General features: G+C 72.7%; 207 protein-coding genes and 1 riboswitch (2 of these 208 only partly in view). Of the genes, 102 read left to right on the forward strand and 105 right to left on the reverse strand.

The features are described 5' to 3' along the window. Together ACGF0J_RS19500 and ACGF0J_RS19505 are read left to right on the forward strand one after the other, a co-directional pair. A protein-coding gene (locus ACGF0J_RS19500; RefSeq protein WP_393147584.1) for a DUF72 domain-containing protein crosses the window boundary here: on the forward strand, positions 1–64 show its 3' end. Its footprint begins 650 nt before the window's first position; only the last 64 of its 714 coding nucleotides appear in the window; its start codon lies beyond the left edge, outside the window; its stop codon occupies positions 62–64. Then, complete coding sequence (locus ACGF0J_RS19505; RefSeq protein WP_393147586.1) at positions 65–1,039, forward strand: magnesium transporter CorA family protein; 975 nt, start codon at positions 65–67, stop codon at positions 1,037–1,039. It begins immediately after the preceding gene. 63 nt (positions 1,040–1,102) lie between these two features. Here ACGF0J_RS19505 and ACGF0J_RS19510 read toward each other — a convergent pair whose 3' ends face one another. Next, positions 1,103–1,570: an adenylyltransferase/cytidyltransferase family protein gene (locus ACGF0J_RS19510; RefSeq protein WP_393147588.1), complete on the reverse strand. Its 468-nt coding sequence runs from the start codon at positions 1,568–1,570 to the stop codon at positions 1,103–1,105. A gap of 231 nt (positions 1,571–1,801) precedes the next feature. Here ACGF0J_RS19510 and ACGF0J_RS19515 point away from each other — a divergent pair, with 231 nt between their 5' ends. Beyond that, positions 1,802–2,218, forward strand: a complete 417-nt coding sequence (locus tag ACGF0J_RS19515; protein ID WP_393147590.1) for an ATP-binding protein — start codon at positions 1,802–1,804, stop codon at positions 2,216–2,218. A 95-nt stretch (positions 2,219–2,313) separates the two neighbouring features. Here ACGF0J_RS19515 and ACGF0J_RS19520 read toward each other — a convergent pair whose 3' ends face one another. After that, positions 2,314–3,285: a response regulator transcription factor gene (locus ACGF0J_RS19520; RefSeq protein WP_393147592.1), complete on the reverse strand. Its 972-nt coding sequence runs from the start codon at positions 3,283–3,285 to the stop codon at positions 2,314–2,316. Between the two features lie 78 nt (positions 3,286–3,363). Between ACGF0J_RS19520 and ACGF0J_RS19525 the strand changes: the two genes are divergently transcribed. Then, positions 3,364–3,951, forward strand: a complete 588-nt coding sequence (locus tag ACGF0J_RS19525) for a phosphatase PAP2 family protein (protein ID WP_393147594.1) — start codon at positions 3,364–3,366, stop codon at positions 3,949–3,951. Positions 3,952–4,034: 83 nt separating this feature from the next. On the opposite strand, the gene ACGF0J_RS19530 is transcribed toward ACGF0J_RS19525, so the two are convergent. The 3 genes from ACGF0J_RS19530 to ACGF0J_RS19540 form a co-directional block, all read right to left on the reverse strand. Further along, a complete protein-coding gene (locus tag ACGF0J_RS19530; RefSeq protein WP_393147596.1) occupies positions 4,035–4,427 on the reverse strand; it encodes a type II toxin-antitoxin system VapC family toxin in 393 nt (130 codons plus the stop codon). After that, a complete protein-coding gene (locus tag ACGF0J_RS19535) occupies positions 4,424–4,684 on the reverse strand; it encodes a type II toxin-antitoxin system VapB family antitoxin (protein ID WP_393147598.1) in 261 nt (86 codons plus the stop codon). The genes ACGF0J_RS19530 and ACGF0J_RS19535 overlap by 4 nt, the downstream gene beginning before the upstream one ends. Positions 4,685–4,808: 124 nt before the next feature. Then, positions 4,809–5,651: a glycerophosphodiester phosphodiesterase gene (locus ACGF0J_RS19540; protein WP_393147600.1), complete on the reverse strand. Its 843-nt coding sequence runs from the start codon at positions 5,649–5,651 to the stop codon at positions 4,809–4,811. A 208-nt stretch (positions 5,652–5,859) separates the two neighbouring features. On the opposite strand from ACGF0J_RS19540, the gene ACGF0J_RS19545 reads away from it, so the two are divergent. The 4 genes from ACGF0J_RS19545 to ACGF0J_RS19560 are packed head-to-tail and all read left to right on the forward strand — an operon-like array spanning position 5,860 to position 9,180. Beyond that, positions 5,860–6,912 carry a hypothetical protein gene (locus tag ACGF0J_RS19545; protein ID WP_393147602.1) on the forward strand — a complete coding sequence of 351 codons (1,053 nt, stop codon included), beginning with the start codon at positions 5,860–5,862 and terminating at the stop codon, positions 6,910–6,912. A 56-nt stretch (positions 6,913–6,968) separates the two neighbouring features. Further along, positions 6,969–7,361, forward strand: coding sequence for a GntR family transcriptional regulator (locus tag ACGF0J_RS19550; protein WP_393147604.1), 393 nt, complete (start codon positions 6,969–6,971; stop codon positions 7,359–7,361). After that, complete coding sequence (locus ACGF0J_RS19555) at positions 7,358–8,218, forward strand: ABC transporter ATP-binding protein (RefSeq protein ID WP_393147606.1); 861 nt, start codon at positions 7,358–7,360, stop codon at positions 8,216–8,218. Before ACGF0J_RS19550 ends, ACGF0J_RS19555 begins: the two co-directional genes overlap by 4 nt. Further along, positions 8,215–9,180 (forward strand): hypothetical protein, encoded by a 966-nt coding sequence (locus tag ACGF0J_RS19560; protein ID WP_393147608.1) that lies wholly within the window; start codon positions 8,215–8,217, stop codon positions 9,178–9,180. The genes ACGF0J_RS19555 and ACGF0J_RS19560 overlap by 4 nt, the downstream gene beginning before the upstream one ends. 82 nt (positions 9,181–9,262) lie before the next feature. Here ACGF0J_RS19560 and ACGF0J_RS19565 read toward each other — a convergent pair whose 3' ends face one another. From ACGF0J_RS19565 to ACGF0J_RS19580, 4 genes are read right to left on the reverse strand one after another with little or no spacing between them, the layout of a single operon-like run. Further along, positions 9,263–10,594, reverse strand: coding sequence for an ABC transporter substrate-binding protein (locus tag ACGF0J_RS19565; RefSeq protein WP_393147610.1), 1,332 nt, complete (start codon positions 10,592–10,594; stop codon positions 9,263–9,265). A 31-nt stretch (positions 10,595–10,625) separates the two neighbouring features. Continuing rightward, entirely contained in the window at positions 10,626–11,444 is an 819-nt protein-coding gene (locus ACGF0J_RS19570; RefSeq protein WP_393147612.1) for a carbohydrate ABC transporter permease, read from the reverse strand. Then, complete coding sequence (locus ACGF0J_RS19575; protein ID WP_393147614.1) at positions 11,441–12,334, reverse strand: carbohydrate ABC transporter permease; 894 nt, start codon at positions 12,332–12,334, stop codon at positions 11,441–11,443. The genes ACGF0J_RS19570 and ACGF0J_RS19575 overlap by 4 nt, the downstream gene beginning before the upstream one ends. Next, positions 12,334–13,032: a glycerophosphodiester phosphodiesterase gene (locus ACGF0J_RS19580; protein WP_393147616.1), complete on the reverse strand. Its 699-nt coding sequence runs from the start codon at positions 13,030–13,032 to the stop codon at positions 12,334–12,336. Before ACGF0J_RS19580 ends, ACGF0J_RS19575 begins: the two co-directional genes overlap by 1 nt. 301 nt (positions 13,033–13,333) lie before the next feature. Between ACGF0J_RS19580 and ACGF0J_RS19585 the strand changes: the two genes are divergently transcribed. Continuing rightward, the gene (locus tag ACGF0J_RS19585; RefSeq protein ID WP_393147618.1) at positions 13,334–14,335 is read left to right on the forward strand and encodes a teichoic acid biosynthesis protein C; all 1,002 of its coding nucleotides are present in this window, start codon (positions 13,334–13,336) and stop codon (positions 14,333–14,335) included. Between the two features lie 31 nt (positions 14,336–14,366). Here the strand turns inward: ACGF0J_RS19585 and ACGF0J_RS19590 are convergent, their stop codons facing one another. The 3 genes from ACGF0J_RS19590 to ACGF0J_RS19600 are packed head-to-tail and all read right to left on the reverse strand — an operon-like array spanning position 14,367 to position 18,650. Then, entirely contained in the window at positions 14,367–15,629 is a 1,263-nt protein-coding gene (locus tag ACGF0J_RS19590; protein ID WP_393147620.1) for a M20/M25/M40 family metallo-hydrolase, read from the reverse strand. Beyond that, positions 15,626–17,575: a prolyl oligopeptidase family serine peptidase gene (locus ACGF0J_RS19595; protein ID WP_393147622.1), complete on the reverse strand. Its 1,950-nt coding sequence runs from the start codon at positions 17,573–17,575 to the stop codon at positions 15,626–15,628. Before ACGF0J_RS19595 ends, ACGF0J_RS19590 begins: the two co-directional genes overlap by 4 nt. Before the next feature lie 4 nt (positions 17,576–17,579). Further along, positions 17,580–18,650, reverse strand: a complete 1,071-nt coding sequence (locus tag ACGF0J_RS19600; RefSeq protein ID WP_393147623.1) for a C39 family peptidase — start codon at positions 18,648–18,650, stop codon at positions 17,580–17,582. Positions 18,651–18,769: 119 nt separating this feature from the next. Here ACGF0J_RS19600 and ACGF0J_RS19605 point away from each other — a divergent pair, with 119 nt between their 5' ends. After that, positions 18,770–20,134: an SWIM zinc finger family protein gene (locus ACGF0J_RS19605; protein ID WP_393147625.1), complete on the forward strand. Its 1,365-nt coding sequence runs from the start codon at positions 18,770–18,772 to the stop codon at positions 20,132–20,134. A gap of 25 nt (positions 20,135–20,159) precedes the next feature. On the opposite strand, the gene ACGF0J_RS19610 is transcribed toward ACGF0J_RS19605, so the two are convergent. Then, on the reverse strand, positions 20,160–21,272 hold the full coding sequence (locus tag ACGF0J_RS19610; protein WP_393147627.1) for a DUF5925 domain-containing protein: 1,113 nt from the start codon (positions 21,270–21,272) through the stop codon (positions 20,160–20,162). A gap of 129 nt (positions 21,273–21,401) precedes the next feature. Here ACGF0J_RS19610 and ACGF0J_RS19615 point away from each other — a divergent pair, with 129 nt between their 5' ends. From ACGF0J_RS19615 to scpA, 5 genes are all read left to right on the forward strand, one after another. After that, positions 21,402–23,267 (forward strand): potassium transporter TrkA, encoded by a 1,866-nt coding sequence (locus ACGF0J_RS19615; RefSeq protein WP_393147628.1) that lies wholly within the window; start codon positions 21,402–21,404, stop codon positions 23,265–23,267. 71 nt (positions 23,268–23,338) lie between these two features. Beyond that, on the forward strand, positions 23,339–24,289 hold the full coding sequence (gene mtnA / locus ACGF0J_RS19620) for an S-methyl-5-thioribose-1-phosphate isomerase (protein WP_393147630.1): 951 nt from the start codon (positions 23,339–23,341) through the stop codon (positions 24,287–24,289). An 85-nt stretch (positions 24,290–24,374) separates the two neighbouring features. Then, on the forward strand, positions 24,375–25,277 hold the full coding sequence (locus ACGF0J_RS19625; RefSeq protein ID WP_393147632.1) for an N-acetylmuramoyl-L-alanine amidase: 903 nt from the start codon (positions 24,375–24,377) through the stop codon (positions 25,275–25,277). Between the two features lie 62 nt (positions 25,278–25,339). Next, a complete protein-coding gene (locus tag ACGF0J_RS19630; protein ID WP_393147634.1) occupies positions 25,340–27,127 on the forward strand; it encodes a methylmalonyl-CoA mutase family protein in 1,788 nt (595 codons plus the stop codon). Then, positions 27,124–29,289: a methylmalonyl-CoA mutase gene (gene scpA, locus ACGF0J_RS19635; RefSeq protein WP_393147636.1), complete on the forward strand. Its 2,166-nt coding sequence runs from the start codon at positions 27,124–27,126 to the stop codon at positions 29,287–29,289. Before ACGF0J_RS19630 ends, scpA begins: the two co-directional genes overlap by 4 nt. Positions 29,290–29,394: 105 nt before the next feature. Here scpA and ACGF0J_RS19640 read toward each other — a convergent pair whose 3' ends face one another. Continuing rightward, positions 29,395–31,020 (reverse strand): serine/threonine-protein kinase, encoded by a 1,626-nt coding sequence (locus ACGF0J_RS19640; RefSeq protein WP_393147638.1) that lies wholly within the window; start codon positions 31,018–31,020, stop codon positions 29,395–29,397. A 123-nt stretch (positions 31,021–31,143) separates the two neighbouring features. Between ACGF0J_RS19640 and meaB the strand changes: the two genes are divergently transcribed. From meaB to ACGF0J_RS19655, 3 genes are all read left to right on the forward strand, one after another. Then, positions 31,144–32,103 (forward strand): methylmalonyl Co-A mutase-associated GTPase MeaB, encoded by a 960-nt coding sequence (meaB, locus tag ACGF0J_RS19645; RefSeq protein WP_393147640.1) that lies wholly within the window; start codon positions 31,144–31,146, stop codon positions 32,101–32,103. Between the two features lie 86 nt (positions 32,104–32,189). Further along, complete coding sequence (locus ACGF0J_RS19650) at positions 32,190–32,837, forward strand: TetR/AcrR family transcriptional regulator (RefSeq protein WP_393147642.1); 648 nt, start codon at positions 32,190–32,192, stop codon at positions 32,835–32,837. After that, complete coding sequence (locus ACGF0J_RS19655; RefSeq protein ID WP_393147644.1) at positions 32,834–33,262, forward strand: acyl-CoA thioesterase; 429 nt, start codon at positions 32,834–32,836, stop codon at positions 33,260–33,262. Before ACGF0J_RS19650 ends, ACGF0J_RS19655 begins: the two co-directional genes overlap by 4 nt. A gap of 75 nt (positions 33,263–33,337) precedes the next feature. Here the strand turns inward: ACGF0J_RS19655 and ACGF0J_RS19660 are convergent, their stop codons facing one another. Next, the gene (locus ACGF0J_RS19660; RefSeq protein WP_393147646.1) at positions 33,338–35,110 is read right to left on the reverse strand and encodes an AMP-dependent synthetase/ligase; all 1,773 of its coding nucleotides are present in this window, start codon (positions 35,108–35,110) and stop codon (positions 33,338–33,340) included. Positions 35,111–35,176: 66 nt separating this feature from the next. After that, positions 35,177–35,350: a hypothetical protein gene (locus ACGF0J_RS19665; RefSeq protein WP_393147648.1), complete on the reverse strand. Its 174-nt coding sequence runs from the start codon at positions 35,348–35,350 to the stop codon at positions 35,177–35,179. A gap of 25 nt (positions 35,351–35,375) precedes the next feature. Between ACGF0J_RS19665 and ACGF0J_RS19670 the strand changes: the two genes are divergently transcribed. From ACGF0J_RS19670 to ACGF0J_RS19680, 3 genes are all read left to right on the forward strand, one after another. Then, positions 35,376–35,891, forward strand: a complete 516-nt coding sequence (locus ACGF0J_RS19670) for a CGNR zinc finger domain-containing protein (protein ID WP_393147650.1) — start codon at positions 35,376–35,378, stop codon at positions 35,889–35,891. A gap of 50 nt (positions 35,892–35,941) precedes the next feature. Further along, entirely contained in the window at positions 35,942–36,919 is a 978-nt protein-coding gene (locus ACGF0J_RS19675; protein WP_393147652.1) for a hypothetical protein, read from the forward strand. A 120-nt stretch (positions 36,920–37,039) separates the two neighbouring features. Further along, positions 37,040–37,333, forward strand: coding sequence for a hypothetical protein (locus ACGF0J_RS19680; protein WP_393147654.1), 294 nt, complete (start codon positions 37,040–37,042; stop codon positions 37,331–37,333). 184 nt (positions 37,334–37,517) lie between these two features. Here ACGF0J_RS19680 and ACGF0J_RS19685 read toward each other — a convergent pair whose 3' ends face one another. The 4 genes from ACGF0J_RS19685 to ACGF0J_RS19700 form a co-directional block, all read right to left on the reverse strand. Beyond that, positions 37,518–37,790 (reverse strand): hypothetical protein, encoded by a 273-nt coding sequence (locus ACGF0J_RS19685; RefSeq protein WP_393147656.1) that lies wholly within the window; start codon positions 37,788–37,790, stop codon positions 37,518–37,520. Next, on the reverse strand, positions 37,787–38,110 hold the full coding sequence (locus ACGF0J_RS19690; protein ID WP_393147658.1) for a hypothetical protein: 324 nt from the start codon (positions 38,108–38,110) through the stop codon (positions 37,787–37,789). The genes ACGF0J_RS19685 and ACGF0J_RS19690 overlap by 4 nt, the downstream gene beginning before the upstream one ends. Before the next feature lie 180 nt (positions 38,111–38,290). Then, on the reverse strand, positions 38,291–38,557 hold the full coding sequence (locus tag ACGF0J_RS19695; protein ID WP_101782776.1) for a zf-TFIIB domain-containing protein: 267 nt from the start codon (positions 38,555–38,557) through the stop codon (positions 38,291–38,293). A 40-nt stretch (positions 38,558–38,597) separates the two neighbouring features. Then, positions 38,598–39,470, reverse strand: a complete 873-nt coding sequence (locus ACGF0J_RS19700; RefSeq protein WP_393147660.1) for an aminoglycoside phosphotransferase family protein — start codon at positions 39,468–39,470, stop codon at positions 38,598–38,600. A gap of 180 nt (positions 39,471–39,650) precedes the next feature. On the opposite strand from ACGF0J_RS19700, the gene ACGF0J_RS19705 reads away from it, so the two are divergent. The 4 genes from ACGF0J_RS19705 to ACGF0J_RS19720 all read left to right on the forward strand — a co-directional run bounded on the left by ACGF0J_RS19705 (position 39,651) and on the right by ACGF0J_RS19720 (position 44,984). Further along, positions 39,651–40,607 (forward strand): TIGR03619 family F420-dependent LLM class oxidoreductase, encoded by a 957-nt coding sequence (locus ACGF0J_RS19705; protein WP_393147662.1) that lies wholly within the window; start codon positions 39,651–39,653, stop codon positions 40,605–40,607. Next, on the forward strand, positions 40,604–40,783 hold the full coding sequence (locus ACGF0J_RS19710; protein ID WP_393147664.1) for a hypothetical protein: 180 nt from the start codon (positions 40,604–40,606) through the stop codon (positions 40,781–40,783). The genes ACGF0J_RS19705 and ACGF0J_RS19710 overlap by 4 nt, the downstream gene beginning before the upstream one ends. 67 nt (positions 40,784–40,850) lie before the next feature. Beyond that, positions 40,851–41,147 carry a hypothetical protein gene (locus ACGF0J_RS19715; protein WP_393147666.1) on the forward strand — a complete coding sequence of 99 codons (297 nt, stop codon included), beginning with the start codon at positions 40,851–40,853 and terminating at the stop codon, positions 41,145–41,147. A gap of 6 nt (positions 41,148–41,153) precedes the next feature. Further along, positions 41,154–44,984: a hypothetical protein gene (locus ACGF0J_RS19720; RefSeq protein WP_393147668.1), complete on the forward strand. Its 3,831-nt coding sequence runs from the start codon at positions 41,154–41,156 to the stop codon at positions 44,982–44,984. Between the two features lie 33 nt (positions 44,985–45,017). On the opposite strand, the gene ACGF0J_RS19725 is transcribed toward ACGF0J_RS19720, so the two are convergent. Both ACGF0J_RS19725 and murQ read right to left on the reverse strand, forming a co-directional pair. Next, positions 45,018–46,073 carry a serine hydrolase domain-containing protein gene (locus ACGF0J_RS19725; protein WP_393147670.1) on the reverse strand — a complete coding sequence of 352 codons (1,056 nt, stop codon included), beginning with the start codon at positions 46,071–46,073 and terminating at the stop codon, positions 45,018–45,020. 186 nt (positions 46,074–46,259) lie between these two features. Then, positions 46,260–47,159 (reverse strand): N-acetylmuramic acid 6-phosphate etherase, encoded by a 900-nt coding sequence (gene murQ, locus ACGF0J_RS19730; protein WP_393147672.1) that lies wholly within the window; start codon positions 47,157–47,159, stop codon positions 46,260–46,262. 58 nt (positions 47,160–47,217) lie between these two features. Here murQ and ACGF0J_RS19735 point away from each other — a divergent pair, with 58 nt between their 5' ends. Next, on the forward strand, positions 47,218–48,330 hold the full coding sequence (locus ACGF0J_RS19735; protein ID WP_393147674.1) for an exo-beta-N-acetylmuramidase NamZ domain-containing protein: 1,113 nt from the start codon (positions 47,218–47,220) through the stop codon (positions 48,328–48,330). Between the two features lie 2 nt (positions 48,331–48,332). Here the strand turns inward: ACGF0J_RS19735 and ACGF0J_RS19740 are convergent, their stop codons facing one another. The 8 genes from ACGF0J_RS19740 to ACGF0J_RS19775 all read right to left on the reverse strand — a co-directional run bounded on the left by ACGF0J_RS19740 (position 48,333) and on the right by ACGF0J_RS19775 (position 57,180). Beyond that, positions 48,333–49,229 (reverse strand): GNAT family N-acetyltransferase, encoded by an 897-nt coding sequence (locus ACGF0J_RS19740; RefSeq protein ID WP_393147676.1) that lies wholly within the window; start codon positions 49,227–49,229, stop codon positions 48,333–48,335. Between the two features lie 4 nt (positions 49,230–49,233). Further along, positions 49,234–50,244, reverse strand: coding sequence for an ABC transporter ATP-binding protein (locus ACGF0J_RS19745; RefSeq protein WP_393147678.1), 1,011 nt, complete (start codon positions 50,242–50,244; stop codon positions 49,234–49,236). Continuing rightward, entirely contained in the window at positions 50,241–51,239 is a 999-nt protein-coding gene (locus ACGF0J_RS19750; RefSeq protein WP_393147680.1) for an ABC transporter ATP-binding protein, read from the reverse strand. Before ACGF0J_RS19750 ends, ACGF0J_RS19745 begins: the two co-directional genes overlap by 4 nt. 3 nt (positions 51,240–51,242) lie before the next feature. Continuing rightward, positions 51,243–52,145, reverse strand: a complete 903-nt coding sequence (locus tag ACGF0J_RS19755; protein WP_393147682.1) for an ABC transporter permease — start codon at positions 52,143–52,145, stop codon at positions 51,243–51,245. Next, positions 52,142–53,149 carry an ABC transporter permease gene (locus tag ACGF0J_RS19760; RefSeq protein ID WP_393147684.1) on the reverse strand — a complete coding sequence of 336 codons (1,008 nt, stop codon included), beginning with the start codon at positions 53,147–53,149 and terminating at the stop codon, positions 52,142–52,144. The genes ACGF0J_RS19755 and ACGF0J_RS19760 overlap by 4 nt, the downstream gene beginning before the upstream one ends. Positions 53,150–53,153: 4 nt before the next feature. Then, positions 53,154–54,968, reverse strand: a complete 1,815-nt coding sequence (locus tag ACGF0J_RS19765) for an ABC transporter substrate-binding protein (protein WP_393147686.1) — start codon at positions 54,966–54,968, stop codon at positions 53,154–53,156. Positions 54,969–55,131: 163 nt separating this feature from the next. Next, the gene (locus ACGF0J_RS19770) at positions 55,132–55,884 is read right to left on the reverse strand and encodes an aminotransferase class IV (RefSeq protein ID WP_393147688.1); all 753 of its coding nucleotides are present in this window, start codon (positions 55,882–55,884) and stop codon (positions 55,132–55,134) included. Positions 55,885–55,935: 51 nt separating this feature from the next. Further along, positions 55,936–57,180: a M20 family metallopeptidase gene (locus ACGF0J_RS19775; protein ID WP_393147690.1), complete on the reverse strand. Its 1,245-nt coding sequence runs from the start codon at positions 57,178–57,180 to the stop codon at positions 55,936–55,938. A 100-nt stretch (positions 57,181–57,280) separates the two neighbouring features. Here ACGF0J_RS19775 and ACGF0J_RS19780 point away from each other — a divergent pair, with 100 nt between their 5' ends. Continuing rightward, complete coding sequence (locus ACGF0J_RS19780) at positions 57,281–58,021, forward strand: HAD-IIA family hydrolase (protein WP_393148073.1); 741 nt, start codon at positions 57,281–57,283, stop codon at positions 58,019–58,021. A 41-nt stretch (positions 58,022–58,062) separates the two neighbouring features. Continuing rightward, positions 58,063–58,692 (forward strand): hypothetical protein, encoded by a 630-nt coding sequence (locus tag ACGF0J_RS19785; protein ID WP_393147692.1) that lies wholly within the window; start codon positions 58,063–58,065, stop codon positions 58,690–58,692. 90 nt (positions 58,693–58,782) lie between these two features. On the opposite strand, the gene ACGF0J_RS19790 is transcribed toward ACGF0J_RS19785, so the two are convergent. After that, complete coding sequence (locus ACGF0J_RS19790) at positions 58,783–59,229, reverse strand: NUDIX domain-containing protein (RefSeq protein ID WP_393147694.1); 447 nt, start codon at positions 59,227–59,229, stop codon at positions 58,783–58,785. Positions 59,230–59,306: 77 nt separating this feature from the next. Here ACGF0J_RS19790 and ACGF0J_RS19795 point away from each other — a divergent pair, with 77 nt between their 5' ends. The 6 genes from ACGF0J_RS19795 to ACGF0J_RS19820 all read left to right on the forward strand — a co-directional run bounded on the left by ACGF0J_RS19795 (position 59,307) and on the right by ACGF0J_RS19820 (position 66,494). After that, positions 59,307–60,236 (forward strand): acyl-ACP desaturase, encoded by a 930-nt coding sequence (locus tag ACGF0J_RS19795; RefSeq protein ID WP_393147696.1) that lies wholly within the window; start codon positions 59,307–59,309, stop codon positions 60,234–60,236. Between the two features lie 71 nt (positions 60,237–60,307). Continuing rightward, a complete protein-coding gene (locus tag ACGF0J_RS19800) occupies positions 60,308–62,263 on the forward strand; it encodes an ABC1 kinase family protein (RefSeq protein ID WP_393147698.1) in 1,956 nt (651 codons plus the stop codon). A gap of 515 nt (positions 62,264–62,778) precedes the next feature. Then, entirely contained in the window at positions 62,779–63,384 is a 606-nt protein-coding gene (locus tag ACGF0J_RS19805) for an NADPH-dependent FMN reductase (protein ID WP_393147700.1), read from the forward strand. A 126-nt stretch (positions 63,385–63,510) separates the two neighbouring features. Continuing rightward, positions 63,511–63,930, forward strand: coding sequence for an alternative ribosome rescue aminoacyl-tRNA hydrolase ArfB (arfB, locus tag ACGF0J_RS19810; RefSeq protein ID WP_393147702.1), 420 nt, complete (start codon positions 63,511–63,513; stop codon positions 63,928–63,930). A gap of 90 nt (positions 63,931–64,020) precedes the next feature. Continuing rightward, on the forward strand, positions 64,021–64,842 hold the full coding sequence (locus ACGF0J_RS19815; RefSeq protein WP_393147704.1) for a hypothetical protein: 822 nt from the start codon (positions 64,021–64,023) through the stop codon (positions 64,840–64,842). 107 nt (positions 64,843–64,949) lie between these two features. Further along, the gene (locus ACGF0J_RS19820; RefSeq protein ID WP_393147706.1) at positions 64,950–66,494 is read left to right on the forward strand and encodes an alkaline phosphatase D family protein; all 1,545 of its coding nucleotides are present in this window, start codon (positions 64,950–64,952) and stop codon (positions 66,492–66,494) included. A gap of 102 nt (positions 66,495–66,596) precedes the next feature. Here the strand turns inward: ACGF0J_RS19820 and ACGF0J_RS19825 are convergent, their stop codons facing one another. Next, positions 66,597–68,060, reverse strand: a complete 1,464-nt coding sequence (locus ACGF0J_RS19825; protein ID WP_393147708.1) for an FG-GAP and VCBS repeat-containing protein — start codon at positions 68,058–68,060, stop codon at positions 66,597–66,599. Positions 68,061–68,209: 149 nt separating this feature from the next. Between ACGF0J_RS19825 and ACGF0J_RS19830 the strand changes: the two genes are divergently transcribed. After that, positions 68,210–69,454, forward strand: a complete 1,245-nt coding sequence (locus tag ACGF0J_RS19830) for a cytochrome P450 (protein ID WP_393147710.1) — start codon at positions 68,210–68,212, stop codon at positions 69,452–69,454. Here the strand turns inward: ACGF0J_RS19830 and ACGF0J_RS19835 are convergent. Continuing rightward, positions 69,444–70,865: an MFS transporter gene (locus ACGF0J_RS19835; RefSeq protein ID WP_393147712.1), complete on the reverse strand. Its 1,422-nt coding sequence runs from the start codon at positions 70,863–70,865 to the stop codon at positions 69,444–69,446. The two genes, ACGF0J_RS19830 and ACGF0J_RS19835, sit on opposite strands and share 11 nt — an antisense overlap. Positions 70,866–70,934: 69 nt before the next feature. Here ACGF0J_RS19835 and ACGF0J_RS19840 point away from each other — a divergent pair, with 69 nt between their 5' ends. After that, entirely contained in the window at positions 70,935–71,510 is a 576-nt protein-coding gene (locus ACGF0J_RS19840) for a hypothetical protein (protein WP_393147714.1), read from the forward strand. A 167-nt stretch (positions 71,511–71,677) separates the two neighbouring features. On the opposite strand, the gene ACGF0J_RS19845 is transcribed toward ACGF0J_RS19840, so the two are convergent. Next, positions 71,678–71,914 (reverse strand): hypothetical protein, encoded by a 237-nt coding sequence (locus tag ACGF0J_RS19845; RefSeq protein ID WP_393147716.1) that lies wholly within the window; start codon positions 71,912–71,914, stop codon positions 71,678–71,680. A 288-nt stretch (positions 71,915–72,202) separates the two neighbouring features. Between ACGF0J_RS19845 and ACGF0J_RS19850 the strand changes: the two genes are divergently transcribed. Further along, positions 72,203–75,058: a BTAD domain-containing putative transcriptional regulator gene (locus ACGF0J_RS19850; RefSeq protein ID WP_393147718.1), complete on the forward strand. Its 2,856-nt coding sequence runs from the start codon at positions 72,203–72,205 to the stop codon at positions 75,056–75,058. Between the two features lie 22 nt (positions 75,059–75,080). Here the strand turns inward: ACGF0J_RS19850 and ACGF0J_RS19855 are convergent, their stop codons facing one another. From ACGF0J_RS19855 to ACGF0J_RS19870, 4 genes are all read right to left on the reverse strand, one after another. Continuing rightward, complete coding sequence (locus ACGF0J_RS19855; RefSeq protein WP_393147720.1) at positions 75,081–75,680, reverse strand: TetR/AcrR family transcriptional regulator; 600 nt, start codon at positions 75,678–75,680, stop codon at positions 75,081–75,083. 45 nt (positions 75,681–75,725) lie between these two features. Then, positions 75,726–76,367, reverse strand: coding sequence for a heme oxygenase (biliverdin-producing) (locus tag ACGF0J_RS19860; protein ID WP_393147722.1), 642 nt, complete (start codon positions 76,365–76,367; stop codon positions 75,726–75,728). Positions 76,368–76,966: 599 nt separating this feature from the next. Beyond that, positions 76,967–77,623, reverse strand: coding sequence for a response regulator (locus ACGF0J_RS19865; protein ID WP_393147724.1), 657 nt, complete (start codon positions 77,621–77,623; stop codon positions 76,967–76,969). Between the two features lie 61 nt (positions 77,624–77,684). After that, positions 77,685–78,968 (reverse strand): sensor histidine kinase, encoded by a 1,284-nt coding sequence (locus tag ACGF0J_RS19870; RefSeq protein WP_393147726.1) that lies wholly within the window; start codon positions 78,966–78,968, stop codon positions 77,685–77,687. A gap of 166 nt (positions 78,969–79,134) precedes the next feature. Between ACGF0J_RS19870 and lon the strand changes: the two genes are divergently transcribed. The 15 genes from lon (at position 79,135) to ACGF0J_RS19945 (ending at position 92,932) form a co-directional block, all read left to right on the forward strand. After that, a complete protein-coding gene (gene lon, locus ACGF0J_RS19875; RefSeq protein WP_393147728.1) occupies positions 79,135–81,507 on the forward strand; it encodes an endopeptidase La in 2,373 nt (790 codons plus the stop codon). Between the two features lie 121 nt (positions 81,508–81,628). Then, positions 81,629–82,783 carry a Fic family protein gene (locus ACGF0J_RS19880; protein WP_393147730.1) on the forward strand — a complete coding sequence of 385 codons (1,155 nt, stop codon included), beginning with the start codon at positions 81,629–81,631 and terminating at the stop codon, positions 82,781–82,783. Positions 82,784–82,887: 104 nt separating this feature from the next. Then, on the forward strand, positions 82,888–83,046 hold the full coding sequence (locus ACGF0J_RS19885) for a hypothetical protein (RefSeq protein ID WP_393147732.1): 159 nt from the start codon (positions 82,888–82,890) through the stop codon (positions 83,044–83,046). Positions 83,047–83,118: 72 nt separating this feature from the next. After that, positions 83,119–84,069, forward strand: a complete 951-nt coding sequence (locus ACGF0J_RS19890; protein ID WP_393147734.1) for a methionine ABC transporter ATP-binding protein — start codon at positions 83,119–83,121, stop codon at positions 84,067–84,069. Positions 84,070–84,100: 31 nt separating this feature from the next. Then, complete coding sequence (locus tag ACGF0J_RS19895; RefSeq protein WP_393147736.1) at positions 84,101–84,757, forward strand: methionine ABC transporter permease; 657 nt, start codon at positions 84,101–84,103, stop codon at positions 84,755–84,757. Positions 84,758–84,808: 51 nt separating this feature from the next. After that, positions 84,809–85,591 (forward strand): MetQ/NlpA family ABC transporter substrate-binding protein, encoded by a 783-nt coding sequence (locus ACGF0J_RS19900; protein ID WP_393147738.1) that lies wholly within the window; start codon positions 84,809–84,811, stop codon positions 85,589–85,591. A 137-nt stretch (positions 85,592–85,728) separates the two neighbouring features. Continuing rightward, positions 85,729–86,310, forward strand: a complete 582-nt coding sequence (locus ACGF0J_RS19905) for a hypothetical protein (RefSeq protein ID WP_393147740.1) — start codon at positions 85,729–85,731, stop codon at positions 86,308–86,310. Between the two features lie 135 nt (positions 86,311–86,445). Then, a complete protein-coding gene (locus ACGF0J_RS19910) occupies positions 86,446–87,981 on the forward strand; it encodes an AMP-binding protein (RefSeq protein WP_393147742.1) in 1,536 nt (511 codons plus the stop codon). A gap of 73 nt (positions 87,982–88,054) precedes the next feature. After that, a complete protein-coding gene (locus ACGF0J_RS19915; protein ID WP_393147744.1) occupies positions 88,055–88,186 on the forward strand; it encodes a hypothetical protein in 132 nt (43 codons plus the stop codon). A 369-nt stretch (positions 88,187–88,555) separates the two neighbouring features. Beyond that, positions 88,556–89,776 carry a helix-turn-helix domain-containing protein gene (locus tag ACGF0J_RS19920; RefSeq protein ID WP_393147746.1) on the forward strand — a complete coding sequence of 407 codons (1,221 nt, stop codon included), beginning with the start codon at positions 88,556–88,558 and terminating at the stop codon, positions 89,774–89,776. Positions 89,777–89,891: 115 nt separating this feature from the next. Continuing rightward, the gene (locus tag ACGF0J_RS19925) at positions 89,892–90,182 is read left to right on the forward strand and encodes a hypothetical protein (RefSeq protein ID WP_393147748.1); all 291 of its coding nucleotides are present in this window, start codon (positions 89,892–89,894) and stop codon (positions 90,180–90,182) included. After that, entirely contained in the window at positions 90,179–90,466 is a 288-nt protein-coding gene (locus ACGF0J_RS19930) for a hypothetical protein (protein WP_393147749.1), read from the forward strand. The genes ACGF0J_RS19925 and ACGF0J_RS19930 overlap by 4 nt, the downstream gene beginning before the upstream one ends. A 142-nt stretch (positions 90,467–90,608) precedes the next feature. Beyond that, positions 90,609–90,824, forward strand: a complete 216-nt coding sequence (locus ACGF0J_RS19935; protein WP_393147750.1) for a DUF397 domain-containing protein — start codon at positions 90,609–90,611, stop codon at positions 90,822–90,824. 81 nt (positions 90,825–90,905) lie between these two features. Further along, complete coding sequence (locus ACGF0J_RS19940) at positions 90,906–91,301, forward strand: hypothetical protein (protein ID WP_393147751.1); 396 nt, start codon at positions 90,906–90,908, stop codon at positions 91,299–91,301. Between the two features lie 383 nt (positions 91,302–91,684). Next, on the forward strand, positions 91,685–92,932 hold the full coding sequence (locus ACGF0J_RS19945; RefSeq protein ID WP_393147753.1) for a S1C family serine protease: 1,248 nt from the start codon (positions 91,685–91,687) through the stop codon (positions 92,930–92,932). Positions 92,933–93,054: 122 nt separating this feature from the next. Here the strand turns inward: ACGF0J_RS19945 and ACGF0J_RS19950 are convergent, their stop codons facing one another. The 5 genes from ACGF0J_RS19950 to kdpF are packed head-to-tail and all read right to left on the reverse strand — an operon-like array spanning position 93,055 to position 100,328. Then, the gene (locus tag ACGF0J_RS19950) at positions 93,055–95,592 is read right to left on the reverse strand and encodes a DUF4118 domain-containing protein (protein WP_393147755.1); all 2,538 of its coding nucleotides are present in this window, start codon (positions 95,590–95,592) and stop codon (positions 93,055–93,057) included. Between the two features lies 1 nt (position 95,593). Beyond that, the gene (locus ACGF0J_RS19955; RefSeq protein WP_393147757.1) at positions 95,594–96,454 is read right to left on the reverse strand and encodes a potassium-transporting ATPase subunit C; all 861 of its coding nucleotides are present in this window, start codon (positions 96,452–96,454) and stop codon (positions 95,594–95,596) included. Beyond that, positions 96,455–98,575 carry a potassium-transporting ATPase subunit KdpB gene (gene kdpB, locus ACGF0J_RS19960; RefSeq protein WP_393147759.1) on the reverse strand — a complete coding sequence of 707 codons (2,121 nt, stop codon included), beginning with the start codon at positions 98,573–98,575 and terminating at the stop codon, positions 96,455–96,457. It abuts the gene before it with no gap. Between the two features lie 2 nt (positions 98,576–98,577). Then, positions 98,578–100,239 (reverse strand): potassium-transporting ATPase subunit KdpA, encoded by a 1,662-nt coding sequence (gene kdpA, locus ACGF0J_RS19965; protein WP_393147761.1) that lies wholly within the window; start codon positions 100,237–100,239, stop codon positions 98,578–98,580. Next, on the reverse strand, positions 100,239–100,328 hold the full coding sequence (gene kdpF / locus ACGF0J_RS19970; RefSeq protein ID WP_393147763.1) for a K(+)-transporting ATPase subunit F: 90 nt from the start codon (positions 100,326–100,328) through the stop codon (positions 100,239–100,241). The genes kdpA and kdpF overlap by 1 nt, the downstream gene beginning before the upstream one ends. Positions 100,329–100,645: 317 nt before the next feature. Between kdpF and ACGF0J_RS19975 the strand changes: the two genes are divergently transcribed. Continuing rightward, positions 100,646–101,251: a hypothetical protein gene (locus tag ACGF0J_RS19975; protein ID WP_393147765.1), complete on the forward strand. Its 606-nt coding sequence runs from the start codon at positions 100,646–100,648 to the stop codon at positions 101,249–101,251. A gap of 118 nt (positions 101,252–101,369) precedes the next feature. On the opposite strand, the gene ACGF0J_RS19980 is transcribed toward ACGF0J_RS19975, so the two are convergent. From ACGF0J_RS19980 to ACGF0J_RS20015, 8 genes are all read right to left on the reverse strand, one after another. Continuing rightward, on the reverse strand, positions 101,370–102,110 hold the full coding sequence (locus tag ACGF0J_RS19980; protein WP_393147767.1) for an ABC transporter permease: 741 nt from the start codon (positions 102,108–102,110) through the stop codon (positions 101,370–101,372). Next, positions 102,103–102,984, reverse strand: coding sequence for an ABC transporter ATP-binding protein (locus tag ACGF0J_RS19985; RefSeq protein WP_393147769.1), 882 nt, complete (start codon positions 102,982–102,984; stop codon positions 102,103–102,105). The genes ACGF0J_RS19980 and ACGF0J_RS19985 overlap by 8 nt, the downstream gene beginning before the upstream one ends. Further along, positions 102,981–103,316 (reverse strand): transcriptional regulator, encoded by a 336-nt coding sequence (locus tag ACGF0J_RS19990; protein ID WP_393147771.1) that lies wholly within the window; start codon positions 103,314–103,316, stop codon positions 102,981–102,983. Before ACGF0J_RS19990 ends, ACGF0J_RS19985 begins: the two co-directional genes overlap by 4 nt. Then, positions 103,301–103,924 carry a hypothetical protein gene (locus ACGF0J_RS19995; RefSeq protein WP_393147773.1) on the reverse strand — a complete coding sequence of 208 codons (624 nt, stop codon included), beginning with the start codon at positions 103,922–103,924 and terminating at the stop codon, positions 103,301–103,303. The genes ACGF0J_RS19990 and ACGF0J_RS19995 overlap by 16 nt, the downstream gene beginning before the upstream one ends. An 82-nt stretch (positions 103,925–104,006) precedes the next feature. Next, complete coding sequence (gene cydC / locus ACGF0J_RS20000) at positions 104,007–105,770, reverse strand: thiol reductant ABC exporter subunit CydC (protein ID WP_393147775.1); 1,764 nt, start codon at positions 105,768–105,770, stop codon at positions 104,007–104,009. After that, complete coding sequence (gene cydD, locus ACGF0J_RS20005; RefSeq protein ID WP_393147777.1) at positions 105,767–107,575, reverse strand: thiol reductant ABC exporter subunit CydD; 1,809 nt, start codon at positions 107,573–107,575, stop codon at positions 105,767–105,769. Before cydD ends, cydC begins: the two co-directional genes overlap by 4 nt. A gap of 6 nt (positions 107,576–107,581) precedes the next feature. Continuing rightward, entirely contained in the window at positions 107,582–108,346 is a 765-nt protein-coding gene (locus ACGF0J_RS20010; protein WP_393147779.1) for a cytochrome d ubiquinol oxidase subunit II, read from the reverse strand. Between the two features lie 11 nt (positions 108,347–108,357). Beyond that, entirely contained in the window at positions 108,358–109,524 is a 1,167-nt protein-coding gene (locus ACGF0J_RS20015) for a cytochrome ubiquinol oxidase subunit I (RefSeq protein ID WP_393147781.1), read from the reverse strand. 82 nt (positions 109,525–109,606) lie between these two features. On the opposite strand from ACGF0J_RS20015, the gene ACGF0J_RS20020 reads away from it, so the two are divergent. From ACGF0J_RS20020 to ACGF0J_RS20040, 5 genes are all read left to right on the forward strand, one after another. Next, positions 109,607–109,966, forward strand: coding sequence for a helix-turn-helix transcriptional regulator (locus ACGF0J_RS20020; RefSeq protein WP_393147783.1), 360 nt, complete (start codon positions 109,607–109,609; stop codon positions 109,964–109,966). Between the two features lie 120 nt (positions 109,967–110,086). Next, complete coding sequence (locus ACGF0J_RS20025) at positions 110,087–110,875, forward strand: carotenoid biosynthesis protein (protein ID WP_393147785.1); 789 nt, start codon at positions 110,087–110,089, stop codon at positions 110,873–110,875. Next, complete coding sequence (locus tag ACGF0J_RS20030; protein WP_393147787.1) at positions 110,863–112,308, forward strand: phytoene desaturase family protein; 1,446 nt, start codon at positions 110,863–110,865, stop codon at positions 112,306–112,308. Before ACGF0J_RS20025 ends, ACGF0J_RS20030 begins: the two co-directional genes overlap by 13 nt. Next, the gene (locus tag ACGF0J_RS20035) at positions 112,305–113,450 is read left to right on the forward strand and encodes a glycosyltransferase (RefSeq protein ID WP_393147789.1); all 1,146 of its coding nucleotides are present in this window, start codon (positions 112,305–112,307) and stop codon (positions 113,448–113,450) included. The genes ACGF0J_RS20030 and ACGF0J_RS20035 overlap by 4 nt, the downstream gene beginning before the upstream one ends. Next, the gene (locus tag ACGF0J_RS20040; RefSeq protein WP_393147791.1) at positions 113,447–114,181 is read left to right on the forward strand and encodes a spheroidene monooxygenase; all 735 of its coding nucleotides are present in this window, start codon (positions 113,447–113,449) and stop codon (positions 114,179–114,181) included. Before ACGF0J_RS20035 ends, ACGF0J_RS20040 begins: the two co-directional genes overlap by 4 nt. 9 nt (positions 114,182–114,190) lie before the next feature. Here the strand turns inward: ACGF0J_RS20040 and ACGF0J_RS20045 are convergent, their stop codons facing one another. From ACGF0J_RS20045 to ACGF0J_RS20065, 5 genes are all read right to left on the reverse strand, one after another. Then, a complete protein-coding gene (locus tag ACGF0J_RS20045; protein ID WP_393147792.1) occupies positions 114,191–115,138 on the reverse strand; it encodes a phytoene/squalene synthase family protein in 948 nt (315 codons plus the stop codon). Next, positions 115,135–116,547, reverse strand: a complete 1,413-nt coding sequence (locus tag ACGF0J_RS20050; protein ID WP_393148075.1) for a phytoene desaturase family protein — start codon at positions 116,545–116,547, stop codon at positions 115,135–115,137. Before ACGF0J_RS20050 ends, ACGF0J_RS20045 begins: the two co-directional genes overlap by 4 nt. Beyond that, positions 116,547–117,590 (reverse strand): polyprenyl synthetase family protein, encoded by a 1,044-nt coding sequence (locus tag ACGF0J_RS20055; protein ID WP_393148077.1) that lies wholly within the window; start codon positions 117,588–117,590, stop codon positions 116,547–116,549. The genes ACGF0J_RS20050 and ACGF0J_RS20055 overlap by 1 nt, the downstream gene beginning before the upstream one ends. A gap of 120 nt (positions 117,591–117,710) precedes the next feature. After that, positions 117,711–118,376 carry a permease prefix domain 1-containing protein gene (locus tag ACGF0J_RS20060; RefSeq protein ID WP_393147794.1) on the reverse strand — a complete coding sequence of 222 codons (666 nt, stop codon included), beginning with the start codon at positions 118,374–118,376 and terminating at the stop codon, positions 117,711–117,713. A gap of 55 nt (positions 118,377–118,431) precedes the next feature. Beyond that, positions 118,432–119,535 carry a pentapeptide repeat-containing protein gene (locus tag ACGF0J_RS20065; protein WP_393147796.1) on the reverse strand — a complete coding sequence of 368 codons (1,104 nt, stop codon included), beginning with the start codon at positions 119,533–119,535 and terminating at the stop codon, positions 118,432–118,434. Positions 119,536–119,641: 106 nt separating this feature from the next. Between ACGF0J_RS20065 and ACGF0J_RS20070 the strand changes: the two genes are divergently transcribed. Further along, positions 119,642–121,327 (forward strand): ExeM/NucH family extracellular endonuclease, encoded by a 1,686-nt coding sequence (locus tag ACGF0J_RS20070; RefSeq protein WP_393147798.1) that lies wholly within the window; start codon positions 119,642–119,644, stop codon positions 121,325–121,327. A gap of 181 nt (positions 121,328–121,508) precedes the next feature. Beyond that, positions 121,509–121,883 (forward strand): thioredoxin, encoded by a 375-nt coding sequence (gene trxA, locus ACGF0J_RS20075; protein WP_393147800.1) that lies wholly within the window; start codon positions 121,509–121,511, stop codon positions 121,881–121,883. A gap of 129 nt (positions 121,884–122,012) precedes the next feature. Here the strand turns inward: trxA and ACGF0J_RS20080 are convergent, their stop codons facing one another. From ACGF0J_RS20080 to ACGF0J_RS20115, 8 genes are all read right to left on the reverse strand, one after another. Further along, positions 122,013–123,350 (reverse strand): class II 3-deoxy-7-phosphoheptulonate synthase, encoded by a 1,338-nt coding sequence (locus ACGF0J_RS20080; protein WP_393147802.1) that lies wholly within the window; start codon positions 123,348–123,350, stop codon positions 122,013–122,015. A 180-nt stretch (positions 123,351–123,530) separates the two neighbouring features. Next, positions 123,531–124,529 (reverse strand): LacI family DNA-binding transcriptional regulator, encoded by a 999-nt coding sequence (locus ACGF0J_RS20085; protein WP_393147804.1) that lies wholly within the window; start codon positions 124,527–124,529, stop codon positions 123,531–123,533. Then, complete coding sequence (locus ACGF0J_RS20090) at positions 124,510–125,919, reverse strand: GH1 family beta-glucosidase (RefSeq protein WP_393147806.1); 1,410 nt, start codon at positions 125,917–125,919, stop codon at positions 124,510–124,512. Before ACGF0J_RS20090 ends, ACGF0J_RS20085 begins: the two co-directional genes overlap by 20 nt. Continuing rightward, positions 125,916–126,752 carry a carbohydrate ABC transporter permease gene (locus ACGF0J_RS20095; protein WP_393147808.1) on the reverse strand — a complete coding sequence of 279 codons (837 nt, stop codon included), beginning with the start codon at positions 126,750–126,752 and terminating at the stop codon, positions 125,916–125,918. Before ACGF0J_RS20095 ends, ACGF0J_RS20090 begins: the two co-directional genes overlap by 4 nt. Further along, positions 126,749–127,699: a carbohydrate ABC transporter permease gene (locus tag ACGF0J_RS20100; RefSeq protein WP_393147810.1), complete on the reverse strand. Its 951-nt coding sequence runs from the start codon at positions 127,697–127,699 to the stop codon at positions 126,749–126,751. Before ACGF0J_RS20100 ends, ACGF0J_RS20095 begins: the two co-directional genes overlap by 4 nt. 78 nt (positions 127,700–127,777) lie before the next feature. Then, positions 127,778–129,106 (reverse strand): ABC transporter substrate-binding protein, encoded by a 1,329-nt coding sequence (locus tag ACGF0J_RS20105; RefSeq protein WP_393147812.1) that lies wholly within the window; start codon positions 129,104–129,106, stop codon positions 127,778–127,780. Positions 129,107–129,475: 369 nt separating this feature from the next. Beyond that, positions 129,476–130,153 (reverse strand): CHAP domain-containing protein, encoded by a 678-nt coding sequence (locus tag ACGF0J_RS20110; protein ID WP_393147814.1) that lies wholly within the window; start codon positions 130,151–130,153, stop codon positions 129,476–129,478. A 13-nt stretch (positions 130,154–130,166) separates the two neighbouring features. Next, positions 130,167–130,303, reverse strand: a riboswitch (cyclic di-AMP (ydaO/yuaA leader). A 216-nt stretch (positions 130,304–130,519) separates the two neighbouring features. Further along, complete coding sequence (locus ACGF0J_RS20115) at positions 130,520–131,473, reverse strand: Gfo/Idh/MocA family protein (protein WP_393147816.1); 954 nt, start codon at positions 131,471–131,473, stop codon at positions 130,520–130,522. A 177-nt stretch (positions 131,474–131,650) separates the two neighbouring features. On the opposite strand from ACGF0J_RS20115, the gene ACGF0J_RS20120 reads away from it, so the two are divergent. Both ACGF0J_RS20120 and ACGF0J_RS20125 read left to right on the forward strand, forming a co-directional pair. Then, entirely contained in the window at positions 131,651–132,592 is a 942-nt protein-coding gene (locus ACGF0J_RS20120) for a hypothetical protein (RefSeq protein ID WP_393147818.1), read from the forward strand. Further along, positions 132,589–133,779 carry a DUF6716 putative glycosyltransferase gene (locus ACGF0J_RS20125; RefSeq protein WP_393147820.1) on the forward strand — a complete coding sequence of 397 codons (1,191 nt, stop codon included), beginning with the start codon at positions 132,589–132,591 and terminating at the stop codon, positions 133,777–133,779. Before ACGF0J_RS20120 ends, ACGF0J_RS20125 begins: the two co-directional genes overlap by 4 nt. A 105-nt stretch (positions 133,780–133,884) precedes the next feature. Here the strand turns inward: ACGF0J_RS20125 and ACGF0J_RS20130 are convergent, their stop codons facing one another. The 5 genes from ACGF0J_RS20130 to ACGF0J_RS20150 form a co-directional block, all read right to left on the reverse strand. Then, positions 133,885–135,255 (reverse strand): polysialyltransferase family glycosyltransferase, encoded by a 1,371-nt coding sequence (locus ACGF0J_RS20130; protein ID WP_393147822.1) that lies wholly within the window; start codon positions 135,253–135,255, stop codon positions 133,885–133,887. Next, on the reverse strand, positions 135,252–136,244 hold the full coding sequence (locus ACGF0J_RS20135; protein WP_393147824.1) for a glycosyltransferase family 2 protein: 993 nt from the start codon (positions 136,242–136,244) through the stop codon (positions 135,252–135,254). The genes ACGF0J_RS20130 and ACGF0J_RS20135 overlap by 4 nt, the downstream gene beginning before the upstream one ends. Positions 136,245–136,259: 15 nt before the next feature. Then, positions 136,260–138,299 (reverse strand): N-acetylneuraminate synthase family protein, encoded by a 2,040-nt coding sequence (locus tag ACGF0J_RS20140; protein ID WP_393147826.1) that lies wholly within the window; start codon positions 138,297–138,299, stop codon positions 136,260–136,262. Between the two features lie 64 nt (positions 138,300–138,363). Beyond that, on the reverse strand, positions 138,364–139,038 hold the full coding sequence (locus tag ACGF0J_RS20145) for a response regulator (protein ID WP_393147828.1): 675 nt from the start codon (positions 139,036–139,038) through the stop codon (positions 138,364–138,366). Continuing rightward, on the reverse strand, positions 139,035–140,534 hold the full coding sequence (locus ACGF0J_RS20150) for an ATP-binding protein (RefSeq protein WP_393147830.1): 1,500 nt from the start codon (positions 140,532–140,534) through the stop codon (positions 139,035–139,037). The genes ACGF0J_RS20145 and ACGF0J_RS20150 overlap by 4 nt, the downstream gene beginning before the upstream one ends. Before the next feature lie 104 nt (positions 140,535–140,638). On the opposite strand from ACGF0J_RS20150, the gene ACGF0J_RS20155 reads away from it, so the two are divergent. Next, positions 140,639–141,988: a cation:dicarboxylate symporter family transporter gene (locus ACGF0J_RS20155; RefSeq protein ID WP_393147832.1), complete on the forward strand. Its 1,350-nt coding sequence runs from the start codon at positions 140,639–140,641 to the stop codon at positions 141,986–141,988. Between the two features lie 62 nt (positions 141,989–142,050). Here the strand turns inward: ACGF0J_RS20155 and ACGF0J_RS20160 are convergent, their stop codons facing one another. From ACGF0J_RS20160 to ACGF0J_RS20170, 3 genes are all read right to left on the reverse strand, one after another. Next, complete coding sequence (locus ACGF0J_RS20160) at positions 142,051–142,872, reverse strand: SAM-dependent methyltransferase (RefSeq protein WP_393147834.1); 822 nt, start codon at positions 142,870–142,872, stop codon at positions 142,051–142,053. Between the two features lie 75 nt (positions 142,873–142,947). Further along, a complete protein-coding gene (locus ACGF0J_RS20165) occupies positions 142,948–144,285 on the reverse strand; it encodes a sensor histidine kinase (RefSeq protein ID WP_393147836.1) in 1,338 nt (445 codons plus the stop codon). 90 nt (positions 144,286–144,375) lie between these two features. Beyond that, positions 144,376–145,890: a glycoside hydrolase family 13 protein gene (locus ACGF0J_RS20170; RefSeq protein WP_393147838.1), complete on the reverse strand. Its 1,515-nt coding sequence runs from the start codon at positions 145,888–145,890 to the stop codon at positions 144,376–144,378. Between the two features lie 302 nt (positions 145,891–146,192). Here ACGF0J_RS20170 and ACGF0J_RS20175 point away from each other — a divergent pair, with 302 nt between their 5' ends. From ACGF0J_RS20175 to ACGF0J_RS20195, 5 genes are all read left to right on the forward strand, one after another. Beyond that, on the forward strand, positions 146,193–147,470 hold the full coding sequence (locus tag ACGF0J_RS20175; protein ID WP_393147840.1) for an extracellular solute-binding protein: 1,278 nt from the start codon (positions 146,193–146,195) through the stop codon (positions 147,468–147,470). Positions 147,471–147,474: 4 nt separating this feature from the next. Continuing rightward, positions 147,475–149,043, forward strand: a complete 1,569-nt coding sequence (locus tag ACGF0J_RS20180) for an ABC transporter permease subunit (protein ID WP_393147842.1) — start codon at positions 147,475–147,477, stop codon at positions 149,041–149,043. After that, complete coding sequence (locus ACGF0J_RS20185; protein ID WP_393147844.1) at positions 149,040–149,879, forward strand: sugar ABC transporter permease; 840 nt, start codon at positions 149,040–149,042, stop codon at positions 149,877–149,879. Before ACGF0J_RS20180 ends, ACGF0J_RS20185 begins: the two co-directional genes overlap by 4 nt. A gap of 31 nt (positions 149,880–149,910) precedes the next feature. Beyond that, entirely contained in the window at positions 149,911–151,731 is a 1,821-nt protein-coding gene (locus ACGF0J_RS20190) for a glycoside hydrolase family 13 protein (RefSeq protein WP_393147846.1), read from the forward strand. A gap of 186 nt (positions 151,732–151,917) precedes the next feature. Beyond that, positions 151,918–153,087 carry a macrolide family glycosyltransferase gene (locus ACGF0J_RS20195; protein ID WP_393147848.1) on the forward strand — a complete coding sequence of 390 codons (1,170 nt, stop codon included), beginning with the start codon at positions 151,918–151,920 and terminating at the stop codon, positions 153,085–153,087. Positions 153,088–153,157: 70 nt separating this feature from the next. On the opposite strand, the gene ACGF0J_RS20200 is transcribed toward ACGF0J_RS20195, so the two are convergent. Beyond that, complete coding sequence (locus tag ACGF0J_RS20200; RefSeq protein WP_393147850.1) at positions 153,158–153,736, reverse strand: TetR/AcrR family transcriptional regulator; 579 nt, start codon at positions 153,734–153,736, stop codon at positions 153,158–153,160. Positions 153,737–153,802: 66 nt separating this feature from the next. On the opposite strand from ACGF0J_RS20200, the gene ACGF0J_RS20205 reads away from it, so the two are divergent. Both ACGF0J_RS20205 and ACGF0J_RS20210 read left to right on the forward strand, forming a co-directional pair. Further along, the gene (locus ACGF0J_RS20205; protein WP_393147852.1) at positions 153,803–156,919 is read left to right on the forward strand and encodes a bifunctional cytochrome P450/NADPH--P450 reductase; all 3,117 of its coding nucleotides are present in this window, start codon (positions 153,803–153,805) and stop codon (positions 156,917–156,919) included. A gap of 135 nt (positions 156,920–157,054) precedes the next feature. Next, entirely contained in the window at positions 157,055–157,663 is a 609-nt protein-coding gene (locus tag ACGF0J_RS20210) for an amino acid-binding protein (protein WP_393147854.1), read from the forward strand. A 24-nt stretch (positions 157,664–157,687) separates the two neighbouring features. Here ACGF0J_RS20210 and ACGF0J_RS20215 read toward each other — a convergent pair whose 3' ends face one another. After that, positions 157,688–158,746 (reverse strand): DUF6461 domain-containing protein, encoded by a 1,059-nt coding sequence (locus ACGF0J_RS20215; RefSeq protein ID WP_393148079.1) that lies wholly within the window; start codon positions 158,744–158,746, stop codon positions 157,688–157,690. Between the two features lie 228 nt (positions 158,747–158,974). On the opposite strand from ACGF0J_RS20215, the gene ACGF0J_RS20220 reads away from it, so the two are divergent. The 4 genes from ACGF0J_RS20220 to ACGF0J_RS20235 all read left to right on the forward strand — a co-directional run bounded on the left by ACGF0J_RS20220 (position 158,975) and on the right by ACGF0J_RS20235 (position 162,340). Beyond that, entirely contained in the window at positions 158,975–160,138 is a 1,164-nt protein-coding gene (locus tag ACGF0J_RS20220) for an acyltransferase family protein (protein ID WP_393147856.1), read from the forward strand. A gap of 93 nt (positions 160,139–160,231) precedes the next feature. Further along, a complete protein-coding gene (locus ACGF0J_RS20225) occupies positions 160,232–160,618 on the forward strand; it encodes a DUF6578 domain-containing protein (RefSeq protein ID WP_393147858.1) in 387 nt (128 codons plus the stop codon). Between the two features lie 164 nt (positions 160,619–160,782). Beyond that, positions 160,783–161,190, forward strand: a complete 408-nt coding sequence (locus tag ACGF0J_RS20230) for a YciI family protein (RefSeq protein ID WP_393147860.1) — start codon at positions 160,783–160,785, stop codon at positions 161,188–161,190. A 7-nt stretch (positions 161,191–161,197) separates the two neighbouring features. Then, complete coding sequence (locus tag ACGF0J_RS20235) at positions 161,198–162,340, forward strand: RNA polymerase sigma factor (RefSeq protein WP_393147862.1); 1,143 nt, start codon at positions 161,198–161,200, stop codon at positions 162,338–162,340. 103 nt (positions 162,341–162,443) lie between these two features. Here the strand turns inward: ACGF0J_RS20235 and ACGF0J_RS20240 are convergent, their stop codons facing one another. The 3 genes from ACGF0J_RS20240 to ACGF0J_RS20250 form a co-directional block, all read right to left on the reverse strand. Beyond that, entirely contained in the window at positions 162,444–163,865 is a 1,422-nt protein-coding gene (locus ACGF0J_RS20240; protein ID WP_393147864.1) for an MmgE/PrpD family protein, read from the reverse strand. A 62-nt stretch (positions 163,866–163,927) separates the two neighbouring features. Continuing rightward, on the reverse strand, positions 163,928–164,719 hold the full coding sequence (locus ACGF0J_RS20245) for a cyclase family protein (RefSeq protein ID WP_393147866.1): 792 nt from the start codon (positions 164,717–164,719) through the stop codon (positions 163,928–163,930). 95 nt (positions 164,720–164,814) lie between these two features. Then, a complete protein-coding gene (locus tag ACGF0J_RS20250; protein ID WP_393147868.1) occupies positions 164,815–166,107 on the reverse strand; it encodes an ABC transporter ATP-binding protein in 1,293 nt (430 codons plus the stop codon). 178 nt (positions 166,108–166,285) lie between these two features. Here ACGF0J_RS20250 and ACGF0J_RS20255 point away from each other — a divergent pair, with 178 nt between their 5' ends. From ACGF0J_RS20255 to ACGF0J_RS20270, 4 genes are all read left to right on the forward strand, one after another. Continuing rightward, complete coding sequence (locus ACGF0J_RS20255) at positions 166,286–167,755, forward strand: glycoside hydrolase family 13 protein (RefSeq protein WP_393147870.1); 1,470 nt, start codon at positions 166,286–166,288, stop codon at positions 167,753–167,755. Next, positions 167,752–168,777: a LacI family DNA-binding transcriptional regulator gene (locus ACGF0J_RS20260; RefSeq protein ID WP_393147872.1), complete on the forward strand. Its 1,026-nt coding sequence runs from the start codon at positions 167,752–167,754 to the stop codon at positions 168,775–168,777. The genes ACGF0J_RS20255 and ACGF0J_RS20260 overlap by 4 nt, the downstream gene beginning before the upstream one ends. Then, positions 168,774–169,655, forward strand: coding sequence for a carbohydrate kinase family protein (locus tag ACGF0J_RS20265; protein WP_393147874.1), 882 nt, complete (start codon positions 168,774–168,776; stop codon positions 169,653–169,655). The genes ACGF0J_RS20260 and ACGF0J_RS20265 overlap by 4 nt, the downstream gene beginning before the upstream one ends. Positions 169,656–169,738: 83 nt before the next feature. After that, positions 169,739–170,170 carry a pyridoxamine 5'-phosphate oxidase family protein gene (locus ACGF0J_RS20270; RefSeq protein ID WP_393147876.1) on the forward strand — a complete coding sequence of 144 codons (432 nt, stop codon included), beginning with the start codon at positions 169,739–169,741 and terminating at the stop codon, positions 170,168–170,170. 109 nt (positions 170,171–170,279) lie between these two features. Here ACGF0J_RS20270 and ACGF0J_RS20275 read toward each other — a convergent pair whose 3' ends face one another. From ACGF0J_RS20275 to zwf, 5 genes are all read right to left on the reverse strand, one after another. Then, on the reverse strand, positions 170,280–172,106 hold the full coding sequence (locus ACGF0J_RS20275; RefSeq protein ID WP_393147878.1) for a protein kinase: 1,827 nt from the start codon (positions 172,104–172,106) through the stop codon (positions 170,280–170,282). Between the two features lie 326 nt (positions 172,107–172,432). After that, positions 172,433–173,044 (reverse strand): bifunctional 4-hydroxy-2-oxoglutarate aldolase/2-dehydro-3-deoxy-phosphogluconate aldolase, encoded by a 612-nt coding sequence (gene eda, locus ACGF0J_RS20280; RefSeq protein ID WP_393147880.1) that lies wholly within the window; start codon positions 173,042–173,044, stop codon positions 172,433–172,435. Between the two features lie 56 nt (positions 173,045–173,100). Then, positions 173,101–174,237: a glucokinase gene (locus tag ACGF0J_RS20285; RefSeq protein ID WP_393147882.1), complete on the reverse strand. Its 1,137-nt coding sequence runs from the start codon at positions 174,235–174,237 to the stop codon at positions 173,101–173,103. Continuing rightward, the gene (gene edd, locus ACGF0J_RS20290) at positions 174,234–176,198 is read right to left on the reverse strand and encodes a phosphogluconate dehydratase (RefSeq protein WP_393147884.1); all 1,965 of its coding nucleotides are present in this window, start codon (positions 176,196–176,198) and stop codon (positions 174,234–174,236) included. The genes ACGF0J_RS20285 and edd overlap by 4 nt, the downstream gene beginning before the upstream one ends. Positions 176,199–176,245: 47 nt before the next feature. After that, the gene (gene zwf / locus ACGF0J_RS20295; protein ID WP_393147886.1) at positions 176,246–177,757 is read right to left on the reverse strand and encodes a glucose-6-phosphate dehydrogenase; all 1,512 of its coding nucleotides are present in this window, start codon (positions 177,755–177,757) and stop codon (positions 176,246–176,248) included. 138 nt (positions 177,758–177,895) lie between these two features. On the opposite strand from zwf, the gene ACGF0J_RS20300 reads away from it, so the two are divergent. The 3 genes from ACGF0J_RS20300 to ACGF0J_RS20310 all read left to right on the forward strand — a co-directional run bounded on the left by ACGF0J_RS20300 (position 177,896) and on the right by ACGF0J_RS20310 (position 180,986). After that, positions 177,896–179,086 (forward strand): ROK family transcriptional regulator, encoded by a 1,191-nt coding sequence (locus ACGF0J_RS20300; RefSeq protein WP_393147888.1) that lies wholly within the window; start codon positions 177,896–177,898, stop codon positions 179,084–179,086. A 69-nt stretch (positions 179,087–179,155) separates the two neighbouring features. Continuing rightward, a complete protein-coding gene (locus ACGF0J_RS20305) occupies positions 179,156–180,595 on the forward strand; it encodes an OmpA family protein (RefSeq protein ID WP_393147890.1) in 1,440 nt (479 codons plus the stop codon). 118 nt (positions 180,596–180,713) lie between these two features. Further along, the gene (locus ACGF0J_RS20310) at positions 180,714–180,986 is read left to right on the forward strand and encodes a hypothetical protein (protein ID WP_393147892.1); all 273 of its coding nucleotides are present in this window, start codon (positions 180,714–180,716) and stop codon (positions 180,984–180,986) included. A gap of 19 nt (positions 180,987–181,005) precedes the next feature. On the opposite strand, the gene ACGF0J_RS20315 is transcribed toward ACGF0J_RS20310, so the two are convergent. Further along, a complete protein-coding gene (locus tag ACGF0J_RS20315; RefSeq protein WP_393147894.1) occupies positions 181,006–181,635 on the reverse strand; it encodes a hypothetical protein in 630 nt (209 codons plus the stop codon). A 119-nt stretch (positions 181,636–181,754) separates the two neighbouring features. After that, positions 181,755–182,468 carry a DUF2470 domain-containing protein gene (locus ACGF0J_RS20320; protein ID WP_393147896.1) on the reverse strand — a complete coding sequence of 238 codons (714 nt, stop codon included), beginning with the start codon at positions 182,466–182,468 and terminating at the stop codon, positions 181,755–181,757. Positions 182,469–182,545: 77 nt separating this feature from the next. Here ACGF0J_RS20320 and rpsD point away from each other — a divergent pair, with 77 nt between their 5' ends. Beyond that, complete coding sequence (gene rpsD, locus ACGF0J_RS20325) at positions 182,546–183,160, forward strand: 30S ribosomal protein S4 (protein ID WP_393148081.1); 615 nt, start codon at positions 182,546–182,548, stop codon at positions 183,158–183,160. A gap of 352 nt (positions 183,161–183,512) precedes the next feature. Continuing rightward, positions 183,513–184,697: an RNA-guided endonuclease InsQ/TnpB family protein gene (locus tag ACGF0J_RS20330; RefSeq protein WP_393147898.1), complete on the forward strand. Its 1,185-nt coding sequence runs from the start codon at positions 183,513–183,515 to the stop codon at positions 184,695–184,697. A 67-nt stretch (positions 184,698–184,764) separates the two neighbouring features. Here ACGF0J_RS20330 and ACGF0J_RS20335 read toward each other — a convergent pair whose 3' ends face one another. Continuing rightward, complete coding sequence (locus ACGF0J_RS20335) at positions 184,765–185,241, reverse strand: nitroreductase family deazaflavin-dependent oxidoreductase (RefSeq protein WP_393147900.1); 477 nt, start codon at positions 185,239–185,241, stop codon at positions 184,765–184,767. A 97-nt stretch (positions 185,242–185,338) separates the two neighbouring features. Here ACGF0J_RS20335 and ACGF0J_RS20340 point away from each other — a divergent pair, with 97 nt between their 5' ends. Next, positions 185,339–185,653 (forward strand): DUF4190 domain-containing protein, encoded by a 315-nt coding sequence (locus tag ACGF0J_RS20340; protein ID WP_393147902.1) that lies wholly within the window; start codon positions 185,339–185,341, stop codon positions 185,651–185,653. A gap of 63 nt (positions 185,654–185,716) precedes the next feature. Here the strand turns inward: ACGF0J_RS20340 and ACGF0J_RS20345 are convergent, their stop codons facing one another. Continuing rightward, positions 185,717–186,358, reverse strand: coding sequence for a TetR/AcrR family transcriptional regulator (locus ACGF0J_RS20345; protein ID WP_393147904.1), 642 nt, complete (start codon positions 186,356–186,358; stop codon positions 185,717–185,719). A 68-nt stretch (positions 186,359–186,426) separates the two neighbouring features. Between ACGF0J_RS20345 and ACGF0J_RS20350 the strand changes: the two genes are divergently transcribed. Then, a complete protein-coding gene (locus ACGF0J_RS20350; RefSeq protein WP_393147906.1) occupies positions 186,427–187,167 on the forward strand; it encodes an ABC transporter ATP-binding protein in 741 nt (246 codons plus the stop codon). Continuing rightward, a complete protein-coding gene (locus ACGF0J_RS20355) occupies positions 187,164–187,907 on the forward strand; it encodes an ABC transporter permease (protein ID WP_393147908.1) in 744 nt (247 codons plus the stop codon). The genes ACGF0J_RS20350 and ACGF0J_RS20355 overlap by 4 nt, the downstream gene beginning before the upstream one ends. 49 nt (positions 187,908–187,956) lie before the next feature. Here ACGF0J_RS20355 and ACGF0J_RS20360 read toward each other — a convergent pair whose 3' ends face one another. Then, positions 187,957–189,309, reverse strand: a complete 1,353-nt coding sequence (locus ACGF0J_RS20360) for a S8 family serine peptidase (protein WP_393147910.1) — start codon at positions 189,307–189,309, stop codon at positions 187,957–187,959. Positions 189,310–189,492: 183 nt separating this feature from the next. On the opposite strand from ACGF0J_RS20360, the gene ACGF0J_RS20365 reads away from it, so the two are divergent. Further along, positions 189,493–191,550, forward strand: coding sequence for a spermidine synthase (locus ACGF0J_RS20365; protein WP_393147912.1), 2,058 nt, complete (start codon positions 189,493–189,495; stop codon positions 191,548–191,550). Between the two features lie 219 nt (positions 191,551–191,769). Here ACGF0J_RS20365 and ACGF0J_RS20370 read toward each other — a convergent pair whose 3' ends face one another. Both ACGF0J_RS20370 and ACGF0J_RS20375 read right to left on the reverse strand, forming a co-directional pair. Beyond that, a complete protein-coding gene (locus tag ACGF0J_RS20370; protein WP_393147913.1) occupies positions 191,770–193,635 on the reverse strand; it encodes an LCP family protein in 1,866 nt (621 codons plus the stop codon). A 131-nt stretch (positions 193,636–193,766) separates the two neighbouring features. After that, positions 193,767–194,873, reverse strand: coding sequence for a neutral zinc metallopeptidase (locus ACGF0J_RS20375; protein ID WP_393147915.1), 1,107 nt, complete (start codon positions 194,871–194,873; stop codon positions 193,767–193,769). Positions 194,874–195,518: 645 nt separating this feature from the next. On the opposite strand from ACGF0J_RS20375, the gene ACGF0J_RS20380 reads away from it, so the two are divergent. Then, a complete protein-coding gene (locus tag ACGF0J_RS20380) occupies positions 195,519–196,388 on the forward strand; it encodes a LysR substrate-binding domain-containing protein (protein ID WP_393147917.1) in 870 nt (289 codons plus the stop codon). An 81-nt stretch (positions 196,389–196,469) separates the two neighbouring features. Here the strand turns inward: ACGF0J_RS20380 and ACGF0J_RS20385 are convergent, their stop codons facing one another. After that, a complete protein-coding gene (locus ACGF0J_RS20385) occupies positions 196,470–197,882 on the reverse strand; it encodes a sensor histidine kinase (RefSeq protein WP_393147919.1) in 1,413 nt (470 codons plus the stop codon). A 15-nt stretch (positions 197,883–197,897) separates the two neighbouring features. Then, a complete protein-coding gene (locus tag ACGF0J_RS20390) occupies positions 197,898–198,572 on the reverse strand; it encodes a response regulator transcription factor (protein ID WP_393147921.1) in 675 nt (224 codons plus the stop codon). A 128-nt stretch (positions 198,573–198,700) separates the two neighbouring features. Between ACGF0J_RS20390 and ACGF0J_RS20395 the strand changes: the two genes are divergently transcribed. The 4 genes from ACGF0J_RS20395 (at position 198,701) to ACGF0J_RS20410 (ending at position 202,237) form a co-directional block, all read left to right on the forward strand. After that, on the forward strand, positions 198,701–199,882 hold the full coding sequence (locus ACGF0J_RS20395; RefSeq protein ID WP_393147923.1) for an outer membrane lipoprotein carrier protein LolA: 1,182 nt from the start codon (positions 198,701–198,703) through the stop codon (positions 199,880–199,882). Further along, on the forward strand, positions 199,879–200,907 hold the full coding sequence (locus ACGF0J_RS20400) for an ATP-binding cassette domain-containing protein (protein ID WP_393147925.1): 1,029 nt from the start codon (positions 199,879–199,881) through the stop codon (positions 200,905–200,907). Before ACGF0J_RS20395 ends, ACGF0J_RS20400 begins: the two co-directional genes overlap by 4 nt. Next, positions 200,894–201,832, forward strand: a complete 939-nt coding sequence (locus tag ACGF0J_RS20405) for an ABC transporter permease (protein ID WP_393147927.1) — start codon at positions 200,894–200,896, stop codon at positions 201,830–201,832. The genes ACGF0J_RS20400 and ACGF0J_RS20405 overlap by 14 nt, the downstream gene beginning before the upstream one ends. 210 nt (positions 201,833–202,042) lie before the next feature. After that, the gene (locus tag ACGF0J_RS20410) at positions 202,043–202,237 is read left to right on the forward strand and encodes a CsbD family protein (protein WP_393147929.1); all 195 of its coding nucleotides are present in this window, start codon (positions 202,043–202,045) and stop codon (positions 202,235–202,237) included. Positions 202,238–202,295: 58 nt separating this feature from the next. Here ACGF0J_RS20410 and ACGF0J_RS20415 read toward each other — a convergent pair whose 3' ends face one another. Further along, positions 202,296–202,508: an EF-hand domain-containing protein gene (locus ACGF0J_RS20415; protein WP_393147931.1), complete on the reverse strand. Its 213-nt coding sequence runs from the start codon at positions 202,506–202,508 to the stop codon at positions 202,296–202,298. 152 nt (positions 202,509–202,660) lie between these two features. Here ACGF0J_RS20415 and ACGF0J_RS20420 point away from each other — a divergent pair, with 152 nt between their 5' ends. After that, positions 202,661–203,140, forward strand: a complete 480-nt coding sequence (locus ACGF0J_RS20420) for a hypothetical protein (RefSeq protein ID WP_393147933.1) — start codon at positions 202,661–202,663, stop codon at positions 203,138–203,140. A gap of 24 nt (positions 203,141–203,164) precedes the next feature. Here ACGF0J_RS20420 and ACGF0J_RS20425 read toward each other — a convergent pair whose 3' ends face one another. Genes ACGF0J_RS20425 through ACGF0J_RS20435 form a run of 3 tightly spaced genes read right to left on the reverse strand, consistent with a single transcriptional unit; the run spans position 203,165 to position 205,402 of the window. Further along, positions 203,165–203,932 carry an ATP-binding cassette domain-containing protein gene (locus tag ACGF0J_RS20425; protein WP_393147935.1) on the reverse strand — a complete coding sequence of 256 codons (768 nt, stop codon included), beginning with the start codon at positions 203,930–203,932 and terminating at the stop codon, positions 203,165–203,167. A 2-nt stretch (positions 203,933–203,934) separates the two neighbouring features. Next, the gene (locus ACGF0J_RS20430; protein ID WP_393147937.1) at positions 203,935–204,723 is read right to left on the reverse strand and encodes an ABC transporter permease; all 789 of its coding nucleotides are present in this window, start codon (positions 204,721–204,723) and stop codon (positions 203,935–203,937) included. After that, on the reverse strand, positions 204,716–205,402 hold the full coding sequence (locus ACGF0J_RS20435) for an ABC transporter permease (protein WP_393147939.1): 687 nt from the start codon (positions 205,400–205,402) through the stop codon (positions 204,716–204,718). The genes ACGF0J_RS20430 and ACGF0J_RS20435 overlap by 8 nt, the downstream gene beginning before the upstream one ends. Before the next feature lie 330 nt (positions 205,403–205,732). Between ACGF0J_RS20435 and ACGF0J_RS20440 the strand changes: the two genes are divergently transcribed. Together ACGF0J_RS20440 and ACGF0J_RS20445 are read left to right on the forward strand one after the other, a co-directional pair. Beyond that, on the forward strand, positions 205,733–206,713 hold the full coding sequence (locus ACGF0J_RS20440) for an alpha/beta hydrolase (RefSeq protein ID WP_393147941.1): 981 nt from the start codon (positions 205,733–205,735) through the stop codon (positions 206,711–206,713). 71 nt (positions 206,714–206,784) lie between these two features. Then, a complete protein-coding gene (locus tag ACGF0J_RS20445; protein WP_393147943.1) occupies positions 206,785–207,639 on the forward strand; it encodes a siderophore-interacting protein in 855 nt (284 codons plus the stop codon). On the opposite strand, the gene ACGF0J_RS20450 is transcribed toward ACGF0J_RS20445, so the two are convergent. The 3 genes from ACGF0J_RS20450 to aceA form a co-directional block, all read right to left on the reverse strand. Then, a complete protein-coding gene (locus ACGF0J_RS20450; RefSeq protein WP_393147945.1) occupies positions 207,623–208,882 on the reverse strand; it encodes a TolB family protein in 1,260 nt (419 codons plus the stop codon). The genes ACGF0J_RS20445 and ACGF0J_RS20450 overlap by 17 nt on opposite strands. Then, on the reverse strand, positions 208,879–209,442 hold the full coding sequence (locus tag ACGF0J_RS20455; RefSeq protein WP_393147947.1) for a SigE family RNA polymerase sigma factor: 564 nt from the start codon (positions 209,440–209,442) through the stop codon (positions 208,879–208,881). The genes ACGF0J_RS20450 and ACGF0J_RS20455 overlap by 4 nt, the downstream gene beginning before the upstream one ends. Positions 209,443–209,596: 154 nt before the next feature. Next, positions 209,597–210,877: an isocitrate lyase gene (gene aceA, locus ACGF0J_RS20460; protein WP_393147949.1), complete on the reverse strand. Its 1,281-nt coding sequence runs from the start codon at positions 210,875–210,877 to the stop codon at positions 209,597–209,599. A 240-nt stretch (positions 210,878–211,117) separates the two neighbouring features. On the opposite strand from aceA, the gene ACGF0J_RS20465 reads away from it, so the two are divergent. Next, entirely contained in the window at positions 211,118–212,590 is a 1,473-nt protein-coding gene (locus ACGF0J_RS20465) for a helix-turn-helix domain-containing protein (RefSeq protein WP_393147951.1), read from the forward strand. A gap of 66 nt (positions 212,591–212,656) precedes the next feature. Further along, positions 212,657–213,868, forward strand: a complete 1,212-nt coding sequence (locus tag ACGF0J_RS20470; RefSeq protein WP_393147953.1) for an acyl-CoA dehydrogenase family protein — start codon at positions 212,657–212,659, stop codon at positions 213,866–213,868. A 54-nt stretch (positions 213,869–213,922) separates the two neighbouring features. Here the strand turns inward: ACGF0J_RS20470 and ACGF0J_RS20475 are convergent, their stop codons facing one another. Beyond that, positions 213,923–215,548 (reverse strand): CocE/NonD family hydrolase, encoded by a 1,626-nt coding sequence (locus ACGF0J_RS20475; RefSeq protein WP_393147955.1) that lies wholly within the window; start codon positions 215,546–215,548, stop codon positions 213,923–213,925. A 910-nt stretch (positions 215,549–216,458) separates the two neighbouring features. Here ACGF0J_RS20475 and ACGF0J_RS20480 point away from each other — a divergent pair. Further along, entirely contained in the window at positions 216,459–217,808 is a 1,350-nt protein-coding gene (locus ACGF0J_RS20480; protein ID WP_393147957.1) for a TrkH family potassium uptake protein, read from the forward strand. Positions 217,809–217,962: 154 nt separating this feature from the next. Here the strand turns inward: ACGF0J_RS20480 and ACGF0J_RS20485 are convergent, their stop codons facing one another. Next, positions 217,963–218,403: a hypothetical protein gene (locus ACGF0J_RS20485; protein ID WP_393147959.1), complete on the reverse strand. Its 441-nt coding sequence runs from the start codon at positions 218,401–218,403 to the stop codon at positions 217,963–217,965. Positions 218,404–218,727: 324 nt separating this feature from the next. Between ACGF0J_RS20485 and ACGF0J_RS20490 the strand changes: the two genes are divergently transcribed. Beyond that, the gene (locus ACGF0J_RS20490) at positions 218,728–219,054 is read left to right on the forward strand and encodes a DUF3140 domain-containing protein (protein ID WP_393147960.1); all 327 of its coding nucleotides are present in this window, start codon (positions 218,728–218,730) and stop codon (positions 219,052–219,054) included. A gap of 102 nt (positions 219,055–219,156) precedes the next feature. On the opposite strand, the gene ACGF0J_RS20495 is transcribed toward ACGF0J_RS20490, so the two are convergent. Together ACGF0J_RS20495 and ACGF0J_RS20500 are read right to left on the reverse strand one after the other, a co-directional pair. Continuing rightward, entirely contained in the window at positions 219,157–219,345 is a 189-nt protein-coding gene (locus tag ACGF0J_RS20495) for a hypothetical protein (RefSeq protein WP_393147963.1), read from the reverse strand. A gap of 166 nt (positions 219,346–219,511) precedes the next feature. Continuing rightward, entirely contained in the window at positions 219,512–220,657 is a 1,146-nt protein-coding gene (locus ACGF0J_RS20500) for an FAD-dependent oxidoreductase (protein WP_393147965.1), read from the reverse strand. A gap of 60 nt (positions 220,658–220,717) precedes the next feature. Between ACGF0J_RS20500 and ACGF0J_RS20505 the strand changes: the two genes are divergently transcribed. The 3 genes from ACGF0J_RS20505 (at position 220,718) to ACGF0J_RS20515 (ending at position 222,115) form a co-directional block, all read left to right on the forward strand. Beyond that, positions 220,718–221,323, forward strand: a complete 606-nt coding sequence (locus ACGF0J_RS20505) for a TetR/AcrR family transcriptional regulator (RefSeq protein WP_393147967.1) — start codon at positions 220,718–220,720, stop codon at positions 221,321–221,323. A gap of 109 nt (positions 221,324–221,432) precedes the next feature. Next, complete coding sequence (locus ACGF0J_RS20510) at positions 221,433–221,669, forward strand: DUF6289 family protein (protein ID WP_393147969.1); 237 nt, start codon at positions 221,433–221,435, stop codon at positions 221,667–221,669. A gap of 65 nt (positions 221,670–221,734) precedes the next feature. Then, the gene (locus ACGF0J_RS20515) at positions 221,735–222,115 is read left to right on the forward strand and encodes an SdpI family protein (RefSeq protein ID WP_393147971.1); all 381 of its coding nucleotides are present in this window, start codon (positions 221,735–221,737) and stop codon (positions 222,113–222,115) included. A 90-nt stretch (positions 222,116–222,205) separates the two neighbouring features. On the opposite strand, the gene ACGF0J_RS20520 is transcribed toward ACGF0J_RS20515, so the two are convergent. The 3 genes in view from ACGF0J_RS20520 to ACGF0J_RS20530 are tightly spaced (at most 41 nt apart) and all read right to left on the reverse strand, a layout consistent with a single transcriptional unit that may run on beyond the window. Continuing rightward, positions 222,206–223,234 (reverse strand): methyltransferase, encoded by a 1,029-nt coding sequence (locus tag ACGF0J_RS20520; RefSeq protein ID WP_393147973.1) that lies wholly within the window; start codon positions 223,232–223,234, stop codon positions 222,206–222,208. 41 nt (positions 223,235–223,275) lie between these two features. Then, positions 223,276–224,481 (reverse strand): cytochrome P450, encoded by a 1,206-nt coding sequence (locus ACGF0J_RS20525; protein ID WP_393147975.1) that lies wholly within the window; start codon positions 224,479–224,481, stop codon positions 223,276–223,278. A gap of 39 nt (positions 224,482–224,520) precedes the next feature. Further along, positions 224,521–224,790, reverse strand: the 3' portion of a protein-coding gene (locus ACGF0J_RS20530) for a pyridoxamine 5'-phosphate oxidase family protein (protein WP_393147977.1). The gene runs 204 nt beyond the window's last position; 270 of the gene's 474 nt are visible here — the last part of the coding sequence; the start codon falls outside the window, past its right edge — the gene reads right to left on this strand; its stop codon occupies positions 224,521–224,523.

Raw genomic sequence — 224,790 nt, forward strand, 5'->3', positions numbered from 1 at the left:
TTTCAACAACGACCCGGGGGGAGCGGCCGTGCGCAACGCGATCCGGTTTGCCAGACTCGTCTAGGTGCACACTCGCCTGTACCGCAACGGAGTTCTCGACAAGGAGGGCTTCCCCGCGGAGGAGATCTCCGGCTACGTCAGCGATCCCGCCAACGTGGTCTGGTTCGACCTGTGCTCCCCGGACCGGCACGAGGTCGCCCTGCTGGAGGAGGAGCTGGGGCTGCACGAGCTGGCCGTCGAGGACGTCCTTGCCGAGAACCAGCGCCCCAAGGTCGACATCTACGACAACCACCTGTTCATCACCGTCTACGGCGTGAGCCTGGACGACGGCCGGCTCGACACGGTCGAGGTGAACGTCTTCGTCACCCGCAACGCCCTCGTCACCGTCCGCGAGAACGAGCGTTTCGACATCGGCAAGGTGGTCAGGCGCTGGGACGCGGCCGACCACCGCCTGGGCGCCTACGGCGTGGCGTTCCTGCTGCACGGGCTGCTCGACCAGGTCGTGGACGGCCACCTCGACGTCGTCGACGAGCTGGACGGCAGGATCGACGACCTGGAGGAGGCGTTGTTCGCGGACGACCGGCAGATCGACGGGCGGACGCTCCAGCGCACCATCTACGAGCTGCGCAGGAACGCCGCCCGGTTCCGCAAGCTCGTCATGCCCATGCGGGAGGTGGTCGGCACCCTGATCCGCCGCGAGCAGGACCTGGTCGCGGGCACGGAGCTCGTCCCCTACTACGAGGACGTCTACGACCACGTGCTCCGGGTGAACGAGTGGATCGACTCCACCCGCGACCAGCTCGCCAACCTGCGCGAGACCCGTCTGGCGGAGCAGGGCTTCCGGCTCAACGAGATCATGAAGCGGCTCACCGGGTGGGCGGCCATCATCGCGGTGCCCACCCTGATCACCGGCTTCTACGGGATGAACGTCCCCTACCCGGGCTACGGGCAGCAGTCGGGGTTCTGGCTGTCGGCGCTGCTCATCTGCGGCATCTCCGTCGGTCTCTACGCCGCGTTCAAGAAGCGCGACTGGCTGTAGCTCGCTGCTCAGAAGACGGGCCGCGACCAGGCCGCCAGCTCCTCGACCGGAGCACGCCGGCATTCAGCTCTTGGCCGCCGCATTCACGATTCGCGTCGTGGAACGGCCGGGGATCGCCTCCAGCTCCCAGCACTCGGCGCCCAGCAGCGCCGCCGCGGCCCGCCTGGCGCCCGCGTGCGGGTCGCCCGCGGTGTGCGCGAGCGCGCCCGGCCGCATGGGGGCGAGCAGGTCGATGTAGTCCTCCGGGCCGTGCGCGGCGGGCGGGCCGGTGACGATGAACACGCCGGCGACGAAGCGCAGGGCGGCCATCACCTCGGCCCGTTCGGCGGCGGTGTTGAGCGGGCGGCTCGGCCCCTTCCAGGCGCGTACGCGCGGATCGTCCTCGATGCCCACCACCAGCGGGAGTCCGCGGCCGGCGACCGCGCCCAGGTAGCGCACGTGGCCCACGTGCAGGATGTCGAACACGCCGGTGACCACCGCCGCCCCCGGTGGGGTGTGGGGCTGCACCCAGACGGCCTCCAGGCTGCTCACGTCCGGCACCCTCCTCGTCGATGCGTCGATCCGCAGACTACTCGGTCCGCCGCGACGGCCGTGCGGGTGACCATGGGAAAGGGCATTCCTACCTTTTCGTGACACCTTGGGGGCGGGGTGGGGCGTCTCCTAACGTCGCCCGAATCGGGGAGGTCGCCGTGACACCGCCACACTCTCAACCACCAGCCCGGCCCGGCGTGGAGACATCCGCCCACGACCCCGGCCCCCCCCTTGCGCGGCGACGCGCCGGACCGGCCGCGTGACCTCCTGGTGCGGCTGCCCGGACGGCCGTCGCAGGTGTCGCGGGTGCGCAGGCTCGTCGCCGCCGCCCTCGGCCGCGACCATCCCCTGTACGACGACTGCGCGCTGCTGGCCAGCGAACTGGCCACCAACGCGATCCTGCACTCCCGCTCGGGCGCCGGAGGCTGGTTCACGGTGGCGGTGCGCGCCTCCGGCGCCGCGGTGCGGGTGTGGGTGGCCGACTCCGGGTCCGAGGAACCGCCGTGCGCCTGCCGTACCGGCTCGCACGCCACCGGCGGGCGCGGCCTGCCGCTGCTGGAGGCGCTCAGCCACCGGTGGGGGCTGAGCCGCAGCGGCGGCGCGACCACCACGTGGTTCGAGCTGGACCAGGCCCCCGGCTGGAGCTGACCGGCAGACCCGCTCGACCTCCGGCACGAGGGCCGAGGCGGGCTCCAGGGCGGGGCGGGCAGGCCCAGCCCCGCCGGCGCGCGCGGCGGGGGCGATCAGATGTCGAGCCGGCACAGCCCCTCGGACAGCGCCTTGGTGGTGAGCCGGGTCCTGCTGTCGCAGCCGAGCTTGGCGAAGATGTGCTCCAGGTGCGTCGTCACCGTGCGGACGCTGAGCACCAGCGCCGCGGCGATCTGCGGGTTGGAGTCGCCGGCGGCGACCCGGGTCAGCACGTCCACCTCCCGGACCGTCAGGTCGTACGGCAGCGCGCACGGCCGCTCGGCCACGACCGCCCCCTGCACCGAGCCCTGGAACCCCACCCCGGCGCGCACCAGCCGCAGCTCGTGCCAGCCGCCGTCGCCGTCGAGCCACAGACCGTGGCGGCTCAGCTCGCGCGAGTCGATGAACGCCCGGGCCAGCGCCGCCAGGGCCGGCTCCGCCATCAGCGTCGCCGACACGCCCGCGCCGGGCACCGCGCGCCGGGTGCCGACCCGGTCGAAGGCCACCGCGTGGAACCCGCTCGGCAGGCCCACCGGGTCGATCACGCACCGGGTCAGGTCGGTGACGTGGGCCAGCATGGGGGCCACCGCGCTCACCAGGTCGCCGGTGCGCTCGGGGAACCGGTCGCGGGCCGCCAGGTGCAGCAGGCCCGTGTAGCGGCCCTCGGCCAGGAACAGCGGCGCGGTCAGCCCGGCCCGCCAGCCGTAGGGGGCGAGGTGGCGGCGGAAGTAGCGCTCGGTCCCCGGCTCCGGCATCGGCACCGGGGCGCGGGTGGCCAGGGCGCGGCGGTAGGCGTCGAGCCCGGTGTACTCCTCGGCGGCGTCGCCGTCGATGCGCGGGTGGCCGTCGGAGACCACGCTGCGGTGGCGGCCGGTGGCCGGATCGAACGCGACGAACTCGTAGGCGTCGAGCGGGACCACCCGGCGCAGCGCGGTCATCGCGCCGTGCGCCCCGCCGCCGCCGGCGACCTCGTAGCCGACCTCGGCGAACGCCTGGAGCTGGCGGACGTTCAAGGTGATCTCGGCCACGGTCCTTTATATCCCACCGCGCCCGGCGTGGGCGCGCTGGACGCGGCCCGGCGGGCATGATCGCGTAATCTTCGTCGCATGACCGCCGACCTGCTAGCGAGGAGGGTGACGGACCTGCTGGCGCCGCAGGTGCTGGTCATCGCCATGCCGCCCGCCGTGGGGCTGATCGCCCAGGGCTGGCCCGGCGCGGTGTGGGGGCTGCTCGCCTCGGTGCTTTGCGGCGGCGTGCCCGCCGCGGTCATCGCGGCCGGAGTGCGGTCGGGACGGCTCGACTCGCACCACATCGTCGACCGGGCCCGCCGCACCGGGCCGCTGCTCGCCGCCGTGGCCGCCGTCCTGGCCGCCCTCGTCCTCCTGGTGACGCTGGGCGCGCCGCGGCTGCTCGTCGCCACGGTCACGGCGATGCTCGTCGCCCTGGCCGTCACGGTGCCGATCACGCTGCGGTGGAAGATCTCCTTCCACGCCGCCGTGTCGGCGGGCACCGTCGTGGTCCTCGCCCACGTCCTGCCGCCCGCGCCCACCCTGCTCGCCGGGGCCGCCGTCGTCGCCCTGGTGTGCTGGGCCCGGGTCCGGCTCACCCACCACACGCCCGGCCAGGTGCTGGCCGGGGCGCTGGCGGGCACGCTGACCACCTGGGCCACCCTGGCGGCCTTCGGTGTGACCTAGGGACAGACAATCCGCGGGCCGCCGGGGCGCGTCACGGCCTGCACGCAGATGGGGTCGATCGGCCTGGCCCATGCTGGGTGATGTCACAGCGCCGGGGTCACGTCGGTGTGGGTGAAGTCGTCGCCCTTGAACAGCAGCGACTCGTGTCGGTCGCGTGCCGGCGCGTAGGAGAAGCAATTGCCGAAGTTCAGCCCCGCTTTGTGCCCGCTGCCCTTGCCGTAGTCCCAGTAGGCGCGGCGGGCGATCTGCGCCTGCTCGGGTGTGACCGACAGGATCTCGACCCGCATTCTGGCCAGGAAGTCGTCCAGGAGCCGGGAGGCGGCCGGATCGCGACTTCGCTTCACCACAGCGGCCAGCTCGACGTAGGTCGCGGCCGACATCCGGCGCGCCGGAGCGTCCCGGATGGCCACGGCGAAGTCGGTGGCATCCGGCTCGCCGTTGAGGATCGCGACGATCGCGCTGGTGTCGATGATCATGCGGGGAGTCCGGTCTCCGGGTCGTAGAGGAAGTCGGTGGACAGATCCGTCGGGCTGAGCCGAGAGCGGATCTTTGCGGCGAGGGCGAGAAGGTCGTCGGCCATCGCGGCATCCTGGGGCACCTGGCGACGGGCGAGCAGCCGTTCGCGTCGCTCCCGGAGCGCGGAGATGACCGCAGCGGTCTTGCTTTCTCCGGTGAGAGCACTGACTTCGGTCGCCAGTCGATCGGCCTCGGGGTTTTTGATGTTCAAGCTCACGGCAGCTCCTTTCCACCTTTACTACCCTCTGGTTCTACCCTTTCTCGTAATCGGTGTTCTCGTTTCTCGGGCCGCCCCAGCGACTCTTCAGGCGAATGCCGGCGACCGAGGGCGTGAGGCCCGCTCAGGCTGCCCGGCGGGCGGCTCCGAGGACCGTGCGCAGCACGTCGGGGCGGTTGGTGATGATGCCGTCGACGCCCAGGCCGGCCAGGCGGCGCATGGTGTCCGGAGCGTCGACGGTCCAGGTGTGGACCTCCATGCGCAGCGCGTGCACCCGCCGGACGTACGCGGCCGTGACGTCGCCGTGCGGCGGGTTGATCTGGCGGGCGAAGCGCGCCAGCGCCGGCAGTTCCGCTACGGCCGGTGTGCCGAGCAGGCCGACCGGCACCCGGGGCATGACCCGGTGGAACCTGCGCATGGACGCCCAGTCGAACGACTGCACCACGGTCCGGCCCGGGGCGAGCCAGTGCGGGTCGCGGCGCAGCGCGGCGGATACGCGGGACTCGATGCCCGGGTAGAGGCGCGGCGCCTTGATCTCCAGCAGCAGGCCGAGCCCGCGGCCTCGCATGGCGCGCAGCGCCTCCTCCAGCGTGGGCACCGGTTCGCCCGCGTACTCCGGGCCGAACCATGAGCCGGCGTCCAGCCGGCGGATCTCGGCCAGCGTGAAGTCACCGACGTTCCACGGCGCCCGGTCCGGGAAGACCTCCTCGGCGTCGGTGGTGCGGGCCAGCGTCGTGTCGTGCACGAGGACGAGCCGGTGGTCCCTGGTCTCCTGGACGTCCAGCTCGTACAGGTCGGCGCCCTGCTCGGCGGCCAGCTCGAAGGCGGCCACGGTGTTCTCCGGCGCGTACGCGGACGCGCCGCGGTGGGCGACGTTGACGGGTCGGGGCGCGGCGGCGGCGGGTGGGGCGGCGGCCGCCAGGATCACCAGCGCGGTCGTGGTGGCGAGGCCGAGTCGTCGGAACATGGGTCTCCTCGGGGGTTCGGGGCCGGCTGTGATCCGAATCTGACAATCCTGCATGACCTCGCGTGGTGATCCGGGTGACTTCCGGATGCCGGCCGGGTGAGCATCGCGCGCAGGCCGCACCCACCGGCGGGCGGGTCCCCCGTGCAGGGGAGCGGGTTCCCCCTGGCGGGCGATCAGGCGCGGCCGTACGGGTGCGATCTTCGAAGCCATGAGATGGACGCGACCGCAACTCACCGTGGCGGCCTGGGCGGGGGCGTACACGACCGTGCGGGTGGCGTGGGCGGCGACCGGGGCCACGGTGCCGCTGACGCCACGGATAGCCTGGCCGCCCGCCGCGCACCTCGCTCTGGCCGGGGTGGCGCTCCTGTCCGCCGGAGCCTGCCTGGCCGGGACGAAGGCCCGCGGCGCAAAGGACTCCCGGATGAGCGGCCGGGCGGTCCAGGCAGCGACGACCGGGGTGCTGACCGTGTCGGTCCTCGTCTTCGGGGCGGGCGCGGTCAGCCTCCCCCTCCACCTGGTGACGCTGCTCTCCGGCGCGGGGGTGGAGAGCGCCACCGGGCTGGCGCAGGTGCTGCTCGACGCGGCCGGGGCCGCCCTGCTGGCGCACTGCCGGATCGAGCGACGCCGCCGCGTGCGAGGAGTGTGCGTCCGCTGTGGTCAGGGCCACCGGCACGCGGGCGGTGGCCCGCTCGTCCACCCCGCCCCCTCCACCGCGACGCGCCGGACGCGGGCGGCCGTGTTCCTGCTGATGTGCGGGGTGCTGCCGTGGGCGGGCGTGAAGACCGTGTGGACGCTGGGCGGCGACGCGCTCGGCGTCACGGCGCGGCGCTGGCGGGAGGCGAACGCCGGGGCGCCGGGCACCGCGAGGGCGCTGGCGTCGGTGGGGATCGACGTCACCGTCCTGGCCGCGATGCTCGCGATCTTCCTCATGCTGGGCCTCATGTACCGGTGGGGCGTGGTCTTCCCGCGGTGGACGGTGGTGCCGGCCGGGAGGCGGGTGCCGCGGCTGCTGCCGCTGGTCCCGGCCTGGCTCGTGGGAGCCGGGCTGGGCGCGTACGGGATCGCGCTGACCGGGTACGCCGCGCTGGCCGCGCTCGGTATGCTGCCCGCGGCCGAGCCGTCGGGCGGCTTCACCGTCGCCGGCCTGACCTGGATGATCGCCTTCGGCGGGCTGGCGTTCGCGGGGCTGGGGCTCGGGCTGCTCGTGGCCGCCCGCTCCTACGCCTCCCGCACGCGCCCGGTGTGCGGCGGGCGGGTTTGACAGGAGGCGGCGGATGCAACACCCTTTCACTATTGCAATAGTGAAAGGGTGTTTGAGTGATCGAGTTCCATCTGGACCGCGGGTCGGGGGTGTCGACGTACCTGCAGCTCGTGCACCAGGTCAAGCACGCCCTGCGGCTCGGCGCGTTGCGGCCCGGCGACCAGCTCCCCACCGCGCGGGAGGTCGTCGAGAGCCTGGCGATCAACCCAAACACCGTCCTCAAGGCCTACCGCGAGCTGGAGCGCGAGGGGCTGGTCGAGGGCAGGCCGGGACAGGGCACGTTCGTGCGGCGGACGCTCGGCGGGGCGACGCTCGCCGAGCACACCCGGCTGCGACGCGGCCTGGAGCAGTGGGCGCGGCAGGCGCGCGCCGCCGGGCTGGACCAGGACGACCTGAACGCCCTGTTCACCGCCGTGACGACCGATCTGGCCAAGGAGGACGTCGCGTGACGCCGGTGCTGGAGACGACCGGGCTGGGCGTCCGCTACGGGCGGACGTGGGCGCTGCGCGACTGCTTGCTCGCCGTCCCGCGCGGCCGGGTGGCCGCGATCGTCGGCCCCAACGGGGCGGGCAAGACCACCCTCATGCATGCCGTGGTCGGCCTGCTGACGCCGTCGGCCGGATCGGTGACGGCGCGCGGCGAGGTGGCGTTCGTCGCCCAGGACAAGCCGCTGTACGACAGCTTCACCGTCGCCGAGATGCTCACCTTCGGCCGCCGCACGAACCCCCGCTGGGACGACGAGGCCGCGCGGGGCAGGCTCGCCGGCCTCGGCATCCCGCTGGAGCGCCGGGTCGGCCGCCTGTCGGGCGGCCAGCAGGCACAGGTGGCGCTCACCCTCGCCCTGGCCCGGCGCCCCGGCCTGCTCGTGCTGGACGAGCCGCTCGCCAACCTCGACCCGCTGGCCAGGCACGACGTGATGCGGGCCGTCATGGCCGAGGTGGCCGCGCACGAGCTGACCGTGCTGCTGTCCTCGCACGTGGTCTCCGACCTGCGCGACACCTGCGACTGGCTGATCGTGCTCAACGGCGGGCGCCCCCAGGTCAGCGGCGACATCGAGGACCTGCTCGACGGCCACCGGGTGCTGACCGGGCCTGCCGAGCTGGCCGAGGGGGTGGCCGCCAGGACACGGGTGGTGGCCGCCGGCGGCTCGGGAAGGCAGACCACCCTGCTCGTCCGGGACCGGCCGGTGCTGGACCCGCGCTGGAGCGACCGGCGTCCCGGCCTGGACGAGCTGGTCCTGGCCTACCTGCGCAGCCCCGGATCGGCTGCCCTGCCCGGCCCCGCCCGGCAGGGGGTGGGCGCGTGATCTGGCTGACCTGGCGCCAGCACCGGGCGCAGATCCTGCTCACGGCAGGCTTCCTCGCGGCGCTGGGTCTGCTGCTGCTCGGCTCGGCCGTCGAGGCGAAGCTGTACGTCGCCGAGCACGCCCCGCCCGGCTGCCCGGGGCCCGCGCCCGCCTGCGCCGACCTGGAGGTGGCGCTGGGGGAGCGCTACGACACCGTCTACACGCTCTTCGGCTGGATGCCGCTCGTGCTGCCCGCGCTGATCGGCGCCTTCTGGGGCGCGCCGCTGCTCGGCCGCGAGTACGAGCGCGGCACCCACCGGCTCGCCTGGACCCAGGCGACGCCCGTGGGACGCTGGCTGGCGGTCAAGCTGGCCCTGCTCGGCGGGGCGGTCGTGGCCGGCGGGCTGGTGCTGTCGGCGATGGTCAGCCTGTGGCGGCCGGTGTTCCGCGACGGGATCGACTCCTCCTTCGGCAACGTCGGCGTGTTCAACATGGTCGGCGTGGCGCCCGCGGCGTGGTGGCTGTTCGCCTTCGCGCTGGGCACGGCGGCCGGGACGCTGTTCAGGCGCACGCTGCCCGCGATGGCGCTCGCCGTGGCCGGGGTGGCGGTCGCCATGTTCACGCTGGTGACGCTGCTGAGCGACCACTACGCCGAGCCCGCCCGTACCGTGCTGACCGGCACCGTCACGCTCGACGACCCCGACGTCAGGCTGGTCGGCGCGACGTGGCTGGACCCGGCGGGCCGGGAGGTCGCGGACCCGCCGTCCTCGGTGTGCCCCCGGCGGGTGGACGCCGGGCGCAGCAGCCGCAACGCCGAGGCCTGGCAGAAGTGCCTGTTCGGCAAGGGCTACCGCTACGCCGTCTCCTACCACCCGCCGTCGCGCTTCTGGCGCTTCCAGTGGACGGAGGCCGCCATCCTCACGCTCGCCGCCACGGCGCTGGGCGGGCTGGCCGTCCGCCGGACCCTGCGCCACAGAGTCTGACGGCGGCGGGTCTGACGGCAGGTTTGATGGCGGCAGGTGCTGGCGGTGAGGGGCGGCCCGGGAGCACGGGCCGCCCCGCCCGTCACCGGTGCTTGTCCACGGTGGCGCGGACCGACTCGGCGCCCTTCCTCAGCTCGGCCGCCACGGCGGCGAACACCTCCGCCGCGGGCTGGTTGTCGGCGTAGATCTTCTGCAGGCCGCCGTAGATCGCCCGGTTGGCGTTCGGCACCAGCAGCCGCACCTGGTCCTGCGCCTTGGTCCTGGGGAGCTGGTCGACCGCCATCTTGAAGTTCGGCTTGTCGGCGAACAGCTTCTTCATCTCCGGCGTCTCCAGCGCCGCCTTGGTCGAGGGCAGGTAGCCGGTCTCCACCGACCACCGGGTGGCGTTCTCCGGCCTGGCCAGGAAGGACAGGAACTGGAAGGCGGCCTGCTTGCGCTCCTTGGTCGCCCCGGCCATGATCGAGATCCCGCCGCCGCCCGTCGGGCAGCCGAACGCGGTGTGCTCCGGCAGGAACGCGGTGCCGACCTCGAACGGTGAGTCCTTCGTGATGCCCGTGAGCGCCCCGGTGGACTCGCAGACCGTGGCGATGAGCCCGTTGGAGAAGTCGAGCTTCGGGCTCTGCGCCATGTAGGCGAGCTTGTCGTCGTGGATGAGCCGGCGCTGCCACTCGCCCGCATCGACCGCGCCGCCCTGGTCGATGGTGACGTCGAGGCCGTTGGAGTAAGCGCCGCCCCACTGCCACACCGTGCCCTGGAACTGCCAGTCGCCGTCCACCTTGAAGTACGCGGTGAGCTTCGGCGACTGCCCGTTGACCTTCCGCGAGGTCAGGGCCGGAGCCCACTCGCGCAGCTCGGTCCACGTCTTCGGCCCCCGGTCGGGCAGCCCGGCGGCGGCGAACAGCTCCTTGTTGTAGTAGAACAGCGGGGTGCTGCGGGCGAACGGCACCCACCACACCTCGTTCTTCACCGTGCCCTCGGCGATGAGCTGGTCGATGTAGTCGGCCGGCTTGAGCGAGCCGCCCGAGAAGTGGGAGCCCAGCGGCTCCAGCGTGTCGTTGAGGTGGAACTTGTTCCAGGTCACCTCGCTGAAGACGCACAGGTCGGGCAACTGGCGGGCCTGCATCGCGGTGGCCAGCTTCTGGGCGGTCTCGTCGTAGGTGCCCTGGAACTGCGCCTCGACGTAGATGTCGGTCTGCGAGCCGTTGAACGCGGTGACGAGGCGCTGGAAGGCGTCACCGGGGACGCCGCTCCAGGGGTACCAGATGACGACGCGCTGCCGCTTGGCGTACTGCTCGGGCACCTTGCCCTCGGGCTGCGCCATGCCCGAGCCGGAGCCGCCGCACCCGGTGGCGAAGGCGAGCAGGCCGGCTCCGGCTGCGCCGAGGAAGTGTCGCCGGTTCAGGGAGGCGATCATGGCGGGGTCCTTTCCGGTGGAACGTGGGGGGTCAGCCCTTGACGGCACCTTGGGTGAGGCCGGCGACGATGTGGCGCTGGGCGAGGAAGAACAGGACGAGGACGGGGGCGACGACGAACATGGTGGCGGCCATGACCGCGCCCCAGTTCGTGTAGCCCTCCTGGTTCTTGAGCAGGAGCAGGCCCACCGGCAGGGTGCGCATGGACGCGGTGTTGGTGACGATGAGCGGCCAGATGAAGTCGTTCCACTTGCTGACCAGCGACACGATGCCGACGGTGACGAGCATCGGGCGCGACATGGGCAGCACCACGCTCCACAGGGCACGCAGGTGGCCGGCGCCGTCCATCCGGGCGGCCTCGACCAGCTCGCCCGGCAGGGTGAGCATGTGCTGGCGGAGCAGGAACGCCCCGAACGCCGAGGCGACGCCCGGGATGACGATCCCCTGGTAGGTGTTGATCCAGCCGAGCTCGGAGACGGTGAGGTAGTTGGGCAGCAACGTCACGTGGCCGGGCACCATCATCGCGCCGAGCAGGGCGGCGAACAGCACCCGCTTGGCGGGGAAGCGCAGGTGGACGAACGCGTACGCCGTGAGCACGGCGTTGGCGACCTCCAGCGCGGTGCCGGCGAGGGTGGTGACGACCGAGTTGAGGTAGAAGTCGGCGAACGGCGCGGAGTTCCAGGCGTCGGCGTAGTTGGCGACGCGGATGTCGGTCGGGATCCACGCGGGCGGCCAGGTGTAGATCTGCGACGGGTCCTTCAACGAGGACGACAGCAGCCAGTACAGCGGGCCCACCATGATGACGCCGACGACGACGAGCAGGGCGTACTGGGCGGTGCGGGCGAGTCTCACTGGTAGTGCACCTTCCGCTCCAGGTAGCGCGCCTGCACCAGGGTGATGGCGAGGATGACGGCGAACATGACGATCGCGCCCGCTCCCGCGGGGCCCGCCTGGAAGCTCTGGAAGCCCGACTCGTAGACGAACCACGACAGGGTGGTGGTGGCGCCGGCCGGACCGCCGCCGGTGGTCAGCGCGATGACGTCGAACGCCTGGAAGGAGCTGATCGTCGTGGTGATGACGAGGAAGAACGTCACGGGCGACAGCAGGGGCAGGGTGAACCTGCGGAACGTCGTCCACGGCCCCGAGCCGTCGAGCGCCGCCGACTCGTACACCTCCTTGGGCAGGTTCTGCAGTCCCGCGAGGTAGACGATGGCGGCGAAGCCGGTGTTCTTCCAGAGGTAGACGATGATGACGGCCGGCAGCGCCCAGTCGGAGTCGGTCAGCCACGCCGGCGACTGCGCGCCGACGGCGGAGAAGAACACCCGCGACAGGCCGTAGTTGGGGTCGAAGATGAACGCCCAGGCCAGGCCCACCGCCGCGCCGGAGAGCACGTGGGGGGCGAACACCATGGTGCGGACGAAGCGGCGGCCCCGCAGCCGCTGGTTGAGCAGCATCGCGATGCCCAGGCCGAAGACCATGCCGCCGCCCACGACGCCGACCGTGAAGTACAGCGTGACCAGCAGCACGTCGGCGAACCCGAGGCTGGTGAACAGGTCGGCATAGTTGCCGAGGCCGACGAGGTTCTTCACCGGCGAGATCATGTCCCAGTCGGTGAGGCTCAGGTAGGCGTTGTAGAGGACGGGCCAGTACGAGAACACCGCGATGAGCAGGAAGTTCGGCCCGACCAGCGCGAGGAACAGCAGGTGCTCGCGGCGCGCCGGCCGGCCCGTCGGCGACGGCATCAGGGCGTCCCGGCGTCCGCACGCAGGCGCAGCAGCGAGGAGATGTCGTCGACGACGATCCCGTCGACGCCGTACTCCATCGCGGCGACGACCTCGGCCTCGTCGTCGAGCGGGCCGACCCAGACGTGGTAGCCGCGCTCGCGCATCGCGGGCACGCCGGCCGCGTCGGCGACCTTCCACCGCGGCCCGAAGTACTGCGGTCGCAGGGCGTCGAGCAGGTCCTGGGGCGGCGGCCGCTCCTCGGTCCAGTCCAGGCCGATCACCGCGTCGGGCGCGTCGGCGCGCAGCCGGGTCAGGGCTTCGCGTCCGCCCCGGCGGGCCGCGACGAAGATGGAACGGGCGAAGGCGTCGCCGTGCCGGCGCAGCATGGCGACGGCGGGTTCGACGACGTCGTCGGTCTTGAGATCGACGAGGAAGGTGGTGTCGCCGAAGGCGTCGAGGACCTCCTCGAAGGCCGGTACCCGGTACTCGCCGCCGAGGCCGCGCACCTGCGTGAAGGGGAGGTCGGCGACGTCGGCGGGGTGGCCCCACAGTCGTTCGAGGCTCGCGTCGTGGAGCAGCACGATCCGGCCGTCGCGGGTGAGGCGCAGGTCGAACTCCAGGGTGTTGGCGCCCTTGTCGACCGCCGACTGCAGGGAAGGGAGGGTGTTTTCGCGATGGACGAGCGGATCGCCACGATGCGCGATCGTGAGGAACACGTGGTTCTCCTAGCAGGGGGTGGCGTGACAGTACAGCGCGTTTCTAACGCAGAAACGCGTTGTGTTCACGCCTGCAGTTAACACGATCGTCACACCGCAGAACAAGGGGCGCGCGCCCCCACGGACTCGCCGCCGCCGGCGCCCCCGTGCTCATGGCGCCCCTTCCCGGAGGGCCCCGCCGCACAGATGAGAGGTGAGAGACGAAACTCCGTGAACTTAACATCCATAGGCTTGATAAGAACACCGGGTCCACTGTTAACTGGCGGACGATCCACCCCCCAGCTCGCGGCCAGGAGGCTCCATGCCGACGCGACGCACGTTCCTCATCGCCGGCGCCGTCGCCGGCGCAGCCACCATCACCGGCGCCACCACCGCCCGCCCCGCGGCGGCCGACCCCGAAGCCGGGCCGCTACCGCCGAGCCCCCGCTTCGACTGCGCCGCCCCCGGCGCGCGGCTGGTCGGCGCCGCCCCGCTGCACAACGCGACCGTCATGCAGTCGCTCGCGTTCGACAACGTCAACCGGCACCTCTTCGTCGTCCAGCTCATGGCCGGCGGCCTCCGGCTGCCCGGCGAACCCGCCCCCGTCAGCGGCGCCACCCGCTCGGCGAACGGCGACCTGTGCCTCACCCGCCTCGACCGGCACGGCCGCGAGACCGGCCACATGTACCTGCGCGGCTTCGGCCACGGCGTCCAGATCGGCGCCGAACCCACCGGACGCGGCACCTTCCTGTGGACCGAGACCGACTCCGTCGCCGAGGACGGCTCCGGCTGGGGCACCCGCATCTGCCGTTACAGGTTCGCCGACGGAGCCGTGCTCGACCCCGGCTCGCCCGAACTGGCCAAGCAAGCCCCCATCCCCGGCGCCGACCGCACCACCTGCGGCACCGACCCCGTCCACCGGCGGCTCGTCATGCGCCACCGGATCGGCGGCGCCTTCCGCTACACGCTCTACCGGCTGGACGACGTCCGCCGCCACAGATACCAGCCGCTCGCCGAGGTCGCCCAGCCCGCCCTCGGCCACTCCTTCCAGGGATACGCCTCCTACGGCTCCTACCTCTACCTGCTGGAGGGCACGTCCGGCGCGATGCCCGGCAACACGCACCTGACCTGCGTCGACTGGCGCACCGGCGACGTCGTCGAACGCCGGCCGGTGACCGACGGCGCCGACGTCGACTTCCGCGAGCCGGAGGGCATGGCCGTGCACGTGGCCGGCCCGGGCGCCGTGCGGCTCTGCTACGGCTTCGCCTCCGGCGTGCCGGGCGCCCGGCTGGCCAACGTGTACTACAAGGAGACACTCGCCTGAGCCCGGCAGGCCCGACCCGGGCCCGCCCGGGTCAGGTGAGCAGGCGGGTCAGCACGCGGGTGCCGAACTCCAGCCCCTCCACCGGCACCCGCTCGTCCTTGCCGTGGAACATCCCGAAGTAGTCGAGGTCCGGCCGCAGCATCAGCGGCGCGAAGCCGTACCCCTGGATGCCGATCCGGGCGAACGACTTGGCGTCGGTGCCGCCGCTCATCACGTACGGCACCGGCCGGGCCAGCGGGTCCTCCGCCACCAGCGCGCCCGCCAGCTCGTCGAAGAACGCCGACGGGTACGGCGCGGCCGGGGCGTCCTCCAGGTTCACGAACTCCCGCGTGACCTTGGGGCCGAGCAGCTCGTCGATCGTGGCCAGGAACTCCTCCTGCTGCCCCGGCAGGTAACGCCCGTCCACGTGCGCCTCGGCCGTCGAGGGCACCACGTTCACCTTGTAGCCCGCCGCGAGCATCGTCGGGTTCGCCGAGTTGCGGATCTGGCCCTTGAACAAGGTGCCGAGCGGGCCGAGCCGTTCGGCCTCCGCGTCCAGCCGGTCCAGGTCGATCTCCTGGCCGGTGATCTCCGACAGGCTCCTGATGAGCGCCGCGACCGACGGCGTCAGCCGTACCGGCCACTGGTGGGAGGCCACCCGCGCCAGCGCGGCCACCAGCGTCGCCACCGGGTTGTCCACCGCGGGCCGGGACCCGTGACCCGCCACGCCCCGGGCGGTCAGCTTCATCCAGGCCGTGCCCCGCTCGCCCACGGCCACCGGGTAGACCCGCCGGCCGGACGACTCGACGCTGAACCCGCCCGACTCGCTGATCGCCTCCGTCACCCCGTCGAACAGCTCCCGGTGCTCGGTCACCGCGTGCCGCGAGCCGAGGTCGCCGGTCGACTCCTCGTCGGCCAGGAACGCCAGCACCACGTCACGCCTCGGCCGCAGGCCGCGCGCCCGCATGCCGAGCACGGTGGCCAGCGTCATCGCGCACGAGCCCTTCATGTCGACCGCGCCCCTGCCGTACACGCAGCCGTCCACGATCTCACCCGAGAACGGGTGCAGCCGCCACTCCGCCGGGTCGGCGGGCACCACGTCCAGGTGGCCGTGGATGAGCAGCGCGTCGGGCGAGTCGCCCTCGAACCGGGCGACGACCGTGGTGCGGCGCGGCTCCGACTCGAACACGACCGGTTCCAGGCCCGCCTCGGCCAGCAGCGTAGCCGTGTACTCGGCGGCCGGCCGCTCGCCCGAACCCGGGTTGGTCGTGTCGAACCTGATCAGGTCCGAGCAGATCTCGGCGACGTCCTTCACACTTCCTCCTTCGCCCCGGCCGGCTCGCCCGCCAGCTTGAGCGGCGGCACCTCGGGCGTGTCGAAACCGAACACCAGCCCGTAGAAGGCCAGCTCGGCCTCCAGAGCCGTCACGATCGTCTCCTCCCGCCGCCAGCCGTGCTGCTCGCCGGGGAAGGTGAGCAGCGCCCACCGCCTGCCGTGCCGGTCCAGCTCGGCGACGAACCGCTCGGCCTGGCCCACGTCCACGATCGCGTCCTCCAGGCCGTGCAGCATGAGGCACGGCCCCGACGCCCGCCCGGCGTGCAGCAGCGGCGACCGCTCGGTGTAGCGGTCGCGGGTCTGCGGCAGCGGGCCGATCAGGCCGTCGAGGTAACGCGACTCGAAGTCGTGCGTCTCGGCCGCCCAGCTCTCCGGGTCGGTGATCGCGTAGTGCGCGACACCGCCCGCGAACACGTCGCTGTGCACCAGCGCCGCCACCGTCGTCCAGCCGCCGGCGCTGCCGCCGCGCACGGCGATCCGGGCGGCGTCGGCCCGGCCCAGCTCCACCAGCCCGCGCGCGACCCGGGCGCAGTCCTGCACGTCCACCACGCCCCACCGGTGACGCAGCCGCTCCCGGTAGGCCCGGCCGTAGCCGGTCGAGCCGCCGTAGTTGACCACCGCCACCCCGAGGCCCCTGCTGGTGAAGTAGGCGATCTCCAGGTCCAGCATGACCGGGTGGTTGCCGGTCGGGCCGCCGTGGACGAAGACGACGTACGGGGCCGGCCCCCGCGCCCCGGACGGCGGATACAGGTGGGCGTGCACCCCTTCGATCGTCACCGTCTCCGGCACGGGCAGCAGTTCCCGGTCGGGCAGCGGCTTCGGCGCCGACACCGCCTCGTGCCCGCCGTCGTCGAGGTCGACCAGCCGCACCTCCAGCGGCGTGTACGGCGTCGCCGCCACCCCCGCGGCCTTGCCGCCCGCCGCCGACACCGTGGACGCCCAGTACGTCGCGTCGCCGCCGACCTCGCGCAGGGCGCCGGTCTCCGGGTCGAGCACGCCCAGCCGGCGGTGGTCGGGGGTGCCGTGCACGACGACCAGCCGCCCGTCCGCCACCGCGAACGTCGCCAGCCCCGGCTTCCAGGGGGCGTGCCCGAACTCCACCTCCACCGGCGTCAGGTTGCGCCCGCCGGAGCCGTCCCGGCGCACCAGGTGCACGTTCCACCAGCCGGTCGGGTCGGTCACCGCGTACAGGCTGTCGGCGTCGCGCCACTCGGCCTGCGTGACCGACTCCCGCGGCCCTCCCGCGACCACCGCGAACGGGCCCGCCGTGCCGGCGTCGCCCAGCGGGGCGACGCACAGTTCGGTGCCGTCCCACGGCATGTTCGGGTGGTCCCAGCCGATCCAGCACACGTGCCGGCCGTCGGGGGACAGGCGCGGGTTCATCAGGAAGTGCTGCGCCTCGACCACCACGCGGGCCGGACCGCCACCGGACAGCGGGACGGCCACGATCTGCCGCACGACGCCACCCCCGCGCCCGTCCCCGTCTCCCGGCCCGTCCCCGGCGTTCGGCCCGTCCCCGGCTTTCGGGCCGTCCGCCGTCTCGCGTACGGCCCAGACCTCGTCGCGGCCCGGCGGCAGGTAGAGGTCGCCGTAGCGGGCGGCGCCCGCCGGCGTGAGCGGCACCGGCTCGCCCTCGTCCAGCCGGTACAGGCGCTGGTCGGCCCAGTGGGTGAAGACCAGCCCGCCGCCGGGCAACGGCCGCCAGGACCGCCCGCCGTACTCCACCAGGCGGTTGCGCGCGTTCCAGCCGACCGGCAGCGCGTCCACCCGCGTGCCGTCCGGCAGCCGCCGCACCACGCACCGCCGGCCGCCCTCGTGCGGACGCGGCTCGTCCCACCACACCTCCACGCCGCCGGGTGTGGAGACGGCCTCCACCCACTGGGGGCCGCCGTCGGTGCGGGCCACGTCGATCGGTCGAATGCTCATGCCATCACCAGTTGCCATCGGAAGGGGGCAGCGGGACCTCGGGCGGGTGCAGCACGTACGCGATGCCGCCGCTGCCCGAGCCCCGCAGCCAGACGTACTCGAACGCCGCACGCGGATGCACCCGGCGCACCTGCGCGTCGCACGGCGCCGCCGGGTCGTTGACCACCACGTCGCCGCCGGCGGTGAACCCCGTCACCACCATGATCGAACCGGTCGTCGAGTAGCCCGCCCCGGGCAGCTCGTGCACCCGGAACGACTGCGACGTGATCACCGGGATGCCCGCCCGGACGAACGCCTCCAGCTCGGCCGCGGACCTGAGCCGCGTCACGAACCCGCGCAGCCCGTACGTGCCCGCGTAGGCCACGTTGAACGGCCAGTTGCCGGTGCCCTGGTAGCCGGAGTCGAAGGTGCCCCGCGCGGCGTGGTCCACCACCGGGCACGGGTCGCCGGCCCCCACCCACTCCAGCTCGGCCTTGCCCGGGCCGCGGCCCCAGAAGCCGAGCACCATCGCCACCGAGGCGGGGCCGCACCAGTTGGCGCCGCCGCCGTCGTACTCCGGGTGGTGCCCGGCGTGCTCGTGCTGCGAGTGGCACGGCACGGCCAGCTCGACGGCGCCGTGCGCGCCCGGCCGGCTCGGCGTGGGCGGGCGGTGCGGCACGGCGGAGGCCATCACGCACAACGAGCCCACCTCCACCCCGCCTGCCTGCCCGGCGGCGCCGTGCGCGGTGACGCGCACCTGGAACGCCACCAGCGGCCGGCGCGCCACGAACGTGTCGACCGCGACGTCACCGTCCTCGTCGCCCTGGCCGGCCAGCGACGTGCGCGGCGCCCCGTGCTCGGACCAGCGGCCCATCACGTACCACTTGGTGAGCCGGCCGTCCGCCGTCCGCGCCCGCAGCTCCACCTCCACCCACGATCCCGGCGGGGTGCGGGCCGTCCAGGACGGCACGAGCTGGGTGGCGGGGAAGCCGATCGGCCGCTCCTCACTGGTCCACGGCCCGGGCGTCCCCATGGCGGGGACCGGGAAGCGGGTCAGGGCCACGCGGGCCAGATCGACGGTGAGCACCAGGCTCATTGTGGTTTCCGTCCCCTCTGTCGCACATCGGAAGGTTTACGTACCACAGCGGTCCCGCCGACGGCGATCCTCCGCCGGGCCGGCCGTCTCTGTCGGTGGTGATCTCTAAGGTTCCGGCCATGACTCAAGCGGTGCAGGCATACTCCTACGCTGGCCCCTCCACGCTGGCCGACGGCCGGCTCGGCCTCTCCACCTCCGGCGGCACGGCCCTGTCCGGCGCCCGGCCCCATCCCCGCTTCTTCAGCGGGCTGCTCACCCAGGCCGCGCCGGCCGCCGCCGGGCTGCTCGCCGTCGCCGACGTGGCGCTCACCCGCTACCACCAGCCCCGGCCCGGCTGGACCCGCGACCCGGTGGTCACCTGCGACGGCGAGCGGCTCAGGTTCGAGTCGTTCTCCGCCTGCGGCGGCGTCTACGCCCGGCTCGACGTCGCGGCCCTCGACGGCGACGTGCTCGACCGCGGCACCACCAACGTCGACGTCAACCCGCCGCTGCGCGAGGCCCTGGTCCGCGTCGGCGGCAAGGATCCGCTCCACCTCGGCGTCGGCCCCGACGAGCTGGCCGTCACCACGCTCGACGGCGCGGTCGTGGAGAAGAAGGTGCCGCTGCCCGAGCGGTGGCTGCGCGGCTTCGCCGAGGTGCAGGTCATCGCGTCCGGCTTCGACCTGCGCGCCGAGTTGCGCGGGCCGCAGGTCGTCCGCTTCGTCCGGTCCCTGCCGCGCAAGGCGTCCGCGACCGTGTGGGCCGTCCCCGCCGGGCGCGACCTGCGCCTTTCGGCCACGCCCGCGCCGGGCGCCGTCTGCCTGTCGGGCGCGGGCCGGGTGGCGACGCTGGCGCCGCTGCTCAGGTTCGCCACCGCACTGCGCGTCTACGGCCCGGCCACCGGCTCGGGCCCGGAACCCACGGCGAGCGCCTGGGAGCTGGAGCTGCCCGGCATGCGCTACACCGTCGCCGTCTCCCCGCAGCCGTGGCGGGGCTTCTCCGGCGAGGGCGCCGTGCTGGCCGACCTGGCGACCGATGAGGCCGCCGGCGACGCCGACGTGGTGGGCATGCTGCTCACCTTCGAGCCGGCCGTCGAGATCGGGCTGCTGGCCGACCGCTCCGGCCTGTCCACCACGCGCGTACGGGCCGCCCTCACCCAGCTCGGCACCGCCGGCCGGGTCGGCTACGACCTGCACGAGGCGTCGCACTTCCACCGCGAGCTGCCCTACGACCGCGACCAGGTGGCGGCGCTCAATCCCCGGCTCACCGCGGCCCGCGCCCTGGTGGAGCGCGGCGCGGTGCGCCTCGACGGCCCGCCCGGCGCGGCCGCCACGGCCGAGGTCACCACGTCCGGCGGGGTGCGGCGGGTGCGCATCGAGTCGGGCGAGTGCACCTGCCCCTGGTGGTTCGACCACCGCGGCTCCCGCGGCCCCTGCAAGCACGTCCTCGCCGCCCGCATCGCCACCCGCGCGCCGGTGAGCGCGGCCCCGGAGGTCACCGTCTGACGGGCCGCCCGGCCGGAGGCGGGGCTCAGAGGTAGAGGCCGGTCGAGTCGTCCTTCGACGCGGCGGGCACCGCGCGCCCCGCGCGGGTCGCGTACAGCTCGGCCAGCGTGGCGCCGGCCGGCCCGACGCCGTCGGCGGTGCCCAGCCAGCGCACCGCCTCCTCGCGCGTCAGCGGGCCCACCTCAAGCTGGGCCAGGCAGCGGCCCGGCCGGACCACGGCCGGGTGCAGGCGGGCCAGGTCCTCGTTGGTGGTGATCGCCACGAGCACGTCACGGCCCTGGCCCAGCAGCCCGTCGGTGAGGTTGAGCAGCCGCGACAGCCCCTGGCCCGCCTGCGACTTGGCCGCCGCGCTGATCAGCTCGTCGCAGTCCTCCAGCACGAGCAGCCGCCAGCGCTGCTTGTCGTCGTGCTCGGAGTCGCTGTCGTAGCCGACCGCGACCTCCATGAGGTAGCCGGGGTCGTCGAACAGCCGCTCCGGGTCGAGCACGCAGTCGACCTGGCACCAGTCCTGCCACTGCTTGGCCAGCGAGCGCAGCAGCGTGGTCTTGCCGGTGCCCGGCGGGCCGTGCAGCAGGACGAGCCGGCCGTTGACGTCGGCGGGCGTGATCGTCATGAGCTCGTCGAGCGAGCGGCGCACCCGCGCGGAGTAGTTGCCGCTGATCTGGGGCCATGGCTGCGCGGTGATCGGCTTCTCCGAGCGGATGCCGCCGTGCGAGCCCCGCCACCAGAAGCCCATGTCGACGTGGTCGGTGTCGGGCTCCGGCTCCTCGGCGCCGTCGGTGCTCTGCTTCAGCACCGAACGGGCCAGCTCCTCGGTGACGGCGCTGACGCTGACCGTCGCCGTGCGGTTGCGGTGCCGGACGACCCGCAGCGTCCAGCCGTCGCCGCAGATCAGCCGGGACTCGGAGCCGTCGTCGACCTGCGCGCTGCGCACCAGGCGGCCGTCGGCGGGCGCGAGGGCCGCGTCGGGCCGTACGCGCTCCAGGTTGGCCTGGCGCGACCACGGCTGCACCCCCGTCGCGAACGGCGACAGGGCCAGCGCGTCGATCACGTCGATCGCGGAGTCGGCGTCGTCGATCCAGATCCGCATCGGCAGGTCGGGGGAGTCGGGGCTGGGGAAGGGCACCTCCCTGATCACAGACACCACTCTAATATCCGGCCTCGGCCAGCGGATGTCGAACGGTTTTGCGCTTTACCGCCATGACAGGACAGATCCGGCTGTAGCTTGTCTCGTCGGTCAACTTCCATCCGAAAAGCGAGGTACGGGGTGACAGGGGCGACGTTCCGGGAGCGTGCGCGTTACTGGTTCGACAACACGATGTCGAGGGGGACCGCCTCGCTGGTCGGCTGGCTGGCCGTCGTGTCCGTCGCGCTCATCCTCGTGGTCACCGGGCTCACCCTGTGGCTGGCCCCCCAGGAGCCGGAGGGGGCGAGCGGTCCCGGCGAGGTGCTGTGGATCACGCTCATGCACGCGTTGACGCCGGGCAAGCTCGCCAGCGACAAGGGTTCGATCGGCTACATGGCGGTCATGTTCGCCGCCTCGCTCGGCGGCCTGTTCATCGTCAGCATGCTCGTCGGCCTGCTCTCCAACGGGTTACGCGAGAAGGTGGACCGGCTGCGCCGTGGCCGGTCCCGCATCGTGGAGAACGGCCACACCGTCGTGCTGGGCTGGTCCGACCAGGTCTTCACGATCGTCAGCGAGCTGGTGAAGGCGCAGGCGGGCCGGTCCGGCTCGGTCATCGCGGTGCTCGCCGACCGCGACAAGCTCGACATGGAGGAGGAGATCCGCGACCACGTCGGCGACTTCGGCAGGACCCGCCTCGTGTGCCGCACCGGTCGGCCCACCGAACCGCACGACCTCGATCTGATGAACCTCACCACCGCCCGGTCCGTGGTGGTCCTGTCACCCGACGGCGAGGATCCCGACGCGCACGTCATCAAGATCCTGCTGGCGCTCGCCAAGCGTGACGGCGCCCACCCGCCCGCCGTGGCCGCCATCACCGCCACCCGCAACATCGCCGCCGCGCGCTTGGCGGGCGGCGACGAGGTGCACCTGGTCGATTCCGACGACACGGCCTCCCGGCTCATCGTGCAGTCCTCCCGCCAGTCCGGCATGTCGGTCGTCTGCATGGACCTGCTGAACTTCGACGGCGGCGAGATCTACATGCGCTCCGCCGGCGACCTGGCCGGCCGGACGTACGGGCAGACGCTCGACGCCTACGAGAACGCCAGCGTGATCGGCCTGCGCAGGCCGTCCGGCGTCGTGCTCAACCCGCCGATGGACACCCCCGTCACCGACGCCGACCAGGTCGTCGTCATCGCGCAGGACGCCGTGGGCATCCGCCCGGCCACCCGCGCACCCCAGCTCGACGCCGACGCGATCGTCGCCGCCGAGAGCCCGGCGCTGCAGGCGGAGCGCACGCTGCTGCTCAACTGGAACGGCCGCGCCGAGCAGATCATCCGCTACCTCGACGCCTACGTCGCTCCCGGCGCCGTGCTGGAGATCGCCACCGACCACCCCAAGGCGGGCGCCGACCTGGCCGGCCTGGACAACCTCACCGTGAACGTCAAGGACTGCGACACCACCGACAGGTACGCCCTGGAGTCGCTCGGCGTCGGCCTCTTCCAGCACGTCATCGTCCTGTCGGACGACCGCTACACCGCGCACCACGCCGACACCCGGACGCTCATGACGCTGCTGCAGCTACGCGACATGCAGCGCGTGCTCGGCCAGCACTACTCGATCGTCAGCGAGATGCACGACGAGAGCAACCGCGTGCTGGCCGAGGTGACCGAGGCGGACGACATCGTGATCAGCGACACGGTGATCGGCCTGCTGCTCGCCCAGCTTGCCCAGAACCGGCACCTGTCCGACGTCTTCGCCCACCTCTTCGACCCGCACGGCTCGGAGATCTACCCCCGGCCGGCCTCCTCGTACGTGCGCCCGGGACGGCAGGTGACCTTCTCCACGGTGGTCGAGGCCGCCCGGCGCAAGGGCGAGACCGCGATCGGCTACCGGGACGCGTCCGGGCGCAACATTCCGCCGCACTACGGCATCGTGCTCAACCCGCCGAAGAGCCGCCCCATCGTGCTCGGCGACAACGACTCGGTGATCGTGCTCGCCGAACGCTGACCGCCCGAGGCAGGCGGCCCACGCCGGCGTGAACGGTGGCGTCATTTCCGGTATGGGTTACCGTGCGTGGTGTGAGGACCATCGACTGGGTGGACGGGGCGATCGAGCTCGTCGACCAGACGCGGTTGCCCGACGAGTGCGTCACGGTCCGGATCACCACCGTCGAGGACCTGATCGGCGCGATCAGGCGGCTGGCCGTCCGCGGCGCGCCCGCGCTGGGTGTCGCGGGGGCGCTCGGCGTCGTGCTGGCCGGCGACGACCCCGGCGCCATCGCCCGGTTGCGGGCCGCCAGGCCCACCGCCGTGAACCTCGCCTGGGGCGTCGACCAGGCCGCCGCCTGGCTGCCGCAGGGCCGTGCGGCAGTGCTCGCGACCGCCCTGCGGATCCGTGACGAGGACATCGCCGCCTGCGTGGCCATGGGGGAGCGCGGCGCCGACCTGCTCGCGCCCGCCGAGACCACCGGCAGGCTGCGCGTCATGACGGTCTGCAACACCGGCGCGCTGGCCGCCGTCGAGCGGGGCACCGCGCTCGGCGTCGTGCTGACCCTGCACGAGCGGGGCCGGCTCGCCGAGGTGCTGGCCCTGGAGACGCGGCCGCTGCTCCAGGGCGCCCGGCTCACCTGCTGGGAGCTGGGCCGGATGGGCGCCCGGCATCGGCTCGTCACCGACGGCGCCGGCCCGTACCTGCTGGCCGGGGGCGGGATCGACGCCGTCCTCGTCGGCGCCGACCGGATCGCCGCCAACGGCGACACCGCCAACAAGATCGGCTCGTACGCCCTGGCGCTCGGCGCCGCGCGGGCCGGCGTGCCGTTCTACGTGGTGGCGCCCGAGACGACGATCGACTTCGCCACCGCCTCGGGGGAGCACATCGAGATCGAGGACCGGGGGCCGGAGGAGGTCGTCGCGGTCCGGGGCGTGCGGGTGGCGCCCGAGGGGACCGGCGCGCTGAACCCGGCGTTCGACGTGACCCCGCACGACCTGATCACAGCCATCATTACGGACAAACGGGTGATTAGACCTTAACGGCCTATATTCCGAAATTGCTCACCTGTCCGAAGAGGTCGCGTTACGCTCGGTGGTCACGTTCTCTACTTTCCGGGAGATTGACGTGGCCATCGACCTCGTGTCACGCCGCGCCTGGGGCGCCCGAGCCCCCCGCGGCGGCTACACGCCGTTGAACGCGACCAGAGGAGTCAAGGTCCACTACACCGGCGGCAGGGTGGACCCCGGCATCGTCGGCGACCACGACCTGTGCATCTCCCTGGTGCAGTCGATCCAGCGCCACCACATGGACGGCAACGGCTGGATGGACATCGGCTACTCCTTCGTGGCATGTCCCCATAAGAAGGTGTTCGAGGGGCGGGGACTGCACCGGCTGCCCGCGGCCAACGGATCCGGGCTGAACTCGGGGCACTACGCCGTCCTGGGACTGGTCGGGAACGCCGGGCTGGTCCAGCCGCCCGACGGCGTGCTGCACGCCATCCTCGACGCCGTCGAGCACCTGCGCGAGCGGGGCGGCGCCGGCCGGGAGATCAAGGGCCACCGCGACGGCTACTCCACCGACTGCCCCGGCGAGCCGCTGTACGCGTGGGTCAGGCGGGGCGCCCCCCGGCCCGGCGGCGGCGACGGTGACGGCGGCGACGGTGACGGCGGCGGCGACGGCGACGGGACCAAGGCGCCGCCGTTCCCCGGCCGGCTGTTGCGGTATCCGCCCGTGACGCGCGGCGAGGACGTGCGCACCTGGCAGCGGCGGATGCGGGCCCGCGGCTGGGACATCGCCGTGGACGGCGCCTACGGCGCCGAGTCGCGTGAGGTGTGCCGCCGCTTCCAGCGCCGGCAGGGCGTGGCGGACGACGGCGTCGTCGGGCCCGTCACCTGGCGGCTGGCGTGGGAGGCACCCGCGGCGGCCGAGCCCCGCGAGCCCGCCGACGCCCCCCGGACTCCCGGAGCCCCCGAGACTCCCGGAGCCGCCGGGGCGTCCGAGACCTCCGGCGCGCCGGAGGCGCCATGACCCGAGCCGGACGCCCACCCTGGGGTTAGCGGCTTGGGAGGGTTCCGCCTACTATCCGAATCATGAGACTGGCAGCCGGCTTCCCCCCCACCACGCGCGACGACTGGCGGGCGCTGGCCCTGGACGTCCTGCGCCGGTCCGGGGTGGAGACCGACTCCCCGGAGGAGGCGCTGGCCACCCCCACCTACGACGGGGTGACGCTCGCGCCGCTCTACGACGCCGGCGACCTGCCGGCCGCGCCGCCGTTCGACCGCGCGGCCCGCGCCGCCCGTACCTCCTCCGGATGGGACGTGCGGCAGCGGCACGCCGTCCCCGACCCGGAGGCCGTGCTGGCCGACCTGGAGAACGGCGTCACCTCGCTGTGGCTGGTCGTCGGCGACGGCGCGATCCCCGTGGGCGAGCTCGGCCGGGTGCTGAAGGACGTCCTCCTCGACCTCGCCCCGATCGCGCTGGACGCGGGCCCCCGCACCGCCGAGGCGGCCGGCGCGCTGCTCGCGCTGGCCGCCGGACGCGGCGCCGCCGTCACGGGCAACCTCGGAGCCGGCGGCGCGGGCCCGGACGCCGAGGAGACGGCCGTGCGGCTGGCGCTGCGGTGCGCCGCCGAGTTCCCCGGGCTGCGGGCCGTCACCGTGGACGCCACGCCGTACCACGACGCGGGCGGCGGCGACGCCGACGAGCTGGGCTGCTCGGTCGCGCTGGGCGTGAGCCACCTGCGCGCGCTGACCGACGCCGGACTGGCGGTGGCGGAGGCGTTCGGGCAGCTTGAGTTCCGCTACGCGGCCACCGGCGACCAGTTCGCCACCATCGCCAAGCTGCGTGCCGCGCGCCGGCTGTGGGGCAGGGTCGCCGAGGTGTGCGGCGTGCCGGACGCCACCCAGCTCCAGCACGCCGTGACGAGCTCCGCCATGATGACGGCCCGCGACCCCTACGTGAACATGCTGCGCACCACCGTGGCCTGCTTCGCCGCCGGGGTGGGCGGCGCCGACGCGGTGACCGCGCAGCCGTTCGACGCCTGCCTCGGCCCGCCCGACGCGTTCGCCCGCCGGATCGCCCGCAACACGCAGGCGCTGCTGCTGGAGGAGTCCGGCGTCGGCCGGGTGGCCGACCCCGCCGGGGGGTCCTGGTACGTCGAGCGGCGCACCGAGGAGCTGGCCGAGCGGGCCTGGGAGTGGTTCCGGGAGATCGAGGCCGCCGGCGGCCCCGAGGCGGCCGGGCCGCTGATCGCCGAGCGCGTCGCCGCCACCCGCCGGCGGCGCGACGCCGACATCGCGCACCGCCGCTTCCCGATCACCGGCGTGAGCGAGTTCCCCGACCTCGCCGAACGACCCCTCTCCCGGCCCGCCACCGCGACCGCCTCCCCGGCGGGCGGGACGACGGGCGGGACGACGGGCGGGACGACGGGCGGGACGACGGGCGGGCTGCCGCGCGTGCGCTACGCGCGGGAGTTCGAGGCGCTGCGCGACCTCGCCGACGCCCAGCCGGAGCGGCCCACGGTGTTCCTGGCCACGATCGGCCCGGTCGCCGTGCACACGCCGCGCGCCACGTTCGCCGCCAACCTCTTCCAGGCGGGCGGCCTGGCCACCGAGACCGCGGGCCCCGGCGAGGACCCCGAGCAGATCGCCACCGCGTTCGCCGCCAGCGGCTCCGCCGTTGCCTGCCTGTGCTCCAGCGACCGCATGTACGAGCAGCACGCCGAAGCCGTGGCCGCGGCCCTGAGGCGAGCCGGCGCGAAACGCGTGTGGCTCGCCGGCAAGGGCCACCACGAGGGCGTGGACGCCTGCCTCCACGCCGGCTGCGACGCGCTGGCCGTGCTGCGCACGACGTTCGACGACCTGGGAGTAGGCCGATGATCCCCGACTTCTCCGGCATCCCGCTCGACGCCGCCGGCGGGCCGGCCCGCCTCGACGGTGCGCCCGCCGGTGAGGTGGTCAAGGACGAGGGGGTGTGGGAGACGCCGGAGGGCATCGCCGTCAAACCCCTCTACACGGCCGCCGACCTCGACGGGCTCGACTTCCTGCGCAGCTACCCGGGCGCCGCGCCGTTCCTGCGCGGGCCGTACCCGACCATGTACGTCAACCAGCCGTGGACGATCCGGCAGTACGCGGGCTTCTCCACGGCGGAGGACTCCAACGCCTTCTACCGGCGCAACCTGGCGGCCGGGCAGAAGGGCCTGTCGGTGGCGTTCGACCTGGCCACCCACCGGGGCTACGACTCCGACCACCCGCGGGTGGCGGGCGACGTCGGCATGGCCGGGGTGGCGATCGACTCGATCTACGACATGCGGGTGCTGTTCGACGGCATCCCGCTGGACCGCATGTCGGTGTCGATGACGATGAACGGGGCGGTGCTCCCCGTCCTGGCGCTGTACATCGTGGCCGCCGAGGAGCAGGGCGTGGCGCCGGAACAGCTCGCGGGGACCATTCAGAACGACATCCTCAAGGAGTTCATGGTCCGCAACACCTACATCTACCCGCCGGCCCCGTCCATGCGGATCATCTCGGACATCTTCTCCTACACCAGCGAGAAGATGCCGAAGTTCAACTCGATCAGCATCTCCGGCTACCACATCCAGGAGGCCGGCGCCACGCTCGACCTGGAGCTCGCCTACACGCTGGCCGACGGGGTCGAGTACCTGCGGGCGGGCATCGCGGCCGGGATGGACGTCGACCGGTTCGCGCCCCGGCTGTCGTTCTTCTGGTGCATCGGCATGAACTTCTTCATGGAGGTCGCCAAGCTGCGCGCCGCCCGGCTGCTGTGGGCGAAGCTGGTGTCGGGGTTCGGCGCGAAGAACCCCAAGTCACTGTCGCTGCGTACGCACTCGCAGACGTCCGGCTGGTCGCTGACCGCGCAGGACGTCTTCAACAACGTGGCCCGCACCTGCGTCGAGGCGATGGCCGCCACCCAGGGCCACACGCAGTCGTTGCACACCAACGCCCTCGACGAGGCGCTGGCCCTGCCCAGCGAGTTCTCCGCCCGCATCGCCCGCAACACCCAGCTCCTGCTGCAGCAGGAGTCGGGCACCACCCGCGTGATCGACCCGTGGGGCGGCTCCTACTACGTCGAGCGCCTCACCCACGACCTCGCCGAACGCGCCTGGGCGCACATCGAGGAGGTCGAGGCCGCGGGCGGCATGGCCAGGGCCATCGAGGCGGGGCTGCCCAAGCTGCGCATCGAGGAGGCCGCCGCCCGTGCGCAGGCCCGCATCGACTCCGGCCGCCAGCCGGTCATCGGCGTCAACAAGTACCGCCCGGACGCCGACCAGCCGATCGAGGTGCTCAAGGTCGACAACAGCGCCGTCCGCGTGCGGCAGCTCGACAAGCTGCGCCGGTTGCGCGCCGAACGCGACCCCGGCGCCGTCGCCCGCGCGCTCGACGCGCTCACCAAGGCCGCCGGCGACCCGGCGCCCGGCCTGGAGCACAATCTGCTCAAGCTCGCCGTGGACGCGGCCCGCGCCAAGGCCACCGTGGGGGAGATCTCCGACGCGCTGGAGCGGGTGTTCGGCCGGCACGCCGGTCAGATCCGTACCATTTCCGGGGTGTACCGGGACGAGGCGGGTTCCTCCGCCGGCATCGAGCGGGTGCGGCAGGCGTGCGCCGACTTCGAGCGCGCCGAGGGCCGCCGCCCGCGCATCCTCGTGGCCAAGATGGGCCAGGACGGCCACGACCGCGGCCAGAAGGTGATCGCCACCGCCTTCGCCGACCTCGGGTTCGACGTGGACGTCGGCCCGCTGTTCCAGACGCCCGAGGAGGTGGCCCGGCAGGCGGTGGAGGCCGACGTGCACATCGTCGGCGTCTCCTCCCTGGCCGCCGGGCACCTCACACTGGTGCCCGCGCTGCGGCGGGCGCTGGCCGACCTCGACGCCGAGGACGTCATGATCGTGGTGGGCGGGGTCGTCCCGCCCGGCGACTTCGCCGAGCTGCGCGCGGCGGGCGCGGCCGCGATCTTCCCTCCGGGCACCGTGATCGCCGACGCCGCTCTGGACCTGCTGGAGGCGTTGCGCGGCCGTCAGTAGCGGTCCTCGCCCAGGGACTCCGCGCTCGGGCCCGCCTCGAACCTGAGGACGACGGTGTCGCGCGGCCGGGGCGACGGCCGGCCGGATCACCTGTCACGTCCGCCGTCAGGGGACCTCGCGCGCGCAGAGGGTGACGGAGACGGTGCGCTGGTGGACCACGGGGGAGGTGATCCGCAGCGTGACGCTGTGGGTTCCGCCGGTGCTCTCCAGGCTGCGGGGGGCCGTCAGGGCCAGCCTGCCGTTCCGGGCGACGGTGGCGGAGGTCTGGCCGACCAGCGTGCCGTCGTAGATCCAGGCGTACCTGAACGTGAGGGGCCCGCCGTTGCGCACCACCAGCGCGCGCGGGGTCACCTGGCCGCCCGCCCAGCAGCCGCCGTTCGGGGTGCCGATCGCGCGGAGGGAGCCCACCCTCAGCCGGTCGGCCGCCGCCGTGGCGGTGGGGTCGGTCGTTCCGGTGCCGGTCGGGGAGGCGTCGCCGGGCGAGGGCACGGCGGTGCCCGCCGGCGCGGGGGTGCGGGTCCTGCGCGGCCGCTGCGTGGGTGACGCGTCGCGCGAGCCGGCCGACGAGGGTTCGGCCGAGGCGCTCGGCAGGGCCTGCGACTTGGGCTGCGGCGAGCTCGGGGTGAGCCAGACGATCACTCCGGCGAGCGCCAGGGCGGACAGGCCGGAGGCTCCCGCGATGGCCACGGTCTTCCCCCGCCGCCGCTTCGGCGCGGACCCGGCGGCGGGCCGGTCGCCCTCCTCGGGTTCGCGGTCCTGCCAGGGCGGCGCATCAGGCGCGCCGGACGGTGGGGGGGACGGCGCGGGGGGCGCCGCGTCGGGCGGTGTTCCGGGCGACGTCCCGGGCGGCATGGCGGGCGGCATGGCGGCGGGTCGTGCGGCGGGCTGAGGCCCGTGGGGGGCGCCGGGCGCGACCGGGGCGGCGGGAGGAGTCGCGTACGGGTCCGGGTCGTGACCGGCGAGGAGCCGCGGCAGGATGTCGCGCATGGCCGGCCGGGCGGTGGGGTCCTTGACCAGGCACGCGGAGACCAGCGGGACCAACGGCTGCGGCAGCCCGCCGAGCCGGGGTTCCTGGTGCAGGATGCGGCCGACGACCGCGGCCAGCGAGTCGTCGCCGAACGGCGGCACCCCCGTGGCGGCGAACACCATCACCGCCGCCCACGCGAACACGTCCGCCGCCGGCCCGCCGGGATGCCCGGCCAGTTGCTCCGGCGCCATGTAGGCGGGCGTGCCCGTGATGCCGCCGGTGGCCGCCCCGCCGCCGTCGAACACGGCGGACAGCCCGAAGTCGGTCACCCGCGGCCCACCCGCGCCGAGCAGCACGTTCGCCGGCTTGAAGTCGCGGTGCACGAGACCCGCCCGGTGGATGGCGGCCAGCGCGGTGGCGGTCGCCACTGCCAGCCGCCGCAGCGCCTCGCCCGCCAGCGGCCCGGCCTCACGCAGCGACGGTCCGTCCACGTACTCCATCACCACGTACGGCCTGCCGGTGACGCCCGCGTCCAGGACCTGGGCGACGTACAGCGGTTCGACGCGGCGTGCGGCGGCGATGTCCTCGGCGAAGCGCTCGTCGCCGGTGACGCCTTCGCGCAGCACCTTGACGGCGACCGGTGCGCCGTTGGGCGCCTGGGCGAGGTAGACGACACCCTGACCGCCGACGCCCAGGCGACCGGCCAGCCGATAGGGTCCCACCGATGCCGGGTCGCCCTCGCGCAGGGGTTCGGCGTTGGGCATGAGGGGAGTGACTCCTGTGACGACAGGGACGGCAGACTTGCAGCACCTTAGCGTCAAAATTCATGACATGTCGTCAGTTAAAGTGATCAATGGCGGTGGGAGATGCGGGAAGGGGGTGCTCCCATGCGATCGCTCGACGACTACGTCCGCGGCGTGAAGGACGGCTCCCGCACCTGGATCGCCCGCGCGATCACGCTGGTGGAGTCCACCAGGTCCGACCACGCGGCGCTCGCCCAGCGCCTGCTCGTGGAGCTCACCCCGCTGGCCGGCCGGGCCCGGCGCGTCGGCGTCTCCGGGGTGCCCGGTGTGGGCAAGTCCACGTTCATCGACGCCCTGGGCGTCCTGCTGACCGCCCGGGGGCACCGGGTGGCCGTGCTCGCCGTGGACCCCTCCTCGACCAGGACCGGCGGCAGCATCCTCGGCGACAAGACCCGCATGTCGCGGCTGGCGGCCGATCCGTCGGCGTTCATCCGGCCCTCGCCCACCTCCGGCACCCTGGGCGGCGTCACCAAGGCCACCAGGGAGGCGATGGTGGTGGTGGAGGCGGCGGGCTTCGACGTCGTCCTCGTCGAGACCGTGGGGGTCGGGCAGTCGGAGACGGCGGTGGCCGACATGGTCGACACGTTCCTGCTGCTCACCCTCGCCCGTACCGGCGACCAGCTCCAGGGGATCAAGAAGGGCGTGCTGGAGCTGGCGGACGTCATCGCGGTCAACAAGGCGGACGGCGAGCACCGGATGGCGGCCCGCAAGGCGGCGCGCGAGCTCGCCGGGGCGCTGCGGATGCTCCGCTCCGACACCGCGCCGCCGCCGGTGCTGACCTGCAGCGGCCGGACCGGCGACGGCCTGCCCGAGTTGTGGGAGCAGGTCCTGGCGCACCAGGACGGGCTCGACCTCGCCGCCAAACGGCGTCTCCAGCAGGTGCGGTGGACGTGGACGCTCGTGCACGACCGGCTCCTGGCCGAACTGCGCGACGACCCGGAGGTGGCGGCCATCGCCGGACGGGTGGAGGAAGAGGTGCTGGCCGGCACCCTCACCCCGGCGCTGGCGGCGGACCGGCTGCTGGCCGCGTTCAAACGTTCCTGACCCGGTCCAGGTCGCCCCCGGCGGCGGTGGGCCGCCGATCACGACCAGAAAAAAGAACGACCGATCGGTCATGTATAGTTGCGGTCATGGCCGACACCAAGACGGACGGTCGCCGGGCCCGCGGGGAGCGGAGCCGGGAGGCGATCCTGGGGCGGGCCGTGGCGCTCGCCTCGGTCCACGGGCTCGACGGGCTGACGCTGGGCAGGCTCGCCGAGGCCGCCGGGGTGAGCAAGTCCGGGTTCTTCGCGCACTGGCGCGACAAGGAGCAGCTCCAGCTCGACGCCGTCGACTGGGCGAGCCGCCAGTGGACCGAGCGCATCGTCGAGCCCGCGCTGCGGGCGCCCGCCGGCGTCCGGCGCCTGCTGGCGCTGCACGAGGCGCGCCTGGCCTTCTACGCCGACCGGGTGCTGCCCGGCGGCTGCTTCTTCTTCGTCGCCCAGGTCGAGTTCGACGACCGGCCCGGCCCCGTGCGCGACCGGATCGCCCAGGCGATGTCCCGCTGGCTCGGCTTCATCGAGCGGCAGGCGGCCGAGGCCGTGACCCTCGGCGAGCTGACACCCGGCACCGACGCCGCCCAGCTCGCCTACGAGATCGAGGCCCTCGGCGAGGCCGCCGTCATCCACGCCCGGCTGCTCAGCCACGACCTGGCCTACACCCGCGCCCGCCGTGCCGTGCTGCACCGGCTGCGCTCCCTCGCCACCGACCCGTCCCTGCTTCCGGAGGAACCCGCGTGACCCAGACCCGCCCCGTGCACATCCACTTCGACGACCTCGACGCCATGGGCCTGCTGCACAACTCCCGCTACTCCCTGCTCGTCGAGCGCGCCATCTCGGCCTACTGGGTTGAGTTGGGGTGGAACTTCGACCCGGCGGTGTCCCGCTTCGAGGACGTCTTCCTCGCCGTACGCGAGTTCAAGATCACCTACAGTGCGCCGATCGCCGGGGCGGGGGAGGTGCTGGTGGAGTTCTGGCTGGACAAGATGGGGCGCACCAGCGGCGTCTACGGGTTCCGCATCCTGTCGGCCGACCGGTCGACCACGCACGCGGAGGGCTATCGGGTCAACGTCAACCTCGACCCCGCGACCCTGCGCCCGGCCCCCTTCACCGCGGAGACCCGCGCCGCGGCCGAGCCTCTCCTGCGCGCCCCGTCCCTGGCCTGATCCGGGCGGCCACGGGCCGGAGGGGTGGAGCGGCGGCCGGGGCGGGATGGTGACACCGGCCCCGGCACGCCGCGCTCACGCGGGCTGGTCGTAGAAGCCGTCCAGCGTGTCGCCGTAGCGCGTCTCGACGGCCTTGCGCTTGATCTTGAGGCTGGGCGTGAGCTCGCCCGACTCCACGGTGAAGTCCTCCGCCAGGATGGCGAACTTCTTGACCGTCGCGTAGCTCGCCTCCTCCGCGTTGACCTGCGCGATGGCCTTCTCGACCTCCGCGCGCATGCGCGGGTGCTCGCGCAGCGCCTCGGCGTCGAGCGGCAGCCCCTCGGCCTGCGCCCACGGCCGGACGACCTCCATGTCCAGCGTGACCAGCGCCGTGCAGAAGTTGCGCCGGTCGCCGTGCACGAACACGTGCGACGCGTACGGGCAGGCGGCCTTGATCCGGCCCTCCAGGTAGGTCGGCGCGACGTACTTGCCGCCGGAGGTCTTGATCAGCTCCTTCTTGCGATCGGTGATCGTCAACCGGCCCTCGGCGTCGACCTCGCCGATGTCGCCGGTGTGCAGCCAACCGTCCTCCAGCGCCTCGGCCGTCTCCTCGGGCAGGCCGTGGTAGCCGCGCATGATGCCGCGCCCGCCGATCAGCACCTCGCCGTCCTCGGCGATCCGCACCCGCGTGCCCGGCAGCGGCGCCCCCACCGCGCCGAAGCGCACCGTGTCGGGCCGGTTGAGGAAGCTGCCCGCCGACGACTCCGTCAGGCCGTACCCCTCCAGGATGGTCAGGCCCGCCGCGTCGAAGAACTCGGCGATGTCCTGAGACAGCGGGGCTGCGCCCGAGATGAAGAAGCGGATGCGCCCGCCGAACCGCGCGCGCAGCTTGGCGAAGACCAGCCGGTCGGCCAGCGCGTACTCCATGCGGGTGGTGGCCGGGATCCCCGCGCCGCGCTGCCGCGCCTTGACCACGCGCAGGCCGGTCGCCCGCGCCCAGGTGAAGATGCGCAGCTTGAGCCCGCCCTCGCGCCGCACGGTCGCGGTCACCGTGTTGTGGATCTTCTCGAAGATGCGCGGCGCCGCCGCCATGAAGGTCGGCCTCAGCTCGCCGAGATTCTCGGCGATCTTGTCGAGGCGGCCGTCGATCGCCGTGGGCACCCCGATATCGATCATGACGACCTCGAGCAGCTTGCCGAACGAGTGCGACAACGGCAGCCACAGGAAGTGCAGGTCGTCGGGGGAGATCAGGTTCAGTTCGCGGACCGCGCCGCCGGTGTAGAGCCAGTTGTCGTGGGTCAGCTCGACGCCCTTGGGCCGGCCGGTGGTGCCGGAGGTGTAGATCAGCGTCGCCAGGTCGTCCTGGGCGATCGCGTCGACCATGGCGTCGTAGTCGCGCCCGCCGTCGGCGAGGCCGGGCAGCGCGTCGAACCGGACCACCCAGCCGTCGTCGCTGGGCGTGCCGTCGATCACCACGACCTTCGTCACGTCGGGCAGTTCCTTCTGCACCGACCTGAGCTTCGCCACCTGGTCGTCGTTCTCGGCGATGACGATCGTGCTGCCCGAGTCGGTGATGACGAACGCCGACTCCGCGGCGGTGTTGGACGGGTAGATCGTGGTCGTGGCCGCGCCCGTGGACAGCACCGCCAGGTCGGCGAGGATCCATTCGAGCCTGGTGGAGCTGAGGATGGCCACCCGCGTGTCCGGACCGGCGCCGATGGCGGCCAGGCCGAGTGCCAGCTCGCGGACGCGGTCGCCCACCTGACGCCAGGTCAGTGAGGTCCAGCCGCCGGCTGAGGGGGTCCGGTACGCCTCGGCGTCCGGGGTGGCCGCGACCCGGTCGCGCAGCAGGGAGGGAATGCTCGACATGCCTGTCCTCCTGGGAGTGATGCTGCCGACTCTAAGGCGATCGCGGGCCGCGAGTCGATGTCCTGATCAACACGTGTCGGCAACGGAACGGGGCAGCGTGACGACGGAGCAGTGCGGGGCGGCGGTGCGCACCTCCCAGGCGCCGCAGCCGCAGCGCAGGTAGGAGACGACGCCCTCGGAGGTGCGGTGGGAGGAGACGAGGGTCAGCGACAGCGGGTCGTGCGGCGCTCCGGTATGCATGACTCCAATCTGATGTAATGGCCTTATGCATTTCAATGCTTACGGTGGCAACGGGGCGGCGCTCGCGGCCGCCCTCGTCAACGCCGCGGAGTTCACCCCTCGGGCCATCGAGCCGCTGCTGACCGAGCACGAGATGCTCCGCACCACGCTGACCGCGGCCCAGGCCGCCGAACTGGCGGAGTGGGCGAGGCTGCTCGCCCCGGTCTTCGGGGAGCGCGACCTGGACAACCAGGTCAAGCTGATCAACAGCCTGCTCGACATCAGCGCCACCAAGCCGTTCGTGACCAACCACGACGGCCTCCCACCCCACCTGCACTTCTCCTCGACCGACGGCGACATCGTGTCCCGCACGAAGGACACCACCGCGGGCGGGCTGGCCATGGCCGTCTCGTTCTCCGACGGCAGGCGGCTGGGCCGGTGCGGCAGGCCCGGCTGCTCCACCGTCTACGTCGACACCTCGCGCAACGGGCGGCGCCGGTTCTGCTCCCTGGCCTGCGCCAACCGGGTCAACGTGGCGGCCCACCGGGCGCGGGCCTCGTAGCCCGCCCGCCGGATTGACGGCAAGGGATCAATCGGGCGATAGTGAGGCAGATGGCTGCCCCCAGGTTGATCCCCTGCGCGCTCGTACTCGCGACCCTGACGCTCGGCGCGTGCTCCGCGACGCCCCCTGGGCCGTCGGGCGGGGCGCCCACCGCGGGCGGCGTCGCCGGCGGGGCGGGAGAACCCTCCGCCACCGGACCGTCGCAGGCCCCGCCCAGCGTGACCGCGCTCGCTCCCGAGGCGTACAAGGGCGAGCTCGAACCCCGGCGCAAGACGATGGCCGACGCCCTCAAGGCCGTGGTCGACGCCCGGTCGGTGAAATCGCTCGGCTCGCGCCTGGAGAGCGCGGGCGAGGAGCTGGACGGAGCCGCGACCGCTCTCGCCGCCCTGTCCCCGCCCGAGCAGGTGCGCCCCCAGCACGAGGCCTACGTGTCGAGCCTGCGGGACTTCGCCACCGGCCTCACGGCCGCCGCCGGCCGGGTCGGCAGCCGCGACCTGTGCACCTCCGGGGCCGTGCTCACCGACCTCGACGACCGGCTGGAAGACCTCGACAAGGCCGGCGAGGCGCTGCAGAAGGCCGGCGACTACCCGGCCGACGTGGTCACGGTCAAGGCCAAGGGCAAGCAGTCGAGACGGCTCGGCAACGGCACGTTCGTCCGCCGGGGCAGCCTCAACGGCCGCGGCTCGCTGCAGATCCACAACGGCGACAGCCGCGACGCGGTGGTGACGCTCATGCGCGGCAAGTCCAAGGCGTTCAGCGTGTACGTGCGCAAGAAGACCAAGTACAAGATCCAGGGCGTCAGCGACGGCACCTACCGGATCTTCTTCACGCACGGCGTCGACTGGGACGGCAAGAGCCGCGCCTTCACCCGCGACTGCGGCTTCGAGCGGTTCCAGGAGAGCGTGAAGTTCAAGACCACGTACACCTCGACGCGGATCCGCTGGCACGACTGGCGCGTCACCCTGCACGCGATCAGCGGGGGCAACGCCAAGACCACCGGCGTGGACCCCGAGGACTTCCCGTCCTGACCGCACCCGCCCGAACGGGCCAGGCCCCGGACCCGGGAAGGTCACGCCGTTCCCGGCGAGCCTACCGCTGCGTCATGGCCGTCTTCCTGGCCAACAAACGCCGCTTCGTGGTGCATCTGCGTGCGTGACTTCCGGGAGGAGCTCGGCCCGCGCGACCGCGCCGGGCTGGAGGCGGTGCTCGAAGCCTCCGGCCTGCTGGACGCCTGGGTCACTCCCGACGGAAGGCTGCTCGACCCGCACGCGCACGACGTGATCGCTGCCCGCCGAGCCGGTCGGCACCCCGCTCAGCCGGGTGCTGGTCACTGGCGACGCAGCGGCGCGCGCCGTACCGGACGGCATCGGATGGGGAAGCAGCCGGGCAGCTACGTCTGCTCCGACGGGCGGTGGCGGCTCGGGCCGCTGCACGGCGCCTGAGCCAAGCCGGACGCCTAGTACGTGGGCGCGGCCACCCGGGAGGAGCCAGGCTGCGGCGGCTGGCCGAGCTGGCGACGCTCATCGCCGCGGCAGAGGAGCAGGCCGAGCAGGTGCGCTGGGCCGAGGACGACACCTGCGGTGACCCGGGACCCGGGCGGACTCGGCAGTCGGCGAGCGGGCGCTGTCAGCCCGGCTCGCCGAACAGGTCCTGGAGGGTCTGGGCGGTGGCGGCGCGGGTGAGCCACGTCTGGAGCTGGGTGAGGTCTGCGCACGCGGCGATCCGGGCACGGATGTCGTCGGGGACGTCGAAGCCGCGGGCCTCCAGGACGAGCAGCACCGACCTGGCGGCCGCTTCGGCCTGACCCTCGGTCCTGCCTTCAGCTTTACCCTCAGCCTTGCCGCGGCCGAAGTGTTCGCGGGCGAACGGGCTGTAGACCGGCCAGTCTGTGGACATCATGATCTTCTCCAGGAGGCGGCGGATTCGGGCGAGGACATGCTGTACGCGTATTCATAGTACTTCGGAGCGTGTTCGCCGCCGGTCTCCGCGAGCGCCGTGGCGAACGCCTCGATGACCTTGCGGTCGCGACCGTGCACCATCACCGACATGGCGGCCAGATCCGGATGCTCGGCGGCCTGCTGCGGGTCGGTGATGGGCGGGATGCCGTCCGGTCCCAGCACCTGGGCCTGCAGGCGGTAGCCGGTCAGCCCCGACGCGATCGGCTGGGCGTAGATGGGCGGCGACTCCACGGTCGGGACAGACGACGAGGACCGTGACATCGCAGCGCAGCATCAGCCACAGGGCGGCGGCGTAACGCGCCAGTTGCCGGGGCTCCTTGGACTTGTCCTGCTGGACCTCCACGATGATCGCGTGCGCCGGGGACTGGCGCCATCCGCAGCGCGGCCCACGAAAGGGGAAGGCCGCGCAGTGGGAAACGCGCGGCCTTCTCGCTCGTCGGATCAGGTGGAGAAGAGCATGCCCACCCAGCTGCGCTGGCGGTGGTGGCCGTAGTGGCCGTGGTGGCCGCCGTGCGGCGGCGGCGGGGCGCCCCAGGCCGGGCCGGGAGCGGGAGGCGGGGGAGCGGAGTGGTAGCTGGCCTCCATCCGGGTCAGCGTCTCCAGCTCGCCGTAGTCGAGGAAGATCCCCCGGCAGTTGTCGCACTGCTCGATGTGAACGCCGTTGCGCTCATAGGTGCGCATGTTGCCGTGGCACTTGGGGCAATGCATGTCTAGTCGGTCTCCTTGGCCTCGGGTCTCTGCAGAAAACCTACCGCGCGCAGCCCCGCCACGCTCGGACGATTCTGTTGCACGATTCGACCAACGACTGTTCGACCTCGTCGAGTTCCCGGGCCTCCCGGTGGGCGTTGAGCACCGCGACCGCGGTGAGCTGGACGGTCAGCGCGCGGGCCGGCAGATCGAGCCATCGCCACGGGTCCTCGCCGCCGCGCAGGGCCGGGCCGCCCGCTGCCAGGTAGGCGCCGAGGAACCGTTCCCACACCACCGGGTCCAGCAGCCCGGCCGCGTACCAGGCGGCGGGTCTGGCCAGGTCCCAGGCCGGGTCGCCGGCGCCGAGGTCGTCGACGTCGATGAGCAGCCAGCCGTCGCGGTGCACGAGCTGGCCGAGGTGCCAGTCGCCGTGGGTGAGCAGGCCGGGTCCCGGCTCCGGCTCGGGCAGCTCGGCGAACGCCTGCCGCACCAGCCGGGCGACGGGGCCGTCGCCGGGCATCCGCTCGACCGCGCGGGCGACCCGGGCCGGCCCGCCGGCCGCGGGCAGCGGTGGCAGTGGGGTCAGCGGCGTGGCGTGCAGCCTGGCCAGCAGCCTGGCGCCCTCCTCCCAGGGGGCGTCGTCGAGCTCGTCGGGTGAGACGGGCCGGCCGGCGGGCCACACCGTGACCAGGCGTCCGGCCGCGGTCAGCACGTCGGGGCGGAGGGGGGCGAGCAGCACGCCGTGCAGCGCCGCCGAGGCGACGGCGCGTAACCGCACCCGTAACGCCGCCGCGTCCTCACGGGCGGAGTGGGCCTTGACCACGACCTCGCCCCGGCGCAGCACCACCACGTCGGTGCGGGTGGGGTGGAGCACCGGGGCGCCTCTGCCGCCGTGTGCGCCGGCGATGTCCGCGAGTGCCGCCTCGAGATCCACCCGTACAGACTAGAGTGCCCGGCTATCTCCCACGGCCGGGTCGCGCGGGCGCCCGGCCGGGCGGTGGCGCGTGGCAGCACCGCCTGGGTGGTCGGCGGTTCTTTCTGCTACGCCGTGCCCCGGTGGCGGCCCCATGCCGGCCGGGCCTGCGGCGGTGAGTGCGGTGAGTACTGTGTTCCGATGAGAGTCGGATTCGCCGTACCCCAGTCGGGACCCTGGGCGACCCCCGAGGCCATGCGCCGGATCGCCACCCGCGCGGAGGAGCTGGGCTACCACGAGCTGTGGACGTTCCAGCGTGTCCTGTATCCCGTCGGCCATCCGATGGGGCCGGTCTACCGGGCCGTGCACGACCCCGTGGTGACACTGTCCTACCTGGCCGGGGTGACGAGCCGGATCAGGCTGGGCGTGGCGGTGGTCAACGCCTTCGTCCCTCCGGTGCTGCTGGCCAAACAGCTCGCGACGTTGCAGATCGTCTCCGGCGGCAGGCTGACGGCCGGGCTGGGGCTGGGCTGGTTGCGCGAGGAGTTCGAGGCGGTGGGCGCCGGTTTCGACGGGCGCGGGCGCCGGGGGGAGGAGTACGTCGAGGTGCTGCGCAAGGCGTGGACGCGCGAGGTGGTCGAGCACGACGGGGAGTTCTACCGGGTGCCCGCCTCCCACATGGACCCCCGGCCGGAGCGGGTGCCGCCGATCCTGCTGGGTGGCAGCGCGGAGGCGGCGCTGCGCCGCGCCGGCCGGCTCGCCGACGGGTGGGTGAGCTCCAGCAGGGAGGACCTGTCCGGCATCGGCGCGCGGATCGAGACGGTCAAGGACGCGGCGCGGGAGGCCGGTCGCGACCCGGAGGCGCTGCGGTTCGTCTGCCGGGGCGTCACCCGCGTGCGCCCCGGCGCGTCCGCCGCCGCTCCGGACGGGGGAACGGGCGACGGAACGGACGGGGGAACAGGCGCGGAGCGGCCGCCGTTGACGGGCGCGTACGACGACATCCGCCGCGACGTCGCCGACCTCGCGGCGCGCGGTGTGACGGACGTCTTCCACGATCTCAACTTCGACGAGGAGATCGTCAGCGCGGCCCCGGAGGAGGCGTTGGGTCGTGCCGAGGAGGCCCTGGAGGCGCTCGCGCCTTGTAGGTTCGAGGCATGAGCGCTGACGACCGGCGGCCCCCGCTTTTCGAGCTCGTGCCGGACGAGGCCGACCGGCCCGAGCCCCTCACCGTCCACAGCTCCGACGGCGCGCTCAGCGTGGCGGCCGATCTGACGGTCGAGGAGCTCGAGATTCTCGACGAGCTGAGACGAGCGGCGGCGAAAAAGCGGGATTGAGGGGCCTTTGTGTCGTATGCCGCTTTGGGGCGTGCGATGCTTCGGTGATGCGTGAGGGGGAAGAGGCGTGACGGGGCAGGGATACACCGCGCGCACACCGGGGATACGCCACCACGGACGCGCCTCGGCCGACGAGGCCGAGCATGTCCGGGCGGTGCTGCGTGACGTGCAGGAGGCGTTCGCGAGGGCGGGGCGCCCGATGGGCGACGACCAGTACGGCGCCGAGATGGAGAAGAGATACCCGGTGCTGCGCGACGGCGTGATCGCCGCCTTCCACGCCTACATCGACGAGCTTGAAGGCGTCGGCGGGGGCCTCGGCGTGACCGCGGCGACGTACGAGGCGGCAGAGGGCTCAGGAGCCTGACCCACGGTGTCGCTCGACGGAGACATACCCGGCTGGATGCGGCCCTGGATCGGCTGGGCGGTCGGCATGGACTGGCCGCAGGCCGACGAGTCCAGGCTGTTCGACCTGGCCGACGCGCTCGTGAACGCGGCCTACCGCATCGGCGAAGGCGGCGGCGTCCCGATCCCGGACCGGGACACATGGGACGGGGAGGCGCTCAGGACCTTCGCCGAGCACGTTTCACGCACCGTCGGCGGTCGCCGCGCAGAGCTGATCACCAAATTGGTGACCATGGCGATCGCGTTGAACGATCTCGGTGTGCAGGTCCAGTACACCAAGTGGATGATCAAGCTGATGATCGCACTGCTGATCGTCCAGTTGGTGGTTCTGCTGCGGGCTCTGGCGAACCCCGCGACGGCCGCCGCCGGGGTGGCAGTCGCGGGATGGCGGACCCTCCTCACCCGGCAGGCCGTCCGGGCACTGGCCAAGCGGCTGATGTTCAACATCGGGCTGTTCGGCGGACTCATGTTCGCGATGGACCTGAGCGTCCAGTCCCGGCAGGATCGGCGCGACCGGATCGACTGGAACCAGGCCCTCGCCTCGCTGGCCGCCGGAGCGCTCAACGGTGTGTTCCTCACCGGGGTGACGTGGCTGGCGCCGCCGCGGACGCTGCTCGGCTTCATGGGCGCTTCCGGGGCCGCCGGTGGGCTGACCGACGCCACCATGCAGGCCTTCGACGACCAGCCGTTCGATCTGACGCGGCTGCTGAAGGGCGTCTCCTCGGGAGCCGTCGGCGCCGCGGACGCGCATTGGGCCATGTGGAACCCCCACTTCGGCGGGCGAGGCGGCGACGGGACTCCACCGGGTCCCGCGAACGGCCACGGTGACGGGTCACCGCCGCGGCCGGAGGGCGGAAACGGTGGTGGGCTACCGCCGCGGACGGAGGGCGTCGACGGTGACGGGTTACCGCCGCGGCCGGAGGGCGTCGACGGCTCCCGCACGACGCTGGCCGAGCACATCTCGGCCGCTCACGCCGCACCCGAGGCGGCACGGCCGCAGGCGGACACCGCACGGACGCCCGGTGACCGTCCTGCCGCCCACCCGGCCACCGCCGACGCCCGCGGCGCCGCCGACCAGGCGATCCCTGCCATGGCGGCCCGCGCCACCGAGGGGGACGGCAGCAGGCCGACGGCCCACCCGGCACGCCAGGAGCCGCCCGTCCCGCGGGCCGACCTGATCGAGAGCAAGCTCAACTGGGGGCACCCGCGCTCCGCCGGTCCGCCGCGGACGCCGCACGAGTTCAGCGAGGTGGCGGCCAAAGGGATCGTCGGCGCGTGGGAACCCGCCGGCCACGACAGCGCCCGGGTCACCCTGGCCGACGGCTCGCACGCGATGGTCACCGACCTGCCGACCCAGCGGGACCGGGACGCCAAAGTGCTGGTGGCGCGGCTCGGCCACGAACTCGGCCTGAAGATGCCCGCGATCCACCCGGTCGGTGACAAGCGGTTGCTCGTCGACTGGGTGTACGGCGATCCCGGCCAGATGACCTGGAGCGGCGAGTCGTGGAACCTGTCACGGACCGCGCCCAGCCGCGACAGCGTCCTCGTCGGCCTGCTGGGCGCCCTGCTCCGCGACGAGCCGGCGTTCGCCGGCGCGCTGTCCGGTGAGGCGCGCCTCATGCCCGAGCCCGGCATGGCGAAGCTGATGAGCAGGTTCTTCCTCCGGGACATGGGCGCGGGCCGGGAGGTGTGGGCGCCCAACCCGCTCGCCCTGGCGGACGTCATCCGCGTCGAGCACGCTCTGACATCCATGCGGGCCGACTTCCGGGCCGCCGGGCTGGCGGAGACGCACCGGCGGATGACCGCCGCCCTGCGGGAGATCAAGGAGAACGCGGTCAGCACCGACTCCCTCCTCAAGGCCGACCCGGCCGAACTGCTGCCGGAGATCTCCACCCAGGCGCTCAACGCGCGGGCCGAACGCATCGCCGAACTCACGGCCGACCTCGTGGACACCGCCCCGCCCGGCGCGGGCCGGCCCACGGTGGACCCCGTCCGGCGGCTGGCGGACAACGTCGGCCACATCGTGGCCGAGCGTGCTTCCGACCTCGGCCGCGTCGTCACCTTCGGCGACGGGTCGCAGGCCCTGGCGTTGACCGGACGGGCGGCGGACACGGCGCTGGAGGCGATGCTCACCAGGCGCGTGCTCGGACTGCACGGCCCCGCCGTCCACCGGGCCGCCGACGGCACCGTCTACCAGGCGCACGGCAGCGATCATCTGCGCACCGCCGTGGCCACCGGCATCCGCGAGAGCGACCTGCTGCCGACCAAGGAGGAGGTGGTGACGTTCAACGACGGCAGCCGGGCCGTCCGCCACGAGTTCAGGACCGTCGGCGACGCCGACGAGTTCGAGGCGCGGGCCCATGCGCTGCATGACCTGCGCGACGGCTACCCGAGCACCTACCGGGCCGCGCCCACCGTGGTCTACGAGGGACGCGTGTCCCCGTGGCGGGCGATCGACGACGAACCCCTCCTGCCCCCTGCGGTGCGGCAGGAACTGGACAGGCGCGCATTGCATGCCTGGCTCACCCGTCCTGGGTTGCCTTCTGCGATGCTCGGCGAGAACCCGAGGGTGGAGCGCCTGTGGCTGGCGGACGCTCTGCTCACCGAGGCGGACAGCTCGGCCCTGCGCGCCAGGTACGAGGCGGCGCGGGCCGACTTCGACAGGTACGGCCTGACCGCGCGCCTGGAGAAGCACCTGGAACTCATCCAGCGGTCCAGCCCGGACGCCGCGCTGGACCTGGGCCCGCTGCGTGACCCCGCACCGCTGGTCGCCGACTTCCGGGAAGCCCCCTGGCGGCCACCGCGCGGCGACGCGCGCCCCCTGCGACACCTGCTGGAGGGGACCAACCTGCACCAGGTCAATGAGCTGGCCGTGGGGCGGGCCGCCGACCCCGCGCTCGTTCCCGCCGCCGAGGCGTTCCTGGACAGGGCGGACGCGGAACTCGCCGTCCGGCCCTCTTCCTCAGGTCACGTCTCGGCGCGCGTGCCCGCCGACTGGCTGCCCCGCGACGTCAGACCCGGCAGCGAGATCGTCTTCCACGGCCTGCTCGAAGGGGTGGACGACCCCGCCCACCTCACGGACCGGCCCGACAGCGTGCGGCTGACCATCCGGGCGGGCCGGTACGCCGACGTGGGCGACCTGTCGGGCAAACCCGGCCACGTCCTGTTCGGCCTGGGCACGAGGTTGAAGGTGCTGGCCGTCCAGGAGGCCTTCGGCGAGCGGCACCTGTTCGCCGTGCAGGTGCCCGACGGGCGCACCGCCGACTCGATCGCGCTCCCGGTCCACCGGACGAAACCGCCGCTCACTCCCGAACTGCGCCACCATCTCACGCACCATGTCGAGAGGACCGCCGCGGGTGTGTGGTTGCGTGATCTCGACCACGAGCACGACCGCCGGCTGGTCACGTCGGCGCGCAACATCCAGCGCGTCGACGGCGCCGTGTACGTGGACGGGCACGGGTCCGAGCGGGGCAACTCGGTCGGCGGCCGGACGCTGGAGGCGAAGGTGACGGCGGCCCTGCTGCTGCACAGCGCCGGGCTGACGCCGCACGACGTGATCCTGCTGGCCAACTGCCACATCGGGACCGGGCGGTACCCGCTGGAGGTCGCCCGGCACACCGGCCACGTCGTCATCGCCGCCGACTCCGCGATCATCGTGACGGATGAGGGGCACATGCGCGCGGTGTCCGACGAGTTCGGCCATCTCGGCGGGCGGGGCCGGATCCGCGTCTACCTGCCTGACGACCCGGTCAGCGGCCAGGTTCTCGACACGGTGCGGACGTGGTTCCAGGTGCCCTGACGCCGCCCGGCGGGCCTCCGCTACGGGCCGCCGCTACGGGGCGGCCAGGCGGAGGGCCTCGGCGGCCACCGCGTGGCGCAGCGCCCGGATGCCGTCACGGCCGCGCACCGGATGCACGGCGTTCGTCAGCAGCACCACGGTCAGCCCGCGCACCGGGTCCACCACGAGCGAGGTGCCGGTGAACCCCGAGTGCCCGTACGCGCCGGTCAGCGGCCCGACGATGGCCGGGTCGCCGATGCGCACCCCCAGCCCTTGGCGGAAGGGGGCGCCGTCGGCGCCCTGGTCGCGCACCATCTCGGCCACGGTCTCCGGGCGCAGCATCGCGCCGCCGCCGCGTCGCAGCGTCTCGCCGAACGCCAGCACGTCGCCGGCCGTGGCGAAGATCCCCGCGTGCCCGGCCACCCCGCCCAGCGCGTGGGCGGTCTCGTCGTGCACCTCGCCGCGCACGCAGCCGGGCCCGGGCCGCTCGGGCTTCCACTCGGTGGCGGCGACCCGCGGCAACGTGGCCGGGCCGGGCCGGTATCCCAGGTCGCGCAGGCCCAGCACGCGGGTGACCCGGTCGCGCACCAGCTCGTCGAGCGGCGCCCGCCCGGCCAGCTCGGCCACCCGGCCCGCCGTGACCATGCCGACGTCGCTGTAGAGGTACGGCCCGCCGACGGGTCCGCTGACCGGCGTGGCGACCATGGCGGCCAGCCGGGCGGCCGGGTCCGCTGCGCGCAGTTCGAGGTCGATCCGGCGCGTGGGCGTCAGCCCGGCCGTGTGGGTGAGCAGGCGGCGCGGGGTGAGGCGCCGGTCACGGCCGGGCAGCCAGGCGGCCACCGGCTCGTCGAGGTCCAGGTGGCCCTGCTCGGCCAGCGAGAGCAGGACGACCGTGGTGCAGAGCTTGCTGATGGAGGCCAGGTCGAAGACGGAGTCGGGGCGCGCGGGCGGCCGCTCGTCCACCAGGGTCCCCCGGGCGTCGGCGTAGCGCACCAGCTTGCCGGCGGTCGCCGACGCCGCCACCTCGCCGTCCACGGCGATCAGCGCCACCGCCGCCGGGCACGCGCGCGGCACCGCCTCGGCCAGGATCCGCCGCAGCCGGTCCGCCATCTCCACCTCCCCGCCGGGTCCGCTCCCGGACCCGGCCTTCCCCCTCGTGTCCCCGCGGGCTCTCCGTGTCCCCGCGGGCTCTCCGTGTCCCCGCGGGCTGTCCGTGTGCCCGCGGGCTCTCCGTGTGCCCGCCGGGCTACCCCTCTTGTTCCCGCCGCCGTCCGTCCCCCCGGCGGCGTGGCGGCGTCAGCCGCTCAGCGCGTCGCTGAGGCGCTCGCCGTGCGACTCCAGCAGCGCCCGCGCCTTCTCCGCGTCGAGCCCGTGCCGGATCATCACCACCGCCGTCTTGGCCTGGCCGTCCGCCGCGTCCACCGCCTTGGCGGCGGTCTCCCGGTCGGCGCCGGTGATGTCGCTGACCATGCGGATCGCCCGGTCGGCCAGTTTGTTGTTCATGGCCGACATCTCGATCATCCGGTTGCCGTAGGTCCGGCCGAGCCGCACCATGCAGATCGTCGAGATCATGTTGAGCACCAGCTTCTGCGCCGTGCCGGCCTTGAGCCGGGTGGAGCCCGCCACCACCTCCGGCCCCACCACCACCTCGATCACGTGCTCGGCCGCGGTCGACAGGGGAGCGCCGTGGTTGCACGACAGCCCGACGGTCAACGCGCCCCGCCCGGCGGCCTCCCGCAGCGCGCCCACCACGAACGGCGCCCGCCCGCTGGCCGACACGCCCACCACGGAGTCGAGCGGGCCCACCTCCAGGCGTGCCATCTCGGCGGCGCCGCCCTCGGCGTCGTCCTCGGCGCCCTCCACCGAACGGGTGAGCGCCTCCGGGCCGCCCGCGATGACACCCCGGACCAGCTCCGGGTCGGTGCCGAACGTCGGCGGGCATTCCGAGGCGTCGAGCACGGCCAGCCGCCCGGACGTGCCGGCGCCCACGTACAGCAGTCGTCCGCCGGCCCGCATCCGGCTGGAGATCGCGTCGATGGCGGCGGAGATCTGCGGGATCGCCACCGCGACGGCCGCCGGCACGGCGGCGTCGGCCTGGTTCATCAGTCGCGCGATCTGGTCGGTGGGGAGCCGGTCGATCTGGCTGTAGCGGGGATCGCTCTGCTCGGTCGCCAGCTCAGGTAGGGGATCGATCATGACGCTAATTTCCACCCTTTACTTCTCTCTTGTAAAGATCTTTCAGCACTATGGGTTCATGACGTACGTGCGTACCGGTGCCGAACGCCTCGCCGCCGACCCCGCGCTCGCGGGCGGCGGCCGCCTCGGCCTGATCACCAACCCCACCGGAGTCCTGCCCGACCTGACCCCCACCGCGGACGCCCTGCTGGCGGCCGGCGCGCCGCTGACCGCGCTGTTCGGGCCCGAACACGGGATGCGCGGCACCGCGCAGGCCGACGGGAGCGAGCCGGACACCACCGACCCGCGGACGGGGCTGCCGGTCCACGACACGCACAAGCGCTCCGGCGCGGCGCTGGACGAGCTGGTGGCACGTTCCCGCGTCGACACGCTCGTCTTCGACATCGCCGACGTGGGCACCCGCTTCTACACCTACGTGTGGACCATGTACGACCTCATGGCCTCGGCCGCCCGGCTCGGCCTGCGGTTCGTGGTCCTCGACCGGCCCAACCCGCTCGGTGGCACGGTCGCCGAGGGGCCGCCACTCGACCCGGCGTTCGCCAGCTTCGTCGGCAGGTTCCCGCTGCCGGTACGGCACGGCAACACCGCGGGGGAGCTGGCGCTGCGGTTCGGGTTCGACCTGGACCTGCACGTCGTCGCCATGGAGGGATGGCGGCGCGGGATGGACTTCGCCGCCACCGGGCTGCCCTGGGTGATGCCGTCGGTCAACCTGCCGACCCCCGACACCGCGCTGGTCTACCCGGGCACCGGGCTGTTCGAGGGGACCACGTTCTCCGAGGGGCGCGGCACGACCCGGCCGTTCGAGCTGGTCGGCGCGCCGTACGTGGACGAGAGGTTCGCCCCCGCGCTGAACGCGCTCGGCCTGCCCGGGGTGCGCTTCCGCGAGACGTGGTTCACCCCGACCTTCCACAAGCACGCCGGCACGGCGGTGCGCGGCGTCCAGGTGCACGTGCTCGACCGGGCCGCGTTCCGGCCCGTGCTCACGGGCGTGTCCATGCTGTACGTCGCCCGAACGCTCTACCCGGAGGACCTCACCTGGTGGGGGCCCGAGGGCTTCGAGGACCACCTGTGGGGCTCCGACACGCTGACGCGCAGCCTGGAGGCGGGCCAGGACCCGCGGGTCCTGTGCCCTGAGCCCGCTCCCCCCGGCGGGCCGCTGCTCTACCCGTGACATCACGCCAGGTCGCGCCGGTAGAGCCAGAACACCCGCTCGGCCCGGGCGCCCACCGCGCGTGAGTAGAAGCGCAGCGGTCCGACCCAGCCGATCTGCGCGCTGCCGTACCCGGCGGCGCGCAGGTCGGCCAGGCAGCGGCGCAGCAGCACGCGGCCCACACCGAGGCCCCGGGCCGCCGGCGCCGTGCCCATCGGCCCGAACCAGGCCGGGCGGGCGCCCCACGCCGCGAACGCCAGCGGCTCGCCGTCGCGCTCGGCGTAGTGCAGGCCGGCGGCGTTGACGGCCTCCCAGGCCCAGCGCTCGTTCCAGTGCTCCGCCACGAACGCCGCCACCCGTTCCCGATCGGCGGCGCCGGCGGCCCGGACGGCGACGCCCTCCGCGGCCAGCCGCGCCACGTCGCCGCCCGTGGACAGGTCGGCGGAGGTGAGGTCCGCGGTCATGTTCCAGGCCACCTGGTGGCGCTCGTATCCCAGGCTCTCCGCCAGGCAGGCCGCGGCGGTGTAGCGGACGTCGATGCCCGGCCAGGCGTAGCACGGCGGGTTGCCGGCGAAGCGCGCCTGCGCGGCGCCCTGCCCGCGCAGCCACTCCTCGGCCGCGCGCACCAGCCGCCGGCCCAGCCCGTGGCCCTGCTCGTCCGGATGTACGGCGAGCAGGTCGATGTGCCCGGCGTCGGGGTCCTTGCCCGACATCGACGCCATGACGACGCCGCCCCCGTCCACCAGCGCGGTCCAGTGGCGTCCGGCGGGCGGCGCGGCCAGCCGCCGCACCAGCGCGCCCGCCTCGGCGGCGTCGAAGGTCAGCGCCTCCTCCGCCACCCGCACGGCCCGCTCCAGACCGGCCCCCTCCAGACCGGCCCCTTTCAGACCGGCCCGCTGCCGGTCCGCCCCCGAAGGCACCGGCTCACACCTCGCTCATCGGCCGGGCGACGACGCCGCGGCGCTCCGGGTGGAAGCAGGCGTGCTCCTGCGGCACGCCCTCCGTGCGGCCCAGCACCGGCCGCTCACCCTCGCACCGGTCGGTACGGAACGGGCAGCGGCGCGCGAACAGGCAGCCGGTGTCGGGCTGCGACTCGTCCAGCGACTCCAGCGGCACCACCGGCTGCTCGCCGGGCAGCTCCAGCCCGTGCAGCACCGGGATGGCCGACAGCAGCGACTGCGTGTACGGGTGCACCGGGTCGGCGATCACCGTGTCCACCGGCCCCCGCTCGACCACCTGACCCCGGTAGATGACGTACAGCTCGCCGTCGTCGCCGATGTAGCGGGCGGTGGCCACGTCGTGGGTGATGAACAGCACGCTGACGCCCAGCCGCTCGCGCAGGTTCTTCAGCAGCGCGAGGATGCCGAGCCGCAACGACACGTCGATCATCGAGACGGCCTCGTCGGCGACGAGCATCTCGGGATCGACGGTCAGCGCCCGCGCGATGACGACGCGCTGCCGCATGCCGCCCGAGAGCTGGTGCGGGTAGCGCGACAGCACCGTGCCCGGGTCGAGCCCGACCAGGCCGAGCACCTCGGCCGCCCGCTCGTCCATCCACTGCCGCGACCGCCCCGTCTGCTTGGCGCGCAGCGCGAGCGGCGCCTGCAGCGTCTGGTGCACGGTCCGGGTCGGGTTCAGCGCCGAGTAGGGGTCCTGGTGGATCATCTGGATCTTGCGGAAGTGCGGCTGGCGCTGCTTGGGCTTGAGCCCGGACATCGGCGTGCCGTCGATGTCGATCTCGCCCGCGTCGTACGTCTCCAGCCCCGCGATGATCCGGCCGAGCGTCGTCTTGCCGCAGCCCGACTCGCCGATGAACGAGGCGGCGCCGCCCTTGGGGATGGCGAAGTCGACGCCGCGCAGCGCGTGCACATCCCGGCCGGCCAGCACGTTGCCACGCTGCCTGAAGGTCTTGGTGATGCCGTTCCCCGTGATCACGCGTGCTCCCTCACCTTCACCGCGTGGCAGGCCACGATCCGCGTGCCGTGCGCGACGGCCGCCGGGTCGTCGCTGTCGCAGACGTCCATCCGCAGCGCGCAGCGCTCCCGGAACACGCATCCCTCCTTCGGCACCGTGGCCAGCGTCGGCGGGCGGCCGGGCAGCGCCCGGGCCTCGTCGATGTCGCCGACCAGGCGGGGGATGGCCTGGATCAGGCCCCGCGTGTAGGGGTGGCGCGGCGCGCCGAGCACCTCGCGGGTGGGGCCCTGCTCCACCAGCCGCCCGCCGTACATGACCGCGAGCCGGTCGGCCACCTCGGCCACCACGCCGATGTCGTGCGTGATGACCAGCGTGGTCAGCCCGCGCTCGGAGTGCACCTCACGCACGATCTTGAGGATGTTCGCCTGGGTGATCATGTCGAGCGCGGTGGTCGGCTCGTCCAGGACGACGACGTGGGCGTTCAGGACCAGCGCCAGCATGATCCCGACCCGCTGGCGCATGCCGCCGGACAGTTCGTGCTGGTGCGAGTCGAGCACCCGGGCGCCGTCCAGCCCCATCCGGCCGAGCAGCTCCCGCGCCTCGCGCACCAGCCCGCGCAGGTCGTCCACGCCGTGCGAACGGCCCAGGTCGAGAAGCTGCTTGCCGACCGTCTTGAGCGGGTTCAGGGAGTTCTGGGCAGCCTGGAACACGTAACCGATGTGCGCGCCGCGCGCCTTGCGCAGCCGCTCGCCACTCAGCCCGACGACGTCGCCGAGCCCGTCGATCTCGACGCTGCCCGCCGCGATCCGGCCCGGCGGCTGCACGGCGTTGAGCAGCGACAACGCCAGCGTCGACTTGCCCGAGCCGGACTCGCCGACGATGCCGGTGATCGTGCCGGGCTCCAGGGTCAGGCTGACGTCGCGCACGGCGGGCAGCTCGCCCGCCGGCGTCTTGTAGACGACCGTCAGACCGTCGATGCGCACGCCCGGCGCCTGCGTTGATGCGGGGTGGGCCACGAACTACTCCTCACGCAGCCGGGGATTGAAGATCTCGTCCATGGCGTCCACCACGAGCACGATGCCGAGCGTCAGCAACAGGATCGCCAGCAGCGGCGCCAGCATGTACGGCAACGCGGCGGTCGTGGTCATCGCCCCGCCACCGAAGACGGCCAGGTTGAGCATCACGCCCCAGTTGTTCGCCTCATAGGGCAGCACGCCCAGGAAGAACAGGCCGACCTGCGCGTACACGGCGCCGGTGACCGCGATGAGCATGTTCATCGCGATGTACGGAGCCATGCTCGGCAGCAGTTCCTTGCCCACGATGTGCGGGGTGGACAGGCCGAGCCCGCGGGCCGCTTCGATGAAGCCGCGCTCGCGCAGCGACAGCGTCTGGGCGCGCACCGCCCGTGCCACGCCGCCCCAACCGAGCAGGCCGAGCAGCAGCCCCATCTCCACCGCGCTGCCGAACTTCCAAATGGTCGACAGCACCAGGAGCAGGGGCAGGCCGGGGATGGTCAGCTTCATGTCGGTCAGCCGCATGAGGACGGTGTCCCAGCGGCCCCGCTTGAAGCCGGAGAACAGGCCGATCGCGGTGCCCAGCACGACGGTGACAATCGCGGTGACCAGGGCACTGAGCAGGACGTATCGAGAGCCTGTGATGACCAGCGCCACCACGTCGCGGCCCTGCCCGTCGGTGCCGAACCAGTGCGCGACGCTCGGTGGCGCGTAGATGCCCGCTGCCTGGTCGCGGGGCAGGTGCTCGGGGTAGAACATCGGCCCGAAGACTGCCATGACGGCGAAGCCGACGAGGATCACCGCGCCGGCCAGCCTGCTGGGCTTGCGTCTCATCACCCGCCACACGCCGCGCCAGAAGTTGCGGCGCATGGTCGCCGACGTGCTCGAACTCTCCAGTAGGACGCTCACGACACCTCCCCTCCGGACCGCACCCGCGGGTCGATGACCGTGTAGAACAGGTCGGCCAGGATGTTCGCCAGCACGATGGCCAGGGTGATCAGCAGGAACGCGCCGCCCATCAGCGCGTAGTCGCGGTTGGTGACGCTCTCGATGAGCAGCCACCCGAGGCCCGGATAGTTGAAGATCTTCTCGATGAAGATCGCGCCACCGAACAGCAGGCCCAGCGACAGGGCGAGGACCGTGAACAGCGGCAGGATCGCGTTGCGCGCGATGTACCTGAAGACGATCGACCGCTTCATTCCGCGCAGCTCGGCCGCGAGGATGAAGTCGTCGCCCAGCACGGTGACCACGCTCGACTTCATCGCCAGGATCCAGCCGCCGTAGCTGGCCAACGCGTAGGTGAGCACCGGCAGGGTGGCGTGCTCGATCAGCGAGCCGATGTAGGCCGCGTTGAAGCCGGGCTCGAAGAGGATGTCGGCAGTGCCGCCCATCGGCAGGATCGGGATGAGCGTGGTGAACAGGGCGCCGACGAGGAGCGCCAGCACGTACTGCGGCACGCCGTGCAGCAGCGAGCCCGAGATGGCCAGCAGGTCACCGAGCTTACCGGTGCGCTTGACGGCTGCGTAGACGCCCAGGATGACGCCCACCAGGAAGCTCGCCAGCGTGCCCGCCAGCACCGGTAGAACGGTCCACTTGGCGGCTTCGGCCAGCACCGAGGTGACCGGGGTGCCGGGGTTGGTGACCGACACACCGAGGTCGAAGGTGAACAGGCCCGCGATGTAGTCGGTGTACTGCTCCCAGAGGGTGCCCTTCGGCATGAAGCCGTACATGACGGCCGTTGCCCGCTCGGCCGCCTCGGGCGACATGCCTTGCTCTAGGAGCTTCTGATATCTCGCGGCCATCGGGTCGCCGGGGATGTTCCTGATGATGAAGAAACTGATCGTGGCGACCACGAAGACCATGACGAGCCCGCGGGCCACGTGGCCCGCGAGTCGCCGTGCGATGACCGTCATGCTGCTACTGCTTCGCCTTCACGAGACCCTGCTGCATCCACACGCCCGCGGGCCAGCGCAGCAGGTCGCTGTCCTGCTCCGGCCAGCCGGTGAACCGGCTGGTGTTGACGAACTGCGTGTTCACGTAGTCCCAGAGCTGGATGACCGGCAGGTCCTGGTTGGCGGCCTTGGCGAGCTGGGCGATGATCGGCTTGGCCTCCTCGGCGCCGACGTTGTTCAGCTTGCCGGTCAGCTCACCGGGGTTTACCTTGCCGATGCCCTCGACCTCGATCTCCTCGGCGCCGCCCATCCAGTTGCCGCCCTTGCCGGCGGGAGAGTGCTTGATCTTGCCGGCGACGTTCGTCCAGCCGTTGGACGCGCCGTAGAGGCGCTGGTAAATGTCGTACGGCGCGGGGCCGAGCGCGATCAGCCAGAAGCCGACGTCGTACTTACCGGCCGCGAGCTCCTCCAGGTAGAGGGGATAGTCGGCGACCGTGACGACCTCGGCGTCGACGCCGTTCTCGATGAGCTGGCTCTTGATGTTCTCCTGGGCGGAGATCCAGTCGGAGAAGCCGGCGGGGGCGGTCATGGAGACCTTCCAGGGCGAGCCGTCGGGCATCGTCCACTTGCCGTCCTTCTGCTGCAGCCCCGCCGCCTTGAACTCGGCTTCCGCCTTCGCCTTGTCGAACGCGTACGGCTCCAGCTTGGCGGCCTCGGCGCCGAGCCACTCGGCGGCCGGCTTCTGATGGATTCCGGAGGTCGTGGTGGCCGGGGTGCCGCCTTCGGGGGAGGCGGTCTGGGTGACCTGGGCGCGGTCGATCAGGTAGGCCAAGCCCCTGCGCACGTGCACGTTGTCGTACGGCTTCTTGGACTGGTTGAACGCCATGCCCACCGAGACCGGCGAGAAGCCCTTGATGACCTGCGCCCCGGGCGCCTGCTTGATGCGGTTCATCACGTCGGCCGGCGCGGCGGTGAAGCCGGCGTGGTCGAGCTTGCCGGCGATCAGGTAGTTCCAGATCTGCTCGTTGCCGGTGTAGTTGAGGAACTTCACCTGAGCCGGAGCGATCTTGGCCGCGTTGTAGAAGTTCTTGTTCTTGACCAGCAGGGCCTCACCCGGGTTGACCCGCTCCAGCACGAAGGGGCCGCCCGAGACGTCCTTCTCCGGCTTGAACGCGATGACCTTCTCACCCAGCGCGGTGATCTCCTCACGCGCCTTGTCCGCGTCGGCCCCGGTGCCGCGCGAGGTCTTCAGCTTGTCCCAGAAGTCGGCCGGCAGCACACTGCCCCACACGTGGGCGGGCACGACGATGGTGTCCATGACGCCCCGCGCGAACTTGGCGCTCGGGTTGGACATGTCCTGCGTGACCTTGATGGTCGTCGGGTCGACCACCTGGACGTCGGCCGCGGCGCCTGCGGCGCCCGGCGTGATCGCGAACGCGGTGCTGCCCTGGGTGTAGGCGATGCCGATCGACAGTTTCACGTCCTCGGCGGTCAGCGGCTTGCCGTCGGACCACTTGCCGTTGGGCGGCAGCTTGATGGTGACCGAGGAGTTGTCCGGGGCTACCTCCCAGCTCGACGCGGCACCCGGGTAGAAGACGTTGGGATCGGTCAGGTGGTTCTTGAAGTAGGCCAACCTGATCTCGTTGAACCCCTTGAAGACGTTGCCCTTGGGGTTGAACGGGTTTGCGGGTGCGCTCGCGTCGATGCCCGGTCTGTTCACGTCGATCGTGGTGAAGAGGCCGCCACCACCGCCCGAGCCGGACTGATTGGTGGAACCACCGCTGCACGCTGTGACGGTGGCAAGGCCCAGCAACGTTACTGCCGCTGCCAGTCGCTTCATGTTCCGCTCCGGGGATGTCGGACCTGGTGAGGCTCTGTGTGAGGTTGACCGGACCATACGTGGACGGAAAACGGTGCGTCAATAATCTCCAGTGGTTGTGAGGCTAATGTAACTTTCCTTCATCGGTGCCCGTGATGACGCTCGTCTCCACCCCCTGGACGTCCTAGACGATCGGGTCCCACGGCACGGCGTCGAAGCTCGCGACCAGCCGTGCCCAGGCGTCCTCGTCCACCTTCAGCACCAGGTCGTCCACCCGGCCGACCGGCACGAGCCCCCACGAGTTGGACAGGAACACCAGCGGGCTCCCCGCCAGGTCGGCGACCCGGAGCGGCCGGTGCTCGGCGGGCAGGACGCGGTCCAGCAGCCCCATCGAGACGCCGCGCAGCATCGGCGCGTCCGGCCAGACGACGCGCTCGCCGTCGAAGCAGCCGAGGTTGGCGATCGTCCCCTCGCTGATCAGCCCGTCCGCGCCCACCAGCAGCGCGTCGTCGAAGCCGTGCGCCACCGCCCGCCTGCCCAGGTAGGCCTGGGGGAGACCGCCCAGGTGCTTGACGTGCGGCAGGAACCGCGTGTACGTGACGGACATGAGCGACCGGGGCGCGTCCGGCCACCGGTGCGGCGCCCCGGCGGTGGCGATGACCCGCACGCCGTCCCGCTCGACCACGTAGACGCGCACGCCGGCGTCCGCGACGTCGCCGAGCGCCCGCCCGATGGAGCCCACCACCAGATCGCGGTCCAGGGGTGCGCCGAACAGCTCCTGCGTGGCGGCCGTCAACCTGGCCAGGTGCAGGTCCAGCCCGCGCACCCGGCCGCCGCGCACCTGCATCGCGGTGAAGTGCCCGTACCGGGCCGCCATGGTCAGGGCGAGGTCGTCCGCGCCGCCCGGGCGCCCGTCGATGACTACGTGATCCGTCACGCCGTCCAGCGTACGCACGGACGCCCGGAACCGGATCAGGACGCCAGGTGGCTATCGCGCCGGCCGGCTCATCGCCAGGCGGCTCATCGCCAGCGCCGCGTACAGGGCCGCGCCGTCCGGCAGCACCGCGTCGTCGAAGACCGCCTCGGCGGAGTGGTTGTACGGCGCGGTCGCCGGGTCGCGGTCCGGCGGGCACGCCCCCAGGAAGAGGAACGCGCCCGGCACCTCCTCCAGCACGTACGAGAAGTCCTCCGCGCCCATTACCGGCTGCGGCGAGACGAGGAACCGGTCCGGCCCGAACAGGTTGCCGGCTGTCCGCTCCGCGAAGCCGGCTTCGCCGGCGTCGTTCACCGTCACCGGGTAGCCCATCCCGAACGACGCCTCCACGCCGAGCCGGTGCGCCGCCGCGACGGCCTCCACGACCTCCACCAGCCGCCGCCGCACCAGCGCCCGGTTGGCCGCGCTGAACGTGCGGACCGTCGCCTCGAAGTACGCCTCGTCGGGGATCACGTTGTCGGCCGTGCCGCCGTGGAACTGGCCGACCGTGACCACCACCGGGTCGAACACGTCGAACGTCCTGGTCACCATGGCCTGGAGCGCCGTGACCATCTCGCAGCCCGCATGGATCGGGTCGAGCGCGCGGTGCGGGCTGGAGCCGTGGCCGCCGCGCCCCTTCACCCGCACCTGGAACACGTCCGCCGCCGCCATGATCGGCCCCGGCCGGGAGGCGAACAGGCCGGGCGGCAGCATGGAGGAGACGACGTGCATGCCGTACGCGGCCACCGGCCGGGGGCCGGCCGCCTCCAGCACCCCCTCGGTGATCATGTGCCGGGCGCCCTCGAACCCCTCCTCGCCCGGCTGGAACATGAACACCACGTCGCCGGCCAGTTCGTCGCGGCGGGCGCTGAGCAGGTGCGCGGCGCCCGCCAGCATCGCGGTGTGCAGGTCGTGCCCGCAGGCGTGCATCCGGCCCTCGACCCGCGAGGCGTACGGCAGCCCGGTCCGTTCGGTGACCGGCAGCGCGTCCATGTCGCCGCGCAGCAGCACCACCGGGGCGGACCCGCCGGCGCCGGTCTCCGCTCCGTTCCCGTCGCGGGTCCGCCCGCCGCGCAGCACGGCGGTGACGGAGCTGAGCGAGGCGCCCGTCGTGATCTCCAGGGGCAGGCCGTCGAGGGCCGTCAGCACCGTCTCCTGGGTGCGCGGCAGGGTGAGGCCGAGTTCGGGGGTGGCGTGCAGGGTGTGGCGGAGGCGGACGAGCTCGTCCCGCATGTCCTGGGCGGCTTCGGTGAACGACATGGTGATATTTCTTCATACGGCGGACGCGAAGTCGACAAGGCGCCCTCGGTACGATGACCGGGTGACCGAGCGTAAGCAGATCGATTATTGGTTGTCCGATATGGATGGCGTCCTCGTCCACGAGGGGCGCCCGGTCCCCGGGGCCGACACCTTCATCAAGCGGCTCGGAGCCTCAGGCAAGCCGTTCCGGGTGCTGACCAACAACTCGATCTACACCCCCCGCGACCTGTCCGTGCGCCTGCTCGCCGCCGGCCTGGAGGTGCCGCCCGAGTCCATCTGGACCTCCGCGCTGGCCACGGCGGAGTTCCTCACCGACCAGCGGCCCGGCGGCTCGGCGTACGCGATCGGCGAGGCCGGGCTGACCACGGCGCTGCACGAGGTCGGCTACGTGCTCACCGACCTCGACCCCGACTACGTGGTGCTCGGCGAGACCCGCACCTACAGCTTCACCCAGATCACCCGGGCCATCCGCCTCATCGAGAACGGCGCCCGCTTCATCGCCACCAACCCCGACCCGATCGGCCCGTCCACCGAGGGCTCCCTGCCCGCCTGCGGCGCCGTCGCCGCGATGATCACCAAGGCGACGGGCGTGGAGCCCTACTTCGTCGGCAAGCCAAACCCCCGCATGATGCGCAGCGCGCTCAACGCGATCGACGGCCACAGCGAGACCACCGCCATGATCGGCGACCGCATGGACACCGACGTCGTCTGCGGCATGGAGGCCGGCCTCTACACGATTCTCGTGCTCACCGGCGTCACCCAGCCCGGGCAGATCGACCGCTTCCCCTACCGGCCCTCCCTCGTGGTCGACTCGGTGGCCGACCTGATCGAACTCATCTGAACCTGACGGGATCCGTCAGGTACGGGTGGCACGCTGGGTCCATGACCCGTGTCTACCTGGAGATCGGCCCGAAGAAGGTCTTCGCCTGCTCGCTCGTCTGGCCCGGCTGGTGCCGCGTCGCCAAGGGCGAGGAGGCCGCGCTCGACCTGCTCATGGAGTACGTCCCGCGCTATCGCGTGGTGGCGGCGCGGGCCGGACTGGCGTTCGAGCCCGGCGACCCCGAGGTGGTCGCCCGCGTCCCGGGCGACGCCACCACCGACTTCGGCGCGCCGCACGCCGTCTGCGACCTCGACCACGAGCCGGTGGAGCAGGCGGAGGCCGAACGGCAGGTGCGGGTGCTGCGCGCCGCGTGGGAGCTGTTCGACGAGGTGGTGGCCGCCTCGCCCGAGGAACTGCGCAAGGGGCCGCGCGGGGGAGGGCGTGACACGTCCAAGGTGTACGCCCACGTCGTGGAGGCCGAACGCTCCTACGCCCGCAAGCTCGGCGTGCGGCACGGGCCGTACCGGTCACGCGAGGACCGCGACGCGATGCGGGCCGAGCTCGCCGCGGTGCTGGCGCGGCCCTGGCGGCCGGGCGAGGGAGACCTGCGCTGGCCGCCCCGCTACGCCGCCCGCCGGCTCGTCTGGCACGTCGTCGACCACCTGTGGGAGATCGAGGACCGCCGCTCGTGAGACGCGCGCCGGTCAGCGCGTGCTGATCAAGGGCTGATCAAGGCGCTGATCGGGTGCGCTGATCAGGGCGTGCTGATCAGGGCGTGCTGATCAGGGCGTGCTGATCAGCTCGGGCAGCGCGGCGATGTGCTCCGACAGGTAGGCGGCGACCGCCTCCGGCACGACGTGCCGCGAGGTGATCTCGGACGGCCGCAGCGGCAGCCGCTCCACGTCGTAGCGCCCCCGCGCCGGGTCGTCCAGCTCGGGGCCGTGCCGCAGCGCCGGGTCCATGGCGACCAGGCGGCAGCCGTAGACGTGTTGCGTCTTCACCGCGCCCTGCCACGGGTGGGTCACCGTGGTCAGCGGTGTGATGCCGGACACCGTCGCGCCCAGCTCCTCCATCAGCTCCCGGCGCAGCGTGTGCTCCAGGGTGGAGTCCTCCGGCTCGACGTGGCCGCCGGGCACCGAGTAGTAGACGTCACGGCCCGGCACCGTGCGCCGGAACACGATCAGCAGGTCGTCTTGGTCGAGCAGGACACCGCGGACGCTGGGGCGCATGGTGGCACCTTACGGGACGGCGACGACCTTCCGGTAGCCTAACCTACGGTGCCGTAACCAAAGGAGACGATGTATCTATGGCGATGACTCAGACGGAACTCCTGCACGAGCTGGAGCCCGTGGTCGCGGGAGAGCTCGACCGCCATCACGCGATGGCCAAGGAGTGGTTCCCGCACGAGTACGTCCCGTGGAGCGAGGGCCGCAACTTCGACGGTGTCTACGGGGGCGAGGCATGGCAGGAGGGCGACTCCAAGCTGCCCGAGGCCGCGCGCGTCTCCCTCATCGTCAACCTGCTGACCGAGGACAACCTGCCGAGCTACCACCACGAGATCGCCACCACGTTCGGCCGCGACGGCGCGTGGGGCACCTGGGTGCACCGGTGGACGGCCGAGGAGGACCGGCACGGCACCGCGATCCGCGACTACCTGACCGTCACCCGGGCGGTCGACCCCGTCGCGCTGGAGCGCGCCCGCATGGTGCACATGGAGCAGGGCTTCGCCACCGAGTACGGCACCATGCTGCAGCAGCTCGCCTACGTCTCCTTCCAGGAGCTGGCCACCCGCATCGCGCACCGCAACACCGGCAGGGCGTCGGGTGACGAGGGCTGCGAGCGGCTGCTCGCCCGCATCGCCGCCGACGAGAACCTGCACATGCTCTTCTACCGCAACCTGCTCAAGGCGGCCTTCGAGCTCGACCCCAACCAGACCATGCGGGCCGTGACCGACGTGGTCACCACCTTCCAGATGCCCGGTTCCAGCATCGAGGGTTTCACCCGCAAGGCCATGGTCATCGCCCACGAGGGCATCTACGACCTGCGCCTGCACCTCGACGACGTGCTGATGCCGGTGCTGAAGCAGTGGGCGGTGTTCGACAAGACCGGGCTCGACGCCGAGGGCGAGCAGGCCCGCGAGGAGCTGTCGGCGTTCCTGGCCAGGACGGAGGCGACGGCCGCCCGTTTCGTGGAGCGCCGGGAGGCGCGCCGCGCCCGTGAGGCCGCCCGGCTCTGACCCGGAGGCGTCCCGCCCGGCAGGCCATACCGGGCTGAGGTGGGGCATTTCATCTGGAAGGATCGAGGGCCATGGACGTCTCCGTGGCCCTGATCGTGTCCGTCGTGGCACTCCTGATGATCCTGCTGCTCGCCGGCTCCGCCCGCCGCCTGCTCGGGGTCAGGTTCGGGGCCGTCCGGACGTTCCTGGCCGCGCTGCTGGCCTTCACCCTCGCCGCGCCGCTGCTGTCGCCGATCCTGGAGCCGTTCGAGGGCGACCGCGACCCGGGTATCGGGGCCGCCTGGGCCATCCTCCTGGCGACCATGTGCGTGGTCCTCATCCCGATGGTGCTACTCGTCCTGGCCGAGGCGCTGGTCCCGCCCGGCTCGATCCCCGGCCCGCTGGAGCTGGCCAGGTCGTTGCGCGGCCGCGCCTCCCGCACCAGGCGCTACTCCCAGATCACCCGGATCGCGATCCGCCACGGCCTCGGCCCGTACCTGCGCGGGCGCGACCCGAGGACCGAGGCGGGGGACCGGCCGGGCAGGCAGCGGCTGGCCGCCTCGCTGCGCCGGGCGCTCGACGACGGCGGCGTCACCTTCGTCAAACTCGGCCAGGTCCTGTCCACCCGGCGCGACCTGCTGCCGGCGGAGTTCGTGGACGAGCTGATGCTGCTGCAGGACCGGGTCGCCCCCGCGCCGTGGGAGCAGATCGAGCCGGTGCTGACGGCCGAGCTGGGCGGAGCGGCCGAGAGCGTCTTCGCCGCCTTCGACCGCACCCCGCTGGCCGCCGCGTCGATCGCGCAGGTGCACGTCGCCCGCCTGCACACCGGCGAGGAGGTCGTGGTCAAGATCCGCCGGCCCGGCATCGACCAGGTCGTGGACCGCGACCTGGACATCGTCCGCCGCCTGGCGCTCACCCTGGAGACCCGCACCCGCTGGGGCCGCTCGCTCGGCGTGCGCGACCTGGCCGAGGGGTTCGCGGTCGCCCTCCGCGAGGAACTGGACTTCCGCGTCGAGGCGGCCAACATGGCCGCCGTCACCGCGGCCAAGGGCAGCGACGTCACCTATCCCGCCCCCGTGTCGGCGCTGTGTACCGAGCGCGTCCTCGTCATGCAGCGGCTGACGGGCCGCCCGCTCGTCACGGCCGACCCCGGGCAGGGGCCCGAACTCGCCCGGGCGCTGCTCGACTGCCTGCTGCGGCAGGTGCTCATGGAAGGCGTCTTCCACGCCGACCCGCACCCCGGCAACCTCATGCTGCTCGACGACGGCACCCTCGGCCTGCTCGACTTCGGCTCGGTCGGCCGGCTCGACACCTCGATGCGCTCGGCCCTGCAACGCTTCCTGCTCGCCATGAACCGGCAGGACCCCGTCGCCGTCACCGACGCGCTGCTGGAGGTCGTGCCGAGGCCCGAGGACATCGACGAGCCCGCCCTCGAACGGGCGCTCGGCCAGTTCATGGCCAGGCACCTGGTGCCCGGCACGGGCAGCGCCCAGCTGTTCACCGACCTGTTCACCCTCGTCTCCCGGCACGGGCTGTCGGTCCCGCCGGAGGTCGCGGCCGTCTTCCGCGCCCTGGCCACCCTGGAGGGCACGCTGCTGCGGCTGGCCCCGGGCTTCGACCTGATCGGCGAGGCCCGCGCCTTCGCCCGCCGCCACCTCGCCGAGCGGCTCGACGGCGACGCCGTGAAGGAGGCCGTCGGTCAGGAGCTGGCCGCGCTGCTGCCGATGCTGCGCCGCCTGCCCCGGCGCGTGGAGCGCATCGCCAGCGCCGCCGAACACGGCCGGTTCAGCCTGAACGTCCGCCTGCTCGCCGACGACCGCGACCGCCGCTTCGTGACCGGACTGCTCCACCAGGTGCTGCTGACCGTCCTCGGCGCCACCGCCGGGCTGATGGGCGTGCTGCTGCTGGGCACCGAGGGCGGCCCGCGGGTCAGCGAGGCGATCACGTTCTTCCAGATGATCGGCTACAACCTGCTGGTCGTCAGCTCCGTCCTCGTCCTGCGCGTCCTCGTCGTCGTCTTCCGCCGTCCTCGCGACCCGATCGGCTGAACCGGCTCGCGGTCTTCCTCCCGATACGGCAATCCCGGCCGCGTCTTGACCACGGGATGGTCTTGGACATCCAAGACATCGGGCAGGTTCCCGACCACGGGTGCCAGAACCCCTCTGCGGAGTCGAGCCGGCATCCTCCCCGATCCGACGACGGTGATCTGACGACTGGGATTCCAACGGCGACGGCTACCCCGTGAGGAGGAGGTCGCGTTGCGGTTCGCGATGCGCAGGCCCACCCGGCGGCGGCCCCTCCCGTACGGACCCGCTCCACTGAGTCCCGGCCCGCCGCCGGTGCGCGTCGCGCACGGCGGGCGGTGGTGCGCCCGCGCGCTCCTGTTTCCCGTGAGAATGCTGATTCTCCGCCTGAATCCCTGCGAACGGGGCAGCTCCGCAGTGCTCCAGCGACCTGCGATCACCTCAGCGAGCTCCAAGTACACGACCAGGGAGGTCACGATGACCCGCCGTTCCACTACTCCGCGCCGTCGCGGACGGGGCGCCCACGCGGCAGGTGCTCGGTGAAAGTCGTCGGGATGGCCGGCAGCCTGCACACCGGGTCCTTCATCAACAGGCTGCTGGAGGCGGTGGGCCGCGAGCTTCCGCCGGAGGCGGGCTTCACGCGCTGGCCCGGCCTCGCCACCGTGCCGCCGTACGTCCCGGGCCCGGTGCCCGGCCCGGCACTCGAACTGGTGCGGCTGGTCGACCAGGCCGACGGGCTGCTGCTGACAGCGCCCGAGCACAGCCTGCTGCCCGCCGAGCTGGGCCACGCGCTGCGCTGGCTGACGGCGGCGGGGGTGCTGGCCGGCAAGCACGTCGCGGTGCTGAGCGCCAGCGTCCGGGCCTGCGGCGCCATGTGGGCGCAGGCCGAGCTGTGCACCCAGCTCGCCGGCGCGGGCGCCGTCGTCACGGGCACCGAACTGGTGCTGTCGCCGAGCTGCCCGCACTTCGACGCCCAGGGCCTGCTGACCGCCCGCTACCTGCGCGACCAGGTGCGCGACGTGGTCGACCGGCTCTGCCCGGCCTCCGTACGTGAGCCCGTACGTGAGCCCGTACGTGAGCCCGTACGTGAGCCCGTACGTGAGCCTGTACGTGAGCCCGTGCGTGAGCCGGTGCTCTCGGCCTGAGCGGCCCTCCTCGCGCGCGCGGAATCCCGTCTCCCGCTGGAGCGTTCGGAGAAAAGCCGTTGCCAGCCGTACGGGTGCCATCGGTACGGTGGAGGCAGATCCCGCACCCGTGAGGAGCCCATCGCCATGTCCGGCGCCACGTCCGGCCCGCTGGTCGTCACCGACTCGGTCGTCATCCCCGACGCCGAGCTGCTCTGGCGTTTCTCACGCTCGTCCGGTCCGGGCGGCCAGGGAGTCAACACCACCGACAGCAGGGTGGAGCTGACGTTCGACGTGTCGGCCAGTTCGGCGCTCCCGCCGTCGCTGAAGGCCCGCGCGCTGCAACGACTGGGCGCCGGCGTCATCACGATCGCCGCCTCCGAGCACCGCTCCCAGCTGCGCAACAGGGAGGCGGCCGCGCAGCGCCTCGCGCAGCGGCTGCGCGAGGCGATCGCGCCGCCGCCGAAGCGCCGCCGGCCGACCAAGCCGGGGCGGGGCGCGGTGGAGCGCCGCATCGCCGCCAAGAAGCACCGCGCCGACCTCAAGCGGCTGCGCCGCGACCCCTGAGGCGTCCGCGTCAGCGGAAAGGGCGGGCGAACGCCCGCGGCCTATGCCACTATTCGCCTGGCATGTACCGGGGTCTTGTGGGGAGGCGCTGTGGCCGGCATCGTCGGCGTGCACGGGATCGGCAAGTACGACTACTTCGTGGCCGCCGGCAACTCGGCCACCGGCGCGGCCGAGGCGATGCGCCGCAAATGGGACCGCTACCTGCACGCGGCCCTCGGCGGCGAGCCCCGGCCGTACCTCAGCGACGTCGCCTACTACGCGCACCTCCTGCACGACGGCCGGCCGCGCTCGGCCGAGCCCGGACAGCTCCTCGCGATGGAGGCGCCCGCCCACCGGGTGCTCGCCGGCTGGGCGCGGCAACTCGGCGTCGGCGAGCACGTCACGGGGGCGCTCAGGACCTTCACCGGCTGGCTGCTGACCCGGCTCGACAGCCGGTCGGCGGCGTTCGCCGCGCTGTTCGCGCCGGAGGTGGCGGCCTACCTGACCGACCCCGGCAGGCGCGAGAAGTCCCGCGACGCCGTCGCCGAGACGATCCGCCGCAACCGGCCCCGCGTGGTGATCGCCCATTCGCTCGGCAGCGTCGTCGCCTACGAGGCGCTCTGGTCCGACCCCGACCTCCGGGTGGAGCTGCTGGTCACTCTGGGCAGCCCGCTCGGCATGCGCGACGTCGTCTTCGAACGCCTGCTGCCCGCGCCGGTCAACGGCCGTGGCCGGCGGCCTCCCGGCGTCGCCCGCTGGGTGAACATCGCCGACCGGGACGACATCGCCGCCATCCCGCCCGGCCTGTGCGACAGCTTCTCCGGAGTGGACCAGGAGGAACTGGTCAACCTCGACTGGATCGACTTCCACACCGCGGAGAAGTATCTCGGCTGCCCCGCCATCACGTCCCACCTGCGACCATTCATCGCATGACGTGGATCGTGTCCGGGAGCGGCCGCCCCGCTCCCTGACGGACGCTGTTCACGTGGACGTGCCCCGGCTGTCATGGCCGGGTCAGCCGGGCCGGACATACCTGGAGCGTGGACCGCAGATCCTTCCTCGCGGCGGCGACCGCGGGCCTTCTCACCGGCACCGGCCCCCTCACCTCCACCGGCACCCCGACCTCGACCGGCACGGGCACGTCGAGGGCGTTGAAGGGCGACCCGTTCACCCTCGGCGTCGCCTCCGGTGACCCGTCGGCGGACGGGTTCGTGCTCTGGACCCGGCTCGCCCTCGACCCGCTCGGCGGCGACGGGCACGGCGGCATGCCCGCCCGCGACGTGGACGTCGACTGGCAGGTCGCCACCGACGAGCGCTTCTCCTCGATCGTCCGGTCCGGCACCGTCACCGCCCGGGCCGGCGCCGCGCACAGCGTGCACGTCGAGCTCGCCGGCCTGCGACCGGGCACGCCGTACCACTACCGCTTTCGCGCCCAGGGGCGGCTCTCGCCCGCGGGCCGCACCACGACCACACCCGACGGGGAGCGGCCGCTGACCTTCGCCGTGGCCGCCTGCGCCCACTACGAGCACGGCTTCTACACCGCCTACCAGCGGCTCGCCGAGGAGGAGCCCGACCTGGTGGTCTTCCTCGGCGACTACCTGTACGAGTACGGCCCGAGCGGCTACACCGCGCTCGCCGGCCGGGTCCGCTCCCACACGCCGGGCAAGTGCGCCACCCTGGCCGACTACCGGCTGCGCCACGCCCAGTACAAGAGCGACCCCGACCTGCAGCGCGCGCACGCCGCGGCGCCGTGGCTGGTGGCCTTCGACGACCACGAGGTGGAGAACAACTGGGCCGGGCCCGTCTCCAGCACCGGCGCCCCCGCGTTCGCCCGCCGCCGCGCCGACGCCTTCCGCGCCTACTACGAGAACATGCCGCTCCGCCGCGCCTCACTCGGGGGAGCCGCGCTCCGGGTGAACCGGCGCGTCTCCTGGGGCACGCTCGCCCGCTTCCACCTGCTGGACACCCGCCAGTTCCGCGACGACCAGGCCTGCCTCGACGGCGTGCGGGCCGGCTGCGACGAACGGTTCGACGAGGGGCGCACCCTGCTCGGCGCCGGCCAGTGGCGCTGGCTGGAGGACGGCCTGCGCGGCTCCGCCGCCCGCTGGAACCTGCTCGGCCAGCAGATCATGGTGGCCCACCGCGACTACCGGCGAGGGCCGGGCCGCGAGGTGAGCCTCGACTCGTGGGACGGCTACGCCCCCGAACGCGCCCGGCTGCTCGGCTCGCTCGCGGCCACCTCCAACCCGGTCGTGCTGACCGGCGACGCCCACATGCACCACCTGGCCGACCTGACGGCCGACCCCGACGACCCCGGCTCCCCGGTCGTCGCCCGTGAGCTGGTGGCGTCCTCGATCGCCAGCGACGGCGACGGCTACCGCGACGGGACGTGGATCGCCGAGTCGATGGCCGAGAATCCGCACATCTCCTACATCGACCAGCGGCGCGGCTACATCATGGCCCGGCTGACCCGCGACGACCTGTCGGTCGCGTACCGGACGCTGGACTACATCTCCCGCAGGGGCGCCCGCGCCCGCACCGCGCACCGCGTCACGATCCCGTCGGCGGAGCAGGCGCGCGCCTGACCGTCCGCCGGGCGGCACCCGCGGGTTCGCTCGGCGTCGTGGCCGCCGGGGGCCGGGAACCCCGGTGGCCGTGCCCGCCCGCACGACGCGGTCGCTCCAGGGTCAGCCGAGGGCGTAGCCGTACAGGCCGGGCCCGCTGCCGAGCCGGCGGGCCGCGCCCGGGCGCACCCCCGCGTACGGGCCCGGCCGGCGCATCCCCGGCACGTACCACACCGCGCCCCTCTCGGGATCCGCCACCACCAGCCCGTCGCCATGCCCGCCGCCATGCCCGTCGCCATGCCCGTCGCCATGCCCGTCGCCATGCCCGCCGCCATGCCCGCCGCCATGCCCGCCGCCACGCCCGTCGCCGCGCCCGCTGCCCCGTGCCGCCCGCCCGCCGGGCAGTGCGGCCGGCACCCAGCCGCGCCCCTTGACCACCGCGTCGCCACGCCGCGTCAGCCCGCCGGACCGCCCAGCGGCCAGCACCTGCACCGCGTTCTCGCCCGGGACCCCGACCGCCAGCTCGTCGTCACCGTCGCCGTTGAAGTCACCGGCTGCCAGCGCCGCCCCGAACCGGTCGTAGTAGCGCGGCTCGCCCTTGAGCAGCCGCTGCGTCCACATCTCGGTGCGTGCCCCGCGCAGCCCGGCCGGCCCCCCGTACACGACGTGGACCGCGCCGTCGCCGTAGTCCATCGCGCGCTGCCGGGCGCTCAGCCCCTCGCCCGGCACGCCGACGGCCAGGTCGTCGCGGCCGTCGGCGTCGAAGTCCCCGGTGGCCAGCGCCGCGCCGAACCCGTCCCACTTCTCCGCCGACCCCTTGACGCCGGGGCTGCTCTGCGTGAGCGCCAGCGCCCGGCGGCGCGCGGGGTCGAGCACCGTGACCGAGCCCTGCCCGTCCTGCGTCACGGTGTCGGCGGGCGCCCCCACGGCCAGCTCGTCGCGGCCGTCGCCGTCGAAGTCGCCCGCGGCGAGCGCCGCGCCCCACTGGTCGGTGACGGCCGCGGCCTGCCGCACCCAGCCGGTCCGCTGCGTGATCTCCTGCCGGTCGCGGCCCTTCATCCAGTAGACGGTGACCGCCCCGCCCCGGCCCCGTGTCGGTGCGCCGACGGCCAGCTCGTCGCGGCCGTCGCCGTCCAGGTCGCCGGCCGCCAGCGCGGCGCCGAACCGGTCGCTCGACGGCTCGGGCAGCGTCAGCCGCCCCGCGGGGCGCAGCCCGTCCGGTGAGCCGTGGAACAGCTCGACGGCGCCGTTGCCGTCGGCGCCCGGCACCCGCTCGTCCGCGAACTCCTCCGACACGCCGACGGCCAGGTCGGCGCACCCGTCGCCGTCGAACTCGCCCACCGCCAGCGCCGAGCCGAACGCGTCGCCCGGCTCCGGCTCGTCCTGGACGAGCCGCACCGTCCGGCCGTCGCCGTACAGCACGGTCACCGAGCCGGCCCGCCGGTCGTCGTACGGGGCGGCCACGACGAGGTCGGCGCGGCGGTCGCCGTCGAAGTCGGACGGGGCGCCGCCGCACGACCGTGCGGCGGCGGGTGCCGTACCGGCGGCCAGGGGAAGCGCCAGGCAGGCGGCGAGCAGTGCGTTCATGCCTCCAGTGATGTCCGGCCGGGTGAAACCCGGACTGAACGGCCCGCGAACGCCCCCCGAGGTCCTGATGCACAGTCCTGATGCACATCGGTGGGGCGGGCGCGGGGATCCGTGGCGGGACCGGGGAGGGAACGTGCCAGGATAGGCCCGTGGACATCGATCTCGCGGACATCGATCTCGCAGACCTGGACTTCTGGCGCAAACCGCTCAAGGAACGACAGGAGGCGTTCGCCCGGCTCCGGCAGCTGGAGCACCCGGTGTTCTTTCCCGAGAAGAAGGTGCCGCTGCTGCGTTCCGGCAAGGGTTTCCACGCCCTCGTCCGCCACGCCGACGTGGTGGAGGCCAGCCGCAACGCCAAGGTGTTCTCCAGCGAGCCGGCCGTCACCAACCCGGAGCCGCCGGGCTGGGTCAAGCAGGTGTTCGGCGAGTCGCTGGTCAACATGGACGACCCGCGGCACGCCCGGCTGCGCCGCATCGTCACCCGCTCGTTCAGCCCACGCATGCTGGCCGGGCTGCAGAGCGACATCGAGGCGGCCTGCACGCGCATCGTCGACGACGTCGTCAAGGACGGCCCGCGCGACTTCGTCGACCAGGTGGCCGCCCGGCTGCCCATCCACGTCATCTGCGACATGCTGGACATCCCGCAGGAGCTGCGCGCCAAGGTCCACCAACACGTCGACGTCTCCACCGCCTACACCGGCGTCCGCCCGAGCCTGGCCCGCAGCGTCCAGCTCGCCGGCCAGAACATGCTGGCCCTGCTGGCCCTGCAGCGCATGGTCATCAAGCTCGGCCACGAGCGGGCCGCCGCCCCGGCCGGCGACCTCATCTCCCTGCTGGTCACCGCCAACCCCGACGGCGAGAAACTGACCGACAAGGAGCTGGGCTCGTTCTTCGCCCTGCTGCTGGTGGCCGGCAACGAGACCGCCCGCAACACGATGGCCCACGGCATCAAGCTGCTCACCGACAACCCGGCGCAGCGCGAGCTGCTGATGAGCGACTTCGACGGCCACATCAACGGCGCGATCGAGGAGATGGTCCGGTTCGTCTCGCCCATCATCCAGTTCAGGCGCACGGTGACCCAGGACTACTCCCTGCGGGGCCTGGAGCTGAGGAAGGGCGACAAGGTCGTGCTGTTCTACGGCTCGGCCAACCGCGACGAGAGCGTCTTCCCCGACCCCGACACGTTCGACATCACCCGAGACACCAAGCCGCACGTCGGCTTCGGCGGGCCGGGACCGCACTTCTGCCTGGGCGCCAACCTGGCCAGGCAGGAGATGCGCACGATGTTCCGCGAGCTGCTGACCAGGCTGCCCGGCATCCGGTCGGTCGGCGAGCCGGAGCTGCTGCTGTCCAACTTCGACAACAGCGTCCGCAGCCAGCCGTTCACGTTCTGATCAGAGGGGGCCGGTCAGGCGCGGGTCTCCTCGGGCGCGAGGACGTTCGTCCTGATCGTGGGAACGTGATCAGTGCGGAGACCAGCATCATCACGGCGCTGATCAGCATCGCGGCCCGAAACCCCGCGTCGAACACCGCGGGCCGTTCGAACGCGTCGCCGACCAGTCCCACCAGCGGGGGCACGGCCGCCACCGCGAGGAGGCTGCCGGTCCGGGCCACCGCGTTGTTCACGCCGCTGGCGGTGCCCGCGTAGCGCTCCTCGGCGCTGGCCAGCACGGTCGCGGTGAGCGGCGCCACCGCCGCCGACAGGCCGAGGCCGAAGACGGTCACCGCGGGCAGCACCTGCAGCGCGTACGAGGAGCCGGGCCCGATCGCGCTCATCCAGACGAAGCCGAGCCCGGCCACCAGGATGCCGGCCGTCATCGGCAGGCGGGGCCCGTGGCGCCTGGCGATCTCCCCGGCCCGGGGCGACAGCAGCATCATGAGGATCGTGACCGGCAGCAGGGCCAGCCCGGCCGCCACCGGCGAGAAGCCCGACACCACCTGCAACTGGATGACGAGCAGGAAGAACACCACGCCCATCGCGGCGTACATGATGAGTGTGACGACGTTCACCGCCGTGAACACCCGGTCGCGGAACATCCCGACCGGCACCAGCGCGGCGGGCGAGCGGCGCCGCTCGACCACGACGAACGCGACGCCCAGCAGCACGCCCACGACCAGCGGCGCCGGGGCGCCCCGCTCGATCAGCCCGTAGGTGATCCCGGCCAGCGCGAGCGCGGCCAGCGCCGAACCGAGCACGTCGAAGCGGCCCGCGGCCTGCTCGTCGCGGCTCTCCGGCACGTGCCGCAGCGTGACCAGCACGACGAGCAGCGCGAACGGCAGGTTGATCAGGAACGCCCACCGCCAGCCCGCCGTCTGCACCAGCCAGCCGCCCAGCAGGGGCCCGATCGCGCTGGCCACGCCGCCGAGGCCCGACCAGAGGCCCACGGCGCGCGGCCGGTCGGCCCGGACGAACGACGCCTGGATGATCGCCAGCGATCCCGGCGTGAGCAGGGCGCCGCCGATGCCCTGCAGCGCGCGGGCGGCGACGAGGAACTCGATGTTCGGCGCCAGCCCGCACAGCGCCGAGGCGACCGCGAACCAGACGGTGCCCAGCAGGAAGATGCGGCGCCGGCCGAACCGGTCGCCGAGCGAGCCGCCGAGCAGGATCAGCCCGGCCAGGGTGAGCGTGTAGGAGTTGACCGTCCACTGCAGGCCCGCCATGCCCGCGTTCAGCTCGTCACCGAGGAAGGGCAGGGCGACGTTGACCACGGTGCTGTCGAGCATGGCGAGGCCAGAGCCGAGCACGGTGGCCGTCAGGATCCACCGCCCGCGGGCGGAGGTGAACATCACGTGCCCGTTGTCCATGGGCCAATCCTGTCACCGGCGCCACCGGCGCCGGATCTTGCCCCCGCTGCCTGCCTGTTGGATGGGGGCATGACCCGGACCGCTGTCACCCGACTCCGTCAGGCCGTCGCCCGAACCGCGGCCGCCACACGCGACCGTACCGCCACGGGACGGCCCCCGGAGGACGCCGACGACCTCGTGGGCACCTTCGCCACGGACGGGGCACTCGGCTTCGATCCGTTCCCGTTCCTCCACGCCCTGCACCAGGCAGGTTCGCAGGCCGTCGTCATCGGCCAGGTCGCCGGCATCATTCACGGCTCCGCCGAGCTGACCGGCGACCTCGACCTGCTGTGGGACGGGACGCCCGCGGAGGCGCGCGCCCTGCGCGACGCCCTCGTCATCGCCGGCTGCGCCGAGCCGCCCGACCTCGACCACCCTCAGGTGGCCTACCGGGTGACCGGGGCCGGCGGAGACCTGTGCACGCCCGCCCTGGCGTGGGGCGGCCTCGACGTCGCCGCGTGCCTGGCCCGAGCCGTGCACGCGGACGACCCTTCGGGTCTCACGATCCGCTACGTCGCCCTCGACGACCTCATCCGCATGCGGCGGGCCATCGGCCGGCCGAAGGACCACCGCCGCGCCGACGAACTCGAACGCCTGCGCCCCTGACCCCGCCGCCGGACTCGGCGTGAGCCGCTGCCGGCGCATCACTCGGTCACGGGGCAGCCGCCGCCACGAGTGCCGGCACGAACGACACAGCCACCGACACAGCCACCGCCTCCTCTTCGCCGTTGCCGGCGAATCGCGCAGGGAGGCGGTGGCCGGCGGGTAGCCGGCTACGGCCTGGCGAGGGCGTACATCTTCGTGGAGCCGACCTTGATCGTGGTGCAGTAGTACTCGGGTCCGGCCGCGTTGGCGGCGCTGTTGCACGCCTTCGCACCCGCGGTGGTGTACGGGAACCACCTGACGATGACCTGCGCGGAGGCCGGCGCCGGAGCGAGGGCGACGACCATGGCGGCGGCGGCGATGGTGGTCGACATCCCCACGGAGATGCGCTTCATTGCATTCTTCATACGCCGATCCTTTCCAGGCTGGGGGGCTCATCCGGAATGGAGCGTTGTGCCAGAAAACGCACGCTCATTCCGGCAGTGCCGTTAACGGATTTGCGGTCCGAGTCTATGGAGCAGGCGCCTGATTTCCGCCTGGTTTCCGCACAGCCTCCCGGTTCGGGAGGTCAACCCCGGAACCCGCTGACCCGGAGCGCCTGACCGCTACCGCGCCGGCGGCCGGGGGCCGGCATGATGATCGTCTCGCGGTTACACTCGTGTGGTGTCAGCAGGCGAGAGGGGGCGGGGGCCCTGATGGACGCTGAGAACGGTGCCGCGCCGGCCATGCTGTTCCGCCTCCTCGGACCTGTTCGGCTGGAGACGAGGGCCGGCCGGGTCACCTTCTCCGGCAAGCGGGGCGCCCTTCTCGCGGCGCTGCTCCTGCACGCCGACCGGGTGGTCTCGACGCAGCGGCTGGCGGAGGCGATCTGGGATCGGCCGCCGACCGGCGGCTCGGCCTCCCGGGTCAGGATGCTGGTCTCCGAGGTGCGCCGTACCTGCGTCGCGGTGGGTGCGGACGTCATCGACACGCAGCGGCCGGGCTACGTTCTGCGACTTGCCGCCGGCCGGCTCGACCTCACCTGCTTCCACTCCCACGTGGCTCTGGCCCGCGAAGCCGTGGCCGCGGGCCGGCCGGAGGAGGCACTCGGGCGGTACGACGAGGCGCTGAGCTGGTGGCAGGGGGCTCCCCTCTGCGGGATCAGCGGCTCGTTCGCCGAGGCACAGGCCCAGTGGCTGGAGGAGCAGAGGTTCGACGCGCTGGAGGAGCGGCAGGCCGTGCTGCTGACACTGGACAGGATTTCCGACGTCGTCACGGAGGCACGCGCGCTGGCCGGTGAGGCGCCGCTCAGGGAGCGCCTGCACGGGCAGCTCATGCAGGCGCTGAACCGGAGCGGGCGGCGCGGCGAGGCGCTGGAGGTGTACCGGCAGTTCCGGAACCGGATGGTCGACGAGCTCGGCCTGGAGCCCACGGACGAGCTCCGGCAGGTGCACCAGCGGATCCTCCGGTCCGACACCTTCGCGCAGCAGCAGCCGGACCCGCGCAGCGCATCGGCGCCGCGGCGGGACGAGCCGCTCGTGTCGGTGTCCGCAGGGTTCCTGCCCGTGCCCAGCCAGCTTCCCGCTCCGCCCGCGTCGTTCACGAACAGGAGCTCCGAGCTGCGGGAACTCGATCGGCGGCTGGCCTGCGGCACGGACAACGTCGGCGTCGCCGTGATCAGCGGCCCCGGCGGCATCGGCAAGACCTGGCTCGCGCTCCACTGGGCGCACACCCGGCGCGACCGTTACCCGGACGGCCAGTTGTATGCGAACCTCCGCGGTTTCGACGACGCCGACGAGCCGGTGTCGCCGAGCACCGTGCTGCGCCACTTCCTGGGAGCACTGGGAGTGCCGCCTGCGGTCATCCCCGTGGAGCAGGAGGCGCAGGCCGCGCTGTACCGCTCTGTCCTGGCGGGCCGCCGGCTGCTCGTCGTCCTGGACAACGCCGGAGACGGCGCCCAGGTGACGCCGCTCATCCCCGGCAGGCCGGGCTGCACCGTACTGGTGACCAGCCGCAACCGGCTCCTGAGCCTGCACGCCACCCACTCCGCCCACCTGCTGGAGGTGAACGCCTTCTCCGACGAGGAGGCCCACCGGATGCTCTCCCACCATTTCGGCGCCGAGACGATGGCCGCCGATCCGGCCTCCGTCGGGGTGCTGCTGGAACACAGTGGGGGGCTGCCCCTGGCGCTGGGCGTGCTGGCCGCGCGCGCCACAGCCCATCGTGGTTTTCCCCTGGCCGTGCTCGCACAGGAGCTGCTCGACCCGGCGACCAGGCTCGACGCGCTGCAGACGGGCGATCTGGGCGCCGGCCTGCGTGCCGTGTTCGCCTCCTCGTACGCGGCGTTGGACGAGCGGGCCGCCCGGCTCTTCCTCCTGCTGGCCACGGCCCCTGGCCCTGACATCGGCCTGCCCGCGGCGGCCGCCCTCGTCGGGCTGCCGCCCGCCGAGACCCGTGCCCTGATCGCCACGCTCGAGACCGCCAACCTGATCCGGCAGCACTCCCCGGGCCGCTACCGCATGCACGACCTCGTCCGGCTCTACGCCGCCGAACGGGCCGAGGCCGACCTGCCCGCAGCAGCCCGGGCACAGGCTCTGGTCCGGGTGGTCGACACCTACACCGCCATCGCCTGTACCGCGGACCGGGTGCTCTTCCCGCACCGTCCCGCCATCGCCATCGCCGCCTGGCAGGGGGACGTCCCGGCCGTCGAGGACACGTCCGCCGCGCTGGCCTGGTTCGAGACGGAGCTGCCGTGCCTGCTGGCCGCGCAACTCCTCACCCCCGGCCTGGGCATGGACGTGGCGGGCTGGCAGCTCGCCTGGGGCATGAACACCTTCTTGCTACGCCGCTCCTACACCCGGGAACGGCTCGACGTCTGGAAGGTCGCGCTGGCGGCCGCGGACCGGCTGGACGATCCGCACACCACCGCCGTCGTTCACTGGCACACGGGCTACGCCTATGCGGCAGCCGCCCGGATCGACGAGGCGGTCGGCCACCTCGACCGGGCGTCGGAGGTGTTCGAGCAGGTGCGGGATCGGTCCAGGCTGGCCCAGGTGCACCACACGACGGGGTGGATGTGGAGCGTCCACGGTCAGCCGCGGCGCGGGCTCGGCCACGCGCAGGCCGCGCTGCGGCTCCAGCGTGAGGTGGGCGACCCCATCTGGGAGGCCAACGCCCTCAGCGCGGTGGGCTGGATCCGACTGCAGCTCGGCGAGCACGAGGCAGCGCGCGCCGCATGTGAGCGAGCCCTCACGCTCTTCCGCCGCCACCACGACCGCGGCGGCGAAGCCGCGACGCTGGACAGCCTAGGCCTGCTCGCCTTCCGCCGGGGCGACCACGAGCGCGCGCTGGAGTACTACGGGCAGTGTCTGGACCTGCGCAGGGGCACCGGCAACGCGTTCCAGAGCGCCGACACGCTGGTGGGCCTGGGGGACGCCCACGACGCCGCCGGAAACGACGCGGAGGCGAGGGCCGCGTGGCGGGACGCGCTGGCCCTGTACGGCTCCCAGCATCGCCTGGCCGAGATCGAGCGGGTGGAGAAGAAGCTGGAGCTCTCAGCGGTCCGCGGATGACTTCGGCGGAGACTCCTCGCGATCAGGGGTGGCCGCCGAGCGCCCTGAGCACGAATCCCGACACCAGCTCGCCGGCGGCCTCGACGCTGACCGCGCCGCTGATGAGGGGCACCCGCTCCGCGCCGATCACGGCGAGGATCATGCGCGCTGTGGCGGCCACGTCGGGCACCTGGAAGTCGCCGGACGCGATGCCGGTCTCCAGGATCTCCACCAGGATGCGCTGCATCGGCGCGACATGCTCGGCCAGCCGCTGGTAGGCGTCGGGTCCGAGCGTCGCGCTGAGCTCGGCCGGGCCGGGATGCGGGTGCGCCACCAGCCCGGCGAGCTGTAGCCGGACGAACGCCCGCAGCCGGTCGGCGGGGGAGGCCCCCTCGGGCAGCTCCTGCTCGTAGCTGTCGATGAAGTAGCGGGTGACCTGCTCGGTGAAGGCCAGCAGCAGCGCGGCCTTGTCGGGGTAGTAGTTGTAGAGGGCGGTGCGGGTGATGCCTGCCTCGCCGGCCACGTCCGTCATGGAGATGGCGTCGATGCCCTGCTCCCGCGACAGGCGCGAGACGGCCCCCAGGATGCGGTCACGCGTCTGGGCACGGTGCTCGCCGATGGTGGCGGCGGAGATGCGGGGCATAGGCCTTATGGTAGGACGGACGGCGGCCCGCCACTCGTGGTCCGGTCAGGCGGCGGTCTTCACCACGTGCAGCAGTTCGGTCAGCACCTCGGTGTTGAGCTGGTAGGCCAGCTTCACCTCGCGGATGATCCGCTGCTGCTCCCGCTCGTCCAGGTCCAGGGCGTCGAGCCGGGCCCGATACTCGTTCTTGAACCTCGGCAGGCTGCCCACCTCGTCGAACACGTAGAAGTCGACGCCGCCGCCCTTGCGGTAGCCGTAGATCTTCTGCAGCTCCATCCGGATGAACTGCCCGCCCGACAGGTCGCCCATGTAGCGGGTGTAGTGGTGGGCGATGTAACCACCCGGCCAGTCGGCGACCTGGTGGATCCTCGCCACCAGGGTGCGCGTCGCCTTGGAGGGGGCGACGCGGTCCCGCCATCCCGGCCCGTAGATCGCGGCCAGGTCGCGCTCCAGTGCCTGCTCCCGGTAGAGCTCCGGGAAGACGAACCTGCCGGCCACGGGGTGGCCGGCCAGCGTCCTGGAGACCCCGTCGAGTGCCACGTAGGCGAAGTAGTGCTGGGCGACCATCTCGCCGTACTCGGCCGGGGTGAGCCGGCCGCCCATCAGCTCCGTCAGGTAGCTCTCACCCTCGGCCGACTCGTGGTCGCTCCAGGTGGCGCTCTTCAGGATCTCGGAGAACGACGTCACACTTCACCCCACCGCGTACGAATGTTTCATGACGAAGTGTCACAAACCTGGGGTGGCCGCGTCAAGTAGGAGACGACACCGTGTCGTCAAACCGGTCCCCAGGGAGACGGGAGGTATGTCCCGAAAAAATCCGGTGATCAATGTGGCTGCCGGGTCAGAATGGCTGTGAGAAGGATTCGCGTGTACGCCGGTGAGGTGCTCTTGCGGTTATGTACAGTTCGTCTCCTGCGGGTCTCGCCTGCCCGCTCCCTCCCACGTGAATCGAATTCCTCGCACGTCGAGCGCGTTATCCGAATCTACCCGCACGCATATCGAACGGGACCACAGACGGGACCGAGGCATCCCTTTGACTCAACACCGATTCCCCATGTTCGGCGCCCCGGACGAGGCAGGTGGCCCAGCGGTCGCCAACGGCTACCCGGCGTATCTGCTCGGTCGCCGCTGCCCGCCCCGAACACCGCCACCGGCGGACGACGACGCAGCGGTAGGTGACGGGGCGGCTCGGGAAGGACAGTCCCGCACCGGAGCGGCCTCCGCCACGGCGGACAGCCCATGACCCCCGTCCCGCCCGGGGTGCGTGAGGCCGGTGTGGGGTCAGGTCACTCGCCTGGGCGCACCAGGCCGGTCTCGTAGGCGTAGACGATCGCCTGGGCTCTGTCCCGCAGGCCCAGCTTCATCAGCACCCGCCCCACGTGCGTCTTGACCGTCTGCTCGGCCACCACCAGTCGCTCCGCGATCTCCTGGTTGGACAGTGCCTGGGCGACGAGGGTCAGCACCTCGGTCTCGCGTTCGGTCAGCTCGGCCAGCCGCCTGGTCGTCGGCGCGCGCGGCCCGCCCAGCCGCGCGAACTCGTGGATGAGCCGCTTGGTCACGGCCGGGGCGATGAGCGCGTCACCGGCGGCGACCACCCGCACGGCCTCGGCGAGCTGCGTGGCCGAGGCGTCCTTGAGTAGGAACCCGCTGGCCCCAGCCCGTAACGCCTCGTAGACGTAGTCGTCGAGGTCGAACGTGGTCAGGATGAGCACCTTGGGCCCGTCGCCGCCGGCCAGCAGCCGTCTGGTCGCCTCCAGGCCGTTCATCACCGGCATGCGCACGTCCATGAGCACCATGTCGGGCCGGAGCTCGGCCGCCCGTCGCACCGCCTGCTCCCCGTCGGCCGCCTCGCCCACGACCTCGATGTCCGGCTGAGCACCCAGGAACACCCCGAACCCGGTCCGGACCATGCCCTGGTCGTCGGCGATCAGCACCCGGATCATCCCCTGCCCCCTTCGCCCCCGCGTCCGTGGCGGGTTTCCTCTCGGCTGGCGTCGCCCCCGCTCACGACGGCACCTCGGCAGCGGCGACGGGCAGGGTGGCCGCCACCTCGTAGCCGCCTCCGGCAACCGGCCCTGCCTGGAAGGTGCCGCCCAGCAGGGACGCCCGCTCCCGCATGCCCACCAGCCCCTGACCCGCTCCGGGCGCGCCGGCGGGGGCGGTGCCGGGGCCGTTGGCGATCCGCAGTCGTAAGCGGTCGCCGTCACGGGTGAGGGCGAGGGTGACCGCCGCCCCCGGCGCGTGGCGCATCGCGTTGCTGAGCGACTCCTGCACGATCCGGTACGCCGACAGGCCCACGGCCGGCGGGAGCCCGTCGAGCGAGCCGGAGCGCTCGACCCGTACGGTGAGGCCGGTGGTGCGGGCGTTGGCCACCAGCTCGTCGACCCGGTCGAGGCCGGGTTGCGGGGCCGTGTCGCTGCGCCCCTCCTCGTCGCGCAGCACGCCGAGCACCTGGCGCAGCTCGGTGAGGGCCTCCAGCGACAGCGTGCGGATCTCCGCCAGCCCGGCCTCCAACTGGGCGGCGTCGCCCGCGGCCTTCATCGGCACGGCCTCGGCCTGGATCGCGATGACGGACATGTGGTGGGCGACGACGTCGTGCAGCTCGCGCGCGATGCGGGCGCGCTCCTCCAGCACGAGCTGGGCGCCGAGGGCGAGCTGGGTGCGTCGCTCCTCCTCGACCAGCCGGGCCGTGGCGCTGCGCCGGATGCGCACGTTGTAGCCGAACAGGATCGTCACCGTGACGACGACCGTGCCTATGGGCATGCTGGCGGAGTCGATGATCCACATGGCCAGCACGCTGACGACCCAGACGGCGAACGTGATGGGCCTCGCGCAGCGCACCGCCACCGAGTAGAGCACCAGGGTGTACGTCACGATGAACGGCATCGTGTAGGGCATGCTCATGTCTTCGGCGGGACGCAGCGCGCCCACCACGAACAGGTAGGCCGGGATCAGCGCCAGCACCGTCCGCCAGGCGGCGAGCGGCAGACGGTCACGCAGCATCAGCGGCAGGGCGACCGTCAGGGCGGGCAGAGGCAGCAGGCCGTCGTTGACGGGCAGCGGGCTCTCCTCGTTCCACGATCCGGACTCGCTCAGCGTGCCCACGAACAGGACGTAGGCGAGCACGAGATCGGCCACCAGCGCCAGATGCACCCGCTGGAACGGCAGCAGCACGGCCAGCCAGCGCGGCGCCCTCGGGGCCGTCAACCGCCCCGTGCGCACCGGCGGCGGATCCGCTTGCCCCCGGAACAGCGCCAGCGCGAAGGGACGCACCGCTGCCGAGATCACCGGGCCAGCTTACGGGCCGGGCCGGGCTCCGCACATCAGCCCCAGGTCCTCATCCCCAGGTATGACTTACATGATTACGCTCGCTCTGAGCGAACACCGGCAGACAAGGGAACATTCGGAGGCTCTGATGAATTGAGTCCATACAACTCAACCCTTTGGAGTTCGCATGAGTGAGAGCTTGATCCTGCCGGTCCTGCCGCTCGATGACGAGGTCGTGCTGCCGGGCATGGTGGTGCCGCTGGACCTGTCCGACTCCGAGGTGCGGGCGGCCATCGACGCGGCCGAGTCGGCCGGCCGCGCATCCGGGCGTAACAAGCCGCGGGTGCTCCTCGTTCCCCGGATCGACGGCCGCTACGGCGCCGTGGGCGTGCAGGCCGTGGTCGAGCAGGTGGGCAGGCTGCCGGGCGGCGAGCCCGCGGCCGTGGTGCGCGGCGTCGACCGGGTGCGCGTGGGCACCGGCACCACCGGCCCCGGTGCCGCGCTGTGGGTGGAGGCCATCACCGTCGACCCGGCCCCGGTGAGCGAGCGCGCCCACGAGCTGGCCAAGGAGTACAAGGCGCTGGCCACCACGATCCTGCAGAAGCGGGGCGCCTGGCAGGTGGTCGACCAGGTCAACCAGATCGACGACCCCTCCGTGCTCGCCGACAGCTCCGGCTACACCCCCTGGTTGACCACGGCCCAGAAGGTCGAGCTGCTGGAGGCCGCCGACCCGGCCGACCGGCTGGCCCGCCTCGTCGAGTGGTCCCGCGAGCACCTCGCGGAGCTCGACGTGGCCGAGACGATCCGCAAGGACGTCCAGGAGGGCATGGAGAAGCAGCAGCGCGAGTTCCTGCTGCGCCAGCAGCTCGCCGCGGTGCGCAAGGAGCTGAAGGAGCTCAACGGCGACTCCGCGGAGAGCGAGGAGGAGGACTACCGCGCCCGGGTGGAGGCCGCGGACCTGCCGGAGAAGGTCCGCGAGGCCGCTCTCAAGGAGGTCGACAAGCTGGAGCGGACCTCCGACCAGTCGCCCGAGACCGGCTGGATCCGCACCTGGCTCGACACCGTGCTCGACCTCCCGTGGAACGAGCGCACCGAGGACACCTACGACATCAGTGGCGCGCGGTCCGTGCTCGACGCCGACCACACCGGCCTCGCCGACGTCAAGGACCGCATCATCGAGCACCTGGCCGTACGCAAGCGCCGCCAGGACAAGGGGCTCGGCGTGGTGGGCGGGCGCCGCAGCGGCGCCGTCCTCGCCCTGGCCGGCCCGCCCGGAGTGGGCAAGACCTCGCTCGGCGAGTCGGTGGCGCGCGCGATGGGCCGCAAGTTCGTCCGTGTCGCCCTCGGCGGCGTCCGCGACGAGGCGGAGATCCGCGGACACCGGCGCACCTACGTCGGCGCGCTGCCCGGCCGCATCGTCCGCGCGATCCGCGAGGCCGGCTCGATGAACCCGGTCGTGCTGCTCGACGAGGTCGACAAGGTCGGCGCCGACTACCGCGGCGACCCGACCGCGGCGCTGCTGGAGGTGCTCGACCCGGCCCAGAACCACACGTTCCGCGACCACTACCTGGAGGTCGAGCTCGACCTGAGCGACGTGCTGTTCCTGGCCACGGCCAACGTCCTGGAGGCCATCCCCGGGCCGCTGCTCGACCGGATGGAGGTCGTCACGCTCGACGGCTACACCGAGGACGAGAAGGTCGCCATCGCCCGCGACCACCTGCTGCCCCGGCAACTGGAGCTGGCGGGCCTGACGGCCGAGGAGGTCACGGTCGAGGACGCGGCGCTGCGCAGGCTGGCCGCCGAGTACACCCGCGAGGCCGGGGTCCGTTCGCTGGAGCGCTCGGTCGCCCGCGTCCTGCGCAAGGTCGCCGCCAACGACGAGCTGCCCGTCCGGGTGGACGCCGACGGGCTGGTCGGCTACCTCGGCCGGCCGCGGTTCGTGCCCGAGTCGTCGCTGCCGGAGTCGCGGCAGCGCACCTCGGTGCCGGGCGTCGCGACGGGCCTGGCCGTCACGGGCGCCGGAGGTGACGTCCTGTACGTGGAGGCGTCGCTGGCCGACCCCGAGACCGGCGAGACGGGCCTGACGCTGACCGGCCAGCTCGGCGACGTGATGAAGGAGTCGGCCAGGATCGCCCTGTCCTACCTCCGCTCGCACGGCGCGGAGCTGGAGCTGCCGGTCACCGCGCTGAAGGACCGCTCGGTGCACGTCCACTTCCCGGCGGGCGCGGTGCCGAAGGACGGTCCGTCGGCCGGCGTGACGCTGACGACGGCGCTGGCCTCGCTCCTGTCGGGCCGCCAGGTCCGCGGTGACGTGGCCATGACCGGCGAGATCTCGCTGACGGGGCGGGTGCTGCCGATCGGCGGCGTCAAGCAGAAGCTGCTTGCGGCGCACCGGGCGGGCATCACCACGGTGCTCATCCCGGCCCGCAACGAGCCCGACCTGGACGACGTGCCGCAGGAGGTGCGCGACGAGCTGACGATCCACACCGTCAGCGACGTGCGCGAGGTGCTGGACATCGCTCTCACCTCGGCGAAGGTCCCCGCCACGGCCGCCGCCTGAGCGCGGGCGGACGCCCCGCCGTACACCCTTCGAGGGGGAGCGGCGGGGCGTTTCGTGCGCTATAGATGGATAAATCATCCAGTGCTTTGACTGAATGATTCGTTCATGCTTTGCTGGCGGCATGCTGTACGCCACGCCCTCGCTCGACCCCGCCGACCAGGCGGTCCTCGCGGAGATCGAGGAGATGCGCCGCGACCTGAAGTACCGGCTCGCCGAGCCGCACCGCTGGGACGGCCAGCTCCGCAGGCAGCTCCAGGCCCGTGCCATCCAGGGATCCAACTCCATCGAGGGCTACCGCGCCAGCGTCGAGGACATCGAGTCGATCATGGCGGGTGAGGAGCCGCTGGAGACCTCGGGCGCGGTGGCGCGCGAGATCGCGGGCTACCAGCAGGCGTTGACGTACATCCAGGCACTGTCGCGGGCGCGGATCTTCCGTTTCGACGTGGGGCTGCTCCACGCGCTGAACTTCATGATGATCGGTCACCATCGCGACAAGACGCCCGGAGTGGTCCGTCCGGGCGGCATCTACGTGCGCGATTCCACGACGGGCGAGGTCGTCTACGAAGGACCGGACGCCGAGCTGGTCCCCGGCCTGCTGGACGAGCTCGTCCGCTGGCTGAACGAGGGTGACCTGGATGCCCCGGGCTACGTGCGCGCCGCCATGGCCCATCTGAACCTCGTCAAGATCCATCCGTGGCGCGACGGCAACGGCCGGATGTCCCGCGCGCTGCAGACCCTCGTTCTGGGGCGCGACCAGATCACCACACCGGAGTTCTGCTCGACCGAGGAATGGCTCGGTCAGCCGCGCGTCACGATCGACTACTACGACGTCCTGGGGGAGGTCGGCCGCCGCCGATGGAGCCCGCACGGCGACACCCTGTCCTGGGTGCGGTTCTGTCTGCGGGCTCATCATCTCCAGGCCCAGCGGGTGCGGCAACGGCTCGTCGAGGCCGGGGAGATCTGGGTGCTGCTGGAGAAGCAGGTCGACGCCGACGGGCTGAACATCCGGTCCGTGTCGGCGCTGTACGAGGTGTTCGTCAACCGCAGGCTGCGCCGCAGCCGCTACCAGGCGGAGGAGGGGCTCAGCCAGGGGCAGGCCGCCCGCGACCTGCGTGACCTGGCCGCCAAGGGCTGGCTGCGGCCGTACGGGGAGACCAAGGGCCGCTTCTACGCGCCCGGCCCGCGCATGGTGGAGATCAAGGCGGACTTCGCCGCCCGGGCGACGCCGCTGCGCGACCCGTACCGTGACGCGGATCACGCCAGCGGCCGGGAATAGCCGCATATCCCCATGTCGTTGGCATGACTTGTGAACGAGGCATACGCGAAAGGCCACCCGAGCGCCCACGGCGGCGCCCGGTGTCGCATGCGTATGGGGCGAATGTGCGCCATGGGCTGTCCGGCCCGCAGGTGCTGTCAGGCCGGCTGAGCAAGCCGCCGAGCAAGTCCGCCCGTTCCCTCCCCGATAGGTCACCCATGATCTCGCCAGGTTTCGTGCTGCGCAGGCTGAGCCACCTGCCGTTCCACCCCGGCACCCGCTGACCGCCGGTCTCTCGTTCCGGTCGTTGTTCGGTCCGCGCGGCGTGCGCCGCGTTCCAATGGTGGAGATGTTCCGTGATTCAGGTATCCGGCCTGCGCAAACTGTACGGTGACACCGTCGCGCTCGACGGGGTCGACCTGCGCGTGCGCAAGGGCGAGATCTACGGTGTGCTCGGTCAGAGCGGCGCCGGCAAGAGCACGCTGCTGCGCTGCGTCAACCTGCTCGAACGGCCCACCGCGGGCACCGTCACCGTGGCCGGGCAGGATCTGACGGCGCTGCCGGAGCGGGAGCTGAACCGCGCCCGCCGGCGCATCGGCATGATCCACCAGCATTTCGCGCTGCTCTCGTCGCGCACGGTCGCCGGAAACGTGGCCTTCCCGCTGGAGGTCATGGGCGTGCCCCGGGCCGAACGGCGACGCCGGGTGGCCGAGCTGCTCGACCTCGTCGGCCTCGGCGGCCGGGGCGGCGACCACCCGCACCAGCTCTCCGGCGGCCAGAAGCAGCGCGTCGGCATCGCCCGCGCCCTGGCCGGGGACCCGGCCGTGCTGCTGTCGGACGAGGCCACCTCGGCCCTCGACCCGGCCACCACGGACTCCATCCTCGACCTGCTCAGGCGGCTCAACGCCGAGCTGGGGCTGACGATCCTGCTGATCACCCACGAGATGAACGTCGTCAAGAGCGTCTGCGACTCGGTCGCCATCATGGCGGACGGCCGGGTGCGGGAGTCGGGCCGCATCGCCGACCTGATCAGGACGCCGGGTTCGCGCCTGACCAGGGACATCTTCCCGCTGCCCGAGCCGGCGCCGGCCGGCTCGGTGACGCTGACGTTCACCGGCGACCCGCAGCGGCCGGTCGTGTCGGAGGCGGTGCGCAAGTTCGACGTGCAGATCAGCATCCTGGGCGGCTCGATCGAGGAGCTGGCCGGCGGCTCCGTCGGCCGGTTGCGGGTCGCGATCACCGGCGAGAGTGAGCCCGCGCTGGCCTACCTGCGCGAGCGCGGGCTGCTGGTGGAGGTCGCCCCGTGAGCCGCGACCGGTCCGTGACGGAGGAGAAGCGATGACCTGGGACGAGATGGCGCCGCTGCTGGGCGAGGCCACCTGGCAGACCGCGCAGATGGTCGGCTGGTCCACCCTGTTCACCGTGCTCCTCGGGCTGCCGCTGGGTGTGGCCCTCGTGGTGTTCGACCGGGGCGGGCTGCTGCCGCTGCCGGCGGTGAAGGCCGTGCTGGGCGTGGTCGTCAACGTGGGCAGGTCGCTGCCCTTCATCGTGCTGATGATCGCGATCATCCCGTTCACCCGGCTGGTCGTGGGCACCACGATCGGCACGGCGGCGGTGGTGGTGCCGCTCACCGTCGGCGCCGTGCCGTTCTTCGCGCGCCTGGTCGAGACGGCGCTGCGCGAGGTGGGCACCGACGTGGTGCAGGCCGCCCAGGCCATGGGCGCCGGCCGTACGACGATCGTCGGCAAGGTGCTGCTGCCCGAGGCGCTGCCGGGGCTGGTGGCCGGGCTGACCGTCACCGTCGTGGCGCTCATCGGCTACTCCGCGATGGCGGGCACCGTCGGCGGGGGAGGGCTGGGCGACCTCGCCGTCAGGTACGGCTACCAGCGGTTCGAGACCCTGATCATGATCGTGACCGTCGTGGTGCTGGTCGTGATCGTGCAACTCATCCAGAGCCTGGGCGACGTGGTCGCCCGGCGTCTGTCCCACAAGTAAGGAAAAGTAATGAAATTTCGAAGCATTGTAGGCGCTGCTGTCCTGTCGCTGTTGCTGACGGCATGCGGGGCGTCGCAGTCCGTCACCTCCGGCCCGGCCGAGTCGGCCGACACCGTGCTGAAGGTCGGCGCGAGCCCGGTGCCGCACGCCGAGATCCTCACCTACGTCAAGGACAACCTGGCCCCCGCCGCCGGGCTCAAGCTGGAGATCGTCGAGTTCACCGACTACGTGCAGCCGAACGTGCAGCTCGGCGAGGGCCAGCTGGCCGCCAACTTCTTCCAGCACAAGCCCTACCTGGACGACTTCAACGCCTCCAAGGGCACCAAGCTCAGCTTCGTCACCCCTGTCCACCTGGAGCCGCTCGGCCTTTACTCCAGGAAGGTGACGGACCTGTCCGCGCTGCCGAACGGCGCCGCCGTGGCCGTGCCGAACGACGCCACCAACCTGGGCCGGGCGCTCAAGCTGCTCGCCGACAACGGCCTGATCACGCTGAAGGACGGCGCCGGCACCGCGGCCACCGAGCGGGACGTGACGGGCAACCCGAAGAACCTGGCGTTCAAGCCGCTGGAGGCCGCGCAGCTCCCGCGCTCGCTCGACGACGTCGACGCCGCGGTGATCAACGGCAACTACGCCATCGAGGCCGGGCTCAAGCCCGCCTCGCAGGCCCTGGTGCTGGAGAAGGCCGAGGGCAACCCGTACGCCAACGGCCTGGTCGTGGCGGCCGGACACGAGAAGGACACGAACATCGTCACCCTCGGCAAGCTGCTGCAGGACCAGAAGGTCAAGGACTTCATCAAGCAGAAGTACGAGGGCTCGGTGATCGCCGCCGAATGATATTGATATTTCCGATAGATCAGGAAATGGCTTGCATTTAGGGCTATAGCGCTTCTCAAGGCATTTGTAAGCATTCAGCAATGGGGTCGGCGTACGAATACGGGGACAGCGACACCTCTCCCGAGGAGGACCCGACCATGCGAATCGTCTCGCGCATCCTGATCGGCGCCGCCGCGGCCACCGCCGTGGCCGTCGGCGCCCCGGTCGCCGCCCAGGCGGCGACCTCGACCGGTGCCCAGTCCGGCGCCCAGTCCGGCTTCGAGGCGGACTGGGGCCCCTACTTCTCCGGCGACCACCGGGCCAAGGCGACCGGCCACGTGAGCGTGGAGAAGAAGCCGTACAAGCACTGGTACTGGAAGACCGTCGTCGTCAAGAAGAAGGTCTGCAAGCCCGGCCAGAAGCACTGCAAGATCGTCATCAAGAAGACCAAGAAGCGCGCGTGGGTGTGGAAGCACCGCGACGTCTTCACCGTGCACAGCACCCTTTCCTCGAAGAAGTGGTGGGGCGGCAAGAAGTGCGCCTGGGAGACGTTCAAGGTCGTCGAGCACGACGGCGACACGTACTTCCGGAAGTTCCGCAACTGCACGAAGTTCCCCGCCGAGTTCTCCTTCTCCGGCAAGGACGCCGCGCACATCCTGGTGAAGGTGAGCCGGGGCCACTTCGGCGGCCCGACCGGACAGCACTCCGACTGGAAGGACGTCTACCACGCGGCCGCCTGATGCCGAGGCGGCGACGGGGCCCACGCCCCCGTGCGGCACGGCGGGGCCGCGATCCCGGAGGACCCGTGGATCGCGGCCCCGCCCGCGCGGGCGGAGATCCTGGCGCCGGCGGCAGCGGCCGAATAGTGTTCGGTCATGCATCCGGGAGTCATCGCGGCAGCCACCCCCGACAAGCCCGCTGTGATCATGGCGGGCTCCGGCGAGATCCTCACCTACCGCCGGCTGGACGAGGAGTCCAACCGGCTGGCCCACCTCCTGCGCGCCGCCGGGCTGCGGCGCGGCGACCACATCGCCTTCATGCTGCCCAACCACCCCCTCTTCCTGGCCGTGGCCTGGGCCGCCCACCGCGCGGGCCTGTACTACACGGCGATCAGCTCCCGGCTGCTGACCGAGGAACTCGCCTACATCGTCGACAACTGCGCCGCCAAGGTGTTCGTCTCCAGCGCCGAGCTGGCCGGTGTCGCCACGTCCATCACCGAGGCCACCCCCGGCGTCGAGCTGCGGCTCATGCTCGACGGCGGCGCCGAGGGCTTCACCTCCTACGAGGACGCGGTGGCCGGGATGCCGGTCACCCCCATCGCCGACGAGTCGCAGGGCGCCGACATGCTCTACTCGTCCGGCACCACCGGCCGGCCCAAAGGGGTCAAACCGGGCCTGCCGAAGGCGCCGCTCACCGAGCCCGGCATGCTCTACCGCCTCATCGAGGGCCTGTTCAAGCCGGACGCCGACAGCGTCTACCTCTCGCCCGCCCCGCTCTACCACGCGGCGCCGCTGCGCTACTGCATGACGTTCCAGCGGCTCGGCGCGACGGTCGTGGTGATGGAACGCTTCGACCCCGAGCGCTACCTCGCGCTGGTCGAGCGGCACGGGGTGACGCACACCCAGCTCGTGCCGGCCATGTTCGGCAAGCTGCTCAAGCTGCCCGAGGAGACCCGCAAGGCGTACGACCTGTCGTCACTGCGCTGCGCCATCCACGCCGCCGCGCCCTGCCCGGTCCCGGTCAAGGAACAGATGATCGACTGGTGGGGGCCGATCATCCACGAGTACTACGCGGGCACCGAGGGCAACGGCTTCCTCTACACCGACTCCCACGACTGGCTCGCCCACCGGGGCACCGTGGGCCGTTCGCTGCTCGGCACCGTGCGCGTCTGCGACGCGGCCGGCGACGAGCTGCCCGTGGGGGAGCGGGGGCTGGTCTACTTCGACAGCGGCATCCGCTTCGAGTACCACGGCGACCCCGGCAAGACCCGCTCCGTCCAGGACCCCCAGGGGCGGGGCTGGACCACCCTCGGCGACATCGGCCACCTCGACGCCGACGGCTTCCTGTACCTCACCGACCGGCTCTCGTACATGATCATCTCTGGTGGGGTGAACATCTACCCCCAGGAGGCCGAGAACGTCCTGTCGGTGCATCCCAAGGTCGCCGACGTGGCCGTCTTCGGCGTGCCCGACGAGGAGATGGGCGAGCAGGTCAAGGCCGTGGTGCAGCCCGTGTCGATGGCCGAGGCGGGACCGGCGCTGGAGGCCGAGCTGATCGCGTACTGCCGGTCCCGGCTGGCCGCGTACAAGTGCCCCAAGTCGGTCGACTTCCGGGCCGAGCTGCCCCGCCACGCCACGGGCAAGCTCTACAAGCGGCTGCTCAAGGACGAGTACTGGGCCGCCGGCCGCTGAACCGCCGCCATTGACGCCGCCCGCGGGCCGCTCGACACTGAAGGCCACCTGTGCCGGCCCGTTGGGGGGCGTCATGCCCGAATGGCTGCTCGCGGTCCTCTTCCTCGTCGGACTGTTCGGCGTCGGAGGCGCCGTCTACGCGGTCCTCATCTGGCGGGACCGGGGCGACCCCGCGATCGGCGACGGCATCCCGACGCGTGACTGACACCTGCGACGCCCGGGTGTAGGTACCTGTGACCTACGACCTGAGGCATGCCAACGGGCGCGGCGAAATCGGTGCGGAGCCCCCGCACCGGTCACGCCGACCTTTTCAGGCCTCACCCACCGGCCCGTTGTAGACGAGCTTCGCGCTCTCTGCCGGGACGATGATGTCGGCCACCTCGACCACCTGCTCGCCGGCGAAGAACGTGTAGGCGGTGCGCATGACGTCGTGCTGGTTGCCTGGCGGACGACGCCCTCGGCCGCCTGATACTCGGCGGCCAGTTCGTGTCACAGAGCCGTTCTTCCCATGGCACGTGAAAGGTCCTGAGCCTTAGCCTGAGTCTGTCGAGGACGTCAGGAAAGGCCAGGACCTATGTCCCCTGAAGCTAGCACGGGAATCGACCAGAACGAGGCGATAGGGCGGCGTATCGCGCGCAAGCGCCGACGCGCAGACCTGACTCAGCAAGAGCTGGCTGATCTCGCCTACGTGAGCCGCAGCCTGATCCAGCAGGTAGAGACGGGGAAGAAGCCCGCGACGCCGTCCCTCGTCGCGGCCATCGCGACAGCTCTGCACCTCGACCCGGCAGAGCTCTACGGCCAGCCGTACCGGGGCGCCACTGCTCACGCCGACCGTATCCACGCGGGGATCGCGGAGATACGGCGGGCCCTGTCCTACATCGACTCTCCGCCGGAGTTGGAAGCGCCGCCCCGCCCCCTCGACACGCTTGCGGCCGAAGTCGAGACGCTGCGCCGTCTGTCCCTCGACGCCCGCCACGTGCAGGTGAGCGCCCGTCTCCCGGCCGCGCTCGCCGAGCTGTCGGTCCACGCCTACGAGCGGGATCAGCCCCGCGCGTGGCGGCTGCTCAACGGCACGCAGGCCATCGCCGCGTCGCTGGCCCGCCGCCTCGGCTACAACGATCTGGCCGCCTTCGGCATCGAACGGGCCGCCACGGCGGCGGCACGTTCCGACGATCCCAACCTCTCCCACCTGGTGCAGCTTTCCAGGGCGCTGCTCATGATGACCGCCGGCGCTTGGGGGCCGGGCTTGAAGCTTGTGCGCCGCGCCGGTGACGGCATGGATCGCGACACCATGGAGGCCCGGGTCGTGTACGGCGCTCTCCAGCTCCGGGCCGCCGTGCTGTCGGCACGGGCCGGGAACCAGAGCGACGCATGGGAGCACTACGGGCAGGCCACCGACGTCGCGGGCAGCCTGCCGCCTCGTGTCCCGGACTTCTACGCCCTGCAGTTCAACGGTCCCAACGTCGGAGTTCACGGTGTCGCGGTCGCTGTCGAGCTGGGGGACTTCGACGAGGCGATCCGGCGTGACGAGGACCTCGCCCGCCAGTGGCGTCGGTCCGCGTCCGGCCTGCCTCCCGAGCGCCGAGCACACCACGAGATCGACATGGGCCGCGCGCTGGTGTCGGCGGGCAAGTACAGCCAGGCGCTCCAGCGGTTGGCCCGCGCGGACAAGACAGCGCCGCAGATGACCAGGTACCACCCGATGGCGCGCGAGGTCACCCAGCGGCTCAGCGACCACTACCGGCGGATGCCCGAGCCGTTGCGGCTCCTGATGAGCCACATGGGGATGTCCTAGCAGCCGTCTGTCAAGGCACACGATGCACACAGCTCGTGTGCATTGACGCCCTTTTACAGATCTACCGTGCTCCCGAGATCACTGAAAGTGACGACGGACGAGCGCGGAGATGCTCATGGCGACCTTGCACGATGGCGCGGACCTCGCCGCGGACGCGCTGTACGCATGGGCTGTGAACGCCCATGGCCGCGGTGCCTGCGGCGTGGCCGACAGACCTGACATCGCAACGGGCCGGCTGAAAAGCGCGTTCGCCAGCATGCCGGACGGGCCGGCCAGCGGCAGCGTCCGCCAGGTGCGCGTTGACGTTCTCGCCAACTCGCCCGGCTACACCCCCGGCCGCGTGCTGATGCGGGCCCACCGGGACGAGAGCGCCGGGGCGCTCGTCTTCGAGGCTGGCGAGCGATGACGACGAACGCGTCAGGTCTGCCGACCGAACACGCCTCACACCTCGTCGCGCGGCAGCTCGCCATCCTGCGCACCACATATCCCGGGTGGGAGATCCAGCGTGTCTACCTCGGCCCCGGCGAGGTGACGTGGACGGCCACTCTCCGGCGCGACACCACCGCCAGCATGCGGGCGGCGGGCGTCGCGCCGCACATCGAGCGAACCGACGCGCCGTCCCTGGCGTCCGTGCTCGCCCTCCAGGCCGCGCTGATCCACAACCATCGGGCGCACGTCTGGCCCGCATAGACAGCCCGGTCTGTCGTCGTTGCAGGACAGCGGCGGGCCGGGTGGGTGGCCCTTGTCCCCGCGGCCTCTGAGGGGACGGCGGACGGGGCGGGGCCACCATCCAAGCGCCCCCGACAGACGGGGGTCCGGCGAGAGGAGAACCATGAATCTGTACGAGCGCAAGCTGGACGACGCGCCGTTCCGCAAGCTGTGCGGCGGCAACAACAACGAGGACGGCGAAGGCGAGAGCTGCGTCGAGATCGCCCCGATTCCCGGCGCCGACGACGCGTTCGCCCTCCGTGACTCGAAGAACCCCGGTGCCGGGACGCTCCGGTTCACGGGTGACGAGCTGCGCGCCGCCGGCATGCGCACCCTGTAGGCGCCACCGATGACGGCGGCCCCTGCCTGATCCAAGCAAGCAGGGGCCGCCTACCCCTTACCCTACGGAGACTCGAAACTCATGCACTGGCACGCCTATCAGTGGATCGGCAACGGCACCGACCGCGCCAACGAGGGGGACCGCCGGCCTACGTCGCCGCACTTCCTCACGAACCCGCTGCCGCCCATGAGGACGGGCGATTGGCTGGCCAAGTCGCCGTCGCTGATCGCCGCCACGTACGAGGACGTGGACGTCGCGGTCAAGTGGCTGTCGGCCGGGTACGGCAAGGCGAGCGGCTCCCTCATGCACCCAGACCGCATCGAGCTTGACGCCCGCCTGGAGTGGGCGGCCGACGCCCTGCGTCTCGGTGTGGATGTGCAGTGGAGCGAGTGGCTCAAAGGCGGGCGGTTCCTCACCTTGGGCTTGATCTGCTGTCCGAACAGGCACGTATTGCACCCCTGCCCGGAGCGGCGATAGACGCCTCAGATGTCCGTAGGTTCCTCACAGCTTTACCGGACACGGCCGGCCCGCCGGGACACGGGCACGGCCAACAAGACGAAGCCCCCGTTACTTCCCCAGGTGGGGAAGTAACGGGGGCTTCGGTCTACGGCTCGCGCTTCCGCTGAACAGGCGCATGACGAAGCCGGCCCCGGCTCCACCGTGGATGGTGGAGCGGGGGCCGACTTCGTTTGTGTGCGGGCCGCCCGAGATCTTTTCCGGCGGCCCCGGCTCGGGTGACCGAGCCCTCACCAGCAGTGATAAGGCGTCCGTCAGGCTTCTCGTCCTGCTCCGATCACCGCCTTAACCTGCACTTACGCGGGTCTTGGCACCCTTGAGTCATCGGGATTCGAGGAGATGACATGAACGCGAACGAGCCTGGCGAGCAGAACAACAGCGGCTGGAGCCAGTTCGGTGACACCCCGCCCACGGCGGGTGGGTTCCCCCGGCGGGACACCCGGCAGATGGGCCTTCCCACGCCCCCGCCTCCGACGGCGGCCAAGCCCCGCTTCTCTCCCGGTAGGAAGACCGTGGCGGGGCTCGCCCTCGCCGCGATGGCGCTCGGGGGCGGCGTGGCGGGGGCCGCCGTGGCCACCGCCTTCCAGCCGGAGAGCGGCACGGTCGCCGCCGCTCCGGCCCCGGCGTCCTTCCGGCAGGCGTCGAGCACGCTCACCGTGGCCGACGTCGCGCAGAAGGTGGAGCCGTCGGTCGTGATGATCCAGGGCAACAGCGGCGAGGGCTCGGGCGTGGTCCTGTCGGGGGACGGGCTGATCCTCACCAACAACCACGTGGTGCAGGGCGCCATGCAGGGCGGGCTGCGGACCGGTGACGCCCAGTTCATGGTCAAGTTCAGCGACGGCAAGACCGCCAAGGCGTCCGTCGTCGGCACCGACCCGTCGACCGACCTCGCGGTCATCCGCGCGGAGGGCGTCTCCGGGCTCACCGCCGCGACCATCGGCAACAGCGACTCGCTGCGGGTCGGCGACGCGGTGCTGGCCATCGGCAGTCCTCTCGGCCTGCAGGGGTCGGTCACCGCCGGCATCATCAGCGCCCTGGACCGTACGCTGACCGTCGGCGGCGAGCAGCAGCAGATGCCGCCCGGCTGGGGGCAGCGCGGCCAGGCGGGTGAGACCACCACGATCGGCGGCGCGATCCAGACCGACGCGGCGATCAACCCCGGCAACTCCGGCGGCGCCCTGGTCGACGCGGCCGGCCAGGTGGTGGGCATCAACACCGCCATCGCCACCGGCGGCGGCACCGGCAACATCGGGGTGGGCTTCGCCATCCCCATCAACACCGCCAAGCAGGTGGCCGACCAGCTCATGAACGGCGGCAAGGTCACCCACGCCTTCCTCGGGGTGAGCGTCACCGACGCCACCGGCGACGTGCCCGGCGCTCTCGTCCGTCAGGTGACCGCCGGCAGCCCGGCGGACAAGGCCGGCCTCAAAGAAGGCGACCTCATCACCAAGCTGGGCGACAAGCCGGTCGATGGTGGAGATACAGTGGTTGGGCAGGTCAGAGGTTTCAAAGTGGGCCAACAGGTTCAGATCACATATGTGAGGGACGGCAAGGAGCAGACCGCCACCGTGACCCTCGCTGAGAAGAAGTAACACAGACCCCCTCACGGACGGGTGTGCCGTCGAGATCGCTGCGGACTCGGCGGCACACCCTCCCCGTTGCGCGGCCGTCCGGCCGAGGGCCTGCGACTCGTCGTCGACGACGAGGATCTCGGTCATGAGGCCGTCGCCCGGGACGAGATGGGCATGTTGACGATCATCGTGACGCCTCCTCCTGGTGTCTCCTCGGGTGTGAGTTCGCCGCCCATGGCCTCGGTGAGGCCGCGCGAGAGCGCCAGGCCGAGACCCACGCCCGTGTGGTTGTCCCGGTCGCCGAGCCGCTGGAACGGCAGGAAGATCCGGTCGTGGACCTCGCGCGGGATGCCGGGACCACGGTCGATCACCCTGATCTCCACCTCACCGCCGTGCCAGCTCGCGGTGACCAGCACTTTCTGGTCGGCCGGGCTGTAGCGCACGGCGTTGGTCATCAGGTTGACCAGCACGCGCTCCAGGAGCGCGGGGTCGGCCACGATCTCCGGCAGCTCGACGGAGATGTCGCCCTCGACACGCTCGCGCAGCGGCCCGAGATCGTCGATGGCGCGGGGCACCACCTCTTCCAGGGCGACGGGCTGCAACGACAGGCCGAGGACGCCGGCCTGCAGGCGGCTCATGTCGAGGAGGTTCTCCACCAGCCGGTCCAGTCTGGTCAGCGACTCGTCGGCGGTGGCGAGCAGCTCGTCGCGGTCCTGGTCCGTCCAGCTGACGTCCTCGGCGCGCAGGCTTTCGACGGCGGCCTTGGCGGCCGCGAGCGGAGTCCTCAGGTCGTGGCTGACGGCGGCCAGCAGCGCGGTGCGCATCTTGTCGGCTTCGGCCAGGGGTTTGGCCAGCTCGGCCTCCTCCTGGAGGCGTTCCTGGCGCAGCGCGACGGCGGCCTCGGCGGCGAAGGCCTCCAGCACCCGCCGGTCGCCGGCGTCCAGCAGCCGGCCGCGGGCGGCGAGCACCAGCTTCTCGCTGATCACGACGTCGGTGTCGGCCGCGGCGGGCGCCGTGCAGGCTGCGGTGCCGGAGGTGGCGATGACGCGCCAGGCTTCGGGTTCGGCCTGGTCGTCCGCGGTGGGTTCGCTGACGCGTTCGAGCAGGGTGACCGAGTCGAGGCCGAACGTCTCGCGCAGCCGGCCGAGCAGCGACGGCAGCGCGGCCTCGCCCCGCAGTACGTGCCCGGCCAGGGTGGACAGCGCCTCGGCGTCCGCGCCGGCCTGGGCGGCCTGACGGGTACGCCGGGCGGCCAGGTCCACGATCGTGCTGACGGCGGCGGCGACCAGGATGAACACGATCAGTGCGAGCAGGTTCTCCGGATCGGCGATGGTCAGGCGGCCGATGGGCGGGGTGAAGAACCAGTTGAGCAACAGCGAGCCGCCCACGGCCGTGGCGATCGCTGGCCACATGCCGCCGATCAGCGCGACACCGACGACCAGGCACAGGAACAGCAGGATCTCGCTGGGCAGCGAGATCACGTCGCGGAACGGCGTGAGCGTGGCGGTCAGTGCCGGCATGCCCGCCACCGCCACGGCCCATCCGGTCAGTCGGCGCTTCCTGGTGAGTGCGGCGCGGGTGGGTCCGAGGCGGCGGCGGCCCTGTTTGGCCTCCTCGTGGGTGACGAGGTGCACGTCGATGGAGCCGGACCGGGCGGTGGTCTCCACGCCGACGCCGCGGGAGAGGATCTGGGCGAAGCGGCCGCGCCGGGAGGCGCCGAGGACGAGCTGGGTGGCGTTGACGCCGCGGGCGAAGTCGAGCAGGGCACGCGGGACGTCGTCGCCGACGACCTGGTGGTAGGTGCCGCCCATGCTCTCCACCAGAGTGCGCTGGCGGGCCAGGTTGGCCGGATCCGTGCCGGCCAGCCCGTCGGCGCTGGTGACGTGCACGGCCAGCAGGTCGGCGCCTTTGGTGCGGGCGGCGATGCGGGCGGCCCGCCGGACCAGGGTGTCGCCCTCCGGACCACCGGTAAGGGCGACCACGACGCGTTCGCGGGTCTCCCACGTGGTGCCGATGCCGTGGTCGGCGCGGTAGCGGTCGAGCTGCTCGTCGACCTTGCCCGCGACCCACAACAGCGCCAGCTCGCGCAGCGCGGTGAGGTTGCCGACGCGGAAGTAGTTCGACAGCGCCGCGCTGACCTTCTCGGGGGCGTAGACGTTGCCGTGCGCCATGCGGCGGCGCAGCGCCTCGGGTGACATGTCGACCAGTTCGATCTGGTCGGCCCGCCGCACCACCTCGTCGGGGACGGTCTCGCGCTGGGGGATGCCGGTGATCTGCTGGACGACGTCGTTGACCGATTCCAGGTGCTGGATGTTGACGGTTGAGACGACGTCGATGCCGGCGTCGAGGATCTCGTCGATGTCCTGCCAGCGCTTGGCGTTCTTCGAGCCGGGAACGTTGGTGTGGGCCAGCTCGTCGACCAGCGCCACCTTCGGCGCGCGGGCGATGACCGCGTCCACGTCCATCTCGGTGAACGTCGCTCCCCGGTGGACGAGCGTCCTGCGGGGGATCACCTCCAAGCCCTCTAGCAGCGCCGCGGTGCGGGGGCGGCCGTGGGTCTCGACGAAACCCACGACCACGTCCCGGCCGCGTTCGCAGGCTCGGCGGCCTTCACCGAGCATGGCATAGGTCTTGCCGACCCCGGGCGCCGCGCCGAGGTAGACCCGCAGCCGCCCTCGCATCTCAGGCTCCGTCGAGTGCGAGGTTGAGTTCGAGCACGTTCACCGCCGGTTCGCCCATGAAGCCGAGCGCCCGGCCGGTGGTGTGCTCGGAGATCAGCTCCTTGACCCGTGGGAGGGAGAGGCCGCGTTCCTTGGCCACGCGGGGCGCCTGCAGGCCGGCGTAGGCGACGGAGATGTGCGGGTCCAGGCCGGAGCCGCTGGCCGTCACCGCGTCCGCCGGGATGGCGGGCGTTGCGGCGTCGCCGCGGACGGGCACGGTCCGACCGGCCGCGTAGTCCTCGCCCGCCTTGGCGCACTCCACCGGCAGCCCCTGGTAGGTGGCCACGAACGGGGCCGCCGGGCAGGCCTGGTTGACGCTCACGGCCCGGTCGGGGAAGACCTTCAGCACCGCGCCTACCCCGTCGGGGGTGCAGTACGGGCGGGCGCCGCTGACGCCCTCCAGCTCGCTGATCGCCTGGGAGCGGGCGCACACCTGGGTGAGCAGCGACTGCCTGCCCTGGTCCGGATCGCCCTCCTCGTCCTTGGCGCCGGGGACCGGCAGCACGTCCACGATGTCCTCGGGACCGAGGTTGCCGGCGCCGGTCGAGGTGGGGTCGTAGCCGTCACCGGCGGCCGACGGGCGGGGCTGGAAGTACGTCCTGACCGGGTTGCCGCCGGCGTCGGTGAAGGACTGGCCGATGAGCGCGCTGCCCACGTCCCTGCCGTCCTTCCGGACGATCGAGCCGTTGGCCTTGTCGTTGAACAGGGCCTGGGCGACGCCGGTGGTGACCAGCGGATAGACCAGGCCGAGCAGCAGGGTCAGGACGACGACGGCCCTGAGCGCGGCGAGATGCCGGCGGAGCCAGCTGGGCATGCGGTCCATTTATGACATCCCCGGGAGGAATTGAACGAGCAGATCGATGATTTTGATACCGATGAACGGCGCGACGATGCCGCCGAGGCCGTAGCCGTAGAGGTTGCGTGACAGCAGCTTGGACGCGCTGGACGGCCGGTAGCGGACACCGCGCAGGGCCAGCGGGATCAGCGCGATGATGATCAGCGCGTTGAAGATGACCGCCGACAGGATGGCCGACTGCGGGCTGGCCAGGCGCATGATGTTGAGCGTGTCCAGGCCCGGGTAGACGGCCGCGAACATGGCCGGGATGATCGCGAAGTACTTGGCGATGTCGTTGGCGATGGAGAAGGTGGTCAACGCGCCCCGGGTGATGAGCAGTTGCTTGCCGATCTCGACGATCTCGATGAGCTTGGTCGGGTTGGAGTCCAGGTCGACCATGTTCCCGGCCTCCTTGGCGGCGCTGGTGCCGGTGTTCATGGCGACGCCGACGTCCGACTGGGCCAGGGCGGGGGCGTCGTTGGTGCCGTCGCCGGTCATCGCGACCAGGCGGCCGCCTTCCTGCTCCTTCCTGATCAGGGCGAGCTTGTCCTCCGGCGTGGCCTCGGCCAGGAAGTCGTCCACCCCGGCCTCGTCCGCGATGGCCTTGGCGGTCAGCGGGTTGTCACCGGTGATCATGACGGTGCGGATGCCCATGCGGCGCATCTCGTCGAACCGTTCCCGCATGCCCTGCTTGACCACGTCCTTGAGGTGGATCACCCCGAGCACCCGGCCCTTCTCCGCCACCACCAGGGGGGTGCCGCCGGAGCCGGAGATGCCGTCCACGAGGTGGCCGATCTGATCGGTTGGATGCCCGCCGGCGTCACGCACCCACTTCATCACCGCGGTGGCGGCGCCCTTGCGGACCGCGCGGCCGTCCAGGTCGACCCCCGACATGCGGGTCTGGGCGGTGAACGGCACCCACTCGGCGTGCGCCAGCTCGCCCGGCTGCCGCTCGCGCAGGCCGTAGCGCTGCTTGGCGAACACCACGATGGAGCGGCCCTCGGGGGTCTCGTCGGCCAGGCTGGACAGTTGCGCCGCCTCGGCCAGTTCGGCCTTGCTCACCCCGTCGACCGGGACGAACTCGGCCGCCTGCCGGTTGCCCAGGGTGATCGTGCCGGTCTTGTCCAGCAGCAGCGTGGACACGTCGCCGGCCGCCTCGACCGCACGGCCGGACATGGCCAGGACGTTGCGCTGGACGAGGCGGTCCATGCCGGCGATGCCGATGGCCGACAGCAGGGCGCCGATCGTGGTCGGGATGAGGCAGACCAGCAGCGACACCAGCACCACGCCGGTGACGCCGTCGGCGTCGAGCGCGAGGGAGTCCGGCACGCCAGGGTTGCTGAGCTTGGAGTAGATCGCCAGCGGCTGCATGGTGACGGTGGCGACCAGGAAGATGATCGTCAGCGCGGCGAGCAGGATGTTGAGCGCGATCTCGTTCGGCGTCTTCTGCCGGTTCGCGCCCTCGACGAGGGCGATCATCCGGTCGATGAAGCTCTCACCGGGCTGCTGCGTGATCCGCACGACGATGCGGTCGGACAGCACCTTGGTGCCGCCCGTCACCGCCGACCGGTCGCCGCCCGACTCGCGGATCACCGGCGCCGACTCGCCGGTGATGGCCGACTCGTCCACGCTGGCGATGCCCTCGACGACGTCGCCGTCACCGGGGATGATCTCTCCGGCCTCGACGATCACGTGGTCGCCCTGCCTGAGCTCCGGCGCGCGGATCAGGTCCCACTCCGTCGATGTCCGGCTCTTGAGGCGGCGCGCCCGGGTGTCGGTCTTGGCCTTGCGCAGGGTCGCGGCCTGGGCCTTGCCGCGGCCTTCCGCGACGGCCTCGGCGAGGTTGGCGAAGACGACGGTCAGCCAGAGCCACACGACGATGGTCCAGGCGAAGAACGACGGATCGACGACCGCGAGGACGGTCGTGAAGACCGCGCCGACCTCCACGATCAGCATGACGGGGTTGCGCCACAGCGTGGCCGGGTTGAGCTTCTTCACCGCGTCCGGCAGCGACCTGACCAGTTGCCTGGGGTCCAGCAGCCCGCCGCCTACGCGGCCGTTCTGAGGCGCGGGAGCCTTGCCCGGCGCTTCGAGCACTGGGGTGGACATGGTCACGAGAGTCCTTCCGCGATGGGGCCGAGCGCGAGCGCCGGGAGGAAGGTGAGCGCCACCAGGATGATCGTCACGCCGACGACCATGCCGACGAACTGCGGCCGGTGGGTCGGCAAGGTGCCCGCGCTCACCGGTACGGGGGCCTGCGCCGCCAGCGAGCCGGCCAGTGCCAGCACGAGGATGATCGGCAGGAAGCGGCCGAAGGTCATGCACAGGCCGAGCGCCACGTCGTACCACGGGGTGTTGACCGTGAGCCCGGCGAAGGCGGAGCCGTTGTTGTTGGAGGCGCTGGTGAAGGCGTAGAGCACCTCGGACAGGCCGTGCGGCCCGGTGTTGAGCATGCCGGCGCGCCGCTCCGGCGAACCCATCGCGAACGCCGTCCCGAGCAGCACCAGGGTGGGGGTGACGAGGAAGTACAGCGAGGCCAGCTTGATCTGGCGGGCGCCGATCTTCTTGCCCAGGTACTCCGGCGTGCGGCCGACCATCAGGCCCGCCACGAACACCGTGATCACGGCCAGGACCAGCATGCCGTACAGGCCCGCGCCCACGCCGCCGGGCGCCACCTCGCCCAGCATCATGTTGGCCAGGGTCATCATGCCGCCGAACGGCGTGTAGGAGTCGTGGAAGGAGTTCACCGCGCCGGTGCTGGTGAGCGTGGTGGAGGCGGCGAAGGTGGCCGAGTTGGAGACGCCGAAGCGCACCTCCTTGCCCTCCATGGCCGCGCCTGCGGCCTGCGGCACGGTCGCGTGGCCGGACAGCTCGAAGACGTTGGTGAGCAGGATGCCGCCGAGCGCGATCACGCCCATCACGGCGAGGATCGCGTACCCCTGCCGCACCTGGCCGACCATCTTGCCGAAGGTGCGGGTCAGCGCGAAGGGGATCACCAGGATCAGGAAGTTCTCGAACCAGTTGGTCCACGTGGTGGCGTTCTCGAAGGGGTGCGCGGAGTTGGCGTTGTAGAAGCCGCCGCCGTTGGTCCCCAGTTCCTTGATGACCTCCTGCGAGGCGACCGGCCCGCCGGTGATCGACTGTGTGCCGCCGGTCAGCGTGGTCACCTCGTGCGGGCCGGCGAAGTTCTGGATCAGCCCGCCGGCCACCAGCACCAGCGCGCCCACGAAGGCGATCGGCAGCAGGATCCGGACCGAGCCGCGGACGAGGTCCACCCAGAAATTGCCGATCGTGTCGGACTTGCGGCGCGCGAAGCCGCGCACCAGGGCGATGGCCACCGCCATGCCCACCGAGGCCGAGACGAAGTTCTGCACCGCCAGGGCGCCCATCTGGGTCAGGTGGCCCATCGTGGACTCGCCGGAGTACGCCTGCCAGTTGGTGTTGGTGACGAAGCTGATCGCGGTGTTCCAGGCGATGTGGTCGGTCACCGGCTCCATGCCCACGCTCAGCGGGAGCCTGTCCTGCAGTCGCTGGACGGCGTACACGAACAGGATGGAGATCACGGAGAAGGCCAGCAGGCTGCGCGCGTACACGCTCCAGCTCTGCTCGGCGTCGGCACGCACGCCCAGGAGCCGGTAGATGCCGCGCTCGACGACGTTGTGCCTGGTGGACGTGTAGGACCGGTGCATATGGTCGCCCAGCGGCTTGTAGGCCAGGGCGAGGGCGGCGATCAGGGAACCGATGAAGATCATCCCTGCGGTGGTCGTACTCATCAGAAGCGCTCCGGGAAGAGCAGGGCCGCGACCATGAAGATCATGAGGGCGACCACCACGATGAGGCCGGCGGCGTTGACGGCACTCACAGCCGTTCCACCGCCTTGACGGCCAGCCCGAAGATCGCGAATATCGTGATCGTCAGGGCGACGAAGATGACGTCAGCCATCCCCACTCCTCGAATCTGTGACTGGGTGTCGCAGCCGCCGCTGTCCGGACGTCTGCAAGCTCAGCAAATCGCGAGATTTAGGGGCTTTTGTCGTTCTTGACGGGATTCATACGGCCAACGCCTGGATATTGACGCCGTCTCTACGTCGCGGCTTGTGCAGCCCTTTTCGCGGCGTACGTAGATATCCCGGCACAGGTCCTGTCCTCATCGCCGATCGTGCAACCGCAAGGAGTAGCCATGTTCCAGCCTGGCGCCCGCCTTGAGTTCGTCTCCGCTGACGGGCCCGTACGTGAGCCGGTGACCAAGATCGGCGGGCAGCCGGTGTGGCTGGAGGAGCCGCAGTGGCCATCCTCAGGTATCACCGGCGAACCCATGCAGTTCTTGGGCCAGTTCACGATCGGCGGCGGCCGCCTGGCTTATGTGTTCATGGGTGATGAAGATCTCTCCGCGCTACCCGAGGGTGGGGAGAACGCGGTGGTGATCCAACCCGGCGGCCGTGTCCCGGACTTCGTGACCGTACGGGCGCGGGCCGAGGGGCCTGCGGCGTGCGTGGACCATCTGCCCCGTTCGGCGGAGGACGACACGTCGGTCTTCCTCGGCGGCCCTGGGGTGGAGCCGGATTGGATACACGAAGAGCGGTGTCCGGAAGAGGGCTGGACGCTGGTGGTCCAGCTCACGTCAGAGCTGCAGGATTGGCTGCCCCCGGACGGACTGACGGAGCATGGGGTCTCGCAGGAGATCGTTCCTTGTTACGGCGCCTGGGATCGAAGCGGGTGGGGGGCAGGCTGGGCCTTCGTCTCGAAGGACGGAAAGGAGGGCCGCTTCCTGTGGGATTGCGTGTGAGGCCGTACTCACCCCGCCGGCCGGTCGCGGCCACCCCGTCCACCAGGCGGGGGAGTACGGAGCCGAATGCCGCTGCCCGGGCGGATCCGAAGCGTGATCGCGCGGCCTCACGGGAGCGCTAGGAGAAGCGGCGGCCCTCGTCGCGCCGGTAGGCCCAGGCGGCGCCGGCCGCCGCGGCGACGGTCCATCCGCACAGGGCGACCAGGGACACCGGGGCGGGTGACGTGCCCGTGGTGGCGCTCCAGACCAGCTCGACGGCGCCGCGGCTCGGCATGAAGGGCGAGAGGGCCTGGACGAACCCCGGCATGAACTGCGGCGGCAGGAACAGCCCGCCCAGGATCGCCATCGGGAAGAACAGCAGCTGCGACACCCCGATGGCCGCCTTCGACGACAGCACGAAGCCGAGCAGCAGGCCCAGCAGCATGAACGGCACCGACCCGGCGAGCAGCGCCGCCAGGCCGAGCAGCAGCCGCGGCACGGTGATGGCCGCCTCGGTGAACAGGGCCGCGATGACCAGCACCGGGATCACCGCCAGCAGCATGACGCCCATGGTCGTCAGGATGCGGCCGGCGAAGCGGGGCAGCGGCCCGGCGGGCAGCGTGCGCAGGTAGGGGTTCCAGGGCTGCTCGCGGTCCTGTGCGACCGAGATGCTCAGCCCCATCAGCGACGCCGACATGGCGCCGATCATCATCATCGACCCCGTGGCCGTCGTCGAGGCCACCGGATCGTCGGCCGCGAACGGCACGACGAAGGCCAGCATGGACGCCGCCGGGAAGAACGCGCTGGACACCAGCCCGATCGGCACCCGGATCTGCTCCAGCATCTGGTAGCGGGTGTGGGCCAGCACGAGGCTAGACAAGGGTGCTCTCCTTCGCGGTGATGGTGAGGAAGGCCTCTTCGAGGGTGGTCGGCCGGATCTCCAGCCCGGAGAACGGGGCGCCGCTGCGCACCAGCTCGACGACGAGCCGGTCGGGGTCGGTGGTGAGCAGGTGGACGCGGTCGCCCTCGCGCTCAGAGCCGAGCACGCCAGGCAGGTCCGGCAGAGCGTCAGCGGACAGGGTGACCCGCCGCACGCCGACCATGTCGCGGATGGCCGGCACGGTGTCGTCGGCCAGCACGCGGCCGTGGCCCACGACCACGACCCGCTGCGCGAGCGCCTCGATCTCCTCCAGGTAGTGGCTGGTCAGCAGGATGGTGCCGCCGTCGTCGTGGAAGGCCCGGATGCCGTCCCACAGCGCCCGCCGTCCCTCCACGTCGAGGCCGGTCGTCGGCTCGTCGAGGAAGACCAGCTTCGGCCGGCCCGCGAACGCCAGCGCCACGGCCAGCCGCCGCTTCTGCCCGCCGGACAGGCCGCCGATCTGCCGCCTGACCAGATCCTGCAGCCCGAACCGGTCGAGCAGCTCGTCGCGTCCGGCGCGGCGCGGGAAGTGCGCGGAGACGAAGTCGACCACCTCGCCCACCCGCAGCGCCTCCGGCAGACCGGTCTCCTGCGGGGTGACGCCGATGTCCCGCCGTACCGCCGGGTCCTGCGGGGAGCCGCCGAGCAGCTCCACCGTGCCGGAGGTGGGCCTGCGCAGGCCGGTGAACAGGTTGATCAGGGTGGACTTGCCGGCGCCGTTCGGTCCGAGCAGGCCGACCAGCTCGCCCGCCCCGATGTCGAGGGAGACCCGGTCGAGGGCCAGGACGTCGCCGTAGCGGCGGGTGGCCTCGGTCGTTCGGGCGAGGACGGTCATCGCGAACCTCCAGCGGTGTCGAGCAGCGCGCGGATCGCCTTGGTGTACTCGTCGAAGGCGAGCCGCCCGCGCTTGGTCAGGGCGACGTAGGTGACCGGGGTGCGGCCCCGGTGGGTCTTGGTGATGCGGACGTATCCGGCGTCCTCGAGCTTGGTGAGGTGCACGGACAGGTTGCCCGCGGTCATGCCGAGCAGGTCCTTCAACGCGGGGAAGGCCATCTCGTCGCCGTCGGCGAGCGTGTTGAGCGCGGCCACCACGCGCAGCCTGGCCTGGGCGTGGATGACGGGATCGAGCTCGGGCAGCGGGCCGTCGGCCGTCACCCGCGCCGCCACAGCCAGAAGCTCACGACGACGAAACCGCCGCCGAGGAACACGGCCGCCAGCAGGGCGTGCCAGCCGGCTCCGAGCACGACGCCGACCGCGTTGACGGCCAGGACGCAGACGCCGACGAAGAACATCGACCAGTCGAGCCAGAGCGCCCCGCCGGCCATGTAGAGGACGCCCACCACCAGCATGGACACCGCGGCCCAGAGCAGGCCGCTCTCGGCGGGCGGGAGCTGCGGGGACATACGGCTCGCGACGACCACCATGAGCATCATCCCGGCGAACCACGCGTAGCCGTACATCATCCCGCGGGCGGAGCTGTCACCGCGCACCTGGCCGCTCATCCGGGTGATCCCGTACGCGGCGACGCCTCCGGCCAGCACCTGCAGGCCCAGCATCACGCCCACCGCCTGCATCTGGGAGATCGCCAGGTAGGGCTCGCCGTCGAGGCCGTAGTGCAGGAACAGCGTGCCGAACCCGAGCAGCCAGGCGACCCCCCACGGCGCGTACATCAGCCGTGGATCACCCTTGAGGCGTCTGACGGTGTCGGCGCGCTGCCGCTCGATGAGGCGCAGCATCTCCTCGGGGCTCGGCGCCGCGTCGCTGTCGTCTGCCATCTCAAACCTCTCTCACCATCAAACTGGTTTGAATCGTAAACCTGTTGGCGTCGCGAACGCAAGGGCGGCGGTTCGGGCGGGCTCAGCGGCGGGTCAACGCCTCGGACTCCCACAGGTCGCGGTAGTAGCCGGGCTCGGCCACCAGCCGCCGGTGCGGGCCGCGCTGGATCACGCGGCCGTCCTCCAGCACGATGATCTCGTCCACGTTCTCCAGCCCCCGCAGGCGGTGGGTGACCAGCAGCGTGGTGCGGCCGCGGGTCACGTCGAGCAGGTCGGCCATCAGCCGGTCGGCCGTCTCCTCGTCCAGCGCCTCGGCGGGCTCGTCCAGCAGCAGCACCGGCGGGTCGTACAGCAGGGCCCGCGCGAGCGCCAGCCGCTGCAACTGCCCGCCGGAGACGGTCCTGCCGTCCTCGCCGAGCTGTGCGTCCCACCCGGTGCGGTCGGCCCACCGCTCCAGCCGCGCCTCGCGGACGGCCTCGCGCAGCCGCTCCTCGCCCGCGTCGGGTCCCGCCAGGCGCAGGTTGTCGCGCAGGGTGGTCTGGAAGATGTACGGGTCCTGGGTGAGCCCCGTCATGAGGGTCCGGACGTCGTCGGAGGCGAGGTCCCGGACGTCGACGCCGTTGACCCGCACGCTGCCGGACTCGGGCTCCACCAGACGCATCAACGCGGCCAGCAGCGTGCTCTTGCCGGCTCCGCTCGGACCCACCAGCGCCACCCGACTGCCGGGCGTCAGCGTGAGCGACACCCCGTCGACCGCCGCTCGCGGCGCACCGGCCGCGCGCTCCACCTCGCCGATCTCCACCCGCCCGCTCTCGACCTGGCCGCCCTGCGCGCCGCCGGTCTGCCCGCCTGCGGGCGCGTGCCGGACGACGAGGTCGGCCACCTCCACCGTGTACGGCGGCTGGGGGAGCGGCGCGGGCGCGGGCGGCTCCGTGACGGCGGCGGGAGCGCCGCGCACCTCCTTGAGGCGGCGCAGCGCCGCGGTGACGCCGGCCAGCCGCTCGCCCGCCGCCGCCAGGGGCAGGATCGGCTCGAACGACACCAGCGCGGTCAGGGCCAGCACGGCGGTGGCCACCGTGCCCGCGCCGGCGGCCTGCGCCAGCAGCACGATGCCCGCCACCGTGAGCCCCTGGGTGAGCGTGCCGGCGGCCAGGGCGAGGGCGTGCACGCGGGACTGGCGGCGTTCGAGCGCGGCCAGCGCCTCGTCAGCGGCCCGCGCCTGCTCCAGCGCCCGGTCCCCGGCGCCGTAGGCGGCCAGGTCGGCCGAGCCGTGCACCAGGTCCGCCACCGAGCCCGCCAGCGCCGCGCGCGCGGGGGCGATCCTCGCCGACCAGCGGCGCGCCCCGGCCGTGGTGACCGCCGGAAGCAGCACCCCCGCCACGGCCAGCCCCGCCAGCAGCACCAGCGCGGCGGCCGGCAGCACGAACAGCCCGATGCCCACGGCCGCTACGGCCGTGACGGCCGCGGCCGCGGCGGGCAGCAGGCAGCGGACCAGCAGGTCCTGGACGGCGTCGGTGTCGTCCACCATCCGGCTCAGCAGGTCGGCGCCGCCGTGCCGGGGCGGGCGGGGCGCGATGAGGGCCTCGTACAGGCGTTCACGGGTGCCGGCCTGGGCGCGCAGGGCCACGTCGTGCCCGGTGAGGCGCTCGGCGTAGCGGAACACGCCCTTGCCGGTGGCGAACGCGCGCGTCGCCACGATCGCCACGCTGAGGGCGGCCAGCGGCGGCTGCTCGGCCGCCCGGGTGATCAGCCAGGCGGCGGCGGCGATCAGCCCGAGTCCGGCCAGGTCGGCCGCCGCCCCCGCCAGCACGGCCCAGCCGAGCCGGGCTCCCATCAGCCGGTTCACGCGTTCCTCCCCCGGCCGCGGGACTCCGCCCGCGCCCTGCCGTCCTCACGCAGTCGCTCCGCGCCCGGGGTGGCCGTGTCGGAGACGACCCGGCCCTCGTGCAGGCGGATGACGCGGTCGGCCAGCTCGATCATGGCGGGCCGGTGGGCGACGATGACGGCCGTGCGGCCACCGGCCAGGTCGGCCGTCGCCGCGACGACCGCCGCCTCGCTGCGCCCGTCCAGCCGGGCCGTCGGTTCGTCGAGCAGCAGCACGGTGGCCTGCGGGCGGCAGAAGGCGCGCGCCAGGGCGACGCGCTGCCGCTGGCCCGCCGACAGGTTGGCGCCGCGCTCCCCGACGGGCGTGTCGTAGCCGTCGGGGAGTCGCTGGACGAACTCGTCGGCGTACGCGGCCGTCGCGGCCCGCCGCACCTCCTCCGGCGTGGCACCCGGCGAGCCGAGGCGGATGTTGCCGGCCACCGACGTCGTGAACAGGTGCGGGCGCTGCGGCACGAACGCCAGCCGGTCGCGCCACCCATCCGGGTCGAGTTCGCGCAGGTCGACGCCGTCCACGAGGACCTGGCCTGCGGCGGGCCGGACGAAGCCGAGCAGGAGGTGCAGGAGGGTGCTCTTGCCGCCGCCGCTCTCGCCGACCAGGGCGACGTGCTCGCCCGGGGCGATCGTGAGCGACACGTCCGTCAGGGCGGCGTCGTCACGGTCGGGGTAGCGGACCGTGACGTTCTCCAGCCGGATGGCCGGCGGCCCGCCGCTCCCGGCCGCGGGCGCGCCGGACCCGGCCGGGCGGGCGGGCTCCTGGGCGGACTCCTTGGCGGATTCCCGGGTGGAGAGCTCAGCGGCGTCCTCGGCGGAGCGTCCGGAGGGCTCGGCGGGCGACGTGGCGCGGTCGAGCACGGCGAAGGCGGCGTCGGCGGCGGCGACGCCCTCCATCGAGGCGTGGAACCTGGTGCCCATCGCCCGCAGCGGCAGGTACGCCTCCGGGGCCAGCAGCAGCACCAGCAACGCCGTCGTCAGGTCGAGCGAGCCGCCCAGCAGGCGCAGCCCGATGGGCACCGCCACCAGCGCCAGCGACAGCGACGCGCACAGCTCCAGCACCAGCGACGACAGGAACGCGACCCGCAGCGTCCGCATGGTCGCCGACCGGTGCGCGTCGGCCACCTGCCGGATGACGCCCGCCTGGTAGCGGGCGCGGCCGAAGGCGCGCAGCGTGGGCAGGCCGCGCACCACGTCGAGGAAGTGCCCGCCGAGCCGCGACAGGGCGTGGTACTGGCGTTCGGTGACCGCCTTGGTCGTCAGGCCGACGAGGGCGCCGAAGACGGGGATCAGCGGCAGCGTCACCAGCACGATGACCGCGCTCGCCAGGTCGGCGGCGAAGAGCCGGACGAGCACGGCGACCGGCACCACTGCGGCCACGGCGACGGCGGGCAGGTAGCCGGTCAGGTAGGCGTCGAGCCCGTCGAGGCCGCGGCCGGTGAGGGTGACCAGCTCGCCGGAGCGGTGGCCGGTCAGCCTGGCCGGGCCGAGCTCCTGCAGCCGGGCCAGCAGCCGGTGGCGCAGCGCCGACTTCACGCCGGTGGCGGTGCGGCCGGCGAAGACGCCCTGCGTCCAGGCCAGCAGCGCCCGCAGGCCCACCACTGCGGCCACGCCGGCCAGCGCGACGGCGGCGAACCTGCCGGACAGCACCCCGGCCAGCAGTTCGGCCTGGACGAGCACGAGCAGGCCCGCGAGCACGGCCGCCGCCATCGTGACGGACAGGTGGCGCCGTATCGACCGCTCGGCCCGCATGAGCCGCAGGAGATCCTTGTGCACGTGACCTCAGAAGAACGAGAGAGTCCTGACGGGCCCCTTCCCGGGACGGAAAGTGCGCCACACCCATACTTGCGCGATCACCATCACCGGCGCGAACGGCAGGACCATGACACTGAGCACACTCAGCGTAGGGGAGGGCGCGCTGTGCTCCAGCAGGTACGGCAGGGCGCCCCCGACCACGGCGGCGGCCGGCAGCGCTGCGGCGGTCCCTGACAGCGCCAGCGCCCGGCCGGACCGGGTGATCCCGGCCGTCTCCGGCGCGCGCCAGCCGAGGAACGTCCACCCGTGCCAGGCGAACAGCAGCGTGACCACGACGCCCAGCAGCAGCCCGACCGGGTGCGACAGTGCGGAGCCGAAGCCCGTCGCGGCGGCGTACAGCGCCACGCCCCAGCCGAACGCCAGGCCGAGCGACCCCAGTGTGATCATCGCGTCCCAGAAGGAGCGCCAGCGCGCGCCGTCGGCGCGGCGCCGGAACCACAGCCCCGCGTCGCGCACGACCCAGGCCAGCAGCATGGCGACCACCAGCGGGTACAGGCCGAACAGCACCTCGCCCTCCAGCGTCGGGTACACCCCGAACAGGGTCCCGGCGACGGCCACCAGCCACACCTCGTTCGCCAGCACGAACGGTGCCATGGCGGCCACCATGCGGTCCCTGGCGGGCCCGTCCCGGCCGACCAGCGGCAGCAGCAGCCCGACCCCAAGGTCGAACCCCTCCAGGGCGAAGTAGCCGACCAGCAGCAGCGCGAAGACGGCGTACCAGATCAGTTCCATGGCCGGTTCTCCTAGTGGCTCAGTGCGGGGGAGCGCTGCTCGTCGAGGGTGGCGCCGAGGGGCAGGTCGCGCGGGCCGCGCCTGACCACCCGGGCGATGAGCGCGTAGTCGGCGACCGCGAGCATGCCGAGGACCGCGACGAAGCCGACGAGCGAGGCGGTCACCATGCCGGAGGTGAGACCGGGTGACATGGCGTCGGCCACGGTCAGCCGTTCCCAGATCATCCACGGCTGCCGGCCCACCTCGCGGGCCAGCCAGCCGCAGATCGCCAGCGCGAACGGCACCGGGGTCATGGCGATGAGCGCCAGGTGCGACCACCGCCAGCGCGGCAGGCGTTTCCTCGTCACGAACATGGCGAGCAGGAGGAGGGACAGCAGGTTGCCCGACTCCGTCATGATCGCCAGCGCGGTGTTCGCCACGCCCGCGTCGCCGTCGAACTTGCCCTCGGCCACCCCGCCGAACTGCGGGTAGCCGAAGGCCACCGCGATCCACAGCCCGAGGAAGGCGGTGCCCACGCCGGTGCGCAGCGACGCGGTGAAGAACTCCGTCTCGCCGTCGCGGCGGCGCAGCCGGTAGGCGCTCGCGCCGACGACCACCATCGCGCCGGCGAACAGCCCGACGCCGACGACGTGGGGGAAGGCGAAGACGAGCGCCTTGTTCGTGAACAGCGCCCCGGCGTCGACCAGTTCCATCCGGTCGCCTCCGGGCGCCGCTCCGGCGGGGTTCTGCAGGAAGGAGTTGGCCACCATGACGAAGAAGGCGCTGGCGTACGCGGTGAGGGTCACCAGCCAGATGCAGGCCAGGTGGAGGCGCTTCGGCAGCCGCCCCCACCCGAAGATCCACAGTCCGAGGAACGTCGACTCCAGGAAGAACGCCACCAGCGTCTCCATGGCCAGGGGGGCGCCGAACACGTCGCCCGCGTAGTGCGACAGCCCGGCCCACGACAGCCCGAACTGGAACTCCATCACCAGTCCGGTGACGATGCCCAGCGCGTAGTTGATGACGTAGACCTCGCCCCAGAAGCGGGTCATCCGTTCGTGTGCCGGGTCTCCGGAGCGCACCCAGCGGGTGTGGGTGATCGCCACCATCGGCGCCAGCCCGAGCGTCACCATCACGAACAGGAAGTGCAGGCTTCCTGTCGCCGCGAACTGTAACCGCGCCAGGTCGAGCACGTCCATCGGGACCTCCCTCGTCCACTTCGGTGTAGACAGCCTACATGTAGGCTGTCTACACGACGCGGCGTTGCCTAGGATCGTGCTCATGAACCCCGACGCGCTGCGCGGCCACATGGACGCCCTGCTGCTGTCCGTTCTGGAGGCCGAGCCGCTGCACGGCTACGCGATCATCGAGGCGCTGCAGGAACGCAGCGGCGGCGCGCTCAGCGTGCCGACGGGCACCGTCTACCCCGCGCTGCGCAGGCTGGAGCGCACCGGGCACCTGGCCAGCGAGTGGGCCACGGTCGGCGGACGCAAGCGGCGCACCTACCGGCTGACCGAGTCGGGCCGCAGGCAGCTTGAGGGGGAGCGGTCGGCGTGGCGGGAGTTCACCACCGCGATCGGCAGCGTGCTGCGGCCCCGCTCCGGCGACGCCCCGGCCGGGACGGCCGTGCCGCGCCCCTGACGGCGTCGCGGCCGACCGGCCGGGCGATGCGGCCGACCGGCCGGGCGACGCATCCGATCGGCGGGGCGGTGATCGGCGGGGCGATGCATCCGATCGGCGGGATCGTCCGAAGGTATGTGCGTGACCGCAGTCTCGGCCCGGCGACGAGCCCCCACGATCATCGGAACGGTCCTGCTGTGCGCGATGGCCGCCGCGCAGGTCGTCAGTGGCGCGACAGACGACCTGCGCGGATGGACGGACCTCGTCGTGCTGCTGCTGGCGGCCTCGTCCGTGGCGTTCGCGGCCGGCGCGACCGGCCGGCCGGGGCGCGCCGTGGCGGCGTTCGCCGCCGTGGCGGCCGTCGGCTACGTCGCCGAACTGGCCGGGGTGGCGAGCGGCGTGCCGTTCGGGGCCTACTCCTACACCGAGGTGCTCCAGCCGCAACTGCTGGACGTCCCGGTGATCGTGCCGGTCGCCTGGGGCGGGATGGGGCTGGCCGCGTACGCCGTCGCCCCGGGCGGCGGCGCCACGCGCGTCGTGCTCGGAGCCGTGGCGCTGACCGCGTGGGACCTGTTCCTCGATCCGCAGATGCTCCGCCTCGGGGCGTGGACCTGGCACGACGGCGGCTTCTACCGCGACGTGCCACTGACCAACTTCGCCGGGTGGCTGCTGGTGTCGCTGCTGGTGATGACGGTGATCCACGGGCTGCTGCCGGACGTGTCCGGCGCGGCGGGGCCGGCCGCCGTGTACGCGGTCATGGCAGTGATGGAGACGGTCGGGTTCGCGCTGGTGTTCCGGCCGCCCGACCTCGTGGTCGCCGTGTGCGGCGGGCTGGCCATGGGGGTCTTCGTCGTCGTACGGGTGAAAGCGGGAATCACGGCGAGAGCCGGGACGCGTGAGGGGACCGAGGAGGACCTGTGGCGGCGGTGAGCGTGGTGGGCGGCGGCGTGGGCGGGATGGTGAGCGCCCTGCTGCTGGCCCGGTCCGGGCACGAGGTGACCCTGCTGGAACGGCTCCCGCGGCTCGGCGGCAAGCTGGCCGAGCACCGGCGCGACGGCTTCCGCTTCTCCCTGGGCCCGTCGCTGCTCACGCTGCCCGGCGTGTTCCGCGACCTGGGCGTGCACCGAGAGCTGGTGGAGATCGAGGAGCTGTGCCGCTACCGCTTCGCCGACGGGTCGGTGCTGACCGCGCACCGCGACCCGGACCGGATGGCGCGCGCGGTGGAGCGGCTGGCGCCGGGGGAGGGGGCGCGCTGGCTGGCGTTCCACGCCTGGGCCCGGCGCTGCCTGTCGGCGTCCACGCGCACGTTCTTCGCCGGCCCGCTGAACCGGCCCCCGCGCGCGGCGCACCTGTCGGACCTGCTCGCGGTCGCGCCCGGCCGCACGCTCGCGGGCCTCGCGCGCCGCTGCTTCCGCGACCCGCGCCTGCACCAGTACGTCAACCGGTACGCCACCTACGCCGGGTCCGACCCGTACCGCGCCCCGGCCGCGCTCGGCTGCGTCCCGGCCATCGAGCACGACCACGGCGCCTGGTACGTCCCCGGCGGCCTGCCGCGCCTCGCCGGCGACCTCGCAGCCCTGCTGGCCGAGGCCGGCGTGGAGGTGCGGCTGTCGGCCCCCGTCGACGCGATCGTCGCCGACCGGCGGCGGGTCGGCGGCGTCCGGCTGGCGGACGGCGAGCGGATCGCCGCCGACGCCGTCGTGGCGAACACCGACGCGGCCGAGTTGTACGGGCGGCTGCTGCCCGACCGGCCCAGGCTGCGCCGCGTCGCCGCGCTCGGCCCGTCGACCTCGGCCTTCCTGCTGCTTGCCGGGGTCGAGGGCCGCACCGAGGGGCTCGCCCACCACTCGATCCTCTTCTCGGCCGACCAGCGGGCCGAGTTCGACGCTCTCTTCCGGCGCCGGACACCGTCCACCGACCCGACCGTCTACGTCGGCTGCGCCTCGGTGGACGACCCGTCGCAGGCCCCGGCCGGCGCCGAGGCGTTGACGCTGCTGGTGAACGTCCCCGCGCGCGACCCGTCCCGCTGGCCGACGCCGCCGGAGTCGTACCGGGACCTGGTGCTCGAACGGCTCGCCGAACGCGGTCTGGACCTGGCGGGACGGCTGCGCTTCGTGGACCTGTTCACCCCCGCCGACCTGCGGCAGCGGTACGGCGCGTGGGGCGGCGCGATCTACGGCACCGCCTACTCCGGCCGGCTCGCCCCCTTCCGCCGCCCGGCCAACCGCGGGCCCCGGCGCGGCCTGTACCTGGTGGGCGGCTCGGCGCACCCCGGCGGCGGGCTGCCGCTGGTGGCGATGGGCGGCCGGATCGTCGCCTCGATGGTGGACGAGGACTTCCCCACCGGGAAGGCGGCCTCATGACGCCCGCGAACCATACGCTGCGGTCCGCCGTGCTCGCCGCGGCGCAGGCCGTCGCGGGGGCCGTGGTCTGCGCCCGGCTGGCGAGAGGACGGCGGCGCAGGCCGTCGCTGCGCCCCGTGCCCGCCCGCTCCCGGAGCGAGGTGTCCGTGGTCGTCCCGGCCAGGAACGAGGAAGGACGGCTGGCGCCGTGCGTGGCCGCCGCGCTGGCCGACCCGGCCGTGCGCGAGGTGATCGTGGTGGACGACGAGTCCACGGACGGCACGGCCCGGCTGGCCGCGTCCCTGGGCGCGACCGTCGTGCGCGGCACGCCGCCGCCGGACGGCTGGGTGGGCAAGCCGTGGGCCGTCCACCAGGGGCTGGCTGTTGCGAAGGGCCCGGTCGTCGTGACGCTGGACGCCGACGCCCGGCCGCGGCCCGGCCTGTTCGGGGCGCTGGCGGCCGGGCTGGCGGAGTTCGACCTGGTCTCGGCCGGACCGAGGTTCGTCTGCGACGGCCTCGCCGAGCAGGCGCTGCACGCCTCGTTCCTGGCGACGCTCGTCTACCGGCTCGGGCCGATCGGGGCCGCGACGCCGCCCCCACCGCACCGGGTCCTCGCCAACGGCCAGTGCCTGGCCTTCCACCGGTCCGCGATGCTGGCCGCCGACGGGTTCGCCCGAATACGCGGGCACCTGGCCGACGACGTCGCGCTGGCCAGGACGCTGGCCGCCGACGGCTGGCGGGTGGGCCTCCTGGACGCCGGTGACCTGCTGGTCGTGGACATGCACGACTCGGCGGCCGGCGTGTGGCGGGAGTGGGGGCGCACGCTCGCGCTGGCCGACGTGACGGGACGGCGGCGGCAGACAGCCGACCTGGCCGTGGTGTGGCTGACCGCCGCGCTGCCCGTCGCGCGGCTGCTGGCGGGCCGCGCGACGCCGCTCGACCTGGGACTGCTCGGCGTGCGGCTGCTGCTCGCGTGGGCGCTGCGCGGCAGCTACGAGCGTCCCGGCCCCGGCCTGCTGCTGTCGCCGCTGCTCGATCCGGCGACGGCCGTCCAGCTCACGCGGGCGACGTACCGGCCGCGCCGCACCTGGCGAGGGCGCGCCTACGGCCCCCCGCAGCCGCTCGGCCCGCGCGCGGCCCGTGACACGGGCGGCGGGCCGTGACCGCGCGAAGCGGGGTGGCCTCCTTCCACCTCATCAGGTACCCGGACACGAGCGCCATCCGGTACATGGCCTTCGACCGGCCGGTGCTGCGACGCACCGGCGGCCTGACGTTCCACCGGCTGCTCGGCACGGGCCGGGGCGCCTCCATGACGCCCGGCGCGGACCTGCGCCGCTGGGCGCTGTTCGCGGTGTGGCGGGACGAGGCGGCGCTGGAGGCGTTCCTGCGCGACTCGCCGATCGCGCGGCGCTGGCGGCGCGCGGCAGCGGAGTCCTGGCACGTGCGGTTGACCCCGCTGTCCTGGCACGGCCGCTGGGCCGGACGCGACCCGTTCGCCGTCGCCGACCTCCCCGGCTGCCGTGACCCGTTCGCCGGCACCGGCCGCACGGGCCGCCACCAGGGCCCGGTGGCGGTGCTCACCCGGGCGTCGATCCGGCCCACCCGGCTCGTCGCCTTCTACCGCGCCGTCCCGGCCGTGGACCGCGACCTGCTGCGCCGGCCCGGCTGTCTCGCCTCCGTGGGCGCCGGCGAGTGGCCGCTCGCCCGCCAGGCCACCTTCTCCCTGTGGCGGGACGAGGCCGACATCCGCCGGTTCGCCTACCGAGGAGACGCCCACCGCGACGTGATCGGCCGCGTGCGGCGCGACGACTGGTACGCCGAGGAACTGTTCGCCCGCTTCGCCCCGTACGCGAGCGAGGGCACGTGGAACGGGACGGACCCGCTGACCGGGTGAGGGGAGGGGTCAGGGCACCTCCACCGTGACACGGCGCTCACGGCGGCCCGCCGCCCTGGCGGCCACGAGGTGCCGGGTGAAGACCGCCAGCCTGTGCCGGCGCGGCACCCGCGCCCGGCGGGCCAGCACCTCGTACCCGCCGCGCTCGATCTCCGCCAGGATCCCGCCGTACAGTTCGTACGCGGCCCGCACGCACGGCCGCGACGACGGGGTCAGCAACGCGATGCCCTCCAGCGCCCGGGCATAGTGGTCCCAGGCGCGCCCCGCCTCGAAGGCCAGCAGCCGCCGGGCCTCGGGAGGCGTGCGCGGGCCGCGCAGCGCCGCCTCCGTGACGCCGAACCGGTCGAGGTCGGCCCCGGGCAGGTAGACGCGGCCGCGGGCGAGGTCCTCGGCCACGTCGCGCAGGAAGTTGGTGAGCTGGAAGGCCAGGCCGAGCTGCCGGGCCGGCTCGCGGGCCGCGGCCTCCATCTCCGGCAGCGGCTCCAGGACGGGCAGCATCATGGTGCCGATGACGGCCGCCGAGCCCTCCATGTAGCCGAGCAGGTCGTCGTAGGTGGCGTAGCGGGTCACGGTCAGGTCGGCGCGCATCGAGCGCAGGAACGCGGCCACCTCGCCGTGGCCGATGCCGAAGGAGCGCACGGTGTGGGCGAACGCGGGCAGCACGGGGTCGCCGGACCGCTCACCCGCCAGGGCCGCGGCGACGCGGGACTCCAGCCCGTCGAGGGCGGCGGCGCGGTCGCCGTTCATGGTGAACGAGTCGACGATCTCGTCGGCGTACCGGGCGAAGCCGTACAGGGCGTGCACGTGGCGGCGCTTCCAGGCGGGCAGGAGGAGCGTGGCCAGGTAGTAGGAGCGGCCGAAGCGGGCGTGCAGGGCGCGGCAGCGCTCGTAGGCGGCGGTCAGGCCGGTCGAGCCCTCGGCCGCGGCATCGGGGGACCGGGCGCCCAGGCAGGTCATCGTGCCTCCGCGATGATGCGGCGGGCGGCCAGCCGCCCGGACAGCAGCACGGGCGGCACGCCGACGCCCGGAGCGGTGTGCATGCCCGCGAAGTGCAGGCCGGGGACGCGGCGGGCCGCGCCGGACGGCCGGAACCAGGCCGTCTGCGTGAAGCGGTGGTCCAGGGCGAACGGCGTGCCCGCGGAGTGGCCCTCGGCCGCCCACCTGCGGGGGTCCCAGGTGAGCCGCGGCGCCCCCGACAGGTCGCCGTAGCCGAGCGCGTCCAGGCGGGCGAGCAGCCGCTCCTCCACGGTCTCCCAGCCGCGGCCCTGCAGGTTGGGCGCGGGCTCCAGGACGCTGAGCGTGTCCGGGGAGGGGTGGGTCACGAGGATGCTGGGGTCGGGCTGCGGGCGTCCCGCCTCCAGGGCGGCGAACGTCCGCTCCCACTGCCTGCCGAGGTGCAGGGTGTGGTGGGCGTGACCGGGCAGGGGACGGTCCAGCCCGACGTGGGTCACCACGCATGACGGGGAGAAGCGCGGCCGGCGCAGCCGCCAGTCGGCCGCGGCCCGCGGCAGCAGCTCCGCCTGGGCGCGCACCAGGTCGCAGGCCACCACGACGGCGCGGGAGGCCAGCCGTTCCCCGGTGTCCAGGCGCACCGCCGTGACGCCGTCGCCGCCGGCCTCGACCCGGGTGGCGCGCGTGCCGTACCGGAACGTCACGCCGAGTTTCCCGGCGAGGGCGGCCATGGCGGCGGGCACCGCGTGCATGCCGCCGCTCTCGGGGAAGTAGACGCCTCCCACGGTGTCCATGTGCGCGATGACGGCGTAGACGCCCAGCGCCCGCGACGGCGACAGCCCCGCGTACAGCGCCTGGAAGGTGTGCGCCCGGATGAGCCGCTCGTCGGTGAGATGGGCGGCCACGAGCCGGTCGAGGCGGCGGAACCCGCCCATGGCCGCCAGGCGCACCAGCGCGACCGGCCTGGCCAGGGCGCGCAGGCGGGTCATGTCCGCGTCGACGAACACGCTCCACTCGGCGGCGAACAGCCTGCCCAGCAGCGTGCGGAAGCGCCGGTAGCGTTCGGCCTCGGCGGGCCCGCACAGCTCGCGCACCTGCCCGATCATGGCGTCGGCGTCCGGCAGCACGTCCAGCCGGGAGCCGTCGTGGAAGAGCAGCCGGTAGGCGGGGTCGAGGCGGCGCAGCGGCAGCCAATGGTCGAGGTCCTCGCCCGCCGCGCCGAAGATCTCGGCCAGCACGTCCGGCATGGTGAGCACCGACGGCCCGGTGTCGAAGCGGTACGGCCCGAGTTCGGCCGTGCCGCAGCAGCCGCCGGGGACGTCCCGCGTCTCCACGACGGTCACCTCGCGCCCGGCCGCGGCCAGGTGGATCGCCGCCGACAGACCGGCCAGCCCGGCCCCGATGACCACGTCCATCACGCCGCCCGCTCCGTGGCCTGGCGGGCCAGCTCGACGAGGGCCGCGGCGGCGTCGGCGGGCAGGCAGGGCGCCTCCAGCGCCGCCACCGCCTCGCCGGCCAGCGCGCCGATGCGCCGTTCGGCCGCGTCGAGGGCGCCGCACCCGGCGATCAGCTCGCGGGCGGTGGCCACGTCCGCCTCGTCACGCACGCGGCCGAGGATCGCGGCGCCGAGGTCGCCGGTGCGGGCGTGGGCCTCAGCCAGCAGGTAGGTCTGTTTGCCGAGCAGCAGGTCGGCGCCCGCGGGCTTGCCGGTGCGCGCCGGGTCGCCGAAGACGCCGAGCACGTCGTCGCGCAGTTGGAACGCCTGCCCGAGCGGCGCCGCGTACGCGCCGAGCGCCGCGAGCGTCGCGCCGTCGCCGCCGGCCAGCGTGTGCCCCAGGTGCAGGGGACGCTCGACGGTGTACTTGCCGGACTTGTACGCGCCGATCTCCATGATCCGGCGGCGCGTGGCGCGGCCGCGGGCGGCGTCGGCCAGGTCCAGGTACTGCCCGCCGATCAGCTCCACGCGTAGCCGGGTGAACACCTCCCACGCCCGGCGCGGCACGCCGGCGGCCAGCATCGCGCTGTCGGCCCAGGTGTAGGCGAGCAGGCCGAGCAGCGTCGCCACCGACTCCCCGTGCCGCCGGGGATCGCCGCGCCACCCGGCCCGCCGGTGCTCCTCGGCCAGCGCCAGGTGCGCCGTGACGTGGCCCCGCCGGGTGCCCGACTCGTCCATGACGTCGTCGAGCAGCAGCGCGCAGGCGTGCACGAGCTCGACCGCGCAGCCGGCCGACAGCACCGCGTCCAGGTCCTCCGGCCGCCCGCCCGCGGCCCGGTGCCCCCAGTACACGAAGGACGGCCGCAGCCGCTTGCCCCCGCGCAGGACGAAGTCGGCGAGGAACCGGCGCACGGTGCCGACGCCCTCGTCCCCCACGAAGCCGAGCCCGCTCGTCTCACGCTCGACGATCTCCGCCAGATGTCGGTCGACCAGCTCGCGGACGGAGCCGGTCAGTACGGTCATGGTCACCAAAGCCTCCGCTCGTCACCAGGGTCTTCGAGAGCGGACGGACGTTCGGATGCACCCCGTGGGGTCGTTTTGGCGTGCCGGGGTTCCCGCTCCGGTCCGGGCGCGGGCGGCCGGTCAGGCGCGGGCGCGGCGGGTGAGCGTGAGGCAGCGCACGGCGCAGTAGAACTGCAGGCCCCAGAAGGCCGAGGTGACCAGTTCGGCCAGCATGACCGGCGCCAGCCGGTCGAAGCCGGACGGCAGGTCGGACACGGCCGTCACGAGCAGGCTGAGCAGGCCGCACAGCGGCAGCGTCACCATCACCGTGAGCCCCAGCGACCGGGTGATCGGCACGGTCCGGCGGAACCGCCGGGCGCCCCTGCCAAGTGCGAACAGCGCCAGCCCGCCGTACAGGCCGGCCACCACCTGGACCGCGTCGAGCAGCGCGGTGGCGGCGGTGTACCAGACCGGCCGGGCACTCCACGAGCTGTGGTCGCCCGGGAAGACGTGCCAGATCGCCGACCAGATGAGCACGCTCAGCGGCAGGGTGAGGAACAGCAGCGCCCCGAGCCGCCGGCCGGCGGCCGCGGTCAGCTCGTCCTGGTAGCCCGGCGCGATCTCGGCGACGTCGCCGAACTCCTCGACGGCCACGCGCTCGGCCGCCTCCCGGCCGAGGCCCTGCGCCTCCAGCGCGTCGGCGGTGTCGGTCAGGCTGTCGCGCGCCTCGACGACCAGATCACGCTTCGGGCCGGCCGGGCCCGCCAGGGCCCTGCTGAGATCGGCCACGTAGTCGTCGATCAGCATGAGCCAAGTGTACGGACCGGCGGCGTGGGCGGCCATCGGGGACGACCACGACGCGTCACGGACTCCGCACGCCGCTGGGGGACGGCGGGGGGCCCGCGGCCTGCGGCCCCGGCTGCTGCGGGGCCGGGGCGGACCGGCGGCTCAGCCAGCGCATGACCGGAGCCCGCACGCCCTCACGCACGCCCCGCGCGCTCATCCCGAACCTGCACTCCGTGAGCCGCACGCCCGCCGGATGCACCAGCCCGGCGAACCCGCACGCCGACAGGTCGAGACCGTGCAGGGTGAGACTGGGCGCGTCCACCTGCCGTAGCGAGGTCAGCGCGGACCTGCCGCGGCCCGTCACCGTGGCCGGGCCGCGCAGCACCGCGCCCTCCAGGTCGGCCCGGGCGTCGGCCAGTCGGAGCGTGGTGGCTCCCGCCACCTCCACCCGCCGCAGGTCGGCGCTGCCGTCGCTGACGGACACGTCGAGCGTGCCGTCGGCGCGGGCGCGGGCGGCCGACAGCCGGCCGGTCGCCGACAGGTAGGCGTCGGCGGCGAAGTGCGCCGCCTCGAACAGGGCGCCGCCGCGGACCTTGCGGAACGACAGGGTGCGGCCGAACCGGGCGCCGCGGAAGGTGGCCCCGTCGCCCAGCCGCGCCCCGTCGAAGGTGGCGAACCCGTCGAAGCGGGCCCCCTCGCACGACAGGCCGTGCCCGAAGCCGGCCTGGCTGAACAGGGCGTCGCGGGCCATCACGGCCCGGTCCAGCGCCAGGTGCCCGCGCACCTCGACGCCGTGGAAGGACAGCTCACGGGCGAACCTCGCCCCGGCCAGGGACACGTTCCCCTCGAAGCGGCTGCCGAAGAACGACGCCAGCCGCTCGAACAGCGCGCCGTCGAGCGACACGTCACCGGCGAACGTCACATCGGCCAGCCGCACGTCGCCGGTGAACCGCACCCGGTCGAACCGGGCGCGGCCGGGGCGGCGGCCGGTCGCCTCGACGACGCGGGTCAGCAGGTCACCGCCGATCGCGGTGCCGCGCAGGTCGAGAAGCCGGCCTGGGGCCATCCCGGCCAGCGTCGCGGTGAGGTCGTCGGGGTGCAGGTGGGACAGGCAGAGTCCGTACGGCCGGCGAGCGATTCCCGTGCAGGCAGCGGAGTGCGTGCAGGTGACCCAGTCCATGCCTTGGTCATACCCCGTGATGGCCATTGTCAAGGTTCGATAATTTCACGCTCTGGCTATATGTATGTAGAAATATGTGACCGCATATCCCTCTAAAGTGCCGGTCATGCGTGTTTTAGCCCGGACTGCCGCCGCCGCGCTGGTCGCCGCCGCCCTGTCCGCCACCCCCGCCGCCGCCGCCACGCCGGCCGACCCGTGCGCCACCCCGCCGACCCACCGCATCTCCGAGGTGCAGGGCAGCGGTGACGCGACGCCGCTGGCCGGCCAGACCGTACGGGTGGAGGGCGTCGTCACCGGCGACTTCCAGCGCAGCGACCAGCTCAGCGGCTTCTTCCTGCAGGACCCGGCACCGGACGCCGACCCGGCCACCTCCGAGGGCCTGTTCGCCTTCGCCCGGGACACCGTCAAGGACGTCCAGCCCGGTGACCGGGTCCTGGTCACCGGCCGGGCCTTCGAGTTCAACGGATGGACCGAGCTGTCCCCGGTGAGCGCGGTGGACGTCTGCGGCGCCGGCGCCGTGCCCGCCCTGCCGTACCGGCTGCCCAGCGCGGGGCTCGAACACGTCGAGAACATGCTGCTGACCTTCCGGCAGCCGCTCACCGTCAGCGACCACTACAACCTCGGCCGGTTCGGCGAGGTCACCGTCTCCTCGGGCGGCCGGCTGTTCCAGCCGACGGACCGGCCCGGCGTCGACCCCGAGCTGAACCGGCGCCGCTCCCTGCTGATCGACGACGGCTCCACCCGGCAGAACCCCGGCACACTGCCGCCCGTCGTGCGCGCCGGCGCGGTGGCCGTGGGGGCGACCGGCGTGCTCGGCTACGGCTTCGACGCCTACCGGCTGCAGCCCACCAAGCCCGTCACGTACCTGAACGCCAACCCGCGCCCGCCGCGCCCGCTCCCCGTCGGCGGCAACGTCAAGGTGGCCTCGTTCAACACCCTCAACTGGTTCACCACCCTCGGCTCGCGCGGCGCGACCACCGCCGAGGAGCAGCAGCGCCAGCTCGCCAAGCTGGTCGCGGCGCTCAAAGGCCTCGACGCGGACGCCGTCGCGCTCATGGAGGTCGAGAACAACGGCCAGACCGCGCTGGAGGCCCTGGTCGACGCCGTCAACGCCGAGGTCGGACCCGGCACGTACGCCGCGCTGAAGCACCCCCACCCGGGCACGGACGCCATCCAGGTGGGTCTCATCTACAAGCCGGCCCGGCTGACCCCCGTCGGGGAGCCGCGCGCCTCGCAGGACCCGGTCTTCAGCCGGCCGCCGCTCGTCCAGACCTTCCGCAGGGCCGAGGGCGGACGGCCGTTCACCATGGTCGTCAACCACCTCAAGTCGAAGGGCTCCTGCCCGTCCGGCGGCGGCCCCGACGCGGACCAGGGCGACGGGCAGGGCTGCTGGAACGCCACCCGGGTCCGGCAGGCGCAGGCGCTCCTGGGACTCGTGGCGGACCTGCCGGGCCCGCTGGTCCTCGGCGACCTCAACGCCTACGGCGAGGAGGACCCGATCGACACCCTGCAGGCCGGCGGCCTGACCAGCGTCACCAAGCGGTTCGTGCCGGCCCGGCAGCGCTACAGCTACGTGTTCGACGGGCTCGCGGGCGAGCTGGACCACGCCCTGGTGGGCAGGGACCTGCTCAGGCGGGTCACCGGCGCCACGATCTGGCATGTCAACGCCGACGAACCGCGCGTCCTCGACTACAACACCGAGTTCAACCCGCCCGGCCTCTACCGGCCGGACGCCTACCGCTCCTCCGACCACGACCCGCTCGTCGTCGGCCTGTCCCTGCCCCGCCGCTGAGGCGTGTCCCCGGCCCGGTCCGGCCACGACGCGGCCGGGCCGGGGGCATGGAATGCTGGCGATGGGTACGTGGTTGTCAAGGGATGCGTCCGCGCGGCGCGCCCCGGCACGGTTCGCGGCCCGGAGACCTGCAGACTCACCCAGACTCACCGACGACACGAGACGATACGAGGAGCCTCTTGTGGCGACCATCGAGGTAACCGAGACCAACTTCAACGACATCGCCGACAAGGGCATCGTGCTGCTCGACTTCTGGGCGGAGTGGTGCGGCCCCTGCCGGATGTTCGGCCCCATCTTCGAGAAGGCGTCCGAGAAGCACCAGGACATCACGTTCGGCAAGATCGACATTGATGCGCAGCAGGCCCTCGCGCAGGGCTTCGACATCAGCTCGATCCCGACGCTGATGGCGATCCGTGACGGCATCGTCGTCTACGCCCAGCCGGGCGCCATCCCCGAGCCGGCGCTCGAAGACCTCATCCGCCAGGTCCGCGCCCTCGACATGGACGCGATCCGGACGGAGCTCAACGAGGAGATGAAGAACGCCCAGCAGAACTGACCGAGGTCAGGCACGCCCCGCCGCGTCCGGCGGGGCTCACCCGACGGGCCGGTGCGCGCCCCGCGGAAACGGCGAGCCGCCCGCACCCGGACCGGGCACGGGCGGCCGTGTCGGTGAGCGGCCGGCCGGTCAGGCCGAGCGGTAGAGCTCCGCGACCCGGAAGGCCAGGTCGAGCGACTGGCCGCGGTTGAGCCGCGGGTCGCAGGCCGTCTCGTAGCGCAGCGACAGGTCGTCCTCGGCGATCTCCTGGCCGCCGCCCACGCACTCGGTCACGTCGTCGCCGGTGAACTCGATGTGGATGCCGCCGGGGTGCGTGCCGAGCGAACGGTGCACCTCGAAGAAGCCCGCCACCTCGTCCAGCACGTCGTCGAGCCGCCGCGTCTTGTGGCCGCTCGGCGCCTCGAAGGTGTTGCCGTGCATCGGGTCGCACAGCCAGACCACCTGGGCGCCCGCCGAGGTCACCTCCTTGACCAGGCTGGGCAGCAGCTCGCGGACGCGCGGAGCGCCCATCCGGGTGATGAACGTCAGCCGGCCGGGCTCGTTGTCCGGGTTGAGCCGCTCGACCAGCTCCAGCGCCTGCTGGGGGGTGGTGGTCGGGCCGAGCTTGACGCCGATCGGGTTGCGGATGCGGGCGAAGAAGTCGACGTGGGCGCCGTCGAGCTGGCGGGTGCGCTCGCCGATCCACACCATGTGCGCCGAGACGTCGTACGGCAGGCCCGTCCGCGAGTCGATGCGGGTCAGCGCACGGTCGTAGTCGAGGATCAGCGCCTCGTGCGAGGAGTAGAACTCGACAGTGTGGAACTCCTCAGGGTCGGCGCCGCAGGCCCGCATGAACGCCAGCGCCTGGTCGATCTCCCGGGCGAGCTGCTCGTAGCGGCGCCCGGCGGGCGACTCGGCCACGAAGTCCTGGTTCCAGGCGTGCACCTGGCGCAGGTCGGCGTAGCCGCCCTTGGTGAACGCCCTGGCGAGGTTGAGCGTCACGGCCGAGGAGTGGTAGGCCTTCAGCAGCCGCCACGGGTCGGGCGTGCGCGACTCGGCGGTGAAGTCGAAGCCGTTGACCATGTCGCCCCGGTAGGCGGGCAGCTCCACGCCGTCGCGGGTCTCGGTGCCCTTGGACCGCGGCTTGGCGAACTGGCCCGCGAGCCGGCCGATCTTGACGACCGGCACCTTGCCCGCGTAGGTGAGCACGATCGCCATCTGCAGGAGCGTCTTGAGCTTGTTGCGCACGTTGTCGGCGGTCGCCCCGGCGAACGTCTCGGCGCAGTCGCCGCCCTGCAGCACGAAGGCCTCGCCGCGGGCCACGGCGGCCAGTTGCTCCTTGAGCTGGTCGCACTCGCCGGCGAAGACGAGAGGGGGCAGGCCGCCGAGCTCGGCGACGACCTTGTCGAGCTCGCCGCGGTCGGGCCAGTCTGGCTGCTGCGCCGCGGGGAGGGCTCGCCAGGAATCGAGATTGGTCTGTGCGCTCACGAGACGAGGGTATTCCACCGGCTCGTCTGAGCCGACCCCGATGTCCACGTTGTGAGAAGGCGATGTCACGACGGGTCGGCGCGGCGGTGAGACGGCGGCGAGACGGCGCCGGAAGCGCGGCCCGTCGGCCGGGTCGTCGAACCCGGCCGCGATCAGCCTCGCCCCGCATGCCCGGTCCGGTCAGGCGGACTGGCGGCGCACCAGGTGGGTGTCGAGGATGACCACCGGCTGGCGGAGCTCCTCACCGTTGATCCGGGCCACCAGGAGCTGGGCCATCTGCCGGCCCATCGCCTCGGTCGGCTGGTGGACGGTCGTCAGCGGCGGGTCGGTGTGCGTGGCGGCCTTGGAGTCCTCGAACCCGACCACGGCGACGTCGCCCGGGATGGCCCGGCCGGCCGCCTTCAGCACCCGGATCGCGCCGACCGCCATGAGGTCGGAGGCGGCGAACACCGCGTCGAGCTCCGGGTGGCGCTCCAGCAGCTCGCGCATCGCCGACGCGCCGCTCTCCTCGGAGAAGTCGCCGTACGCCACGATCTCCGGCAGGCCGGAGGGCAGCAGCGCGTCGTGGTAGCCGGCCAGCCGGTCGACGCCCACGCCCATGTCCTGGGGGCCCGCGATGGTGGCGACCGCGCCCCGGCCGAGGCTCAGCAGGTGCTTGACCGCCTGCCGGGCGCCGGCCCGGTTGTCCATGTCGACGTAGCTGTAGGGGTTCAGGCCGACGGGCCTGCCGCCGAGCACGGTCGGCACGCCCATCGCCTCCAGCCGGCCCGGCAGCGGGTCGGCGCCGTGCAGCGACAGCAGCAGCACGCCGTCGACGTGCTGCCCCGTCAGGTAGTGCTCCAGCCGCTCGTGCTCCTCGCGCGACTGCGCCATGGCGAGGATGAGCTGCAGGCCCGTCTCCGACAGCGCCGAGCCGATGCCGCGGATGGTGCCCGCGAAGTAGGGCTCGTCGAACACCCGCAGCTCCGACTCCGAGACCACCAGGGCCACCGTGTCGGTGCGCCGCGTCACCAGCGCCCTGGCCGCCCGGTTGGGCACGTAGCCCAGCTCCTGGATGGCCTGCCGCACCGCGTCGCGCGCCTTGTCGCTGACGTTGGGGGAGCCGTTGATGACCCGAGACACCGTGCCCCGGCCGACACCGGCCCGAGCCGCGACTGCCTCAAGAGTCGGTCGGTTCATGTCGCCTATTCTGCCGGATGATCTCGGCATACCAGAGGGCGCTGTCCTTGAGCACCCGCTGCTGCGTGTCGAAGTCGACGTGCACCAGCCCGAACCGCTTGCCGTAACCCCACGCCCACTCGAAGTTGTCCATCAGCGACCAGGCGAAGTAGCCCTCCAGCGGCACGCCGGCCTCGATCGCGGCGCGGCAGGCGCCCAGATGGGCGTCGATGTAGGCGCGCCGCTCGGCGTCGTGCACCCGGCCGCGCTCCAGCACGTCGTCGAACGCGGCGCCGTTCTCGGAGATCACCAGCGGGATCGGCGGGTAGTCGCGCGCCACCCGCGTCAGCACCTCCAGCAGGCCCTCCTCGTCGATCTCCCAGCCCATCGCGGTCACCGGCCGGCCGCCGTTGACGAACGACACGTGCTCGCTGCCGACCCACGGCGAGCCGGTGTCGGTCGGCGCGGCCGCGGCGGACGCCTTCCCGCCGGACGCGCCCGAGACGGTGAAGCGGCTGTAGTAGTTGACCAGCAGCACGTCGATCGGCGCGTTGATGGCGGCCATGTCGCCGTCGGCGACGAAGTCGAGCCCGGTCCCGAGGTCCTCGATCACGTCGTCGGGATAGCGGCCGAGCAGCAGCGCGTCGAGGAAGAAGCGGTTCTGCAGGCCGTCGATCCGCCGCGCCGCGTCCAGGTCGCGCTCGCTCGGGGTGTCCGGGGTGACCGCGTACAGGTTGACGCAGCCGCCGACCCGGCGGGCGTTCATGGCCTGGACGGCCAGCCCGTGCGCCAGGTTGAGGTGGTGTGCGGCCCGGACGGCGTTGGCCGGCTCGCGGCGGCCCGGCGCGTGCTCGCCGGAGGCGTAGCCGAGGAAGGCCGCGCACCACGGCTCGTTGACCGTGCTGAAGGTGTGCACGTGGTCCTTCAGGACGTCGTGCACGCACCGCGCGTAGTCGGCGAACCGGTAGGCGGTGTCGCGGTTGGGCCAGCCGCCCGCGTCCTCCAGCGCCTGCGGCAGGTCCCAGTGGTAGAGGGTCAGCCACGGGTCGATGCCGCGCGCGCGCAGCTCGTCGGTGAGCCGCTTGTAGAAGTCGAGGCCCTTGACGTTGACCTTCCCCCGGCCGTCGGGCTGGATGCGCGGCCAGGAGACGGAGAAGCGGTAGGCGGTCAGGCCCAGCTCGGCCATGACGGCGACGTCGTCCTTGAACCGGTGGTAGTGGTCGATGGCCACGTCCGCGTGGTCGCCGCCGAGCACCCGGCCGGGCGTCCGGGCGAAGGTGTCCCAGATCGACACGCCCCGGCCGTCCTCGTTCACCGCCCCCTCGATCTGGTACGCCGAGGTGGCCGCGCCCCACGCGAACGTCGCGGGGAAGCGGAGGTGGGAGCTGGTCTGCTCCTGTTGAGTCGTCACGCCTTGACCGCACCTTCCATCAGGCCGCCGACGATCTGCCGGCCGAACAGCACGAAAACCACGAAGAGGGGGAGGACCGAGGCGGCGGTGCCGGTGAACAGCATCACGTAGTCAGTGCCGTGGGCGGAGTTGAGTGCCGCGATGGACGTCTGCACCACCGGGTTGTCCGGGTGCAGCACGATGAGCGGCCACATGAACTCGTTCCACGTCTGCATGAACACGAGCAGCGCGAGCACCGCCATGCCCGGCCGCAGCGCGGGGATGATGATCCTCCGGTAGATGCCCATGGTGGTGGCCCCGTCCACCCTGGCCGCCTCGACCAGCTCGTCGGGGACCGCCTGGGAGGTGTACTGCGTCATCATGAACACGCCGAAGCCGTTGACCAGGAACGGCAGGATCACCGACTGGAGCTGCCCGGTCCAGCCGAGCGTGACCATCAGCTCGTACAGCGGCACCACGCCCATCTGCTGCAGCGGCACCATCATGGTGACGAGGATCAGGCCGAGCAGCAGCTTGGAGCCGGGGAAGCGCAGCTTGGCGAACGCGAACCCGGCCAGCGTCGAGATGAGCACCACCGACACCGTCACCGTGGTGGCCACGATCGCGGAGTTCGCCAGGCCGGTCAGGAAGTGGGCGTCCTCGGTGGCCAGCAGCCGCTCGACGTTCTCGCCGAGGTGGCCGCCGGGCAGCAGCGGCGGGGGCGTCTCGACGGCGTCCTCGTTGGTACGGGTCGCCATGATGAACATGTAGTAGATCGGGAACGCCGACATCAGCAGGGCCAGCACCAGCGTCACCTTGGTCAGGAGCGTCGCGTCCCAGGGCTTGTTCCTCATCGCGCCCCCCTGATGCGCCGGGTGAACCCGTAGTTGATCATTGTTCCGAGCAGGATGAGCACGAACAGCAGCCAGGCCGCCGCCGCCGCGTAGCCCATCTCGAAGTCGCGGAAGCCCTCCTTGACGATGAACATCGCCACGGTCTGGTACTGGCCGGTGGTGCCGCCCGTCATCATCGGGTTGCCCTCGAACATGACCGGCTCGGCGAACAGCGTCATCCCGCCGATGGTGGAGATGAAGACGACGAACACCAAGGTCGGCCGCAGCATCGGCACCGTGATCTGCCAGAACTGCCGGCGGGCCGAGGCGCCGTCGAGCGCGGCCGCCTCGTACAGGTCGCGGGGGATGGTCTGCATCGCGGCCAGCAGGATGATCGCGTTGTAGCCCGTCCAGCGCCAGTCGACCATCGTGGAGATCGCCAGCCAGGACGACCATTTCTCGTTCTGCCAGACGATCGGCTCGACGCCGAACCAGCTGAGGATCCAGTTGAACAGCCCGTAGTCGCGGCTGTAGAGCTGGCTGAAGATCACCGCGACGGCGACGACGGAGGTCACCAGCGGCAGCAGCACGCCCAGGCGCAGCAGCAGCCTGCCCTTGAGCCGCTTGTTCAGGGCGTTGGCCAGCATCAGCGCGAGGACCAGCTGCGGGACGGTGGCCAGGGCGAACATGCCGAGCGTGTTGATCACCGCGTTCCAGAAGGCGGCGTCGGTGACGAGCTCGGCGTAGTTGTCCAGGCCGGTGAAGGTCTTGTCGCCGGCCAGTTCCCAGTCGTGCAGGGACAGCCAGAGCGTGTATCCGAGGGGGAAGATGCCGAAGATCGCGAACAGCAGGTAGTAGGGCGAGACGAGCAGGTAGGGCACGCCCCTGAGGTCGAAGCGACTCATCCGCCTGGGCGGCGGGGCCTGCCTGCGCGACCCCTGACGCGGCGGCGCGAGTTGGAGAGTCATGGAAACCTTTCCAGCGAGGTGGGGAGGGGTGGCGCCCGAGGAGGGGGGACGGGCGCCACCGCGTCCGGGGTGCGGGGATCAGCCCGCCGCCTTCACCCCCGCCTCGACGAACTTCGACCAGGCCTCGTCGTACTTGACCGCGCCCTGGTCCATGCCCTCCAGCACCTTCTCGACCGCGGTCTTCACCTGCGCGTGCTTCTCGCCGAAGAACACGGGCTGCAGGTTCGCGACCGAGGCGGCGAAGATCTGGCCGGTCGGCGCGTCGTTGAAGTAGGCGTTCTTCAGGCCCGACACCTCGGTGTCCTGCTGCGCGGGGATCGAGCTGGGGAACGCGCCGGCCTCCTTGAAGGCGGCCACGTGGCCGTCCTTGCCGGTGAGGTAGTTCAGGACCTCGGCGGCCTCCTTGGGGTGCTTGCTCTGCTTGGGCACCGCGAGCCAGGAGCCGCCCCAGTTGCCCGAGCCGCCCGGCACGGCCGCGACGTCCCAGTTGCCCTTGTTGGACTCGCCGGCCTTGCCCTCGATGACGCCGAGCATCCACGACGGGCATCCCATGGTGGCGAAGCCGCCGCCCTTGATGGCCTTGTCCCACGCCGGGCTCCACGCCTGCAGCTTGGCGGTCAGACCGGCCTGGCTGAACTTCTGCACCCAGTCGAAGGAGGCCTTGACGGCCGGGTTCTTCTCGACGATGAGCTGGTTGCTCCTGTCGAAGTACGCCAGGTTCCCGTTCTTCGGGGCCTCCTGGAACAGGATGACGTTGTAGATCGTGTTGGGCCCGTCCATGAACTTGGCGCCGGTCTTGGCGGCCTCGAACTTCTTGCCGGTCTCGAAGAAGGCGTTCCAGTCGGGCCAGAGCTTGCTGACCTCTTCACGGTCGGTGGGCAGGCCCGCCTTCTCGAACAGGTCCTTGCGGTAGCACATCGTCATGCCGCCCATGTCGGTGCCCAGGGCGAACAGCTTGCCCTGGGCGTTGAGGCCGGCCTCCCACTTGGCGGCGGGGAAGTCGGCCTTGCGGCTGTCGAGGCCGTACTGGCTCAGGTCGGTGAAGAACTGCGGGCGGGCCGCCATGAGGCCCATCGCGCCCTCGTCGATGCCGACGACGTCCCCGGCGCCTGCCCCCGCTTGGAGACGCTGGAGGAGCTGCGGCAGGTACACGTCCTCGAACCGGTCGGTCAGGTTCTGGTACTTGATCTGAATGTTCGGGTGCTCGGCGTTCCACTTCTTGACGGCCTCGTCGTAGCCGAAGTTCTCGCCGCCGCCGAAGGTGTGCACGTTGATGGTGACCGGCTCGGCCGCGGAGCCGCTCTGCGTGGCCGTCTGCGTGTCGCCTCCGCCGCCGCTGCAGGCGGCGACGGCCGCCAGCGCGGTGAGCGCGACGCCGGTCACAACAAAGCGCTTGTGGTTCGTCATTCCGTACCCCTCTTGGGTGTGGAGGTGGGAGGTGCACCGCGGCCTGCCGCGGCGTGGGGGACATCCTTGGGAGCGCTCCCACAAAGAGTGCCCGCGTGCGGTGCGGGCGTCAACGTCCCGAAACGGAACCGTTACCTCGACGGTGCTTTCCCGGCGGAGAAACGGGTTTAGGGTGCCAAAAGCCGCTAAGCGGTATCTGGGAGCGCTCCCATCTCATCCGCACCGTTCGTGCCCAAGCCGGGCAGGTGTGCCGGTGATGGGACCCGGAAAACGGCGAGTGCGCGCCCCTGGGGTCGGGGCGCGCACTCGCCGTGCGGTGTGTTCCGGTACGGCCGCGGCAGGCGGTGTGTCCGGTACGGCCGCGGCAGGTCAGCCGGCGTACTCGGGGTAGCCGTAGCCCACGACCTGCGACTTGGGCCGGACGCGCTCCTCCACGCGGCCGTTGCCCGTGTTGCCCTCGATCGTGGAGATGGTGCCGTTGCCGTTGTCCTTGACCACGAATCCGACGTGCCTGATCGAGCTCAGGGTCTTGCCGCCGCTCCAGGAGAAGAAGACCACGGCGCCGGGCTTGGCCGCGTTGCCCCAGCGCTTGTTGGCGACGAACCACTTGGCGTGCGCCACGGTCCAGGCGTCCCAGCCGACCTGCGGGCGGGCGCCGAGCTGCTCACCCACCCAGGAGACGAACATCGCGCACCACGGCGCGTTGAGGTAGCCCTTGCGGCTGCCGCCGTCGCGGCGGATGGTCTCCAGCGCGCGCCGGGAGTTTGCGTACCACTGCTGGAACTTGGTGCCGCCGCCGTAGGCGTTCTCCGAGGTGCCGACCTGGGCCTTGGCCAGTTGCAGGAGCTGGGAGGCGGTCACATTGATCTTGTTGGCCTGCTGGGTCTGCGGGGCTGAGGCGGCCTTGGCGGCCTGCGGGGCCTGCTCGGGGACGTCGGCGGCGGCGGGGGAGGCCAGGCCGAGGGAGGCCGTGAGGGAGAGGGCGGCGCCGGCTCCGGCGCTCAGGAGGGCGGCCTTCCGGGCATGGTGAAGACGGTTGATGGCCATCGAGCGGGGATACTCCTTGCTTCCATGCCGCTTACCGGGTTAGCTGACGGGTTCGGGCGTGGAAGCTGCCCTACGGCACTGACGTGCCGATTCACCCCAAAGGACGTGGGTCCCCGGTTCCGCGCGTGGCGGATTCAGCGGTCACAGGGGGGTCCTGTGATGCGTCGATCTTTGCGATGGTCCGGCTATGCACCGGCCGAAACCGGACGTATGCCGTGAATGCCCCATAAGGTAATGCATCGGGCAAGCAGTGCACAATAGGGCAAAGCTCCGACATTGGGCTCACCAAGACGCGGCGGGCGACGCGTCCTCGGACGCCATCCGCCCCAGCGCGCGAGTCCGGACTGCCGTCCGGCGGTCGGCGGGTCAGGAGATCTGCGCGCGGGCCTCGGCCAGCAGCCGCGCCATGGCGACGCTTTCGTCGAGCGGCATCACGGGGCTCTCCGTCCGCCCCTCGGCCAGGGCGTCCCGCACCTCGCGGACCTCGCCGGCGTAGCCGTTGTCGGCCGGGTCCAGCTCGTGCACCTCGGGTTCCATCGACGGCCCGGTCAGCACCATCCGCTTCGGCGCCCAGAACGGCGCCTGGATGTCGGCGCGCATCCCGGTGCCGACCACGTACGCGCTGTTGGGGAGGGAGCCGCGCAGCGACACCTCGACCAGGGCACGCCGTCCGCCGGGGTAGACCAGCAGCCCGGCCGCCTCCGCGTCCACCCCGGACGGCGCCAGCGAGCCGGTCATGGACAGCCGCGCGGGTCGGCCGAGCAGCAGCTGCGCCAGCCCGAACGGGTAGATGCCCAGGTCGAGCAGCGCCCCGCCGCCCAGCTCCGGCGCCCAGAGCCGATGCGCCGGGTCGTACGGCGAGGAGAAGCCGAACGAGGCGTGCACCGAGCGGATCTCGCCGAAGCGCGGGTCGGTCGCCACCCGCCGGATCAGCGGGTTGAAGCGCATCCACATCGCTTCCATCAGGAAGATCCCGGCCTCGCGGGCCAGGCGCACCATCCGTTCGGTGTCGGCCACCGAAGCGGCCAGCGGCTTCTCGCACAGCACCGCCTTGCCGTGGGCGATGGCCGCCTCGGCCACCTCCAGGTGCTGGGCGTGCGGGGTGGCCACGTAGACGGCGTCCACCGCGGGGTCGGCGCACAGCTCCGCGTAGGAGCCGTAGGCGGACTCGGCCTTCAGGGCGTCGGCCAGCGCCCTCGCCCGGGTCAGATCGCGGGAGCCGACGGCCGCCACTCGCATCCCGGGCTCCGCGGCGATGACCGCTCCCACGGTCCGCGCTATGCCACCGGTCGCCGCGATGCCCCATGCGAGATCTTTCACGGCAAGGGATCCTATCGACCCTCAACGCCCAAAAGACACCTATAACACCATTTGCCTCGCCGGTGTGCCGGGTGGGCGCGGAGACTACTGTTCACGCGTCGTTCCCGGCGACGTAAGGCGGCCGGGTTAGCTTGTGGCGCACCGGCTCCAGCCGGGACGACCGGCGAAGGGAGCAGCGTGCGCGAGCGGGCGTCGGCCTGGGTCGAGTCACCCCTTCAACTGCTCTGCGCCGTCGAGGCCCACCACGCCGGGCTCCTCGGACCCTCGACGGTCGTCGTGCCGCGCGCCGGGCAGCGCGCGCTCAAGGCGACGCGCCGGGAGCTGCGCCGCATGACCCTCCCGCGAGGGCTGGAGCTGGCCGAGCCGGCCGAGCGCCTGCCGCGCCGGGTGGACGCCGCCGGCGACGCGTTCTCCGGCCGGGTACAGCTCCGCTGGCTGACCGCCGGCCCGCGCCGCCTGGTCGTCGTCGACGACGGGCTGGCCACCCTCCGGCTGCTGGAACTGCTCGCCGCCGGCCCGTACCGGCCCCTGCTGCGGGCGCGCGCCCGGCCCGGCCCCGCCCGCGCGGCGCTCGGGCTGGCCGCCGCCCTCCGCCTGCGCGCGAGCAGCGTGACGGTCTTCACCGCGCTGCCGGTCCCGGCGGAGCTGGAGACGGCCGTCCGCCGCGCCGGAGCCGACCTCGTCCGCCACGACTTCGCCTGGCTGCGAGCCCAGCCGCCCGGTCCCGGGCCGGCCGAGCGGACCGTCGTGCTCGGCACCGCGCTGGTCCGCAACGGCCTCGTGCACCGCGACCGCTACCTGCGCTGGCTGACGGACCTGGCCGGCGAGGAGCCGCTCGCCTACTACCCGCACCGGCGTGAGGACCCCGTGGACGTGGCTCTGATCCGGGAACGGCCCGGCATCACCGTGCACGACGGCGGCGCCCCGGCCGAGCTGACGCTGCGCGGCCTGGACGCGGGGCAGCGGGTGCTCAGCCTGCCGTCGACGGCCATCACCTCGCTGCGCGTGCTCCTCGGGTCGCGCGGCGTCGCGGTGGAACCGGTCGAGGTGCCGGACGACTGGTGGACCAGCAGGGCGGCGCCCGCCCTGCGTTCGCATCTGACGGGAGTCACCGGGTGAGGGTTCTGGCGGTCGCCGACTCCGACTCGTACCTGAAATGGGCCGCCGGCCTGCTCGCCGACCTGCCGCCGGGCTGCACGACACGGCTCGCGGTGATCCGCACGCCGATCGCCCCCTCGCCGGGCCAGATCGCCGCCGCCCTGAGCGGCGCGCCGGCCACCCAGCCGCCGCCGCAGGTGCTGTCGGCGCGCGCCCTGCGGCGCACGGCGGAGCGGATGCGGCCCGACGTCGTGCTCGTGTCCTGCACCGGCCCCGTCGTGGACGTGCTGGTCGCCGACGTGCTGGACGGGCTGCGCCCGCGGCCGGTGTTCGTCACCGGCCTGCCCGGCATCTCGGTGCCCGCGACGGAGAAGGCGTGGCTGTTCCGCAGCGGCTGCGACCTGTTCGTGGTGCACAGCCGGCGGGAGGTCGCCGAGTTCGCCGGGATCGCGGCACGGCTCGGCGGGGGAGGGGCGATCGGCCTGGCGAGGCTGCCGTTCCTGCGCCCGCGCGGCGGCCAGACCGCCCGCCCCGACGGCGGCGGCGACCGAGTGGTGTTCGCCACCCAGGCCAAGGTGCCGCGGCGGCGCGAGGAGCGCGAACGCGTCCTGCACGCCCTGGCACGGCTGGCCGGCGACCGGCCGGACCTCGACGTGGTGGTGAAGCTGCGCGCCTGGGAGGACGAGCGGCAGACCCACAACGAGCGCCACCACTACCGGCGGCTCTGGCGCGAGCTGGGCGAGCCGGGCAAGCTCACGTTCGAGACGGGGCCGATGCACGAGCAGCTCGCGCGGGCCGCCGGGTTCGTCACCGTCAGCTCGACGGCCGCGCTGGAGGCGATCGCGCAGGGCGTGCCGTCACTGGTGCTCGCCGACTTCGGCGTGAGCGCCGAGATGATCAACCTGGTGTTCGAGGGGTCCGGCCTGCTCGGCACGCTCGACGACCTGGCGGGCGGCGCGTTCCGCACCGCCGACGCCGGCTGGTGCGCGGCCAACTACTTCCACCCGGCCGGCGGCGACGACTGGACGGACCGGCTCGCCGCCCTCGTGGCGGACCCCGCCGGGCGGCCCCGCTCCCTGCTGGACGGACCCGACCACGCCGCCGCCCGGCGCCGCGCCCGCCTCCGCGTCGAGGTGCCGCCGGACCTGCTCCGCGCCGGCTACCTCGCCAAACGCCGCATGCGCCGCTACCTGCGCGCGCTCACCTGACCCGCCCCCGGCCGTGCCACCGGGCACCGTCACGAGCGGTGCCGTCACGAGCGGTGCCGTCACGAGCTGCACCCTCACGAGCGGTGCCGTCGGGAGCGGTGCCGGTTACAGGGCGGCGCGGAGCTTGCGGCGCAGGCGGGTGAGGGCGGTGGGGCGGGGGGCCAGGCCCAGTGTCTCCAGGCGCTTGCGCTTGAAATAGCGCGGGTCGAAGGAGGCCACCCCCTCCGGCCGCAGCTCCGGGTACGCGTCGGCCTGCATGCAGTAGCCCACCCCCCGCACCAGCGCCGCCAGGTCGGCCGCGGGCGGGTCGCGCAGCTCGCCGTCCGCCGACAGCCGGGGCAGCAGCGCGTCCACGATCGTCACGGGCACCCGGTTGCTGTTCTCGTACGGCGTGAGCCGCTCCAGCACCAGCTCCGTCCCGTACGAGGCCACCGGCAGCCCGAAGTACCGCCGGGCGGTCACCAGCCCGGTCGAGAAGCACCCGGCCACCAGGCGCGGTCGCGACGCGTCGAAGCACACCTCGGCCGGCACGCTCTCGCCGACCACCTCCAGTCGCACACCGAGCCGTTCGGCAGCGGCGCGCAGCAGGCGGGTGTGGCCGCGCCCGGCGGCGGGGTGCGGCTTGAAGACGACCGTCGCGTGCCCGCGGGCGGCCAGCGCGCGCAGCATCGTCTCGTGCAGCTCCGCCTCCTCCTCGGGCGTGACGATGCCGAGCGACGACAGGTACTGTCCCAGGATCATCGCCTCCCCGTCCGGCAGGTCCGGCGAGGTGGCGGCCACCTCCCGGACGACCTTCAGGAACGCCGCCTCCGGCAGCGCCTCGGCGGGCACCCCGTACTCGCCGAGCAGCAGCGGCGTCAGGCCGGGCACCAGGTCCAGGTGGAGCAGGCGGGTGATCCGGCGGAAGATCTCGGCGGGCAGCGGGTCCCGGGTCGGGCCGTAGCTCATCAGCCCGTCGGAGTAGACGGTGATCGGGCAGTCGCGCACCAGCCCGGCGATCGTCCGCGCGGGCGGCACCGCGATGGACTCCAGCACCAGCTCGTCCACCCGGCCGAGCCCGAGGTGGCCGTGGACCAGCCGCTCCAGCATCGGCACCTCGATCACCCGCGCCCGCCAGTCGGCCGGGTGCAGCGGCGCGATCAGCTCGTTCCACGAGTGGATCTCGTCGAAACGGGAGCGCAGCGCCGCGAACCCGGGTGTCCGGTCGAGCGGCACGGTCACCTCGGGGACCGCGGAGTTCGTCGAGACGATGAGGACGCGCCGGCCGCCGGCGCCGAAGCGGCCGTCGTCGATCGCGGCGGCCAGCGACATCGCGCCGAACAGCGTCGAGGCGTAGCAGACCGTGGTCCCGCCGCGCCCAGCGGCGGCGCTCGCGCGCCCAGCGGCGGTGTTCGCGTGTGGTGTCGCGGTGTTCGCGTGTGGCGCGGCGGTGTTCTCGTGTCGTCCCGGCGTGGCGGCGGGGTCGGGTCCGGTCACGGGTCCTCCCGGTCGCGGCCCGGCCGGGACCGGTACCGCACGTGTGGGCTGGGGGGCAGATCAGGCAGGAGCGCCCGCAGCGCGGTCTCACGTTCGGCGGACATGCCCGCCAGCGCCTCGACGACGAGCTCCGGCGGCAGGCCGCGCACCATGGAGGCGCCGCGCTCCTCGAAGCGGGCCCGCAGCCGCGGCGTGAACCGGTCGGCGAGCCGCAGGTGGTGGGCGAGCAGCGAGCAGAAGTTGCGCACCGCCTTGGGCCGGAACTCCTCCTCGACGTCCTTGAACACCAGCTCGAACGCGTCGAAGAAGTGCAGTTGCCGCTCGTCGCCCACCTGCGTCAGCGACCCGGCCACCTGCCGCCGGTAGAAGACCCCGGCCAGCGACACCACGGCGAACGTGGCCGCCTCCTGGTGCAGCCGCCAGATCCACGGCCGGTCCTCGGCGGTGTGCAGCGAGCCGGGGAAGCGCAGCAGGTCGTGCAGCGAGCGGCGGTAGACGCCCGCCCAGGCGTACGGGTAGTCGACCATGGTCCGCACCCCGGCGGGCAGGATCGCCTGCCGGGGGTCGAGCACCACGTCGCGCCGCCCCAGCGGGGCGCGGTGCACCACCCGCTTGCGGCCCTCCGCCTGCACGTGGTCGGTACGCACGAAGTCGCAGCCGAGCCCGTCCATGGCCGCCACCAGGCGCTCCAGGTAGCCGGGGGCCAGCCAGTCGTCGCCGTCCATGAACGTCACGTACCGGCCGGCGGCCGCTTCCAGCCCGGTGTTGCGCGCGTCCGCCAGCCCCAGCGGCACGGGGTTGCGGATCACGGCCAGGCCGGGCAGGTCGCCGCGGAAGTCGTCGGCGATGTCGCCGGTCGCGTCCGCCGACCCGTCGTCCACCACGATGAACTCGAAGTCGGCCCGGCTGTTGCCGCACAGCGAGGACAGCGCGTCGCCGATGTAGCGCTCGCAGTCCCGGACGGGCACGACGACCGAAAGAGTGATCAACGCGCGGGACCCGGATCAGACGGTCACGCGGCGCAGGCGTGCCTTGGGGGCCTCCTCGCCGGGGAAGACGCGCTTGACGCCGTCGCCCAGGGCCTGCTCGATGATCCGGATGTCGCGGACGAGGTGTTCCAGCCCGGCCGGCTCCAGGGAGGCGGCGTGGTCGGAACCCCACATGGTCCGGTCGAGCGTGATGTGCCGCTCCACGCAGACCGCCCCGAGCGTCACCGCCGCCAGGGAGATCTGCAGCCCGCGCTCGTGGCCGGAGTAGCCGACGGGCACGCCGTAGCGTTCCTTGAGCGTGGTGATCGTGCGCAGGTTCGCCTCCTCGGGCGGCAGCGGGTATGTGGACGTCGCGTGCATCATGATCAGCTTGTCGGTGCCGAGGATCTCCACGGCCCGGTCGATCTCCGACAGCGTGGACATGCCGGTGGACAGGATGACCGGCTTGCCGGTGGCGGCCAGCGCGCGCAGCAGCTCGTGGTCGGCGACGCTGGCCGAGGCCACCTTGTGCGTCACGACGTCCATCTCCTCCAGGAACTCCACCGACGGGACGTCCCACGGGGAGGCGAACCAGTGCAGGCCCCGCTCGTCGCAGTACTTGGCGATCTGCCGGTACTCGTCGCGGCCGAACTCGGTGCGCTCCTTGTACTCCAGGTACGTCATCTCGCCCCACGGCGTCTGCCGGAGCTGCCCCTTCTGCTCCTCGGGCACGCAGATGGCCGGGGTGCGCTTCTGGAACTTCACCGCCTGGCAGCCGGCGTCGGCCGCCACGTCGATCAGCCGGCGCGCGATGTCCAGGTCGCCGTTGTGGTTGATGCCGATCTCGCCGATCACGTACACCGGCTCGCCGTCGCCCACCAGCACGTCACCGACGGCGACCGGCCCGAGGCGCGGCGTCGCCTTGACCTGGGGCTGCGGAGCGGGCGCCGGGCGGGCGGCCACCACCCGGTCGCACAGCTCGCGCACCGCGCCGTCGCCGCCGGGCCGGGTCAGCACCGCACGGGCCGCGGCCCGCACCCGCGGGTGCGCGTCCGGCACCGCCACCGGCCAGCCGACCTCGGCCATCGGGCCCAGGTCGTTCACGTCGTTGCCCACGTACGCGACCCGTGCCGGGTCGAGCCCCTCGATGCGCAGCCAGTCGCGCAGCACGGTCCGCTTGTCGGCCAGCCCCTGCAGCACCGGCACGCCCAGCTTGCGGGCCCGCGCGGCGACGACCGGGTTCTGCTCGGTGGACATGACCAGCACCTTGACCCCGGCCCTGCGCAGCAGCGCCACGCCCATCCCGTCGGAGCGGCTGACCAGCACCATCTCGCGGCCCTCGGAGTCGACGTAGGCGCGGTCGTCGGTGTGCACCCCGTCGAAGTCGGTGATGACCGCGTCCACGTCGATCGGTTCGGGCGTGTCCACGAACGGCGCGAGCGCCCGGACCAGCTCCAGGTCCTCCGGCTCGTCGATCTCGATCGCGTGCCGCGGCGGCACCGGCTGCACGGCGACGGCGCCGAAGAAGCGGTGGCCGTGCTCGCGCAGGCCCGAGGCGCGCATGGCGTAGAAGGCGCCGTTCTCGCGGAACTGCGGCTCGCGGTCCTGCCGGCGCGGCCGGAACGCCGGGTCGTGGTTGACCCCGGCGCCCGCGGCGGTCCACAGGAACTCGTGCGTCGGCAGCCCCGACACCACCGAGTCGGCCTCGCCGTCGAGCACCTTGTGCACGGCCGCCGACAGGTCGGCCGGGTCGATGAACGCGCTCGTGCACTGCACCAGCACCACGACCTCCGGGTCGGCGTCGAGCGCGTCGAGCGCGTGCAGCACCGCCGACTCGCTGGAGGCGGTCGCGCCGCTCAGCTCCGCCGGGCGGTCCACGACGAGCGCGCCGGCCTCCCGGGCCACCTCGGCGATTCCGGCGTGGTCGGTGCTGACGACCACCGTGTCGACGAGGTCGGCGCGCAGGCAGGCGCGCACCGCGCGGGCCACCAGCGGGACGCCGCCCACCTTCGCGAGGTTCTTCAGGGGGACGCCCGCCGAACCTCCGCGGGCGGGAACTACGGCCAGGACGCGCAACGTGACTCCTCAGTGCTTCGCGGGTTGCACCCAGAAGCTAGAGGCCGGGATTGAACGACCAGCGTCAGCGCCCTGAACTTTCCGTGGGCATCCGGTAGAGCAACTCTGGCCGCCCCACCCCGCCGTACTGCGGGAACCGGACCGCCGCACCCAGCTCCACCAGGTACTCCAGGTAGCGACGGGCCGTCACCCTCGACACCCCGGCGGACGCGCCCACCGCCTGGGCCGAGACGCCCTCGGGCCGGGCGCGCAGCTCGGCGACGACCGTGTCGAGCGTGTCCTGCGTCATGCCCTTGGGCAGCTCCGTCGTGCCGCGCAGCGTGCCGAGGAACCGGTCCACGTCGCCCTGCCCGACGATCTCGCCGGCCTCGCCGCGGAAGCGGGCGTAACGGGTCAGCTTCTCCTGCAGGGCCGCGAACGCGAACGGCTTGAGCAGGTACTGCGTGACGCCCAGCGTCACCGCCGAGCGCACCATGGCCAGGTCACGCGCCGAGGTGACGGCGATCACGTCGCACAGCAGCCCGCCGGCCCGCGCGGCGCGGCACACCTCCAGCCCGTGCATGTCGGGCAGGTAGAGGTCGAGCAGGATCAGGTCGACCGGCGTGCTCCGCAGGAACCGCAGCGCCTCCCCGCCGGAGCGCGCCACCCCGGCCACCCGGAAGCCGGGCACCCGTTCGACGTAGACGCGGTGGGCCTCTGCGGTGATCTCTTCGTCCTCGACCACCAGCACGGAGATCATGAGATCCGCTCCGGCGCCGGCAGCCGCACCGTGAACACCGACCCCGCCACCTCGATCGTGCCTCCGAGCCGCCGCACCGCCTGCCCGACGAGCGCCAGCCCCAGCCCGTGCCCGTCGCCCTTGGTCGTCCACCCTCTCCTGAACGCCTCGGGCGCCGTCAAGCCCGGCCCGTCGTCGGCCACCCGGATGACCAGGCCGGAGGCGTCGCCGCGGACCAGCACCTCCACCCGGCCGGCCGCCTCGACGGCGTTGTCGATCAGGTTGCCGACGATCGTCACCAGGTCGCGCGTGTCCAGGCCCGGGTCGTCCAGCTCGCTGTCCTCGCTGATCACGAGCTCGGCGCCGCGCTCGGCGGCCTCGGCGCTCTTGCCGAGCAGCAGCGCCGCCAGCACCGGCTCGCGCACCGAGCCCATCACCCGGTCGGTCAGCTCCTGCGCCGCCCGCAGTTCGGCCGTGCCGAACGCCACCGCCTCCTCCGCGCGGCCCAGCTCCACCAGCGTGACGACGGTGTGCAGCCGGTTGGCCGACTCGTGCGCCGCCGAGCGCAGCGACTCCGCGAAGCCGCGCTCGGCGTCGAGCTGCCCGGCCAGCGCCCGCAGCTCGGTGTGGTCGCGTACGGTCACCACGGTGCCGAGCCGGCTGGCGGCGCTGTTGACCGCGAGCACCCGGTCGCCCACCAGGTGGACGCTCTCCTCCTCGCGCCCGGCCAGCACGTCCGGCAGCCCCAGGTCGGCCACGTGCCTGCCCTCGGCGTCGGCCGGCAGCCCCAGCAGGGTGCGCGCGGCGTCGTTGCACAGCGTCAGCGTGCCGTCCCTGCCGACCAGCAGCAGCCCTTCGCGGACGGCGTGCAGCACCGCGTCGTGGTGCTCGTGGATGCGGCCCAGCTCGACCGGGCCGAGCCCGTGCGTCTGCCGGCGCAGCCGCGCCGTCACCAGCCAGGTCCCGGCCGCGCCCAGGCCGAGCCCGAGCGCCACCACGCCGGCCATCCAGCCGAGCACGCCGCGCAGCGCCTCGCTCACCTTCTCGACCTTGATCCCGGCGCTGACCAGGGCGTCGACGGACCCGTCGGGGCCGCGGACGGGCACCACGGCGCGCACGGACGGGCCCAAGGTGCCGGTGTGGATCTCGGTGAACGCGTGGCCGCGCGCCGCCTGTTCGATGCGCCCGAGGAACCGGCGCCCGATCTCGGCCGGGTTGGGGTGGGTGTAGCGGGTGCCGTCGGGCTTCATGATGGTGACGAAGTCGACGCCGGTCTCCGCGCGCACCCGCTCGGCGTACGGCTGCAGGCTCCGGGTGGGCGACGGCTCGCCGAGCGCGGCCAGCACGTCGGGGGAGGCCGCGACGCTGAGTGCCACGGCCTTCGACCTGGTGGCGGCCTCCGTGGTCACCACCTGCTGCGCCAGCACCGTGACGAGCGCGGCGCCGCCCGTCACGGTCACCGCGACCACGACGAGTTGCAGGGCCAGCATCTGGCCCGCCAGGCTCCAACGACGCATCTGATCTCTCCGTGCACGAAACTTACGCAATAGTGACCTGAGTCACCACGCCCCGCATAGTCACGCGGTGAGGACTTCCATCGCCGACGTTCGGAGAGCCCGCCATGCGTGATCGCACCCGATATCTGTACCTGGCCGTCATCGTGGCGGTGCTCGCCGGCATCCTGGTCGGCTTCGTCTGGCCGGACGTCGGCAAGGAGCTCAAGCCCGTCGGCGCCGGGTTCGTTGCCCTCATCAAGATGATGATCAGCCCGATCATCTTCTGCACGATCGTGCTGGGCGTCGGCTCGGTCACCCAGGCCGCCAAGGTCGGCAGGGTGGGCGGGCTCGCGCTCGGTTACTTCATCGCCATGTCGACTGTAGCGCTGGTCATCGGCCTGGTGGTGGGCAACCTCATCGACCCGGGCACCGGGCTGCACCTGACGAACGAGGCAAGGGAGGCGGCGGCGTCGGAGGCGGCCAAGGGCGAGTCGACGAGCACGGTGGACTTCCTGCTCGGCATCATCCCGACCACGCTGGTGTCGGCCTTCACCGAGGGTCAGGTGCTGCAGACGCTGCTGGTCGCGCTGCTGGCCGGCTTCGCGCTGCAGGCGATGGGATCGAAGGCCACCCCGATCCTGAACGGCATCGCGCACCTCCAGCGGCTGGTGTTCCGCATCCTCGCCATGATCATGTGGGCGGCGCCGGTCGGCGCTTTCGGCGCGATCGCGGCGGTCGTCGGCGCCACCGGCCTTGACGCGCTCAAGAGCCTGGCCGTCATCATGGCCGCCTTCTACCTGACGTGCCTGCTCTTCGTCGGCGTGGTGCTCGGCGCGCTGCTGTGGGTCGTCGCCCGGATCAACCTGTGGACGCTGCTGCGCTACCTGGGCCGGGAGTTCCTGCTCATCCTGTCGACGTCCTCCTCGGAGTCGGCGCTGCCCCGGCTCATCGCCAAGATGGAGCACCTGGGCGTCAGCCGGCCGGTCGTCGGCATCACCGTGCCGACCGGCTACTCCTTCAACCTCGACGGCACCGCGATCTACCTGACCATGGCCACGTTGTTCGTCGCCTCGGCCACCGGCGCGCCGCTCGGGTTCGGCGAGCAGGTGTCGCTCCTCGTGTTCATGATGATCGCGTCGAAGGGCGCGGCGGGCGTGACCGGCGCGGGCCTGGCCACGCTGGCGGGCGGCCTGCAGTCGCACCGGCCCGAGCTGGTGGACGGCGTCGGCCTGATCGTCGGCATCGACCGGTTCATGTCCGAGGCGCGGGCGCTGACGAACTTCGCCGGCAACGCCGTCGCCACCGTCCTCGTCGGCACCTGGACGGGCGAGTTCGACCGCGAACGGGCGCTTGAGGTGCTCGCCGGGCGGGCGCCGTTCGACGAGGCCACCCTGCTCGACGAGGAGGACGCGCGGCCCGAGCGGCAGGAGCCGCCCGCCCCGGCGGCCGAGCGGACGATGACCCCGGCGGTGTAGCCCGCCGTCGGCCCGGAGAGTCGGCCCGGTGACCGGGCCGGCTCTCCGTCGTGCCGGGGACGCTAGGCGCCGGGTTTGCGGGCGATGCCCGCGTACCCCATCCTCGCCAGGTGCTCGTCCATGAACGGCACCTCGTCCGGATCGACGAACGGCCAGCCGATCTCCGGGTCGAGCCCCGTGGCCAGGCCCGGCGGGACGAACTCGAAGTCGCCGAAGAACGCGGCGATCTCGGCCCCGGTGCGGGGGCAGAAGGGGGCGTTGGCCTGCCGGTAGAAGTCGGCCACCCGCATGATGCGCTCGGTGTCCACGTCGCTGCCGACGTGCGACAGGGCCAGGTAGCTGCCGGGGGCAAGCGCCTCGCGGTAGCGGGCCACGAACGCCTGCGGCTCGTCCTCGTCGGGCACCAGGTGCAGGAAGAACATCATCAGCAGGGCCACCGGGCGGTCGAAGTCGAGCAGCGCCCGCACCTCCGGATGGTTCAGGACGTCCTCCGGCCGGCGCGCGTCGGCCTCCACCATGGCCACTCCGGGGGCCGCGAGCAGGGCCCGCCCGTGCGCGGCCACCACGGAGTCGCTGTCGACGTAGACCACCCTGGCCTCGGGCGCGTGACGGTGGGCCACCTCGTGCACGTTCTCCTGCGCCGGCAGGCCGGAGCCGAGGTCGAGGAACTGGGTGACGCCCTGGTCGCACAGGTGGCGCACGATCCGGCCGATCAGCTCGCGGTTCTGCCGCGTGCCCTCGCGGGCGTCGGGCATCACGCTGAGGACCAGTTCGGCCAGCTCCCGGTCGGCCTGGAAGTTGTTCTTGCCGCCGAGGAAGTAGTCGTACATGCGCGCAGCGTTGGGGATGTGCGGGTCCACACCCTGCGGCGCTTGCTCCGTCATGCCTGACATGATCCCGGACGCGGCGGGCTGAACGCTACCGAATCCCCATATCGCTAACGATTCCCCATATAACGCCTAGACGGCGGGCAACCGGAGCACGAACCGGGCGCCGTCGCGGCACTCCTCGGCGCGGATCTCGCCCCGGTGCGCCAGTGCCACGTCCCGCGCGATGGCCAGGCCCAGCCCCGTGCCGCCCGCGTCGCGGCTGCGCGCCGCGTCCAGGCGGGTGAACCGTTCGAAGATGCGCTCGCGGTCGCCGTCGGCGATCTCGACGCCGTCGTTCTCCACGGCGAGCACGGCCATGTCGTCCTGCCTGCCGACCGAGACGCGCACGTACTGGTCGGCGTGCCGCTGGGCGTTGTCCAGCAGGTTGGTCAGCACCCGGGCCAGTTGCAGCCGCACGCCGTCCACCTCGGCGTGGTCCTCGATCGCCAGCCGCACCGGGATGCGGTCCTTGCGCACCGACAGCTCCTCGCGTACGAGTTGGGCGAGGTCCACCCGCTCCCTGGCCACGTCCACCTGGGAGCCGATCCTGGCCAGCAGCAGCAGGTCGGTGATGATCGCTTCCAGCCGGTCGGTGTCCCGCAGCGCGCTCTTCACCAGCGAGCCGAGGTCGGTGTCGTCGGGGTAGAGCTGCGCGCTCTCCAACTGGGCGCGCAGCCCGGCGATCGGGGTGCGCAGCTCGTGGGAGGCGTCGGAGGCGAACTGGCGCTGCTGGTCGGCCGAGCGTTCCAGCCGGGCCAGCGTGCCGTTGATGGAGCCGGCGAGCCCGGCCAGTTCGTCGCCCGCCGGCGGGGTGACCCGGCGGCTCAGGTCGCTGGCGGTGATCTCGTCCAGCTCGGCCTGCATCTTCGAGACGGGCCGCAGCGCCTTGCCCATGATCAGCCACGTCGCCCAGCCGGTCAGCGCCACCACCAGCGCCACCTGGGCGAAGGCGAGCGACTCCAGGACGTACGAGCGCAGCATCCGCGGCGGCCGGGTGCCGGTGTAGACGACCGGCGAGTCGGGGGCGGGCGACACCCGCCAGGCGGTGAAGTGCACGCACACGGTGGGCAGGCAGTTCACGGACGTCGTGACGGGGTTGCCCGGTGTGGGCCACACGTTCCCGATCACCGGCAGGTTGCGGGCGGCGTCGCTGGCGCTCACGATCTTCCCGCCCGGTTCGACGACCTGGATCAGGTCGACGGACGGGTCGGGCAGCGGGATGGACGCGCCCGCGGGCAGGGCTCCCGCCCGCACGTCGACCGCGACGCGTTCGGCGGACGCCCAGGTGTCGGCGGCGGTGGTCGTCGTGATCCACGACTTGGCCATCGCGACGCCGACGGACGCCAGCGGCACCAGGACGATCGCGGCGATGAGGGTCGCGATCAGCGTGATGCGGCCGCGGAGGGAGTGCGTCCAATGCCGGAACATCCCATCGAGGCTACTGTCGGTGATTGCCCGGATAAGTAGCGTGATGGGAAAGGTTGTTCCAAGCTCTGGATGGGACCCGCGGCCGCCGGGTCAGCGCCGCACCCACACCGTGGTGTCGGGGGCGACCGTGCCGTCGCCACGCCGCGGGCCGCTGGAGAGCAGCACCTCGCCCGCCACGCCCAGCTCCGCCAGCTCCACCGGCCGCTCGCCGGTGTTGAGCACCACGGCCAGGCCCGGCGAGCGCTCCAGCGCCAGCACGTCCCTGGGGGAGTCGATCCAGGCCAGCTCGCCCCCGCCGAGGGCGGGGTGCTCCTTGCGCAGGCGCAGCGCGGCCCGGTAGAGGTTCAGCGTGGAGTCCGGGTCGTCCTCCTGGGCCTCGGCCGACAGCGCCCGCCAGGAGTCGGGGATCGGCAGCCACGGGTCACGCCAACCGCACCCGGGCTCACTCGTCCACGGCAGCGGCACGCGGCAGCCGTCGCGGCTCTCGCCGCTGCGCCGGAACGCCGGGTCCTGGCGCAGCTCGTCCGGCAGGTCGAGCACCTCCGGCAGGCCCAGCTCCTCGCCGTTGTAGAGGTAGGCGGAGCCGGGCAGCGCCAGCATGAGGAGCGTCGCGGCCCTGGCCCGCGCCAGACCGCCGTGCCGGGTGACGTGGCGCGGCTTGTCGTGGTTGGACAGCACCCAGGTGGTCGGCGCCCCGACCAGCTCGGCCTCGGCCAGGGCCTTCTCGATGACCCCGCGGAACGACTTGGCGTGGAAGTCGGCCATCATGAAGTCGAACGAGAACGCCTGGTGCAGCTCGTCCGGCCCCACGTAGCGGGCCAGCCGCTCGGGCGAGGACACCCACGCCTCGGCCACCGCCATCCGCCCGCCCGGGTAGGCGTCGAGGATGGGCCGCCACTCACGGTAGATGTCGTGCACGCCGTCCTGGTCGAAGTACGGCACCCGCTCGTCGCCCAGCAGCTCGGCCTGGCGGCCCTCCTTGGGCCCGACGTCCGGCAGCCCGGCGGCCTTGGCCATGCCGTGCGCCACGTCGACGCGGAAGCCGTCGACGCCCCGGTCCAGCCAGAAGCGCAGGATGTCGCGGAACTCCGCGCGCACCTCCGGGTTGTCCCAGTTGAGGTCGGGCTGCTCGGGGGCGAACAGGTGCAGGTACCACTGCCCGTCCTCGACCTGCGTCCAGGCGGGGCCGCCGAAGATCGACTCCCAGTCGTTGGGCCGGTCGCGGAAGATGTAGCGGTCGCGGTTCCCGCCGCGTAGCGCCTCCTGGAACCACGGGTGCCGGTCGGAGGAGTGGTTGGGCACGAGGTCCACGATCACCCGGATGCCCAGCGCGTGCGCGTCGGCCACCAGCGCGTCGAAGTCGGCCAGGGTGCCGAACCTGGGGTCCACGTCGCGGTAGTCGGCCACGTCGTAACCCGCGTCGGCCTGCGGTGAGGTGTAGAACGGGCTGAGCCAGAGGGCGTCCACGCCGAGCGCGGCCAGATAGCCCAGGCGCTCGCGGACCCCGGGCAGGTCGCCCATGCCGTCGCCGTTCGCGTCGGCGAAGCTCCGCGGATACACCTGGTACACGACGGCGTCGCGCCACCAGTCGTCGTTGCCGAGCATGGTCGTCCTTCCCCGATATGTGCGAGATGTCTGGTGCAGGATGGCGCGGCGGCTTGCAACAGGTCAAGTGGAAGTTGCGGAAACTTGCGGGTTCGGTCTCCGGTGCCCGTCAGCGGGCCTGCGCCGGGTCAAGGATGCCCCGTGACAGGTCTGAATCAGGTAACGCTTTCTGCAAGTTCTTCCAATTCTTGCAAAACGCCGATAACGTCCCCGACACACCAGCCGCATCGCGGCCACAAACGATCTTTTTCGGCGGTGGCATGGCGCGTGTCATCGCCCCCTCCGTGACCTCAGGAGGTCTCATGCGCAAGCCAGCTCTGGGCGTGGCCGCACTCGCGACCCTGGCCATCACCGCCACCGCCTGTGGCGGCGGTCAGTCCGCCGCGCCCTCGGCGGCGCCCGCCACGTCGACCGGAGCCGGCACCCCGGCCGGCCAGGGCGGCGGCAAGCTCGTGATCTGGGCCGACCCCAACCGGGTCAAGGCGCTCAAGCCCTTCACCGACCAGTTCGGCACCGAGAACGGCGTCACGGTCGAGGTGAAGGAGATCAGCAAGGACAACCAGACGACCTTCCTGACCGCCTCCCAGCAGGGCAGCGGCCCGGACATCATGATCGGCGCGCACGACTGGATCGGCAACCTCGTGCAGAACGGCGCCATCGACCCGGTGAACCTCACCGAGCAGCAGAAGGCCGCCTTCTCCGAGATCGCGCTCAGGGCCGTCACCTTCGGCGGCCAGGTGTACGGCGCCCCGTACGCGGTGGAGAACATCGCGCTCATCCGCAACACCGACCTCGCCCCCGACGCGCCGGCCACCGTCGAGGACCTGATCGCCAAGGGCACCGAGCTGAAGAAGGCCGGCAAGGTCAAGGAGGTGCTCTGCCTGCCCGTCGGCCAGAAGGGCGACGCCTTCCACTCCTACCCGATCTTCGCCTCCGGTGGCGGCGCGCTGTTCGGCGCCACCTCCACCGGCGACCCCGACCCCAAGAAGGTGCTGGTCGGCTCGCCCGAGTCGGTCAAGGCGTTCGAGAAGCTGAAGGCGCTCGGCGAGAAGGGCGAGGCCGCCCTGAAGACCTCCATCACCAACGAGAACTACATCCCGAGCTTCGCCTCCAAGAAGTGCGCCTTCCTCGTCTCCGGCCCGTGGGCCATGGGCGAGGTCAAGAAGGCCGGCTTCGGCTACGACATCACCCCCGTCCCCGCCTTCAAGGACGGCGAGCCCGCGACCCCCTTCGTCGGCGTCCAGACGTTCTTCGTCGCGGCCAAGGGTAAGAACAAGACCCTCGCCCAGGAGTTCGTCGCCAACTACGTCACCAACAAGGACGTCGCCAAGGCCCTGTACGAGGCCGACCCGCGCCCGCCGGCGCTGACCGCCGCGCTGACCGAGGTGCAGGCGGCCGACCCCGACGCCGGCAAGTTCATGGCCGCGGGCAAGGACGGCTTCCCGATGCCGGCCATCCCCGAGATGGCGGCCATCTGGGAGCCGTTCGGCATCGCCGAGGCGGCGGTCGTCAAGGGAGGCGACGCCGCCAAGGCCGCCGAGGCCGCCCAGAAGGCCGTCGACGGCTCGCTCAAGAACTGACGTCATGGCCCTGGACGTGCGTGAGAGCGCGGTGGCCGAGCAGGCGCCGCGCCCCCGCCGGGAGATCACCACGGCTTTCGTGGTGAGCAGGATCGCGGTGCTGGCCGTGGCCGCCGCGATCCTGCTCTACGCCGTGCCCCCGCTGGTCGCGGCCGGCTCGTGGGTCTCCCTGGCGCTGGTGGGCGTGGTGAGCGCGGTCATCTGCTACCTCTACCTGACCCGCCGCTTCATTCCGGCGAAGTACCTGATCCCCGGAACGGTGTTCCTCATCGCCTTCCAGGTGTTCCCCGTCCTCTACACGGTGAGCACCGCCTTCACCAACTTCGGCGACGGGCACCGCGGCGACAAGCAGGCGGCCGTCACCGCCATCGAGACCGGCTCCGTGCGGCAGGCCCCCGGCTCGCCGGAGTACACCCTGACCGCCGCCCTGCGCGACGGGAACCTGGTGTTCCTGCTCGTCGATCCCGCGACCAAGCAGGTCCAGGCGGGCACCGGGCAGGGCCTCGCCCCCGTCACCGGCGCCCAGGTCGGCATCACCGGCAAGGTCGTCCGGGCGCCCGGGTTCACCGTGCTCACGGCGCCCGAGTCCGCCGCCCGCGCCCGCGAGATCGAGGCGCTGTCCGTGCCCACCCCCGGCGGGCTGATCAAGGCGAACGGGCTGAGCCGCGCCGTCGAGGGACGCGCCGCGCTGACCTACGACGCCGCCTGCGACTGCGTCAAGGGCGAGGGCGACACCTGGACGGCCGACGAGACACAGGGCTACTTCGTCAACGCCCGGGGCGAGCACCTCGCACAGGGCTGGCAGGTCAACGTCGGCCTGGACAACTTCACCAGGGTGCTGACCAACCCCACCATCAGCGGCTACTTCTTCGGCGTCTTCGCCTGGAACCTGGCCTTCGCCGTCGGCTCCGTCGTCACCACCTTCGCGCTCGGCATGGCCGTCGCCCTGGCGCTGCACCATCCCCGCATGCGCGGCACCAAGGTGTACCGCATCGTGCTGATCCTGCCGTACGCGATGCCGGCCTTCGCGATGCTGCTGGTCTGGCGCGACATGTTCAACCGCGACTTCGGCCTGATCAACCAGCTCTTCGGCCTGGACGTGGACTGGATGGGCGACCCCGTCACCGCCCGGTTCGCCGTCATCCTGGTCAACCTGTGGCTCGGCTTCCCGTACATGTTCCTCGTCACCACCGGCGCGCTGCAGGCCATCCCGCGCGAGCTGACCGAGGCCGCCTCCATCGACGGGGCGACGCCCTGGCAGGGGTTCGGCCGGGTGACGATGCCGCTGCTGCTGGTCGCCCTGACGCCGCTGCTGATCTCGTCGTTCGCGTTCAACTTCAACAACTTCAACGCGATCGCGCTCACCAGCGAGGGCGGGCCGTTCCCCGCCGAGAACCCGCAGGTCGGAGCGACCGACCTGCTCATCACCTACACGTTCCGGCTGGCGTTCGGCGCCGGCGGGGCACAGTTCGGCTTCGCGGCCGCGATCTCGGTGTTCATCTTCGCCATCGTCGCGGTCATCTCCACGGTCGCCTTCCGGCGCACCCGCAAGCAGGAGGAGGTGTACGCGTGAAGATCGCGCTGAGGCACGTCTTCGTGCTGGTCGTGTGCGCGTTCGCGCTGGCGCCCATCGTCTTCGTGGTGTCGGCGGCGATCAACCCGCTGGGCACGCTCGCCTCCACCGAGCTGCTGCCCACCGGGGCGAGCCTGGCCAACTTCGCCGACCTGTTCGCCTCCGAGACCCATCCGTTCGCCCGGTGGTTCCTCAACTCCGTCTTCATCGCGCTGACCGCGTCGTTCGCCAGCCTGCTGCTGTCGATGCTCGCCGCGTACGCCTTCAGCCGGATGAGGTTCCGCGGCCGCAGGGTCGGACTGCTGGCGCTGCTGCTCATCCAGATGTTCCCGCAGTTCCTGGCCATCGTGACGATCTTCATCATCTTCACCCGGGTGACCGACCTGTACCCGCCGTTCGGCTTCAACACCGTGTGGGGCCTGATGCTGCTCTACCTCGGCGGCGCGCTCGGCGTGAACACCTGGCTGATGAAGGGTTTCCTCGACACCGTGCCCAAGGAGCTCGACGAGGCCGCCACCGTCGACGGCGCCACCCACGCGCAGATCTTCTGGCGGATCATCCTGCCGCTGGTGACGCCGATCCTCGCGGTCACCGCGCTGCTGGCGTTCATCGGCTTCATGAGCGAGTTCCTGATGGCGAACGTCTTCCTGCGCGACCCGGAGAGCAAGACGCTCGCGGTGGGCATGTTCGGGATGATCGCCGGAGACCAGCGCAACGCCAACTTCGGCATGTTCGCCGCGGCCACGCTCATCACCGCGATCCCGACCGTCGGGGTCTTCCTGTGGCTGCAGAAGTTCATCGTCTCCGGCCTCACGGCCGGGGCGGTCAAGGGTTAGCAGGACGCGCCCGCGTCCGGGGGGAGTTGCGTTGCGTTACCTCGCCGAGCCGCACCACGACGGTTCCGCCCTGTACGTCTCGGAGCCGGCGCCGTCGCCCGGCGCCCCGGTCACGGTCTGGGTGCGCACGCCCCGGGCCGCCGGGGTGACGGGCGTGCACGTCCGCGCCGTCTGCGACGGCGAGCCGCGCTACACCGAGGCGGCCGTGGACCCCGACCGAACATCCTGGGACATATCGGGATACGGGGCCACGGACGTGTGGTGGCGCGCGGAGATCACCGCCGCCAACCCCGTCACCCGCTACCGTTTCCTGCTGCGCACCGCCGGCCCGCCCGCCGGGCCCGGCCAGCTCTGGCTCACCGCGGCCGGCGTCGTCGCCCACGACGTGACCGACGCCACCGACTTCCGGCTCGTCACCCACGAACCGCCGCCCGGCTGGCTGGCCGGCGCGATCGTCTACCAGATCTTCCCCGACCGCTTCGGCCGCTCCGGGCAGGACCGCCCCCTGCCCGGATGGGCGCTGCCCCGCGACTGGGACCACGACCCCGTCATCCCGTCCGGGCCCGGCACCTCGCAGCAGTTCTACGGCGGCGACCTCGACGGCGTCGTCCGGCACCTCGACCACATCGAGGCGCTCGGCGCCGACACCGTCTACCTGACGCCGATCTTCCCCGCCCGCTCCAACCACCGCTACGACGCCGCCGCCTTCGACCGGATCGACCCGCTGCTCGGCGGCGACGAGGCGCTGCACCGCCTGGCCGACGCGCTGCACGCCCGCGGCATGCGCCTGCTCGGCGACATCACCACCAACCACTGCGGCGACGCCCACCCGTGGTTCACCGCCGCCGTGTCCGACGTGCACGCCCCCGAACGGGACATGTTCTACTTCGACCCGGTCACCGGCGACTACGTGTCCTGGTGGGGGGTCAAGAGCCTGCCCAAGCTCAACTGGGGCAGCGACCTCGTCCGCGAGCGGGTGCCCGCCGTGCTGACCCGGTGGCTCGGACCGCTGGACGGCTGGCGCGTCGACGTCGCCAACATGACCGGCCGGCTGGGCTCCGACGACCACACCCACGAGGTCGCGGCGCTGCTGCGGCGCGCACTCGGCCCCGGCGCCGCCCTCATCGCCGAGCACAACCACGACGCCTCAGCCGACCTCGACCGCGACGGCTGGCACGGCACCATGAACTACGGCGGCTTCACCCGCCCCGTCTGGTCCTGGCTGCGCGGCCCCGACCTGGACCTCGACCACTTCCTCGGCGTGCCCGGCGGCGTGCCGTCCCGCGACGGCGTGCAGACGCTCGCCACGCTGCGCACCTTCGCCGCCCACATGTCGTGGCGCTCGCTCACCCACTCCTGGCAGCTCCTCGACTCCCACGACTCGCCGCGCATCCGCACCGTCACCGGCGCCCGTGACCGTCACCTGGTGGCCCTCGGCCTGCAAGCCACCCTGCCCGGCACGCCGATGGTCTTCGCCGGCAGCGAGTTCGGCCTGACCGGCGTGACCGGGGAGCACTCACGCACCCCGATGCCCTGGAACCGGCCCGCCGACCAGGACCCGGAGACGCTGGCCGGCTACCGCGCCCTGCTCGGCCTGCGCCGCGCCGAGCCCGCGCTGCGGCACGGCGGCCTGCGCTGGCTGCACGCGGACCGCGACTGCCTCGTCCACGTCCGGGAGACGGCGGAGGAGTCGCTGCTGGTCTGCGCCCGCCGCGCCCCCGGCCGGCCCCTGCCCCTCCCGGCCCCCGCCACCGCCGTCCACACCACCGGCCTGACCGTCGCCGCCGGCGCCGCAGCCGACACCCTCCCCGGCGACGGCCCCTCCTTCTCCGTCTGGCGGCTCACCCGCTGACCGGGCCGGGGGAGGGCGTCGCCTCGGAGGCCCCTGGTAAGGTCATCGGCATGCACATGCTTCAGATCTACGGCTAGCAGGCCCCGGGGCCGTCGAGCCCCGCAGCCGGGTACGCCCGTGACGCGTCGTCACGACTCTCGGCGTGCCCGCATGTCCCTGACAGCCTGATCTGAAACGAGTCTTCCCATGTATCGCAAGCATGTCGCCATGGTCGGCATCCCGGCCGTCAGCCACGTCCTGCCCGGCATCGAGGTGATCCGCGAGCTGGTGGCGCGCGGGCACCGGGTGACCTACGCCAACGACCCGGCCGTGGCCCACCTGATCGAGCCGACCGGCGCCGAGCTGGTCCCGTACACGTCGAGCCTGCCCGTGGCCGACAACGACTGGCCGGAGGACCCCATCGCGGCGATGCGGGTCTTCCTCGACGACAACATCCGGATGCTGCCGCAACTGCGCGCCGCCTACGACGCCGACCCGGCCGACGTCTACCTCTACGACATCGGCGCCTACGCCGCGCGGGCGCTCGCCGAGGCCCAGGGGCGGCCGATGGTGCAGCTCTCGCCCACGTACGTGGCGTGGAAGGGGTACGAGGAGGAGGTGGCCGCGCACCTGTGGGCGCTGCCGGGGGCCGACGAGTTCCGGGCGGTGTTCGCCGAGTGGCTCGCCGGGTCCGGGGCGGTCACCACCGACGTCGACGCCTTCCCCGGCCGGCCCGGGCGGGCCGTGGCGGTGGTGCCGAGCGCCATGCAGCCGAACGCCGACCGGGTGGACACCGAGACGGTGACGTTCGTCGGTCCGTGCCTCGGCAGTCGGCTCGACCAGGGCGGCTGGACCCGCCCGGCCGGGGCGGACAAGGTGCTGCTGGTCTCGCTCGGGTCGGCCTACACCCGGCAGCCGGAGTTCTACCGCCGCTGCCTGGCGGCCTTCGGCGACCTGCCGGGCTGGCACGTCGTGCTCCAGATCGGCCGCCACACGGATCCGGCGGTGCTGGGCCCGATCCCGGCGAACGTCGAGGTGCACTCCTGGGTGCCGCAGCTCGCCATCCTGCTGCAGGCCGACGCGTTCGTCACGCACGCGGGCATGGGCGGCAGCGGTGAGGGGCTGTACGCGGGCGTCCCGATGATCGCGGTCCCGCAGGGCGTCGACCAGTTCGCCAACGCGGACCGGCTGGTCGAGCTGGGCGTCGCCCGGCGGATCGACACGGCCGACGCCACGGCCGAGGCGCTGCGCGGGGCGCTGCTCGACCTCACGGGCGACCCCGAGGTGGCCCGCCGGTCGGCGGCGCTGAGCGCCGAGGTGCGGGCCGAGGGCGGTGCGACCCGGGCGGCGGACCTCGTCGAGGAGTCGCTGGCCTGACAGCCGTCCCGCCGGACGGGTCCCACCCGTCCGGCGGGTCCGCCGTTCTCCGGGTCAGCCGTCCTCGGGGTCAGCCGGCGGGGGAGTGACGGGCGGCCAGTCCGGCGACGATCAGGTCGACGGCCGCCTCGAACATGCGGTCCATCGCCTCCGGCGACCGGTCGCCGCCGACGTGCCCGTTCTGCTGGTTCATGATCAGGCCCGTCACGAACCCGTGCAGCACGTCGGCCGTGCGCAGCAGCTCCTCCTCGGGCACGCCGGCCGCCCGCAGGATCGGCAGGAACACGTCCCACAGCCCGCCCTCCCGGGCGGCGATCAGCTCCGGGTGGGTGTGCACGTACCTCCACAGCGCCGGGTAGGTGGTGGCGAGCCGCCGGTAGGCGTGGCCGAGCGCGCGCAGCCGCTCCTGCCAGGGGGCGCCGTCCATGACGGGGATCTCCAGCCGCTCGGCCATGGTCAGGCAGATCTGGTCGATCAGCGCCGTCTTGCTCTCGACGTGGTGGTAGAGCGACATCGGGTTCACGTCGAGGGCCGCCGCGAGCTTGCGCATGGACAGCGCCTCGACGCCGCCCTCGTTCACCAGGCGCAGCGCCGTGGCGTAGATCTCCTCGGGGGTGAGGGGAGAACCCCTGCGCGCACCAGTAGCCATACACCGTATGATAGCTGCAGTCATACACCGTATGGCTGCCGTTGCCTGCGAAATCACGGAGTGCTCATGGAGATCCCCGCCCCACAGGGCCTGCCCCTCCTCGGCAACACGCTGCAGATCCCCTCCCACTCGCCCGCCGCCTACTTCACCGAGCTCGCCGGCCGCTACGAGCAGGGCCTGTTCCGGCTCGACATCGTCGGCCGGAAGGTGACGTTCGTCTACGACCCCGACCTGGTCGAGGAACTGTGCGACGAGACGCGGTTCAGGAAGCGGATCCAGCCGCCGCTGACGATCGTGCGCGACTTCGCAGGCGACGGGTTGTTCACCGCCGACATCGACACCCCCGTGTGGGGCCACGCGCACCGCATCCTCATGCCGGCGTTCAGCCAGCGGTCGATGAAGGCGTACTACCCGCAGATGCTGGAGGTGGCCGAGCAGCTCGTCGCCTCGTGGGCCGCCCGGCAGGGCCAGGACCTCCCCGTGTCCGACGACATGACGAGGCTGACGCTCGACACCATCTCGCTCACCGGGTTCGGCTACCGGTTCCAGTCGTTCGGCTCGCCGGAGCTGCACCCCTTCCTGCGGGCCATGGGCGGCGCGCTCACCGAGGCGATGCTCCGCAACCAGCAGCTTCCCCTCGTCACCAGGCTCCGGCGCGGGCAGGAGGAGACCTACCGGCGGGACATCGCCACCATGCGCGAGCTGGTCGACGACGTGATCCGGCGGCGCCGGGCCGACGGCGGCGGCGGCAGGGACCTGCTCGGGCTGATGCTGGAGGCGTCCGACCCGCTGAGCGGTGAGCGGCTGTCCGACGAGAACATCCGCGACCAGGTCCTCACCTTCCTGATCGCCGGCCACGAGACCACCAGCGGCCTGCTCTCCTTCGCCCTGTACAACCTGCTGCGCAACCCGCACACCCTGGCCCTCGCCTACGACGAGGTGGACCGGATGCTGCCGGGCGACGAGCCGCCCTCCTACGAGACGGTGATGAAGCTGGACGTGATCGCCCGCGTCCTGGAGGAGACGCTGCGCGTCTGGTCGCCCATCCCCGCCTTCGCCGTGTCCGCCGAGTCCCACACGACGATCGGCGGACGCTACCCGATCCGCCGGGGCGAGCCGCTGGTCGTGCTGCTGCCGGCGCTGCACCGCCACCCCGGGGCCTGGGACCGGCCCGACGAGTTCGACATCGACCGCTGGCTGCCCGAGCGGCGAGCGGAGCACCACCCGGCCGCCTACAAGCCGTTCGGCAACGGCGAGCGGGCCTGCATCGGCCGGCAGTTCGCGCTCACCGAGGCCCGGCTCGCGCTGGCCATGGTGCTGCGGCGCTTCGCCGTGTCGGACCCCGCGGCGTACCGGATGAAGATCAAGCAGACGCTCACCCTCAAGCCCGAGGGCTTCACGCTGCGGGTGCGCGAACGCGCGCCGCACGAGCGGTTCGCCCCGGCCGCGGCGGACGAGCACGCCACGACGCCGGAGACCGAGCAGGACATCGCCGTCACCGGCGTGCCGCTGACCGTCGCCTACGGCTCCAACCTCGGCACCTGCTCCGACATCGCCGAACGGCTGGCCGAGCGGGCGGGCCGGGCGGGGTTCGCCGCCACGTTGACCACGCTGGACGAGCTGGAGCCGCCCGCCGAGGGGGTGCTCGTCGTGGTCGCCTCCTCCTACAACGGCAAGGCGCCCGACAACGCGCAGCGTTTCGACGCGCTGGAGCGCCTGCCCGACCTGTCCGGGGTGCGGCTGGCCGTGCTGGGCTGCGGCAACACCCAGTGGCCCACCTACCAGGCGTTCCCGCGCCGCGCCGGCGACAAGCTCGTCGCCGCCGGGGCCGTGCCGCTGGTGGAGCGCGGCGAGGCCGACGCGGACGGCGACTTCGACGGCGACGTCTCCGCCTGGACGGCCGGCCTGTGGGCGGCGCTCGCCGCCGAGTACAGCGCCTCCGCCGAGGACGCCGGCCCCCGCTACGAGCTGGAGGTGCTCACCGAGGCCGAGGTACGGCCCGCGGTGGTGTCCACGCGGGCCTTCCCGCTGACCGTCGTCGCGAACGAGGAGCTCACCCGTGACCCCGCCGGGCTGTGGGACTTCTCGGTGGAGGCGCCGCGGCCCGGCGTCCGCTCGATCGTCGCCGAGCTGCCCGAAGGCGTCACCTACCACGCCGGCGACCACCTGGCCGTCTTCGCCAAGAACGACCCCGAGCTGGTGGAGTGGGCGCTGCGCTGCCTGCGCGTCCCCAGGGAGCAGGTGGTGCGGCTGCGCTCGCGCTCCGCCACGCACCTGCCCGTGGACCGGCCGGTCACCGCCGGGCTGCTGCTCACCGAGTTCGCCGAGCTGCAGGAGGTCGCCACCCGCTCCGACCTCGACACGCTCGCGGCCCACACCTCCTGCCCGTGGACGCGCGGCCGGCTGGCCGCGCTGTCCGCCGGCTACGCCGACGAGATCCTCGCCAAGCGGGTCTCGCCGCTGGCGCTGCTCGACCGGTTCCCGGCGATCGAGCTGCCGCTGGCCGCGTTCCTGGAGATGGCCGGACCGATCAAGCCGCGCTACTACTCCGTGTCGTCCTCGCCGCTGGCCGACCCGCGCCGGGTGCGGATCACCGTGGGCCTGGTCGAAGGGCCGGCCTGGTCGGGCAGCGGCGAGTACCACGGCATGTGCTCGGCCTACCTGGCCGGGCTGTCCGCCGGGGAGACGTTCTACGGCTACGTCCGCGAGCCCGCGCCGCCGTTCCGGCTGCCGGACGACCCCGCCACGCCCGTCATCCTCGTGGGGCCCGGCACCGGGTTCGCGCCGCTGCGCGGCTTCCTGGAGGAGCGGGCGCTGACCGGCGCCACCGGGCGGGCCGAGGTGTTCACCGGGTGCCGACACCCCGACCACGACCTGCTCTACCGTGAGGAGCTGGAGGCGTGGGGCGGCGCGCCTGGGGTGACCGTGCACACCGCGTTCTCCGCCGTGCCGGGACACCCGCACCGGTTCGTCCAGGACGCGCTCACCGCCGCCGGGGACACCGTGTGGGAGCTGCTGGAGCAGGGGGCTCACGTGTACGTGTGCGGCGACGGGCTGCGGATGGCGCCCGCCGTGCGCAGGGCCCTCCTCGCGCTGCACCGCGGGCGCGCCGGACGCGGCGGGGAGGCGTGGCTGGCGGCGCTGGAGGAGAGCGGCCGGTATCAGCAGGACGTGTTCGCCTGACGACCCGATTCGGCCCGTGACAATCCACACGTAACCCTGCATGCTTGGACATAAGTGCAGCATGTGTGACATGTGTCTGGAACGTGCCCGAAATCTTGGAGCGGCACTGTGAGAGCCTCTGGAAAGGGGGCGGCAATGCTGCTGCGACTGAGGGTGTCGCTACCGGACCGGCCGGGCTGCCTCGGGCAGGTCGCGCGGGCGCTCGGCGCACTGGGCGCCGACATCCTGCAGGTCACCGTGCTCGAACGCGAAGCCGGACGGGCCGTGGACGACTTCACCGTGTCCTGGCCCGGCGCCGCCACGACGGACGAGGTGCGCGACCGGCTGTCCGGCATGCCCGGCGTGCGGGTCGAAGGGGTCTGGCCGACGAGGGACGTGCCCGGCGCGGCGCCGGACTACGACCTGCTCATGCACGTCGCGGCGGAGCCGTCACGCGGCGTGGCGACGCTGGTGGACGCCCTGCCGGGACTGTGCGGGGCCGAGTGGTCGCTGGCACTGTCGGGCGGCGTCGTGCGCCATGCCAGCCTGGCCGCGCCGCCGTCGTTCGAACTCCCCGAGCCGCCGCTGCGCGCCGCCACGCGGGTGACCGAGAAGCTGCGGCTGATGCTGCTGCCGGTGGCGGCGCACGGGCTGCACGTGGTCGTCGCCCGCGCCGACGGGCCGGTGTTCCACCGTGCCGAACTGGAGCGCGCCGCGCGCATCGTCGCCGTCGTCGCCGCGCTGCTGCCCGCCTCTCCCTCGTAGCGGCGCGTGGCGTCCAGGGCACAGCTATTCGGACGGTTGAGGAGCGCGGGTGGACGGTGAACCCGCCCCTTCACCGATCATGGTTTTGAGCTGGGCACGCAACGCCGGCCACATGTCGCCGAGGATCAGGGGCGCGTTGGCGAGCGCATCCAGGCGATCAGGCCATGTGTGTCCCGGCATGGCCTCATCCAGAGCCCGCGCCGCCCAGAACCGGCGCGAAACAGGGTGGTCCTCCGCAAGAACCGCTCCTTGCCGGTCACGCCGATCTTCCATGAGCCGGGCCAGGAGCGGCGTCAGGTCGGCCCCTGCGCGCTTGGCGTCACCGCCGCCGGTCACGAGGCGGTCGAGCGCCTCCCGGACCATCGGTTCGCCCGCGAGGCCGGTTGCCGCGACGTAGGCGTTGACGACGCGATGGATCACCGCGGTCTGGACGGGCTCGGGTGCCAGGCGCAGCCGAACGTCCAGATCGGGATCGACGGTGCCCAGCACGCTCGGAGCGCGCGGGTCATCCGGGATGGTCTCCTCCAGCAGCAGTCGCGGCGCGCTCGCGTCAGGCAGATCGAGTCCTACTCCGGTGACGGCTTCGACGACGGCCATTGCGGCCGCCTGCCAGTGGCCAGTTTCGGCCGCCGCCTCCAGGATCGCGAGCTCCGCATCGAGGATGTGCGGCGTCTTACCCCATCGCGCACCGGGAAAGCTTGGGTCCAACGCGGTGACAATCGTGCCGTAAGCGGCGTACGTCAGCCGGGCCGTCCCGTTGATGTTCCAGAAAAGGCTCAGCACGCGGGCGCCGTCACTCAGCCGCCGCAGCACCTCCGGACGGTTGCCCTGGTAGCCGTTGTCCTCATAGAGGATGAACGACGCGTCGTCGTGGCTGATGTGGAAAGCCCCTTCGTAGTCGGCTTCGTCCACATCGTCGTCGGGCTCGGGCTCCAGGTCCTCAGGCCGTCCACCGAGTCGCTCGGCGATGGTCTCGACCGTTAAGGGGGAGGCGATCGGCTGCACGACAGTCCAACAGGTGGCCTGCGTGAGGTAGGGGTTGCGGTGCAGGAAGTCGGCATACCGGCGCTGTATCTCGTCCATCACCTGGGCAGTATGTCGACCCTCACCGACAATGGGGCGGACCCGGCCTGCCCGGCTCTGAGCGGGCATCGCATCACCTGAGCGGTTATGGGTAGGTTGGGGCGGGTGTCATCAGCCGCCGCCCAGCCGCCACCTGAGCCCACGCACCCTGCCACGCCTACACCCCCACCCGCCTCCGCAGCGCCCGGCTCCGCGACGGGGCCGTCCACGTCCGTGACAGGCCCGTCCGTGACCAGCCCATCTGCGGCCGGTCGCGAGGGGGCCGCCAGGCTGGCGTGGCTGGACGCGTTGCGCGGCATCGGGGCCATGGCGGTGGTCGCCGAGCACCTGCTGCCATGGTTCCTGCCGTCGCTGCGGCCGTTCTGGTTCAGCCTCGGCGTCTACGGGATCACGGTGTTCTTCCTGGTCAGCGGCTACATCATCCCGGCGTCGCTGGAACGGCACGGGGACGTGCGCCGGTTCTGGATCGGCCGCGCCTTCCGCCTCTACCCGCTCTACCTCGCGGTCACGGCGCTCGTGGTGGGGCTGGCGTGGTGGGTGCCGGTGCGAGGGGAGGTGCCCCGTGACGGGTCGGCGGTGGCCGGGCACGCGACGATGCTGCTCGACGTGGTGAGCGTCGGAGGCGTCGCCGACACCATGTGGACGCTGTCGTACGAGATGGTCTTCTACCTCCTGGTGACCGCGCTGTTCGTGGCCGGCGTGCACCGGCGCAGCGGGCTGCTGGCCGTGCTGTTCGCCGCGGGCTCCGTCGTCGTCGGGGTGGCCATGGCCGGGGCCGTCGTCACGGGCAGCTGGGTCGCCTACGCCTCGGCCGCCGTCTTCGCCGCCGGGCTGGCCTGCGTCGTCTCGGGCAGGTTCCGCGCGGCCGGGGCGTGCGCGCTGGGCCTGATGGGCGTGACGCTCCTGGTGCTGGGCAGCCGGGTGCCGTGGATGGGCGTCACCGTGCTGGGCGTGATGTTCGCGGGCACCGCCGTGCACCGCTGGGAACGCGGCCGCGGCACGCTCTGGCCGGTGGCCGCCGCCGCCGCGCTGGTCGCCGTCGCACCCGTCCGGGCGGTCATGTCGGGCTGGTGGTGGGTCGAGCCGGACGTGTGGATCACCACGCTCGCGCTGGCCGCGGCCACGTTCGCCGCCGCGATGGCGCTGCGCGGGCGCCGCCTGCCGCGGCTGCTCACGTGGCTGGGGCTGATCAGCTACTCGCTCTACCTGGTGCACCATCCGCTGCTGAAGTACTTCTACGAGATCACCGGAGACCTGCGCCGCTCACCGCTCCCGCTGCAACTGGCCATGTCGGCGCTGGCCCTGGCCGTGGTGGTGGGGGTGAGCGCCCTGGCGTACCGGTTCGTGGAGCGCCCCATGCAGGCGCTCGGCCGCCGCCTCGCCCGCGCCTGACGCCCGCGAGGCGACCCGTCAGGCGGGCAGCCAGACGAGCGGCCGAAGAGGTCAGGCCGGACGTCCCGCCCGGTGAGGGCCTACGGTGGGAGCATGATTGTCTGGGTCGACGGGTGGCAACTGCAGTGCTGCGGCGATCCGTTCGGGGTGGGGACACGCGTGTCCTGGAGACTGCGTCCGGCCGATCGCGGCTGGCTGGCCGACGTGCTGGGGGAGGCCGCCGATGACGTCCAGTGGGCGGAAGAGCGGCACGGCGACGCCGGGACGGACGGGCGGCGCGTCGAGGCGACGGTGCTGGCGATAACCGCTGTCCGTTGTCGGTACGCGCCGGTCCCCGATGAGGATGCGCTGTATCCGGTGCGGGGGTCCGGGATGCTGTCGGTCGTGAAGGAGGCGGACAAGTGGCCGCCGGGCCAGGGCGGCCTGGAGTTCGTCGGCTATCTGGTGAACCTCGACACGGCGGCGAAACCTGCTCGATGAGCGCGGCGCGCCGAGGATGGGCGGGACCGGCCGACATCCTGAACCGGCCGCACACAAGCCTGCACGAACTTCGTGGCTGCGAAATGTCGAGAATCCGCGCCCGGCTCCGTCCCCGCCATGAACACCGGCCGCAACGGCCGTATCGGACGAAGGAGAAGAACATCATGGCCAAGTACCTGCTGCTCAAGCACTACCGGGGCGCGCCGGCGGCGGTCAACGACGTGCCGATGGACCAGTGGACGCCGGAGGAGCTCTCGGCCCACCTGCAGTACATGCAGGACTTCGCAGCCCGGCTCGAGGGCACCGGCGAGTTCGTCGACGGCCAGGCGCTCTCCCCGGAGGGCACGTTCGTCCGGTACGACGGCGAGGGGCGGCCGCCGGTCACCGACGGCCCGTTCGCGGAGACCAAGGACCTCATCGCCGGCTGGATGGTGATCGACGTCGACGGCTACGAGCGGGCGCTGGAGCTGGCGGCCGAGCTGTCCGCGGCTCCGGGGGCGGGCGGCAAGCCGATCCACGAGTGGCTTGAGGTGCGCCCGTTCCTGTCCGCGCGCCCGACCATCACGGAGTGACGAAACGGTGGACGAGTCCGGGCTACGGACCCTCATCCCCACGGTGATCAGTGTCCTCGTCCGTCGCGGAGCCGGTTTCGCGACGGCCGAGGACGCCGTGCAGGACGCCCTGATCGAGGCCCTCCGCGTCTGGCCGGACGACCCGCCGCGCGACCCCAAGGGCTGGCTGGTCACCGTGGCGTGGCGCAGGTTCCTCGACGCCGCCCGCGCCGACACCTCCCGGCGGCACCGTGAGGCGCTGGTCGAGGGCGAGCCCGTGCCCGGTCCTGGCGAGGAGGTGGACGACACGCTCCAGCTGTACTTCCTGTGCGCGCACCCGTCCCTGACCCCGGCCTCGGCCGTCGCGTTGACGCTGCGTGCGGTCGGCGGCCTGACCACGCGCCAGATCGCGCGGGCCTACCTCGTGCCGGAGGCGACCATGGCGCAGCGCATCAGCCGGGCCAAGCGGACGGTCTCGTCCGTCCGGCTCAGCCGGCCCGGTGACGTCGCCACCGTGCTGCGCGTGCTCTACCTCGTCTTCAACGAGGGGTACTCCGGCGCCGTGGACCTCGCCGCCGAGGCGATCCGCCTCACCCGCCTGCTGGCGGCCAGGACCAGGCACGAGGAGGTGGCGGGCCTGCTCGCCCTCATGCTGCTGCACCACGCCCGGCGCCCGGCACGGACCGGGCCCGGCGGCAGGCTCATCCCGCTCGCCGAGCAGGACCGCGGCCTGTGGGACATCCGGCTGATCGGGGAGGGCGTGGACATGCTCCAGGCCGCCCTCGCCCGCGACCGGCTGGGCGAGTTCCAGGCCCAGGCCGCCATCGCGGCCCTGCATGCCGACGCCCGGACGGTCGAGGAGACAGACTGGGTGCAGATCGTCGAGTGGTACGACGAGGTGGTACGCCTCACCGGCAACCCGGTGGCCCGGCTGAACCGGGCCGTCGCGGTCGGCGAGGCCGACGGCCCGCGGGCGGGCCTGGCCGCCCTGGCGGAGCTCGACCCCTCCCTGCCCCGCCACACCGCCGCCGCGGCGTACCTGCACGAGCGCGACGGCGACCTGGCGACGGCGGCCCGGCTCTACGCCGAGGCCGCCCGATCAGCGCAGAGCCTCCCCGAACGCGACCACCTCACCCGCCAGGCCGCCCGGCTCAACGCGGGGTGGCGGTGAGCCCGCCGTCACCAGGTGCGCGCGTCGCGACACGGCCAAGGGCGGCGTACTCGTCGAGGACACCCTCGACGGCCCCCGCTGGACCATCCCGCCGCCCTGACGGCTAGCGCGGCCGGGCGACCGTCAGGCGCAGCAGCGCCTCCGGCGACGGCGACGCCGGCAGGTCGCGGGCTGCCGTGAGCAGCGCCTCGACCTGGTCCGCCGGCAACGCCCGGCCCGCGTTCGCGCGGAACTTGACCGCCAGCTCCTCCCGCGTCAACGGCCGTTCCGGGCCGCCCCGCGAGGAGTCCACCCGGTGTTCCAGCGTGGTGCCGTCGCGCAGCCGCACCCGCAGCACGGCGGCGAACGCGCGCGGGAAGATCTCCGTCGCCCGCTCGTCGGCCACGCACCGCACGCGCGCCGCCAGGGCCAGCCGCTCGGGCGTCAGGGCGGCGAAGTCGTCGGCGGCCAGGCCCAGCCCGCCGCCGCCGAGGAGCGCCGCCGCGACCGTGTACGGGCCGGAGAACTTCGCGTGGTACGGCGAACGCGGCCGGAGCTTGTCCTCCCGCGGCTCCGCGATCGTGCGCAGCACGGGGGCGGCCACGCCCAGCTCGACGTCCGCCACCTCGGCGGGCGGCAGGCCGCGCAGGTGGAGGACGTCGCGCAGCGCCAGCGCGCAGTCGATGCCGGGATGGGTGAAGTGGTTCGTCGGGTACGGCTTGTAGACGGTGCGCAGCAGCTCCCACCGGCGGCCCAGCGCGAACAGCATGGCCGACTCGTCGTAGCAGCCGTCCAGCCACGCCGCGAAGAACCCGAACCTGCCCTCCAGCACCGTCGGCGGCCCCGTCACCCCTTCCAGCGCCAGCACGGCCGCCGACACTCCGGCGTGGGCGGCCCAGCCGCAGTGCGCCCGCTTGATCGTCCCGCCCGTGCGGTTGGCCTCCAGCAGTCCCGCGCCCATGCTGGCCGCCACCCCGGCCGCGTGCGCGATGCCGTCCTCGGCCAGCCCGAACAGCAGCCCGGCCGCGACCGCCGCGCCCAGCGTGCCGCAGATGGACGTGGCGTGCTGGCCCCGCTCGAAGAACAGCGAGTTGCGCGCTTCCGGCAGGTAGGAGGCCAGGCCCAGCCGGTTGCACACCTCGATGCCCGCCGCGACCGCCGCGACCAGCCTGGCGCCGTCGGCGCCGGCGGCCTCGGCGGCGGCCAGCGCGGCCGGCACCACGGGGGCGCTCGGGTGCAGCACGGACGGCAGGTGGGTGTCGTCGTAGTCGAGGGCGTGCGCGAGCGTGCCGTTGATCAGGGCGGCGGCCGGCGCCGGCAGGCGGTGGCCGCTGCCCACCGCGGTCGCCTCACCGGCGCCGCCCCAGCGGAGCACGGCGCGCAGCACCGCGGGCGCGGCGTCGCCGTCGGGGTCGGCGTGGGCCGCCAGGCAGTTGCCCAGCACGTCCGTCACCCGGCCGGCCACGTCCTCGCGCACCCGCTCGGGGACGCCCTGGTCGCGGCAGCGGACGGCGAACGCGGCGAGCCGCTGCACGTGCGTGGTCACGATGCCTCCTGGGGGCTGCGCCGGCGGATGGGGAGGAGGGGGTCAGGGGAGGGGGCAGGGGGTCAAAGGAGGGCGAGGGGCCGGACCGGGGCGCCGGTGGCGCCGGTGATCGGCAACGGGTTCAGCACCAGCACGAACTCCCGCGCCCCCGCGTCCAGCAGGTCCGCCAGCCGCATGGTCTCCACGATGTTGATCCCCGCCTCCACCAGCATGATCCGGTGCACCGGCAGCGTGGCGTGCCCCCGGCCGGGGCGGACGTGCTCGAAGGCGATGGTCTCGCCGCCCACCACGCGCGGGCGCCGCTCGGCCAGCCAGCGGGCCGCTCCGATGCCGGGCCCGGGTGCGCCGTCGCGCAGGCCGGTGAAGTCCTCCCCGGAGGGCCACAGCCGCGACCAGCCGGTGCCCACCAGCACGGCGTCACCCTCGCGGATCTCCACGTCGCGGGCGGCGCGGGCCAGGTCGCCGGCCGTCACCTCGTAGCCCGGCGGCAGCGTGTCCACGCCGTGCGCCGCGGCCACGTCGAGCAGCACGCAGCGGCCGACGTACGGCTCGAAGGCGTCGATGCCGAGCGCGCTGAACCCCTCGTGCGACATGACGTCGGCGGCGGGCCGGCCGCCGTGCAGCAGGCCGTCCTGCGACACGTGCGCGAGGGCGTCCACGTGGGTGCCGACGTGCCCGCCGGTGACGATCAACTCGGCCGCGGCCGAGCCGCCGTCGGGCCGCACGCGGTCGCCGTGCCGGCGTTCGAGCGTCATCCGGAACGGCGGGTGGTTGGGGGACTGTGGCATGCCCGTGCGCAGCGGCTGCGCGAGGTCCAGCACGCGCGCGCCTTCCAGTGCCTTCCACAGCGACATCTCGAACGGCTCCAGACGGTCGGGGAAGAATCTTGCTCCCGACAGTACACATCTGTCCCCGAAACGCCATTGATCTCCGCGTTCCGGGCGCCGGGTCAGCGGCGGGGCGGGTCGATGCGTGAGCCGTCGGGACGGAAGAGCATCAGGCGGGACAGGTCCACGCCCACCTTGGCGGCGTCGTTGGCCCGCCACGCCGGCCGCCCGCCCAGCCGGACGATCACGTCGGCGCGGCGGTGGGTGCCGCTGCCGGGGTGCTGGCCGGTCTGCTCCTGCGCCGCCTGCTCGTGCGCCGCCTGCTCCTCGCGGGCGCCGAACAGGCGGCGCACCATGTCGGCGAGCCTGCCCGTGCGGTCCTGGCCCCGGGCGCTGACGCGCGGGTCCGGCGGCTCGGGCACGGGCACCGCGGGCATGCCGCACTCGATGTAGGCGAGCCACTCGTGGCCGTGGTACTCCAGCGCCCGCACCCGCCCGAAGAACGCCGGACCGTCGTACGACTCGGGCACCGGCGCCAGCCCGTCGGGGCGCACGCCGACGAGGATGTGCCCGCCGACGTACTGCGAGACCGCGTACGCCCGAGGATCGCTCCACGGGATGATCAGCCGGTGCGGCCCGAAGTCGAGCAGCACGTACTGGTTCTGCGGCGTGTGCACGGTGGCGGCCAGCAGGTTGAGCTGCTGGGAGTTGAGGAACGCCGCCACGAACGCCGTCGCCGGGTCGTTGTAGATCTGGGCCGGGGTGCCGACGTCCTGCAGCACCCCGCGGTTGAGTATGGCGATCCGGTCGGCCAGCGTGAGCGCTTCGACCTGGTCGTGGGTGACGTAGATCGTGGTGACGCCGAGCGACCTGACCAGCGAGGAGATCTCCATGCGCAGCTCGGTGCGCATGCCCGCGTCGAGGTTGGACAGCGGCTCGTCCATGAGGAACAGCTTGGGCTGCCGGACGATCGCCCGGCCCATCGCGACCCGCTGCCGCTGGCCGCCGGACAGCGTGCCGGGGCGGCGTTCGAGGGTCTCCTCGATCTGCAGGACCTTGGACAGCTCGGTGATCCGCTCGCGGGTCTGCGCGGGATCGGCCTTGGCGATCTCCAGGGGGAAGGCCATGTTGCCGCGGACCGTGCGGTGCGGGTAGAGGGCGCCGTTCTGGAAAACCATGGCCACGTCGCGTTCGCGCGGCGCGAGGTGGTTGGCCAGCTCGCCGTCCAGCCACAGGTCACCCGCCGTGATCTCCTCCAGGCCGGCGATCATGCGCAACAGCGTCGACTTGCCGCAACCGGAGGGACCCAGCAGCACCAGGAACTCGCCGTCGCCGGCTTTCAGGTTCATCCTGTCCACCGCCAGGTAGCCGCCTGGGTAAACCTTGGTCACTTTGTCGAGAACGACTGAGCTCATGGGCTCACACCTTGCGCACGTGTCACCTGTGACGGGGCTGATAGGAGAGGTAGTACATCGCGCCTTAACGCCGAATGTCCACCCTTGCGGGGCGAATCGTGACAACAACACTCTTGGAAGGGCTTGCGCAAAATTGCGGTAATCGCTTTCATGGTGACGACTTCTTGGGGGTGGCCTGATGACCGCATGGTGGCGCGACGCCGTGATCTACCAGGTGTACGTGCGCAGCTTCGCCGACGGCGACGCCGACGGCGTCGGCGATCTGATCGGCGTGCGCGACCGCCTGCCGTACCTGGCCGGACTGGGCGTGGACGCCCTCTGGCTGACGCCGTTCTACCCGTCGCCGATGCGCGACTTCGGCTACGACGTGGCCGACTACCGCGACGTGGACCCGCTGTTCGGCACCCTCGGCGACGCCAAGGCGCTGATCGACGAGGCGCACGGCCACGGTCTGCGGGTGATCGTGGACATCGTGCCCAACCACACCTCCTCGGCCCACCCGTGGTTCCAGGAGGCGCTGCGCGGCGAGAACCGCGACCGCTACATCTTCCGCGACCGGCCCAACGACTGGGAGTCGATCTTCGGCGGCCCCGCCTGGACGCAGGTCGAGGACGGGCAGTGGTACCTGCACCTGTTCGACCCGTCCCAGCCCGACCTCAACTGGGACCACCCCGAGGTGCGCGCGGAGTTCGAGTCGGTCCTGCGCTTCTGGCTCGACCTGGGCGTCGACGGCTTCCGCGTCGACGTGGCGCACGGCATGGTCAAGCCGGCCGGCCTGCCCGACGTCGGCCGCCCCGGCCACTCCCGCATGATCGGCGCCGAGCCCGTGCCGTTCTTCGACGACGACGGCGTGCACGAGATCCACCGCGCCTGGCGGCGCCTGCTCGACTCCTACCCCGGCGAGCGCATCGGCGTGGCCGAGGCGTGGGCGCCCACCCCCGAACGCCTGGCCCGCTACGTCCGCCCGGACGAGCTGCACCAGGCGTTCAACTTCCACTACCTCTTCGCGCCCTGGGACGCCCACGCGCTGCGCCGGGTGATCGACGAGTCGCTGGCCACGGCCGGCTCCGTCGGCGCGCCGTCCACCTGGGTGCTGTCCAACCACGACGTCAAACGGCACGTCACCCGCTACGGCAGCCTGGCCAGGGGCCGCGCCGCCGCGCTGCTCACGCTGGCCCTGCCCGGGTCCGCGTACGTCTACCAGGGCGAGGAGCTCGGCCTGCCCGAGGTGCTCGACCTGCCCGACCACGTGCTGCGCGACCCGCAACGGCTGCGCGACCCCGACAGCGGGCGCGACGGCTGCCGGGTGCCCATCCCGTGGACGCGCGAGTCCGGCTGGAGCGACCCCTGGCTGCCGATCCCCGGCGACTGGGCCGAGCTGAGCGTCGAAGCCCAGCAGGACGACCCCGGCTCGACGCTGGAGCTGTACCGCCGGGCGCTGCGGCTGCGACCGTCGCTGCGCGGAGACCTGGTCTGGCACGACTCGCCGGAGGGCACGCTGGTCTTCTCCCGCGGCGACGTCGTCTGCGCCGTCAACCTCACCGGCGAGCCCGTCGACCTCCGGGTGGACGGCGAGTTGCTGATCGCCTCCGACAAGCCCGGAGCGGCCGATTCGGCGGCCTGGTGGAAAGTAAAGTGGCTGCCATGAACGGTCACGCGCGGCTCTCCGACATCGCCTCCCAAGCCGGCGTGAGCGAGGCGACGGTCAGCCGGGTCCTCAACGGCAAACCCGGAGTCTCGGCCGCGACCCGGCAGGCCGTGATGGCCGCGCTCGACCTCATGGGCTACGAACGCCCGCCGCGCCTGCGCCAGCGCAGCAACGGGCTGGTCGGCCTGGTCACCCCCGAGCTCGACAACCCCATCTTCCCCGCGTTCGCGCAGGCCATCGAGAAGGCGCTCACCCAGCACGGCTTCACCCCGGTGCTGTGCACCCAGCTACCCGGCGGCGCGCCCGAGGACGAGTTCACCGAGCTGCTCGTGGACCGCGGCGTGAGCGGCATCGTGTTCGTGTCGGGCCTGCACGCCGACACCACCGCCCGGATGGACCGCTACACCCGTCTCACCGACAGGGGGCTGCCCATCGTCCTGGTCGACGGCTACAACCAGCACATCGAGGCGCCGTTCATCTCCGTCGACGACCGGCTCGCCGCCCGGTTGGCCGTCCAGCACCTCATCGACCTCGGGCACGAGCGGATCGGGCTGGCTCTCGGGCCGCGCAGGTTCGTGCCGGTCATCCGCAAGATCGAGGGGTACAAGCAGGCCATGGCCCAGCTCCTCGGCGCCGCCGACGTGGACGACCTCATCGCCAGCTCGCTGTTCTCCGTGGAGGGCGGGCAGGCCGCCACCGCCCAGCTCCTGGCGCGCGGCTGCACCGGAGTGGTGTGCGCGAGCGACCTGATGGCGCTGGGCGCGATCCGGGCCTGCCGCGACCGCGGGCTGTCGGTGCCGGGGGAGGTGTCCGTGGTCGGGTTCGACGACTCGCCGCTGATCGCGTTCACCGACCCGCCGCTGACGACCGTGCGCAAACCGATCGGCGCGATGGCCTCCGCCGCCGTGCAGACGCTGCTCGAAGAGGTCAACGGCGCGCCCGCCAAGCACGTCGAGCTGGTCTTCCAGCCGGAGCTCGTGGTCCGCGGCTCCACCGGTTCCGGCCCCCTGGTCAACCGGTGAGCGCGCGCCCGGCGGTCACGCACGACGTCCTCGTCCTCGGCGGGGCCGGGGTCGACACGACCGTCTACGTCCCCGAACTGCCGCTGCCGTACGCCGACACCTACGCCGTGCCGCCCGTCGTCGACCGCATCGGCAACACCGGCGCGGGCGTGGCGCTCGGCTGCGCCGCGCTCGGCCTGTCCGTCGCCTTCGCCGACCTCATCGGCGACGACCCGCAGGGCGCGCTGATCCGGCGGGCGATGCGCGGCGTCGACTGCAGGTGGGGGCCCGCCGAGGCGGGCACCCGCCGCAGCGTCCTGCTCGTCGGCCCCGACGGCCGGCGCACGTCGCTGTTCGACCCCAAGGCCACCCCGGGGGAGCGGCTGGCGCCCGACCTCTACGCGGGCGTGCGGGCGCGCCACGCGCACGTCTCGATCACCGACTTCGGCCGCCACACCTACGACCATCTCGACGCGATGTCGGTCTCCACCGACCTGCACGACTGGAACGGGCTCGACGACCACCACAAGGACTTCGCCTACCGGTCCGACCTCGTCTTCCTGTCGGCCGCCGCCCTCCCCCGGCCGGAGGCCACGATGCGCGACATCCTCGACCGGGGGCGCGCCGCGACGGTGGTGTGCACGCGCGGCGCCGACGGCTGCCTCGTGCTGACCCGCGGCGGCACCGCGCGGGCCTTCCCCGCCGCGCCGCTGCCCGGCCCGGTGGCCGACAGCAACGGCGCCGGCGACGCGTTCGTCTCCGGCTTCCTGTACGGCCGGCTGCGCGGCCTGCCGCTGGAGGAGTGCGTACGGCTCGGCGCCCGGGCGGGAGCCCACGCCTGCACGGTGCCCGGCACCCACGAGTCGCCGATCACCGAAGCCGCCCTGCTGGCCCCCTGACCCGCGGCGGTCGGACCGCCAGATTGTCTACAACGGAACTATCCGCTACGGTCTCTCATGTCACTTCACTTCCAGGAGGAAACATGAGCGAGAACCAGTCGGGGCCCGCCCCCCGGTCGCTGACCGAGGAGGCGCTGGTGAAGCTCCTCGGCGAGCAGCAGTTCGGGGTGCTGGCCACGGTCAGGCGCACCGGTCACCCCGCCCTGTCCACCGTGCTCTACCGGTGGGACCCGGCCGCTCGGGTCGTCAGGATCTCCACGACGGCCGACCGGCTCAAGGCGCGGCAGGTGCGCAACGACCCGCACGTCGCCCTCCACGTGCGGGGCCCCGACGTCTGGTCGTTCGCCGTCGCCGAGGGCGAGGCCGAGGTGTCCTCCAGCCCCGAGGAACTGCTGGCGTTCGCGGGCGAGCAGCCGGACCCCGCCGCCTTCCTGGACCAGCAGGCGCGGGAGCGCCGCGTGGTGATCAGGATCGACGTCTCCCGCCTGTACGGCACCGCCCTGGACCTCCCCTGACCCTCCCGGCCCTCGTCCTCCGGGCACCCCGGCGGCCCGCGGCCCGCGGCCCGCGGCCCGCGGCCCGCGGCCCGCGGGAACGATCCCTAGTCGCCCGCAGGAACGATCCCTAGTCGAACGTGACGCGCACGCCGTTGCTGAGACCCGAGTCGTGCAGCTCCACCCCGGCCGGCCGGGCGGCCCTGGGCAGCTCGAACACCACCGTGCCGGTGAAGGAGGCGCCCGGGCCGACCCGTACCGGCGTGATCTCCGAGCCCTCCTTGTCGAGCAGCCGGACGCCGCCGTGCAGCCGGTCGTCCGCGTCGAACAGCTTCTGCTGGCCCGGGTAGAGCACCCTGGCCTCCTCGCCGATGTTGTCCACCCGCACCGTGACCCGGCAGGTGCGCTGCTCGGCGGACCTGGCTGGCTTCGGGCACGCCGTGGCGGTCACCGCGAACCTCAGCCGGCCGTCCCGCACCGGGGGGTCGGCGCCGCTCGCGGCCGGCGCCCGCGACGCCCAGGCGATCACGGCCAGCACCAGCACCAGCAGCACCACGGCGATCACCACGGCCGTCACGCAGCCCGTGAAGACGCTGCGGCGCGGCGGGGTCGGCGCGTACCTGCCCGTCGGCGGCAGCGGCCCCTGACCCGTGTGCCGTCCCGCCGGCGGCGGCAGCGGTCCCTGCCCCGTCTGGTGGTGCGGCGCACGGCCCGGCGGCCGCGCCGGCACCGGACCGGTCCGCTCGGCGGGCGGCACCTGGCCCGTCAGGTGGGCGGGCGGCACCGGGCCGGTCCGCTCGGTCGGCGGCACGTGGCCCGCCGGGCGCACGTGCGGGACGGGCCCGCTGCGCTCGGCCGGGGGCACCTGCCCCGCCTGGGCGGCGAGATGGGCGGGCGGCACCGGACCGGTCCGCTCCGGCGGCGGCACGGGGCCGGGCGGCGGTTGCGGGGCGCGCGCCGTACGCGACGACGCCCGCGGGTGCGGTGGTGGAGCCGGCCGCCCCCGGCCGCCGGGGGGACCCTGCGGCCCGCGCGGACCCTGCGGGAACTCCGCCAGCGGCGGGAACTCCGTGGAGTTCCACGTGTCGGTGAGGTGGCGGGTCGCGGCGAGCTGCGCGGCCGGCTCGTCGGCCGCCCCCACCAGCTCCAGCAGCAACTGCCGCGCGGCCGGTCGGCGCGCCGGGTCGGGATGGATCGCGGCGGCGACCAGCCGGTCCAGCGGCGCGGGCAGCCCCCGCAGGTCGGGCGGCGCGGTGCGGGCGCGGGCCGCCATCACGTACGCGTCACCTTCGCCGAACGGGTGCCCGCCCAGTCCCGCGTAGGCGATCAGCGACCCCCACGCGAACACGTCGCCCGCCGGGCTGGTCCGGCCCTCGAACACCTGCTCCGGGGCGATCCAGCCGGGCGTGCCCATGACCATCCCGGCGTTGGTGTGGCGCGAGTCGACGTGCGTCGAGCGGGCCAGCCCGAAGTCGATCACCCGCGGGCCCGCCAGCGTCAGCATCACGTTGGCCGGCTTGAGATCGCGGTGCACCAGGCCGGCCGCGTGGATCGCGGTCAGCGCCGCCGCCACGCCCACCGCGGCCGAGTGCAGCACGGACGGCGGCAGCGCCCCGTGCTGGATCAGGTGGTCCTCGAGCGAGACGCCGTCGATGTACTCGGTGACGAGGTAGAGCAACCCGTCGTGTTCGCCGTGGTCCAGCACCCTGGCCGTGCAGAACGAGGCCACCTTGCGGGCGTTGGACACCTCCTCGTGGAAGCGCGCCCGGTAGACCGGGTCGGCGGCGTAGTCGCGGCGGATCGCCTTGAGCGCCACCTGCGCGCCGCCCTCGCCCCTCGCCAGGTAGACGGTGCCCATGCCACCCGAGCCCAGGCGGCTGACCAGCTCGTAGGGGCCGATCGCCGGCGGGTCCTCGGGCGTCAGCGCGGTGCCCGCGGAGCGGCCTAGCTGCCCCAACGTCGCTGTCCTCTCGCCGTCGTCATCCCGCCCGCCTCAACCGACCGATCCTCCGCCCGGCATGCCCTTTTCTCCCCAGACTCTAACGGAGGAAGGCCCTGCCCGGTGGCCACCTGACCCGCCCGGCGGCGGGTGGCTTCCGCCCGAGCCCCATGATCGCCCCGGCGCGGTGTCCCCGTCTCCGGCGGCCGGACCGCCCACTCGCGGAGAACGGCCAGTTCACGCGCGTGAGACGGCCGGACCCGACCATCGTCCCGCGCGTGCGGAAGCGCGTGAGCGCACCCGGCCGGTTTCTCCGGCAGGGTGCGCTCGCCGCCACAGGTGGTTCAGCGCAGGGCGGCGGCCTCCGCAGCGAGCTTCTCCACACGCCCCCAGTCACCGGCGGCGAGCGCGTCGGCCGGGGTGAGCCAGGTGCCGCCCACGCAGCCCACGTTCGGCAGGGCGAGGTAGTCGGCCGCCGTGCCCGGCCGGATGCCGCCGGTCGGGCAGAACCGCACGTCCGGCAGCGGACCCGCCAGCGACTTCAGGTACGGCACGCCGCCCGCCGCCTCGGCCGGGAAGAACTTCAGCTCCGTCAGCCCCCGCTCCGCCAGCGCCATCACCTCGGAGGCCGTGGCCGCCCCGGCCAGGAACGGCACGCCGCTCGCCACCATGGCGTCCGCCAGCGACGGCGTGGCGCCGGGGCTCACCAGGAACTTCGCGCCGGCGGACACCGAGGCGGCCACGTCGGCGGGCGTGCGGACGGTGCCGGCGCCGATCACGGCGTCGGGCACCTCGGCGGCGATGCGCCCGATCGCCTCCAGCGCGGGCTCGGTGCGCAGCGTCACCTCGATGACCGGCAGGCCGCCGGCCACGAGCGCCCGCGCCATCGGCACGGCGGTCTCCACGTCGTCGATCACCACGACGGGGATCACGGGGGCGAGGTCGAGCAGGCTCATGGGATTCTCCTCATCGGCCCGCGCGGGGGGCACGGTCGCCGGCCCCCGCGCGGCTGTCATACGCCCGTCAGGGGCGTCGCGGTGGTGGTGGTCAAGCTGCCGGCCGTGACCCCGGCGGGCGGGCCGGTGCTCAGACCGGCAGGCGGACCGGCGGGCGCGGCGGCGGCCCGCCGGGCGAGCCAGGCCGCCGCGCCGGTCAACGCGGGCTGCGGCGCCACGATCAGCATGGTCGCGATGGCGTCCAGGTATCCCGACATGGCCGGGTTCGCCGTGAACCTGGCACGGAAGTCTCCGGCGCACACCCGTTCCACGATACGGGGCAGCACGCCCCCGCCCAGGTAGACCCCGCCACGGGCGCCCAGGGTGAGGGCCACGTTCGCGGCGAAGCTGCCCAGCATCCCGCAGAACACCTCGATCGTCTCCGCGCACAGCGAGTCGTCCTGCCGCGCCACGATGTCGGCGGCGGTCAGCTCGGGCGCGGTCACGCCGTTCACCTCGGCCAGCGCCCGGTGCAGCCGCACCAGGCCGGGCCCCGACAGAATCCGCTCGGCCTCTACCTGGTCGGCCCCGGCAGCGGCGGACGGGACGACGCCGGACGGGACGACGCCGGACGGGACGGCGGCGGACGGGACGGCGCCGGAGGCGCGGCGGGCCTGGACGCGCAGGACGCGCAGCACCTCCAGCTCCCGGTCGTCCTGCACCGGCACGGTGACGTGCCCGCCCTCGCCCGGGAGCGGGACCCAGCCGCCGTCCACCGGCACCAGTCCGGCCACGCCGAGCCCGGTGCCCGGCCCGAGCACGGCCTTCACCCCGTGCCCGGGCGCCGGGCCGCCGACCCGCACCAGGTCGTCGCCGTCCAGATGCGGCAGCGACAGGGCCAGGGCCTCGAAGTCGTTGAGCAGCGTCGCGTTCGGCACGCCGAGGTCGTGGGCGGAGCCCGCCCACGGCAGGTTCGTCAGGGCGTAGCGGCCGCCTTCGACGGGCCCGGCGACCGCCAGGCACGCCGCTCCAGGCCGCGCGCCGCCGGCGTGATCGGCCAGGTAGGCCGCCACGGCGTCGGGCAGCGTGCGGTGCTCGGCGCCGGCCAGGACCGCCACCTGCGACGGCCGCGCGCCGGGGCCGGTGACCAGCCCGAAGCGCGCGTTCGTCCCGCCGACGTCGGCGACCAGCCACGGGTAGGGCAGGGCGCTCACCGTCCGCCGGTCCCCGCACGTTCGCCGGACACCGCCCGGGCGCCGGCCGGCAGCCGGCCCGTCTCCAGGTGCGAGGCGCCCGCCTCGGCGGCGAAGCCGAGGCCGGGACCGTGGTCGGGCGACTCGGCGCCGCTGATGCCGAAGATGCCCGCGCCCTGCTCGGCGTGCCCCGCCATCCGGCGGAACGTCGCGAACAGCTCCCGGCCGGTGCCGACCCACTGGGCGTCGCTCAGCGGCCGGCCGGCCGGGGTGCGGCGGGCCAGCTCCTCGGCCGGCACCAGCAGCTCCAGCGTCCCGGCCGCCGAGTCGAGCCGGATCGCGTCGCCCTCGCGCACCAGCGCGATCGGGCCGCCGTCGGCCGCCTCGGGCGACAGGTGGATGGCCGCGGGCACCTTGCCGGACGCGCCGGACATGCGGCCGTCGGTGACGATCGCGACCCGCTGGCCCCGGTCGAGCAGCACGGCCAGCGGGGGGGTCAGCTTGTGCAGCTCCGGCATGCCGTTGGCGCTCGGCCCCTGGTAGCGGATGACCGCGACGAAGTCCTGCCCGTCCAGCTCGCCCGCCTCGAACGCGCGCAGCAGTTCGAGCTGGTCGTCGAACACCTTGGCCGGCGCCTCGATCACCAGGTGCTCGGGCTTGACGGCCGACACCTTGCTGACGGCGCAGCCCAGGTTGCCCTCCACCATGTGGATGCCGCCGTCGGCCGCGAACGGGTCCGACACCGGCCGCAGCACGTCGAGGTCCTTGCTGCCCCCGGTCACCTGCTCCCACACCAGCGCGCCGTCACGCAGCTCGGGCGCCGACCGGTAGTGGTCCAGGCCACGGCCGGCCACCGTGAGCACGTCGGCGTGCAGCAGCCCGGCGTCGATGAGGTCGCCGATGAGCACCTGCATGCCGCCGGCGTCGCGGAAGTGGTTCACGTCCGCCTGGCCGTTGGGGTAGATGCGGGTCAGCGACGGCACCGCCTTCGACAGGCACGCCAGGTCGTCCCAGGTGAGCACGATGCCCGCGGCGGCGGCCATCGCCACCAGGTGCAGGGTGTGGTTGGTGGAGCCGCCGGTCGCCAGCAGCGCGACACAGGCGTTCACGATCGCCTTCTCGTCGACCAGCTCGCCGACCGGGGTGTACTCGCCGCCGTGCGCGGTGATCTGCACGGCCCGCCGTCCGGCCGCCTCGGTCAGCGCCTGGCGCAGCTCGGTGTGCGGGTTGACGAACGTCGAGCCGGGCAGGTGCAGGCCCATGACCTCCATCAGCGCCTGGTTGGAGTTGGCGGTGCCGTAGAAGGTGCAGGTGCCGGGGGAGTGGTAGGACTTGGCCTCGGCGTCGAGCAGCTCGTCGTGACCGACCTTGCCCTCGGCGTACAGCTGGCGGGTGCGGGCCTTGACCTTGTTCGGCAGGCCGGAGGTCATCGGCCCGGCCGGCACGAACACCGCGGGCAGGTGCCCGAAGTGCAGCGCGCCGATCAGCAGGCCGGGCACGATCTTGTCGCAGACGCCGAGCAGCAGCGTCGCGTCGAACATGTCGTGGGACAGCGCGATGGCCGTGGACATGGCGATCACGTCGCGGCTGTAGAGCGACAGCTCCATGCCGGCGCGGCCCTGCGTGATGCCGTCGCACATGGCCGGCACGCCGCCCGCCACCTGCGCGACACCGCCGGCCGCGCGCACCGCCGCCTTCAGCACCGGCGGGTACGACTCGTACGGCTGGTGGGCGGAGAGCATGTCGTTGTAGCTGGTCACGATCGCCACGCCCGGCTTGGCCGTGCCCCGCAGCGCCGGCTTGTCGGCGGCGGGCGCGGCGGCGAAGCCGTGGGCCAGGTTGGCGCAGCCCAGGTGCGCGCGGGCGGGCCCCTTGGCGCGCGCCGCCTCACCGTCGCGGCGGATCCGCTCCAGGTAGACGGTACGGCTGGCGCGGCTGCGTTCGGCGATCCGGTCCGTGATCTCCTGGATGACGGGGTTCAAGGACGCTCCTTCGTTGGGCTGACGGCTGCCGGGGTCGGTGGGCGGGGTCACGATTCCTCCTCGTGCCACGAACGGCCGCTGCGGCCGAGCAGCTCGCGGGCTCCCTGGGGGCCGGCCGTGCCCGCGGGGTAGGGCTCGGGCAGGTCGGTGGAGGCCTCCCACGCGGCCAGGATCGGGTCGATCCACCGCCAGGCGGCCTCGACCTCGTCGCGGCGCATGAACAGCGTCGGGTTGCCCGCCAGCACGTCGGTGAGCAGCCGCTCGTACGCCTCCGGGACGCGCGCGGTGAACGTCTTGCCGAAGCTCAGGCTCAGCGGCACCGGCTTGAGCGTGACCTCGCCCGCGCCGGGCTCCTTGGCCATGATGTGCAGCTCGATGCCCTCCTCGGGCTGCAGCCGCAGCACCAGCCGGTTGGGCGTGCCGCCCGGGAAGATGGAGTGCGGCACGTCCTTGAACTGCACGACGATCTCCGACACGCGCCGCGGCATGCGCTTGCCGGTGCGCAGGTAGAACGGCACCCCGGCCCACCGCCAGTTGCGGATCTCGGCGCGGATCGCGGTGAAGGTCTCCACGCGGCACGACTCCTCGGTCGGCGGGGTGGAGCCGGGCTCGTCGAGGTAGCCGGGCATGCCGTCGCCCTCGACGTACTGGCCGCGCACGGTGAACCGGTCGACCTCGCCGCCCGCGATGGGCCGCAGCGCCTGCAACACCTTGACCTTCTCGTCGCGGATGGCCTCGCGGTCGTTGCGGGCCGGCGGCTCCATCGCGGTCAGGCAGAGGAGTTGGAGCAGGTGGTTCTGCACCATGTCGCGCAGCGCGCCCGCGTGGTCGTAGTAGCCGCGCCGGCCGGGAGTGCCGACGGTCTCGGCGGCGGTGATCTGCACGTGGTCGATCCAGAGGGAGTTCCAGATCGGCTCCAGGAAGGCGTTGGCGAAGCGGAGCACGAGCAGGTTCTGCACCGTCTCCTTGCCCAGGTAGTGGTCGATGCGGAAGATCTGCCGCTCGTCGAAGATCGCGCCGACCTCGTCGTTGATGTGCTGCGCGGAGGCGAGGTCGTGGCCGAGCGGCTTCTCCAGCACCACCCGGGAGCGGGGCGTGACCAGGCCGGCCGCCGCCACCTCCCGGCAGAACGCGCCGAACGTCCGCGGCGGGCTCGCCAGGTAGAACACGCGGTCGCGGTCCTCGTGCCCGGCCAGCAGCGCCGCCAGCGTGTCCCATCCTGAACCGCCGGGACCGGCCTCGCCGTCGGCGTTCTGGACGCCGACGTCGACGGTCACGTGGTGCAGCCGGTTCAGGAAGCGCCGCCACCCGGCCGGGTCGTCGTCGGGCACCTGGCCGCCCACCTCGGCGTCCACCTTGCCGCGGAAGTCCTCGTCGTCCAGCCCGCCGCGCGACAGGGCGATGACGCGGGTCTCGGGGGAGAGCCGGCCGTCCCTGTCGCTGTGGTACAGCGCCGGGAGCAGCTTGCGCATGGACAGGTCTCCGGTGCCGCCGAACACCACCAGATCGGCCGTGTACGCGGCGGACGTCGGGAGCGCGGACGTCGAGAGGGAGGACAAGGCGGAACTCCGATGATCTGTAAGAGGGACAGAACGGACACTAGCCAGAGTTTGGGTCGTGCACAAGCGAAGTTTTGGCATCTGAGATGAAAAAGTCTGGAGTTTTCATTACCTAACCTCCTGTGGTTCACTAAGCCGATGGCCCGACGTACCGCCGCGACGCTCGCCACGAGTGGCGAGGTGCTCCGCCTGATCCGCACGGGCGAGGCCGTGACACGGGGGGACCTCGGCCGGGTGACCGGCCTGTCCCGACCCGCGGTGCAGTTGCGCGTCGGCGAGCTGCTCGACCGCGGCCTGGTCGTCGAGCGCGCCGACGCCCCCTCCACCGGTGGGCGGCCCCCGGTCCGGCTGGAGTTCAACGCCGCCGGCGGCGTGGTGCTGGTGGCCGCGCTCGGCGCGACCCGCACCCGGGTCGCCGTCTGCGACCTCGCCGCCCGCGAGCTGGCCGGCCGGGAGTTCGCCATGGACGTCGAGCAGGGGCCCGACGTGGTGCTGCCGCTGCTCATGGACACCTGGGACGAGCTGCTCGGCGACCGTCCCCGTTCGACGATCAAAGGCGTCGGCATGGGCGTGCCCGCGACCGTGGAGTTCGCCGAAGGCCGCACCGAGAGCGCCCGGGTGATGGCGTCGTGGACCGGTGTGGTGATCCCGCCGATCATCCGCGAGCGCTTCCCGGTGCCCGTGCTCGTCGACAACGACGTGAACGCGCTGGCCATCGGCGAGCACCGGGGCGTCTACCCGGAGCTGGGCGACCTGATGTTCGTCAAGGTGTCCACCCGGATCGGCGCGGGAGTCATCGCGGGCGGAGAGATCCTGCGCGGCGCCATGGGGGCGGCCGGCGAGATCGGCCACATCCCCGTCCGCGACGGCCTCGGCGTGCTGTGCCGCTGCGGCAACGTCGACTGTGTCGACTCGGTGGCGAGTGGCACCGCGCTGCTGCGCCAGCTCCGCGAGGCGGGCAAGGACGTCAAGACCATCGGCGACGTGACCGCGCTGGTGCGCGCCGGCGACGCCCGGACGATGGCCACCGTGCGCGAGGCGGGCCGCCGGATCGGCGAGGTGCTGGCCGGAGCGGTCAACATCCTCAACCCGTCGGTGGTGGTGCTCGGCGGCGACATGGCCGAGACGTTCGGGCCGCTGGTGTCCAGCATCCGGGAGGTCGTCTACCGCCGCTCCACCGCGCTCGCCACCCGGCGGCTCCGCATCGAGCCGAGCAGGCTCGGCGCGGGGGCGGGCATCAGCGGCTGCGCGGTGATGGTCCTCGACCATGTCCTGTCGCCCGACGCCGTGGACGACAGCCTGACCAGACGTGCAGCTTCCGCGTCATAGCGCCCCGAAAAGGGGTTTTTGGTGTGGCAACATGTGCCGAATGTGGCATTGGACTTTACGGCTACCTCTGTGGCGCTCGCTCTCGCTGTGACCGGCTGCGGTGTCGTGCCCTTGCCGGGGGCGAAGGACCCGGCGACGCGCCCCCCGTCCGCCGCCCCCACCCCGTCGGGTCCGGCGACGGCCACACCCCCGTCGAGCGCCCCGCCGGTCACCCCGGCCGCCGACTCCGGGCCCGCGCTGGCGGTCACCCACAGCTGGTCCGCCGACCTGCAGGACAACTTCTCCAGGAGCAGCGCCTTCGTCTGGGCGTCCGGCGTCGGGGTGCTCGACGCGCAGGCCCGGCGCTGGCTGATGCCCTACTGGCGGGGTGAGGAGTGCCTGTGCACCCACCAGGACCGCGACGGCCTGAAGTACTCCATCGAGCCCGGCGCGTCCATCGGCGTGTACGCCGTCGTGCCGGCCCCGGCGGGCGACCCGGCCACCGCCACGATCGTCACGCCGGCCGCCCCGCCCCTCGTCAACGTGCCCATCAGTGACGACCCGCCGGCCATGGAGCTGCCCGACCTGTCCGGCGTCACCCCGGTGCGCCACCCGGTCACCGCGCCGTCCGAGGCGCTCGACAAGTCGGAGGAGACCGCCGACGACGGCGAGGAGCTGCAGATCAGCCTCTCCTCCGATGTGCTCTTCGCGGTGGACAAGGCCAGCCTGACGGGCAGGGCGCGCACGGTCCTGGCGCGCACCGCCAAGCTCGTGGACGCCTCCTCCGGCACGACCGTCGAGATCGCCGGGCACGCCGACTCCACGGGCACCGACGCCATCAACGAGCCGCTGTCGCGCCGCCGCGCCGAGGCGGTGCGCAAGGCGCTCGCCGGGCTCGTCAGCCGCGACGACCTCCGCTTCACGGCTGAGGGGTACGGCTCGCGCCGCCCTCTCTACAGCAACGACGAGGAGGAGGGCCGCCGCCGCAACCGGCGGGTCACGGTCACCTTCGCCAAGCCGCCTCAGGAGGCCCCGCCGCCCACGGCTGCCGCCTCCCCCTCGACCACCCCGGGTGAGGCGACGGCCGCCGCGCCGGGCCCGACGGTCAGCGCCCGGTCGGAGGGCCAGCCGTTCACGGCGGAGATCACCGGGCTGCGCCGGCTGCCCGGCGGCCTGGGCGTCCTCACCTACCGCCTCACCAACCGGGGTGAACGCGAGGCCTGGCACCACCGGCTCAACTGGTCCAGCGAGTGGATGTCGTACCGCTACCACGCGGCCAGCAACGTCCGCGTCACCGACCAGGCCGAACGCCGCCAGTACCTGCCAGGCCGCGTCGAGGTGGCGGAGGACGACGGCCCGGCCACGTACTGCGCGTGCACCGGGATGGCGGGCGTCCGGCTGGGCACCGGCAAGTTCGCGCCGGGCCAGGCGCGGGAGTTCTGGAGCCTGTTCGGGCTGCCGGCCACCGCCTCCCGGCTCACCGTGAAGATCAGCGACTTCCCGGCCACCGAGGTCGGGGTGACCGGGTGAAGATCCACACCTTTCGGACAAGATCGACAGTTACGGATCTTTCTAGATCAACAAGCAGTAGCGTGGGGTCATCCGTACGGGCGGCATGTGCGCCGCTCATAACAGGAAGGACGACGTCATGCGACAGAAGGCCGCACGTTTCGGCGTGACACTTGCCGTGGCCGGCACCCTTGCCGCCGGTGCCCTCTCCGCCGCCCCGGCCAGCGCCACGACTACGGCCGGCACCACGGTCTCGGCCAGTGCCACGGCCGCGGGCTGGTTCCCCTACCAGGGCTTCCGGACGCTGACGAACTGCGTCAAAGCGGGTACGGCCAAGCTCGTCATGGAGAACTACAAGGAGTACGACTGCCGCTGGGACAGCCCGTACTACATGCTCTGGCTGAGGAAGTAGTCGCGTGAGGCGCTCACGCCTACGGTAGACGGGGTTGGCCCTCCCGGTTGTGCGCCTCCGGGGACCGCACGGCGCCGGGCCCGTCGTCGCGCGGGTCCCGCTGCCTCGTCCGGCCGGGCGGTGTGTGGCCGGACGGGGGGCCGCCCTTCGTGGGCCTGGGCGCCTCCGGCGTGGCCGGCGGGGGAACGCTCCGGGAGGGGTGGGCGGTGCCGGGCGGCCGGGCGGTCCTGACGGGTTCACGGGAGGCCGTCTGCTTCGGCGGCGTCGCGGGGAGCGTGCGGCGCGCGCGCTCCGGCTCCGCGAGCGTGCGCGTCCGGGACGGAACCGTGCGGGAAGGGGCCGCGCTGGGGGTGCCGGAGGGCTCCCGGCGGGGGGTGCCGGGGACGTGCGTGTCCGGAGGATCGGCGGAGCGCGTCAGATGCGCGGGCGGGACGGTGCTCACCCGGCCGGAGGAGGGGGAGCGGTGGGCGCCGCCCGTGGCGGCCACCGTGACCGGTCGGACCGGGCCGCCGGGCGGCAGGTCGGCGGGCGAGAGCCGGGTCCCCGAGAGCTCCCCGCCGCCCAGGACCGCCGCCGTGGTCAGCAGGATCGTGCCGGTCAGCACGCCGCCGACCATCAGGACACGTCCGCGCCGCTCGGTGTCGCTCACAGGGGCCGATGATAGTGACCCGGCATCACTGGTCGCGCTGTTCCCGGCCAATTGTGATCAAGACGATTGAGGGGCGGGGTCTCCCTCTGAGGGGCGTCGTTCCCCGGAAGCGGGCGGTCTCAGCAGGTGCACAGCAGGCTGCGCAGGGCGGTCTCCAGGCACTGCCCCGTGTGCGCCGGCACCGGCCACGGGAAGCGGACCAGCGACCCGTCCACGTGCACCGTCGCCCCGAACCGGTCGAGCTCCCACAGCCACACCTCACCCGCGCCGTCCCCCGGACCGTCGCCGAGGCGCCGGGAGACTCCGCCGGTGAGCTGCGCCCGGTGTGCCTCGTTGACGTGGGCCAGCACCCGTTCGGCTGTCTCGGCCAGCGGGTCGGGGTCGGCGTCGAGGTAGTCGTCGGCGTCGAGCATCCCGGACTCCTGGCCGGTCAGGTAGGCCACCTGGGCCACGTCGAGCCGCAGCAGCCGGGGCGCGCCGGGCTCGCCGTACCTCTCCAGCGCCTCGAACAGCGCCTCGTCCGGGCTCGCCGCCGCCACCGCGACCGCCGCTGCGCGCGCCTCGGCGGCCGGGACGGGCTGGGCCCAGCCCTGCACCTCGATCAGCCCGCGCGGATGCTCCACCTCGCCCAGCCGGCGCGTCGCGGTGAGGTTCACCGCGACGACCGCCTCGTCGTCGAGCCCGTGCAGTCGTTCGCCCGGCCGCACCAGCAGCACGGGACGGCCCCGCTCGTCCACGCCGCCCCGGGCGGGGGAGGAGACGCCGTCGAGGGTCATGCGGGCGAGAGCCGAGGACGCGGCGAGCGTGCGGACGCGTTCGGGGATCGGCAGCATGGGGGCTCCTTGAGATCGCAACCAATAGTAGGTTAGCCTCACCTAAGTAAGGATTACCTAATCACATTGAGGTGAACGTGCGCTACACCGGTCCGAAGGTGCGCCTGTCGCGCCGCGCGGGCGTCCCGCTGACCAGGAAGGCCGTGCGCTACTTCGAGCAGCGCCCCTACCCGCCCGGCGAGCACGGCCGGAAGACCAACCGCCGCAACACCGGCGACTACGGACTGCGCCTGCTGGAGAAGCAGAAACTGCGCTGGTACTACGACGTGTCGGAGCGGCAGCTACGCCGCTACTGGGACCTCGCCGTGCGCAAGCCGGGCGCGTCCGGCGCCGAGCTGGTCGCCCTGCTGGAGACCCGTCTGGCCTCGCTCGTGCTGCGCGCTGGCCTCGCCCCGTCGATCTACGCGGCCCGGCAGTACGTGACGCACGGGCACATCGCCGTGGACGGCCGCAAGGTGGACATCCCCAGCTATCTCGTCAAACCCGGCCAGGTCGTCACGGTGCGCGAACGGTCGCGCCGGATGCAGCCGTTCGTGGCCGCCGCCGAGGGCGTGCACGCCGACGAACGGACCGCGCCGTACCTGTCGGTGGACCACGCCGACCTGCGCTTCACCCTGACCGCCAAGCCCGAACGCGAGCAGATCACGGTCCCCGTGGACGAGCAGCTCGTCGTGGAGTTCTACTCCCGCTGAGGCGGCCGGGGGCGTCCCGGCCCACGTGACACCGGTGACGGCCGGCGTCCGGTGGGCCGGGCGGCGCTACTTCCCGCGCGCGGGCTCGGCGAGCGCGAGCTGCCGCCGCAGCGCGGCGACGCGGATGCGTTCGCGCACGGGTGGGGGCTCCTCGGGACGGGCTGCCTGCCCCACCATCAGAGCCTCCCGAGGGGACCGGCGGCTTCAGCCGCCGGGGGAATCGGGAGCGGAGGGCCGTCAAGGCCCGAGCGTGCCGTGACCTGTCGGGTCTGCGGATCACGGGTCTCCTTCCGGGTTTGGTCGGTGCCTGCCGGTACCGTGGTCGCGTCGTTACCGAGCGTGGGAGGTGGGTGTGCGCAGGTCGTTCAAGTTCCTGCTGCGCCCCACCAGCAGGCAGGCCGCCGCGCTGGCCGCTTGCCTGGAGGATCACCGGCAGCTGTACAACGCCGCGTTGGAGCACCGGCGCACCGCCTACGCCAAGGCGGGTGTCACGGTCCGGTACGGCGATCAGTCGGCGGAGTTGAAGCACATCCGCGCCGACGATCGTGAGGGTCAGGGCCGGTGGTCGTTCTCTTCGCAGCAGGCCACGCTGCGCCGGCTGGACAGGGCGTTCCGGGCGTTCTTCGACCGGGTCAAGGCCGGGCGCGCGCCGGGGTTCCCGCGTTTCAAGGGGCGGGGCTGGTTCGACACGGTGCAGTGGCCGAAGGACGGCGACGGTTGCCGGTGGGATTCCCAACCCGAGCATCCGGCCGCCACGTTCGTGCGCCTTCAGGGCGTCGGCCACGTCCGGGTGCACCAGCACCGGGCCGTGAAGGGCCGGGTGAAGACGATCAGCGTGAAGCGCGAGGGCCGCCGCTGGTACGTGGTGTTGTCGTGTGACGATGTGCCCGCGCAGCCGCTGCCCGCCACGGGTGTGGTCGCGGGGATCGACCTGGGTGTCGCCTCGCTGGTCACGACCAGCGACGGCCACCACATCGACAATCAGCGGCACCTGGCCGCCTGCGCCGGCCGTCTGGCATCGGCCCAGCGAGCTCTCGCCCGCCACAAGCGCGGGTCCCAGCGCCGCCGTAAGGCCGTGGCCCGGGTGGCGGCGCTGCACGCCAAGGTCCGCCGCCAGCGGATCGACGGCGCGCACAAGGCTGCCTTGGCGCTGGTCCGTGGCTGCGACGTGATCGTGCACGAGGACCTGCGGATCGCGAACATGACCCGTTCGGCGTCCGGCACGATCGACGCGCCCGGCCGTAACGTCGCCGCCAAGTCCGGGCTCAACCGGAGCATCCTGGACGCGGGTTGGGGGGTGTTCCTGACGATCCTCGCGCACAAGGCTGAAAGCGCCGGTCGAGAGCTGATCGCAGTCGATCCCCGCAACACCTCCCGCACCTGCGCCCGCTGCGGGCACGTGGCGAAGGACAACCGTCTCACCCAGGCCGCGTTCGCCTGTACGGCGTGCGGGCACACCGCGCACGCCGACGTGAACGCGGCGATCAACATCCGCAGGGCAGGGCTTGCCCTTCGCGACGCTGCGGAAGCGGCTTAGCGAGAAGCCGCTCCCTTCAGGGAGCGGAGGAGTCACGATGGCGTAAGTGATCACCACCGCATGGTGATCAACGGGTGGGCGTCAGGCGGAAGACCCGCAGCTCGCGCCCCGACCTTTCGGTGTAGCGGTCGTAGAGCGGCCAGTTGGCCAGCAGGCGCGGCCATGCCTCGGCGCGCGCCTCGCCGGTCAGCAGCGTGGCCACCACGGGGATCTCACGGCCCCGGTGGCTGACGGTGGCCTCGGGGTTCTTCAGCAGGTTGGCGCTCCAGGCAGGGTGGGCCGGCCCGCCGAAGTTGCTGCCCACGACGAGGAAGCCGCCGTCGTCCTCGGGCAGGCAGGCCAGCGGCGAACGGCGGGGCAGCCCCGTTCTGGCGCCCGTGGTGGTCAGGACCAGCGACGGGATGACCCGGTCGCTGCTGATCAGCCGGCCGCGGGTGAGCCGGTGCAGCGCCCGGTCGAGCTGCGGGACGAACCGGGGCCCGGCCTTCATGAACCACTCGGTCGAGGCCAGCCATTGGGCGACGGGCTTGAGAACGGCCATCATGCCGCGAGTCTAGCAAGCGCTCGCTCAACTGCCAGGCCCAGACCTGCTGTGGTATAAAACGGCCGTAACCGCCGATGGACGAGGGGCCCGAGCGCAGATGTCCTACCCGAACTACGGTCCTTCCCCGTACGGGCCTCCCCTGACGCACCCCAACGGCACCACGATCCTCATCCTGGGCATCCTGAGCCTCGTCGTGTGCTCGCTCATCGGCCCGTTCGCCTGGGTGATGGGCAACCGGGCGCTGCGCGAGATCGACGGCAGCGGCTACGTCTACGAGAACCGCGGCGCGGTGCAGGCCGGCCGCGTCTGCGGCATCATCGGCACCTGCCTGGCGCTGGCCGTGATCGGTCTCTACGCCCTCTTCGCGCTGATCTTCGGCGGGTTCGCCATCCTGGACGGGATCTCCCGCTAGCCCCGTCGCCGCCCGGCTCCGTCGCGGAGCCCACGGCTCCCGGGGTTCCCGCAGTTCCCGCGATCACCGCACGGGACGCCGGCCGTAGTCGCCGATCCCCGACTCCAGCCGGTCGAACGCCGCGCGCGCCTGCTCGCGCAGCGCGGCCAGCGCCTCGTGCCTGCTCTCGCCCGCCATGGTGCGGCGCAGCAGGTGACGGGCGACCAACTGGGTCAGGCTGAGGATCTGCGTGGCCACCAGCTCGGGCGCCAGGTCGTCGGGGTCGGCGCCGGTCTCCTCGGCGATCGTGGCGGCCAGCCCCAGCGTGGTCAGATGGTCGAGCTCGCGCGCCCGCGCCCGCAGTGACGGGCTGTCCGCCACCAGCTTGCCGAACGTGTCGGCCCCCTCGTTGAACCCGTAACGCCAGTCGCCCGCGTCCATCGCCGCGAAGAAGTCGCGGCGGAAGGCCGCCACCACGCTCTCGCCGGGGGCGCGCTCGCGCACGACCCGGTCGTAGGACTCCTGGAGCTCCTGCTGCCGGTCGAGGAACAGGTCCTCCTTGGTGCCGAAGTAGTTGAAGACCGTGTTGACCGACACGTCGGCCGCCCGCGCCACTTCCGCCACCGTGACGTTGTCGAAGCCCTTCACCATGAACAGCCCCATGGCCATGTCGGCGATGCGCCGCCGCGTCTCCCGCTTCTTGCGCTCGCGCAGCCCCTCCTCCATGCCCTCATGCTACCCAGTTTGCAGTGACACCAAAATTACAGTTACTCTAATTTTGGAGGCGATGAAAAATGATCGAGACGCGAGGACTCAGCAAGACCTTCAAGGACGGCGCCGAGGCCGTCCGTGGCGTGGACATGACCGTGGGGCGGGGCGAGATCGTCGGCTTCCTCGGGCCGAACGGCGCCGGCAAGACCACGACCAAGCGCATGCTCACCACGCTCCTGCGGCCCACGGCCGGCACCGCCACCGTGGCGGGCCACGACCTGCTGGCCGACCCCCGGGGCGTGCGCCGGCACATCGGCCACGTGTCGCAGGGCGGCGGCGTCAACCTGGCCGTCCCCCTCGACGGCGAGCTCGAACTGCAGGCCATGCTGCACGGCCTGACCCGCGCCGAGGCGCGCGGGCGCGTCGGCGAGGTGCTGGAGCGACTGGACCTGCGTGACCTGCGGCACCTGCCGGGCGGCGCGCTGTCGGGCGGGCAGCGACGCCGCTTCGACATCGCCTTCGGCCTGCTGCACCGGCCCGCCCTGCTCTTCCTCGACGAGCCCACCACCGGGCTCGACCCGCAGAGCCGGGCCCACCTGTGGGACCACATCCGCGCCCTGCGCGACGAGCACGGCATGACGGTCTTCCTGACCACCCACTACCTGGACGAGGCCGACGCCCTCTGCGACCGCCTGCTGATCATCGACCACGGGCGGATCGTGGCCCACGGCGGCCCGGCCGAGCTGAAGGCCGGCGGGCGCACCCTCGACGACGTGTTCCTCGACATCACCGGCAGGTCGCTGCGCGAGGAGGTGACCGCGTGACCGCGTTCGCCGCCGCGTCGCGCGACACGTGGCTGCTGTTCCGCCACGGATTCGCCGCCACGATGCGGCAGAAGGCCGGCGTCGTCTTCGGCGCCGTCCAGCCGATGCTCTTCCTCGTGCTGTTCGGGCCGATCTTCGCCACGATCGGCACCTGGGAGACGCTCGTGCCCGGCCTGATCGTCCAGCTCGGGCTGATGAGCACGGGCCTGGCCGGGTTCGGCATCGTCATGGAGAGCAGGTTCGGGGTGCTGGAGCGGATGCGGGTCACCCCGGCCAGCCGGCTCGCGCTGCTGCTCGGCCGGGTGCTCAACAACGTGGCCACGCTCGCCGTGCAGACCGCGCTGCTGCTCGCCGCCGGGTTCGCCTTCGGGCTGCGGGTGCCGCCCGCCGGCCTGCTCGCGGCGTTCGTGCTCGTCATGCTGCTGGGGGCGGGGCTGGCCGCGCTGTCGTACGCGGCGGCGCTGACGCTGAACGAGCACCTCTTCGCGCCCGTGATGACGACCGTGGTCGTCCCGCTCACCCTGCTGTCGGGGGCGTTCCTGCCGATGTCGATGGCGCCGGGCTGGCTGAATGGCCTCTCCTACGTCAGCCCCTTCCGGTACGTGCTGGAGGCGCTGCGCGAGCTGTTCGCCGGCCACTACGCCACCACCACCGTCTACGTGGGGACGGCGGTGACCGTGGTCTTCGCCGTGGCCGGCCTGGCCGTCGGCACCCGGGCGTTCCACCGCGAGAACGCCTGACGACGGCGGGCCGCGCGCCGCAGGAGCACCGGTGCGCGGCCCGCCGTCGTCAAACCGCCGCCCGGCGGCGCAGGGCGGCGATGACACCGGCCGGGTCCACGACGCCGTAGCCGTGGTCGTAGTCGAAGCCCAGCGCGCCGCGGTCGTCGGCGGTGCGCCGCAGCAGCGTGCGGAGCTGGGCCGGCGACAGCCGCGGGCACGGCCACCGGGTGCGCACCGCGGCCACCAGCCCGGCCAGGACGGGCGTCGCCGCCGAGGTGCCCGAGTCGGGCTCGGCCGCGCCGAACGCCTGCGAGCCCGAGAAGTGCGTGTAGGCGCACAGGTCGGGCTTGCGCTCGCTCAACCGGCCGGGGCCCTGGGAGGAGTAGCCGACCCGCTGGCCGCGGACGTCGACGCCGCCCACCGACAGCGCCCGGGGATGGGAGTTGGCGCCCACGATCGGCCGGTCGGCGAACGCGCACCGCCCGTCGCGGCACTGCCTGCCGCAGTTGCCCGCGGCGAACAGCACGTCGGCGCCCGCGTGCTCCAGCGCCCCCACCATCACGTTGAACGGGTGCGCCGGACCGTCGGAGTAGTTGCCCGGATGCCCGACCGGGAAGTCCCACGCGGGCGAGAACGAGCCCCACGAGTTGCTGACCACCAGCGCCCTGGAGTGCTCGGGCTGCGCCTGCAGCACCGCGCGCAGGTGCGCGAACGCCGCCACCGCGTCGGACAACAGGCCGTCGATCGCCGACCCGCCGGGCCGCCTGGACAGCAGCACCGGCAGGTCGAGCACCGAGGCACGGGGCGCGGCGATGAGCGCGTCGAACGCGCACATCGTGCCATGGTCCACCTCGAACTCTCCCGGCCGGCCCCGCACCCCGGCGGGCACCCAGCTCCGCCCGGCGTCGAGGGTGAAGTCGCGGCCAAGGCGGCGGGCGGTGTGGGCGGCGTTGACCCCCGTGTCGAGCACGGCCAGGGCCACGCCGCTCCCGTCGAGGCCCTCGGCGCGCAGCTCCGGCCCGCCGATCAGCCGTTCGACGTCGTGCCAGTCGCCCACCGGCGGGTCACCGCCGCAGGTGAGGCTGGACTCGATCACCGGGTCGGCGAACACGCCGGCGACGTCGGGACGCGCCGCCAGCAGCATCGCCACCCGGGTGGCCGGCTCGTCGTCGGCGAGCGTGCCGCGCACCAGCACCGAGGCGTCCTCGGCGGCCAGGGAGAAGTCGAGCGGCCCGCGCAGCGAGAGCGGGTCGCCGCCCGCCGCCGGGACCGGGCGGGGCAGCGCCACGGGCGTGAAGCCGGCGTCGAGCTCGACGCCCGGCAGCCCGTCGGCGACGTCGGCGGTGCTCGCCGTTCGCTCGGGGTCGGCGACGGCGGCGACCAGGTCGGGGGAGGGGCGGAGCTGGATCAGGACCCGCACGGGGATCACCACCGGAGAGCTGGGGGAAGGAACGTTCCAACACTCCTCCAACCCGCTCCCCGCGTCCAGCGGTATGTAAGGGAAGGACCGGCTGAAAGCAGCACCATGTCGGACACCCGGCCGAGGATTTCCCCGGCCCGGCGACCTTCCGTGATCGTCTCGCGTTCACTACCGTGAGTCGTCATGACGGTCCAGGCGCGAAAGCCGGTCTCCGAGGGCACCGACCACTGGCTGGCGGTCCGGCCGAGGCTCGTCCTCGCCAGCGGGTTCATGCTCTTCCTGGAGCTGGCGCTGATCCGCTGGACCGGCTCCAACATCGTGCACCTGAGCTACTTCACGAACTTCGTGCTGCTCGGCTCGTTCCTCGGCATCGGGCTCGGCTTCCTGCGCGTCGGCAGGTCGGACAGCCGCCCCTACTACTCGCCGGTCGTCCTGTTCGGCCTGGTGATCGTCGTGCTGACGTTCCCCGTCACCGTCGACCGCGACACCGAAGGGGTCCTGTACTGGACGAGCCTGCACACCGAGGGGCCGCCCGCGTGGCTCATCCTGCCGGTCGTCTTCTGCGCGGCCGCGGTGGTGCTCATGGGGCCGGCCGAGCTGGTCGGCCGCTGCTTCCCGGAGCTGCCGCGGCTGGAGGCCTACCGCTACGACCTCATCGGCAGCCTCGCCGGGATCGCCGCGTTCACGGCGCTGTCGTTCCTCAGCGCGCCGCCCGTCCACTGGGGGATCATCGCGGCCGTCGCGTACGGGGTGCTGCTCGCGCCGGGGCGCGCCGGGTGGCGCGCCGCCGGGCGGCTCGTGCCGTACCTGGGGCTCGTCACCGTGCCGTCGCTCGCGGTGGTGTCGCTGCTGCTCGCCGAGTCGCTGACCGCCGGGGCGCTCTGGTCGCCGTACTACAAGGTCACCCACAGCCAGGGCCGGGTGCTGGACGTGCCGGTGACCGACATCGCCGTCAACGGCATCCCGCACCAGCAGGCCGTGCCCGCCGCCGCCCGGCTGCAGTGGGAGCGCCAGTACGGCCTGCCGTACGAGCGGGCCGTCGCGCCGCCCGGGGAGGTGCTCATCGTCGGCGCGGGCAGCGGCACGGACGTCGCCATCGCGCTGTCCAAGGGCGCGAGCCGCGTCGACGCGGTCGAGATCGACCCCAAGCTGCGCGAACTGGGCGGCTCCGGGCACCCCGACCGCCCCTACGCCGACCCGCGCGTCACCACGCACATCACCGACGGCCGCGCGTTCCTCGAACGCACCTCGGCCCGCTACGACCTGATCCTGTTCGCGCTGCCCGACTCGCTCACCCTGGTGTCGGGGGCCAGCTCGCTGCGGCTGGAGAGCTACCTGTTCACCGAGGAGGCCATGCGGGCCGCCCGCGACCGCCTCAAGCCCGGCGGCGCGTTCGCCATGTACAACTACTACCGCGAGAGCTGGCTCGTCGACCGGCTCGCCTCGACCGTGCAGGCCGCCTTCGGGCACCGGCCGTGCGTCGACGTGGTCAGCACCGCCGGTCAGCAGGCCGTCATCACCGCCGGCGTGACCCCGGCCGCGCAGCGCTGCGGCGCGCCGTGGGCGGGCGCCACGGCCGCCACCCCGCCGCCCGCCGGCGACGACCGGCCGTTCCTCTACCTCAAGGACCGCACGATCCCGCCGATCTACCTGATCACGCTCGGCCTCATCCTCGCGGTCAGCCTGCTCGCGGTGCGCGTCGTCGCCGGCCCGTACCGGCGGATGCGCCCGTACGCCGACCTGTTCCTGCTCGGGGTGGCGTTCCTGCTGCTGGAGACCAAGAGCGTCACCGGGTTCGCGCTGCTGTTCGGCACCACGTGGGTGGTCAACGCCATCGTGTTCGCCGGGGTGCTGGTGGCGGTGCTCGCCGCGGTCGAGGTGACCCGCCGCTTCCGCACCCCGCCGCTGCCGGTGATGTACGGCGTGCTGCTCGCCGGGCTGCTGCTGGCCTGGCTGGTGCCCAACGCGTGGCTGTTGTCCCTGCCGTTGCCGCTGCGGGCGATGGCGGCGGTGACGGTGGCGTTCCTGCCGATCTTCGCGGCGAACGTGGTCTTCGCCAAGCGCTTCGCGAACACGGCCGACGGCACCGTCGCGTTCGGTGCGAACCTGCTCGGGGCGATGGTGGGCGGCTGCCTGGAGTACCTGGCGCTGATGATCGGGTATCAGGGGCTGCTGATCGTCGCGGCCGTGGTCTACCTGGGCGCGTTCGCCCTGCTGCCCCGCGCCAGGGCCGTGGCCTGACCGGGCTCTGACGGCGCGGGGCCCCCCCCCCCCCCGGGCGGGGGGGGGCGGCGGGCGCGCGGCAGCCCCCCCCCGGCCCCCCCGCCCCGGCCCCCCCCGCGCGGCCCGGGGCCCCCGGGGGCGGGGCCCCCCGGCGCCCCCGCCCCGGGCCGGGGCCGGCCCGGGGCGGGGCGGGGGCCCCCCCCCGCCCGGGCGGGGCGGGGGCCCCCCCCCGTCAGGTCAGAAGCCGCAGAGCTCCTCCAGCGACCTGGCCGACCGCTGGCTGTTGCGCGTCGGCGTCTGCGTCGGCTTGGCGGCGGCCGACGTGCTGGGCGAGGCCGCCGTGCTCGGGGCGGCCGTGCTCGGGGCGGTCGAGCCCGTCGGGGCGGCGGCCGCGACGGCCTGGCGGGGCGGCCTGGTCGAGTCGGCGATCGCCTTCGCCGCCGCGCGCCGGATCTTCACCCAGTCCGGCGAGCCCGGCCAGAAGTCCGGCGGCACGAACTGCATGCTGGTGATCTTGGCGCTCTTCACCTTGAGCGCCAGCCCGACCAGCGGCTCCACGAGCGGCTCCGGGATGTTCGTCTGAGCCAGCCGCTTGGTCGCCTTGGCGATCTTGCTGAAGTTCAGCAGGATCTTGTCCGGGGTGGCCTGCTTGGCGAAGGCGCCGATGACGCAGCGCTGGCGGCCCATCCGGGAGAAGTCGTCGCTGCCCACCCGGGACCGGCCGTACCACAGGGCCTCCTCGCCCGACAGCACGCGGGTGCCCGCCTTGATGGTGCCGGCGGTGCCGTACAGGCCGCCCCACCTGACGTCGTGCTCGACGCGGATGCGCAGGCCGCCGATGGCGTCCACCAGGTCGGCGAAGCCGTACATGTTCATCAGGGCGTAGTAGTCGATCTTGAGTCCGAGCGTGTGACCGATGGCGTCCATCAGCGCCCGCGCGCCCTTGTTCTTGCCGCCCATGATCTGCGGGTGGTCGTTGGCGTACTGCCACACCTCGTTGAGCAGGCCGCCCTGGCCCAGCTCGGCCATGTAGCCGTTGGGGAACTGCTTGTGCAGCGGCGAGGAAGGCGGGAAGCGCACGTGCTGCAGGTTGCGTGGCAGGCTGAACAGCACGGTGTTGCCCGTCTCGACGTCCACGCTGGCCACGTTCATGCTGTCGGTGCGCACGCCGGTGCGGTTGCCGGCCGCGTCACCGCCGAGCAGCAGGAAGTTGACCCGCTTCCTGCCGTTCCACGGGTCCTCCTTCTTGATCGGCGCGGTGCCCGGTTCCGTGTTGACGCTCGGGAAGATCCCTTTGATCGTGTCCCGCACGGTCAGCACCGTGTTGGCCCCCAGCGCGAAGGGCGCCATCACCGCCACGCACAGCACGCCGACCAGGATGCCGGAGACGATCTGGCCCTGCTGGTCGAGCCGGCTCGGGCCGAGCGCCACGTACGAGGTGACCAGCAGCGCGAACCAGCACAGGGCGCCCACCGACAACAGCACGACCATCGTCACCATCATGCTGTTGCCCGCGAAGGCGCCGAGGTTGTCCTTGTTGCGCGTCAGCGCGAAGGCGAGCGCCGCGATCAGCAGGACGGCGTACGCGCCGAGCAGCGCCAGCCCGGTACGGCGGTGCCCGGCGCGCAGGTGTGCGGCGCCGGGCACGATGGCGGACAGGGCGGTCCAGCCCAGGACGGAGCCCGCGTTGAGCGGCTTGGCGAAGCGCGGCGCGCCGGCGGGCGCCCGGCCCGGGCGTCCGCCCGCTCCTTTACCCCCTCCTTTGCCAGGTCCTTTGCCCGTTTCCTTCCCCGCTCCTCGGGCCGGCGGCTTCTGGCGGCCGCCGGGGGAGGCAGCCGCGTCACCCGCGTCGCCCCCGGCGCGGGCGCTGCCCTTGCCGGGAGTGCCGGTCCGGCCCGCGTCCCGGGACCGGGTCCGGCCCGAGCCGACCGGCCGTGGTCCGCCCGGGTCCGCTGACGGGGTCCTGCCCGCGTCGGCGGGTCCCGGGTCGGGGGCCGCGGGACCGCGGGCGCCGGCGCCGGGTTCGCCGCCTGACGTCGGGCGAGGGCGGCGGGCAGGGCGCCGTTTCCTGCCCCCGTTGTCAACCCCATCGCGCTTGCTCACGCCGCTCCTTCACACGCCTACCTGGCAAAACATGGTTTTGCCCCCCGTTGGGCACAAGATTGCCAGGATTCTAGCTCCCATAAGGGGACATCAGAGACATGTGCTCAAGCTGAGATGAACAGCAGAAGACGTCATGACGTCGAGGAGGAAGGCGCCATCCAGGTGTTGCACTGGTAGGCCTGACTCCGCTCCCAGCCCTGCCGGAACCACCGGAAGTTGTTGGTCGGCGAGCCGTGGTCGCGCGGATAGCCGGGATGGTCGCCGACCTGGCCGTGGAAGGCGAACAGGCGGGCCCGGTCCGCGGTGGTGACCGGATAGCTGGCCGCGACGGAACGCATCCACATCCCCCCGAAACAGGTCGCCTGGAGCTCCAGCCTCCGGCTGAGCGCCAGCTTGCCGCTGCTGCTGGTCGAGTCCAGCGTCCGGCGCCACCACGAGTCCATCAGGCCCGTGATGTTCTGCACGTGATGACCGTACTCGTGGGCCATCATGCTGATGATCCCGCCGTGCCAGGAGACGATCTGACCGTAGCCGCGTGAGGTGCCGTTGCCCCTCGCCATGGCCGAGGTCGAGGCGTAGATGGTGTTGTTGCGCGGGCAGTAGTACGGCACGATGCTGCCCCGCGACGGGTAGTCGCCGCACGCGCCCCGGCCCCGGCCGGCCGCGATGGCGTAGTTCGGCGGGCTGAAGGCGATGCCCTGCCTGCGCAGGATCGGCCCCCACGCCCGGTCCATGCACGTGCCGGTCCTCAGGATCAGCGCCTTGAGCTGGGCGTGGTTGTAGATGCTGGCGTTGCCCGCCCGGCAGGTCAGCCGGGGCAGGGCGCCGGCCCGGTAGACGGTGTTGTTCTTCAGGCTCGTGTTCAGCGTGACCTTGGGCTGCTGCGCCGTGGTGTCGCGGGTGCGGGTCGGGGTGGGCCGCCGCGTGGGCTCCTTCGACGGCGACCGGCTCTCCGTCCGCCGGGCGGGCGTCTCGCGCTCGTACGGGGTGTAGGTGGGGATCGCCACCGGCGTGCCGACGTCGCTGCGCGACGAGGTCTTCAGCACCGCCGAGCCCACCACGACCAGCACGAACAGCCCGGCCATCGCCCCGAACACCAGGCCGAGCGCCCCCGCCGCCCCCATGCCGGACCTCCTGCGCGGCGCCTGCGGCCAGCCGTGGCCCTGCGGAGGCACGGGCGGAGGCACGGGCGGAGGCACGGGCGGCGGCACGGGCGGCGACGGCGCGACCGGCGGCATGGGGGGTTGGTACGGGCCCTGAGGGGGCGGCGGGGGCTGCTGCCCGTACGGACCGCCGTGCCCGGCCGGCTGCGGGTGGGGTGGCCAGGGTGGACCGGGCTGCGGCTGGTACGGGGCGCCGGGCTGTTGCCGTGCGCCCGCCGGGGGAGGCCCGTACTGCTGCTGCGGCCCGCCGTACGGCGGTCGCTGGGGTTGCGGCGCGGGCCCCTGGGACGGGGGCTGCGGGCCGGGCCCGTGGAACGGCGGTTGCGGCGCGGGACCCTGGGACGGGGACTGGGGCGCGGGCCCGTACGACGGCGGGTGCGGCGCGGGCTCGTACGGGGGGTTCGCGGGCGGCGCTCCGGCAGGGCCCTGTCCGTGCCCGGGAGGCGGCCACGGCAGCGCCGGCGGCCGCCGCGGCTGCCCGTGCCCCGGGGGCGGGGGATGCTGCCCGTTGCCTGTCACCGTGTCGCCCCCTCTGCTCGCCTGTCCGTATCGCGTGACTCCTCCTGTCACGCTCCGGACCTTTGCCAGATTTTGGGCAGAAGCTTACTGATTTCTCACCTGTCACGGATGTGACAGTGCTCGGTTACAGTCCGAAATCATTCGAGGTGATCTCCGCTATGTTCCGGACCGCGCGGCAGGCCGTGTCCTAGCTTCTTTGCCATGAACCTCCAGCAGCTCCGCTACGTGGTCGCGACTGCGGAGCACCGCACCATGACCGACGCGGCCAGGTCGCTCTACATCGCGCAGCCTGCGCTGTCACGCGCGATCCGCGACCTGGAACGAGAGCTCGGCATGACGCTCTTCGCCCGCTCGGGGCGCGGCGTGGTCGTCACCGCGCAGGGCCGCCGGGTCGTCAAGCTGGCACGGGAGGCGCTCGTCGCCGTCCACGAGATCGAGGGCCTCGCCAGCCACGCCACCTCCGGCGACGCGGAGCTCCGCATCGCCGCCACGCCCAGCCTCGAACCCGGCCTGGCCGGGCGGCTCCTGCCCGCCTACGCCGCCGACCATCCCGGGGTGCGCATCCACATCGTGCGCTGCGACGGCCGCGACGCCGTGGTCAGCGCCATCCGGGACCAGCGCGCGGACCTCGGGCTGACCGACCTGCCCGTGCCCGCCGACCTCGTCACCCATCCCCTCGAACGCCAGGAGATCGTGCTGATCTCGCCGCCCGGCCTCAAACTGCCCAACCCCGTGCCGATGGGCAGGCTGGACGGCATGCGGCTGGCCCTGCCCGCCCGCGGCAGCGTCCGGCGCAGGGAGCTCGACGCCATGTTCGGCAAGTACGCCGTCAGACCGGTGGTCGTGCTGGAGACCGACGAGCGCAACGGCTGGCTCGGCGCCGTGCGCAGCGGACAGGCGTCGCTGCTGTGGTACCGGGGGATGGCCGAGCAGGCGAGCCGGGCCGGTCTGGTGGTCCGCTCGCTCGACCCGGCCGTGCGCCGCGTCATCGCCATCGTCCACGCGCGCCGCCGCCTGCCGCTCATCGCGCAGGACTTCCTGTCCACCGCCGAACGGGGCACCGCCGCCTGACCCCGGCCCGCCCGCCCGTCCGGTCCACGCTCGTCCGGTACACGCCCGGTCCCGGCACGCGGCCCGCCCCGCGTCCGGCCCTCAGCGGGCCACCGGCAGCCGCACCACCACGCGCAACCCCGGCGAGGCGTCCTCCAGATGCACCCCGCCGCCGTGGGCCCGCACCGTCTCCCGCACGATCGCCAGGCCCAGCCCCGCCCCGCCCTCGTCCCGGCTGCGCCCCGAGTCGAGCCGGGTGAACCTGTTGAACACCCGCTCCCGGTCCTGCTCCGGGATGCCCGGCCCGTCGTCGGTCACCGTCAGCACCCCGTCGGCGGTCAACGCCACCTCCACCGTGGAGGAGGTGTGCCGGACGGCGTTGTCCATCAGGTTGGTCAGCACCCGGCTCAGGTCCAGCGCGTCGCCCCGCACCACCACCGGCGCGCAGGCCGTCAGCCGCGCCTCGCCGTACCGGTCGAGGGTCTGGCGCACCACCGCGTCGAGCTCGACCGGCTCGCGCCGGGCGGGCACGCCGCCGCGCTCGTCGAGGCGGGCCAGCGCGAGCAGGTCCTCCGCCAGCCGGGACAGCCGCATCGCGTCCTCCAGGACGCCCTCGGCCGTCTCGCGCCAGTCCTGCCCTTCGGGATGGCCGAGCGCCACCTCCAGTTGCAGCCGGATGCTGGCGAGCGGGCTGCGCAGCTCGTGCGCGGCGTCGGAGACGAGCGCGCGCTGGCGCTGCTCGGCCTCCTCCAGCCTGGCCAGCATGTCGTTGAGCGTGACGGCCAGCGAGTGCACCTCGTCCCGCGCCTCGGGCACCGGCAGCCGGCGCGACCGGGCGGTGTGCGTGATCTCGGCCGCGCCCTTGCGCAGCGCCGCGATCGGGCGCAGGGTACGGCCGATCACCAGCCAGCTCGCCACCGCCAGCAGGACGAGCAGCAGCGGCGTGCCCACGAGCAGCACCTTGCGCGCCGCCGCCAGGCTCTGCCGGATCTCGCCGACGGAGCGGGCGGCGACCACCGTCTGCCCCCGGTCGGCGCTGAGCACCACGGCCCGCAGCGTGCCCGGGATCGCGTACGGCCGGCCGTCCAGGTAGACCGCCCGGCCCTCGCGCAGCGCCCACCTCCTGGTCCGGGCGTCGAGCAGCGGCACCAGCCGGTCGGTGCCGTAGGTGACGTGCGTGATGCGGCCCGAGGCGTCGAGCACCTGCACGACCGTGCCGTCGTGGGTGGTGATGGGACTGGTCAGCGTGCCCTCGTCGGCGTGTACGCGGACCGTCTGCGCCTGCCGGCGCAGCGCGTCGTCGACCGTGTCCACCAGCGTCCGGTCGAGCACGTTGAGCAGCACGACGCCCGACAGCGCCAGGGCCGCCGCCAGCACCGCGCCGGCCACCACGGTCAGCCGGAAGCGCAGGCTGCGCCGCCGCCACCAGACGTGCGGTGCCTCAGCCACGGCGACCGGCCGCCAGGCTCCGGCCGCGGCCCGCGCCGCCACCCGCCGCCGCGTCCACGCCGTCATGATCGGTCACCGTGCTCAGCCGCCGTCGCCCGCGAGCCGGTAGCCCGCGCCGCGCACGGTCTGCAGCGCGTTCCTGCCGAACGGGGCGTCGATCTTGCGCCGCAGGTAGCCGACGTACACCTCCACCACGTTGGGGTCGGTGTCGAAGGTGTCCCACACGTGCTCCAGGATCTCCGCCTTCGACACCACCTCGTCCCGCCGGCGCAGCAGGTACTCCAGCAGCGCGAACTCGCGCGGCGTCAGCTCGACGGGACTTTCGCCCCGCTGCACCTTGCGCCGCGCCGGGTCGAGCGACAGGTCCCCCGCCGTCAGCACGGCCGGCCGGCGTCCGGCGTCACGCCGCAGCAGCGCGCGCAGCCTGGCCACCAGCACCACGTACGAGAACGGCTTGGTCAGGTAGTCGTCGGCGCCCAGGTCGAGCCCGTCGGCCATGTCGTACTCGCCGTCCTTGGCCGACAGCATCAGGATCGGCACCCAGTTGTCCTCGGCGCGCAACTGCTTGCACACGTTGTAGCCCGACAGCCGGGGCAGCATGATGTCGAGCACCACGACGTCGTAGTCGCCCTGCCTGGCCTGGTGCAGGCCCTGCTCGCCGTCGTGGGCGAGATCCACGGCGAAGCCCTCCGCCTGCAGCCCGCGCTGCAGCGCGGCGGCCATGCGCCGCTCGTCCTCGACGACCAGAACTCTCATGCGGTGCATCCTCCCGTGCCGGCCCTGAGACGACGCTGAGAAGGCTGAGAGGCGTCTCAGACAGTCTCAGGTTCGCCTAAGGATGCATCACGCAGGCTCTGCGTATCGACATACCGTTGAGGAGTGACATGCGTAGAGGCACGTTCGTGAGGTGGGGTGTCCCGATCGCCGCGGCGGCGGTGATCGCGGCCGCGGTCGGTGCGGGGCCGGTGATCGCCGCGGTGAGCGGCGCCCCGCCGCTCCCGGAGCGTTCGGCGCGGCAGCTGCTCGCCGACGCCGCGGCCGCCGCCGAGAAGAGCCCGCCGCCCATGTCGGGCACCGTGCAGCAGACCGCGTCGCTCGGCCTGCCCGCGCTGCCGGCGACGGGCACGGGCTCGCCGCTGGCGCTGCTGTCCGGCTCGCACGAGGTCAAGGTCTGGTACGGCGCCCACGGCAAGTTCCGGATCGCCATGCCGACGCAGCTGAACGAGACCAACCTGATCGTCAACGGCGGCCAGGGCTGGTACTGGGACAGCGCCGCCAACACGGCCACGAAGCTCTCCTGGCAGGGCGGCGCGGTGCGCTCGCCCGACCCGGCGGCCTCGGCGCCGGCCGCGACCCCGGGCGAGCTGACCCCGCAGGCGGCGGCGGCGAAGCTGCTGGAGCAGGCGGGCGAGCACACCGCGATCAGGGTCATCAACACCGCCGAGGTGGCGGGCCGCCCGGTCTACCAGCTCGTGCTCGCGCCCAAGGACGACGGCTCGCTGGTGCAGGAGGTGCGCCTGGCCCTCGACGGCGAGACGTACGTCCCGCTGCAGGTGCAGGTGTTTGCCAAGGGCGCGGCCGAGCCGGCCTTCCAGGTGGGCTTCACCCAGGTGACGTTCACCCCGCCCGCCGAGGAGAACTTCACCTTCACCCCGCCCGCGGGCGCCAAGGTGGAGGAGCGCACCCTCGGCCCCGGCGACCTGGCCGGCGAGGCGGAGCACCGCGGCGACGCCGGCAGGGCCGCCGACAGGGCCGCCGACGGCCTGAAGGTCGTCGGCGACGGGTGGACGCAGGTGGCCGTCGTGAAGGCGTCGGCGGCCGACCTGGCGGGAGGCGCGCCGTCGGACGCCCCGCAGGGCGAGCGGCGGGGCCACGGCGGTGACGCCGCCACCGGCCAGGCCGCGCTCGCCGGCCTGCTCAAGTCGGCGACCCCGGTGAGCGGCCCGTGGGGCTCGGGCCGGCTGATCAGCACCAAGCTGGTCACCGCCCTGCTGACCGACGACGGCCGGCTGCTCGTCGGCGCCGTCACGCCGGAGGAGATCACCGAGGCGGCGGGCGTCAGGTGACGACCGTCACGCACGAAGCGGGGGCGCCCTCCGGGGCGGCCCCGCCTTCCGGCCGGGCCGCGCCCGCGATCGTCACGCGCGGGCTGACCAAGCGGTTCCGCGGCGGCCAGGTCGCCGTCGACACCCTCGACCTGAGCGTGCCGCGCGGCTCCGTCTTCGGCTTCCTCGGGCCCAACGGCTCGGGCAAGACCACGACGATCCGCATGCTGCTGGGCCTGGTCGCGCCCACCTCCGGCGAGCACGCCCTGCTCGGGCTGCCGCTCGCCGAGGCGCTGCCGCGGGTCGGCGCGCTGGTCGAGGGGCCGGCGTTCTACCCGTACCTGTCGGGCGAGGCGAACCTGCGCCGATTCGACGCGGCCGATCCCACCGCGCCGGCCGCCACCGTCCGGCGGCGCGTCGGCGAGGCGCTCGACCGGGTGGGGCTGACCGCCGCGGCGGGCAAGCGCTACCGCAACTACTCGCTCGGCATGCGCCAGCGGCTGGCCATCGCCGCCGCGCTGCTGGGCCCGCGCGACCTCCTCGTCCTCGACGAGCCCACGAACGGCCTCGACCCGCAGGGCACCCGCGAGGTGCGCGCGCTGGTCAAGGAGATCGCCGCCGACGGCACCACGGTCTTCGTCTCCTCGCACCTGCTGGCCGAGGTGGAGCAGATGTGCACGCACGCGGCGGTCATGCGGGCCGGCAGGCTGGTCGCGCAGGGCACGATCGCCTCGCTCAACGGCGGTCAGGCCGTCCGCGTCCGGATCGAGACGCCCGACGCGGCGGCGGCGGTCCGGGTGCTCACCGGGCTCGGCCTGGCGGACGTGCGCGCCGGCGCTACCGGCGCAGGCGCAGGGGTCACCGGAGTCACCGGGGTCACCGGGGTCACCGGGGTCACCGCCGAGTTGGGCGGGCACGCGCCGGAGCGGATCAACGCCGCCCTCGTCGGCGAGGACGTCCCCGTGCGCGGGTTCGCGGTGGTCCGGCCGAGCCTGGAGGACGTGTTCGTGGGACTGACGGGAGAGGGATTCGATGTCGACGGCTGAGACCCCGACCCGGCGCGCGCCGGAGCCCGCCCCGAGGAGCGCGACCGGACGCGCGGACGAGCTCGCCGGGGAGCTCGCCCTGAAGCTTGCCCCGGTGGCGCGGGCGCGGTGGGCGTTCTGGCGGCTGCTCGCCTCGGAGCTCGGGCTGACCTTCCGTCGGCCGCGCAACGTGGTCATGCTGGCCGTGCTGGCGAGTGTGCCGGTGCTGCTCGGCGTCACGTTGCGCCTCGTGGCGGCCGATGACGAGGACGGGATGGGCGGTATCGTCGCCGCCGCCGCCGGCAACAGCCTCATGCTGACGTTCGCGTCGCTGTCGTTCCTGGTGACGCTGCTGATGCCGGTCGCGGTGAGCGTGGTGGCGGGTGACGCCATCGCGGGGGAGGCGGGCGCCGGGACGTTGCGCTACCTGCTGGCCGCCCCGGCCGGGCGCACCAGGCTGCTGGTCGTCAAGTACCTGAACGCCGTCGTGTACGGCGTCGCGGTGACCGCGGTCGTCGCGCTGGCCGCCCTGGCGACGGGCCTGGCGCTCTTCCCGGTCGGGCCGGTGACGCTGCTGTCCGGCACCACGGTTCCGGTCGCCGAGGGCCTGCTGCGCATCCTCATCAGCGTCGGGTACGTCGGCGCCGGCATGGCCGCGCTCGCCGCGGTGGCGCTGGCCTTCTCGACGTTCACGGAGGTGTCGATCGGCGCGATCGCGGCCACGGTGGTCCTCGTGGTCGTCTCGCAGGTGCTGCGCGCCGTCCCGCAGTTCGACGGGCTGGCCGGCTACCTGCTGCCGACGTGGTGGGGCGGCTTCGACGGGGTGCTGCGCAGTCCCGTCGACACCGCCGCCCTGGGGGAGGGGCTGCTGGTGTTCGGCGCGTACGTCCTGCTGTTCGGCGCGATCGCGTGGGCCCGTTTCACCGGCAGGGACATCACGTCCTGAGCCCGCGCGGACGGCGGGCCGGCTGGCCCGGCCGGCCACGCCGGGCCCGCAGGCGAGCCGGAGAGCCGACCCCCGCGCGGCTCTCCGGCCTCCCGCTCCTGCCCGGAAAATGTCCGCTTATGAGTGGTGTGTGGAGATTCACGCCGGTGTTTTCCTGGTCCGTTCTCGGATAGGGGAAGGCTCAACGCAGCCGACGAGAAAGGCGGGCATATGGGGACCGAGGACAAGTTCTCCAACAAGGCCGAAGAGCTCAAGGGCCGCGCCAAGGAGAACATCGGAGAGGCCACCGGTGACGAGGAACTGCGCGCCGAGGGTCGCGCCGACCAGACCGAGGGCGGTCTCAAGCAGGCCGGCGAGAAGGTCAAGGACGCCGGCAAGAAGGTCAAGGACGCTTTCAAGAAGTGACACCGGCCCGGCTCACGGCGGCGGCCACGACGAGGTGGCCGCCGCCGTGAGCCGTTTCCTACGGCATGACGCGGACGAACTCCTCCAGCGAGAACCGCCCGTCGCCGTCGGCGTCGGCGCTGTCCTCCAGGGCGCCGAGTGCCCCGGCGGGCAGGTCCGGGAAGTGCGCCCGGAACTCCGCCTCGGTGATGAACCCGTCGCCGTCCCCGTCGATCGACCCGAACTCCCGCTTGAGCCGCGCCAGCCGCTCGTCCGCTGTCTCCGCCGACACCTCGCCCGCCTTTCCTCGCGTACGGGGACAAAATAGCGGGCCGTCCCGTGTCGGGGGGCGGCCGGCCCGGCGTCCCCGGACGCGTGACGGCCGATTCCTGGTCGGTTCGCACCGAATGTCGCTAGGGTTCGTCCCGACCGCGTCGACATGAGGTGAGAACGTTGCGGCATCTTGGTGGGTTTCTCCTCGGGCTGGTGGCGACGGCGGCGCTGCTCGCCGGCGGCGGCTGGGCCGTCCAGCAGGCCATGGCGAACACGCAGGCCCCCGCCGGGCAGCCGCTGTGGATCGCGCTCGGCGCGATGGCGGCCGTGGGGCTCGTCGCCGGCCTGGTGACGGCCGGTCGCGTCTCGCCCCTGGCGGCGTTCCTGCCGTCGATGGCGCTGCTCGCCTGGACGGTCGTGTACGCGCTCGACATGAACCGGGCGCTGTCCCTCGTCCCCGCCGAGCCGTCGATGCACCAGCTCGTCAGGGACGCCGGCGCCGGCGCGAGGACGCTGCTGGCCAGCGGGGTGTACGCGCTGCTCGGGGTGCTCCTGTTCATCCCCGTCCTCATGCCGTCACGCTGGGCGCGCCGCGACGACGACTACGAGGACGAGGACTACGAGGAGAGCCGCCAGGGCGGCTACTACTGAGCCGACGGCCGGGCCCTGTCCGGCCTACCGCTGAGGAGCTCGTCGCGGCGGGGCGCCGCTCGTGTAGAGGCGGGTGACCACGTCCTCGATCGTCTCCCCGGCGGGGGCGGTGGCCATCAGCTCCTCCAGCGTGCCGTCGAAGGCCAGCCGCCCGTGGTCGATGAGCATGACCCGGCGGCACAGCCGCTCGATGTCGCCCAGGTCGTGCGTGGTGAGCAGCACGGTGGTGCCCCGCTCGGCGTTGAGCCTGCGCAGGAAGTCGCGGATGCCGGCCTTGCTCACCACGTCCAGCCCGATCGTCGGCTCGTCCAGCACCAGGACCTCGGGCGCGTGCAGCAACGCGGCGGCCAGGTCGCCCCGCATCCGCTGGCCCAGGCTGAGCTGGCGAACCGGGGTCCGGAGGAAGGCCCCCAGTTCGAGGGTCTCGGTCAGCTCGTCCAGCCGCTCCCGGTAGGCCCTTCGATCTACTTTGTAAAGGAGCCGGATCAGTTCGAAGCTGTCGCGCAGCGGCAGGTCCCACCACAGGGTGGTCCGCTGCCCGAAGACCACGCCGATCCGCCGGGCCAGCGTGGTGCGCCGGCGCGACGGGTCGAGCCCCGCCACCCGCACGGTGCCCGAGGTGGGCGTCAGGATGCCGCACAGCATCTTGATCGTGGTGGACTTGCCGGCTCCGTTGGGGCCGAGGTAGCCGACGAACTCCCCGGCCGCGATGCCGAACGACAGGTCGCGTACGGCGTGCACGACCTCGCGCCTGACCTTGAAGGAGCGGCCGGCCCGGTCGAGTTCGATCATGTTCAACTCCCCGTGGATCGGTAGTGCCGGAGGCCCTGTCGCCAGGCGAGGCCGGCGAGCAGGGCGAGGACGACGGCCGCGACGGGGCCGAGGAACCGCATGAAGCCGGGCGTGCCGAACGGGTCGGCCCGGCCGAGCACGTACAGGCCGGGCTGCCAGTTGACGAACGCCAGCGGCAGCACGTACGTGACACCGCGCACCAGGTCGCGCCCGTAGACGCTGAACGGATACTGGGTGAGTTGGCCGCTGCCGTAGGTGAAGGCGTTGGTCACCTCCGGCGCGTCGGTGAGCACGAACTGCGCCGCCGCCGCCAGCGTCCACAGCGCGGCGAAGATGACCAGACCCGAGGCGACCATGACCGGGACCATCCAGAGCCGTCCCGGGTCGAGGTCGAGCACGGCCAGGGCGTAGCCGAGCACGACCGCGGCCTGCAGCACCCGGCCGATCCGGGTGGGCAGGAAGCGGTCGGTGGCGAGCTGGATCCACGGACTGACCGGCCGGATCAGCATCGCGTCGAACGTGCCGGCCTTGATGTGCTGGCTGACCCGGTCGAGGTTGCCGACGCACATGTCGCACAGCGAGAACGCCACGCCGGCGGCGCCGTACAGGAAGAGCACCTCGTCGCGGGAGAATCCGGCGAGGCTGGTGGTGTTGGCGAAGATGACCAGGATGACGGCCACGTCGGCGGCGGTGATCACCGACCCGAGCAGCACCATGAGCGCGAACGACGCGCGGTAGGCCATGGCGGAGCGGGTCCACGCCCACACCAGCACGACATAGGTCCTAACCACCCTGGATCACCACCTTGTGGCGGATCGCCCGGGTGCCGAGCGCGCCGACCGCCAGCAGCGCCACGGCCCAGAACGCCTGCAGCGCCAGCGTCTGCGGGACGTCGGCCTTGCCGAGGTAGACGTCGGCGGGGGCCTGCACCATGGCCGCGAACGGCGTGGCCCGGACCACGTCACCCAGCGGGCCGGGGATCAGCGCGAGGGGGAACATCATGCCGCTGCACAGGGTGGTCAGGACGAGGGAGCAGGCGTTCGCGCCCCGGTCGTCGACCAGCCAGCAGACCGACAGGGCGACGAGGTAGCGCCAGGCGAAGCTGACGGACCACCCGGCGACGCACGCCACGAGGAACGCCGCCCAGTGGCCCGCGCCCGCCGGCCGGACGATGCCGAACAGCGCGGCGCCGAGCAGCAGCGGCGGGACGCCGCGCACCAGGGCCAGGTAGCCGGCCCGGCCCAGGTCCTCGGCCATCGCCCAGAGCTGCAGCGAGGCGGGCCGGACCAGGTCGAGCGCGATGTCGCCGCTGCGGATCCGCTCGGGGACGGTCAGCCCGCCGCCGAAGAGCTGCATCGGGCCGATGAACGCCTGGGTGATGAAGCAGAAGGTGACGGCGTGGACGACGTCGTAGCCGGCCAGGCCGGGCCGCGCGTCCCACAGGGCGATGAGGACATAGGCGCGCAGCACGCCGAACACGCTGTTGGTGAAGGCGCCGGCCAGCGCGGCCCAGACGTAGGTGGCGTGTCTGCGGAATCCGTACCGGACGAGCCGGGCGTAGAGGGGGATGGTGGCGCACCTCCGGAGAGTGAGGACACGGTGACACGACGTGTCCGAGCCCGCGCGCGGGCCGGTCGATGGGAGCGCTGGATTATGCGCTGCGGAGCCTTGGGCGCGCAACTGGATTTCCGGTCGGCAGGGGGCCCGATATTTGGGCGAAATATCCCCTTAAGGGATGAGTTTCGTACTCGCTGGTAGATCGCTGTTCCGCAGGGAAGGAGATCTCTTGGAGGACAGAACATGCACATCGACAGGGACGTCGCTCCGGACTATCCCCTCAGTTGGCAGGCCCGCGCGCTCACCGGCCTGATGCGCGGCACGTTCAAGCCGGTGTCCAGCCTGCTCATGCGCCACGGCCTCGCGCTCGACTGCGCGGCGCGCGTCGGCGACCTGACCCGGTGGGTGCCGATCCGCCCGCCCGGCCACGTCACCATCACCCCGACGGAGTTCTCGGCGTGCGGCGGCGAGTGGGTGCGCGCCGGCGAGGACGCCGAGCTGGACGAGGACAAGGTGCTGCTGTACTTCCACGGCGGCGGCTACTTCGCCTGCTCGCCGAGCACGCACCGGTCGATCACCTGGCGGCTGTCGGCGGCGGCTCGCCGTCCCGTGCTCGCGCTCGACTACCGGCAGGGGCCGGTGCACAAGCTGGCCGACTCGCTGGAGGACGCGCTCGACGCCTACCGCTGCCTGCTGGACCAGGGATACGCCGCCGGTGACGTCATCCTGGCCGGCGACTCGGCGGGCGGCCACCTGACGCTCGCCACGCTGCTCGCCCTGCGCGACGGCGACGCCCCGCTGCCGGGCGCGGCGATCTGCCTGTCGCCGTGGGCCGATCTGACCGACTTTCCGCGGCGGGCCAACCGCTGGCAGGACCCCATGCTGTCGGCGGGCCGGATCCGCTGGCTGGCCCGCCGCTGGACCTCCGGGCTGGACCCGCGCGACCCGCTGGTCTCCCCGGTGCTGGGCGACTTCGCGGGACTGCCGCCCATGATGATCGTCACCGGCTCGACGGAGGTGCTGCGCGACGAGGGCCGCCGGGTGGCGATGCGGGCGCGGCAGGCGGGCGTGCCGGTGACGTACGAGGAGTGGCCGCGCATGCCGCACGTCTTCCCGCTGCTGGCGGACGTGCTGCCGGAGGCGCGCCACGCCTTCCGGCACATGGCGGGCTTCCTCGACGCGGTGGCCGCCTTCCGGGCCTCCGGCGAGTCCGCCGCCGCATGAACGGCGCCCTTCGGGTATAGGTTAGGTATACCTAACTTCTCTGTACGTCTCTGTGCCCGGAGGAATCGTCCATGGCAGGCAAGCCGGTAGACCACCATCGCGGAGTCGTCGTGCGCACCGAGCGGCTCACGCCGCACATGATCCGGGTCGTGGTCGGCGGCGACGGCCTGCGCGACTTCGCGCTGTCGGGGTGCACCGACCACTACGTGAAGCTGGTGTTCCCGCACGAGGGAGTCGACTACCCGGCCCCGTTCAGCGTGGCGAACGTGCGGGCCACCATGCCGCGCGAGCTGTGGCCGCGGCTGCGCACGTACACGGTGCGCGCGTGGGACGCCGAGACGCGGGAGCTGACGATCGACTTCGTGCACCACGGCGACAAGGGCCTGGCCGGGCCGTGGGCGGCGCGCGCCGAGCCGGGTGACGAGCTGCTGATGCTGGGACCCGGCGGCGGCTACGCGCCGAGCCCGGACGCCGCCTGGCACCTGCTGGCGGGCGACGAGAGCGCGCTGCCGGCCATCGCCGCCTCGGTCGAGGCGCTGCCCGCCGGCGCGCTCGCCCACGTGCTGGTCGAGGTGGACGGGCCGGCCGACGAGCAGAAGTTCGACTCGGTGGGCGACGTGCGGCTGAGCTGGCTGCACCGCGACGGCCGCCCGGTCGGCGAGGCGCTGGCGGAGGCGGTGTGCCGGCTGGACTTCCCTGATGGCGACGTGCACGCGTTCGTGCACGGTGAGGCCGGGTTCGTCCGCCGGCTCCGCCACCACCTGCGCGTCGAGCGGCGGGTGCCGCTGGAGCGGCTGTCCATCTCCGGCTACTGGCGGTCCGGCGTGGACGACGAGGCGTGGCGGGCCGTCAAGAAGGCGTGGAACGCCCAGATCGAGACCGAGGAGGCCGCCGCGCTCGGGGCGGACGTCAGCCGATCTTCCTGAGGTCGACGACGTAACGGGTGTCGCCGACGAGGTAGGACAGCAGCGGCTGGTCGCCCTCGATGCGAGGTGTCCAGATCACCCTGGGTCCGGTGCCGATGGTCCCCTTGGTCGTCGCCGTGCCGGTCGTCGCCGTGGAGCCTTCCGCCGGGCGGATGCCCAGGTCGGCCGCCTTCCCCGTCGTCGTGTCGTACAGCGCGACGCCGAGCGGGCGCCGGTCGCTGCCCACCACCGTGGCGCAGAACCGGCCGGGCGGGATGGACGGCCCGCACGGCGACGCCTTCTCCCGCGAGCCGTCCCGCGACCGGTGGAAGGCGGTGCCGTCCGCCGCCCAGCCGATGCAGACGGTCAGACCGCAGGTGACCTCCTTCTCGCCGGGCCGGACCAGCGCGGTGCGGGTCTCACCCGTCTCCAGGTTGCGGATCGTGCCGAACTGCGGCTCCTGCGGTCCGCGCATGTCCACCGTGCCGGCCCACGGCCAGGACAGCAGGTGCAGGCCGGCGCCGCCCTCGACCGGCTTCGCCGTCCCGCCCCCGAGGGGGACGGCGAACACCCCCCCTGCGTTGACCGAGAAGACGACCCGGTCGCCGGTCACGGCCAGACCGTCGACCCCTTGCGTGTCCGGGCCGGAGCGTTCGATCGTGTCCACGACCCGCGCCTCGCCCCCCGCGAGCGGCACCGACCAGATCTGTGTCCGGCCGTCTTCGAGATTGGTCCACCACACCACCTGGCCGGCGCCGACGGTGAAGCCGGAGGAGAACAGCGCGGCGCCCTCCGACGTCGGCACGTTCGCGATCTTGCGCAGGTCGCCGCTTTCGAGGTCGTAGGCGTGCACCGCGTCGGCCACCTCGGAACGCTGTTGCGTCGTCACGAGCAGCGTCCGCTCGTCGAGGAAGGCGAGCGGCTGGAAGGCGCGCCCGTCCGGCATCCTCGCCGGGATCTTCCGGACCGCTCCCGGCCATGCCCGCTCGATGGGCTCGGGCAGCGCCATGAGCCTGGCCTCGTCGGAGGTGGCGGCCGTGGTGGCGGAGGTGGCGGGCACGGCCCGGACGTCCTCCCCGAGCAGCGCGTGCGACGTGCCGCCGGCCAGCACCACCACGGCCGCCGCGGCGAGCAGCGCCCGGCCGCGCTGCCTGCGCCTGCGGTAGCGGGCCTCGACGGCGCGGGCCAGCGTGCCGGGCGCGTGCGGCGCCCGCCCCGCCGCGCCGGTCAGGGTCCTGCTCAGCCTGTTCTCCAGGTCGTTCATCGCGTCTCTCCTCGTCCGGCGTGGGGGTGGAGCTGTCGGTCGGGTACGGGATCGTCCGGAGGCGGCAGGGCGGCGCGCAGCTTGTCCAGGGCCCGCGCGGCCTGGCTGCGCACGGTGCCGCGGGAGATGCCGAGGACGCCGGCGATCTCGGCGTCGGTGAGCTGCTCGTAGTAGCGCAGCACGAGGACCGCCCGCTGGCGGCGCGGCAGGCCGGCGAGCGTCTGCCACAGGGTGCGCTCGTCGCCGGCCGGCAGGGTGTCGTGGTGCTCGCTCTCGGGCACGGCCCAGGTGAGCTGCTCGCGCCGGCGCAGCCGCCAGAAGGCGATGTGCAGCCGGGCCATGGTGGTGCGCGCGTAACTCTCCGGGTTGTCCTTCGACCGCAGCCGCGGCCAGGCGGCGCGCAGCTTGACCAGCGCCTCCTGGACGAGGTCGGCGGCGTCGTGCGGGTTCCCGGCGAGCACGTATCCGTAGCGCAGCAGCGCGTCGCCGCGTTCGGCGACGAACTCCGCGAAACGGGGGTCTGGTTCCACGTGCGTGTTGCCCTTCGTCGTTTCCGTCACCTCCCAGAGGGGCTCGGCGGGGAAACTGTTGCACGGGCGCGCGCATGGGGAAGGGCCGCGCCAGGCCGGGGGGAGTGGCTGGCGCGGCCCTGGTCGCCGGGGAACCGTCCCATGCCCTGGAGGTGGCCGGCGAGTCGAGGGGGTGTCGCGGAGGTCAGTGCGTGAACTGCTCCTCTTCGGTGGAGCCCTTGAGCGCGGTCGTCGAGGAGTCGGGCGCCACGGCGGTGCTGATCAGGTCGAAGTAGCCGGTGCCGACCTCGCGCTGGTGGCGGGTGGCGGTGTAGCCGCGCGACTCGGCCGCGAACTCGGCCTCCTGCAGGTCCACGTACGCGGTCATGCCGCTGCTCGCGTAGCCCTGGGCCAGGTCGAACATCGAGTAGTTCAGCGAGTGGAAGCCCGCCAGCGTGATGAACTGGAACTTGTACCCCATGTGGCCCAGCTCCTTCTGGAACTTGGCGATCGTGGAGTCGTCGAGGTGCTTCTTCCAGTTGAACGACGGCGAGCAGTTGTAGGCCAGCATCTGGTCCGGGTACTCGGCCTTGATCGCCTCGGCGAACTCCCTGGCCACGTCGAGGTCGGGGGTGCCGGTCTCCATCCACAGCAGGTCGGAGTACGGGGCGTAGGCCAGGCCGCGCGCGACGCACGCCTCGATGCCGTTGCGGACCCGGTAGAAGCCCTCCGCGGTGCGCTCGCCGGTGGCGAACCGCTGGTCGCGGGGGTCCACGTCGCTGGTCAGGAGCGTCGCGGCCTGGGCGTCGGTCCGCGCGATGATCAGGGACGGGACTCCGGCCACGTCGGCGGCCAGGCGGGCGGCGTTCAGCGTCTTGACGTGCTGCCCGGTCGGGATGAGCACCTTGCCGCCGAGGTGGCCGCACTTCTTCTCGGAGGCGAGCTGGTCCTCCCAGTGCACGCCCGCCGCGCCGGCGGCGATCATGCCCTTCATCAGCTCGTAGGCGTTGAGCACGCCGCCGAAGCCGGCCTCGGCGTCGGCCACGATGGGCGCCAGCCACTCCCGGGGCTCGCCCTCCGACCAACTGATCTGGTCGGCGCGCAGCAGCGCGTTGTTGATCCGGCGCACGACGGCCGGCACGGAGTTGGCCGGGTACAGGCTCTGGTCGGGGTAGGTGTGGCCGCCCAGGTTGGCGTCCGCGGCCACCTGCCAGCCGGACAGGTAGATCGCCTGGAGGCCGGCCTTCACCTGCTGGACGGCCTGGTTGCCGGTCAGCGCGCCGAGGGCGTGCACGTAGTCCTCGGTGTGCAGCAGCCGCCACAGCCGCTCGGCGCCGAGGCGGGCGAGCGTGTGCTCCTCCTGGACGCTGCCGCGCAACCTGATCACGTCCTCGGCGCTGTAGGTGCGCTCGATGCCGTCCCAGCGAGGGTCGTTCTCCCATTCGTCCCGCAGCTGCTCAGCAGCTCCCTTGAGGCGATCGTTCATGGTTTCACTCCTTTGTCGTCCCCTGGGGCCTGTGCCGAGTGTGTGCCCGTCCGGCGCATGATCAGTAGCGTCCCGGGGCGGGAAGAAGTAAGAAATTTCTGTTCTTGCCAATACTCGCGAGTATTAGATGGAGAAGAAATCGCGAGTTTTCCTGTTGGACTAGACCAATCCGATCCTCGGCGTGGTGAGGCTGGGGCGATGGTCTAGAAGATGGGCAGAATTTCTGTCTAAGATTGCGGTATGGCGTCCTTGTTGGGTGAAGAACCGCTGTCTTTGACGCAGGAGCTCGACCTCATCGCGTTCGGGCAGCGCCTGCGCCACCTGCGCAAACAGCGCGGCCTGACCCTCTCCGACCTGGGCTCCCGCGTCGACCGGGCCCCCAGCCAGCTCTCCCTGCTGGAGAACGGCAAGCGCGAACCCAAGCTGTCGCTGCTCAAGTCGCTCGCCACCGCCCTCGGCGTGCCCGTCGAGGAGCTGCTGCGCCGCCAGCCGCCCAACCGGCGCGCCCAGCTCGAGATCGCCCTGGAGGAGGCCCAGCGCGACCCCCTCTACGCCTCGCTCGGCCTGCCCCGCCTCAAGGTCTCCGCGCGGGTGCCCAACGACGTGCTCGAACACATCCTCGGCCTGTACGGCGAGCTGCGCGCCCGCCAGGCCAGAGGCACCGCCACGCCGGAGGAGGCCAGGGCCGCCAACGCCGAGCTGCGCCGCCGCCAGCGCGAGCTGGGCAACTACTTCCCCGACATCGAGAAGGCCGCCGCCGAGTCACTCGCGGCCGTCGGCTACCGCACCGGAGCGCTCTCCCAGAGCACGATCCAGGCGCTCGTCACCCACTTCGGCTACACGGTGCACACCGCCCAGGACCTGCCCCGGTCCGTGCGTTCCATCACCGACCTGCGCAACCGCCGCATCTACGTCAAGCACGAGCAACTCGGCATGCACACGCCGCGCACGATCCTCCTGCAGACCCTCGGCCACCTCGCGCTCGGCCACGGCAAGCCGCGCGACTTCGCCGACTTCCTGCGCCAGCGCACCGAGGCCAACTACTTCGCCGCCGCCGTGCTCGTCCCCGAGAAGGCCGCCGCGCTCTTCCTCAAGGAGGCCAAGGCCGACCGCGCGCTGTCGGTGGAGGACCTGCGCGACGTGTTCGCCGTCTCCTACGAGATGGCCGCCCACCGCTTCACCAACCTCGCCACCCACCATCTCGGCCTGGTCTGCCACTTCGTGCGCAACGACGCGGGCGGCATCATCTACAAGGCGTACGAGAACGACGGCATCGTCTTCCCCGCCGACGAGCAGGGCGCCATCGAGGGGCAGCGGATGTGCCTGCAATGGTCGGGCCGCCAGGTCTTCCTGTCGCCCGACCGGTTCTCCGTCTTCTACCAGTACTCCGACTCGCCCACCGGCACCTACTTCTGCGTCGCCCACGTCGACCCGTCGCGTGAGCGCGACTTCGCCATCACGCTCGGCGTGCCGTACAGGGAGTCGCGCTGGTTCCGCGGCCGCGAGACGACGAACCGCACCAAGTCGCACTGCCCCACCGGCGACTGCTGCCGCCGCCCGCCCACCGAACTGGCCGAACGCTGGGAGGGCTACGCCTGGCCGTCGGCCCGTGCCAACTCCCACGTCCTGGCCGCGCTGCCCCCCGGCTCGTTCCCCGGCGTGGACGAGGCCGACGTCTACACCTTCCTCGAACGGCATGCCGTCCGGAACTGACCTTGGCCCCGTACCTACTCATGGGTAGGGTTGTGCCGCCGGGTGGCGAGGTGAGGGGAGCTGCGCATGAGCGGCGGATTCGATCTGGAGCTCAGCGACGACGTGGCCGAGGTGCGCGACTGGGTGCACACCTTCTCCCGCGACGTCATCCGCCCCGCGGGGGCCGAGTGGGACGAACGCGAGGAGACCCCCTGGCCGATCATCCAGGAGGCCGCCAAGATCGGGCTGTACTCGCTCGACTTCTTCGCCACCCAGTGGTTCGAGGAGAGCGGGCTGGCGCTGCCCGTGGCGTTCGAGGAGATCTTCTGGGGTGACGCCGGCATCGGCCTGTCCATCGTCGGCACCGGCCTGGCCGCCGCCGCGCTGTCGGCCGGCGGCACGCCCGAGCAGATGGGGGAGTGGCTGCCGCAGATGTTCGGCACCGCGAACGACGTCAAGCTCGGCGCGTTCTGCGTCTCCGAGCCCGACGCCGGCTCTGACGTCGGCTCCATCCGCACCCGCGCCGTCCCCGACGGCGGCGACTGGGTGCTCAACGGCGTCAAGACCTGGGCCACCAACGGCGGCATCGCCGACGTCCACGTGGTCGTCGCCTCCGTCGACCCCGACCTCGGCACCCGCGGCCAGGCCACGTTCGTCATCCCGCCGGGCACGCCCGGCCTGACCATGGGCCAGAAGTTCCGCAAGCACGGCATCCGCGCCTCCCACACCGCCGAAGTCGTGCTCGACGACGTCCGCGTCCCCGGCTCCTGCCTGCTGGGCGGCCGGGAGAAACTGGAGGCCCGCCTCGCCCGCGTCCGCAAGGGCGAACGCGCCGGCGAGCAGGCCGCCCTGCGCACCTTCGAGACCACCCGCCCCTCCGTCGCCGCCATGGCCGTCGGCATCGCCCGCGCCGCCTTCGAGTACGCCCGCGACTACGCGCGCGAACGCGAGCAGTTCGGACGCAAGATCGGCGAGAACCAGGCCATCGCGTTCCTGCTCGCCGAGATGGCCACCCGCGTCGACACGGCCCGCCTGCTGACCTGGCGCGCCGCCTGGATGGCCCGCACCGGCAAACGCTTCGAACAGGCGGAGGGCTCGATGTCGAAGCTCGTGGCCGGCGAGACGGCCGTGTGGGTGACCGAACAGGCGATCCAGATCCTGGGCGGCGCGGGATACACCCGCGAGCACCCGGTCGAACGCTTCCACCGCGACGCCAAGATCTACACCATCTTCGAGGGCACGAGCGAGATCCAGCGCCTGATCATCGGCCGCGCGGTGACGGGCCTGCCGGTGAGGTGAGAACTTCGCAGACGGCGCGGCCCACAGGGTGCGTGCCGCCGAGAACGAGCAGTTTCATGGCGTTCCAGGGGCGAGGGGCAGCCAGAGGGCTGACGGGTGATCGGGGTCGTGGAAGATCTGGTGGTCTGACGCGCGCAGCTCGCGCGCTGTGGCCGGCGGCTCGCCGGTGCCGGGGTTGCGGCCGTAGCGGGGGTGGGCGCCGCTGGAGACCTGCAGCCGGATCCGGTGGCCGCGTACGAAACGATGGGCCAGCGGCCACAGAGTGATGTCCACCGCGCGTACCTCCGTCGGGTCGCCGCCTTGGGTCAGGCGGACGATTCCGTCGCAGAGGTTGAGCGATCGGCCGCGCGGGCTCACGTCGCACAGACGGGCCACGTAGTCGACGTGCGGGATGGACGAGCGTGCGTGCAGCCGCACCCGGACCGGGCCGATCACCTGCAGATCCGTCTCCAGCGGGGCGGTGGTGAAGGTGAGCACGTCGGGCCTGGCTTCGACGGCCCGGTTGTCCCTTGGGCCCGGGGACACGCCCAACGCTGTCCCACCCACCGTGGGTGTCGGATCACCAGGGTCGTAGCGGTATCGGCTGGGGCTCCTCACATCGGCGGGGTGCTTCCCGCGGCTCAGCCGCCCGCCGGGGTGCAGGTACCAGCCCGTGGGCACGTGGGCGGGTGGCCAGCGCGGCAGGTCGAGCCACCGGTTCGCGCCGGTGACGAACACCCGCACCCCCGACGGGCCGTCATCGCCCCGCACGGCCGCGTCCAGGGCGGCCAGCGCATCTCTCATGCCTTCACGGGTGTACAGGCCCTTGCCATGACCCCATGGCCCTACCAGCAGCCGGACGTCGCGCCCGGCGGCCAGGAGGCTCGCGTGGTCGTCCAGCATGCCCGGCAGGAAGAAGTCGTACCAGCCGCCCTGGAGGTACACCCGGGGCGGCATCCGGTCGACGTTGGCGCGGTGGTCCATGCGTGTCCAGTACTTCTGGTCGGGACCGTTGCGGATCCACTCCTGGAACCAGCTCACCTGGTGTCCGGTGAGCACCTGGTCGGCTTCGCCCAGAGGAAGGGTGAGGGTGGCGCGACGCAGCCTGCGGCCGGCGGTGATCGTGGCCAGCAGTTGCCGTGACAGGGAGAAGCCGCCGCTGAACATGGTGTCCACGAGCTGGACCCAGCCCAGCGCGTTGCCCGAGGCGAAGGCGCCGCCCGGATACATGAACCCTTCGGCGAAAGACGACGGCGCGTCCTGGATCACCGCGATCTTCCACTCGGGGATGTGCCGGGCGGCCAGCTCCCACTGGGCCAGGCCCAGGTAGCTGGCTCCCCACGTGGCCAGGACGCCGCCGAACCATGGCTGGCCGCGCAGCCAGCTCAGTGTGCCGTGGGCGTCGGCCGGGTCGATGGCGAAGCCGTCGAAGCGGCCGCCGGAACCGGCCGTGCCGCGCAGGCTCTGGTACAGCACCTGGTAGCCGCGCTCGGTCAGTACTTTCGGCAACGGGTCGAAGGCGTTGCCCCTGCCGTACGGGCTGCGCAGGAGCACCAGCGGCGGCCGTGCGAGGTTGGCCGGGTAGTAGTGGGTGGCCAGCAGTCGCACGCCGTCAGCGGCGGGGATCTCGACATTCCGTCGGACCCGCACCGGATGCCGGACGGCGGGGCGTACACCGAACAGGCGGCTGAGCAGACTCATCGGGGTCGTCTCCTCGTCGACACGTCTGTGATCTCGCTCGCCGACCAGGCTTCCCGGCACACCATCGGCCCATGCACGCGGAGCCCATAACCATCACGATACCGAATTTCAGAAATTTCTGAAGTATCGTGCCGCGCCGTCTGACCATGCCGCAACACCGGCACCGGGCTGCCTGGAGGCCTCGCCGGAGCCCCGAGTGAGGGAGCGACCGGCAGCGTCCGTCTACTGGACGGGGGAGGCTTTGGTCGGCCGGGTGATGCACTTCGCCGCGCTGGAGCCTCCTGCGTAGGAATACCGTCAAGAACCGGCCTGAGGCCGTAGGAAACGTGTCAAGACACCCCAGATCGCTCGCCTCCTGGGCTTAGCTGGATTCGTTGCCGTTCTCGGTGACTGTCCCGGATGTGAGGAGTGGGATGTCTGGCTACATCTTCGTCGCCCTGACGATCGCGATGTTCGCGGTCGCAGGAATCGTGGTGAAGGCGGCGGAGCGGCTGTGAGCGCTGTGAACGCTGCCCGGCTCATGGTCGTCACCGGCCGTGTGATCTGCATGGTCGTGGCCCGCTTCAACCCGTGAATCCCTCCCGCAAGCATTGCGAGCGGCCGGAGCGACTGCTTGGCCCGCCGAGGCGGCGGCAAAGCTCCTCAGCGAGACGCCGCTCAAGGACATCAGCTTCATCGATCTCATGCAGCCATCGGCTGTCTTCACGAATTACTCGACCGCCAGGCAGGCAGTCGCCTTCCTGAGGCCGCCAGTCCCGCTGCTGGACGAATTCGCCTCGTCCAGCGAGGTGCCCCATCTCCGGGCACCGATCGCCTGCGATGCCACTGCCCTGATGGCCGCGCGCACAGCGAGCCGCGCCGTCTGGCCGGCCAGACTGCTCCCCCTCCTACCCCATCGGGAGATCTCATCGTGCGGATCGCCTCAGTCGCGCTCCAGCGTTTCCAGCATCCTGCGCAGGTGATCGTCACCGCCTTCGCTTCCGCGGTGCTGCTGGGGACGGGGTTGCTGGCGCTGCCTGTCGCCACGGAGTCGGGCGAGCCCGCGGAATGGCTGACCGCGCTGTTCACGGCCACGTCCGCGGTCTGCGTGACCGGACTGGCGGTCGTGGACACCGAGACGCACTGGTCGTTCTTCGGCGAGGTGGTGATCGCCGGACTGATCCAGATCGGCGGGCTCGGCATCATGACCCTGGCGACGCTGTTCACCGTTCTGGTCTCCGGCCGCCTCGGACTGCGCGCCCGGATCTTCGCCCAGGCCGAGACAAAGACGCTCAGCATGAGCGACCTCCGCAGGGTGGTGCGCAACGTGGTGCTGTTCAGCCTCATCTGCGAGGCCATCACCGCGGTGCTGCTCACCGGACGCTTCCTCCTCGGATACGGGGAGCCGTTCGGCCGGGCTGTCTACCTGGGGGCGTTCCACGCCGTGTCGGCATTCAACAACGCCGGATTCGGACTGTGGTCCGACAGCCTGATGCGGTTCGTCACCGACCCGTGGATCTGCCTGACCATTGCCGCCGCGGTCATCATCGGAGGGCTGGGATTTCCTGTGATGTTCGAGCTGTTCGGCTCTTGGCGGCATCCCAGCCGCTGGTCGGTGCTGACCCGGGTCACCGTGGGCGTCACCGTACTCCTGCTGCTCGCCGGCACCGTGGTATTCCTGATCACTGAGTGGCGTAACCCCAGGACCTTGGGCGCGCTCGACGGCTCCGGCAAGCTGCTGGCCGCGTTCTTCACGGCCGTCATGCCGCGCACCGCCGGCTTCAACAGCCTCGACATCGCCGCAATGTATCCATCGAGCTGGCTGGCGACCGATCTGTTGATGTTCATCGGCGGCGGCAGCGCGGGTACCGCAGGCGGCATCAAGGTCACCACGTTCGGCATGCTCGCCTTCGTCATCTGGGCCGAGATGCGTGGCGAGCCCGATGTGAACATCGGCCACCGCCGCCTGCCCCAAACCGCGCAGCGTCAGGCGATCTCGATCAGCCTCGTCAGCGTTGCCCTGGTAGCGGTCGCCACCTACCTGCTACTGGTCATCACGCCGCACAGCCTTGACCAGGTACTGTTCGAGGTCATCTCGGCATTCGGCACTGTGGGCCTGTCCACCGGCATCACCGCCGACGCTGGCCCGGTGGGGCACATCCTGCTCGTCCTGCTCATGTTCATCGGCAGGACCGGCCCGCTCACGCTCGGCTCCGCGCTTGCGCTGAAGGATCGTACCCGCCGTTACCAGCTACCGGAGGAAAGGGTCATCGTCGGCTGACAGCGATGACGTGCAGGACGGCGTTTCACCGGCCGGCGTTTCACAGGCCCGGCGGCGCTCGACCGGTCGCCCGACGGGATGCCATCCCCTTCACTGGGAAGGCAGCCTGACCCGTGCGTCGAGCACGCCCTGGTCGCGGGCGGCCGCGGGCAGCCTAGTGCTGCGGCTGGACCGAGCCGGGATCGCCGTAGGACGGCGGGTACGGGTCCTGCGGTGGCCGCTCCTCGGGCGGTGGCCAATCGGGCATTCGGGGTATGTGCCGCTTCCACTCCTGCTTCTTGCGTACCCGCTTGTCCTTGCACTCAGGGGTGTGCCATCCCTTGAAGCAACCTCTTGGCGGTCCCATCCATTTCTTGCCCTTCTTCTCCATCCTTTCCCTGAGCTTTTTCATGGCATACCGCTTCAAGCACCTTTCTCGCTTCGCCGGATTCTTGTGCCAGCAGTCCGGTCGCACTCCGGTGGCCGCGTACTGCGAGGCCGTGGAGAGGGCGGGGACAGTGGGCCGGCTGACCGGCGACGCTTCCACCGGTGTTCCGAAGATCAGTCCTGAAGCGATCAACGGGCCGGCCAGCGCGATGCGCCGCTTGCCGTCCATGGGAGATCATCTCCCTGTGGTGCTCCTGAATGTGCATGTCAAGCATGACCCCGGCCGGCGACTCCGGTCCAGGGGCTTGGGGAAAGCGGGCACAGCGGCCCGGTTGGGAGATGACCCGGTAAGACCGGGATAGCGCCGGCTTGAAGGTGCCCTCGCGTCCGGACGACGACCACTCATCCGGCTCGGCCGTGGCGGATGAGGCGCCTGTGGTGGACGGCTGCGGCAGCTCGATCAGCAATCGCCACCTATATACCTTCATGTGGGTTATCTGCGATTTTCGGGCGGGCAGGCGAAGAGGCATGACCGGCAAGCGGAAAGACCGCGATGACTGACGACGGGCAGATCGCCGCGGATTTCGGCCAGGCGGTCAACATGACGGCCGCCGAGCTGGAACGCTGGCTCGGCACGCAGGAGTCCAGCAGCGTGGGAGACAAGTCGGGCGGCGGCGAGTCGACGGGCCACGCCTCCGGCCGCCGGATCGTGGAGATCTTGCGGAAGAAGAAGGGCGCCCTGACGGAGGACGACTACGCCCACATGCGGAAGGTGACCGGTTACGTCCGCCGCCACCTGGCCCAGCGTCCGTCCGGGGACGTCCGGGAGACCGCCTGGCGGTACTCCCTCATGAACTGGGGGCACGACCCGCTCAAGTAGGCGTCGTGCGCCGCGAGGCTCCTGTGGCACCGGCCGCGAGCCGGCCCCGTCGCACCGGGCGGCCCGGCCCCGTCACGCGGGGGCCGGGCCGCCCGGGTCGCGTCAGTTGTTGTCGTCCTGGTCGTTGCCGTCGTCCTGGTCGTTGTCGTCCTGATTGTTGTCGTTCTGCTCGTTGTCGCCGTCCGGGGCCTGCGTGTTCACCACGTCGGGGTCGTCGTCACCGTCGCCGGCACCGCCGTTGCACGCGCCGGTCAAGCCGATCGCCGCCACCATGGCGGCTGCCGCCAGCATTCTCTTCCGGCTGGTCCTTCCCCACATGCGCACCCTCCAGAATCGTCGGCCGCGGACGTCCGCGACGCTGTGGATCATCCCTGTTTCCGGAGAGAAGGTGATCTAACGCCGGGCGGCGAACCGGCCTCGCGCGGCACCGTCCCCGGTGAGTGGATCTCCGGAGCCGTCAGGCGTGCCAGAGCGCGGCGAGCTGGCGGGTGGCCAGCCGGGACGGTATGGCGCGCAGCAGCGCGTCGCGCAGCCACGCGGCGACGCCGGTCTGGGAGGTCAGCCGTGACTGCCGGGAGGCGGCCCGCATGATGCGGTTGGCGCGGGGTCTGCGCTCGGCGTCGTAGCGCAGGAGACGCTCGGGGACGTCCGCCGGGCCGGCGCCGGTCAGGTGGCGGGTCAGCGCGGCCGCGTCCTCGAAGGCCTGGCTGGCGCCCTGCCCGAGGTCGGGCGGCATGGCGTGCGCGGCGTCGCCGAGGAGCGCGATCCTGCCGGCCACGTACGAGGGCAGGGGCGCGGCCAGGCGGGCGATCGGGTCGACGTAGATGTCGGCGGGCGGGGTGGCCTCGATCAGGTCGGTGACGAGGGGATGCCAGTCGGCCATCAGGGACAGCATCTGCCGCCGTGCCTCCGCCGCCCCCGGAGGGGCGCCGTGCAGGACGGAGTCGGTGAACCAGTACAGGTCGTGCTCGCCGACGGGGAACAGGCCGAACATCGCCCCGCCGCGGCGGTCGACCAACTGGCAGGCGAGCAGGTCTGTCGCCAGTCCGGGAGGGCGGGGCAGCATCCCGCGCAGGTCCATCCGGCCGGTCCGCCGCAGCCCCGGATGGCCGGGGAAGAGCCGGCCGCGCAGCCTGCTGCCGATGCCGTCGGCGGCGATCACGGCGTCCGCTCTCGCGACGGGGTCGCCGGCGCTGATCACGGTCACGCCCGTGGGGTCGGGCTCCAGGCGCTCGACGGGGGTCGCGGTGCGTACCAGGTCGGCGGGCAGCGGGGCGCGGAGTGTCCGGTGCAGCTGCGCGCGGTCGATGATGACGGGTGTGCCGACCTCCCGCTGAGCCTGGATGGCGTCGGTGACCAGCAGCGGCCGCCCGCGCCAGTCCCGTAACCCCGCGCGGGTGGCGGGCAGCATGTGTCCGCGGACGTCGTCGGCCAGTCCCAGCGTGTCCAGCGCGCGGAGCCCGTTGGGCATGACCACGATCCCGGTGCCCGCTTCCCGGAGCTCGGCGCCCCGTTCGAGGAGGGTCACCTCGTGACCCGCGCGATGCAGCCCCACCGCGGCCGCCACCCCTCCGAGCCCGGCACCAACCACCACGATCCGCATAGGACCTCACCCACCAATTCACTACGATCGTACTAGTACGACTATTGGTAGCATGGCGGTATGCCGCCCACCAATCCGGCCCGCCGCCGAGCGCTGGCCGATGCCGCCATCGAGCTGCTGGCGTCGTCGGGCGTGCACGGGCTGACGCACCGCGCCGTGGAGAAGGAGGCGGACCTTCCGCCGGGGACGGCCTCGAACTACTTCCGCAGCCGGGAGGCACTGCTGGTGGCCGCCGCCGAGCGCATCGTCGAGTTGCATCACGCCGACACGGACCAGGCCGTCGGCCGGCCTGCGGCGGTCGCTGACCAGGCCGTCGGCCGGTCCGCGGCGTTCGCCGATCTGCTGACGGAATCGCTGCTCACAGCCGCGACCACGCTGCGCAACCGCTATCTGGCGATCTTCGAGCTCCAGCTTGAGGCCTCGCGCCGGCCCGTCCTCGCCTCGGCGCTCACGAGCCTGCGGAAGGCGTCGTTGCGGATCACCGCCGGGCACCATGACGAACTCGGCCTCGGCATCCCACGCGAGAAGATCCCCGCGCTCATCGCCCTCTACGGCGGCGCGCTGTTCACCCTGGTCACCGCGCCGCCAGGGAGTGTCAGCAGGCAGACCGTCCAGTCCGTCGTCCAGGTCATCGTGCAGGGCTGCGCCGCGCCCGAGGGCTCCTGAGCGGGACGACACGGCCACGGGCGCCCGCGACCATGAGCCCCTCTTGCGTTTTCTCCCTGGAGGACGGATCCTTCGATCACCGCTCGGGGCCGCCCGGAAAGGACGATTCATGATCCGTCGCGTACTGGCCGTCGCAGTCCTGGCCGCCGCCGTGCTCGCCACCGTGCCGACCGGCGCGCAGGCGGCGCCCGCCTGCCGGGCCGGATACCTGTGCAACACCCAGTACTTCTCCGACTCCGCGCGCACCACGTTGGTCGGGGTCAAGACGGAGTTCTGCAGCGGTGAGGTCTCGACCTGGGGCCGGGTCACCGGCTACATCACCTGGTCCGCGAGCCTCTGCTCCTGACGGCAGGCCGCGGCCGACCGGAAGGCGGTCACCGGCGATATGCGCCGATCATTAGGATGTGGGACATGGGGCCCGTGTTGATGACGTCGCTGCTGACCCTGCCCGTGCTCGCCCTGCTCCTGATCTCCTTCCATGACACCTCGGGCGTCGTGGACACGCGGAACAGGCTTTCCGGCCTGCGGACCCGCCACACGCTCGCCTCACGCGAGGCGTGGGATGCCGCGCACACCTGGCTGAGGCGGCCCCTGCGACGTCTGGCCGTCGTCATGACCGCGGTTCTCATCGTCTGCGGAGTCGCCGAGACGGCGTTCGAGCTGCCCGAGCCCCTCGCGGTCACGATCGCCGTGTCCCTGCCGGTGGTGCTGGTCGGCGGGCTCGTGCTGATCGCCCGGCGCGCCGACCAGGTGGCGGCGCGGGTCAACCGGCGGCAGGCTCCCCACGGGTAGGACGACGGCCGAGCAGGTCCGCCCTCGACACGTCGAGGCCCGGCTCCCCGGGAGGAGCCGGGCCCTCGCCCGCGCGGCGTCCGGCGGGGGTCAGAGGGGCTTGTTGGCGACCAGCAGGGTGGTGAGCTCGTTCAGCGCGACCGGCGGCTCCACCGTGAACCCGGCCTCCGTCAGCCAGCGCGTGCCCTCGGCCACCGTGTACTCCGACGAGCCGCTGATCATGGCCATGTTGAGGCTCATCAGCAGGTTGAAGATCCCCTCACGGCGCTCGTCGTCGATCATGCTGTCGTAGACGAGCAGCGTGCCGCCCGGCGGCAGATGGTCGAAGGCCCGGCCCACCAGTTCGCGGCGGCGCTCGTCGCTCCAGTCGTGCAGGACGTGGCCGAAGATGTACACCTGCGTGTCGGGCAGCGGGTCGGTGAAGAAGCTGCCCGCCTGGTAGGCGACCCGGTCGCGCAGGTCGGTGCCGCCGCCGAGCTCGCCGGCCAGCTCGTCGAAGAACGGCCGCAGCGGCGGCAGGTCGAAGGTGACGCCGCGCAGGTGGGGGTGGGCCGCGGCGAGCCGCATGGTGAGCATCCCGCGGCAGCCGCCCAGGTCGGCGAAGGACTTCACCTCGTCCCAGCGGTACTTCTCGGCCAGCGGGCGGGCCAGCAGCACCGCGTAGCCGTCCATCGCCTCGGTGAAGGCACGGGCCCGGCGCGGGTCGGCGTACAGCTCGGCGGTGAAGTCGCCCTTGTCGGAGAACTTCTGCGCCAGGTTCTCGCCCGAGCGCAGGAACGCGCTGAGCGTCCCCCAGGCCGGGTAGAGCCGCCGCTGGTTGAAGGCGAGGAAGCCGCCGATGTACTCGGGCGCCTCCGGGTCGAGGTAGGCCGCGGCGAGCGGCGCAGCCCGGTAGACGGAGCCGTCGCGGGCCAGCAGGTCCATGGCGACGAGGGCGTCCAGGTAGTCGTGGGTCAGCGCCGGGTGCAGGCCGAACTCGGCCTGGATCCGCGCGGCGTCGGCCGGCTCGCGGGACAGGCGGGCGAACAGCCCCAGCTCGATCCCGGCGAACAGGGCCTGCGCCTGGAAGAACCCGGTCGCCGTCCTGATGATGGGCAGTGCGCTATCCGGACCGGACATGCGGTTTCCTTTCTGGGGCGGAAGCGGATCGGGGGAGCGGCTCACCGGTTGAGCCGTACCGGGAGAGCCCGCAGCGACCGGGAGAAGAAGTCGCGGTGCCACTGGACGTCCTCGGGGGCGCAGTCGAGGGTCAGGTCGGGGAAGCGCTTCAGCACGGCGTTGATGGCCACCTGCGCCTCAAGCCGCGCCAGCGGGGCACCCAGGCAGTGGTGCAGGCCGTAGCTGAAGGCCAGGTGCGGGTTCGGGTCGCGGGTGATGTCCAGCCGGTGCGGGTCGGGGAAGGCCGCCGGGTCGCGGTTGACCGAGTGGACGGGCACGATGACCAGGGAACCGGCCGGGATCGTGGTGCCGCCGATCTCGATGTCGTCCGTCGCGTGCCCCTCGATCAGCCCGAGCGAGCTCTCGTAGCGCAGGAACTCCTCCACGGCCGAGTCGATCAGCTCCGGCCGGGAGGCGAGCAGGGCGAACTGGTCGCGGTTGACGAGCAGGGCGTGCAGCCCGTTCGTGATCAGGTTCACGGTGGTGAGGAAACCGGCGAAGATGAGCAGCATCACGGTCGCGACGAGCTCCTTCTCGGTGAGCCGGTTCTCGCCGTCGCGCGCCTCGATCAGCCCGTGGATCAGGTCGTCGCCCGAGGTGAGCCGCTTGCGTTCGATGAGCTTGCGCACGTACTCGCCGAGGGCGGCCTGCCGCTCGCGGAAGCGCTGCACCGGGCTGCCCTCGTAGCTCTCCTCCATGAAGAAGAAGACGGTCTTCTCCCGCAGGTACGGCAGGTCCTCGGAGGGCAGGCCGAGCAGCTCCCCGATGACCATCATCGGCAGCGGGAAGGCGAACTCCTCCATGAGGTCCGCCCGGCCCTTCTTCTCGATCTCGTCGAGGATCCGGTCGGTGAACTCCTGCACCCGGGGCCGCAGCAGCTCGGTGCGGCGGTGGGTGAACGCCTTCTGCACCAGCTTGCGCAGCCGCGTGTGCTCCGGCGGGTCGGTGCTGACCATGTTGTTGGCGAACGAGCTCTCCCGCTCGCCGTCGTCGGCCCCGTGGTCGGAGTGGTGCACGGCCTTGCTGAAGCGCGGATCGATGAGCAGCGGGCGCGCGTCCTCGTAGTGGGGGACGAACCACGCCGTCAGCCCGATGGGCGTCCGCAGGCGGTGCACCCGCCCGGCCGCCCGCAGCCGCTCGTAGAAGGGGTAGGGGTCGGTCAGGGCCGAGTCGGGGATGCTGTCCAGTGGCAGGGTCGTGTCCGTCATCTGTTTCCTCAGGGTCGTGCCGGCGATCGTGCTTCGTCGTCAGGCGAGCCAGTGGCCGTGGTCCATCACCGTCCTGCCGGGGATCTCGCCCCGGTGCCGCCAGGCCAGCACGGTGCTGGGGGTCAGGAACAGGTAGACGCAGCCGGGCACCCGCGAGGGGTTGACGGGCAGCTCCGCCAGGACGGCGGGAGCGTCGGCGGGCAGCTCGTCGTGCGGCACGATCGTCACGGGGCCGTCGACGAGCACCACGTCGACCGGGCTGCCGAGGGCCGCGCGTGCCCGGCCGTGCGCGCGCAGGTTGCGGACGGT

The sequence above is a fragment of the Nonomuraea sp. NPDC047897 genome (genome assembly GCF_043204415.1).
GTDB lineage: Bacteria > Actinomycetota > Actinomycetes > Streptosporangiales > Streptosporangiaceae > Nonomuraea.

Bases quoted from the DNA above. Each gene is read 5' to 3' on its own strand.
- ACGF0J_RS19525 (WP_393147594.1), top strand. From the start codon at position 3,364: ATGACCGCCGACCTGCTAGCGAGGAGGGTGACGGACCTGCTGGCGCCG.
- ACGF0J_RS19530 (WP_393147596.1), bottom strand. From the start codon at position 4,427: ATGATCATCGACACCAGCGCGATCGTCGCGATCCTCAACGGCGAGCCG.
- ACGF0J_RS19540 (WP_393147600.1), bottom strand. From the start codon at position 5,651: ATGTTCCGACGACTCGGCCTCGCCACCACGACCGCGCTGGTGATCCTG.
- ACGF0J_RS19545 (WP_393147602.1), top strand. From the start codon at position 5,860: ATGAGATGGACGCGACCGCAACTCACCGTGGCGGCCTGGGCGGGGGCG.
- ACGF0J_RS19565 (WP_393147610.1), bottom strand. From the start codon at position 10,594: ATGATCGCCTCCCTGAACCGGCGACACTTCCTCGGCGCAGCCGGAGCC.
- ACGF0J_RS19575 (WP_393147614.1), bottom strand. From the start codon at position 12,334: ATGCCGTCGCCGACGGGCCGGCCGGCGCGCCGCGAGCACCTGCTGTTC.
- ACGF0J_RS19585 (WP_393147618.1), top strand. From the start codon at position 13,334: ATGCCGACGCGACGCACGTTCCTCATCGCCGGCGCCGTCGCCGGCGCA.
- ACGF0J_RS19595 (WP_393147622.1), bottom strand. From the start codon at position 17,575: ATGAGCATTCGACCGATCGACGTGGCCCGCACCGACGGCGGCCCCCAG.
- ACGF0J_RS19600 (WP_393147623.1), bottom strand. From the start codon at position 18,650: ATGAGCCTGGTGCTCACCGTCGATCTGGCCCGCGTGGCCCTGACCCGC.
- ACGF0J_RS19605 (WP_393147625.1), top strand. From the start codon at position 18,770: ATGACTCAAGCGGTGCAGGCATACTCCTACGCTGGCCCCTCCACGCTG.
- ACGF0J_RS19630 (WP_393147634.1), top strand. From the start codon at position 25,340: ATGAGACTGGCAGCCGGCTTCCCCCCCACCACGCGCGACGACTGGCGG.
- scpA (WP_393147636.1), top strand. From the start codon at position 27,124: ATGATCCCCGACTTCTCCGGCATCCCGCTCGACGCCGCCGGCGGGCCG.
- ACGF0J_RS19640 (WP_393147638.1), bottom strand. From the start codon at position 31,020: ATGCCCAACGCCGAACCCCTGCGCGAGGGCGACCCGGCATCGGTGGGA.
- meaB (WP_393147640.1), top strand. From the start codon at position 31,144: ATGCGATCGCTCGACGACTACGTCCGCGGCGTGAAGGACGGCTCCCGC.
- ACGF0J_RS19650 (WP_393147642.1), top strand. From the start codon at position 32,190: ATGGCCGACACCAAGACGGACGGTCGCCGGGCCCGCGGGGAGCGGAGC.
- ACGF0J_RS19660 (WP_393147646.1), bottom strand. From the start codon at position 35,110: ATGTCGAGCATTCCCTCCCTGCTGCGCGACCGGGTCGCGGCCACCCCG.
- ACGF0J_RS19665 (WP_393147648.1), bottom strand. From the start codon at position 35,350: ATGCATACCGGAGCGCCGCACGACCCGCTGTCGCTGACCCTCGTCTCC.
- ACGF0J_RS19670 (WP_393147650.1), top strand. From the start codon at position 35,376: ATGCATTTCAATGCTTACGGTGGCAACGGGGCGGCGCTCGCGGCCGCC.
- ACGF0J_RS19675 (WP_393147652.1), top strand. From the start codon at position 35,942: ATGGCTGCCCCCAGGTTGATCCCCTGCGCGCTCGTACTCGCGACCCTG.
- ACGF0J_RS19685 (WP_393147656.1), bottom strand. From the start codon at position 37,790: ATGATGTCCACAGACTGGCCGGTCTACAGCCCGTTCGCCCGCGAACAC.
- ACGF0J_RS19690 (WP_393147658.1), bottom strand. From the start codon at position 38,110: ATGTCACGGTCCTCGTCGTCTGTCCCGACCGTGGAGTCGCCGCCCATC.
- ACGF0J_RS19695 (WP_101782776.1), bottom strand. From the start codon at position 38,557: ATGCATTGCCCCAAGTGCCACGGCAACATGCGCACCTATGAGCGCAAC.
- ACGF0J_RS19705 (WP_393147662.1), top strand. From the start codon at position 39,651: ATGAGAGTCGGATTCGCCGTACCCCAGTCGGGACCCTGGGCGACCCCC.
- ACGF0J_RS19710 (WP_393147664.1), top strand. From the start codon at position 40,604: ATGAGCGCTGACGACCGGCGGCCCCCGCTTTTCGAGCTCGTGCCGGAC.
- ACGF0J_RS19725 (WP_393147670.1), bottom strand. From the start codon at position 46,073: ATGGCGGACCGGCTGCGGCGGATCCTGGCCGAGGCGGTGCCGCGCGCG.
- murQ (WP_393147672.1), bottom strand. From the start codon at position 47,159: ATGATCGATCCCCTACCTGAGCTGGCGACCGAGCAGAGCGATCCCCGC.
- ACGF0J_RS19735 (WP_393147674.1), top strand. From the start codon at position 47,218: ATGACGTACGTGCGTACCGGTGCCGAACGCCTCGCCGCCGACCCCGCG.
- ACGF0J_RS19760 (WP_393147684.1), bottom strand. From the start codon at position 53,149: ATGACGGTCATCGCACGGCGACTCGCGGGCCACGTGGCCCGCGGGCTC.
- ACGF0J_RS19765 (WP_393147686.1), bottom strand. From the start codon at position 54,968: ATGAAGCGACTGGCAGCGGCAGTAACGTTGCTGGGCCTTGCCACCGTC.
- ACGF0J_RS19775 (WP_393147690.1), bottom strand. From the start codon at position 57,180: ATGTCGTTCACCGAAGCCGCCCAGGACATGCGGGACGAGCTCGTCCGC.
- ACGF0J_RS19780 (WP_393148073.1), top strand. From the start codon at position 57,281: ATGGATGGCGTCCTCGTCCACGAGGGGCGCCCGGTCCCCGGGGCCGAC.
- ACGF0J_RS19785 (WP_393147692.1), top strand. From the start codon at position 58,063: ATGACCCGTGTCTACCTGGAGATCGGCCCGAAGAAGGTCTTCGCCTGC.
- ACGF0J_RS19790 (WP_393147694.1), bottom strand. From the start codon at position 59,229: ATGCGCCCCAGCGTCCGCGGTGTCCTGCTCGACCAAGACGACCTGCTG.
- ACGF0J_RS19795 (WP_393147696.1), top strand. From the start codon at position 59,307: ATGGCGATGACTCAGACGGAACTCCTGCACGAGCTGGAGCCCGTGGTC.
- ACGF0J_RS19800 (WP_393147698.1), top strand. From the start codon at position 60,308: ATGGACGTCTCCGTGGCCCTGATCGTGTCCGTCGTGGCACTCCTGATG.
- arfB (WP_393147702.1), top strand. From the start codon at position 63,511: ATGTCCGGCGCCACGTCCGGCCCGCTGGTCGTCACCGACTCGGTCGTC.
- ACGF0J_RS19825 (WP_393147708.1), bottom strand. From the start codon at position 68,060: ATGAACGCACTGCTCGCCGCCTGCCTGGCGCTTCCCCTGGCCGCCGGT.
- ACGF0J_RS19835 (WP_393147712.1), bottom strand. From the start codon at position 70,865: ATGGACAACGGGCACGTGATGTTCACCTCCGCCCGCGGGCGGTGGATC.
- ACGF0J_RS19840 (WP_393147714.1), top strand. From the start codon at position 70,935: ATGACCCGGACCGCTGTCACCCGACTCCGTCAGGCCGTCGCCCGAACC.
- ACGF0J_RS19845 (WP_393147716.1), bottom strand. From the start codon at position 71,914: ATGAAGAATGCAATGAAGCGCATCTCCGTGGGGATGTCGACCACCATC.
- ACGF0J_RS19850 (WP_393147718.1), top strand. From the start codon at position 72,203: ATGGACGCTGAGAACGGTGCCGCGCCGGCCATGCTGTTCCGCCTCCTC.
- ACGF0J_RS19855 (WP_393147720.1), bottom strand. From the start codon at position 75,680: ATGCCCCGCATCTCCGCCGCCACCATCGGCGAGCACCGTGCCCAGACG.
- ACGF0J_RS19865 (WP_393147724.1), bottom strand. From the start codon at position 77,623: ATGATCCGGGTGCTGATCGCCGACGACCAGGGCATGGTCCGGACCGGG.
- lon (WP_393147728.1), top strand. From the start codon at position 79,135: ATGAGTGAGAGCTTGATCCTGCCGGTCCTGCCGCTCGATGACGAGGTC.
- ACGF0J_RS19880 (WP_393147730.1), top strand. From the start codon at position 81,629: ATGCTGTACGCCACGCCCTCGCTCGACCCCGCCGACCAGGCGGTCCTC.
- ACGF0J_RS19895 (WP_393147736.1), top strand. From the start codon at position 84,101: ATGACCTGGGACGAGATGGCGCCGCTGCTGGGCGAGGCCACCTGGCAG.
- ACGF0J_RS19905 (WP_393147740.1), top strand. From the start codon at position 85,729: ATGCGAATCGTCTCGCGCATCCTGATCGGCGCCGCCGCGGCCACCGCC.
- ACGF0J_RS19910 (WP_393147742.1), top strand. From the start codon at position 86,446: ATGCATCCGGGAGTCATCGCGGCAGCCACCCCCGACAAGCCCGCTGTG.
- ACGF0J_RS19915 (WP_393147744.1), top strand. From the start codon at position 88,055: ATGCCCGAATGGCTGCTCGCGGTCCTCTTCCTCGTCGGACTGTTCGGC.
- ACGF0J_RS19920 (WP_393147746.1), top strand. From the start codon at position 88,556: ATGTCCCCTGAAGCTAGCACGGGAATCGACCAGAACGAGGCGATAGGG.
- ACGF0J_RS19925 (WP_393147748.1), top strand. From the start codon at position 89,892: ATGGCGACCTTGCACGATGGCGCGGACCTCGCCGCGGACGCGCTGTAC.
- ACGF0J_RS19930 (WP_393147749.1), top strand. From the start codon at position 90,179: ATGACGACGAACGCGTCAGGTCTGCCGACCGAACACGCCTCACACCTC.
- ACGF0J_RS19935 (WP_393147750.1), top strand. From the start codon at position 90,609: ATGAATCTGTACGAGCGCAAGCTGGACGACGCGCCGTTCCGCAAGCTG.
- ACGF0J_RS19940 (WP_393147751.1), top strand. From the start codon at position 90,906: ATGCACTGGCACGCCTATCAGTGGATCGGCAACGGCACCGACCGCGCC.
- ACGF0J_RS19945 (WP_393147753.1), top strand. From the start codon at position 91,685: ATGAACGCGAACGAGCCTGGCGAGCAGAACAACAGCGGCTGGAGCCAG.
- ACGF0J_RS19950 (WP_393147755.1), bottom strand. From the start codon at position 95,592: ATGCGAGGGCGGCTGCGGGTCTACCTCGGCGCGGCGCCCGGGGTCGGC.
- ACGF0J_RS19955 (WP_393147757.1), bottom strand. From the start codon at position 96,454: ATGGACCGCATGCCCAGCTGGCTCCGCCGGCATCTCGCCGCGCTCAGG.
- kdpB (WP_393147759.1), bottom strand. From the start codon at position 98,575: ATGTCCACCCCAGTGCTCGAAGCGCCGGGCAAGGCTCCCGCGCCTCAG.
- kdpA (WP_393147761.1), bottom strand. From the start codon at position 100,239: ATGAGTACGACCACCGCAGGGATGATCTTCATCGGTTCCCTGATCGCC.
- ACGF0J_RS19975 (WP_393147765.1), top strand. From the start codon at position 100,646: ATGTTCCAGCCTGGCGCCCGCCTTGAGTTCGTCTCCGCTGACGGGCCC.
- ACGF0J_RS19985 (WP_393147769.1), bottom strand. From the start codon at position 102,984: ATGACCGTCCTCGCCCGAACGACCGAGGCCACCCGCCGCTACGGCGAC.
- ACGF0J_RS19995 (WP_393147773.1), bottom strand. From the start codon at position 103,924: ATGGCAGACGACAGCGACGCGGCGCCGAGCCCCGAGGAGATGCTGCGC.
- ACGF0J_RS20010 (WP_393147779.1), bottom strand. From the start codon at position 108,346: ATGGAACTGATCTGGTACGCCGTCTTCGCGCTGCTGCTGGTCGGCTAC.
- ACGF0J_RS20015 (WP_393147781.1), bottom strand. From the start codon at position 109,524: ATGGACGTGCTCGACCTGGCGCGGTTACAGTTCGCGGCGACAGGAAGC.
- ACGF0J_RS20020 (WP_393147783.1), top strand. From the start codon at position 109,607: ATGAACCCCGACGCGCTGCGCGGCCACATGGACGCCCTGCTGCTGTCC.
- ACGF0J_RS20035 (WP_393147789.1), top strand. From the start codon at position 112,305: ATGACGCCCGCGAACCATACGCTGCGGTCCGCCGTGCTCGCCGCGGCG.
- ACGF0J_RS20045 (WP_393147792.1), bottom strand. From the start codon at position 115,138: ATGACCTGCCTGGGCGCCCGGTCCCCCGATGCCGCGGCCGAGGGCTCG.
- ACGF0J_RS20050 (WP_393148075.1), bottom strand. From the start codon at position 116,547: ATGGACGTGGTCATCGGGGCCGGGCTGGCCGGTCTGTCGGCGGCGATC.
- ACGF0J_RS20055 (WP_393148077.1), bottom strand. From the start codon at position 117,590: ATGACCGTACTGACCGGCTCCGTCCGCGAGCTGGTCGACCGACATCTG.
- ACGF0J_RS20060 (WP_393147794.1), bottom strand. From the start codon at position 118,376: ATGCTGATCGACGACTACGTGGCCGATCTCAGCAGGGCCCTGGCGGGC.
- ACGF0J_RS20065 (WP_393147796.1), bottom strand. From the start codon at position 119,535: ATGGACTGGGTCACCTGCACGCACTCCGCTGCCTGCACGGGAATCGCT.
- ACGF0J_RS20070 (WP_393147798.1), top strand. From the start codon at position 119,642: ATGCGTGTTTTAGCCCGGACTGCCGCCGCCGCGCTGGTCGCCGCCGCC.
- ACGF0J_RS20085 (WP_393147804.1), bottom strand. From the start codon at position 124,529: ATGAACCGACCGACTCTTGAGGCAGTCGCGGCTCGGGCCGGTGTCGGC.
- ACGF0J_RS20095 (WP_393147808.1), bottom strand. From the start codon at position 126,752: ATGAGGAACAAGCCCTGGGACGCGACGCTCCTGACCAAGGTGACGCTG.
- ACGF0J_RS20100 (WP_393147810.1), bottom strand. From the start codon at position 127,699: ATGACTCTCCAACTCGCGCCGCCGCGTCAGGGGTCGCGCAGGCAGGCC.
- ACGF0J_RS20105 (WP_393147812.1), bottom strand. From the start codon at position 129,106: ATGACGAACCACAAGCGCTTTGTTGTGACCGGCGTCGCGCTCACCGCG.
- ACGF0J_RS20110 (WP_393147814.1), bottom strand. From the start codon at position 130,153: ATGGCCATCAACCGTCTTCACCATGCCCGGAAGGCCGCCCTCCTGAGC.
- ACGF0J_RS20145 (WP_393147828.1), bottom strand. From the start codon at position 139,038: ATGATCTCCGTGCTGGTGGTCGAGGACGAAGAGATCACCGCAGAGGCC.
- ACGF0J_RS20150 (WP_393147830.1), bottom strand. From the start codon at position 140,534: ATGCGTCGTTGGAGCCTGGCGGGCCAGATGCTGGCCCTGCAACTCGTC.
- ACGF0J_RS20155 (WP_393147832.1), top strand. From the start codon at position 140,639: ATGCGTGATCGCACCCGATATCTGTACCTGGCCGTCATCGTGGCGGTG.
- ACGF0J_RS20160 (WP_393147834.1), bottom strand. From the start codon at position 142,872: ATGACGGAGCAAGCGCCGCAGGGTGTGGACCCGCACATCCCCAACGCT.
- ACGF0J_RS20165 (WP_393147836.1), bottom strand. From the start codon at position 144,285: ATGTTCCGGCATTGGACGCACTCCCTCCGCGGCCGCATCACGCTGATC.
- ACGF0J_RS20170 (WP_393147838.1), bottom strand. From the start codon at position 145,890: ATGCTCGGCAACGACGACTGGTGGCGCGACGCCGTCGTGTACCAGGTG.
- ACGF0J_RS20175 (WP_393147840.1), top strand. From the start codon at position 146,193: ATGCGCAAGCCAGCTCTGGGCGTGGCCGCACTCGCGACCCTGGCCATC.
- ACGF0J_RS20180 (WP_393147842.1), top strand. From the start codon at position 147,475: ATGGCCCTGGACGTGCGTGAGAGCGCGGTGGCCGAGCAGGCGCCGCGC.
- ACGF0J_RS20195 (WP_393147848.1), top strand. From the start codon at position 151,918: ATGTATCGCAAGCATGTCGCCATGGTCGGCATCCCGGCCGTCAGCCAC.
- ACGF0J_RS20200 (WP_393147850.1), bottom strand. From the start codon at position 153,736: ATGGCTACTGGTGCGCGCAGGGGTTCTCCCCTCACCCCCGAGGAGATC.
- ACGF0J_RS20205 (WP_393147852.1), top strand. From the start codon at position 153,803: ATGGAGATCCCCGCCCCACAGGGCCTGCCCCTCCTCGGCAACACGCTG.
- ACGF0J_RS20210 (WP_393147854.1), top strand. From the start codon at position 157,055: ATGCTGCTGCGACTGAGGGTGTCGCTACCGGACCGGCCGGGCTGCCTC.
- ACGF0J_RS20215 (WP_393148079.1), bottom strand. From the start codon at position 158,746: ATGGACGAGATACAGCGCCGGTATGCCGACTTCCTGCACCGCAACCCC.
- ACGF0J_RS20225 (WP_393147858.1), top strand. From the start codon at position 160,232: ATGATTGTCTGGGTCGACGGGTGGCAACTGCAGTGCTGCGGCGATCCG.
- ACGF0J_RS20230 (WP_393147860.1), top strand. From the start codon at position 160,783: ATGGCCAAGTACCTGCTGCTCAAGCACTACCGGGGCGCGCCGGCGGCG.
- ACGF0J_RS20245 (WP_393147866.1), bottom strand. From the start codon at position 164,719: ATGTCGCTGTGGAAGGCACTGGAAGGCGCGCGCGTGCTGGACCTCGCG.
- ACGF0J_RS20250 (WP_393147868.1), bottom strand. From the start codon at position 166,107: ATGAGCTCAGTCGTTCTCGACAAAGTGACCAAGGTTTACCCAGGCGGC.
- ACGF0J_RS20255 (WP_393147870.1), top strand. From the start codon at position 166,286: ATGACCGCATGGTGGCGCGACGCCGTGATCTACCAGGTGTACGTGCGC.
- ACGF0J_RS20260 (WP_393147872.1), top strand. From the start codon at position 167,752: ATGAACGGTCACGCGCGGCTCTCCGACATCGCCTCCCAAGCCGGCGTG.
- ACGF0J_RS20270 (WP_393147876.1), top strand. From the start codon at position 169,739: ATGAGCGAGAACCAGTCGGGGCCCGCCCCCCGGTCGCTGACCGAGGAG.
- eda (WP_393147880.1), bottom strand. From the start codon at position 173,044: ATGAGCCTGCTCGACCTCGCCCCCGTGATCCCCGTCGTGGTGATCGAC.
- ACGF0J_RS20300 (WP_393147888.1), top strand. From the start codon at position 177,896: ATGGCCCGACGTACCGCCGCGACGCTCGCCACGAGTGGCGAGGTGCTC.
- ACGF0J_RS20310 (WP_393147892.1), top strand. From the start codon at position 180,714: ATGCGACAGAAGGCCGCACGTTTCGGCGTGACACTTGCCGTGGCCGGC.
- ACGF0J_RS20320 (WP_393147896.1), bottom strand. From the start codon at position 182,468: ATGCTGCCGATCCCCGAACGCGTCCGCACGCTCGCCGCGTCCTCGGCT.
- ACGF0J_RS20335 (WP_393147900.1), bottom strand. From the start codon at position 185,241: ATGATGGCCGTTCTCAAGCCCGTCGCCCAATGGCTGGCCTCGACCGAG.
- ACGF0J_RS20340 (WP_393147902.1), top strand. From the start codon at position 185,339: ATGTCCTACCCGAACTACGGTCCTTCCCCGTACGGGCCTCCCCTGACG.
- ACGF0J_RS20345 (WP_393147904.1), bottom strand. From the start codon at position 186,358: ATGGAGGAGGGGCTGCGCGAGCGCAAGAAGCGGGAGACGCGGCGGCGC.
- ACGF0J_RS20350 (WP_393147906.1), top strand. From the start codon at position 186,427: ATGATCGAGACGCGAGGACTCAGCAAGACCTTCAAGGACGGCGCCGAG.
- ACGF0J_RS20365 (WP_393147912.1), top strand. From the start codon at position 189,493: ATGACGGTCCAGGCGCGAAAGCCGGTCTCCGAGGGCACCGACCACTGG.
- ACGF0J_RS20375 (WP_393147915.1), bottom strand. From the start codon at position 194,873: ATGCCGCCGGTCGCGCCGTCGCCGCCCGTGCCGCCGCCCGTGCCTCCG.
- ACGF0J_RS20380 (WP_393147917.1), top strand. From the start codon at position 195,519: ATGAACCTCCAGCAGCTCCGCTACGTGGTCGCGACTGCGGAGCACCGC.
- ACGF0J_RS20385 (WP_393147919.1), bottom strand. From the start codon at position 197,882: ATGACGGCGTGGACGCGGCGGCGGGTGGCGGCGCGGGCCGCGGCCGGA.
- ACGF0J_RS20390 (WP_393147921.1), bottom strand. From the start codon at position 198,572: ATGAGAGTTCTGGTCGTCGAGGACGAGCGGCGCATGGCCGCCGCGCTG.
- ACGF0J_RS20395 (WP_393147923.1), top strand. From the start codon at position 198,701: ATGCGTAGAGGCACGTTCGTGAGGTGGGGTGTCCCGATCGCCGCGGCG.
- ACGF0J_RS20405 (WP_393147927.1), top strand. From the start codon at position 200,894: ATGTCGACGGCTGAGACCCCGACCCGGCGCGCGCCGGAGCCCGCCCCG.
- ACGF0J_RS20410 (WP_393147929.1), top strand. From the start codon at position 202,043: ATGGGGACCGAGGACAAGTTCTCCAACAAGGCCGAAGAGCTCAAGGGC.
- ACGF0J_RS20425 (WP_393147935.1), bottom strand. From the start codon at position 203,932: ATGATCGAACTCGACCGGGCCGGCCGCTCCTTCAAGGTCAGGCGCGAG.
- ACGF0J_RS20440 (WP_393147941.1), top strand. From the start codon at position 205,733: ATGCACATCGACAGGGACGTCGCTCCGGACTATCCCCTCAGTTGGCAG.
- ACGF0J_RS20445 (WP_393147943.1), top strand. From the start codon at position 206,785: ATGGCAGGCAAGCCGGTAGACCACCATCGCGGAGTCGTCGTGCGCACC.
- ACGF0J_RS20450 (WP_393147945.1), bottom strand. From the start codon at position 208,882: ATGAACGACCTGGAGAACAGGCTGAGCAGGACCCTGACCGGCGCGGCG.
- aceA (WP_393147949.1), bottom strand. From the start codon at position 210,877: ATGAACGATCGCCTCAAGGGAGCTGCTGAGCAGCTGCGGGACGAATGG.
- ACGF0J_RS20465 (WP_393147951.1), top strand. From the start codon at position 211,118: ATGGCGTCCTTGTTGGGTGAAGAACCGCTGTCTTTGACGCAGGAGCTC.
- ACGF0J_RS20470 (WP_393147953.1), top strand. From the start codon at position 212,657: ATGAGCGGCGGATTCGATCTGGAGCTCAGCGACGACGTGGCCGAGGTG.
- ACGF0J_RS20475 (WP_393147955.1), bottom strand. From the start codon at position 215,548: ATGAGTCTGCTCAGCCGCCTGTTCGGTGTACGCCCCGCCGTCCGGCAT.
- ACGF0J_RS20485 (WP_393147959.1), bottom strand. From the start codon at position 218,403: ATGGACGGCAAGCGGCGCATCGCGCTGGCCGGCCCGTTGATCGCTTCA.
- ACGF0J_RS20490 (WP_393147960.1), top strand. From the start codon at position 218,728: ATGACTGACGACGGGCAGATCGCCGCGGATTTCGGCCAGGCGGTCAAC.
- ACGF0J_RS20495 (WP_393147963.1), bottom strand. From the start codon at position 219,345: ATGCTGGCGGCAGCCGCCATGGTGGCGGCGATCGGCTTGACCGGCGCG.
- ACGF0J_RS20500 (WP_393147965.1), bottom strand. From the start codon at position 220,657: ATGCGGATCGTGGTGGTTGGTGCCGGGCTCGGAGGGGTGGCGGCCGCG.
- ACGF0J_RS20505 (WP_393147967.1), top strand. From the start codon at position 220,718: ATGCCGCCCACCAATCCGGCCCGCCGCCGAGCGCTGGCCGATGCCGCC.
- ACGF0J_RS20510 (WP_393147969.1), top strand. From the start codon at position 221,433: ATGATCCGTCGCGTACTGGCCGTCGCAGTCCTGGCCGCCGCCGTGCTC.
- ACGF0J_RS20515 (WP_393147971.1), top strand. From the start codon at position 221,735: ATGGGGCCCGTGTTGATGACGTCGCTGCTGACCCTGCCCGTGCTCGCC.
- ACGF0J_RS20520 (WP_393147973.1), bottom strand. From the start codon at position 223,234: ATGTCCGGTCCGGATAGCGCACTGCCCATCATCAGGACGGCGACCGGG.
- ACGF0J_RS20525 (WP_393147975.1), bottom strand. From the start codon at position 224,481: ATGACGGACACGACCCTGCCACTGGACAGCATCCCCGACTCGGCCCTG.